We start from the raw sequence: 226,979 nt of genomic DNA on the forward strand, positions 1-226,979 counted from the left end.
GTTGGCAGGTGTCCCGACCATCGTATTCGGTTTCTTCGCGTTGTCATTCATCACACCGATTTTGCAAGCGTTGATTCCAGGACTTCAAATTTACAATGCGCTTAGTCCTGGTATTGTCGTCGGGATCATGATTATTCCGATGATCGCTTCGATTTCTGAAGATGCGATGAGTGCGGTGCCGAAGAAAATTCGAGATGGTGCGCTCGGTCTAGGTGCAACACGCCTTGAAGTGGCGACAAAGGTCGTCATGCCAGCAGCGACATCTGGAATCATTGCCTCAATCGTTCTCGGAATGAGCCGTGCGATTGGAGAGACGATGATTGTAACGATTGCGGGTGGGTCGCAACCGAACTTCGAGTTCAATCCGCTCAATGCGATTCAGACGATGACGGCATATATCGTTCAAATCGCAAAAGGTGACGCAGGTTACGGAACAATCGAATATTACAGTATCTATGCGGTCGGTGCGTTGTTGTTCGTCTTCACTCTGTTGATGAACTTGCTCGCAAACTGGGTGACGCGCCGCTTCAGAGAGGAGTACTAATATGGCTTTACCGAACAGTGAGTTCAAGAATACGAAGAACCTGATGGATCGTGAGACGGTATCTGAACGAATCAAACGCCGCTTACAACTGAATGAAATTTTCAAATACGTCTTTTTGGCAGGACTTGTCTTTGCATTAGTCGTCTTATCGACTTTGATTTATGACATCGTCTCAAAAGGGGCGGGCTGGGTCGACCTTGATTTCTTACGTAACTTCCCGTCACGTCGCCCTGAAGATGCTGGTCTATATCCTGCATTGATCGGATCATTTTGGTTAATGTTATTGATCGTACCAATGGTGTTCGTCATTGGTGTCGGTGCAGCAATCTACCTAGAAGAGTACGCACCGAAGAATCGAATGACTTCATTTATCGAAGTCAATATTTCGAACTTGGCTGGTGTGCCTTCGATCGTATTCGGATTGCTCGGATTAACGATATTCGTTCGTGTGATGGAATTAGGCAACTCGGTTATGGCAGGTGCGTTGACGCTTGGACTCATGAGTTTACCGATTGTCATCGTAGCCTCACAAGAAGCATTACGGGCAGTCAAAATGGAGTTACGACACGCTTCTTTAGCGCTAGGTGCTTCAAAATGGCAAACAACGTTCAATGTCGTCTTGCCGTCAGCGATTCCTGGGATTATCACAGGAATCATTCTAGCCGTGTCTCGTGCAATCGGTGAAACAGCACCGTTGATCATGGTCGGCGCAGCAACATTTATTTCAACAACACCAAGCAGTATTTTCTCTGACTTTACGGCGCTCCCAATCCAGATCTATAACTGGACGAGCCGACCGCAAGCAGAATTCCAAAACTTGGCCGCGGCAGGAATCATCGTACTCATGACGATGCTCATTGCGATGAACTCTGTAGCGATTTATATCCGAAACAAATATACGAACCGACATTAAGTCGTTCTTGCAGATGAATGAGGAGGAAGCTCGAGATGATGAAACAACAAGAGCTCAATAAAGGAGATCAAAACGTGAACACAACAACGACAGAACCGACAACTACTGAGATGAAAAAAGATAGCGCTTATGTCGTCAACAATTTGAACTTATGGTACGGCGAAGACCAAGCTTTGATTGACGTCAACCTCGATATTAAAAAGAATGAAGTTACGGCCATCATCGGACCATCTGGGTGCGGGAAATCAACATTCATTAAAACGTTGAATCGCATGGTAGAACTCGTACCATCTGTTCGGACGAATGGTGAAATTTTGTATCATGGTCGGAACATCTTCGACCGTGGATATAAAGTAGAAGATTTACGTACATCGGTCGGAATGGTATTCCAACAACCAAACCCGTTCCCGAAATCCGTATATGATAACGTAGCGTACGGTCCTCGTACGCACGGCATCAAAAATAAAAAAGTACTCGATGAGATTGTCGAGCGCTCACTTCGTGGCGCTGCCATTTGGGATGAAGTGAAAGATCGTCTGAACGAAAACGCATACGGACTTTCTGGTGGACAGCAGCAACGTCTCTGTATCGCTCGTACGCTAGCAATCGAACCTGACGTCATCTTGATGGATGAACCGACATCTGCCCTTGACCCGATCTCTACATTGAAAGTGGAAGAACTTGTTCAAGAGTTGAAAGAGCAGTACTCAATCATCATCGTCACGCATAACATGCAACAAGCTGCCCGTGTTTCGGATAAAACGGCCTTCTTCTTAAATGGAGAAGTTGTCGAGTTCGATGTAACAGATAAGATTTTCTCGAATCCATCTGACAAACGGACGGAAGACTATATTTCTGGCCGTTTCGGTTAAGGAGGAGACTAGATTGATGGCACAAAATCGCACATTTTTTGATACGAAATTAACTGAATTAGAAGATAAAGTAGTCCGTTTGGCAAACTTGACGATGCGACAAACGGCGACGGCAATCGAAGTGTTAGAAAAACATGATCTTGAGTTGGCGCAAACGGTAATCGACAACGACAATGAACTAGATGATTTAGAATTAACTATCAACGACGAAGCGATTTTATTGATTGCTAAGCAACAGCCTGTTGCGACTGACTTACGTCGTCTGATTGTAACGATGAAATCGGCGACGGACTTAGAACGCATTGCGGATTACGCGACGAACATCGCCAAAGCTGTGACGCGAATTGAACATGTTCCTTATTTACATGACATTCAACCACTCAAACAGATGGCTGAACAGTTGATTGACATGCTCGAATTGGCGACGCGTGCGTATCGTAAAGGAGAAGTGAGTCGTGTCCGTGAACTCAATGAAATGGACCGTGTGATTGACGAAATCAATCTAACGGTGATTAAACAATACATCGGTTCCCTTCCGGCAATGACGGTCGGAACGAACGATGTATACGAGTTCTCAAACATCGCTAGATATCTCGAACGGATGGGCGATCACGTGACAAACTTCGGAGAACATTTAATTTTTCTTGAAAAAGGGAAACATTATGATTTGAATCAATAAGATTAGTGGTAAAGAACAACAGTGCTGTTGTTCTTTATTTTTTTGGGCAGGAATTCATAAAGAATGAGCGAATACTAGTCTACATGGATTTTTACATGAAGGGAGCCATACAGAGATGGAAGAGAAAATCGTATCCTTGAAGCAACAAGGACTTACGTTGAAACAGATTGCGGCAGAACTAGACGTCCCGATTGGCAAAGTCCAATACGCATGGCGAAAATGGAGAAATCAGCAACAAGAGGTGGAGGAAGTTGTCCCTGTGAAACAAAAGAGCAATAAGAAAGCTAAAGCTAAAGCTAAAGCTAAAGCTAAAGCGCCAGGATCAACTTCGCGTAAACAAGTCGCCACAGCGAAAGAAACGAGTGATGTGAACGTATCGCCACTTCTTACGAAAGGACCAGAAGGATACTGGCAGTTGCCAGACCGATACAACGTCGACTTTTTACATGCAGTCGTGCAATCACCGAACTCGGTTTATGTGTGCTGGGAAGTGTCTGATTTGGTCAAAGAGACGTTAGAGCTTCAGTTTATGAGACGATGGGAAGAGCTACCGAAAGCATTCCGTATTTTAGACGTGACCTTATTGGATTATGCGAGCGGTCATGCAAATCGTTCATATACGTTCGACCTACCTGAAATGACGAATAGTTGGTTCGTTCGTCCTCTCGATCCGAATACGACATATGTGTTCGAATTCGGGATTCGCACGATGGAGGGAGAATTTTTACCAATCGTGGCATCAGCACCGCTTGATACACCGCGTGCAGAACCAGCCGGCATCGGACGTTTTGCGGAACCGGTGAGACGTTGGCAGTATGGGGAAGTAGATTCTCCTGAGTTATTAGATACATTACCAAAATATGCGGCATATCGTCACGTACGTTAAGGAGGACATTCTTACATGAAACCAGGATACTTTTCACTCGTCCTTCATGCTCATTTACCGTACGTTAGGCATGAAGAGAAGCACCGATTAGAAGAAAGATGGGTGTATGAAGCCATCTCAGAAACATATATTCCAATTCTTTGGCAAGTTGACCGCTTGAAGCGGCCATTGCATTGGACAGTCAGTATTTCGCCACCAGTGGTGGAAATGCTCGCAGACCCGCTCATCCAAGACCGATATGTCGAGCACATCGATGAGATGCTCGAATTGATTGCGTTAGAACTCTCAGAGGGAAGAACGGACGAGGAGACGTCGACGTTACATTTCTATGAACAGCGTTATCACGACTTGAAAAATACGTTCCTTCATTGGAATAAAAACTTGAATGAAGCGTTCCGTACATATCGTGAAGCGGGATATATCGACATGGTGACTTGTACGGCGACCCACGGCTTCAACCCACATCTCTTCACGGAGCAGGCGGCACGGGCTGAAATTCGGACAGGTCTCAACTGTTTCGAACGTCACTACGGGTTCCGTCCGACAGGGATTTGGTTGCCAGAGTGTGCATATACACCAGGCGTGGACCGAATTCTTTACGAAGAAGGGATTCGATACACGTTTGTCGATGAACATGCATTGCTCGATGCGGACCCGACTCCTGAAAAAGGCATTGGTGCTCCGGTCTATTCTCCACACGGTGTCGCATTGTTCCCACGAGACCAAATCATCTCGGGTAAAATCTGGAGTTCGATGATTGGATATCCAGGTCACCCTGACTATCGAGAGTTTTATCGAGATTTGGCCTACGACCGAGATTGGGACTATATTCAATCGTTCATGCATCCGGAAGGCATTCGATTCGACACAGGATTAAAAATGCACCGCATCACAGGTGACACCGATCAAAAAGACTTTTATGTACGTGAGTGGGCTGAACATCAAATCGAGAACCATGCGACAGACTTCGCTCAAACGTTAGAAGGGCACCTGGAGGCACATGGCGGACAAACGTTCCCACCGTTCTTGGTCACAGCACCGTTCGATGCGGAATTGTTTGGCCACTGGTGGTTTGAAGGTCCTGAATTTCTTGGGAAAGTCGCAGAGCGACTCGAAGAATTTGGAATCGAAACGATCACGCCAGCAATCTTTCTTGAGCGTCACTTCAAAGATTTACAAACCGTCCATGTTTCCATGAACACATGGGGACGAAAAGGCTACGGTGAAGTTTGGATTAATGAACGAAATGAATGGATGCTCCGTCACCTGCATATGATGGAGATGCAACTCGTCAAAGACGTAGCAGATTATCGTGATCAATCGGATTTGACGAATCGTGCGTTAAAGCAATTGATTCGCCATTATGTGTTGGCTGTATCGAGTGACTGGGCGTTTATCTTAGATGGGCAAACGACAGCACAGTATGCGGCTGAACGCTTCAGAGAGCATACACGACTCTTCGCCGAACTTGAAACGGCGCTTTATCAAGGCACTGTCTCGAACAAGTTGCTCGATGATCATTATGCGGCGTATCCATTCCTTCAAGACGAAGATCTTGATGTCGATTCATTCCTCTCCCCGCACGACTATTACGTGACGACTGAACGAGATGCAGAAGAGTCGGCAATTCTTATGCTGACACCCGAATATCACGGTCATATCGTCGGTGGACTTGGTCATCGTGTCGTCGAGGAAGTGGAGGCGAGAGCAAATGAGGGAGAAACCGTCTATGTGCTGACGCCGTATCACGATGAGTTACCGGAATACGAACGACACGGAAACGTTCATGTGTATCGAGTTCGTCCGACTAGCCCATTTTTAGAGCACGTCATGAATCAGGTTGCCACGCAAAATATTGCGTATGTCAAACTCGTTCATGAACTTTCGAAACGGGTATCATTCAAAGTGATTCATCACTTTGATTGGATGACGATTCCTGCTGCAAGAGAACTTGCGCAATCACTTGCGCTTCCGTTATACTCAACTATGTTGTCCTTTGAAGCGACACGGAACCCGCACGGGCACGGTGGTTTATTCGATGCGATCCATCGTATTGAAAACAGTGTGTTCTCGTCAGCGGAGTACGTTTATGTCGGCGAAGAGCTCTCGATGAACGACCTGAAACAATGGTATAAAGTAAGCGAGAATGTCAACACATGCCTACCTCTTGAATCTTCTCCTTACGGACAGGAATCAATGAAAAAGAACGTGAAATAACCTTGCTTTTTCATAAGAAACTTGGTAGGATAATTGAGTATGCTTAGACTGTAAAGCAAAAGCACTTGATACAACATCATTAAGATGGGAGTGAAAGAAATGCGCGTTAAAATTACATTAGCTTGCACAGAAACAGGCGATCGCACGTACATCACGAAGAAAAACAAACGTAACAACCCAGAGCGCCTTGAGTTGCGCAAATACAACCCACGTCTCCGTCGTCACACGCTTTACCGCGAAGTGAAGTAATGAGGGACCGGCCGTCACATATGTGGCGGCTTTTTTTGTAAGGAGGAATGCGTTGTGGAAGACAAAGCAGCGTTAAGACGAACGGTTCATCAGTATATTAAACAAATGAATAATCGCCAACGAGTTGACCGAATCATCCATCAGCAGTTGTTCGCAACAGAGATGTGGAAAGAAAGCCAGACGATTGCCGTGACATCGTCACTTCCGCTTGAAATCGATACATCGCCAATCATTCATGAAGCGTTTGAAGCAGGAAAAACGGTGTGCGTCCCGAAAGTAACGGAGCAGGGGTTAACGTTTCATATTATTCATTCAGTAGATGACCTTGAGACAGGCGTCATGAATATTTTGGAGCCGACGACCCCGCCGACGACGAAAAGCATCGACCTCTGTCTTGTCCCGGGAAGGGTATTTGACCGGTCTGGATATCGAATCGGTTGGGGTGGAGGATACTATGACCGATTTTTACGTACATATGAAGGGGAGACGGTTTCATTAGCGTACTCCGTTCAATTGGTCGATCAAGTACCGACTGAACCACATGATCTACCTGTTCAGTGGATTGTGACAGAAAAGGAGATGATTCAATGTTCGCCATATTTGTTGTAACTTGTATCGTCGCCTTTCTCGGGTATCGGTTACGCTCCTTGACGATCTCGGGAGCCTTCTTGACAGTGGTGACGGGGGTATTGATCGGGTTATCGTTTGGTTGGTTCGGCCTCTATTTACTCGGCGTATTCTTCTCGACATCTTCACTTGCATCAAAATATCGATCTCGTGATAAACAAAATGTAGATGACATTGTCGAAAAAACGGGAGCGCGCGACGCCATTCAAGTGTTAGCAAACGGTGGGGTAGGGATTCTCTGTGCCCTCGGTTACTTACTGACAGATGACCTCGTCTATCTTTATATGTACATCGTGTCCATTGCGGCAGCGACGAGTGACACGTGGGGATCTGAATTCGGTGTCCTCGCAAAACGTAAACCGCGCTTCATGTTCACGTTTAGAGAAGTTGAGCCGGGAACGAGCGGTGCCGTTTCAACATTTGGGACGGTCATGTCGATTGTAGGCGCATTCGTGATTGTTTGCTCTTCTCTCCTGTTTGTTGAATTGGATATGACATTACTGTTGGCGCTTTGGGGAATCGGACTGAGTGGGAGTGTCATCGATACATTGCTCGGGGCGACGGTTCAACGGAAGTTTCGCTGTACAGTTTGTGGAAAGCTGACGGAAAAGAAAGTTCATCATCAAGTTCCTACAACATATGTGTCAGGGTGGCGTGTGCTAGGGAATGATGCAGTCAATTTTTTATCCGTTCTTGGAGCGGCGTCTATTTGTTTTTTGGTATTCGGATGAGGGTAGTACAGAAAATGAAGATGTTTCAAATGAATGTGAATGTTGTCACAATATCGCCAAAGTGAAAACGGTTTCCACTGTAGTTAGGGTTTGTGAATGATGTTACAATCTTGTTGTAACAGAGATAACAAAAACATGAAACAGATTGATCGAAGGGTGGAGAATCAATATGGAAACATTAAATCATGCTAAAGTAACGCGCGTCGCACTTGTAGGGGCAGGGGCAGTTGGAGCGAGCTTTGCGTACCAGTTAACGACAGCAAGCCTTTGTGAAGAACTCGTCATCATTGACATCAACAAGGCAAAAGCAGAAGGGGAAGCGATGGACTTGAACCACGGCGTCTCGTTCGCGTCTTCACCGATGCGTGTATGGGCAGGGGATTACGCAGACTGTGGTGTAGCAGACATCGTCGTCATTACTGCAGGTGCACCGCAACGTCCAGGTGAGACTCGTCTTGACCTTGTCGAAAAAAATGCGAAGATCATGAAATCGATGATTTCAGATATTATGGATTCTGGTTTTGATGGCATTATCATTATCGCCTCAAACCCGGTCGACATTATGACACATTTGGCTTGGAAGTATTCAGGACTACCTAAACATCGCGTCTTCGGCTCAGGAACTGTACTCGACACGTCGCGTTTACGTTACATGCTTGGCGACTATTTCAATGTCGACCCACGTAACTGTCATGCCTATATCATGGGTGAGCACGGTGACACTGAGTTTGCTGCTTGGAGTAATGCTCGTATCTATGGAAAGTCTGTTGAGCAGTTACTTGAAGAGCATGATGAATATAACTGGCAAGACCTTGAAGACATATATGTGAACGTACGTGATGCGGCTTATCACATCATCGAACGTAAAGGTGCGACATACTATGCCATTGGACTCGGATTACTCCGTTTGGTCAAAGCGGTCCTTCGTAATGAGAACACGTTGCTGACAGTCGGTGCTCATCTTGATGGGGAATACGGTTTACACGATATTCATATCGGGGTACCGGCAATCATCAACCGTCAGGGCGTGCGTGAGGTCGTTGAGATTGAGTTGTCAGAAGAAGAACATCAAAAAATGCAACATTCTGCGAACGTCCTAATGAAAACGATGGAACCTGTCTTGTAATTGCGATATATGAGTGCCCGTAGCCGTAAAGGTTGCGGGTTTTTTTGTACGTTTGAGGCAAGCCACGACTTTGTCGTGAGGTACAACGTGATTTACAATAGAATGAGAGAGGAGGGATTTTGTTGGCGACTTGCTTCTGGGAAGACATTTATCAAGCGGTCGAGAACGGTGGACGAATCGAAGGGATATTAGAACCGTCCCGTGCAGTCATCTTGTTTGATACAAAAGCAGGTGATCGCTATGACTTATACGTTCAAACTGAAAAAGCGTGGGCGAATCATGTCGGTACTGACATTAACGCAATCTTGAGCGCCTTTCGTCTGTCTCGTATTGGACGAAAGCGTTTGACGATTCACATATATGGTGACCGTCTCGTTGATGAAGAGCGGGTCGACTCCATGACGTTCCCGATTCCAGCGAGAGTGACAGTATCTCGCTCGATTTGTACACCTACGATGGAGGACGACCGTTTTCGACTGCTCGCGGTTGCAATGGATCGAAAGAAGAAAGCGGAGTTAAAGAAACGATTCTCCTTTGGTAAACCGCAAGTAGTTTACGGCTTGATGTTCATCACGTTTTTAGTCATGTGGCTAGCTGAATCAGTCGGTTCGACATTCGACCCGAACACGTTGATCGCATTCGGTGCGAAAGTGAACCCACTCATCGAAGAAGGGGAATGGTGGCGGTTAATTACGCCAATGTTTCTGCATATCGGATGGTTCCATTTTGCCATCAATATGTTTGCGCTCTGGTCACTTGGTCCGCTCGTTGAACGAATGTACGGCTCCCTCCGCTTTTTCATCATCTACGTGGTCGGTGGGATTTTAGCGACGACAGCATCGTACGCGTTCAGTGAATCCATTTCAGCGGGGGCATCAGGAGCCTTATTTGGTTTGGTCGGTGCCTTACTCTATTTTGGACTGCGGGATCGTTCGCTCTTTATGAAGACACTCGGACCTCCGCTCTTTATTATGTTAGGATTAAATGTAGGACTCGCGTTCGTATTGGGTGCGAACTTGGATCATTTTGCACACGCGGGTGGTTTACTAGGTGGATTCGTCGTCTCTGGTGTCGTCGGATTGCCTGATGAGGAAAATCGAACACAACGCATCTTATTTTCTGTGCTCACGGCCATGTTGTTTGGTCTACTATACGGGTATGGATCTTGGTAAGGGGAGAATATGATGATAGAAACACTGAAAACATTAGTTGAAATCCCGAGTCCGTCTGGTATGACGGAGGAGGCGATCGGATTTGCAGAAAATAAACTCCAAACACTCGGTGTGAAGACGTCTCGTTTACATAAAGGGGCGTTGCTCGCGACGTTCCCAGGACGTTCGGACGAGGCGCGTCTTTTGACGGCGCACGTTGATACCCTTGGGGCGATGGTCAAGGACATCTTGCCGAGCGGACGCATACGTCTCACGCAAGTGGGTGGATACGCTTGGACGGCGATCGAAGGAGAAAACTGTCTCATTCATCGCGAGGAGGGGGAGGCGATCGAAGGAACCATCCTCGTCCATCAGTCGAGCGTTCATGTGTATAAAGACACGAACTCTGCAGAACGCTCTGCTTCAAACATTGAAGTTCGATTGGATGAGAAAGTCCATTCTCGTGAAGATGTGACGGCACTTGGAATTGAAATCGGTGACTTTGTGTCATTTGATCCACGATTCAAGGTGACGTCTTCCGGATACATCAAATCTCGTCATTTGGACGACAAGGCTTCTGTGGCCATCTTTTTAGACCTAGCTAAAGATTTGGTTAATGATGATTTGCCACATACGGTCCACTTCTTAATCTCGAATTATGAAGAAGTCGGATTCGGGGGGAATGCCGGCATTCCTGAAAATGTTGTGGAATACATTGCCGTCGATATGGGGGCGCTCGGAGATGGTCAACATTCAGATGAATATACGGTTTCGATTTGTGCCAAAGATTCATCTGGACCATATGATATTAGCTTGCGCCGTAAGTTTACTTCAATATGTAAGGCGCATGACATCGCTTATAAAGTGGATATCTATCCTTATTATGGCTCGGATGCGTCGGCTGCGATCCGTGCAGGCTACGATGTGAAGCACGCTTTGATTGGTCCAGGAATTGAGTCAAGTCATAGTTATGAACGGACACATGTGACGTCTATGGAAGCGACAAGAGAATTGTTAAATCGTTATGTCTTGTCAACGATGGAGGAAGAAGCATGAAAAACTTTTATGATGTCCAACAGTTTTTAAAATCGTTCGGAACCATTATTTACATCGGGGAGCGGGATGCTGAAATCTCACTGATGATGATGGAACTCGACGAGTTGTATGAAGGGGGCATCATCGAGCAGCGTGTATACGATACGGCGAAAATCATTTTGACCCACGAATTGAAAAATTCAAGAGATTGACAGAAATCCCCTTAGTGCAAAGGGTTGCACTAAGGGGATAATAGTGTACACTATTGAATGAAAGCGATTTAGTTGAGATGAGGAGTGAACGGTATGAAATGGTTATTAGGGATCGACATCGGTGGTACAACGGTGAAGATGGCTGTTTTAGACATGAATGGCATCATTTCTGATAAGTGGGAAGTTAAAACGGATATTCGAGAAAACGGTGTACATATACCAAAAGACATCGCAGCCTCATTTGAAACGTATTTAGAGACGTCAGGCAAGAAGAAAGAAGACTTCGCAGGTGCAGGTATCGGAGCCCCTGGATTCATCAATTTCTCTGAAGGTGTTGTCGAGTATTCACCGAACATCGGATGGAAAGACTTCGCTCTTGTGAGTGAGTTCGAAAAAGCGGTCGGACTCCCCGCTGTCCTCGAAAACGATGCGAATGCCGCTGCCCTCGGGGAAATGTGGAAGGGTGCAGGTGAAGGTGCATCCGAATTACTTGCCATCACGCTCGGTACAGGCGTCGGTGGTGGCGTCATCACGAACGGAAACATCGTTCATGGTACGGCTGGTATGGCAGGAGAAATCGGTCATATCACCGTCGAACGAGATGAGGCGAAAGCTGTAAAATGTGGCTGTGGCCGATTAGGGTGTATCGAAACGATTGCCTCTGCGACAGGTATTTCACGTTTAGCGTTGCAAAAACGGAAAAATCAAGATACTTCGTTGAACGAATTGAAAGAAGTGACGGCACGTGACGTATTCGAAGCTTATAAAGCTGGGGATACAATCGCGACAGAAGTGATTGACGAGATGACAGAATATCTCGGATTGACAATCTCGAATATCGCCAACACACTCAACCCGAAAATGATCGTCATCGGTGGCGGCGTCTCAAAAGCAGGGACAGCATTGCTTGAACCGCTTGATGCTCAGTTCAAGCGTTTCGCACTCGAACGTGTCTATGAGTCGACGACGTTTAAAATCGCTGAACTTGAAAATGATGCCGGAGTCATCGGTTGTGGCTGGTTAGCACGCAAACACTTCCTTCCGACACGCGTATAAAACTGACACGTCTGCACATTGCAGGCGTGTTTTCTTATGGGAAAGGGTATGGGATATTGTAAAATTTGTAACGTCACAGTTGATTTTTTATTAAAAAAGGGGTAAGATTTGGACTTGATACTGGACGTGTACTATTCAAATCGAATTGTACAATGTATGAACAAATATAAAAATAAATGGCTATAAAAACATGCCGAAAACTGAAAAGAGGAGGAGACCGTCAGATGAATTCATCTCAACGCTTCTCGAAGCTATCGACGAGACTGAACGATACGGTCTGCGCTTCGTTTCAAGAATATCGTCTATTTTGGATATTTACGTTATTGCTTTGGACGAAGACGTATATCGTCTATCAATTTTTCTTCAACATTCCGATTGAAAACACCGCACAAGCCTTTATCCTACTGATCAGCCCGATCAGTTCGACATTATTCTTGTTTGCCTTCCATTTCTTCTTTAAAGGAAACAAACAAAAATGGGTGCTCTACACGCTTTACGCGCTCGCATCCTTCATCTTGTTTGCGGATGCCGTGTATTATCGTGAATTTACGGACTATTTAACGATGCCGGTCATTATGCAACCATCGAACATGGAGACGCTGTCGACATCGTTCACATCACTTCTCGAATGGAAAGACTTAATCATTCTTGGTGACGTTTTTGTCTTACCGTTTATCTTATGGCGTATGAATATGAAAGAGAATGCTGCTTCACATCGTCGCGCACTCGTGACATTCGTTGCAGCTGTATCGGTATTCTTGTTCAACCTTTCTTTGGCGGAAACAGAGCGTCCGGAATTGTTGACTCGTTCATTCGACCGTGAGCTATTAGTGAAAAACATCGGAACGTTTAACTTCCATGTGTATGACGCGATGCTTCAAACGAAAACATCTGCTCAAAAAGCGATGGCTGACGAATCAGAGCTTGCAACGATTGAACAATTCACTCGTCAGAACTATGCTGCACCGAACCCTGATTTGTTCGGTAAATATAAAGGGAAAAACGTGATTGTTGTGTCGTTCGAATCTGCACAAAACTTCACACACAACATGAAAGCGCCGAACGGTGAATTTATCACGCCGAACTTGAACAAACTGATTGAAGAGTCTCACTATTGGCCAAACTACTACCATACAGTAGGTCAAGGGAAGACATCAGATGCGGAGTTTGCGCTCGATAACTCACTATATGGCCTACCGCGTGGTGCCGTATACTTTACGAACGCGGACAACGAATATCAAGCACTTCCAGAGTTGATTAAAGAAGATAACTATTATTCGGCCGTCTTCCATGCGAACAATAAATCGTTCTGGAACCGCGACCAAATGTATAAAAATATCGGTGTCGATCAATTCTTTGATGAAAAGAGCTACGATCTCGGAAATCCAGAAGACATGACAGAATGGGGTCTCTTAGATGATAGTTTCTTCGAACAATCGATTCCAATGCTTCAAGAGTTGCCTGAACCGTATTATGCGAAGTTCATCACATTGACGAACCACTTCCCATATACGATGCCAAGCGAAGACTATGAACTCGTACCGAAGTTCGAGACAAGTTCAACAACGTTAAATAACTTCCCGCAGGCGCTTGCATATCAAGACTATGCACTCGGTCTCTTCATCGATCAATTGAAAGAGAACGGAATGTGGGATGATACGATTTTCGTAGTTTATGGTGACCATTATGGTATCTCGACGAACCACAACAATGCGATGGCAGAGTTGCTCGGTAAAGAAGAGTTGACACCATATGACGTGGCGAAGTTACAACAGGTGCCGTTTGCGATTCACTTGCCGGATCAAGAAAAAGGTGAAGTGCATGAAACAATCGGAAGTCACGTCGACATGAAACCGACAATCTTGCATTTACTTGGAATTGACACGTCGGACACAATCGGATTCGGGAATGACTTGTTCTCTGAAAACCGAAATAGTCGTGCAATCTTCCGAGATGGTACGGTTGTGACGGATGAATATGTATGGACACAATCAACTTGTTACAATGCTACTTCTGGAGAAGTGGTTGAGGACACAACACTTTGTGGTCCAATGACGGAAGAAGCGGAAAAAATCTTACAAATGAACGATGATTTGATCTATTCCGACCTTCTCCGCTTTAAAGAACAAACGAATGAATAACCTAAAAACGAACCAAACCACTATGTGATTTGGTTCGTTTTTTATATCGAGGAATTATAGGCACAAAAAAAGCGACCGAAGTCGCTTGATGATTGCTTGATACAAATCCATTAACCTGGAATACCGCCGTAGATTAACGTGGCAACACCAAAGAATCCGAATACGAGTACAGTTAAACCTGCAACTGCGAGTGGAAAGAATTGGCGTTTTTTGAATGAACGAATCATTCCCCATACAGCCACAATCGCGACGATGACAGAAATCCATCCGAACGGTTCATACAAATGCATGACGAGTTCCCCCTTTAATTATACGTCATGAAATTCATAAAAATTTCACTGAAATATCATTATTATTTTATCCGATTATTGAGGCGCTGTCGAGTAAAGGTTGACATCGATACAATTTTGCCACAATATTGTTTTGAGTGAGAGGGGGATCAATCATATGCAAGTGAAGAAGATTACGTCAGGCTTAGCGCAGGAGAATGGATACGTCCTTGAAAAAGAAGGTAGTATCGTCATCATCGACCCAGGAACGGATGACCCAAGATTTTTCGAGGTGATTGATCGTCTTGGTACACCCGCTGCGATTTTGTTGACTCACGCCCATTTTGATCACATTGGAGGAGTGGATGCACTCCGTGAACGCTATAAAGTTCCAGTATATGTCCATCGTCTCGAAAGTGATTGGTTGACGAATGGAGAAAAGAACGGAGCGCACGCTTTCAATCTTCCTGTACCGGCGATGAAGCCGGCTGAAAAGGTATATGAAGGCGATACGTTGACTATCGGCAATTTTACATTCGATCTTTATCACACCCCTGGTCATTCACCAGGTAGCGTCGTGTTATACATGGCGGATGAAAAGATTGCGTTTTGCGGTGACTTGATTTTTAAACAATCAGTCGGTCGTACCGATTTATTCGGAGGCGATCAGGCGACGTTGATGGGATCCATTGAACGCATGAAGCACTTGATTCCGGGTGCGACGGTTCTTTATCCAGGTCACGGACCAAAAACAACGCTTGAAGAAGAGAAGCAAACAAATCCATTCTTCAAGCAATAAAAAAAGATTGTCTCGTCGGAGACAATCTTTTTTACATTTGGAAGTTGCTCCAATACGTAAAGACAACGAAGAAAATTGTCAAATACGCGCCGAAGACGTATACATATGTTTTTTCAGTAAGCTTTAAGTAGCCAAGTGCGACGAAGAAAATCGTTTGTGCTAAGAAGACAAGTCCCATAACGATAAAGTCACCAGTATGTTCACTACTACTTTGGTCGCCGCCTAGTGCGCCTACGAAAGCAAGTGCCGCCACTAGCCCAGTCCAGAAGCCTAGGACACGAAACATTCTTGCCATGTTAATCCCCCCATACGTGCATTATTCCATTCTCATTCACTATTTTACCAACACATTCGAAAAAATGCTATGGAAACGTGAGAATTGAGCAAAATAATCGTGAAAAATATGTGAAATCAATACGGAAAATAAAGTTGTACAAAATTTATAAAAAAGTTGTACAAAATATGTACAAACAGGGTATAAGAGATGTATAATCAACTTATACAAAATGAGCGAAGTGAAAAGTTGAAATGAGGAGGAACATAAAATGGCATCAGAATTAATGTTTTACACGTACCCGAGCTGTACTTCTTGCCGGAAGACGAAAGCGTTTTTACAGGAACAAGAACTTCAAGTGAGTGAACGTCACATTTTCAGAGATGCACCGACTGTCGACGAATTACTACAACTCCTTGCGATTAGTGAAGAAGGTGTAGATTCTCTTCTTGCTACTAGAAGCCAAGCCTTCAAACAACTCGACGTTGATGTTGAGGATTTGAAGCTGAGCGAACTACTCAAACTGATGAGTGAAAATCCAAAATTGTTAAAACGTCCGATTTTAACAGACGGAAAAGAAGTCATTGTCGGTTATGACAAGGTTTCAATCGAAACATATGCACGTCGTCATCATGTCGTTTCGACACAAGTTTCATAAGACAAGTCCACTTTCAATAGAGTGGGCTTTTTTTTATGCTGTTCTCGAGGTGAGCGGAATGAAGGAGCTTATTGAACAACTGATGATTGTGGCGAGAGAGGCGGGGGCAAGCGATCTTCATTTTATACCGAGTACGCATGAAGTGAAGATCCAAATCCGATCAGATATGAGACTGCTTGATCTTCAGTCGATGGATATCAATCAATACGACCGTCTCACACTTCATATGCGATATTGGTGTTCGTTACCGGACACGAATCAACGTGTGCCTCAGTCAGGCGTGTATGAACTTGATCGAGAAGTCATCCGCGTAACATTTCTCCCATCATTTACTCAAACATTGATGTCCTGGAGGGTACCAAATCAAGCGTTTGAGCTTCATCACTTGTTGAGACCAGGGGACGTTGAACGTTTTCAAGAAATGTCTGCATCGCGACATGGTCTCCTGTTAATCGGAGGTGCTACTGGTGCGGGCAAGACGACAATATTGTATGCGCTTCTTAATCACTTAAAGCGTGAGCGGATCGTCACGATTGAAAATCCTCCAGAACAAAAGATTGATGGGGTGATTCAACTCGAGGTGAATGCAAAAGCAGGGTTGAATCATCGACAGTTATTAAAAGAAACGTTACGTGCCGACCCAGACATCATTGTAATCGGAGAGGTACGGACAGAGGAAGAGTTAAACGTCGCCTACGATGCTGCACTCAGTGGGCATTTGACGATTACTACGTTTCATACAGCGACGATTCAGGATGGGGAGAAACGGCTTGAACAATTGCTCGGAAAATCGTCAGTAAAAAGACATTGGTGTGTACTAACGCGTGATCAGGAGGTGACGTGTGAATGGGCAACGCTTCAGTAAAACCACCAATTCAATTGATTCACCGTTTTCTGCGTCTTCAATCCCGAGGTGTATCGTTGAAAGCCACAATGGAAACACTTGAATATCATGAAAAAGGAAACAGGAAAGCGGATGTTCAAGAGATGAGGGCACAACTTGAATCTGGTACTTCTTTAGCGGACGTGTTCTCGCTAATCATCACAAATCGCCAAATGCAAGAAATATTGATGACAGCCGATCGGAACGGGCGGTTTATGGATGGGTTATCTCAAGTCGTTTTAGTTTTAGAAATGCGGATACGGTTGAAGGAAGAATTGAAGCGACTCATTCGGTATCCTTTAATCATTTTCTTTATCCTGCTCGGTCTTGGGATGGTCTATGCGTTGTACATTTTCCCAAAGCTGATGGGGATGGTTGATGTGTCCACATATGAGGGAGCAGGTTCAATTTTACTATCGAAATGGTTCTTTCCAGCTCTGTTTTCTGTATTTGTGTTGCTTGGGATCACGGTCTACATGCTGCATCGACGAGGTGTAGAACTACCGTTTTACATATGGAACCGTGGTAAAACTCTGTACCTGACTTATTTGTTTGTCAGCGAATTGTCGTTATTACAACAGACGGAAACGAACATCAGGCAAATTATCAGTCGTCTCGCTAATGAAAAGGGGGAGATGGCTGAAATGGCAAATCGGATTCACAAACGGTTGTCTGCCGGTGAAGGAATCGAAATGGCAGTCAAACAGGAAAGATTTATTGACTATGAAGTTGTCAGCTTGTTAGGAGTAGGGTCGATGAGTGGAGAACTCGGTGAATTGATGTCACTTCATCGAGAACTAGTATTCGAAGAAATGGAACAATATAGTCGTCAATTGATCGAAAAAGTAGAGCCGGCACTTTATGGAGTGCTCAGCGTCATGGTTGGCACCTTATTCTATACTCTTTATTTGCCTGTAAAACTTATCATGGCTCAATTATGAAAGGGGACATTCACATGAAGGAAGAACAAGGATTCACGCTTGTTGAGATGGCTGCAGTCTTACTCATTATTTCAATTTTACTGTTATTACTCGTGCCGACGCTGACAGAAGGAAAGTCACGGGCGGACCAAGTGAGTTGTGAGGGAAGTGTCCGAATCGTCGAGTCAGAAATCAATTTACACTATGCCGAACATAAATCATACCCTGCCACATTAGAAGTGATTAAACGTGCTTCTGAAACGGATCCACTAGTGTATAGTTGTCAATCGTCAGCCTACACGTATTCTCCACTTGATGGTTCGCTGAAGAAACAATGAAAGGCTATACGTTTGTCGAGATGGCGTGGGTACTCGTGATCATTTCCTTCCTCATACTGATCAGTAGTCCTGTAGTGAAGCCTTTTGAGCGACTTGAACTATTTGATTTTACAGATACGTTAGTGACGAATATTCAAGAAGCGGGACAATACCCGTACATTTCGGAAAATGGAAGTTGCGTGCCAAAGTTGATTTGGGTGGCTAAACAGCGAAGGTATTTGATCATGTGTGGAATGACGTTAGTGCGAAGGGTGGACGTACCGGAAGGAATCATTGTTTATCTTCCGACCTACAATACCATCACCTTCTCCCAGGCAACAGCTTCCTATGCAGGACAGTGGAAATTTGTCAGTGGGAAAACATCTGTCACGTTTAAATTTCGACTTGGAACGTATGAACCGGAGGTGATCATCCATGAAGGGGGATGAGAAAGGATTCTCGTTATGGGAAGTGATTGTGAGCCTAGCGGTTGTAATGGGCTGGGTACTCATTTTGACGTCGTTTGTGACACAAGGAAATGACCAAGTCGCAAGGTTGCGTGACACGTTGTTCATTTATGAACGATTACAAGGAGAGGTGCTGCTTGAAGCCGCTGAACCGACTGGGTGTGAAGAAGTGTGTGAAAAGGGTTTTTGCTTACCGACGCTTTGATCCGGGGTTTACCATGTTAGAAATGACGGCAGTATTGTTGATTCTTCCCATCTTTATATTATTGTTGGTCGAATTGCTCACGCTTGGTCAACGCCTTTACGAACAACCGAAGTGGGAACACCATACGACTCCCCAACTCATTGTGCGTCGCTTGCAGAACAGCAAAAATTGTCGCGTCGATGAGGGGCGATTAAGAGGTGATTTTCTTAAGGTAGATGAAGAAGTGTGGCCATGGACAATCAAACAGTTGAACGGGAACTTGGTCATGGTCGGAGACGGAGGAGGGAACTTGTTATTTTTAAGAGGAATCGATCAGTATCGCGTCGAAACGGTCGGTATGGGATTTCGAATCTCTTGGAAAGATTCAACTTTCGAGAGGGAGCGGTACGTCATGTGTATGAAAGAGGATTCTTTCTAATCACTACGTTGACAATCGTCGTGTGGTTACTTGGTATTGCATTATTTTGGTATACTGATGTAGAACGAACGACGAAACGAATCTCAGATGAGATATTGGCCATACGTTTTGAATCCCACTTGTTATTGGCGAAAGAACGCTGTGGCAATCAACCGGTAACGCTCACCAAACCGACGGGTACGGTGATGTGTCGTCCGATTGCACCGAATCGAACGGAAGTGGAGATGGTGTTGATATCTGGTGAACGTCATAAAGAGGTGATTGCTTATGAATAAGAAACCGTTTTATATCGTGGGATTTATGGGTACAGGTAAGTCTACCTTGTTCAATTTTATGCAAGAACATGGAGACGTCGTGGACCTTGATGAAGAAATCGAAGCCTGGATTGGAACCGACATCGCTACATATTTTGACCAATACGGGGAGTCAGCGTTTCGTGACGTAGAATCAAAAGTTCTTCAGCGGATCGATGCTGACTTTGTCCTCACGGGTGGTGGTATTGTCGAACGCCCTGAAAACATACGTTGGATGCGCGAACACGGTAAAATCATTCATTTAGACTTACCATTTGAGGAATGCTGGGCACGGATCAAAGATTCGGATCGACCGCTGGTGAAAAAAGGAGAGTCAGAAGTTCGGGCATTATACAACCGACGGACCACTTTTTATCAAGAAGCTGACGAGACGATTGATGCATCTCAGACACCGCGGTGTATTGCAGAACAGATTATCCGGATGAAGGAGGAAAAAGTATGATTTGGATTAACCTTGCAGTTCTTTTATTCGCCATCATTGGACTTGGTGTATATGGATATTTGTTATTTAAAAAACAGATGAAGCCGACGTTTGGAAGACTAAACCGTTTGACGGAACGATTTAAGATTCGTGCTGACGTCATCAACCAACAAGTCACTGAAATCAAAGGGCATGTGGACGCGGTCAACCGTTCCGTTACGCAAATCAAAGATTTCGGCATCAAAGCTAAAGACGAATCGATTGAATTGAAACGGGCGACAGTCGGGCTGACACATGAAATCAAACGTACAGCGGGAATCGAACGCTCTGACGTTTCCACCGAGACAAAAATATGAAATAATGAGGATGAAAACGTTTTCGTTTTTCATCCTTTTTCTTTTTCGCTTTTTTAACTATGCAGAAAGAATAAAAATTGTTAAAGTGGAATGGAAAACGAAAGATTTCAAAAACAAAAGCATTTTATGTTCGGGATTGGGGGATATTATGGAAAAGGTTACTTTGAAACGTACGCCTTTGTTCGAATTGATTGAACCGAAGGCGAAGATGGTTGATTTTGCGGGGTTCGAAATGCCGATAATGTTTTCTTCGATCAAAGAAGAGCATCAGGCTGTACGTCAAAACGTGGGGATGTTTGATGTATCTCACATGGGAGAAATTCGGGTTGAAGGACCGGACGCTCTAGAACAAGTGCAGAATCTTGTGACGAACGATGTCTCAAAGATTAAAGTCGGTCAAGCGCAGTACAACCTTCTCTGTCTCGAGAATGGTGGCGTAGTGGATGACTTACTCGTTTACCGGTTAGATGAAGATGCTTATTGGCTCGTCGTCAATGCCTCGAATATCGAAAAAGACGAGGCGCACATTCGTCAATTTGTTAGTGGCGACGTCACGGTGACGAATGAGTCTGATGAATATGGCCAAATTGCCATTCAAGGCCCAAATGCGGAAGCTGTTCTTCAAACGATTACGAACGTAGCGCTTGACGAAGTTGGTTTCTTTAAATTTATAAACGGCGATGTGGCGGGTGTTGCTTCGATCATTTCGCGAAGTGGTTATACGGGAGAAGACGGATTCGAGATTTATGCGCGGGCAGAAGGGATCTCAGCAATCTGGGAAGCGCTTGAAGCAGAGGGTGTTACACCTTGCGGGTTAGGTTCACGAGATACGCTACGGTTTGAAGCGTGCCTTCCGCTCTATGGGCATGAACTAGATGAGTCGGTTACTCCGTTCGAGGCGAACCTTAATTTTGCGGTCAAATTAGATACGGACTTTATTGGAAAAGAGGCGCTCGCCACACAAAAAGAAAACATCCCGAACCGGATGATGGGCTTGAGATTGCTTGGTCGCGGAATCGCACGTCAAGGCGCGCAAGTAGAAGTCGATGGGAACGTCGTTGGAGTCGTTACTACTGGTACAATGCCTCCGACAGTCAATGAGTCGATCGCCTGGGCACGTGTGGATGCACGGTATAAAGATGAAGAGCGATTTGTTATCGACATTCGTGGCAAAAAGATTGAAGCCGAACGCGTACCGACACCTTTCTATAAACGAACGAAATGAAACAGGGGGATTCAGAATGAATAGAATGGAATTTCGTTATTTACCGATGACCGAACAAGATGAGCGAGACATGCTTCAAACGATTGGAGTGGATTCCATCGAATCGTTGCTCGCGGATATTCCAGAGTCGCTTCGCGAAAAAGCGTCGCTTGCAGCAATCGGGTCACCACTTCCGGAAGTGGATCTCGTTCGTCATATGACGAAACTAGCGGATAAGAACAAACATACAAAGTCATATCCAAGTTTCCTCGGAGCCGGGATGTATGATCATCTTTCACCGACCGTGATGAACCATATGCTTTTACGTTCTGAATTTTATACGGCGTATACGCCATATCAACCTGAAATCTCACAAGGTGAGCTTCAGGCGATGTTCGAGTTCCAGACGATGATTTGTGAGTTGACCGGGATGGATGTCGCAAACTCGTCGATGTATGACGGAATTACGGCTCTTGCTGAAGCGACTTACCTAGCGAGTGCGCAGACGAAAAAAAAACGCGTTGTCGTTTCTGGAGCGGTACATCCTGAAGCGAAAGATGTCATTCGCACATATGCGGATGGTCCAGGACTTTCTGTCGAATATACAAACGTCACAAATGGGGTGACGGATGTAACTGACCTCGATTTAACAGATGCTTCATGTCTAGTCGTACAATATCCGAACTTCTACGGTCGTATTGAAGATTTGGAGCAATTGGCGAAACAAGCGCATGATGCAGGTGCACTGTTCGTCGTATCAAGTAACCCGCTTGCATTAGGCATTTTGGAATCACCAGGTGCGCTTGGAGCGGACATTACGGTCGGGGATGCTCAACCGTTCGGGATTCCACAAAGCTTTGGTGGTCCGTCTTGTGGTTATTTTGCAGTGAAGAAGTCGTTGATGCGTAAACTACCTGGTCGACTCGTAGGACAAACGGTAGATGAGGATGGAAAACGTGGATTCGTCTTGACGTTACAGGCGCGTGAACAACACATTCGTCGTGACAAGGCAACCTCAAACATCTGTTCGAACCAGGCGCTCAACGCATTGGCTGCCTCAATCACGATGTCCGCTTTAGGGAAATATGGCATTCGAGACATGGCTGTCCGGAATATCCAAACAGCTCATTACATGAAAGAAGCATTGAAAGCAGCAGGATTTACAATGGTTGACGAGGGACCAATGTTTAATGAATTCGTTGTTGATTTCGGACGCGATGCAGAAGAAGTATCTCGTCACTTGCTTGAACATGGAATGATTGGTGGACTTCCGCTCGGAACGTATGAAGAAGAGCGCCAGTCACAGATGCTAGTCTGTGCGACAGAGTTACGTACAAAAGAAGAGATTGATCAGTTTGTCGAAGTGGTCGGGGGGATGAAATGATGCAACACGAACAAACGCTAATTTTTGAAGTATCACGTGAAGGACGAACAGGATATAACTTACCGACGCCAACCGTTCCGGAAGTTGACCTCGAGTCATTATTGCCGGCGACGATGATTCGAAAAGAAGTGGCTGAACTTCCTGAAGTATCTGAGCTCGATGTCGTTCGTCATTACACGGCGCTCTCTACACGAAACCATGGAGTAGATTCAGGATTTTATCCACTTGGTTCTTGTACGATGAAATATAATCCGAAAGTGAACGAAGATATGGCACGCCTTCCTGGATTCGCGCACATTCATCCATTGCAGCCCGTTGAGACGATTCAAGGTGCGCTTGAACTAATGGTCGACTTACAAGAGCAACTTGCGGAAATCACAGGGATGGATGAAGTGACGTTGCAACCAGCAGCAGGGGCGCATGGCGAATGGACAGGGCTTATGTTGATCAAAGCGTTCCACGAACGCAATGGGGATACGGCTCGTACGAAAGTACTCGTTCCAGACTCGGCGCACGGGACGAACCCGGCTTCTGCCGTCGTTGCTGGATTTGAAACGGTGACGGTCAAGTCGGATGAGCGTGGTCTTGTGGATTTGGATGATTTGAAATCAAAAGTTGGTGCAGACACGGCTGCCCTCATGCTGACGAACCCGAATACGCTCGGATTGTTTGAAGCGGACATCCTCGAAATTTCAAAAGTCGTTCATGAGGCTGGTGGGAAGCTTTACTATGACGGTGCGAACTCGAACGCGATTCTCGGAATCGCACGTCCGGGAGACATGGGCTTTGACGTCGTTCACTTGAACTTGCACAAGACATTCACGGGTCCTCACGGCGGTGGTGGTCCGGGTTCTGGTCCAGTAGGGGTAAAACGTGATCTGATTCCGTTCTTACCAACGCCGATCATCACAAAGACAGATAAAGGGTTCGGCTTAGACTATGATCGTCCACACTCGATTGGTCGAATCAAGCCGTTCTATGGAAACTTCGGGATCAATGTTCGCGCGTATAGCTACATTAAAACGATGGGAGCAGAAGGATTGACGCGTGTATCGCGTGAAGCCGTGCTCAACGCGAACTATATGTTTGCTCGATTGAAAGATGCCTTCGACGTACCATACGATACGTATTGCAAGCATGAATTCGTCTTGTCAGGGAAGCGACAAAAGGCACTCGGTGTCCGTACGCTTGATATCGCGAAACGATTGCTCGACTTCGGGTATCACCCACCAACAATCTATTTCCCGTTAAATGTGGAAGAGTGTATTATGGTGGAACCGACTGAAACGGAATCAAAAGAGACGCTTGATGCGTTCTGCGATGCGATGCTTCAGATTGCAAAAGAAGCAGAAGAAAACCCGGAAATCGTGCAGACGGCCCCGCATACGACGGTCGTTAAACGTATGGATGAGACGCTCGCTGCTCGGAAACCTGTTTTAAAATATGAACGTCGTGAGGCGTCATCGGTGAAATAAAAGGAGCGGGTCGATTCAATCGACCCGCCCATTTTTATGCTTTTTTAATTTTGCCTTTCCAGTTCTTGAAGCCGCCATCAAGCATGTAGATATTATTGTAACCGTTCTTCATGAGTAGTTTGGCCGCTTGGTTAGAACGTGAGCTTCCTTGGCAATAGATTAAGATCGGCTGGTCTTTACGTAATTCTTTCATACGCATCTTGAGTTGACCGACCGGGATGTTTCGAGCACCGACGATGTGACCACCTTTATATTCATTCGGTTCACGGACGTCAATCAATTGTCCTTTTCGGAGTGAAGCGCGGAATTCTTCTTGTTTCATTTTTTTCAACCCGCGAGCTGGCATGAAGCGCCATACGATGTAGGCGATCAAGGCAACCCATAGGAGGATGACGAGGATTGTTTCGATTCCCATAGATGTTCTTCCCTTCTCTTTCAAAGTTACCATATCTCATTATAATGAATTTAAGGTCACGAGACAATGATTGACTGAATGAATCGGGGCTTTCCCTTTCGATTTCAGCTTCGTTAGGATAAAATATAAAGTGGAAACCGGAACATTAGGGGAGGTCGTGCCCATGCCGACACCGAGTATGGAAGATTATTTAGAACGGATTTATTTACTCATGTCAGAAAAAGGATATGCACGTGTTTCTGACATTGCCGAACATTTAGGAGTTCATCCCTCCTCTGTCACCAAAATGGTTCAAAAGTTGGACCGTGAAGAATATCTGGTGTACGAAAAATACCGTGGCCTCATGCTTACGAAAAAAGGCCAAAAAGTTGGGAAACGACTCGTCGAGCGCCATGCGATGCTCGAGTCTTTTTTACGTCTGATTGGAGTCGACGAAGCGGATGTATACGAGGATGTGGAAGGAATCGAACATCACCTCAGTTCAAATACGCTCGATTGCATGACGCAGTTTGTGGAATTTTTTGAAGACAAACCTGAACTAATGGATCAATTTAGAGAATTTCGTGAGCAAGAGCGAGCAACAGAAGAATAATGTATCGAAAAAACGTCAATTTCTTGCGGTTGACGTTTTTTTGTAGGGTGAACAGGACTTAAATACGAACGAAAACATCTAATTTATCTGACAATGTATATTTTTAAGTCGAAAATATGATAAGATGAATCGTGGATTCACTAAATAGGGGGTGACGGCGAACATTCGCCGAGCTGATGGACATTCAAATTAAAGGAAAACTGTTTGATGAGCAGCAAATTCGAAATCGGGTACAAGAATTAGCAGAAGAAATTGAGAAAGACGCAAATGGAACGCCGATTGTCATTGTTGCGGTCTTAAAAGGGTCGATGGTGTTTGCTGCTGACTTGATGCGTTATATGAAAGGGAGTGTACAACTCGACACAGTCGCGACGTCTTCTTATGGGAAAAAGACCGTTTCGAGTGGGAGTGTACAACTACGTAAAGACCTCGACTTGGATGTGGAAGGAAAGTATGTCGTCATCATCGAGGACATCATCGATACAGGGCAGACGTTGAAGTTCTTGTGCAAGCATATGGAACTGCATCAACCGAAACAGCTGAAAATCTGTACCCTTCTCGATAAACCGGCTCGACGTCTCGTGCAATTAGATGCAGACTATGTCGGCTTTGAGATTCCGGATGAGTTTGTCATCGGGTATGGCATCGACTATGCCGAGCAGTATCGCAACTTACCATACATCGGATATGTAGAGACAACGTAAAAAGGAGCGCCGCGGCGCTCCTTTTTACATGTTGGCTTTCTTTTTCTTCTTCCCTTTTTTTCCTTCAATCACGGTGAGGTGCGGGGGATTGCTTCGATGTCCGTTCGATCGTTTGGACAACTTCGTGACGTTCGATCCCGGTTTCTTGTGCTTTTTATTTTTTACTGATGCGGAAGGTTTGACTTGAGGTCCACGGCTTCCTTGCATCCGTTTCTTAGAGGCTTGAGCGGTTTTACGATAGCGCATATCCTCTGGGGACATACGTCGTCCGATGAAAACGCGATAGATCACATAAAAGACTAACCCGAATATCCCGATGAACAACAATTGTCTAAATAATCGACCGGGATCGGTGGCGAGCATATGCCCGACCCCGATGAAGCCTAAGATAAACACGATTGTTGCAGCGGTCGAACCAATTCTTTGTCTGATCATGGTGCTTCCTCCTCTTATCCCTCTCTATGAATGACCGATTCTCCTAACTCTTTGCGTTCCCATGTCTCGAATGCTTCGATTGCGACTTGAATCTGTTCATCGCTCGGCTCTCGAGTCGTCAATAGTTGGAGTGACAGACCCGGTTTTCCAAGGAATGAAAGGAAACGATGTTCACGGAAACGATTGGTGAATTGTAGGACTTCAAATGAGATTCCGATGACGACAGGTAAGAGCGCGATTCGGCTGACGAGTCGTAGCCAAAGTGGATCGATTGGGACGATCATATACACGCCAATCCCGACGAAAACGGTGAACAAAATGAAGCTCGACCCACAACGGTAATGAAGACGTGAGCTCTTTCGAACTTGTTCGACCGTAATCGGACGTCCGGACTCATAACAGTTGATGACCTTGTGTTCAGCCCCATGATACTGGAAGACGCGTTTAATGAGTGGCGTCAACGATATCAGATAGAGGTAACTGAGCAACAATACTAATTTTATTCCCCCTTCAAGAAGGTTTTGAACCACGTGTCCGGAAAATAACGGCACGTCTTGAAACATCGAGGCGAGAAGAGCTGGAGTCACGTTAAAAATCAACTTCCCAAAGACATAGGAAATCACACCGATGATGGCAATGAAAGCAATCATCCACATGCTCTGCTTCTGTTCCTCGTTCGTATTGACATCTTCACTCGGGTCGACGTCATAACGATCGCTTGCAAAATTCATATGCGCTGATCCGTTCTTCAAGGATTCATATAGTGCGACAATCCCTCTCATAAACGGTACCTTTTTCAACGATTGGACCCACGGGACGAGGATGCGCGCTTGCTCGAACGTTTCGATGGAACCGTCTTTTCGCCGAATGGCGGATGCGCTCTCGGAGCGGCCTTGGAACATGACCCCTTCCACGAGTGCCTGTCCTCCGACAGGAATGTTTGGTTTAGAATTCATTCACTTTCCTCGATTCTTACAGAGTTGTACTTGAATTATACCGCGATTTATAAAAAAAACGAAAGGGCGGAAGGCTCGATTCACGTTCTTTCGATAAATTTGTTACAATAGATAAGACTTGACGAACGAGGGGGAAGAAGATTGCGGATTTTAGTGTTGAATGGTCCGAATTTAAATTTATTGGGTCGCCGTGAACCGGACGTGTATGGGGACGTGTCGTTAAAAGGTTTAGCCGCCGAATTGATGCTCGCTGCACCGGATGATGTCGAACTCACTTTCGTTCAATCCAATCACGAAGGAGCGTTGATCGATGCGCTACATGATGCCTACGACTATGACGGTGTCATTTTAAATGCGGGTGCATATACGCATACATCGATCGCGATTCGCGATGCCATAGCCGCAATCGCTGCCCCGGTCGTTGAAGTACATATCTCGAACGTGCATGCCAGAGAAACGTTTCGCCACGAGTCAAAACTCGCAGGCGTATGTCTAGGTGTCATTACCGGCTTCGGGCTGACGAGTTACACGTTGGCACTGCATGCACTAATCGAACATTGGAGGAATCGACATGATTGAACGCGTAAACAAACTGCAAGCACAGTTAGAGGCAAACGAGATTGACGCATTGCTCGTCACAAAACGGGAGAACATTCGTTACTTATCAGGCTTCACCGGATCGAGCGGTGTGATCGTCATCACGGCGAAATCTGCAAGCTTTATCACAGACTTCCGTTACACGGAACAGGCGAACGATCAAGTAAAAGGGTATGACATCATTGAACTTGATACGTCACTCATCAAATCGGTAGCAGATGTCGTAGCACGTGAGTCAATCACACGTCTTGGAATCGAGCAGGACGCGATGACAGTCGGGCAATATCGCGCTTATGAAAAAGAAGTGGATGCAAATCTGATTGAGACGTCTGGAATCGTTGAAAAACTGCGCTTGATTAAGGATGAATCAGAGATTAAGATTATGAAGGAAGCTGCGGCAATCGCTGATGCAGCGTATGCACATATCCAGACATTCATTCGTCCGGGTCGTACCGAAAAAGAAGTCGCGAACGAACTCGAAATGTTCATGCGCTCAAAAGGTGCTGATTCATCATCATTCGATATGATCGTCGCCTCTGGTCTACGCTCGGCACTTCCACACGGCGTTGCGAGCGATAAAGTCATCGAATCTGGCGAACTTGTCACACTTGATTTTGGTGCTTACTACAAAGGGTACTGCTCAGATATTACGCGTACACTTGCGGTCGGACCGATTTCGGACGAGTTGCGTCAAATCTATGACACAGTGCTTCGTGCCCAACTCGCTGGTGTCGAAGGTACACGTGCTGGCATCACGGGAATTGAAGCTGATGCATTGACACGAGACATTATCAAAAAAGCAGGATATGGTGAATACTTCGGTCACTCGACAGGTCATGGTCTTGGCATGGAAGTGCACGAGGCACCAGGATTATCATTCCGCTCGGAAACAGTACTCGAGCCAGGGATGGTCGTCACGATTGAACCGGGTATTTACATCAACGGTGTCGGCGGTTGCCGAATTGAGGACGATGTCGTCGTTACGGAAGACGGATGTTACCGTCTGACGCAGTCGCCAAAAGAGTTAATTACGATTGAGGCTTGAGTCTCGTCTGAATTTAGGAGGAAATCAACATGGTATCAGTTAACGATTTAAAAACAGGATTGACAGTCAAAACATCTGACGGTTCGATTTGGCAAGTCATCGAATTCCAACACGTAAAACCAGGTAAAGGTGCAGCATTCGTTCGTACAAAAATGCGTAACTTGCGCAACGGAGCGATCCAAGAAACAACGTTCCGCGGTGGAGAAAAAATCGAACGTGCGCACATCGAGCGTAAGCGTATGCAATATCTCTATCCAATGGGCGACACGTATGTCTTCATGGACAATGAATCATACGAGCAACTTGAGTTGACGAGCGAACAAGTGAAAGCAGCGCTTCCTTACTTGCTTGAAAACATGGAAGTCAGTATCGCGGACTACAATGGTGAGATTCTTGGAATCGAGCTTCCGACGAGCGTAGTGTTGACAATCATCGAAGCAGACCCAGGCGTCAAAGGGGACACAGCATCGAACGTGAAGAAAAACGCGACAGTTGAAACAGGTCATGTGATTCAAGTACCACTTTTCATCGAGCCAGGTGAAAAAGTGACAGTTGATACACGTACTGGAGAGTTCATGGGTCGTTACAACGGTTAATCTGAAAGAGTGTTCATTCGAATGAATGGGCACTCTTTTTTTCTCGTTGCATTCATTGGTCTGACCAGTTATAGTGAAGAGGAGATTAGTACCAGGTATAAACAGGGGGTAAGAAAGATGCAAATCGATCAAATCAAAGAGCTCATTCAACTATTGGACCAGTCAACGGTTCATGAAATGGAGCTTGAAACATCTGATTTCAAACTGTCATTAAAGAAAGAAGCGCAAGCGGTCATGAGCGCGCCTGTGATGCAGACACAAGCAATCGCGCCACCTGCGCCTGCTCCTCAAGCAGAAGAACATCAAGAACAATCGACGCCAGAACAAGCGTCTTATCGTACAATCACCTCTCCAATGGTCGGAACGTTTTATTCCCGTCCAGCTCCGGATAAAGAAGCCTTCGTCAACGTAGGTGATCGAGTGGAGTCAGGACAAATCGTCTGTATTCTAGAGGCGATGAAACTGTTTAACGATGTCGAAGCGGAAATCAGTGGCGAAATCGTAGAAGTGCTCGTCGCAGATGGCGATCTCGTCGAATTCGGTCAACCGCTCTTCAGCGTGAAGTGAGGTCGTTATGAAATTATTAATCGCTAACCGTGGAGAAATCGCGGTTCGAATCATACGTGCTGCAAAAGAATTGAATATTCCGACGGTCGCTGTTTTTTCAGAAGCAGACCGTGAAGCGTTACATGTTCATTTGGCCGACGAAGCATACTGTATTGGACCAAATCCGTCCAAAGACTCGTATTTGAACATTCCAAACATCTTGTCGGTCGCATGTGCCGTGGACGCGACGATGGTGCACCCTGGATATGGATTTTTAGCTGAAAACGCTGAATTTGCCGAGATGTGTGAGGCGTGTGGCATTCAATTTGTCGGGCCGAGTAGCTATGCCATCCGCAAGATGGGAATCAAGGATGAGGCCAAACGAACGATGATTGAGTCAGGTGTGCCGGTCGTCCCGGGTTCTAGCGGTGTCGTCACGGATGAAGAGGCCGTAGAACTTGCGCGCGAGATGGGCTATCCAGTCATCATCAAGGCGACGGCAGGTGGTGGGGGACGCGGTATTCGGGTCGCCCGAAACGAAGACGAACTCATCCAAGGGTTGGTCGCGACACGCAAAGAGGCGAAGCAGGCGTTCGGTAACGGAGACGTGTATCTCGAGAAATTTATCGAGTCGTTCCGTCACGTAGAAGTGCAAGTTCTCGCTGACCAATTCGGGAATGTGATTCATTTAGGCGAGCGTGATTGCACGATTCAACGACGGATGCAGAAGCTCGTTGAAGAAGCGCCATCACCTGCGATTGACGAAGCAACACGTCAAATGATGGGAGATGCGGCAGTCAAAGCGGCGAAAGCGATTCAATATTCTGGAGCGGGAACAATCGAGTTCATCTATGTTCCAGAATCCAATGAGTTCTATTTCATGGAAATGAATACGCGGATTCAAGTCGAGCACCCGGTCACGGAGATGATCACCGGATTCGATCTCGTGCAAGCACAATTAGAAGTGGCACTCGGGCATCCGCTCGCCATCTCTCAAGAAGACATCACGTTCTCTGGGCATTCGATTGAATGCCGGATCAACGCAGAAGACCCGTTCATGGACTTCCGTCCGATGGCGGGGAAAATCGATCAATACATCGTCCCAGGTGGTATGGGCGTTCGGGTGGACAGCGGTCTATATGCAGGAGCGATGATTCCTCCGTTCTACGACTCGATGGTCGCCAAATTGATCGTACATGCGCCGACGCGCGACGAGGCGATTTTAAAGATGTTACGCGCTTTAGACGAGTTTACGGTTTCGGGAATCAAAACGACGATTCCGTTCCATCAACAAGTGATGGCACATGAACAGTTCCGAATCGGTACATTCGACACGAAATTTGTCGAAAAAGAAATGTCATTGGCGAAATAACAACAACCAGGAAGCCCGAACATTATTTCGGCTTCCTGGTTTTTTGTACTGAATTTATGAGTGCTTTATGCTAAACTATCACAATGAAAGCATGTAAAAGGAGAGTAACTGAATGAAACGTCATGAAGCACGAGAGAAAGCGATTCAAACGCTTTTTCAAATCGAAGTATCTAAATTAGAGGTGGACGAAGCCATCGAATTCGCATTGGACGGGCAAGAGTCTGATCCGTTTTACGAACAACTCGTCACAGGAACGCTAGAGCATCAAGAGGATATCGACGCTTTGCTCGTCGAAAACTTGAAAAACTGGCGCTTGGATCGTCTAGGCAATGTCGAACGTACGATTTTACGTATGGCGACGTTTGAATTGCTATACGTTGAAACGATTCCAGAGAACGTCACCATCAACGAGGCGGTCGAACTCGCGAAATCGTTCGGAGACGAAGAAGCCGGTAAGCTCGTAAATGGCGTACTCGGCAACATTATTAAAGAAGACTAAAAAATAGAGATAAGACACCAGACCAACTACAGAAAAACCTAAAGACAACGGGGGATGAGAGAGATGGCAGTAGTGATCGACGGGAAACAAGTGGCAGCATCATATCGAGAAACGTTAAAAGAGCGTGTGACAGCACTTCGTGCACGCAACATCGTACCGAAATTGAAAGTAGTATTGATTGGGGATGACCCAGCAAGTCATAGCTATGTACGCGGGAAAGAACGGGCAGCACAAGAAATCGGAATCGATTCGCAAGTGCTCCGTTTTGATGAGACGATTAGCGAGAAAGAATTGCTCGACTTGATTGACTTGATGAATGAGGATGAGGAAGTACACGGGATTCTCGTGCAACTTCCACTACCAAAACACATTGACGAATCACGAGTCATCATGCGCATCTCTCCTGAGAAGGATGTAGACGGCTTCCATCCTGAGAACGTCGGAAAGATGATGCTCGGTCTTGATACGTTGCTTCCATGTACACCACACGGCATTTTGCATCTCGCAAAGACACAAACTGAGATTGCTGGGAAACACGTCGTGGTCGTCGGTCGCAGTCAAATCGTCGGAAAACCAGTCGGCATGTTGTTCTTGAATGAATCTGCTACGGTCACGTACTGTCACTCGAAAACGAAAGACCTTGGAGAAATGACAAGACAGGCTGACATCTTAATTGTCGCAGTTGGGCGTGCAGGTCTCGTTACTGCAGACATGGTCAAACCTGGTGCGCTCGTCATCGACGTCGGCGTCAACCGTGTCGAAGGTCGTCTTGTTGGCGATGTCGACTATGAGGCCGTCAAAGAGAAGGCGAGTGCGATTACGCCGGTTCCTGGCGGTGTCGGTCCGATGACGATCACGATGCTCATGCACAACACGGTCGAGGTAGCGTCACGTGGCTAACCCACTTCCGGTCTCCGAAGTTGTTCGATATGTGAAGCGACAACTCGATGATGATGTCTTGCTTCGACAAGTCGCGGTCATCGGTGAGATCTCGAATTTTAAACGCTATTCATCTGGTCATTGTTATTTCACCTTGAAAGATGATGCGTCCCGCATGAAAGCCGTCATGTTTTCTCGAGATGCGAAACAGCTTCAATTCGAACCGAAAGATGGAATGAAGGTCATCGCCGTCTCAAGAGTGACTATGTATGAAGCGACCGGTGACGTTCAATTGTACGTCGAACTGATGCGTCAAGACGGAATCGGTTTATTATACGAACAGTATGAGGCGAGAAAACGTGAACTTGAGGAGAAGGGTTGGTTTGAGGTAGACCGAAAACAACTCCTTCCGACGTTTCCTGAGCGGATCGGAATTGTCACATCTCCGAAAGGGGCAGCGTTACATGATATCGCGACCACACTTCGGCGTCGTGCGCCCCACGTTGCCATCACATTCGCCCCTGTGGCCGTACAGGGCGAAATGGCTGCCCCGCAAGTGGCATCTGCCATTCGTTGGATGAATGAACGGACCGACTGTGATGTACTCATCGTCGGCCGTGGTGGCGGCTCGATTGAGGAATTGTGGGCGTTTAATGAGGATGTCGTGGTCGAAGCCATCTATGCGTCGACCATCCCGATCATCTCTGCTGTCGGTCACGAGACAGATTATACGCTCGCTGATTTTGTCGCAGATGTTCGGGCCGCAACTCCGACAGCGGCGGCCGAACTCGCCACAGCGATGATTGACGCACAGCGGAAAGATGTAGAGCGTCTAGACAACCATCTGCATAAAGCCGTTAGGATTCAACTCGATGATTCTCGGAACCGTGTAGACCGGATGATTAACAGTTATGGCTTGAAATCACCACGTTATACGATTTCTCAAAAACGAGAACGTTTTGCACAATCGGAGATTCGCCTTGAGCAAGGGATGAAGCGACATCTTTCCGAAGCGACTCATCAACTCCGTCAGTTGTCACAACAGCTTGATGTGAAACGGTTCTCAAAAACCTTGTTGCAACAAGGAGAACAGGTCAATCAAATGGTCGATCGACTTCATCGGACGAAACCATTAGAACAATCGAAACGACAATTTACACAACAGGTAGGAAGATTGCATGCGGTCAGTCCGCTCGCCGTCCTATCACGGGGCTACACGTTCATTGAACAAGATGGAGCATATGTGCAAAATGTGAAAGAATTACGCGATGGAGACATCTCGATTCGTTTTCGGGACGGTCACGCTGTCGCTGAGGTGAAGGAGAGGATTGTTGGTGACGAAACAAGAACAGACGTTTGAAGCGGCACTTGAACGACTCGAACAGATTGTCGCGCAACTAGAAACCGGTGACGTACCGTTAGAGGAAGCGATGACTTTATATGAAGAAGGTGTCCGGTTATCTGCTTTGTGCCAGACAAAACTCTCGGCCGCTGAAAAGAAAATGGACGAAATACTCGAGTTAGACGGTACCCTTCGTGAAAAAGGAGGGTCTGCATGAACCGCACGGATGGTTTGAACAAATGGAAGCGAACTGTCGAAGAATCGATGCGTTCGCTCATTGAGGCGAGTGACATGCCGACGCGACTTCGCGATGCGATGGTCTATTCATTAGAAGCGGGCGGAAAGCGAATCCGTCCCGCGCTTGTCTATGCTGTTCTAGAAACGTACGGTGTTCCACTCGAGCGAGGTGGCGAGGTAGCGGCGACGCTCGAGATGGTCCATACATATTCACTCATTCACGATGATTTGCCGGCGATGGATGATGATGATCTTCGCCGGGGTCGACCGACGAATCACCGACAGTTTGATGAAGCGACTGCCATTTTAGCAGGAGATGCGCTTTTGACGGATGCATTTCGCATTCTTGCGCAAATGTCGCTCCCTGCTGAAGAAATCGTCGAAATCATTCGCGTTTTCGGTCTAGCAGCTGGTAGCTCTGGCATGGTCGGCGGTCAGTTGGACGATATGCTCGCTGAGAAACGGAGTGACGTCACGTTACAGGAACTCCAGTCGATTCATGAACGAAAGACGGGTGCACTGCTCGTCTATGCGCTTGAAGCGGGTGGGATCCTTGCCGGTGTGTCGGAGGAAGATCGGACACAATTAAAACAATTCGGTCGACATCTGGGCATCGCATTTCAGATTCAAGACGATATCTTAGATGTCGTCGGGGACGAACAGACAATCGGGAAACGTGTCGGTTCGGATGAAGAGAATGAAAAAACGACGTATCCGAAACTGCTCGGATTAGACGGGGCGAAGCGTGCACTCGATGCAGAAGTAGAGGCAGCGACCTTTGCCATTGAGTCATTGTCGATTCAAGCTCCGCTATTATTAGACTTATTGGCATTTGTGGTGAAACGAAATCATTGATCCCGGTGACACGATGAGCACATCGTGTCACCTTTGTTTTGGGGAATGTGTGGCATCTACCGTCACATTCTTGTAAAATGTAAGGTACGAATCAGTAAAATGTGAGGAGAAAGGATGGTCATTATGGACTTGACATCCATTCAAGACCCGTCATTCCTGAAAAGGATGTCTGTAACCGAACTCGAATCACTCGGCTCAGATATTAGACGATTCTTGATTGAAAAATTGGCAGTGACGGGAGGGCATTTAGCGCCAAACTTAGGAGTTGTGGAGTTGACGCTAGCTCTGCACCGTGTATTTGACAGTCCGAAAGACCAACTTGTATGGGACGTCGGTCATCAGGCGTACGTTCATAAAATTTTGACAGGACGTACGAGCCAGTTTGATACCCTTCGACAATACAACGGGTTGTGTGGGTTCCCTAAACGTTGTGAGAGTGAACATGATGTATGGGAAACTGGCCACAGTTCGACGTCGCTTTCAGCAGCAATGGGGATTGCAATCGCAAATGAATTAAAAGGACGTGCGAATGATCGTGCCATTGCCATCATCGGTGATGGAGCGTTAACTGGAGGAATGGCGCTCGAGGCATTGAACCACATCGGTGCCGAGAAGCAGAATGTTATTGTCATCTTGAACGACAATGAGATGTCTATCGCGCCGAACGTTGGGGCGATGCATAATATGCTCGGTCGAATCCGTGCGTCACGTAAACTGAAGCATGCACGTGAAGAGATGGAATCGATCATCAAGCACATTCCACTCGTCGGCAATTCACTCGAACGAAGTGGGGAGCGAGTAAAAGATTTATTGAAATCTGCACTCATTCCAGGCACATTTTTTGAAGAACTCGGTTTCACTTACTTTGGACCGACTGACGGCCATGATTTGAAAGACTTGCTTGAGACACTCGAATATGCGAAAAAAATCGATGGACCGGTTCTCGTTCACGTCATCACGAAAAAAGGGAAGGGTTACCGTCCCGCTGAGTTAGACGGTGTTGGAACGTGGCACGGTTTAGGACCTTACAAGATTGAGTCAGGCGAAGTGATCAAAGGAAAGCCTAAAGGACCGAGTTATTCGAAAGTCGTCGCAGAGACGATTACGAAAGTGGCAGAGTCGGATGAGCGGGTGACGTTGATCACGCCTGCAATGAGTGTCGGTTCGAAACTCGACTGTTTCACGAAAAAATTCCCGGAACGCATGTTTGACGTCGGGATTGCCGAACAGCATGCGGTAACGCTAGCAGGAGGTCAGGCGACACAAGGTTTGAAACCGGTCGTCTCGATTTACTCAACATTCTTCCAGCGTGCGTACGACCAACTCGTCCATGACATTTGTCGTCAAAACTTGAACGTTGTATTCACGATTGACCGTTCAGGACTTGTCGGGGCAGATGGAGAGACGCACCAAGGTGTATTCGATATCGCCTTCATGCGTCACGTACCGAACATTCGAATTTTGATGGCGAAAGATGAAGAAGAGTTACAACAACTCGTTTACTCCGCGCTTCGTTACGATGATGGACCGATTGCAATCCGCTTCCCTCGTGGCGAAGGGATTGGCGTACCAATGAGTGATACGCTCCAAGAAATCTCACTCGATGATTGGGAAGTCGAGGCGGAAGGAACGGATGTCGCCATTTTGACGTTCGGACCACAAGTTCAAGACGGGTTAGAAGTACGTTCATTATTAGAAGGCAAGCTCAGTGTGCGCGTCATCAATTGTCGCACGATCAAGCCGCTCGATGATGCAATGCTCACTTCTTTATATGCAGAGGGCATTCCGCTCGTGACACTTGAAGAAGCAGCACTCGCAGGTGGTTTTGGAAGCAGTGTGTTAGAACATGCGAATGAAACAGGAGCGTTCCCGCGGATTCAACGCCTCGGGATTCCAGACCGATATATCGAGCACGGCGGCGTCAACCAACTTTTAGAAGAGATTGGTCTCCGACCAGCCCAAATGGCGGAATCGATTGAACGGTTCGTAATGGAGACAAATCGACAGAATGTGTGAGGAATTATGGAAAAAAGAACGAAAACAAGATTAGATGTACTACTCGTCGAACGCGGTCTCGCTGAAACACGAGAGAAGGCGAAACGGGCTGTCATGGCCGGTCTTGTCTACAGCGGGACCGAACGTCTGGATAAAGCAGGCGATAAAGTGTTTGACGATATCCCTCTTGAAGTGAAAGGTCAAGTTCTACCGTACGTCGGACGAGGCGGACTTAAGCTTGAGAAAGCTCTGCAAGTATTCCCGCTCGACGTTCAAGACCGCGTGGGGATTGATATCGGTTCCTCTACGGGAGGATTTACAGATTGTGCGCTTCAAAACGGGGCGACACAAATGTATGCGGTCGATGTCGGGTACAACCAGCTAGCATGGAAGCTTCGGAGCGATGACCGTGTCATCGTTATGGAACGAATGAACTTCCGTCATGCGACAGCCGATCAATTCCCGGTCAAACCTGATTTTGCGACGATCGATGTTTCTTTCATCTCACTTCGTCTCATGGTGCCACCTCTTAAAGCGATTTTAAAGAAAGAAGGGGTCGTCATGGCGCTCGTTAAACCTCAATTCGAAGCCGGTAAAGCCGACGTCGGAAAGAAAGGGATTGTGCGAGACCGTGACGTACATGAGCGTGTGGCGAGTGATATGGTTCGCTATTTTGCATCGGAAGGATTCTTCGTCGAAGGATTGGATTACTCCCCAATCACGGGTGGAGACGGAAATATTGAATTCCTCCTATTCGCCCGTTATACGGGAGTAGGCGGGATCGAACCATCCCTACGAGTCGAAGACGTAGTGGATACGGCACATGCCAAACTAAAGGGATAAGCAATGGCTACAGGCAGATTTGTCTGTAGCTTTTTCTTATCGACGAAGAAGAGATGGGGAATGGTGGAAATACCCACTGGAATGCTAGACCTTTTTTCGACAATACTTTAGAATGATAATGTGTATGTGAAACGAAGAATGAGGTGTCAGCGCTTATGAATAAAGGACAGCGATTGATTAAAATTCGAGACATCGTGACGAATCGTGAAATCGAAACGCAAGATGAATTAGTAGACGAACTTCGTCGCCTAGGATATCCCGTCACACAGGCGACTGTATCTCGGGATATTAAAGAATTACATTTAGTGAAAGTTCCTTTGAATGACGGACGATACAAATACAGCTTGCCTGCGGATCAGCGTTTTAACCCGTACGGAAAAATGAAGCGCATCCTCGGTGACAGCTTCGTCTCGGTCGACTCAGCTCAAAACTTGGTTGTCATGAAAGTACTACCAGGTAACGCGGATGCAATCGGTGTCTTGATTGACCATCTGTCATGGGACGAATTGATTGGAACAGTTTGTGGAGATGACACGATTCTCATGATTGCTCGCGATGAGGAGAAAGCGAAACAAATCATCGATCGACTACTCGGAATGTTATGAGGTGAAAGTACGTATGTTGGCAGAACTATCAATCAAACAGTTTGCGATTATCGACGAATTAAACATTCCGTTTAATCGGGGCATGACCGTTCTCACGGGTGAGACAGGTGCCGGTAAATCGATTTTGTTAGATGCGATTGGGTTGCTTGTTGGAGGACGTGGATCGAGCGAATTCGTTCGTTATGGTCAGGATAAGGCCGAAATCGAAGGAATGTTCATGGTTGAATCGGATCATCCGGTCATTGAGGCGGCCGAACAATACGGCATCGAAATCGAGGACGGGACAGTTATTTTGCGCCGAGACTTACATAGTAGCGGGAAAAGCGTCTGCCGTGTGAATGGGAAGATGATGCCACTCTCGACGCTACGTGAATTCGGTCGCTTGCTTGTAGATATTCACGGTCAGCATGAGCATCAACACTTGATGGACTCAGAATTTCACTTAGGCATTCTCGACCATTATGCCGAAAAGGAAATCGCTCCATTATTAGAGGAGTATCAGACAGCGTACGCAGCTTGGAAGCAAGTCGCGGATGAACTGAAGCGACTCAGTCAAAGTGAACAAGAGCTTGCACAGCGCATGGACTTATTATCGTTTCAAACGAAAGAAATTGAAGCGGCTGAACTAAAAGAGGGTGAAGAACAGGCGTTAATGGAAGAACGGGATGAATTAGCGAACTTTGAACGCATTCATCAACACATTCGCATGTCTTATGAGGCGGTCGCGGAAGATTCGAACGGACTTGACCAAATTGGGGTCGCAATGCGCGAGATGGAAGAAGCTTCTCAATTGTCCTCTTCCCTCGCATCTGTGTCAGAGACAATCTCGAATGCTTATTATTTGCTCGAAGATGCGAAATTTCAGTTACGAGACCAACTCGACTCACTTGAGTTCGATCCGATTCGGTTAGATGAAATCGAGTCGCGTCTAGCGCTGTTCCAACAGCTCAAGCGGAAATATGGCACGACAATCGAAGAAGTCATCGCTTACGGTGAACAAGTATCCGATGAATTGAAATCGATGACGAATCGTGAGGAGTTGCTGCAAACACTGTCAGAAGACCTTTTGCGATTAGAGAAAGTCGCAAAAGAGGCAGGCGCACGACTGTCAGCGTCACGTAAAGCGGCGGCTGAGTCCCTTCAGCACGACATCCATCGAGAATTGAAAGAATTATATATGGAGAAAACAGCGTTTGAAGTCCGATTCCGAACGACGCCATTAAAACAAGACGGTCTTGATGATGTCGAGTTTTATATGATGACGAACGTCGGGGAACCATTCAAGTCACTTGCAAAAGTGGCTTCAGGTGGTGAACTTTCCCGTGTCATGTTAGCTCTTAAATCAATCTTTTCCCGCACGGTCGGAGTCGCATCGATTATCTTTGATGAAGTCGATACAGGAGTATCAGGGCGTGTCGCACAGGCGATGGGAGAAAAAATCTTCCGTCTGTCTGTCGGGTCGCAAGTGTTGTGTATCACGCACTTAGCTCAAGTTGCTGCAATGGCAGATCAGCACCTATATATCACGAAGACGGAAACAGACGACCGGACGAAGACAAACGTTGCCACTCTCGACCGCGAGAGCCGGATTGACGAGCTAGGTCGAATGATTGCTGGTATTCAAATGACAGACTTGACGAAGCAACATGTTGAAGAGTTGCTCGAAATGTCACAGCAAGTAAAACAGAAGTTCATCAAAGGAGTGTCATAAGTGATTACATTATGTATTGCGGACGACAATCGAGAAATCGTCGATTTGTTGAGCCGACAACTAGAATCTGAGCCTGATCTCCGTGTCGTTGGAACAGCGCACGATGGTGAAGCGTGCTTGGAGGTCGTCAAGACACACCAACCGGATGTACTCTTACTCGATATTATTATGCCTCATTTGGATGGAATCGGAGTATTGCAACGTTTACATGAAGAGTTCGGGGATGATAAGCCAGAAGTGATCATGTTGAGTGCGTTCGGAAAAGATGAAGTGACGAAACAAGCGGTTCAATTGGGTGCCTCTTACTTTCTCGTCAAACCTTTCAACATCCAACAACTATTGACGAAAATTCGTGAGTTGTCGGATGGTGCGAATCGCGAATTCGAAGGAATGTCTCCAGACGAAATTGAAATTTCGCTCTTGCTCCAACAGCTTGGGATTTCTCCTCGAATTAAAGGGTTCAAGTATATCCGCCAAGCCGTCATTTACGTACGCGAGCGTCAAGATTTGCTTGGATTGATTACGAAGGAATTGTATCCGATGGTCGCAAAAGAGCATGATACGACTTCGTCACGTGTAGAGCGGGCGATGCGTCACGCCATCAAGACGGCGTGGGAGAATGGCATGCGCGATCATGAGATGTTTGAAGGGCGACCTGAGCGTGAGCGGAGTCCGAAGAACTCGGAGTTCATTTCATATTTCGTCACCTACTTGTCGTTTAAAAGCAACTGAATCGTTCAAAAGGACTAAGCCGTTTGATGGTTTAGTCCTTTTTGTAAAATAATCAATAAAAAATTTATTTACTTTATGAAAGAAAGCGCTTGCAAAACGAGAGTGTTTTGTTATAATAAAGGTGTACCAAGTTACTTGGACAAGCGTCAGATGAACGCTTTTCAAACTTGTTCCGGAGCAATGTTTGAAGAAACAAAATCATCTCGGTTCGCTATCCGACAATAGCTCAGAGGTGGGAACGACATCTCAAGTCGTTAATGTCCCGACGTGAGGTCGCGACAGTCGCTCATTCGCGAGACGATTCTATCATCAACTCGAAGCTAGGGGTTGATATAGGAAAAACGAATCGTTCAGTTAACCAAAAGGAGTGTTGTCAACCGTTGAATAGTTTATGGCAAGCGTTCGACTTCACGATGGATGGTTGGACATGATCCGATAACAAAAAAAGTTAGTAACTCGAATGGAAGTGTTCCGTTCACGCAAGACGGCAGTTACTAAAGTTCTTTCATACTTCTTCATTAAGAAGACGTTGGATCTCATGTCAATGGAAGTAAAGCAGTTGGAAAGGAGATCATCCGTAGTGATCACAATTCAATACGAATAAAAGGTTCCGCACTTGAAATGAAGTCAAGTTAGGGAACCTTTTTTTGTGCGCTTATGAGTCGAGTCGTTGAACTTTACCTGTTTTTTTGTCACGGTTAAATATATAGCCAGCTACAAATCCGATCCCGCCCATGGCGAGCAGAAGTCCAAAAGTCCCCTGCAACATGGAGGCGGCAGCGAGTGAATCAATCCATGTGAATGGTCCACTCGTCTTCAAAAAGAAGCTATCACGAAGTAATTTGATTCCGTAAACACCGAGTAAACCAGGGACGATTAAGATTAGAAGCGCGATGAAACGCATGCAATCTCCTCCTTTACCATACATTATTTTAACAGAAATTCATTCATTCCACACTGTCTATTTTTAGACGGCTTGCGCATCATGTTTGGATTCAGTAGCATGAAGATGAGAAGAGAGAAAGATGGGGGTATTCGTATGAATAAACGGTTGATGATTGTCGGGGCAGGAAAAGGGGGGACGGAAGTTCTGAACATGTTGATGGACTCTCCGCTTGCTACAATCGTGGCGGTCGTGGACTCCGATGCATCGGCTGAAGGAATCGCACTTGCCAAAAGTTATGGAATTGCCGTGACGGACAATTGGACAAAATATGCGGATGCAGCATTGGACTTTGTCATTGAGACGACAGGGCAGCATCAAACGTTTGAAGAGTTGAAGGATCATTATCAAGACGCAGTTGTGTTGCCGGGAGAGTTTATTCGAATCGTTGTCGAGCGATTGAAACAGAATCAACAGATGCTTGAGGCAATCATCGAGTGTACGAGTGAGGCGATTTCGGTAGCCGATCATCACGGCAACACCATATTGATCAATCCGTCTTACACACGATTGACGGGATTCAAAAAGGAAGATGTCGTCGATAAGCCTGCCACTGCCGACATCGGGATGCAGGAGAGTGTACATTTGAAAGTATTATCGACGGGGCAGGGTGTTCGAGATATTCGGATGCAAATCGGGGCGACGCGACGTGACATCCTTGTAAATGCCGAACCGATCATCGTTGAGGGGAAATTGCGAGGTTCGGTCGGCGTCATTCGAGACGTGTCTCAAATACGTGCGCTGCGTGATGAATTACAAGAAGCGAAAACACGCATTCGAAATCTAGAGGCGAAATATCAGTTTGCCGATATCATCGCGACAAGTGATACGATGCGATTCGTCATCGATCAAGCGAAATTGGCAGCTGTGACCCCGGTGACAGTATTGATTCGCGGAGAATCGGGAACAGGAAAAGAACTGTTCGCCCATGCCATTCATGGGGAGTCCCCTCGGAAATTCAAAAAGTTTATCCGGGTAAACTGTGCAGCCATTTCACCCACGCTTCTCGAAAGTGAACTGTTCGGATATGAAGATGGTGCGTTCAGTGGTGCGAAGCGTGGTGGAAAGACAGGTTACTTTGAGGAGGCAGACGGCGGCTCGCTCTTTTTGGACGAAATCGGAGAACTGCCACTCGATGTCCAAGTGAAGCTTCTGCGTGTCCTTCAAGAAAATGAGATTGTACGAGTCGGAGGGACGACGGCGATTCCGATTGATGTCCGCATCATCGCTGCGACGAATGCCGATCTTGAACAGAAAGTGGCAGATGGGACCTTCCGTGAAGATTTGTACTATCGCATCAATCGCATGCCCATCCATATCCCTCCCCTTCGTGAACGGTTGAATGAACTCGAGGCACTTTGTGACCGGATCATTCGAAAGTTAAATCAAGAATATGGTCGGAGTGTTCAAGGGGTGGATGAAGATGCCCTCATGCTTCTAAAAAGTCAGCATTGGAAAGGGAACGTCCGAGAACTTGAGAATGTGATTGGTCGGGCGATGATTTATATGGCGAGCGCGGAACAATGGATTGCTCCACATCACTTACAATTATCACCTCGCACGCCAACTCAGAAAGTCGTCGAGTCTCGAACGCTCCATGAGGCGGTTGCGAAATATGAGCGCGATTTGATTGAACGAACAATCGAAGAAACTGGTGGAAATAAGTCAGAAGCTGCTCGTCGTTTAAAAATTTCGATTCGGACTTTATATAATAAATTAGAAACCATGCAATAAAATGCATGAACTTTTATGCATGGTAAGCATTTATTTGCATGGTCATCCGCATAATAAAGCGCTTACAATTTAGGAAGCAAACTTGCTTATGTTATATTGTAGAGAGCAAGGGGGGACAATGATGAATTTTGAACGGATGCTGACGAACGCAAAACAACTAGAGGGTTGTACGGTATCCATTGCGGGGGCAGCGGATGAAGAAGTAATCCGAGCCGTAAAACTTGCCACAGATCATGGATTGTCACGTTTCATTTTATTTGGTGAAGCCCGGGAAATCCGAAAGTTATGTGAACAGTATGGAATCGATGAGTCAGACGTCGATATTTTACATGCAAAAGGTGACGTAGAGATTGCCAGACGTGCTGCACTAGCCGTGAAAAACAAAGAGGCGGATGTGCTCATGAAAGGGATGGTGTCGACATCGACATTCATGAAAGCCGTCCTCAATCGAGAGGCCGGTCTTCGGACGAACCGTACACTCAGTCATATCGCACTCTTTCAAATTCCAAATCGGGAAAAATTGATTGGTGTGACCGATGCTGCAATCCATATCGCGCCAACGCTCGAAGAAAAGGTCGAAATCATTCATAATGCGGTAGAAGCGATGCATGACATCGGTTACGAATCGCCAAAAGTCGCAGCGATTGGGGCTGTTGAGGTTGTCAACCCTCAGATGAACGCGACGCTCGATGCCGCATTGCTCAGTCAGATGAATCGTCGGGGACAAATCAAAGGCTGTATCGTAGATGGACCGCTTGCCCTTGATAACGCGGTCGATATGGTTGCAGCGAAACAAAAAGGAATTAATAGTGAAGTGGCGGGGCAAGCAGATTTATTAGTCGTACCGTACATAGAGGTCGGCAACGTCCTTTATAAATCAATCATGTATTTCGCAGAGGCGAGCGTTGCGGCGATTGTCGTTGGCGCATCTGCCCCTGTCGTATTGACGAGTCGTGCCGATACAGCGGAGGCGAAACTTTATTCCCTCGCATTCGCTTTGTTACATGCCAAAAACTAATCGTACTTAACAGGAGGAATTGATCATGATGGAAACAAACACAGAACCACGCTTCCGTATTTTTGATGTCTTACAATCTGAGGATTACGAACAAATCGTATTTTGCCAAGACCAAGCTTCTGGGCTAAAAGCAATCATTGCGATCCACGATACGACGCTCGGTCCAGCACTTGGCGGACTTCGCATGTGGAATTATGAGTCAGAGCAAGAAGCGCTCACAGACGTGTTGCGTCTCGCAAAAGGAATGACTTATAAAAATGCTGCGGCTGGTCTCAACCTTGGAGGCGGGAAGGCTGTCATCATCGGAAATGCCAAGAAGGACAAGTCCGAAGCTCTCTTCCGCGCATTCGGTCGTTACGTACAATCACTCAGCGGACGTTACATCACTGCTGAAGATGTGAATACGACGGTTGCTGACATGGACTTCATCCATATGGAGACGGATTACGTCACAGGAGTCAGCCCTGCTTTCGGTTCAAGTGGTAACCCTTCACCAGTAACGGCGTATGGTGTCTACCGCGGTATGAAAGCCGCTGCGAAATGGAAGTTCGGAACAGACTCACTCGCAGGGAAGACGGTTGCCGTGCAAGGTGTCGGTAACGTAGCCTACAACTTATGTCGTCACCTCCACGAAGAAGGCGCGCATTTGATTGTGACAGACATCAACGAAGAAGCGCTCAAACGTGCAGAAGCAGACTTTGGTGCGACGGTCGTCAAACCAGATGAGATTTATGCAGTCGAGTGTGACATCTTCGCTCCATGTGCACTCGGTGCAGTCATCAACGACAAAACGATTCCACAATTGAAAGCACAAATCGTTGCGGGTGCCGCAAACAACCAATTGGCGGAAGATCGTCACGGGGATGTGCTTGACGAGAACGGAATCCTCTACGCGCCAGACTTCGTCATCAACGCTGGAGGTGTCATCAACGTCGCGGACGAACTTGAAGGTTACAACCGTGAACGGGCAATGAAGAAAGTCGAACTCATCTATGACAACATGATGCGTGTATTTGAAATCGCGGAGCGTGATGGAGTACCGACGCACGTGGCGGCTGACAAGATGGCCGAAGAACGGATTCACATGATGGCACGTTCACGTAGTCAGTTCCTTAAAGTTGAAAAAAGTATTCTAGGGAGACGCTAAGATGACAAAACGGCTAATTCTTGCGATCAACCCAGGGTCGACCTCGACAAAAGTTGGATTGTTTGATGGGAAGGAAGAAGTGATGACACGTACGGTCCGCCATGAGATTGACGTGACCGGTCTCAGCCTTCCTGAGCAGTTACCTCATCGTGAGCAAGAAGTGCGTGCCTTGTTAGAAGAGACTGGCATCGCGGTCAATGATTTGACCGCGATTGTCGGTCGTGGTGGTTTGCTTGCACCGATGACATCAGGAACGTATACCGTCAATGATTTGATGCGAGAGGACTTGACGAGCGGAAGATTCGGAATGCATGCGTCTAACCTCGGTGGATTGATTGCATCCAAAATAGGAGAGATTGAAGGAATCCCAAGTTTCATCGTTGACCCTGTCGTTGTCGATGAGATGCATGAGTTGGCAAGAAAGACCGGGATGGCCGACATCGATCGCCGTAGTATTTTTCATGCCCTGAATCAAAAAGCCGTCGCCAAACGCTTTGCGACTGAAAATGGAAGCGATTACAATGAGCTGAATTTGATTGTCGCTCACTTGGGCGGAGGGATTACGGTCGGTGCGCATCAGCATGGCCGCGTCATCGATGTGAACAACGGACTAGACGGTGATGGACCACTTGCTCCAGAACGGGCAGGCTCAATTCCTGTTGGACAGGTAGTAGAACTATGTTATAGTACCAGGTATAAAGAATCGGAAATGAAAAAGAAAATTGTCGGTCAAGGTGGGTTGTTCGCACACCTCGGTACATTCGATGCGATTGAGATTGAGCAACGGATGGAATCGGGAGATGATGAGGCGAGACTCCTTTATGAGACGATGGCTTATCGTGTCGCACAAGAAATTTCAAAACATGGTGCGACGCTCAGTGGTCGAGTGGATGCCATCTTATTGACAGGTGGAATCGCTTATTCTGACTGGCTGACTGACAAGATTAAAGAGCGTGTCGCATTCCTCGCGCCGGTATACGTTTATCCAGGTGAAGATGAATTGAAAGCCTTGGCAGAAGGTGCACTTCGCGTCATCGAGAAGGAAGAGACCGCAAGAGAATATGAGGGGGATACACATGGCACGAGAATTTGATGTTGTCGTCATTGGTGGAGGACCAGGAGGATATGTGGCTGCGATCAAGGCTGCACAGGCTGGTAAATCTGTCGCAATCGTCGAGGCGAGAAAATTAGGCGGCACCTGCTTACATAGAGGTTGCATCCCTACGAAAGCTCTTCTAAAAGCTGCCCATGTCTATCAAACGGCGAAACAGGGGGCAACGTACGGCGTAGAAACGGGAAGTGTGACGTTCAATATGGAACGAGCCCAAACGTATAAACGCGATCTTGTGGCTGGTCTTGAAAAAGGAATCGAGCACTTGATGAAACAAGGAAAAATTGAAGTGTTTCACGGAAAAGCCTCGATCCTTGGACCAAGTATCTTCTCGCCACAACCTGGGACCGTATCCGTTGAAGATGAAAGCGGTGAGTCAGAACTCATCTTGCCAAACCAATTGATTATCGCAACAGGTTCGATTCCGCGTGAACTTCCTGGATTGCTGTTCGATCACGAACGTATCTTAAACTCGGACGACCTCCTCAATTTTGAGACACTACCTGAATCGATTGCGATTGTCGGTGGTGGTGTCATCGGAGTCGAATGGGCGTCCATGCTCGTCGATTTAGATGTGAACGTGACGTTGATCGAAGTAGGAGATCGATTACTTCCACTTGAGGATAAGGCGGTCTCTCGCGAAGTAGAACGTCTACTGAAAAAACGTGGCGTACGTGTGAAGAAGAGCGTGACGGTCGACGCTGAACGAACATTGATTCACGAAAATGCAGTGGAGCTTGCTGTCGGGGAAGAGATGTTACAAGTAGACTGTGTCCTCGTTTCGGTTGGCCGAGTTGCCAACACGGAAGACTTAGGACTTCAAAACACTTCCATCGTCGTAGAGAACGGGATCATTCAAGTCGATAGTCAGTATCGGACGAAAGAACGTCATATCTTCGCAATCGGGGATTGTATCGGAAAATTACAACTCGCTCACGTCGCGTCTGCAGAAGGCGTGAAGGCGGTCGAAACGATTCTTGGACTTGAACCAACACCACTTGATTACGCGCTCATCCCACGTTGTGTATACAGCGTCCCTGAAGTCGCTTCGGTCGGCTTGACGGAAGAGGCGGCAAAAGATGCCGGACATGATGTGAAGACGGGGACATATCGATTCAACGGACTCGGGAAAGCGCGAATTGAAGGACAAGCAGACGGATTCGTCAAACTCGTTTCGGACAAAGAAACAGATGACCTTCTCGGTGTTCATATCGTCGGACCGAAAGCGACTGAACTCATCACAGAAGGTGGACTCGCGCTCGTCTTGAACGCGACGGCTTGGGAGATGGGACAACTCGTGCACCCACACCCTGCATTGAGCGAAGCCTTCCAGGAAGCGGCACTTGCCGTCGATGGATTACCGATTCACGCCTAAGGAGGAACAAGGATGGAACAGATGACTGTAAACTCATATGAAGAGCTTGGTTTAACCAAGCAAGATTTATTGGCGATGTATGAAACGATGGTACGCGCCCGTAAGATTGATGAACGGATGTGGAAGTTGAACCGCGCTGGGAAAATTCCGTTCGTCGTTTCATGTCAAGGACAAGAAGCTGCACAGGTCGGTGCGGCGTTCGCGCTCGAGAAAGGAATCGACTACGTCTTGCCATACTATCGTGATGTGGCGGTTGTTCTTCACTTCGGTCAAACATCAAGAGATTTGATGTTATCGGCATTTGCGAAAGCGGAAGATCCGAACTCGGGTGGTCGTCAGATGCCTGGTCACTTCGGCTCGAAAGAACATCGCATCGTGACGGGTTCATCTCCGGTTACGACACAAGTCCCTCATGCGGTCGGGATTGCACTTGCGGCGAAGATGAAAAAAGAAGAACTCGTCACGTTCGTCTCGTTCGGAGAAGGCTCTTCGAACCAAGGTGACTTCCACGAAGGGGCAAACTTTGCTGGCGTCCATAAATTACCGGTCATCTTGTTCTGTGAGAACAACAAGTATGCGATTTCGGTACCACTTACAAAACAGTTGGCATGCGAACGTGTATCAGACCGTGCAAAAGGTTACGGCATGCCAGGTGTGACAGTCGACGGGACAGACCCGATTGCTGTATATGCGGTCGTGAAAGAAGCGCGCGAACGTGCACTTCGCGGAGAAGGACCGACGCTCATCGAAGCAGAAGTCGAACGTCTCGTACCACACTCATCAGATGATGATGACAAGGCATACCGTTCAGCTGAAGAATTGGCTGGATTAAAAGAGCGGGATGGCATTCAATTGTTCCGTCAACGACTTGTAAACGACGGAATCGCAACGGCGGATACACTTGCCGAAATCGATGCACAAATCGATGCTGAAGTGAATGAAGCGACGACATATGCAGACAAAGCACCGTACGCATCACCTGAATCTGCATTGGATTACGTCTATGAGGAGGAAAAATGATGAAAACGTTTATCGAAGCGATCAATGAAGCGATTCATGAGGAAATGGAGCGCGACGAAAACGTCTTCGTCGTCGGGGAAGACGTCGGCGTACGTGGTGGTGTATTCCGTGCCACACAAGGCTTGATTGAGAAGTATGGAGAAGATCGTGTCATCGACGCACCGCTCGCTGAAAGTGCGATTGCCGGTGTAGGAGTCGGGGCTGCCATGTACGGCATGCGTCCGATTGCAGAAATGCAATTCGCAGACTTTATCATGCCAGCAGTGAACCAAATCGTATCGGAAGCGGCAAAAATTCGATACCGCTCAAACAACGACTGGACGTGTCCGATGGTCATCCGCGCTCCTTTCGGTGGTGGCATTCACGGGGCACTCTATCACTCGCAATCTGTCGAGGCGATGTTCAGTTCGACGCCAGGTCTTAAAGTCGTCATTCCATCAGACCCAGTCGATGCGAAGGGCTTGTTGAAAGCAGCAATCCGTTCGAACGACCCTGTCCTCTTCTTCGAACATAAGCGTGCTTATCGTCTCTTGAAGGCGGACTTGCCAACGGATGAATACACGGTTGAAATCGGTAAGGCTGCTGTCAAACGTGAAGGTGACGATATCACAATCATCACGTACGGTCTTTGTGTCCATATGGCACAAGAAGCTGCGAAAACACTCGAAGAGGAAGGAATCAGCACGCATATTCTTGATCTTCGTACCGTCTATCCGCTCGACCAGGATGCAATCATCGAGTCGGTCAAGAAGACCGGTAAAGTGTTACTCGTGACAGAGGACAACAAAGAAGGAAGCATCATCGGAGAAGTAGCGGCGATTATCGCAGAGAAGGCGCTCTTTGAACTCGATGCGCCGATTGAACGCTTAGCGGGTCCTGATGTGCCGGCTATGCCATATGCACCACCGATGGAAAAATTCTTTATCGTATCCCCAGAAAAAATTGCCGAGCGGGCGCGTCAGCTCGCCGCGTTTTAAGGAGGCGCCTCCATGGAACAAACGATTACAATGCCCCAACTTGGGGAGAGTGTGACAGAAGGCACGATCACGACCTATCTCGTCAAACCGGGCGATCGTGTGGAAGAGTATGAACCACTCGCGGAAGTCATGACGGATAAAGTGACGGCCGAGATTCCGGCGACTAGTGCGGGAGTCGTCAAAGAATTTCTCATTCCAGAAGGGGAGACTGTCAGCGTCGGGACACCGGTATTGACGATGGAAGTTGAAAGGGCGGAGGAAGCTGTAGTTGAGACGAAGACCGAACCGATTGCAGAAACGACACCTGCAGAACCCGTCTCTAAGCAAGCGGTCGCCACTACTCCGAAAAAACAGAGTGGAAACGGTCGATATTCTCCTGCCGTCATCCGACTCGCCAATGAGAACAACATCGATTTGAATGAATTGAGCGGAAGCGGTCTAGGCGGTCGGATCACGCGGAAAGACATTCTTCGTTACTTATCAGAAGGACGTCCTGCATCAACTCCTGAGAAAGCGACACAAGCACCTGTCCAAGAGACAATGGTACAAACAAAAATGGATGTTCCGACTGAGGCACCACGTCCTGTCGTCGAGCCTTCACAACCAGCTGCCTCGACATCTACAGGTCGATACGAAACGATTCCGACAGCTGGTGTGCGTCAGGCGATTGCGAACAATATGGTTCGCTCGAAGCATGAAGCGCCTCACGCATGGCTCATGATTGAAGTCGATGTGACGAACCTCGTCGAGGCACGTGCGAAGTTAAAAGATGAGTTCATGAAGCGGGAAGGCGTCAAATTGACGTTCATGCCATTCTTCATGAAAGCGGCCATCGAGGCGCTTAAGAAGTATCCGATGATGAACTCGGAGTGGGCAGGCGATCACATCAAAGTTCACCAAGACATTCACCTTTCTGTGGCCGTCGCAGCAAACGATGCCCTCTATGTACCAGTCATTCGCCAAGCGGATGAGAAGAATATCAAAGGACTCGCTGTGGCGCTTCAAGACGTGGCATCACGTGCGCGTGAGAATCGCTTGAAAGCTGAAGAGATGCGGGGCGGGACGTTCACGATCAACAACACAGGGGCGTTTGGTTCAATCCAATCGGCACCAATCTTGAACTACCCACAAGCGGCAATCCTATCGGTCGAATCAATCGTGAAACGTCCGGTCTGGATGAACGGAATGTTCGCGGCACGCGATATGGTCAACCTTTGTATGTCGGTCGACCATCGTGTCCTCGACGGTCTCGTCGCAGGGCAATTCTTGCAAGCAATCAAACAATCGCTCGAGTCGATCGACCCGGACACATATACCGTATATTGATTAAAAAAATGGAGGCGCTCCCAGTGGGGCGCCTCCATTTTTCATGAGTTATAGCCAAGGAATACCGTGAAGACGAAGCTTGCGGCTGAGATCAGTAAGAGAAGGAACGACAAGGACATGCCTATTGTGACGAGTCCTTTGGAGAGTCGTTGTTTGGATTTATAGAGTGAAAATGCAAACACGAGACTGAATAGGCCGAGCGTCGCGAATAGTGTAAGCGGGATTGCTCGGTCTTGGAGTAACTGAAGTAAATCCAACGTTGAATCATCCTTTCTAATCAAGCGCCTTCTGAAATCGTCGTTGATAGGCAAGATACGTCAATCTGCTGATCACGACGAACAGGAGCAGGAACATCCAGTATATGAAGACATAGTTTAATGAAAATGCAGAGACCCCATCATGTCTGACCGAAGAAATCCAAAGCAAAAGGAGTGAGGCAGGGAAATGAATCAATAGTACAAGATAGGGCATGAACTTCATGAAGGATAAGGCGTTTGACGACGGATTGCGCATGAGACACATGGCAATCAAACCAATCAACACTTCGAACCCACCAAGCGTGAAGAAAGCGAGTGAATCAGAAAGACTAGTCTCTAGAATCGGTAAGGCAAGCGTTGCAAGACCGAAACTCCCAATCATTATTAAAGCAAACAAGATGTAGTCACCTCCATAAAAGGGTTGATTCCATATGTTGATTGTAAAATAATGGATTATCAAATTCAATACCTCAGAAAAACACGCCATTCATAGAAATGGCGTGTCGGTGAGTTCCTTAAAGCGATTGTTCAATTATCGATTCGATGTCGCGACGAACTTCAGCTGGTGACAAACGTGCGACATCATAGCGGACACGATGTGTCGATTCGTCCGTTCCCGTCAAATCAGCGAAAAGACTACCGAAATCGTGGACACTGCGGTCGACTTGTATGAGTAATTCAATCGAATCCTCTTCTTGTAAGATGACGACTTCGACTTCATCTAACTGACGCCCAAAACGTGAGCCGTTCGCTGAATATTCGAGTTCTTGTGCAATCGGAAGACGACCTGAACGATGGCGTGCCGGGAGCATCTCTGTATCAGCCTTTTTTAGGCGGAAACCGAGCTCGTCCATCGCATCTAAAATGATTTGTTGTGCCGCGTTCGGTTGTACGGTAATCGCATCTTCATCTTTTGGGTCGACGGCTTGGGCGATATCAAGCCCGGTCTCAATCCATGATTTCGATTGACTGACAGAGAGTGGGGTATTGAACGGAACGTTGACCGTGAACGGGATCTCTTTCACTTCTCCTGGCCCGATCATAAATGGAGCCTCATTCAATAAAATCTTTTCGATTGTGAACGTCGAGTATGTCGACTTATCGTTGACCTCATGTTTATACAGCGTGTTAAAGAACAGATAGATGCTGTCGACCGATTGCTCGACTGAACCGCCCTCTACATGGACCACTCCATTAAGTTCACCACCTGGTGTGCAATGGCTTTCATTCAAGCGTGTGTCGACTTTTGCGGCACCGATTCCGATTGATGATAAAATCTTTTTAAACATATGTGTATCCTCCTTTGACGTAACGTCGTCTTCGTGTAATAGTATGTACGGACAGGTGAAACGATATGTTTCAAAATTTCTAAAAAAGGATTGAATCCATTGGAATATAAAGCGTTACAAGAACGTCTCGAAGACGTAATCCAATCAAATCATCTCGTGTCGGCGACAATCAGTCAACCCCGTCAAAAATCAAGTGATCTCAGACGGGTCAAATTGAAACCGGTCATGCTTCGGAATGCATACCACATCCAATTTGAATATCAGTACGAACGGGTGATGAACCATAAAAACTTACCACCAGATGAGGCTGTAGAAGAATTGTTCGACCTACTTGAAACGTTCAGACAGGGGCAGTTTCAATTAAAAGAGTCTGACCTTCAATTTCAGTTATCCAAAAAATTTAAAGTGACCTTTAAAGAGAGACAGACAGCTCAAAAAGAAATTCAGTTGAGCCACAATCGGGAAAAACAATATGTGCTACCACTTGACGAACCAGTCCCATTCTTAATTCGACTCGGCATTCAGTCGAGTGATGGGAAAGTGAAGCGTCAAAAGTATGATAAGTTTAAACAAATCAACCGCTTCCTTGAGTTCATTGAGGACTCGCTTAAACACTTGCCGACAGACCGTACCGTCCGAATCTTGGATTTCGGTTCAGGGAAGTCGTATTTGACGTTCGCGCTCTATCACTTTTTACACGAGATGAAAGGGTATGATGTCCATATCACGGGTCTCGATTTGAAGAAAGAAGTCATCGAAGAATGTGCATCGATTGCGAAAGACTTAGGATATGAGCGACTTGAGTTCTTAGTTGGAGACATCAATGAATATGAAGGGGAGACAGCTGTCGATATGGTCGTGACGCTTCATGCATGTGATGTGGCGACCGACATGGCATTAGCCCGTGCCGTCCGTTGGGGGGCGAAAGTCATCTTGAGCGTCCCTTGCTGTCAGAAGGAGTTAAATCGTCAACTTCAAGCTCCGAATCTAGACGTGATGCTCCAGCACGGATTGATCAAAGAACGGTTCGCCTCGCTCGCGACAGATTCGATTCGGGCAGAACTTCTTGGACTTGTTGGCTATGAGGCTCAGTTACTTGAGTTCATCGACCTCGAGCATACGCCAAAGAACATCATGATTCGTGCCTATTGGACGAATCGTGTAGCGAGTGATGAGACGAAGGCTCGTTACCTCGCCTTTAAACAAATGTTACAGGCAGATCCGTTCTTAGAACGTGAATTGAGCGATAGACTTGTCCTTGAGGTAGAACAAGACGTAAAATAAGGGAGTATAGACGAAATGTCGAAAGGGGAAACAACATGGATTTTCAATTATATTTTCAAGATGTAGTCGAACAAGCGCGTAACGAAGTGCGTGCTGCAGGATACACAGAGCTCACGACACCGGAAGAAGTGGACGGGGCACTGAAAAAAGAAGGGAAGACACTTGTACTCGTTAACTCGGTTTGTGGTTGTGCAGGCGGGATTGCTCGTCCGGCCGCGGCTTACGTAAACAAGATGGAAGGCGTCAAACCTGACCATTTCGTGACCGTGTTTGCAGGTCAAGACCGTGAAGCAACAGATCGTGCACGTGAGTATTTCGAAGGATATGCACCGTCTTCACCATCGATTGCCCTCCTCGAGGATGGAAACATCGTGACGATGGTAGAGCGTAGTGAAATCGAGTCGTCAACTGCTGAAGAACTTGTCGACCAATTACAAACATTGTTCGATATCTACTTCGCATAATCAAGCATCGGCGCAAAGGCAATGCCTTTGCGCTTTTGTGAAAAGGGGCAGTGTATATGGAACCAGTCATCAAAATTATGACGGAGGCAGAGTATATGATTGCCCTGTCACGCGGTGAGATCAATGAACCGTCGCTTCAATCGGAAGGGACGATTAAATGTTGCACACCGCAACAGATCGGAAAGGTCGTCAAAGCGTCGTATCCGGGAGAAGCGGTCGTGCTCGTCTCCCTTTACGTCAATCGTCTTGGCCAACTGTTACATTATGAGTTAGATGAGGACGGGGAACGTTATCCGCACGTGTATAGTGCCATCCCAATGTCATCCGTCAAACAAGTCCAACCATATGGGTCTCGCGACAATGGAACGGTCACATATTTCGCTTTCGAGCGAATGTGACCTTCTTTTTTTGCATAAAATGCATGAATATACTTTACAAGTAATAATTATGTGTATATAGTGGTTGAAGACACAAGTCGGACAACTGATGTGTCCTAGAACAATTGAGCTACGTTCACACATATGTCATAATTTTGTTAAAGTTCTGATAATTATCATTCAACTATGAAAGGGAGATGAAGATGAAAAAAGGTTTTCTAGCATTATGTTTAGCAGGACTGGCCGCGTTCTCAGTCGCATGTGGGGCAGACGTGAACGAAGGAGGATCGACATCGACCGATGGTGAGGATGACAAAGTCATCGTCATGGGTACGAGTGCCGATTACTTCCCGTATGAATTCGTCGACACAGCGAACGGTGACGAAATCGTCGGATTTGATATCGACATCGCCAAAAAAGTGGCAGAAAACATGGGATATGAATTGAAAATTGAAGATATGGACTTCGGAAGCTTGCTCGGAGCCCTTAACGCGGGTCGTGTCGACTTCGTCATGGCTGGTATGACACCGACAGAAGAGCGTAAAGAAAATGCTGATTTCTCGGATATCTATTTCACAGCGGTGAACTTGATCTTATCAAAAGATGATTCGCTTCAATCACTTGAAGATTTGAAAGGCAAAAAGATTGGTGTCCAGCTTGGTTCGATTCAAGAAGGAATCGCACAGGATCAAATCACAGACGCTGAAATCGTCTCATTGAACAAAATTCCTGAGATCATCCAGGAAATCAAGACAGGACGTATTGACGCAATGGTCATCGAAGATACGGTCGCGAAGAAATACCTCGAGCAAGACAGCGAATTGACAACATTTGAAATCGTGGACGAAGAAGAAGCGGGCTCTGCTGCTGCCTTCCGTAAAGACGATGAACTCCGCGATCAATTCAACGAAGAGTTGAAGAAGATGATCGACAGTGGAGAAATCGAAGAGTTAGCACAAAAATGGTTTGAAGAAGAGGCTGCACCAGCCGAATAATGAATCGTACGAGGCTGACTGAAGATGAATCGGTCAGCCTTTTTTTAGGAGGAACTTACAATGGATTTTAGCCGGATTTATGATTCGATCCCTTACATACTTGAGGGGATCCCAGTCATGTTCCAGGTGGTCATCGTCTCGGCATTGATCGGGATCTCACTTGGTATTGTCGTTGCAACACTGAAAATCGTACCGAATCGTCTCATCAACTTTATTGGACATGCATACACGGCTGTATTCCGTGGGACGCCACTCATCTTGCAACTTGCCATCATTCACTTCGGGTTGCCGCAATTGACTGGCTATATCACGACACCGTATCAATCGGCAGTCATCGCCTTCTCATTAAACTCAGGGGCGTATATTTCAGAGATTATTCGTGCTGGTATTCAAGCGGTCGATAAAGGCCAATGGGAAGCATCTGATGCCTTAGGTGTCCCATACGTCAAACAATTACGTTCAATCATCTTGCCGCAGGCGTTCAAGAACATCTTGCCCGCCCTCGTCAACGAGATGATCACGTTGACAAAAGAGTCGGCCCTCGTCTCGACGGTCGGCGTACTCGACATCATGCGCCGCGCACAGATTGTCGGTGGGCAGAAGGCGATCTACTTCGAACCGCTTCTATTCGCCGGTGTGATATACTTTACGATAGTGATGATCTTGACGTATCTTGGACAACGTCTAGAAAAACGGTTAAGAAAGAGTGATGGAAGATGATCGAAGTTAAAGACCTACACAAACAATTTGGTGACTTAGAAGTATTGAAGGGAATCACGACGACGATTGAGCGTGGTGAAGTGGTCGCCGTCATCGGACCGTCTGGGTCTGGTAAATCGACATTTCTGCGTTGCTTGAACATGCTAGAAATCCCGACGAGCGGGACGGTCAGTGTGGATGGATTCGAACTTACGAAAAAAGGGGCGAACGTCGCGAAGGCTCGCCAAAATATCGGGATGGTGTTCCAACAGTTCAACCTCTTCCCGCATATGAGCGTATTGGACAATTTGACGTACGCACCGGTCAACGTCTTGAAAGTTAGTAAGACTGAAGCACTCGAACGTGCGAAAAAATTGCTCGAACGTGTCGGTCTCTCTGAGAAAATCGACGCCTACCCGAGCCAATTATCGGGTGGACAAAAACAACGTGTCGCGATCGCACGTGCTTTGGCGATGGAACCAAACGTCATGTTATTCGATGAGCCGACTTCGGCACTTGACCCTGAGATGGTCAACGAAGTACTCGATGTCATGAAAGGGTTAGCTGAGACAGGGATGACGATGGTTGTCGTCACACACGAAATGGGCTTTGCTCGTGAAGTGGCAGACCGTGTCCTCTTCCTTGACGAAGGAATTTTGATGGAAGAAGGAAAACCTGCCGACTTGTTGTTGAACCCGCAGACAGACCGTGCGAAACGTTTCTTAGAAAAAGTGTTGTAATCTGAACTTAAGAAGGAAGGATGAATGCACATGAAAATCACTTATTATGGACACGCGACAGTAGGATTTGAGATCGATGGCGTAAACGTGTTGATTGATCCATTTTTGACGAGTAACCCTCATACGGAAGTAGACCCTTCTACACTACGCCCAGACTATTTGTTGCTCACCCATGCTCACTTTGATCATATCGAAGATGTCGAATTGATCGCGAAAGAGACGGGTGCGACGATTGTGGCGACGCATGAGCTCGCGACCTATTATGAGAAAAAAGGTTTTTCTGTACACGGAATGAACATCGGTGGCGGACACGCCTTCCCGTTCGGACGCGTCACGATGACGCAAGCCTTTCATAGCTCGAGTTTCGATATGGGTGACACACCGATCTATATGGGAATGCCAGCTGGATTCATCATTGAGACGAATGAGCTGACGCTCTATCACGCTGGGGATACGAGCCTGTTCTCGGATATGAAAATGTACGGAGAACGTTTCGAAATCGATGTCGCCTTCCTTCCAATCGGAGACAATTTTACGATGGGACCTGCAGATGCATTAGACGCGGCGCAGTGGCTCCAAGCCAAACGGGTCGTCCCAATCCACTTTGATACGTTCCCGCCAATCAAGCAGGACGCTCAAGCATTCTGCGACCAGTTACATCGCCGTGGTCTTTTGATTGAACCGAACACGACGATCGAGATTTAAGCGTGGATATGATACAAGCGACGAAAACGTTCGTCGAACAAATTCATGCAGAAGACCATACAGGGCATGACACCGCTCATATTGAGCGCGTCGTCCGACTGGTGGAGCGCTTGATGAAGGATGAGCCTGTCGACGAGACAGTGCTCATCCTTGCTGCATATTTACATGACGTGGAAGACCATAAGTTCGGTCGACCGAAAGGACTCATCAATCAACATTTGACTTCTCTAGAAATCACTGAAGAGCAAGCAAACTTGGTGCTGACTTTAATTGATGAAGTGTCTTTCTCAAAAGGAAGGCAACCAACGACTCGCGAAAGTGAAATTTTGCAGGACGCCGATCGTCTTGATGCCATCGGAGCCATTGGGATTGCGCGAACGTTCCAATACGCTGGTTCTCGCGGAACACCGCTCGATTTGTCAGATCAGAGTGCCATTCAACATTTTCAAGATAAATTGTTGAAACTGGCGTCTAGGATGCACACCGTAAAAGCGAAACAATTGGCGATGTCACGTCATGTGTTCATGGAGCGCTTTTTGGTGCAATTTCACGAAGAGTGGGATGGAGTAGACGTTTAAAAGGACGACCGGGATGCATGTCTCGGTCGTCCTTTTGATTAAAATGGATGTTTATTGAGCCAGTGGCCGCCGTCAAGAGAAATACAATCCCCGTTTAAATAACGCATCTCGTCAGAGGCCATCCAAAAGGCCAAGTCGGCGATTTCTTCCGGTGTCCCAAAGCGTCCGAGCGGGACGTTGCGGCGAATCCGCTCTACTTCTTTCACATGAGACACGAGTTTTTCCGCGCCGCCTGTCCGTTCAATCGGTCCTGGGCTGATCGCATTGACACGGGCCCCGAACTGATAGCCCCATTCGACTGCGAGCGTTCTCGTCAAATTGAGGACGCCTGCTTTCGCTGCCGCACTCGGTGCGACACCAGGACCTGCTTGCCATGCATACGAGGCGACCATGTTAATGATTGACCCGCCTCGTAATTCTTCTGCTTCCCAATGTTTCCCGAGAACATGAGTGCAGTTGAATGTGCCGTTCAAGACGATGTCAATGACGCTCGCCCAACCGTTCGGAGACAAATCAAGTGTCGGACAGACGAAATTACCTGCCGCGTTGTTGACGAGTGCGTGAACCGGTCCGTAAGCGGATACGATGTCAGCGAGTGCTTGAGCGCATCCTTCATAATCACGAACATCATGCTGCACACTCATCGCTTGACCTGCTTCAATAGCGTTCAGTTCGTCCATCGCTTCTAGTAGTCGTTCCTCGTTTCGACCACTGATGGCGACATTCCATCCTTCTTGCTTAAATTTTAATGCCATGGCTTTCCCCATACCAGACGATCCCCCGGTAATCCAAATCGTTTTCATATTGATTCCCCCTTGAAAATGAATGGTCGTTCATTCTATGTATTCGTCTTCTGATTTGAAATTCCTTCAATCAGATGTCATTTGGTGTTGAATCATTTCTTCGACAAGATGCGTATATAGAATATGATACGATTGAAGTGCGTAAGATGATGTCAATCAATTGGAGGGAGCTGCTAAGCCATGAGGCGACTGATGGGGATATCTATTTTCAGTATTCTAGTTGTGATAGCGCTCGTTTTTACGAATATGAGAGATGATGATTTGCCCGAACCGATTGAAAAGGTGACGAATTCTCAAGTCGAAACAAAGGCCGTTCCTGAAATGACTGTGGGCGAACTAAAAGGTATTTTAACTGATTTCCAACGCAATGTGGCCCCGCAAATCAAAAACGATTTCGAACGGAAGTTGGCAGAACGAATGTATGTGGAGATGAAACTGTTTGATGAAAGCATTGATGTGAACAAACTCATAACGCGCGCTACAGAGCAAGCTGATTTTGAACGTGCTTGGTTGACTCATGCGAAAGACGAGTATGGGGTCGTCGTAACAGATGAAGAAGTCGATGGTTGGATTGAACGAGGACCTGATGCGGAGGTAGTCGAGTCACAAAGACGGTATGCCGAGGCAAAAGAAATGAGTGTATATGAGCTGAATCATAATTATGATCGAGATCAATATATGAAATGGGTCGTATGGGAAAGACTGATCCCACTCATCACGGAACGATACGAAGAGTCAAGTGAGCAAGTGCTCGACAATAATCTACTCATCGAGCTTTACGAAAAAGAAGTGAAGGATACTCTATGAATCAATGATACATCAATCAGCCCGACTCATTTGAGTCGGGCTACTGTTCATTTCATTTGTTTCAATTGTTCCAAGCCAAGTTCGCGATCGATTGCATACATCGTACCGGCGACCTTCTCACCCCAATACGGGTCTGAGGCGTAGAAGATGTTAATTCCTTCTTGTTTGTTACCAGGGTAATCTCCGCGTGCGTATGGACCTTTTACATATTTTGTGGCGAACAGTTCGGCAGCCGCGTCAACGCTCGCTTCAACCGTCTCAAAGGTTGTGGCATTGCCGCTCGGGTCGTCATCTGTTGCACGAAATCCGAACAAGTTACGCTTTTCCCGTGCGATGTCGGACGTCCCAAACCTCGACTCATGACCGGCTACAGCGAGTAGGAATAAGGCATTGATGCCATACGTTTCTTCCGCACGTTTGAAGGCGTCGCCCTCTCCAGCGAGTGGAGAGTCGATAGATTGTAAATATTGATCGAACGCTTTGGCGGAATACGGTGACGATGATCGGATCGAAGCGAATTGATAGGGAGAGTCGAAGACGTCTCGGACACGTTCCGTATAAAAACGATCATTTGAGCGTTTTTCTGTCGGTCCGACAAGAAACGTGCCGGCGAGATTCGCATTCGCCTCAACGGAATGATACACATCACCATCTCGAATCTCGTAGTAACCACGTCTTTCCACGACGGCTTCTGGGAACAATGCCATCTGATCCGGTTTTACGTAGACGTCTGCGCCTGATATGCGTACTTTCAAATGGTCTTCTCCTCGTTCAAGGAGTTGAAGTCTTGTACCACCAGCGACATAAGACTGACGTTTTTTAAACGATTGATCTTCGTAAAGGTTCGTGATGGCATCGCTTGGAGTCACGACCACACCGGTGCCTGTGAAGTCGAGAACTTCTCCAGAAGGAGAGAATAAGGTGCGGTTGTTTCCCGCTGCCATATAGCGTTTTGCCTCAGCAAGAGATTCGAACGACCGTGTGACACGGTCCCCGTTCGTGACGGTTTCGACAGTATATGTGTCTTCACGACCGGTCTGTATCCATAAAAATGCGGCGATGGCGAGAGCGAGTGTCGCAATCATCGGCCAAATCGTACGTTTTTTCTTTCGTTTCAATCAGATCACTTCCAAACTTTTGAATTGCCAAACGAGTTGATTTAGTCAACAATTTGATGGAGAAGGGGGAAATCAGTATGAAAATTGGAACGCGGACGTTAAAAACCGCGGTCGCAGCGGGTATCGCAATGCTCATTTCCGAGACGATTCATCTTGATTATTTTGTATTTGCTGCCATTATCGCCATTTTGAGTATTCAAGAGACACGCAAGAAATCTATTCGTGCCTCGTATGAGCGCGTCATGGCGAGTCTTCTCGCCATCGGGATGGGCGCCGCGATGTTTACGTTACTCGGTTATTCACCGGTGACGCTCACACTTTATTTTGTCATCTTCATTCCGCTCGTACAACAACTGAAACTGCAAGATGGACTCATTACGAGTGTCGTGATCTTGACGCATCTTTATACCGAGGCGCAGTTCTCGCTTGAATTGTTCATCAACGAGTTATTGCTCATCGCGATTGGTGTCGGGGTCGGACTCGTCGTCAACATGTATATGCCGACGCTAGACCGTGAAATCGAGCGAATCAAAGATAGTATCGATCGATCGCTTGCCGTACTTTTTTACGATGTAGCCGCATGTGTCGAGACCGGTGTGTATAACAATCATTCGATGATGCTCATCAAAACACGGGACTATTTGAAAGAAGGGAAAGATTTGGCCCTTCGACGTATGGGTAACTCCATCGGGAAGCGGAATGAAGACATGGACTATCTATACTTCAGAATGCGGGAGCGACAATACGATATTTTGAAGCGGGTCGCTGATAACGCAAGAGAAATCACCATGGTCGTCAATGAAGCAAAACCTGTTGCAACATTTTTGCGTCGCGTCGGGGATCATGTGAACGAGCAGGCGGACGCTTCCGTCTTTCTTCAAGAACTTGAAGAAATGATTGAACATTATCGAAAAAACGTACCTCTCCCCACAACACGTGAAGAATTTGAGGTACGTTCATCCTTGTTGAATATTTTATCGGATGTGAAGAGTTACTTGATCTTGAAAGAACGCTATATTTTGCTCTTAAAAGAACATGGTCATGCTCGAGAGAAACGTGCTGATCAAAAAGATTGAGACGATGACGATGACGCCAATTTGAATGATGCGTTGTCGTCTTTTTTGCTTTTTCTTCATAACTTGCCTCCATGTACGTGTTTGCCATCATTGTACAGAATGGAAAAGATTCGTGCAATCTAAGGGAGTTTGTTATAATGGTCAAGAAATGTTTGGATGGAGGGATGTTGTTTATGGTAAACGAGACACGTGTGCTCGACACATTTTTAGGATTGGTCGGCATCGATTCAGAAACGAAGGAAGAAGCTGTCATTTGTGAACACTTGAAAGCGGTATTCACAGAGCTTGGATGTGATGTGTATGAAGACGATGCATCAACGAAGACAGCACATTCTGGTAACAACTTAATCATCACGTTGCCTGCAACGAAAGAGAATGTTGATCCGATTTACTTCACAGCTCATATGGATACGGTGACACCTGGTAAGGGAATCAAGACGAGCATCAAAGATGGTTATGTCGTCACGGATGGTACAACGATTCTCGGAGCGGATGATAAGACAGGTCTCACGGCGATGATCGAGCTTGTTCGCGTGTTGAACGAAAAACAGATTCCACACGGTCAGATTCAATTCGTGATTACGGTCGGAGAAGAATCAGGACTCGTCGGGGCGAAAGTCTTGGATTTATCAAAAATCGACGCGAAGTTCGGTTTTGCGCTTGACTCGGACGGTCCAGTCGGCGACATCATTGTCGCGGCACCGACACAAGCAAAAGTGAACGCGAAGATTTATGGAAAGACGGCTCATGCGGGTGTCGCTCCTGAAAAAGGGATTTCAGCGATTCAAATCGCAGCAAAAGCCATCGCGAAGATGCCGCTCGGTCGAATCGATCAAGAAACGACGGCGAACATCGGACGCTTCGAAGGGGGACGTGCTACAAACATCGTTTGTGACTATGTCGAAGTACTCGCGGAGGCTCGTTCGCTCATTCATGAGAAGATGGAGAAACAGGCGGAAACGATGAAGCAAGCCTATATCGAAGTGGCGGAGTCATTCGGTGGTCGTGCTGAAGTCGACATCGACATCATGTACCCGGGATTCAAGTTTGAAGAAGGCGATGAAGTTGTCGAGGTCGCAAAACGTGCGGCGGCGACAATCGGACGTCCGACACGAATCTTGCACTCAGGCGGCGGTTCAGATGCGAACGTCATCGCCGGTGGCGGGATTCCGACAGTCAACTTAGCGGTCGGTTATGAAGAAATTCATACGACAAACGAGCGGATGCCACTTGAAGAGCTATATAAACTCGTCGAGTATGTCGTCACGATCGTCGAAGAAGTTGCATCACCTAAGCAATAAAAAAAGAGCCGACCATTCGTCGGCTCTTCGTATGTGTTCGTACTCGTTATGCTGCGAACTCCAGAGACTCCAAAATCAACTCGTCTGTGCAATGAAGTTCGATCGCTATGTCGTGAATGCGGATAGAGGTGCCTTGTTCCTGTTGGTGCAAGCGATTTATCAAAGCCGCACGGTCTCGAATCGTCTCGTAAATGGATTCGGGTTGTTCTGCCTTGGTCATCACAAATCACATCCTTTTCAGCGATTACCACAAGTATAGCATGGAACGGACTTGAAGAAAGGACTAATTTATTTATGAAGTTACAGTTTTTAGGAACTGGATCAGGTATGCCATCAAAACAGCGTAACGTGTCAGGTCTTGCGCTCGTTTTATCGAAAGTCACCTGGTTGGTCGACTGTGGAGAAGGGACTCAACATCAGATGCTCTACACGAAAGTCAAACCACGTAAAGTGACAGCGGTATGGGTGACACATTTGCATGGTGACCATGTATTTGGCTTACCTGGATTTTTATCGACCCGTTCTGCGTTAGACGGAATGGATCCTCTCACGGTTTATGGTCCAAAAGGATTAAAGAAATGGCTCGAAGCGACACTTCGCGTCACAGGTTCGCATCTCGGTTATGAGTTGAACGTCATTGAATTCACGGACGGAGACACATTTGAGCAAGACGGTCATACGATCACTGTGCGAAAATTAGAGCATCGGTTCCCTTCTTATGGGTTTCGTGTCACAGGTCCGGAAAAACAGGGAACGTTGCGCGTAGATCGGGTGAGAGAGCTTGGAATCCCAAGTGGCCCCATCTATAAAACAATCAAAGAACAAGAACGGTTCGAATATGAAGGAAAATGGTACGATTCTAAAGAATACGTCACTGAACCGACTCCGGGCAAAGTCGTTGCGATTCTTGGGGATACAACACCGTGTGAGAACGCGCGATTGTTAGCAGAAGGAGCCGACCTCCTCGTTCATGAGGCGACATTCATGGAAAGTGAACAACCGCTCGCACGAAAATATGGTCACTCGACGACGCGTGAGGCGACTACACTTGCGAAAGCGTCTGCGGTCGGCCAATTGATTGTCACACATATTTCCGCTCGCTATGTCGGACGAGAGGAAGAATTTGAACAAGAGGTCGTTTCGGATTTTCCATCGAGTTTAGTTGCGACCGACTTTCTAGAATATACAGTGGGGGATTGATGTGACCATTCAACTCTATGTTTGGGCCGCGTTTTTAGTGATCAGCGTCCTGTTAGGTGTTCGCTTAAACCAATTGAAAGAACCGGAAGCCAATTTCTTTCCGAAGTTCTTATTTTATTCACTGCTTGGCATTGTTTCGTTTCCGATCGGTGGATTTCATATCCCAATCGGGTTTTTATTGTCTTTTTTATTCTTCCCGAAACAGAACAGCCGCTATAAATGGTATGGAGCGCTTTTAGGATTTTTCTTTTTTATCGTCTTATTATTCGTACCCTTGTTTGACCAATCTGGATTTCGTGCGGAATCGCAACAAATTGGCGTCGTCTCCGTCACGGATGAATCTTTCGACGAGATGACAGAGAAAATTTTGCAACGAGTCAACAGTGACTCCATCAAACTTGACCGAGGTAAGCTTCAAATTCATCGGGATGGGGACGTCCAAACGATTGAATATTTGCTGATGGTCGAACGAGCCGAATCGTTCCAACAAATTCGCGTGACGTACGCAGACGGACAATTATCTTATGAACAGGTCGATGAATTACGAAAAGAATCAGGTCAGGCATTCTTTGAAAAACTCGTCGAATTTGACCATATGTTGTCTACTTTAAGGGAACCTTCATGGGAAGAATATACAGATGTCATAGCCGCCCCAATCTTACAACTCTCTTACGATGGGCTGTATGATATGTATACGTTCGAGAATGAGTCGATGCTCATGATCAACCGTGACAATGAACTCGTTAAGTTCTGGCTACAACGTGAACCCGTCCTTGCTAACAGTATCCAGCTCGTCGGACTGACGCAAGAGGGTCGTAGTACAGGTGAACGCTATGCGATTCTTTACAATTATTCGATACACCAACGAGAGGATTTGACAGACCAATGAAATCATATGTAACGATTGCTCTACTAGCGACCGCACTACTTGCCGGATGTGGCGGGGAAGAGGCGCAGCAAGAATCGTGCGGAGTGAGTCCGACTATTTCGGTCTATAACGCAGCGACTGAGGAAACGCTCTATCAAGAGAAAAGTGTCTGCTTAGAAGAGGATGCGACTGTTCTCGATGCATTAAAAGCAACAGGACTCGACCTTGAGGTGACAGGGAGTGGTGATATGTCCTATGTGACGGCAATCGAAGGAATCGAAGAAAAATCTGAAGGACAATCGTCAGGATGGGTATTTGCTTTCAACGGTGCACCCGGGGATGAAGGTGCGGGCGCCAAAGAAGTGGAATCGACGGATGTCATTCAATGGCGGTTCGAAGAAGATGCAGTGGCTTTCTTCGAATGAGGCAGATTGGGAGCGGAGACATCCTGTCACGCTCCTTTTCTATCTCTTCTGTCACCTTTACATATTAATGAATGTCGAAGACGTCACTCTTTTTGTGGTCGGACTCCTCTTGCTACTTATCATTGAACGTCGTTTCCCTTGGTCAATGCTATCCATACTGATTGCGTTTGGGTTGATTTCAGTCATGCCCATCCTGATTGGTTGGGAAATTTCTTATTCATACATATGGCGTCAGCTTTTGAAATTGGCTGCCTTTTTACTCGGGATGTTATGGATTGCACGCATCATTCGTCTCGAACGATTGCTCCCGCTTTTATCGAAATGGCCACGGTCGTCTTCACTCTTATACGGCGCATGGGCACTCATTCCGTCAATGGAGCATGCGGTACGTCAGGCAGTCAGGAGTCATCCGAGGGCATCTTGGCGAGAGGGTGTGCAAATCGGGATTGAAAGTCAGCAAACTGAGCCGAAGTTTGCGGTTGACCCGATACGGCGCTTTCGTTTAGAGGATTTGTTGCAAATCGTCCTCATCGTAATCATTTGTTTTTCCTCACTTCATCTGTTTGTCGGACTTTGGCTGATTTATCCTTATCTCACGAAAGGAGGGATGCGTGATGCAATGGTTATCTACCGTTGACGGTTCGTTCGAGCAATACGTCGAACGTTACCGCCCGTATGTGATCGAGATGACGCAATCGTTCTCAGGAAAGGTTGGGCACTTACTTTCGAGTGTCGATCCTTTTCGAGGGGCGGAACTCGCTACACTATTACAAATCGACGCGCTTTATCCGAAGCGGTTTGATGCATGTTCGAGTGGAGAACAACAGATTGTTCGAGTCGCCTACGCTCTGTTAAATCGACCGGACTCCATCGTCCTGATTGAACCATTTCGGCATCTCGATCAATTTCGTAGAGAGCATTTAGAGATGTTGCTCCGCCGTATTTCTGGAATCGGGGTACAAATCGGTTATACCGAGCGAGCGAAAGAACCTTCAGGAGAAACAACGTTCACGTTCAACGAATCGAAAACGAAACCTTCCATCGATGCGACCGACGTATCTTATCGGCATCCTCTGCAAGCGACCTATGCGATTGATCATGTGACAGTTCAGATGACTGAGCCTGGACTCACAGTTTGTGTCGGGACGAACGGGAGTGGGAAGTCAACTTTACTCGAACTATTAGCTAGAAGTAGACGTCCACTTCAGGGGCGAGTGAAAAAGGGAGAACGAGCAGTCTATCTTCCTGCCAATCCAGAAGTGGGTCCGTTCCCACAAGAAGGGAAGCGACGGGTCGCCCAACTTCAATCCGTCCTACACAATCCGTCGAGTGTCCTTTTACTCGATGAACCGACCGTGGATTTGACGAGGGGAGAGCGGGACGCGTTCTTTGATGCGCTTCAACAAAAAGCAAAGTCGGCCCGCGTCATCTGTGCAACACATGACATGGGCCTCATACAGATTGCGACGGATGTGATTTATCTAGCGAGCGGTCAAGTCGTCTTTCAAGGCGATCGGAACCTTTTTCAAGATCGGAGCACCTTATGGTCACATACGTCTTCGCCATCCTGATCGCAATCGTCGTGTTGTACCGATTCGAAAAATCTAGAATCCCGATTCAACCACTCGTTCAATTATTAGCACTTGCGGTCATTGGACGCTGGCTCTTCATGACGATACCGAATGTTCAACCGACGACGGCCATAATCATGTTGACGGCCTTACTGGTCAGTTTGAATGGAGCCGCCATCCTCACACTCTTTGTCCCGATTTTGTCAGGACTATTGCTTGGGATTGGTCCGTTTGTATTTTTTCAATTTTTAGGGTGGCTTCTTGTCGTTGTGCTCGTCCATCTATTTCGTCCGATCCTACTGAGGTCGAAAACCCTTTTCTTACTTTTTGGTTTACTATCAGGTTTTTTATATGGGTGGACGACAAACTTGGCGTTCATTGAAGTGGTCGGTACGGATGTCGTGAAGTTGTTGTTACTCAGTTTTCCATTTGATCTGGCCCACGGTATTTCGAATGTCGTCTTCTTGGTCATGATTCGTCCGTTATATGAGCGCATATTCCTTCGTCAACTCGGGTAAATATACAATATTCCTATCATATTGAGTGAGGTGAACGACGGATGAGTGCATATATTAACATTACTGAAGTCGGCATGTTTCTACTCGTAGGGTTGTTGTTTATCTTGTTAAACCTTGTTCTTTTAGTGAAACGTTATACGAGGGCCCGTTTCGCCATGCTAAGCATTCTAGCGGCAAGTGTATGGCCAGCGCTGATGATTGTTCTATCAGTAGAACAGTTGAGCGTGATGGATCAATTGACCTCTGGTGAATGGTCACTAGATGCTTTGCTTGCGTGGGGGGGCGTCATATCGACAGCACTCATGACGATGATTCCAGCAGGTGTCTTTTTATATCGGCTCGTAAGTGTCTCGCGATTACATTCAGAATCTTAATAGGAGCGACCGGCGACGGTCGCTCCTTTTTTCATGTCGTTGATTCAGCGGCTGACACGTCTGCTGGTTTTTGGACACGACGCAATACTTCGAGACTGAGAGCACGTGGCATCAACTTAGCCACCCCGACTAGGAGTTGATTCGAGAGGCCAGGCACAATCACGCGCTTATTATTCATGACACCTTTATAACCGAAGAAGGCGACGAGGTGAGATGGCATTTTTGAGAAGGACAATTCACTACCAGCGCGATCAAAGAAATTCGTATCTGTCGGGCCAGGGCAGAGGACACTGACGTGAACACCGCTCCCCTTCACTTCGGCATGCAGCGCCTCGGTAAGTGAGAGGACATAAGCCTTCGTCGCATAGTAGACGGCCATATACGGACCGGGTTGGAACGCAGCGACAGAAGCGACGTTTAGCACATAGCCGTGATTTCGTTCGAGCATACCCGGTAGATAGGCCTTCGTCAGTTCCGTCAATGTGTTGACGTTCAATCGTACTTCGTCCGCCTCCGTCTCGGCATCGAGGTCAGCGAACGCACCAGACGTTCCAAATCCAGCATTGTTAATTAAAAAGTCGACGGTTAGTCCGGCTTCTTCAATCATCGAGGTCAATTGTTTGGCAGCGTCATGTTTCGCCAAATCGAGCGCGAAGACATATACATTGATTCGATATCTCGTTTCAAGGACTTTTTTCAGTTCGTGTAAACGAGGTTCGTTTCGGGATACGAGAATACAGTCGTACCCGTCTCGTGCGGCGAGTACGGCCAAGTCTAAACCGATGCCCATCGAGGCGCCGGTAATTAAAGCTGTCTTTGACAACGTGATCCACTCCTTTAATGAAAAGTCATACATTGTTACTGAATTCTTCACGAGTTGTTAAAATCCTGCCCCGTTTGCACATTCAATCCTATGCTAAAGTATAGCAAGAAAATGTGATTAGACTCACAAAGTAGGGAGAAGAACAAATATGATGATTCAGCTCGTCACTACGGCGCAAAGCGTCGAACAAGCAGAAGCGTTAATTAAAGCGGGTACGGACCGATTGTATATCGGGAATTCTAGGTTCGGCTTGCGACAAAAGGGAGACTGGACAATCGATGCTGTGAGGGAAGTCACACAGCTTGCCCATCGATACGGAAAAGAAGTGACGGTGGCCGTCAACAATTTGATGCATAACGACCACATTCAAGAATTGCCGGATTATTTACAAATGTTAAAAGCGATTGGCGTCGACGATGTGACAGCTGGGGATCCCGGGGCCATCCATTTAATCCGTCAAGCGAAAATCCCATATTGGTACGATGCCCAAACGCTCGTCACGTCCGCCAAACAGATTCAGTTCTGGGGGAAACGTGAGGCCATCGGAGCCGTCGTTGCGCGAGAAGTTACTCTCGAGGAATTGGTGTTGATTCAGCAACAAATCGGTCTCCCCGTTGAAGTACAAGTGTACGGTCCGACGTGTATCCATCATTCGAAGCGACCGCTCGTGACGAACTATTTCAATGAGCTTGGACGCCCTTCTGAAGAGGCGAAACAACGTGAGTTTTATATGAGTGAGCCAGCAGATGCGGCGAGTCGTTATCCCATCTATGAGGACGAGAATGGCACGCATATTTTCTCAGAAGATTTGACGCTTATGGGTCAGCTACCGACGTTAGTCAAAAACGGCCTTCACACATGGAAACTAGATGGCTGGCACGCGGGAGAACAGTTTGTTGAAATCGTTCAGTTGTTTACCATCGCGCGGGCGAATCTATTGAATGGTCAATTCGACCGAATCGAGATGGAACACCGCCTCAGAGAATTACAACCGGAAGCGTTTCGACTCGGAACGGGATTATTGTTACGTAAACCAGAAGAGATTAAGTGAGGGATCAAGATGAAACAACGTCCAGAATTATTAGCGCCAGCAGGAAACTTAGAGAAACTGAAGATGGCGATTCATTATGGTGCCGATGCGGTCTATATCGGTGGTCAACAATTCGGGTTACGTTCGCGTGCCGGTAACTTCAGCTATGACGAGATGCGTGAAGGTGTGGATTTCGCACATGCTCGCGGGGCGAAAGTATATGTCGCTGCAAACATGGTGACGCATGAAGGGGATATCGAAGGAGCTGGTGACTTCTTCCGCACGCTCCGTGATATCGGGATTGACGCAGTGATCGTCTCTGACCCTGCCATGATTGAGACGTGTCTCACAGAAGCGGAGGGCTTACCGGTTCACCTGTCGACACAAGCTTCTGCGACGAACTACGAGACGCTTCGTTTTTGGAAAGAAGAAGGACTCGAACGGGTTGTATTGGCACGTGAAGTATCGATGGATGAGATTGTGCAAATGAAACAAGAAGTCGATGTCGAAATCGAGACGTTTGTCCATGGTGCGATGTGTATCTCATACTCCGGTCGTTGTACACTGTCGAATCATATGACATTGCGGGATGCCAATCGAGGTGGCTGTGCCCAGTCGTGTCGTTGGAAATATGGCTTCTTTGAAGAGGGTAATCTCTTGACGGAAGAGATGGAGGCACGTGATGAAGAGCCGTTCTCGATGAGTTCGGTCGATTTATCGATGGTCCGACATATTCCCGACTTGGTGGACGCTGGAGTCGACAGTTTGAAAGTCGAAGGACGAATGAAATCGATTCACTACGTCGCGACCGTGTGTAACGTGTATCGACAAGTGATTGACGCATACTGTGAAGATCCTGAGAACTTTGTCTTCGACCCGGCTTGGGAAGAAGAGATTTGGAAAGCGGCACAGCGAGAACTCGCGAGTGGTTTCTATTACGGGATTCCGACCGAGAAAGAACAATTGTTTGGGAAACCGCGTTCGATTCCTCAGTACGCATTTGCCGCACGTGTCATCGCATACGACCCGTCGAGCGGGATGGCGACACTCGAACAACGAAATCACTTCTCAATCGGTGAAGAAGTTGAATTTTTCGGACCTGGATTCGTCCGTTTCTCCCAAATCATCGAGACGATTGAGGATGTAGAAGGTCAACCGATTGAATCCGCCAACCAAGCGATGATGACGATTCGAGTTAAAGTGGAAAAACCCGTCGCGACCGATTACATCATGCGCAAGCGAAAAGGGGTCCCGGCACGCGTCCTCGCCTGACACATCCACCGAGCCAACATAGTCGCCCGAACTGTCTAATCCTGCTACCCTAAGAGATAGAGACGGAGGGATGGAAGGATGAACCAAAATACGGAGCAATTGCGGACAGAGCCCATCGGCCGACTCCTGTTTAAGTTATCGCTACCCGCGATGATCGGGATGCTCGTGACGGCGCTCTACAATATCATTGATACGATTTTTGTCGCTCGTGGCATTGGCGCTTCGGCCGTCGCGGCCATCGGGATTGCGTTTCCTATACAGATGATCTTAATGGCCGTGTCGAGTGCCGTTGGTCTCGGTGGCGCCTCCATCAGTTCTAGGAAGTTAGGGAGAGGTGACGATGCCGGTGCGGCTGTCACATTTTTGAACGTGCTCGTCCTCGTCGGGTTGTTTGCTGCACTCGCGGTGAGTTCCGCCTTCTTTATGTTGGATGAGATTTTAATGGTCTTCGGGGCGACGTCCGAGATTATGGAGCTCAGTCGACAGTACTTATCGGTTGTCTTGATTAGCTCACCATTCTTTATGTTCACGCTTGCTTCGAGTGCGATGGTTCGTGCCGAAGGTCAGGCACCGTATCAAATGAAGGTCATGTTGACGACCGTTCTCGTCAACCTCGTGACGACGCCACTGTTCATCTTCACGTTCGACTGGGGGATGTATGGTGCAGCGACTTCGACGGCACTCGCTCAAGTCATCGGTTCCATTTTGATGCTTCGATTCTTCTTCGCCCGAAAACCAAAAACGGAACTGCGCTTCAAATGGCGACAGTTCCGGATACGATTCGATGAGATGAAAGAGATTATGGCAATCGGTTCCTCTTCATTCATCATGATGGTGTCCCAATCCATCTTGTTCGTTGGCGTCAACGTGATGCTCGGAACATATGGTGGGACAGAGGAGTTGGCGATTTTCGCCATCATCAATAAGTTCATGGCGCTCGTCGGCATGCCAATCATGGGTATCGTCCAAGGGATGCAACCGATTGTCGGATATAACTATGGTGCCGAAAGATACGATCGTATGCGTGAAACCATATGGACAGCGATGCGGGCTGGGATTGCAATCGCTGTAATCATCTGGCTCATCTTGCAAGTATTCCCGAATACGTTGATGGGATGGTTCTCGACGGACGAGGCATTGATTGCAGGAGGCGTGACGGCGATTCACATCTTGTTCGCGGTCTCGTTTTTACCGAGTGTTCAAATGCTCGTCAACGGGATTTACCAGTCACTCGGGAAAGCGCGAGTCGCCATGTTCTTGTCCCTTTCACGTCAGACGCTCTATACGATTCCGCTCGTCTTTATACTTCCGTCGTTCTTCGGAGTGTTCGGGGTATGGTTGGCGTTTCCGATTGCCGATGCGATGACGTTTTTGACGGCGGTCGCCTTGGCGTTCTGGGACCGTAAATTATTGTTCCGTCCTTCAGAAGAAGATCAAGAAACGCATGATGTAAATCCGAAAGCGACTAACTTATAATCAAACGTCCGCTCGTGTCGAGCGGGCGTCTTCTTTTAGGAACAAGTAAATCCCTCCTAGCAAGACGATGGCGCCGAGCCACTGGAACGGACCGAGTCGTTCACCGAAAAAGGCGTACCCGAATAGCATTCCCCATAAGGCCTCTCCAAGGATGGTAATACTGACGACGGTCGCACTGACCCGAGCGAGTGCATAATTGAACAGGTTATGCCCTAATATCGTCGGGAAAAAGGCAAGGGCGAGGAAATACCACCAGTTGACCGTTTCAAAGTCGGTGAACGTCGTCCCGCGTACGAGGAGCATGAAGCAAAGGACGACCGTTGCGACGAGATAGACGCTGAACGAGTACGTATTCGTGTTCATTGATGTCCGGACATGTTGACCGACGAGCCAATACCCTGCAATGAGGAGGGCGGCAATCAAAGCGAGCAGGTCACCAAATAGTGCTTCTCGTCCGAGCTGAATGTCACCTGCAGCGACAAGCATCCCACCGAGGACGGCGACGAGCGCGTATGCCAATCCTTTTCGCGTCGGGTTCTTTTTAAAGATCAAGGCGTTTCCAATTAAGACGAAAATCGGGCTCGATGTGACAAAAAGGGTGGAGCTGGCTACTGTTGTATAATCGAGTGATAAAAACCAGAGCCAAAAGTGAAACGCGAGCAGCGTCCCGCTAAGTAACAAAGCATATCGTGTCATCAGTCGCGTTGTGATGAGTGATTTGAAATCGACGAATGGGAGTAGCATGAGACATGTGATCAGCATGCGGTAAAACGCAGCCGTCTCGGCTGGAGCAGACGTCCATTTGACAAACAAGACGCTCGTCGACAAGAAAAAAACGGCAGCGAATAAAATGAGGTAAGACATGACGACACTCCTTCACATATGTATGTTCTCTGTTAATCATATCGGAAAACAGCCGTGTGGCAAGCTATGATTCATGGAATACAAACAAATGCTCCCCTCTCGATATGTCCATCCTCGACTTGGTATAGTAAAATACATAGAAGAAGCAATCCCACCACGTACGTCTTGCCACGAAACTGAAGGCAAAGTAAGGAGTTCTTATGAGACTAATCATCGCGGAAAAGCCATCGCAAGCTCAAAAGTTGGCGGCTCCCTACCCATCTAAAAAAAGAAAAGATGAGATTGAAATCTCACCATGTTCACGTTTCCCGGAAGGAGCGATTGTCGTCTGGGCGGTCGGTCACCTTTGCGAACTGCAGGAGCCTTCACACTATCGTCCTGAATGGAAGTCTTGGAAATACGAGGCACTTCCGATTGTTCCGGAACGGTTCGATTATCGAATCTCGAAAGGAAAATCAAAACCGTTTTACGCCATCAAGAAATGGCTTCATGACCGCTCCATCACCGATGTGATTATCGCTTCGGATGCCGAGCGGGAAGGGGAGGCGATTGTTCGATTAATTCTTCGACTCGCCGGAAACAAAAAACCGTTAGCACGACTTTGGATTTCGAGTCTGACGGAGCAAGCGGTCGACCGCGGATTCTCTCAACTGTTACCGGGTGAGCAAACAGTCCCTTATTATCATGAGGCGATGAGTCGCGCATGTGCCGACTGGCTCGTTGGCATGAACGCATCCCGGGCATATACGACCTTGTTGAAAACAATTGGGATCGAGGACGTGTTCTCGCTCGGTCGTGTCCAGACACCGACACTCGCCTTGATCGTCAATCGCGAACGAGAAATCAAGCAGTTCGTTCCAGAACCGTACTTTGAAGTCGAGGCGACACTTGCAAAAGGTCGGAGCACCTTCAAAGCAAAATATACACTCGGAAAGACGACGAAACTCAAAACGCGTGAGGAGGCAGACGCGGTCGTGAAACGAGCTTCCGGCACCGCCACGGTCAAAACAATCGATAAAGAAGAAAAGATGGAGCAACCTCCATTTTGGTTCAGTTTATCCGGGCTTCAGGCAGAAGCAGGGAAACGATTCGGTTTCGGGGCGAAAAAGACGCTCGATATCGCTCAAAAGCTTTACACGAAAGGGTGGATCAGTTACCCGCGGACAGATTCTGGCTTTGTCACCCCAGATGAAGCGACGCTATTCCCTCAGACGAAGGCGAGATTGCTGAAGTCAGCCGCTTATGAGGGTCTTCGCGACATCTTAACCGAGGATCCGTCAAAAAATCGTCGATACGTAAATGCGAAAAAGGTCAGTGATCACTACGCAATCATTCCGACCGAAGCTTGTGGTGACGTCACACGTCTCGGCGGCGATGAGGCAAAGCTGTACGATTTGATCAACCGACGTTTTCTCGCGGCATTTGCACCTGCGGCGAAGCTCGAGAAGACAACAGTTGATTTGATTGATGGAAACGACCTATATCGGGCAAAAGGGACCGTCGTCGTGAGTCCAGGTTATCGTCAAGTCGTCGAGATGAAATCAAAAGACGTCGAGCTTCCTGCATTGACTATCGGCGAAGAATTGAAAGAGAAGAAAATTGAAGTATTGTCAAAACAGACGGAGCCGCCGAAGCGGTATACGGAAGGTTCACTGATCATGGCGATGAAAGTCGCAGGAAAACAGCTCGATGACGAAGAGCTGATTCATATCATGAAAGAAGTCGAAGGTCTTGGCACCGAGGCGACACGTGCTAACATTATCGATGGATTGAAAAAGCGCGGTTATGTTCAACTTCAGAAAAAAGAGCTCGTTCCGACAGACAAAGGACGTCTCTTGATTGATGTGCTTGGGGACAGTATTTTAGCATCGCCTGTCATGACGGCGAAATGGGAGAAACGCCTTCACGAAATCGGCCAAGCATCGGCATCTGCCGCTGAGTTCATAGAACAAGCGAAAAAGATGTCGATTCATTTGGTTGAAGAGGCGAAGTCACGAGTCGAGGCAGCAAACCCGGAAGGTTATACGATTGAGGCGAAGCGTTACGGGAAAAAAGGAGCGACTCGACCGAAACCCTCGTTTGGAGTCTGTCCGAATTGTGGCAAAGCCCTCGTTGAGCATCCGAAGTTCATCGGTTGTAGTGGTTACCGGGAAGGATGTCGCTTCACCGTCTCCAAACAAGTACTTGGTGTCGGACTGGTGAAAGATGAGTTGAAGCAAATGATCAACGGAGGTCAATCGAACGTGCATACGTTCAAAAAAGGCGAGAAGACGTTCAATGCTTCTTTATATCTTGAAAAAGGGACGCTCCGATTCGAATTCAAATAAAAGAAGGGTCGCGTATTAAAGCGGCCCTTCTGTCTTGTCAGTCTTTTCTTGTTTTTGGTCAGACTCGATGCGACGATTGATTTCGTCATAGTCTAGAACGATGTCGTCTTTGTTATCTTTGTAGGCATATCCTTTTTGAATGACGACGATGGATGCGATGAGGACGAGTAAAATAATCAAACCGCTGACGGCAAATATCCAGGCCATATGAACCCCTCACTTTCTCTCTTCAGTATGCCAAATAGTGAGTCGATTCTTCAACTGGAATGAACAGGCGGTAATTTCGTGTGACATTGAAAAGATATGGTACAATACGATGTAGAACACTACGTAGAGAAGGAAGGGATAGTCATGGCGATTTTGATTGTGGACGACGAACCGGTCAATACGCTCGTTCTCGAGCAACTGCTTCACCAGCACGACTATGAGACGATATCGGTCTCGAGCGGAGAAGAAGCGCTCGATTTATTGATGGCCCCACAAGCCGCATCGCTGTATGATCTCGTCCTGTTGGATGTCGAGATGCCTGGGATTTCTGGAATCGAGACATGTAAACGAATTCGACAGATGGCTGATTACGAAGAAATGCCAGTCATCATGGTGTCGGGTCGTACAGATGAAAAGCAGATTGCTGAAGGACTAGATGCAGGAGCGTCAGACTATACGACGAAACCAATCAAGGTGACGGAGTTGCTCGCACGTATCCGCTCTGCTCTTCGCTATAAAGCGGCCGTCGATGAGCGGAAAATCTATGAGGCACGTCTCCAATACGATTTGGATCTTGCGCAAAAAATCCAACAAAGTGCGCTCACGCCACCAATCAGTAATGAAGAGATTGACGTGCGCGCTCTCTATCTTCCATCAAAAAAATTAGCAGGGGATATGTATGCGTGGTTCCAGGTCGCACCGGATCGGTATGGTGTCATCATCTTTGATGTCATGGGTCATGGGGTCTCTTCGGCACTCATTACGATGGGTATTCGCTCGATTCTTCCGGGACTTGTTGGAAATGTTCAATATCCGGTGGACGTGATGACCGAGTTGAATCGTCAAATGACGTTCTTGTTCTCGGGTGACGATATGCATAGTTATTTTACAGCGGTGTATTGCTATATCGATACAACGAAACGTCGAATTGAGTATGTGAATGCAGGGCATCCTCCAGTCATTGTGACGTCAGAAGAAGGCAATTGTCGTCTTGAGACGACGGGAGTACCTGTTGGCATGTTTGAAGAGCCAAATTATGAGTCTAAAGAAGTTGATATTGCTCCGGGCATGACACTTCACATGTACACGGATGGACTCATGGAATGTTACAGCAAAGATATTGACGATGGGATTCGCTGGCTTGAGAAGGACGTCTCCACGTACGGTCTCGACTATAGTCGTCACGTTGCAGAGCAACTCGTCCCGAAAATTGAAATTGAGGATGACCTTTGTCTCGTCACGGTCAAGATCTCATAACAAAGAGCCTGACGTATGATGCGTCAGGCTCTTGTACGTTTAGAAATATCGCTTTCGCCATAGGATATAAAAGGCGAGACCAGAAAATCCAATCATCATTGTAATCGCCATGATGAATCCGAACGGCTGTCCTTCCCAAGGAACTTGGACGTTCATCCCAAAGATTCCAGAAATCATCGTTGGAATACTGAGTACAATCGTAATCGACGCCAAGAACTTCATGACGAAGTTGACGTTGTTCGAAATGATTGATCCGAATGCTTCCATCTTAATGCTGATGATATCATTATAGATTGACGCCATTTCCATGGCCTGGCGGTGTTCGACGAACACATCTTCTAATAGTTCTTCGTCCTCTTCATGTTTCTCCAAACTTGGTGTCTTGACGATTCGGTCTAAGACACTATCGTTCGCTTTCAAAGAGGTCATGAAGTAGACGAGGGATTTTTGCAGGTTCATCAATTGAAAGATCTCTTGATTTCGCATCGAACGTTGTAGTTCCTGTTCAAGCTCGTCCATTCTCCGGTCGATTTGTCGCAAGAATCGTAAGTACGTCATACTCACCCGATGTAAAATCTGAAAGACGAAACGACTTCGATAATTCGTCCGGAACAGTCGTGCTTTGCCGTTTGCGAACAAGTTCAAGACGTCAAGCTCACGTGAGCAGACGGTGATGAAATGTCGTCCAGTCACGATGATACCGAGCGGGATTGTATTGTAAGTTCGCCCCGTATCATCTTCCTCCACGTACGGGACGTCAATGATCATGAGAAGACCCTCATCATCTTTTTCAAAACGCGGTTTTTCTTCGATATCAAGTGGGTCATATACAAAGTCTTCTGGAATGCCGGACGCCTCGATGACTTGATCGGCCTCATCTTTTGTCGGATTCACGAGTTGAATCCAGCTTCCTTTATCAAAGTCTTCGATTTCATCCACATGGCCTGATGCGTCAGTACGGTAAATCGTCAGCATGCATCTTCCTCCTACCTTAACTCAATCTTATTATAGGTAGCGAAAATGAAGAGTGCAATCCAAAGCAGGAGATTTTTTGTTTTCTCTAGAAAACATGTTACAGTGAGAGGGAACGGTTGGATAATCGTTTATTGAGGAGGGGTTATATTGACAAAAATGCCCGAAGACGCTCTGTTCAATGAAGATAAATTAGCGGAGCTCCACCAAATCGCAAATGGAAATATGGATTTTTTAAATAAAATTGCTACCACATATATTAAGCAATTCGAAGAAAAATACCCTGAATTGCAAGCAGCTGTCGAGTCGAATGACTATTCACGGGTCGAACAACTCGCCCATTTATTAAAAGGGGCGTCCTATTCGGTCGGCTTGGAACAGACAGCGCTTCTTTTTCATGACCTTGAAGTGGCAGGCGAGAATGCACATCTTGAAGGTGCAAATGAGACACTCGCGACAATCGAGTCGCATAGTCAGCGTTTTTTAGTCGAATGGAACCATCATTTTGAGCAGTTGACGTAAAAAAGTTTGCGACCGTGAAGTCGCAAACTTTTTTGTTATCCTACAAATTCGTCGAGTGTCGCAATCAAAATCCCGATTTCAGGTTTCGTGATTTGAGCGTTCGCCCCGACGGCCTCACCCTTATGCTTCAAGTCGTCTGAGATAAGTGACGAGAAGATGATGATTGGGAGGGACGCATAGCGGTCCATCTCTCGAAGACGCTTTGTCAAATGGAGTCCATCCATCTGTGGCATCTCGATGTCCGTGATGAGAAGGTCACACTCTACACCATCTTGTTCGAACGCATCGAGCGCCTCTTTCCCATTGTTGAAGATGGTCGTATTGAAGTATCCGGCATCATCCAATGTATCGAGGATGAGCGTTCGGAGCATTTCAGAGTCTTCAGCAATCCAAATGTTTTTATTCGAACGTTCGCGAGCCCCGAGGCGTTTGACTGATTCGCGGGCCATAATGTCTTTACGAGAAAGTTCGAGTGCGATTCGTTCATAATCAAGTAAGATGATCATTTGGTCACCTGTTTTGACGACACCATTCGTGATGCCTTGGACGCCGCGTGCAAGGTCGGAAGGCGTATCAATCTGTTCCCACGAGATGCGTTTGATCTCCGTCACCTGGTCGACGCGAAGAACTGATTTTTCCCCGTTAAACTCACAGACAATCAATCGATCGTCACTTCCGACCTCACGCGGATGATTGATGACCATCGGAAGGTCGATGACGGTCATGACTTCGCCCCGTAATTCAATCAGTCCCATGATTGCCTCTGGTGTGCCCGGAAGAGGTGTCAATGGAAGCATCGTGATGATTTCACGTACTTTCATGACGTTGATGCCGAATAAAAACGGTCCAGCTTGGAAGATGACGATTTCAAGTTCGTTCGTTCCAGCCTCTAGTAAAATATTATGATCAGTGCTCAATGGTTGTCCCTCCTATTTCACGTACTCTCTCCTTTACTATCGGTTTCAGATCATCAAATCTATAGTGAAAAGTTGTTGAACTCTCGTCAGAATTCACAAAAAGTTTCATAGTAACCGTTTACATCTTATAAACTGAATCGTTATAGTTGTCCAATGCAAAAAAATCTGCATACAATGGGGTTGGCAACGAGATATTACAGCTTACTCAGGAGGCAGATAGAGATGATGAGTATGAACACATATCCATATTTATTAAATGGTCAATGGCAGGAATCATCAAGTCAGGAAACGATTGAACTCGTTTCACCATATAAAGACGAAGTCGTAGGTCGCGTTCAGGCGATGTCACGCGATGAAGTCGATGCAGCCATCCATGGCGCAAAACTTGCACAACAAGAATGGGCGGCGCTTCCGGTCAACAAGCGCGCTGAATTGTTGTATGCATGGGCAGAGAAACTCGAAGAACGCGTCGATGAGATCGGTCAAATCATCATGCAAGAAGTCGGGAAAAACTTGAACGATGCGAAAAAAGAAGTCGTTCGTACAGCTGAAATCATCCGTTACACTGCGGAAGAAGGTATTCGTTTCAATGGTGGATTCATGCAAGGTGATTCGTTCCCTGGTGGTTCGAAAAACAAGATGGCCATCATCAAGAAAGAAGCGCTCGGTGTCGTGCTCGCGATTTCACCGTTCAACTACCCGGTCAACTTGGCAGCGGCAAAAATTGCACCTGCTCTCGTCACGGGGAATGCGGTCGTCTTCAAACCGGCGACTCAAGGTGCAATCAGCGGCATTAAGATGGTCGAAGCCCTTCATGACGCAGGACTTCCGAAAGGTCTTTTGAACCTCGTGACAGGACGCGGTTCGGTCATCGGAGATTATTTGACGTCTCACCCAGGAATCGACATGATCACGTTCACAGGTGGAACAGGTACAGGTCAACACTTGTCACAACAAGCGTCAATGGTACCGGTCGTGCTCGAACTCGGTGGGAAAGATCCGGCGCTCGTCCTTGAGGATGCGGATTTGACACTTGCGGCAGATCAAATTGTCAGTGGTGCATTCTCGTACTCAGGTCAACGTTGTACAGCCATCAAACGCGTCTTCGTCCTCGAAGACCAAGCGGATGAGCTCGTTGGCATGTTGAAAGAACGCGTCGCGAAACTCTCGGTCGGTTCGCCTGAAGAGAACAGCTTCATCGTTCCTTTAGTCGATGCGAAAACGACAGATTACGTTCAAGGTTTGATTGACGATGCGGTCAACAAAAAGGCGACGGTCGTTCATGGAAATGAGCGTGAAGGAAACCTTATTTATCCGACATTACTTGATCATGTGACGACAGACATGCGTGTCGCATGGGAAGAGCCGTTCGGACCAGTCCTTCCTGTCATCCGCGTGAAATCACTCGAAGAGATGATTGAACTCACGAACGAATCTGAGTTCGGTCTTCAAGCGAGTGTCTTCACTCAAAATGTGAATAGCGCCTTTACAGTCGCTGACAAGCTAGAAGTCGGTACGGTCCAAGTGAACGGACGTACGGAACGTGGTCCAGACCACTTCCCATTCATCGGCGTGAAACAATCGGGACTTGGCGTTCAAGGAATCGGGCGTAGCCTCGAGACGATGACACGCGATAAAGTGACGGTTATCAACTTATAATATTCACCATTCGTGAGGGGGAGATGTCCCCCTCTTTTTTGTTTGATTGAAAACGCATCTTTCAGACGGGTATAATGGAGAAAGACAGGAAGAAGGGGTGGTGATGACGTGGCGGACTGGATTTCAAGCCAACTGGCAAGACTCGATATTCCGACACCGTTCGAAGTTGGAAACGTGAACGTATATATCGTTGAACATAAGAATCGCTTTTTTATGGTCGACTGTGGACCAGATACGGAAGAAGCGTGGACTTCATTGAATCGGCAACTTGAAGAGCTTGAACTATCGTTGTCTGACATCGACTTTTTATTTTTGACGCATCATCATGCCGACCATGCGGGGCAGGCGTGGCGACTTCGTGATGCCTCGATTCCGGTGTATGGGCACGAGAAGCTCGTTCGATACTTAGAACAAACCCCGAATTTTCTAAAAAGGGGCAACCACTTTTTACATGAATTGGCGCTCTCATTTGGAGCACCGGCGCCACTCGTGGAAAAATTGCCAGACTATCGGGAAGCATTACGTTGGATTGGGCCGACGACCGTCACCATGACGTTTAGTGACGGACAAGCTGTGACACCGGACGGGGCGTGGCAAACGATTCATTTGCCGGGACATGCGAGTGACCAGCTCGGATTGATCGGTCCTGGAGGCGTTTTGATTGCGGGAGATCACTTGATTGATAAGGTCGAACCAAATCCACTCATTGAACAACCGTATGAGGATGAAGGGTTTGCCTCACCGGTTATTCTCTACATCGATTCACTTAAAAAGTTGCGTGGAATCGATTTGAAACTTGTCGTCAGTGGACATGGTGAACCGATTCATCATCCGAACGATTTGATTGAGAGTCGAATCCGACAACGGTATGAGCGCAGTGAACAATTGCTCACTGAATGGGAAGATGGACTCAGTGTCTTTGATTGGTCGATGAAACTATATGGGAGAAAGATGCGAAGTGGTATGCCACTCGTCTTTAGCGAGGTGTTCGCACGACTCAGTTTACTCGAAGAGCGTGGCGACATCGAGAGACGCCGAGATGACCAAAAATGGATTTATACAAAGAAAGAAGAGATGTCATGAAACGGGTAGTCATTACAGGTGCGTCAAGCGGACTCGGTGCCGCATTGGCGCATTCTTTTTATGAAAAAGGATATAGCGTGTTATTGATTGGAAGACATGAAGAACGTCTGAAAACCATTGCGACCATGTGTGAGGGAGAATGGATACGCGCGGACGTCACGAAGGCGGATGCTCTTGTTGATGATGTGATTGAGCGATTTGGGAAGTTTGACGTTTGGGTCAATAACGCAGGAATGGCTGAATTTGATTTCGTGACTGATCAATCGACCGATGTGATGAAAGAAACGATGCATGTGAATGCCGTCGCTCCGATGTTGTTATCGAGAAACGCTGCCAGAGTGTTAGGACGTGGAGGTGTCATCATTAACATTTGTTCGCAAGCTGCAAAAGTTCCGACACCGAAATCAGCTGTATACGCTGGGTCGAAGGCGGCACTTTTACAGTTTTCGAACGCCCTGCGACTCGAGTTGAAGCCACGTGGCATCCATGTCATGACCGTCAATCCGGGACCGATTGCCACGCCGTTCTTTGATCGGGCCGATAAGAGTGGTACATATGCCCAAAGCATTAAAGGAATCATGCTTGATCCGAAACGATTAGCCGACGCGATTGTCAAAGGGAGTTTGACGCGCAAACGCGAGATTAATGCGCCGTGGTGGATGAATATCGGTGCGAATGTGTATGCAATATGCCCAACTATGTTCGAAATGCTCGCAAAACGGGGATTTGAGAAAAAGTAAAAAAGGGGGAGAACGATGAAGAAATGGAGAGTATTGCTCGCAACGCTTATGCTCACTTTCGTTGCAGCATGTGGGAATGAAGAGACGGTTGAGTTTTCGGACACATTCGAAGCTGCGGCTGAGTCAGCGGAAGGGTCGACCGTCAATCTATATATGTGGGGTGGGGATGAAGGAATCAATAGCTATATTGATGACTATGTGGCACCCCGGCTTGAGGAATCTTACGATGTCGAATTAAATCGTGTCGCGATGGATACGGCAGAATTCGTACGTCAGCTATCGCTCGACAAAAAAGCGGACAGACAAGTCGGAACAATCGACGTCGTCTGGATTAACGGCGATAATTTCCGAAATGCGAAAGAAGCAGGACTCCTTCGGGATGGACTGATGGAGCGTGTCCCAAATGCCACGTTATTAAATGAAACGGCTCAACAATCAGATGCCGGTACACCGACAGATGACTTGGAACTCGCTTGGGGAAATGTACAGTTTATCTTGCATTACGATGCAGCGAAAGTAGACAATCCTCCAGAATCGTTTGAGGAATTACGTCGCTGGACCGAAGACAACCCAGGTCGTTTCACGTATCCTGAAGTCACAGATTTCACTGGAAATGCTTTTGTCCGCCATCTTTTATATGAGCGCTACGGTGATGAATTGAACAAAAATGCGACCGTTGAAGAGACGTTCTGGGATGATTTGAAAGCGTGGTCCCCGAATTTATGGAAAGAAGGACAGACGTATCCGAAGACGCTTGAACAACTCGATCAACTCTATGCATCAGGGGAAGTTTGGATGACGATGGGCTTCAATGAACGTCGAGCCGAAGCGGAAGTGAAGGAAGGCATCTTCCCGAAAGAGACACGTGCACTTCTCTTAGATCACTCGATTGCCTCGACGCACTTTTTGGCTATTCCCTTCAATTCACCAAATCCAGATGGGGCGCTCGTTCTCATTCAAGAACTGTTATCGCCAGAAGCTCAGCTCGTGAAACAAGGTCCTGATTATTGGGGAGATGGGACGTCACTCGATTTAACAAAACTTGATGCAAACGACCAAAAAGCCTTCGAAGAGCTAGGAGACGGCGTGACGTATCCAAATCCAGAACAGTTGCTCGAACGCTCGATTCCAGATTATGGACCGAACATCATTGATGCCGTACGCGAGGAGTGGCCGAGTGTTGCGAAGTAGTGTCGCGTTAACGATTCTCGTATCTTTTTTGCCGCTCGCTGCCCTCCTTTTTCTAGGAATGGAGGCGCTCGGGACGGATTGGGGCGCACTGTTGACAGACGAAACGTGGCGAGATAGTTTATTCACTACGCTTTATGTCGTCAGTGTGTCGACAATCGTATCGCTCGTCCTCGGAACGTGGGTTGCACGGACGGTTGTAAATCAACGATGGCGATTCACATCGACAATCTTGAAAATCCCGATGTTCGTTCCTCACATCGCAGCGGCGTATTTGTTTTGGCTATTATTTAGTGGGTCCAATGGTTTTTTGGGGATTGAGTCGAACGAGCGAGATTATGTGACGGTTATCCTGACATACATATGGAAGGAGACTCCGTTTGTCTTTTTAATGATGATTGGAACGTACGAACAATTGAATCGGGGTTACGTAGAAACGGCGAAAACGTTGCAACTTTCTCCCTTTGCACAATTCAAACATGCAGAGTTCCCGTTCTTGATTAAACCGTTGCTCGACTCGACTTGGATCTTAATCGCTTTTATTTCATTTGCGTATGAGGTTCCGGCACTGCTCGGTGTGACCTATCCAAAACTAATCGGTGTCCTCGCATACGAACGACTCTCTACGGGACTCTATTTGGAGGCGACAGAACCGTATGCCGTCGCCCTTTTTTGGACATGTTTTGTCGGATTCGGTGTATTTGTGTCTTACGTGATGACCGCATCCGTTCGACGACGGATTGAACGGGGGGTAAGGCGATGATTCGTCAAGGATTCATCCTACTTATTGCGCTATTCCCATTCGTCAGTTTATTTTTAGTCGCTCCGTCAATGGAAATCGGGAATGTTGAGTCCATTGTTCATACGATTGGATTAACCATTATTCTATCTGGCATCAATGTGTGGCTAGCGACGACATTTGCCTGGTGGCTCTTATGGACAGAATCGAGATGGAAAAGTGTCATAGAATGGCTCGTGTTTTTACCGTTGTTCATTCCGATGCTTGCCACTTTGTTTGGGCTTTATCTGATCTTAGCTGAAGTTGGGCTAATCGGGACTTATATCGGAGTCATAATCGCCTTGCTCGTCGTGACGATTCCATATTCAATCCGTCTCGCTTATAACGGAATGGCGGTCATCGGTCGTTCACTTTTAGAACAGGCTCGACTATTGCCGATGAGTCGACGAGTCGTCTATGTACTGTATCCGCTCTTCTCGAGAATGATGCGGACCATCGCGTTATTCACGACCGTCATTTTACTCAGTCAATTCGCACTCATTCAGCTGATCGGTGCAGGATTGATCCCGACGGTGACGACAGAATTGTATCAATCTTACGCGGGAAACAATAGGAGTCTCGCGCTCTCGAACACATGGATGCTCATTTTATTCCCCGTAGTCATCTATTTTTTGCTTTCCGGATGGAATCGGTGGATGGTGCGTATGCTGAAAGGACGTCTACAATGAGTTTGAATGTACACGATTTACGTAAACAATTTGGATCAAGACACATATTAGATGGTGTCAATTTTAAAGTCGCACCTCATGACATTCATGCAATCGTCGGGGTGAGCGGCTCAGGGAAATCGACAATTCTCCGAATCATCGCAGGTCTCGAGACGGCTGATGGAGGTGATGTGTGGTGGAATCATCGCTCCTTAAACAACATTCCCGCCCATAAACGTCGCGTCACGATGCTATCGCAGACTGCATTGTTGTTCCCACATCTGACGGTAGGGGAGAACGTCACACTCGCGACACGTGGGCGTTCACGTAAACAAGCAGAACATTGGTTACAGGTCGTTCGCCTCGCTGACCGGTACGATGCTGAAATACACGAACTATCGGGTGGAGAACAGCAACGCGTGAGCCTTGCCCGGGCTCTAGCAGCAGAACCGGAACTTCTGTTATTGGATGAACCGTTCACAAACCTTGATCCGAAGCTAAAACTTGATTTGCAACGTTTCATCCGTGACTTAGTCAAAGAGCTCGGCCTCACGGCAGTATTGGTCACCCATGACCGAGAAGAGGCGATGCTCATGGCAGATCGAGTGACACTGCTTGAAGCTGGTAAGGTGACGCAGACAGGGACCGCAGAGGAGTTATATGACTCCGCACCTGGATTCGGAGACTTTGTCATGCTCGATGGCAAACTTCGACCATTGTCCGAGGTGGAAATATCCGAAACGATTGGTGAACCGGTGCAATTGATGAAGAAAATTTATCGGTTCGGTCAGTGCTTTGGAGAATATCATTTCGAGGATGGGAGGTCGGTCATGTTACCGACGCATGAATGGTTTCAAATCGGAATGACGTATCGAATCAAACGAAAGGAGGAATACCATGCTTGATACGTACGGGAGTCGTTACGTCCAACCTGTCATTGAACGGGGGGCGAATCGACTGCTCAAATGGAACTTCACACCGAATGAAGTAACCATTTTAGGCGGAATCATAGGGGTTTCGACAGGAATCTTTATTTATAATGACATGCACTGGACGGCCGTTATCTTATTGTGGCTATCTGGTTTGTTTGATGTCTTGGATGGAACGATGGCACGAAAATCCAAAACGACTGGTTTTGGAACGGTGCTCGATCTCGTCTTGGACCGGTTCGTCGAATTGTCGGTCGTGATTGCCCTCGCACTTCGCTATCCGGAATACATGCCAATCTTTCTCATATTGATTGGATCATTTGTCATTGCGATGACGCTATTTTTGGCTGTCGGTGCAAGTAGTTCAAGGCGATCAGAGAAGACATTTTATTATCAGCCTGGAATCATTGAACGAACGGAATGCTTCATCTTGTTCACATTGATGATTCTCTTCCCGAACTGGGTCGGTGTGATTGCGCTCATCTTTTTAGTACTTGAAGTGATGACAATCACGCAACGATTCATCGAGGCGCGGAGAATTTTGCGATGAAACAAGTATTGGTTTTGGCAGGACTCGGTCACGGTCAGCTTGAAATTTTGGACCGTCTTGATGAGATTCGAGAGCATTACGAAGTTCAATTCATCGGAGGACGTCAGACGGTGTATACAGGTGCCTTCCCACAAGTGATTGCCGGGCTCATGAACTCCGCGACAGTCCAATTGCCACGACTTGAACCGGTCGCAGAACGGGTTATCTCAATTGACCCTCATCAGCAAACCGTTCAAACGGAACAGGGCTTGTTTCACTACGATCAACTTGTGCTGGCGACTGGTGCAAAGAGTAGAGGCATTGGGACACCGCTTAAACCGATGTCACAAGCTTTACTTGGCCGTATCGATTCGAGTCCAGTAGTGACGATTGTCGGTGGGGGCAAGGCCGGTGTAGAAATGGCGTTTACGTGCGCAAAGACGAAAGACGTGACGCTGTATGCGAAAAAGATTTTGCCAGACGTGCCGCTCCATAGACAGAAACAAATTGAACGTCTTCTAGTGAAATCAGGCATTATGGTCGTGAAACAACAGTTTCAAGATGACGCATCGGAGGGGCTTCTGCTAGATGCGACGGGCGTTGTTCCCGTAGAATGGTGGGCTGAATCCGAGCTTGCAAAACCTGACAATTTTATAGCGACGGATGAATATTTACGTCATCATCAGTTTACAAATATATATATAACAGGAGATATGGCATCCTGCTTAAATGGAGGTGTCGATGCTGTCAGATCGGGGCGCTTTGTCGCCAAGCGCTTACTCGGTGAGACGAGTCAACCATTTCGAAGACGTCAATCGATGAATATACTATTGACGACACCAGGTCGTGCCTTGCTGACATTTGGACAGTTCACCTGGCATGGACGACTTCCGTATTATGTGAAGCGTTTCATTGACTCGCGATATGTTCGGCACTACAAGTAGTCGGAGGTTTAAAGCGTCATTCGCTTGGCAAATACCCAATCACTTCCTTCGATTTTGATTCAATGAGCACTTGTGGAATCTCGACCGTGCGCTGTGAATCAGAAGGAAACGTGACGAGCCAGGCCCGTGTTCCTTCAAAACTTGAATCAACTAATTCAAAACGATCGTCGACTGTGATAGATTGAATCGTGGCCTGTTTGCCATCTTCGTCGATTGGTAACCAATCCATATTGTTTAGATATTCAATTGCATGATTTATGATGACTTTCTCATCATCCGGTGGTATAGGTGATGAGGTGGATGATTGTGTACAGCCGATTAATATGAAGATAGTGAAACAAAGTGCGGTAAAAAGGCGAGTTCGAATCATGATCATTCTCCTTTCCTGTTTGGTTATTTCTTACAGTATAGACGAGGATGACATAAGCGTGTACAAAAAAATCCTGCAGCCGATAGGTCTGCAGGAATCAGGTTATGCTTGAATCGTATCGAGGAATGAACGGATTTGCATCTCCGTCTTGGCGTTTGCCGAGTGGAGGTGTTCTTGTTTTACCCCGTCTTTATAATAGAGAAGTGAAGGGATGCCGCGAACTTCTTGAGCATCAGATAATTCTGGTAGTTCGTCGCGGTCGACGACATGCCAGTTAAACTGTGGATAGTCTTTGACGAGCTCGTCGACATACATGTCGAGACGTTTGCAGTCCGGGCACCATGACGTGGTGAAGACTACCATTCCATGATCTTTTGTGGCTTCGTCAAATTGTTGTGATGAATGAATCGGTTGCATAAACAACTCTCCTTTCTTCTATCTATTTTGTCGGGTTTTAAACGAGTCGTCAACAGATTGGCATTCTCGAATTCATAGAAGAATGTGATACACTTATAAAAATAGCATGATAAGGAAAAGGTGATGGATATGGCGTTACGTCACGCATTGCTCGGGTTATTGACCCACCAGCCTGCGACCGGGTATGCCCTGAACGCGACGTTCAAGGCGCAGATGATTCATTTTTGGAACGCACACCATACACAGATTTATCGGGAACTGTTAAAGATGGAAGAAGATGACCTCGTCTCAGCGGAGCATATTTCGCAACAGGAGTTGCCTGATAAGAAAATCTACTCGATCACGGACCAAGGACGTGAGGAGTTGATCAACTGGCTACGTCAACCGACATCGTTTCAACCAAAAATGAAAGATGAGAACCTTTTGCGAGTCAGTTTGCTTCAATTGCTTCCAGTCGAAGAAGCGGTCCGATATATCGAAGAGACAAAAGCCCATCACGAACAAGTTGCCCAACAAATTCGAATGTTCCAGGAAGAACATCAATCTGATGAAGATACGCTCGGTTATTTATTGACGAGTGAATATGCGATTCGGATGATGGAAAACTATGCCGGATGGGCAGACTGGGCAATCGAACAGATTAAAACGCGCAATGAAAAACACGTGACCTGAAATAGTTCAGGTCACGTGTTTTGTATAAGGATGGATTGGCAGACGGGCGAGTAGTCGATCAAGCGCTTCTTCATCGGTTTCAGTCTCGTACGCGCGAATCGTCTCGTTCAATTGCTTCACTGAAGAGGCACCCGGTAAAACGACGTCACAGAATCGCTTAGCGGCTTCGAGTGCATACGCCTGAATCGGATTAGGCATCATCGCCAATTCACTGGCAAGTTCCTCTTTTCGCCACGCCTCAAATCCTTTATCCCCGAGTCGTGTCTCCCATTCATCCGTCAGTAATCCTTTGGCAAGAACACCACGTCCAACGATTGGAATCGACAAATCAAGCGTCTCTGGTCGTCGGTCAAGAAGGGAATACGGCGTCATGAGTACATCGAGAGCTCCAGAAGCGACCCAATGTTTGATGACGTTCGGTCGAATGGACGAGAGTCCGATTTGTCGGATGAAACCGTCACGCTTTTGTTTTTGCGCCCATTCAATCGTTGCGTCGAGATCGTCCTCGAGCGTACCACCGTGAATATAATATAAATCTAGATAATCGGTTTGCAATCGCTCGAGCGATCCGTGTAACGCTTCCTCTAAGTAGGACGGATCAGGATTCCAACGCATCCCGTCCTCAGTCAGTTCATTTCCACCTTTACTCGCTAAAAAGAGTTGTTTTCGTTCCTGACCTAACGTTTCCCCGATTACGCGCTCGACAGCTTGTCGTGCATAGACATCTGCTGTATCGATATGGCGAATCCCCGATTGAATGGCCGTCTCGAGGATCTTCTTTGCCTCAATTTCTCCATGTTTCAAAATGGTCATCGTTCCGAGTCCGAGTTCACTCATATGGATTCCTCCTTGTTCGAAATGTTGGTTTGACTCATAATCAGAGTATATCGAAAAGTGAGGAGTAATCATATGGAAGAAAAAACGATTGAGCGGGAAGTCATCTACGAAGGTAAGATTTTCGATGTGGAAAAGCATGTCGTCTCCCTTCCGAATGGAAACACGTCTGTGCGAGAACTCGTCTATCACAACGGTGCTGTTGCCGTGCTCGTCATCGATGAATCGGACAAAATTGTCATGGTAGAGCAGTATCGAAAAGCGTTTGAATCGATGTCGCTTGAAATCCCAGCAGGCAAACTTGAAAAAGGGGAAGAACCGGTATCGAGTGCCGAACGTGAGTTAGCTGAAGAGACCGGATATACGGCGGAGTCGCTCGAAAAGATTTTTTCTTTCTACGGAGCCCCAGGTTTCTGCAGTGAGCGAGTCGATGTGTTTGTCGCGAAAGGATTATCAGCGGGTGAAATGAATCTTGACGAGGATGAGTTTTTAAACGTGAAACGATATTCTTTTGAAGAGGCGGTTGATTTGTTAGACAGAGGTGTCATCACCGATGCGAAGACAATCATGGCGATACAATGGTGGCAATTGTCTAGATTAAAATAATTCTAATCTGAAATTTTATATGGTAAACTTACATAGTAATGATTTTAAATTGAAAATTGATTAAAACTTCGGTATGCTTTGTGTAGTGAACTATGTAAAGAGGGGGCGCCTTATGGAAACGCGAATTGAACGAATTAAACAGCAATTGAGCGCCAAAGGATATAAATTGACACCGCAACGTGAATCGACGGTTCGCATCTTACTTGAGAATGAGAGTGACCATTTGAGTGCCGAGAACGTCTTTATGCTCGTCAAGAGCATCGCACCAGAGATCGGACTCGCAACGGTGTATCGCACACTTGAGTTATTGACTGAACTCGGTGTTGTCGACAAAGTCAACTTCGGTGACGGGGTCGCACGCTTTGATTTGCGTCCTGAAGGGGCGAATCATTCGCACCACCATCTCGTCTGTGTCGAATGCGGCTCGGTCGAAGAAATCATGGAAGATTTGCTCGTCGATGTCGAGAAAAAAGTCGAGAGCAAATACGAATTTCTCATTAAAGACCATCGCTTGACGTTTCACGGCATCTGTAAAGTATGCCAAGCAAAAGGCGTCACGCTCGAAGGTCATAAAGCAGTGATCAACGGTTAAAAGATGAAGGACAGACGGCCCAATCGGGTCATCTGTCCTTTTTTCAATGAGTAATGTATCGTTCAAGAACTCTTGAAATCCCGTCTTCATTGTTTGATGTCGTGACTTCACTCGCTATGTCAATCAGTGCCCCGACTGCATTTCCCATGGCAATTCCGATTCCTGCGTACTCAATGATTGAACGGTCGTTATGACCATCTCCGAAAGCAATGACCTGTTCACGGTCAATCGACAATTCTTCAAAGACGTGACGAAGCGCTTTCGCTTTATCGATTCCTAAATCGGTGAATTCGTAATACATCGCTGCCGTGAACATACTCGTGACCCGATCGTCAAAAGGGGCTTTCATGGCAGGTGCGACTTCTTGTAAATAATCAGGTTGACCTGCGACGAGGATTTTATGAACAGGGAACTCGATGATGTCTCTTAAATTCGGCTCTTCGCGTAGTTGGAATCGTCCGCCTCTCGACTCGTATTCGATGATGTTAATGAGTTGTCCGTTCACCTCAATCATTCCGGCAAATACATCTTTTACATACATATAGGTTTCATCGTTAATCATCGGAATGACGTCGAAATTCTCTAAATGCTTTAAAATCGAGCGAACATCCTCGATTTGCATCGCTTGTTCAAACAACGTATCACCTGTCGTAGCGTCCGTGACACAAGCTCCATTTGAAGAAACGATCAGCCCGTTGTACTCGTTTAGTCTCAACTCTTCGGCATAGGGCAACATCCCGCGCTTCGGACGGCCAGAGGCAAGAACGACTTTGACACCTTGTCGTTGTAATGCCATGAGCGTGCACTTCGTCTGTTCGGTAATCAATTTCTGGTCATTCAACAGCGTTCCGTCTAAATCAAGTAAAATAGCCTGAATCATATTGTTCGCTCCTTTTCAAATTAGATGGTCAACTCGACTTTATTTCCTTCTGGGTCGAGACAGACACTTTCGTAATAGCCGTCCCCGGTCGTCCGTGGGCCGTCCACGTGTGTGTATCCGTCGAGTCGAAGCCGCTCCGTCAACGTATCTACCGCTTGCTTACTTCCGAGTGAGAAGGCGATGTGGGCATATCCGATCATTTCTTTCGTATGCTTCACAAGATCTGGTCGGTGCATCAATTCGATTCGGCAACTTGAATCAGGAAACGTCAAAAAATACGATTCAAATCGCTTCGATGGATTTTCATATTTCTCATTCGATTGGGCGTCGAAGTAGGTCTCATAAAACATGCGCATGTTCTCAAGATTTTCGACCCAAAGCGCAATATGCTCAATTCTCATGTAGGCTCCTCCTATGTTGTTCGTCTAATCCTTTGATTCAATCGCTCTGTACTAAAAAGCATCCCCATCATGATCATGACTGTCACGAGTGGCAGGAAGCCAAGTGACGTTTGAGAGACGAGCAAACCAAACAATGGTGGTAAAAACGTACTTCCGGTGTAAGCGAATGCCATTTGGAAACCCATCAATCGTTTTGATTGGGCAGACCCGAACCGGTTCGGTGTATCGTGAAGCATACTCGGATAAATCGGAGCCAATCCGAATCCAATCAATATCAAGCCGACTAACATCGTCGCGGATGTCGGGATGAAAAAGAAAATACTACCGAGAAGGGCAAGCGATTGTCCCATCCGAATCATCTGTTTGTTTGTGAATCGGAATGAGAGAAACCCGCTCACGAATCGCCCGAGCGTGATACTACCGTAATAGATTGACACCCATGCCGCAGCCGTCGCGATCGAAAATTGTTTCGTCTGCACGAGGTAACTACTTGTCCATAAGCCAATCAATGCTTCGACCCCGCAATAAAGTAAAAACGTGACCAATGCATAAGAAATTCCAAGTGGCCACTTGCGTTCGAGCGTCGTGACGGCTGTTTCTTGATGGTGTGTAATTGACTGACCTTTCTGTTTCCAGAGTGGGAAGGACAGCAATAACACGAGGGCCAAACCGAACTGAACTGCAGCGATGATCAAATAGCCGTCACGCCATCCATTCTCCGTCAACACTCCCGCCATGACGAGTGGTCCACCGGTTGCGCCAATCCCCCAAAAACAGTGTAACCAATTCATATGATGTGCTTCGTAGTGCTCTGCAACGTAATGATTCAGTGCGGCATCGACGGCACCTGCCCCTAAACCAAGTGGAATGGCTAATGCGAACAGCCAACCAATTGAAGGCGCCCAATAGAAACCGAACAGACAGAGCGCGGTTAGTAGCGTTGAACCGAATGTGACTTGTTTCGTGTCAAAGTGCTCTAATAGTTTGCCGCTGAGTATACTCGACAGAATCGTTCCGCCAGCAATTGTCATGAAAATCCAACCGACCATCGATAATGGGGCTGAAAACTCTTGATGCATGAGTGGCCAACCGACACCGAGCAGGGCATCCGGGAGACCGAGGCTGATAAACGCGATATAAATTACAGCCAATAATAAAATCGTCATATGTCACCTCGTTGTATGGTTTCGAGCGTCAATTCAATGCCGAGTCGGGCCAGTCCCGAAAAATAATCTTCCTCCCATTGCCCGATTCGAAGAACGGGAATGTGACGGGAGGGAAGGTATCGTTCGCAGGCACGGTTAATGTGAAGCAAATCCTCTTGAACGAGATCGACATCTGAGAAAATAAATGCGTGGGGGTTGAGTGTCGCAGCAAACGTAGCGACGAGACGTCCCAATGCATCAATTTCTTCTTTCTTCAGAACGTTTGGTCCATAAGGCTTATCTTTAATACGGTCATAAAACGATGCATCATCATAAAGCGGAAGAAATGAAACTTCTCCACTAAACCCGGATTGTCCACGAGCGACGTGTCCATCGAACAAGATACCAGCACCAGGACCATTCTTCCCGAGACCGAGATAGACGATGGACTGATGTGTTGTCGTCTCATCTCGTTTAGAAAATCCATAAACGGCGGCATTCATATCATTTTCAATGACGACGGGAAGTCCTGTTCGTTCCATCAACCAGTGTTTTAAATCTAGGTGCGCAAGCGACGGGTATTCTGGGGCGAAAACAATCCGACCCATGTCTACAGCAGCGGCGACTCCGACAGAAATCGCTCCGATTTTTGTCTTGTCCTCAATAAACGGATCAACTAGTTCTCCTAACGCTTCTAAATGACTGTCGGTGATTAGGGACACTCCATCTTCTACAATCTGATGTTGACAGTCAATCAAGCGGTAGCGAATCTCTCTCGCTTCGATATATAACGTCAAACAGTGACGGAATTCAGGATTATACCCATAACTTTTTGCAGGGCGCCCACCTTCTGGCGCCTTCTGACCATGTTCGATGACTTCCCCACGTACAATCATGTCATCGATCATCTTTTTGATGGTAGGGAATGAAACGTGTGTGACTTTACTCAATTCAGAGATTGTCGATACGTTATACAGAGCCATCTGCTTTCGGATATCAACTAGTAATTCATGTTGTGGATCTTTCAACACGACCACACTCCAGTCTACTTTTTAAAATATTTTAATAAGTCATTTGTAGTATATCGTTCCGAATTGGAATATGCCAGAAAAATTAAAAAATAGAACAATGACACATCACCTTTTATGTTCACAAAAAAGTGATTAAAAAATGAGGTCAGACATCTTCACAACAGTTTACATAAGTGATATGCTGTAAGCGTATTCAGGTGAAACGAGGAAGGAGGAGGGTATGATGCGTTCGCATATCGAGTCATTTCTTCAGTACATGACGGTTGAAAAGCGGATGTCCGCCAACACGAGACAGGCGTATGCGAGCGATTTGACGCAATACGCATCGACCTTAAACCAGTTGGGGGTGAAAGATTGGAACGACGTGACACGTTCTCATATCGTAAAGCATATCGAAGAACTGTCACAGGCGGGACGTGCTTCGTCTTCTTTGAGACGAGCTGTCAGTTCAATCCGGATGTTCCATCATCATCTAAAAATGACCGGGGTCACGACGACTGATCCGTCTCTGTATCTAGAGACGCCGAAAGCAGAAAAGCAACTTCCGGATACTTGGTCGCAACAGGAAGTCGAGCGTCTCTTAGATAGCGTCCCGACATCCGACCCGCTCTCACTTCGGGACCGTGCGATGCTCGAGTTGCTTTACGGGACCGGAATGCGGGTCAGTGAACTTTTAGGTCTTGATTTGGATGATTTGCAGTTCGAATTGGGGTATCTACAATGTGAAGGGAAAGGCGAGCGCGCTCGAATCATTCCGGTTTCGTCGGTCGCGCAAGGGTTTGTCGAGCGGTATATTCAACAAGCCCGAAACGGACTCGGCGGCAGAGAGACCGAAGCGCTCTTTTTAAACGGCAGAGGTGGACGGCTCAGTCGTCAAGGATTTTGGAAGATGATCAAACGACGTGCCAAGCTTGCCGGAATTGATAAGGAGATCACACCTCACGTTCTCCGTCATTCTTTTGCGACACACTTGCTCGAGAACGGCGCAGACTTACGTGCCATTCAACAAATGCTCGGTCATGCGGATTTAGCGACGACGCAAGTGTATACACACGTCAATAAGTCGCGGCTACATGATGTGTATCGCAAGCATCACCCTCGTGCCTAGACATTGAAAAGGAGGAATTTTTTGTGAAGAAGTTTAAACGTATTTTTTTAGTGGTCATGGACTCGGTCGGTATCGGTGAAGCACCGGATGCTGAACAGTTCGGTGACAAAGGGGCCGATACGCTCGGACATATCGCTCGTGAACATAACGGATTGAACATGCCGAATATGGGAAAACTCGGACTCGCGAACATTAAACCGATTCAAGGAATCGACGTGTCGGAGACGCCAAGTGCATATGGTCGTATGGAAGAAATCTCGGCTGGTAAAGATACGATGACAGGGCACTGGGAAATCATGGGTCTTCATATCGAGACGCCGTTCCGCGTTTTTGAAGAATTCCCGGACGATTTGATTCATCGTCTAGAAGAGTTCAGTGGTCGAAAAATCATCGGAAACAAGCCGGCATCAGGTACGGCCATCTTGGATGAGCTTGGTGAAGAACATGTCGAGACAGGCGCGCTCATCGTTTATACATCAGCAGATTCGGTCCTACAGATCGCCGCGCACGAAGAGATTGTGCCAATCGACGAGTTGTACCGGATTTGTGAATACGCGCGTGAGATTACACGTGAAGACCCGTATATGCTCGGTCGTATTATCGCCCGTCCGTTCATCGGCACACCGGGTGCATGGGTACGTACGGCAAATCGTCATGACTACGCACTCAAACCTTTCGGTAAGACAGTCATGAATACGCTCGAAGAGGCTGGGAAAGATGTCATCGCTCTCGGGAAAATCAGTGATATCTACGACGGTGAAGGTGTGACGAAAGCGGTCCGTACGAAATCGAATATGGACGGGATGGACAAGTTGGTTGAATCACTCGAAGAAGATTTCGAAGGGCTTTGCTTCTTGAACTTGGTCGACTTTGACGCATTGTTCGGTCATCGTCGTGATCCGGAAGGCTACGCCGTCGCGCTTGAAGAATATGATGCCCGTCTACCTGAAGTGATGGAGCGTCTCCGTGAAGACGACTTACTCATCATCACGGCAGACCACGGGAATGACCCAGTACATGCTGGTACAGACCACACGCGTGAATATGTACCGCTCATCGTACATCACACTGGAGCGAAAGCAGTTGATTTAGGCATTCGAGGTACGTTTGCAGATATCGGTGCGACAGTGGCTGACAACTTTGACGTTGCGGCACCATCAAACGGAAAGAGTTTCTTAAACGAAATTTGAGGAGGCAATATTCATGGTAAATTGGAACGAAACAAAAGCGTTTTTGCAGGAGCGTATGGGCGCTACACCAGAAATCGGACTTATTCTCGGGTCAGGCCTTGGAGTCCTCGCGGACGAAATTGAGAATCCGGTTGCAATCCCTTATGAAGAGATTCCACACTTCCCAGTATCAACTGTCGAAGGGCATGCGGGACAGCTCGTGTTCGGAGAACTTGAAGGAAAACGCGTCGTCGCAATGCAAGGACGGTTCCACTTCTATGAAGGATACTCGATGGAACAGGTGACGTTCCCTGTTCGTGTCCTCAAATTGATTGGTGTCGAGACACTCATCGTCACGAACGCGGCGGGCGCGTGTAACGAGTCGTTCAACCCTGGTGATTTGATGATCATCACGGATCACATCAACTTCTTCGGGACGAGCCCACTCATCGGGAAGAATGCGAGTGAATTCGGGACTCGCTTCCCAGATATGTCAGAAGCGTACGATAAAGAACTCGTGAAATTGACAGAACGCGTCGCTTCAGACCTCGGACTCACTGTCCAAAAAGGGGTTTACTTCGGGAACACAGGTCCAACTTACGAGACACCAGCAGAAGTCAAAATGGCACGTCTTCTCGGTGGTGACGTCGTCGGGATGTCGACGGTACCAGAAGTCATCGTCGCGCGTCACTCGGATATGCGCGTCCTCGGGATTTCGTGTGTCTCGAACATGGCAGCAGGGATTTTAGATCAACCACTCAACCATGAAGAAGTCATCGAGACGACAGAACGTGTTCGTCAAGACTTCCTTTCACTCGTGCGCGGCACGATTAAAAGCATGTAAGTAACTTATTTCTAGGAGGACGACAGTTATGCGTATGGTCGATTTGATTTTGAAAAAACGTAACGGTGGAGAATTGAACGAAGAGGAGATTCGCTTCGTCGTTGAAGGATTCACGAATGAAACAATTCCTGACTATCAGATGTCGGCATTGTCGATGGCCATCTATTTCAACGGGATGACTGAAAACGAGACGGCAGCCTTGACGATGGAAATGGTGAAGTCGGGTGATACGATCGATCTTTCGAACATCGAAGGGAAGAAAGTAGATAAGCACTCAACAGGTGGAGTCGGTGACAAGATCAGCTTGATCGTCGCACCACTCGTTGCGTCAATCGGGATCCCGGTTGCAAAAATGAGTGGTCGTGGACTTGGGCATACGGGTGGTACGATCGATAAACTCGAATCGTTCCCAGGTTTTAACGTCGAATTGACAGAAGAACAATTCACGAAACAAGTAAATGATATTAAGATGTCGATTATCGGTCAGACGGGGAACTTGACGCCAGCTGACAAACGTCTTTATGCGCTACGTGATGTGACGGCTACCGTTGAGTCGATTCCACTCATCGCGAGTTCAATCATGTCGAAAAAGATTGCAGCTGGAGCTGACAGTATCGTCCTCGACGTCAAGACGGGTTCAGGTGCGTTCATGAAGTCGTTCGATGATGCGAAAGCACTCGCAGAAGAGATGGTCGCAATCGGGAAGAACGTCGGTCGTAAGACGGTCGCTGTCATCACAGACATGGACCAACCGCTCGGCTTTGAGATCGGGAACGCGAACGAAGTAAAAGAAGCGATTGAAGTTCTTTCAGGTAAAGAAGTAGAAGACTTGAAAACAATCGCGCTCACGATTGCAGGTCATATGGCTGTCCTCGGTGATTTCTATCCAACGTTTGACGAAGCATATGCAGACCTTGAAAAACGAATTGCTGACGGTCACGCCCTCGAGGTGTTCCGTAAGTTCGTCGAAGCACAAGGTGGGGACGCGTCGCTCGTCGATGACGTGACAAAATTACCACAAGCTTCATACGAGACGACATTCGTCGCAAAAGAAGCGGGTTATGTCGAGTCGATCATCGCAGACGAAGTCGGTGTCGCAGCGATGCTTCTCGGAGCAGGTCGTGCGACGAAAGAAGACAAAATCGACTTCGCGGCAGGCATCACGCTCGAGAAGAAAGTTGGCGACCGTGTCGAGGCGGGCGATGTGATTGCCGTACTCCGCTCGAACATGGAAGACATGTCTTCGGCTGTCGAACGTTTAGATCACGCGTATACAATCGGTGCGACGAAACCAGAAGCTCGACCACTCGTTCACGCTGTCATCCAATAAGGCAGAACGTCTGTTTCCACAAAAAAAGTGGAGACAGACGTGTTTTTTTGATAAGATGGGTAATGTGAGTGTAAAACAGCAGGATACATATTCAAATAAAGGGGTTGCTTGAAACATGAAAAAAGGTTCTATGAAACTTGAAAATGGCGAAATGATTGAATTTGATTTATTCCACAACGAGGCACCGATCACGGTCGAAAACTTCGAAAAACTTGCGAACAGCGGGTTCTACAACGGATTAACATTCCACCGTGTCATTCCTGGATTCGTCAGCCAAGGCGGTTGCCCGGATGGTACTGGAATGGGTGGCGCTGGTTATACGATTCCATGTGAGACATCGACTTCATTCCCACACAAACACGAAGCGGGATCACTCTCGATGGCACACGCAGGACGTAACACAGGGTCTTCACAGTTCTTCATCGTCCATGAGCCACAACCACACTTGGATGGCGTCCATACAGTTTTCGGTAAAGTGACATCTGGTCTTGAACATGCCGTCAAACTTCGTCAAGGAACGAAGATGGCAGAAGTGAAGGTTTGGGACGAGAATTGATTTTTGCCTGAAGGTTATGGCACAATGAACCATGTCTCTCACGTCTTCACATCGTGAAACTTGAATGACTAAAGGTGGTGAACCCAGCGATGCTGGTAAAATATAAACGTTCTTATGAAAAGACGGCGATGGGTCTACTCGCATTCTCATGCAGTGACAAATCTCCGCTTAGCTTGCTTGAACTCGTCCGATCGTATGACGAGGAAGAGTCGAAGTTCCTCTATTTGTGGAAAGTCGGTGAAGACTTCGTCGGCATCATTGGAATGGAGCAGCAAGGAACGACGGTGGTCATCGACCATATCGCCCTGTCGCCATCATTCCGTGGCGAGAAACGTTCTTACGAGCTTCTAGACGAGGTGAGAAACGTACTTCCACTTGATTTGACGTTAACCGGTACAGGCAAGACGGGCGATTTATTGGATAAATGGAATCAATTAGTCGTCTGATGACAAAAACCCCCGTAATCACGATTGTGATTATGGGGGTTTTGCATATTGCATGGAGTAAATCACAAACTCGTAAAATGAGGTGGATTCTTGAATCGAGTAACAATCGATGAACTAATCAATCGATTGGAGCAAGTGCTCAGGCAAGAACGAACGCGAGAAGAAATTTCTGACTGGGCATATCAGTGGATGGAACAGTATGAAAATATAGATGGATTTGATTGGACAGCTTCTGACGAGGTGGTTTGGTTTGGTCCTGCTTACAAACGATAGTTGGCATGGATTTACTTGAAACCCTTTCTGAATATTTACATGATCGGAGCAATTTCGAGAGTTGGGTGACGGCGTTTAAGAAGGTGAACTACTCGCCACTTATTTGCTTCGCAAATTGAAGGGGGAGCTTCTTGGGAAGACCGTGCTCTTACTAGCCACGGTTGTTTACCAAGCTCGTCGGGCAGTCCCTGCCCTGAAGGATTGTCAGTCGGCCAACATCAACAGGTTGATGCTCGCGTTGATGTCACGGTCATGATGCGCGCCACAAACACACGTCCATTCACGGACATCCATCGCCTTCTTCTCGCCCTTTACTCCGCAAGTGGAGCAGATTTGAGTGGATGCGTACCAAGGGTCTGCCTTGATGAGTGTCCGTCCGTAGAAGTTTGATTTGTATTCGAGTTGACGGACGAACTCGTACCAACTGACATCGCCAACCGATTTGGCTAAGCGTCGGTTCTTCATTATGTTGCTCGATTTCAATGTCTCCACGACGATGACTTGGTTCTCGTCAACGATTCGTCTCGACAGTTTGTGGAGGAAGTCCTTACGTTGATTCGCAATCTTTTCGTGTTTCTTCGCCAAAAGTAACTTGGCTTTTTCACGATTCTTGCTCCCGATCTTCTTGCGTGACAGCGCGCGTTGCGCCTTCTTGACCTTCGCTTCGGATTGTCGGAGAAAGCGAGGGTTGTCAATCTTCTCCGAGACCATCGCATCGTTCGTCATGATGGCGAAATGTTTTAGGCCGAGATCGATCCCGACCTTGTTCTCGGCTGGAATCCATGGTGCATCCTCTTGATCGACGAGGATGGAGACAAAGAACTTGCCCGTCCTCGTCATCGAGACCGTCGCCGACCGGATGACGCCCTCGAACGGGCGATGTTGTTCGAACTTCACGAAGCCGATTTTAGGCAGTCTCACCTTGCCGTCCTCGATGCGGATCGTGCCGTGCTGGTTGTTCGTCGTGTAGGAGGCACGCGACCGTCGTCTCGATTTGAAGGCCGGGAAGCCGCCCGTCCCGGCGAAGAACTTCGCGAACGCGGTGTCCAGATTCAGCTTCGCATTCGCGAGCGCGAGACTGTCCGCCTCGGCGAGGAACGGGAACAGGGGCTTGTAGGAGGCGGGTGTCGCCGGTTTCCGTCTCGTTCCGCTCCCCGTTTTCGCCTCCTCGCGGATGGCGATGCGGTCCTCGAGCAGCTTGTTGTAGATGAACCGGGCGCAGCCGATCGTCTTGATGAGGAACTCGGCCTGTGCCGGCGTCGGGTGGAGCCTGTATGTGTAACCTTTCAGCATGTCCGTCCCTTCTCCCTTCAGAAGATCGTGATGTGTCCTCCTCGTCCGATACCCGCGGAAGGGAAGGGAGAATCTGACGGAATCACGAACTTCTGTTCGTCACATCTGTCACAGGGGAAAAGACTGTTAGACCGGGCGATTCATTTCCCCCCTACGCTGGGCTTCGCCCCGAGACGCTTAGAGGAGGGGGAATTTTCGCCTGATTTAGTTAAAAAAGATCATCATTGATTATGAAAAGGAGACGTCTTGAATCTTGACGTCAACTTCTTGCACGTTGCCTTTTTAAAAGTGCTAGCTCCCGTTCTGTGATGACCTCACTCCGGTCACGGTGCAGATGCTTGTGGACCAATTCCTCGAACGACAGGTCCGTCGATGGGAACGTCGGTTTTAGTGATTCGACCGTGTCACGAACATGCTGTTGTAAGGGGAGATTCGTGGCTAACGGCCATTCATCAAGCTGTGCGATGAAGGAGTCGACATCCAGACCGAGCTCATTCAAATAGGGGGAAGCGATGTCCATCTTTCGACGTAAGAGTCGCAAGCTCTTTTTCGCGCCGATGAGATTGTCTCGTCGTAGATGATAGTGAATGACGGCGTATTGGATCAGTGCCGCATAGCCGTGATGACGACGTCCGTCTGCCTGCCACGCTTCTTCTAATACCTCATGACATTCGAAATAATCGGCATGACATTCAAAAAGCAACGTATAATGAATAAAAGGGGTCATGAATCAATTTTCTCCTTTCGTGTCCACGGTCTTATAAAACATGTTATACTAAAGCGCAAAAATGTAAAATGGCAGGTGTCTCTATGGAAGCCTATAACGTTAAAATCGATACGTTCGAAGGTCCACTCGACCTGTTGCTCCATTTGATCGGAAAAATGGAGATTGATATTGTCGACATTTCCGTGGCAGAAGTCACTGACCAGTATGTCGGCTATATTCGCACGATGCAAAAATTTGAACTCGACGTGGCCAGCGAATACTTGGTCATGGCGGCGACGTTGCTCCAGTTAAAGAGCAAGCAGTTGTTACCGCCTGTTCAGGTCGAGGATGAGGATGTTCCAGACTTCAGCGAAGAACCGACGCGTGAGGGACTCATTCGTCAATTGATTGAATACAAAGCATATAAAGAAGCAGTCGTTTTCATGCGTGAACAGGAAGAACATCGTCTTGAATTGTATACTCGACCAGGAGAAGATTTGACGAACTACATGTCAGAGGAAGTGTCGAAGTACGATGGACCGCTGAACTTCTCAGACCTTCTTCATGCCTATTCTAAAATGATTGAACGGAAACGTTGGAAAGAACGACGCAAAAAGACGATTAAACGTGAAGAGCGGACGCTCGAGGAACAGATGACGAGACTTCATGAACACGTTTCTTCTACGCGACAGACATCGTTTTTCGCCTTCTTTGTAGAACAACCGAACGTCTCAGATCTCGTCGTGACGTTTATGGCGCTTCTTGAGCTGATCAAGCTACGGGTCGTCGAAACGAAACAACTTGACCAAGACATTCAAATCTCGTTCATCGAATCATCAAAGAAAGGGGATGAAGCGGTTGCTGTCCTATGAAACGATTATCGAAGGATTGCTGTTCGTCGTCGGGGACGAAGGGATGGAAGTCCGAGCGCTCGCAGAGACGCTCGACATTTCAGAGGCTGCTGCGCGAGAACAGCTCAGTAAGTTAGAAGCTTCGTTCAAAACATCGAACCGACCATTCCAACTCATGGAATCGGCAGGTGTGTACAAACTTGTGACCGTTCCAGATGTGTCTCCCTACATTCAAAAATATGTCGGGACGATGGCGGAGCAGGCACTTTCACGCGCGGCGATGGAAACGCTCGTCATTATCGCTTATAAGCAGCCGGTCACGCGGGCGGACATCGAGGAGGTTCGCGGTGTCAAAGTGGAGCGAGTCATTCATACGCTATTATCAAAAGGGTTAATCGAATCAGCTGGTCGTGCTAAAACAATTGGTCGTGCCAAGTTGTATCGAACGACAGAGCATTTCCTCGACCACTTTGGATTTAACTCGCTCGAGGAATTACCACCATTAACATTTGAGGATGAACTGACAGACGAAGGCGATTTGTTCTTCGGTCAGGAATCACCGAAGCAAGAAGAGAGATTGGAGAAGGATTAATCATATGGAACGTTTGCAAAAAGTAATCGCACAAGCGGGGGTCGCCTCGCGTCGTAAAGCGGAAGAAATGATTTTGGATGGTCGCGTCCGCGTCAACGGAAAAGTGGTACGTGAACTCGGGACGAAAGTCGGACCGAAGTCAGAGATTGAGGTCGATGGCGTCAAAATCGAGCAAGAAGAGCATGTCTACTACGTGCTCTATAAACCGAGCGGCTATGTGTCGACGGTAGAAGACGATAAAGGACGTAAAGTGATCACGGATCTCGTGCCACCAGGGGCACGTGTTTTCCCGGTCGGACGTCTTGACTATAACACGACAGGGCTCATCATCTTGACGAATGATGGAGAGTTCTCGAACATGATGACGCATCCGAAATATAAGATTCAAAAGCGCTATGTGGCAAAAGTGAAGAACATCCCTTCTTACTTGGCAATCAAGCAACTAGAGTCAGGTGTTCAGCTCGATGATGGATTCAAAACGGGTAGTGCGAAAGTGAAAATGAAGTCTGTCGACCAGAAAAAGAACACGGCCATCCTTGAGATCGTTATCTCGGAGGGACACAATCGTCAAATCCGTCGCATGGTCGAAGCAATCGGTTCTGAGGTCATCAAACTAAAGCGTGAACAGTTCGGTTTCTTGACGCTCGACGGTCTCAATACCGGCGACTGGCGTGAACTTTCACACAAAGAGATCAGCAAGCTTCGTGAACTCGCGAATCCGACGGTTCCACCTAAACCACGAGGCAAAAAGAAGAAAAAATAACAACAAAAAATCGTCCTGAAATAGGATGATTTTTTTGATTGTGTAAATTGTGTGACAAAAAAATGAAAAAAGTCTGTTAATGTGCGTTTTTAATGTTTTTTCAGTACAATAGCAACTGAAGGATGGTGTGAAAACGATGACAAAAGATCAAAACAAAGACGACCGCATGGAACAAGCGGTCGCGAAAAAGAAAAAGAGGTCATTTTGGCGCTTGATGATTATGACGGTCGTTCTCTTTGCGGGAGCCATCACCGTCATGCAATTGTTCGACCAAGCTGGTAATGACGGACGCATCGAGGCAGGGGACGAGGCACCGAACTTCAAACTCGTCACACTCGACGGTACGACCCTTTATGAACGTGACACATACGAAGGAAAAGGAATGCTTCTCAACTTCTGGGGTACGTTCTGTGAACCTTGTAAGAAAGAAATGCCAGTCGTACAGGAGAATTACGCAACACTCCAAGACATGGGTGTCGATTTTTGGGCGGTGAACGTCGGTGAGACGCCGCTTCGCGTCGATAACTTTGTGAACGACCTCGGTGTCGGTCTCGATTATCCGATCTTGATGGACACGAAGAGTGAAGTCGAGAAAGCCTATGGCATTTATAATTTACCTGTCACATTCGTCATCGATGGTGAAGGAAACGTAATTGAAAAATATGAAGGTGAACTCACGAAAGAGAAATTGATGGAGCTAGCCGAGAAGTCATTGTAAGCGAACGGGGGACGCACAGATGCTAGATATGAAATACGAAGGCGCTGATTTACGGTCGAAGCGTCGTCCTAAATCGGTCATTGACCGGGTGTGGAACTTCTTCGCATCGGTCAAAGTGGGATTATGGTTGATTGCGCTGATTATTGTCGGTTCGGCAATCGGGACGATCTTCCCTCAAGAAATGTATATCCCACAGCAGTTACCTCCAGAGCAATATTACTTGGAGGAATATGGGACGCCAGGTTCGATTTATTATGCACTTGGATTCCACAACCTATATACGTCATGGTGGTATATCGGTCTCATCGTCATGTTGACGCTCTCGCTCATCGTCGTATCGATTGACCGTGGCGTCCCGCTCTATAAAGCGCTAAAGAATCAGCCGGTTAGACGGACAGAGCGCTTTATGAAAGGACAACGCCTCTTCGGACAAGGCGAAGGAACAGACGCTCAAATCGATGAAATGGAAGTGTCGCTCAAGAAAAAACGGTACAGTGTCAAACGGGACGGAGATGCCTTATTGGCTGAAAAACACCGTTTCGGTCGTTGGGGTCCATATGTGAACCACGTCGGCCTCGTCATCTTCTTCCTCGGGGCGATGCTCCGCGTGTTCCCGGCATTCCACACGGATACGCTCGAGTGGGTTCGTGAAGGAGATACGGTCTCACTAGAGGCGACAGATGGGGAATACTATTTACGGAACGACCAGTTCATTCTTGAAATGTATGACCCGGAGAACAATGAGGAAGATGCGAAGTTCGCAGCTGCCATTGAAAAAGCCGGAGCCGTTCCAAAAAACTATGAGACGGAACTGACATTATTTAAGAAGACGGGAACGAACGAGGACGGATCGCCGCAACTCGAACAAGTCGATGTCGGTTCGACGAAAGTCAACCACCCGTTTAAGTTTGAAAAATATGAAGTGTATCAAGAGCAATATTCAAGTCGACCGGAATTCTTGTCGATGTCGTTCATGCTTGCCGATAAACAGACAGGTGACGAGTATGGACCGTTTAAAGTCGACCTCGAGAATCCGGAAAAGTCGTATGACTTAGACGGGGTCACGGTCACGTTGAAAGACTTGTATCCTGATTTTGAGGTGAAGGATGGACAACCGAACACGAAATCACCACGTGCACTGAATCCTGCCTTCTTCTTCAATATCGAATCACCTGAAGGCGAGACGGAATCAAACTTAGTCGGTATTCGTCTCAACGTCGCCGATGAAGAGAACCGTTATGATGTCCAGTTTGCAGGTACAGAAATGGCAAGCACGAGCGGTCTTCGAGTGAAGAGTGACTCGACGTACCCGATTCTGATCGTCGGTGCGACCATCTTCATGATTGGAATTGTGATGGGTATGTATTGGCCACACCGCCGTGTCTGGATTCGTCGTCATGAAGATGAGGTACTCGTTGCAGGCTTTACGAACAAAAACCCGTCCTCGCTCCGTCGAGAGGTTTCGCCATTATTAGAACAGTCCGGTTTACCGATGTGGGAAGATCAGGCGAGATTTACTTCGAAGCCGGAGAACGAGTCAACAAATGAAAGAGGGGAATCTTGATGGAATGGATTGAATGGAGCAGCCGAATGCTGTTTATCGCATTCTTCCTTTACGCGATCTCGACGGTTCTCTTTACGATTGCCGTTAGTGGTATGCGTAAAGATCGAAACGTCAACCGTGTCGCCTATGGGAAGTATGCCTTCATCTTGGCAATTATCGGATTTATCGCCCAAATGACATATTTCTTTATGCGTTGGGCAGGTGTCGGCTATGCGCCGGTATCAAACTTATATGAATATACGACGTTTTTCGGCATGATGATGGTGCTCGGATTCCTCGTCGTATACGGGATTTATAAAAATGATGTACTCGGATTGTTCGCGATGCCAGTGGCGTTACTCGTCATTGCTTTCGCCTCGATGTTCTCGAGTGAGGTCGCACCGCTCATTCCGGCACTCAACAGTGTATGGTTAAAAATCCACGTCACGACGGCAGCGCTCGGACAAGGGATTTTGGCCATCAGTTTTGCGTCAGGTCTCATTTTCTTATTGAATGAGACATCGATGAAAGAACAGTCTAAATCACGGACGTGGCTTGAAGTGACGATGTTCGTTCTCATGTGTACACTCGGGTTCATCATCGTGTCGATGCTCTTCAAAGGAATCGGTGCCGGTGGAGTCGTCGAATTTACGAATGACCGCGGTCAAGTCGAGACGTATGAATACTTCATGCCAATCCTATTCGTACCAGAAGGGGCACAGCTCTTGTCAGGAGCAAGCGGTTTGTCACTTGAGTTGCCGAATTGGATCAATACACTCAAGTTGAACACGCTCATCTGGTCGGTTATCGGTGGTGTCGTGATTTATGCGTTGCTCCGTTTCGTGATTTTGCGAAAACGCATTGCTGAAGCGCTTCAACCGCTTGCGAAAAAGGTCGACCTCGACCTTGCTGATGAGATCAGCTATCGCTCGGTCGCAATCGGATTGCCTGTCTTTATCCTCGGCGGTCTCATCTTTGCGATGATTTGGGCACAGATTGCGTGGAACCGCTTCTGGGGTTGGGATCCAAAGGAAGTATGGGCTCTCATTACGATGCTCATTTATATTTATTACTTGCATATGCGCATCCAGCGCGGTTGGACCGGAACGAAAGCGGCTTGGTTATGTGTCGGTGGATTTGCCATCATCATGTTCAACCTCGTCTTCGTCAACTTGGTCATCGCCGGTCTACATTCATATGCATGACGCGAAAGAAGTCACAATTGTGACTTCTTTTTCATTTGGTCCATCAAATCATCGTTGTGAAGCGAAATAATAGAGTGGTATAGTTATGGCAGGGAGTGGAATGTTCACAATTGTGCAACATTCGCTACAACTCGTAATGGGTCTTAGGAGGGTTTCTGGTATGGCTGAGAAAACGAAGATTTTAGTAGTCGACGACGAAGAGAGAATTCGCCGACTTTTGAAAATGTACTTAGAACGTGAACAGTATGTGATTGAAGAAGCGGTCAATGGAGAAGAGGCACTCGCTCTCGCTCTTGAAAACGAATACGACGTCATCTTACTTGATTTGATGATGCCGAAAATGGACGGAGTCGAAGTGTGTACAGAACTCCGGAAAACGAAAGCGACACCGGTCATCATGCTTACAGCGAAAGGTGAAGAGATTGATCGTGTCCAAGGATTTGAAGTCGGGGCGGACGATTACATCGTGAAACCGTTCAGTCCGCGTGAGGTCGTTCTTCGCGTCAAGGCACTCCTTCGTCGTTCTGGCTCGACTAAGTTTATGCAGACGAGTGAGAAATCAAAAGATTTGATCGTGTTCCCGCACTTGACGATTGACAATGATGCGCACCGTGTCACGGTCGACGGAGAAGAGATTGCCCTCACACCAAAAGAATATGAATTGCTGTTTTTCCTTGCGAAGCAGGTCGATAAAGTCTTTTCTCGCGAGCAGTTGTTGAAAGAAGTATGGAACTATGAATTTTTTGGAGACCTTCGGACCGTCGATACGCATGTGAAACGTCTTCGTGAGAAATTGAATCGCGTCTCACCAGATGCGGCTCATATGATCACGACTGTATGGGGTGTCGGGTACAAGTTCGAAGCTGCTAGTGAATGATGATTCGTCGAAACAGCATCGTCACGAAACTGTGGCTGACGATTCTCGTTTTGGTCAGCGTCATTTTATTCATCGTCTCGGTATTGATGCTTGAATTTTTCAACTCTTTTCACATCGACCAAGAACGTGGTCACCTTGCCAAACTTGGCGGACAGGTTCAGTCGGTGTTGTTGAATGAAGGTGACACGTCCCAGACGATCGATCAAATCATCGAAGTATATGGTGCGAACTATATTTTAGAAAACGGGACCACGCGTTCAAATTTCGGGAATCAAGTGGACGGGCTGATGGTTGAACTTGAACGTCAAGATTGGGAAACCTATCAGGCAGTCGGAGAGACGGCCATCGGTAATTTCTCTTCTTTTGATGACCAAGCTGCTCTTGCCTACCGGACGACGTTTTCGTTATCGACCGGACAATATACACTCTACTTACTTGAACCACTCGATGCGATTTCGAGTGCAAACGCTGGTGCACGAACAATCATTTTTTGGACTGTTGCTTCTGCCATCATCGTGACGACCGTGTTCGCCTTCTTCTTATCGACGCGGATCACGGCGCCGCTCCGAGCGATGCGAGATGCGGTCAATAAGACGGGGGAAGGACAATTCGACTTGCGTCTTGAGACGAAGACTCGAGACGAAATTGGAGAACTTGCCGCCTCGTTCAACGCGATGAGCAGTCAACTGGCGAAATATGTCGATGCGTTAGACCGAGAACGTCTGCAACTTGCCTCCATTCTTCGTTCGATGGCGGACGGTGTCATCACGCTCGACCGTCATGCAAACGTGATCGTCACCAATCCACAGGCTAGTCCGTTGCTTCAAGACGGTCAGCCGCATGAAGTCGTTCTGTCACTGTATGAAGAAGTGATGGAAGGGACGGCTGAGAAGACGATTGAAGTGAAACAAGATGACCGTTACTATACGTTGACGGTCACGCCGCTCGTCGGGGAGGATGATTTCGAAGGAGCTGTCGTCGTCATTCGCGACACATCTGAAAGCCACCGTCTCGATAAGATGCGGACCGATTTCGTGGCGAACATTAGCCATGAACTTCGGACACCGCTCGTGACGCTACAAGGTTATTCAGAGGCAATCATCGACGGGATGACAGAAAGTGACGAGGCGACGAAAGAGTTTGCGTCAATCATTTATGACGAATCTCTTCGACTTGCGCGACTTGTCAACGACTTACTTGATTTGGCCCGCATCGAATCGGGTAAAGAAACGATGCAATTCAGTTCATTCGATATCGGTGATTTCTTGCCACGTGTCATGAGAAAGTTCAATCAAATGGCATCTGAAAAAGAGATTCGATTACAGACGGACGTACCGCATCGACAGATTGAAGCAGACGGTGACCGACTCGAGCAAGTATTCACGAACTTGATCGGCAACGCCATCGCCCATACCGATTCAGGAGAGATTCGAATTGAGGCGACCGAGATGCCTGATGGGTTGCAGATTCGACTGTCCGACACAGGACACGGGATCCCGAAAGAGGACTTGCCGTTCGTGTTTGAGCGATTCTATAAAGCCGACAAAGCACGGACGAGCGGGTCGAAGACCGGTACCGGGATTGGTTTAGCCATCGTGAAAAATGTGATCGATGCCCACCATGGAACGGTCAGCGTATCGAGCACACTCGGTGTCGGAACGACGTTTGACATTTACTTACCATTTGAACAACCACATATCTCATAATGGTGACTCGTCTGAGTCACCATTTGTGGCATTTTAAGGGGGAAGCCGAATGAAGCGATATACACGCACGGGCGACACGGGTGAAACATCACTGATTGGTAGCCGTGTCGACAAACATCATCCTCAAATCGAAGCGATGGGGCATCTTGATGAATTGAACAGTCATATCGGATTAGCGATTGCGCAACAGACCGACGAGTCGCTCCGGGAACAGCTGACGAAGATTCAGCACGACTTGTTTGACCTCGGTTCGGAGCTGATGTATACGGACGCGCCCCCGAAAACGGTCGATTTGTCGATTGTGACGGAACTTGAACAATGGATGGACGAATGGGAAAAATCATGTCCAGAACTTGTGCGTTTCATCTTACCGGGAGGAAGTGTCGCAGCGGCGAGCCTGCATGTGGCGCGATCCGTTTGCCGTCGTGTCGAACGAGATTTGACCGCACTCGGTGTCGCCGACCGACAACTTCCATATTTTAACCGATTGAGTGACTATCTTTTCACGGTCGCACGATATGCGAATGTTGTCGCAGGCGTACCGGACCAAGAATATGCACGCGGCGCTGCCGTGTTTCAACCAAAACGAAAAAAGGAGTGATCGGCTGATGAAAGGAATCGAACAGTTCCAACATCAATTGCACTATTCGGTCTATCCGACCAAAAAATTTAAAACGACGACTTGCCTCGTCTCGTTTGCGGCCCCGCTGTCTCAGGACACGGTGGCAGATCGGGCACTGCTTCCATTCATTATGGAAAAATCGACAGAAGCTTATCCATCAATTGAGTTATTTCACACACCGCTAGAAGATTTATATGATACAAACTTGTATGCAGGCGCATCAAAAATTGGGAAAGAGCATGTCATCCAATTTCAACTCGAAGTCGTTAATGACAATCTTGTCGGTGAAGACGTCTTGAGTCAGGCCATTCAATTACTGGAGGAAGTGTTACTTCGTCCGAATGTCTATGATGGCGCGTTCCAACCGCTCATCGTGGAGCAAGAACGCCGATTGCAGCGTCAGCGAATCGAGTCAGTCTATGATGACAAGATGCGTTTCGCTCAACAGCGCCTGCAAGAGATGCTCGGAGGCGAGCTCGCCATCCCGTCTCTCGGTACGCTCGAACAGCTCGATCACGTCACGCCGAAATCACTTTTCAATGCTTATCAATCCATGATTCAGAACGATCGTGTCGACATTTATGTCGTCGGCGATGTCGACCGTCAACAAGTCGAACAGGCATTTAACCCGCTCGAATCGCTCGGGACGCGTCAGCCGAGACGTCTGCCCGAACCGAGCCGTGGTGAGTTCAAACGATTAGAAGAGCATCAAGACATCAAGCAAAGTAAACTTCATCTCGCCTACGCGATTGACGTCGATCCGCGGACAGAAGATGCCATCCGTATGCAAGTCGTGAACGGATTATTCGGTGGGTTCCCGCACTCGAAGCTGTTCATGAACGTCCGTGAAAAAGAAAGTTTGGCCTACTATGCCGCGTCACAATACAGTTCGCTCAGTCGAAAACTGTTCGTGTATGCGGGAATCGATGCATCAAATCAACAAAAAACCGAACACATTATCGAAGAGCAGTTAAAAGCACTGCAGGCGGGTGAGTTCGAAGACGAGACGTTACAACAGACGAAAGAAATGTTGTTCCACCAACGTCGCCAACTCGGAGACAGCCCTCGTCAGTTGATTGGATGTATGAGTGGTGCAGACATACGCCCGTTTTCACTCGACGAAGAGATGGCAATCATCGAGAGTACGACACGCGACCATGTCATCGCGCTTGCGAATGAGATTTCGCTCGAAGCAGTTTACTGTCTGAAAGGAGGAGAAGCATGAAACTAGATTTCCCAAACGTCGGAGAGACTTTACATCACCACGTTCTCGACAATGGCCTCTCCGTGTATTTGCTGAGGAAGACTGGATATGAGAAAACGTTCGCGACGTTCACGACGAAATATGGTTCAATTGACCGTCGCTTCAAATTAGAGGATTGGATAGAGGTGCCGGACGGAATCGCACATTTCTTAGAGCATAAGATGTTCGAAAAAGAGGATGGCGACGTCTTCCAACAGTTCGGTCGCCAAGGGGCATCAGCGAATGCCTTCACCTCATTCACGCGGACGGCATACTTGTTCGGGGCGACATCGAACGTGCCGGAAAACGTGAAAACGCTACTCAATTTCGTTCAGGAACCATATTTCACGAAAGAGTCAGTCGAGAAAGAAAAGGGTATCATCGGTCAAGAGATTCAAATGTATCAAGACAATCCGGGATGGCGTCTTTATTTCGGATTGATTGAAGCGATGTATGAGACACATCCCGTCAAAATCGATATCGCTGGAACAATCGAATCGATCTCAAAAATCACGGCAGAAGATTTGTATACGTGTCATCAGGCGTTCTACCATCCGAGCAACATGGCGTTGTTCGTCGTCGGGAACATCGAACCGGATGAGATGCTTGAATTGATTCGTGACAATCAGGCAGCTAAATCATTTGACGCGCCACCTTTAAGCGCACGTGAGACGGTGGAAGAGCCGATCACGGTTCGTCTGTCAGAACGGGTCATTGAGATGGATGTCTCGGTTCCGAAAGTGATGATTGGCTATAAAGATGTCCCACAAGCTGGAGAAGCCGGTCTCAAACAAGAGTTGACGGTGGAACTCCTCATGCACGCGCTCTTCGATACGACAGCACCCCTCTACACGGAATTGTACGCAGAAGGGCTAATCGATGATGCATTCTCATTTGATTATACGTCTGAAGAGACGTTCGCCTTCGCCGCACTATCGATGGAAACATCCCATGTCGATGCCTTTGTCGAACGTGTCACGGGTGCGTTGGAGCGCCCACTTCATCTTGATCAAGAGACGCTCAATCGTAAGAAGCGGATGATGCAGGGACAATTTTTAAAAGCACTGAATTCGCCAGAGTTTATCGCCAACCAGTTCTCACGGTATGCACTCAATGACGGGAACTTGTTCGAGATTCCGAATTTGATCGATGCGATCACATTAGATGAACTTCACGAAGCATACGTACGATTGTTCCGAAGTGAGCAACGAACGGTGTGCGTTGTCAAAAAGCCATGAAGACGTTGATTGTCGGAGCGAGCGGCGCGATTGGACGTGCCGTCTCGCTCGCTTTTCGTGAGGATGAGCTTTTGCTACATGCGAATCGAGGTCGTGAGACACTTACTCGAGTGATGGAGACTGAGAAGCTACAGGCTGAACTGATTATATGTGACTTATCGGACCGAGCAGAAGTAGAGAAGTGGGTGTCGTCAATCGATACTGTTGATCGAATCGTCTACGTCGCTGGTCACGCGCTACACGGTCTCGTCGTCGACCAATCGGTAGATGAGCTGGATCGACTTTACGAGGTGCATGTACGCGCCATGGTTCGATTGATTCAGTCAGTTGTTGCGCGTAAACCGTATGACCATCCACTAGATATTGTCGTCGTCTCAAGCGTTTGGGGTGAGGTCGGGGCAGCAGCCGAAGTGTTCTATTCTACGGTCAAAGCGGCACAACTCGGTTTCGTCAAAGCGTTTGCGCGTGAAGCAGGACCGTTCAATGTTCGAATCAATGCGGTCACACCAGGGTGGATTGATACGCCGATGAATGATACGGTAGAAGAGTCGAAACAAACCGTGATGGATGACATTCCGCTTGGGCGTCTTGGTACCACTGAAGACGTGGCGAAGACGATCCGATTTTTATGCTCATCGGATGCTTCATATATGACCGGCACAGTACTACGCATTGATGGCGGTTGGCAATGATCTCGTCAAGATGCATAAACGAGTTCTTTTCAATTCTTCTAAAATAATTTAAAATAGGCAAGGTAGCGAATTTGCTCGAAAGGATGGTTCGGGATGGAACATAAATTCGAAGAGTGGTATCTCGAATATGAATTGTGTCAAAATCGACCGGGTATCCTCGGAGACATCGCGTCTCTCATGGGAATGCTTCAAATTTCCATCGTCACCATTAATGGAGTCGACCTGCAACGTCGTGGCATGCTGCTCAAAGCTCCGGCTGCAGATCATGTCCATCGACTCGAGCATATTTTAAAACGTATGGAAGCCATCGCAGTCATCAAATTGCGCCGCCCGAAATTACGGGACCGGATAGCGATTCGACATGGTCGTTACATCGACCACGACAGCGATGATAAGAAAACGTTCCGTTTCGTCCGAGAAGACTTAGGGATTCTTGTTGATTTCGTAGCAGAACTGATGAAAGAAGAACGTCATCTATTGATTGGCGTACGGGGGAACCCGCGCGTTGGGAAAACAGAATCCATCGTCGCAGCCAGTGTGTGTGCGAATAAACGGTGGTTGTTCTTGTCATCGACCCTCATGAAACAGACGGTTCGAACCTCTTTGTTTGAAGAAGAGCGGGAAGGCGATCATGTATACATAATCGATGGAGCGGTCTCTACGCGTACGATGGACGAGCGACATCGTCAACTGATCCGTGAGGTCATGCGGTTGCCTGCCGTGAAGGTCATTGAACACCCTGACCTTTATGTCCGAAACACCGATTGCGTGTACGAAGACTTTGATTATATTATTGAATTGAGAAACAATCCGGATGAAACGATTATCATCCCACAAGAAACGCATCGTGAGTCAGAATGGTTTGAATAATTATGTGAATGGAAGGTGTGGACCCCTGTGACAGAACTAGGGACTTTTTTGAAACAAAAGCGTGAGGAGAGCGGATTGACGCTCGACCAAATCCAGCAGACGACGAAGATTCAAAAGCGCTATATCATCGCGATCGAGGAAGGTGATTACAAAAATCTCCCTGGCTCTTTCTATGCACGGGCGTTCATTAAAACGTATGCGGAGTCACTCGGTCTCGATGTGGACGAATTGTATGAGACTTACGCAAAAGATCTACCAAAAATCGAAGCACAGCCATCCGTTCAACTTTCTCGTAAAAAGACGTATTCCAAAGCGTCCGAGTCGACGAGTCGAGTATCGCGATGGGTTCCGAAAGTACTTCTCGCCCTTACCGTCTTTTTGCTCATTACAGCAATCTATTTTGCCGTGAGAAGCATCGACTTCGGTGGACAAGACGCAAGTCCGGCTGAACCACCGAGTTCAAATGTCACACTCGACCAGAACGAGGATGTCCCAGCGGATGAACCAGCCGAGGAAGAACCGGTATCAGAGGATCCTGCTGAGGAAGAACCGCCAGCGGAATCTGGTCCGATTGCGGTAACGGAATCGAACGGGGCGGACATCACATATGAGCTCGCTACGAGCGATAAACTATCGACCGAGATTTATGTGAAAGAATCGCCAGCCTCATATGTCGGCGTTCGTGATACGTCACTTGAAGGTCCGTTCCTTGCGCCTGAATATCCGAACCAATCGAAACAGAATCCGATTGTCATTGAAGATGCTGAGACGGACACGTTACGAATCCGGATCGGACTCATCGCAGGTGTTGAGAAAATCGTCGTCAACGGTCGCGAGCTCGAGCTTCAAGAGTCTCCGGTCACACAAAATATATTCGTAAAGAGAGTCGACGCAGAATAAGTCGACTCTCCTTCTAAGAGGAGGCGTTCTACATGAACCTACCTAACCGATTGACGATGTTACGCGTGGTGTTGATTCCCGTATTCGTCGTCTTACTCGCTGTTGATTTTGATTGGGGAAACGTTGCCTTTTTAGGTGCTGAGATCCCGCTACACCAATTTATCGCTGGTGTCATCTTTACCATCGCGGCCATTACAGACTGGTTGGACGGTCATTTGGCGCGGAAACACAACTTGGTCACGAACTTTGGGAAATTCATGGACCCGCTCGCAGACAAACTACTCGTGACAGCGGCGCTCGTGTTGCTTGTCGAGATGGACCTCGTGGCTGCATGGGTCGTTGTCGTGATTCTTTCTCGTGAGTTTGCGGTCACGGGTCTTCGACTTGTCGCTGCCGACGAAGGGATTGTCGTCGCGGCGGGTAAGTCAGGCAAAGCTAAAACATGGGTGCAACTGTTCGCCATCATTTTCCTCCTATTCGGTAACCCGATTTTCAGTTATGTCGGCATCCCGTTTGGGGAATGGGCGATGTGGTTGGCACTCGCACTCACGATTTACTCAGGTGCCGAGTATTTCGCACAAAACTACAAGATTATTGTGAAGTCGATGTAAGTCGACAAAGACGAGTTGGTTGATCTAGCTCGTCTTTTTTTTGAAGTCGAGGAGGAAATAAGATGAAACGAGCCGAAATCATTGCGGTAGGAAGCGAGTTGCTCTTAGGAGAAATCGTCAATACGAATGCGAGTTACATATCTGAACAACTGTCGAAATACGGTGTCTCGGTCTTGTATCATCAAGTTGTCGGGGATAACGCGGAACGAATGCGGGAGACGTTCGAGATTGCGCGTCGTCGTTCAGACCTTGTCATCGTTACGGGTGGACTTGGACCGACGGCAGATGATGTCACGAAGACAGTCTTGTCTGATCTGCTCGAACGCCCGATTGTTCGAGACGAAGAGGCGTTTCACACGATTCAACAATTTCTTCAGTCACGTAACCGTGAGATGAATGAAGGGGACGCTCGTCAGGCGGACGTCTTGTCAGGTGCGGACGTTTTACAAAATCCGGTCGGTCTGGCTCCAGGTATGTGGATTGAAGGGGAGACGACGTGGATGCTACTTCCTGGTGTGCCACGCGAGATGCGGGCGCTCATCGATGCGACGTTTCCGAAAAAGTTTTCAGGCGCGACGCTCGTCTCAGAATCGTTACGATTTTATGAAATTGGAGAATCGGCACTCGATGATGCCGTCAAAGACTTGTTGAACGGGTCTAACCCGACTGTCGCACCTTATGCTGAGACAGGAGAAGCGAGACTTCGAATCAGTGCTCGGGCGGTAGATGATACGGCTGCACGACTGATGATTGAAGAAATGAAAGATGAAATCTTACGACGTGTCGGTTCGTATTATTTCGGGTCAGATGATGAAACGATTGCCTCATACCTCGTGCAATCATTGACACGTCATCACCAAACACTGGCAATTGCTGAGTCATTGACAGGAGGAGAAGTCCAATCGATGATCACATCGACTCCAGGAGCATCGGCTGTCTTTTTAGGGGGAGTCGTTACCTATTCAGATGAGCTAAAAAATAGGTATTTAGGGGTCGCTCTTGATACAATTGAACAGCACTCAGTCGTCTCAAAAGAAGTTGCTTATGAGATGGTAGATGGATTAGTTAAACAAACGAATGCGGACTACGCGCTCTCGTTCACCGGTGAAGCTGGACCAACCTCAAATTCAGGGCGTCCCGTCGGTACGGTCTACATCGGGGTGAAAACACCGGATGGAATCGAGGTCATCGAACGTGTTTATCCGCATCAAGAACGTAACGTCGTTCGGCTGCGGGCTGCAAAAGATGGACTATGGGCCCTCATACAACGAATTAAAAAAGGCGAATAAATGTTCGTAAAAAACTTGTGTATCGCTATATGTTCACGTATAATGAAAGTATCAATTAAAGGAGGCTCATTTATCTATGAGTGATCGTAAACAAGCGTTAGAAATGGCATTACGCCAAATTGAGAAACAATTCGGTAAAGGCTCGATTATGCGCCTTGGTGAAAATACAGACCAGCAAGTATCGGTCATCCCTTCTGGGTCGATTGCCCTCGACGTCGCACTTGGTGCGGGTGGATATCCACGCGGTCGTGTCATTGAAGTGTACGGACCAGAATCTTCAGGTAAGACGACTGTTGCCCTTCATGCGATTGCAGAAGTTCAAAAACGTGGCGGTCAAGCTGCGTTCGTCGATGCCGAGCATGCGCTCGATCCAAAGTATGCTAAAAATCTTGGCGTCAACATCGATGAGTTGTTGCTCTCTCAGCCAGATACAGGGGAACAGGCGCTCGAGATCGCTGAAGCGCTCGTTCGCTCGGGAGCAGTTGATATCCTCGTCGTCGACTCGGTTGCGGCACTCGTACCGAAAGCCGAAATCGAAGGGGAGATGGGAGACTCGCACGTCGGTCTTCAAGCTCGTTTGATGTCTCAGGCACTTCGTAAATTGTCTGGTGCAACGAACAAATCGAAAACAATCGTCATCTTCATCAACCAAATTCGTGAGAAAATTGGAATCATGTTTGGTAACCCGGAAACGACACCTGGTGGTCGTGCCTTGAAGTTCTACTCTTCAGTACGCCTCGAAGTACGTCGTGCAGAAACGCTCAAACAAGGTCAAGATATGGTCGGGAACCGTACGAAGATCAAGATTGTAAAAAATAAGATCGCACCACCATTCAAGACGGCGGAAGTCGACATCATGTACGGTGAAGGGATTTCACGTGAAGGGGAACTCATCGACATCGGTGCAGACCTCGATATCGTTCAAAAGAGCGGTGCGTGGTACTCGTTCAACGAGGAGCGTCTCGGTCAAGGTCGTGAAAATGCGAAACAATACATGAAAGAAAATCCAGCCATCGCGGCCGAAGTGGAGCGTCAAATTCGTGATCACTACGGCTTGAACGGAGAAAAAACAGTCACAGTTGAAGGTGAAGACGACGAAGTTCTCTCACTTCTTGATGACGAATAAGCACATGGTCTCACTCGGAATCATCCGAGTGAGATTTTTTTAGTATAATTTTTAGGCAATTGGTAGTTCTATCCTGTCCGTGCATTGCATTCTCTCTCTTAAATAAGTACAATAAAGTTATGCGCGGGCTTGCCTGCGTTACTCACTTATTAAAAAAATAAAATAACCTTGCGAAAGGGAGGTGAACATGATGGAATGGCTATACTGGCTTATTCTGATCCTCCTTTTGCCGATAGCTTTTGTTGCAGGTTTTTTTGTGCGTAAATCGATCGCCGAAGCGAAGATTCAAGGTGCCGAGACGGAAGCGACTAAGATTGTAGAACAAGCAAAACAACAATCGGAAGCGATGCAAAAAGAAGCACGGCTTGAAGTAAAAGAAGAGATGATTCAACTTCGCAATGAGACGGAACAAGAATTGCGTGAACGTCGCGAAGACCAGAAAGTGAAAGAGAATCGCCTCGTTCAAAAAGAAGAGCTTCTCGACCGCAAAGCAGATATGCTCGAGCGGAAAGAAGATTCGCTAGATGAACAGGAGCGCGGGCTCGAAAAACGCAAACGTGAAGCAGAAATGCTCGAAAGCAAAGTGGAGGACTTATACGAAGAAGCACGCCAAGAACTTGTACGCGTGGCAGCCCTCTCGAAAGATGAAGCACGTACCATCATCATGGACGAAGCGAAGCAGGAAGCGCTTCACGATGCTGCTCTCCTTCAAAAAGAAATCGAGCAAAAAGCAAAACAAGAAGCGGATAAAAAAGCGAAACACCTCTTATCTCTCACGATGCAACGATACGCTGCTGAACATGTCGCGGAGACGACGGTATCTGTCGTCAACTTACCGAGTGATGAGATGAAAGGTCGCATCATCGGGCGTGAAGGACGTAACATCCGTACGCTCGAGACGTTGACTGGAATTGATCTCATCATCGATGACACGCCAGAAGCGGTCATTTTGTCAGGTTTCGATCCGGTTCGCCGTGAAATCGCCAAAATGACGCTCGAAAAACTCGTTCAAGACGGGCGCATCCACCCGGCTCGCATTGAAGAGATGGTAGAGAAGTCTCGTCGTGAAGTCGATGAGCGCATTCGTGAGTACGGAGAAGAAGCGACTTTCGAAGCTGGTATTCACGGACTCCATCCAGACCTCGTCAAGACACTCGGTCGCATGCGCTATCGTACGAGTTATGGACAGAACGTCTTGTCTCACTCGGTCGAGGTGGCACATCTTGCCGGGATGATGGCAGCCGAACTCGGGGAAGACGTCACACTCGCGAAGCGAGCTGGACTCTTGCACGATATCGGAAAAGCGATCGACCACGAAGTCGAGGGCAGTCACGTCGAAATCGGAGTAGAGCTTGCAACGAAGTACAAGGAACATCCGGTCGTCATCAACTCGATTGCTTCCCACCACGGGGACGTCGAGGCGACATCGACGATTGCAGTGCTAGTCGCAGCGGCTGACGCCTTGTCGGCAGCTCGTCCTGGAGCTCGTCAAGAGACGCTAGAAAGCTACATTCGCCGTCTCGAACGACTCGAGTCAATCTGTGAGTCGTTTGAAGGTGTCGAGAAATCGTATGCGATTCAAGCGGGACGTGAAGTTCGAATTATCGTTCGCCCTGACGTCGTCGATGATGTTGTCGCCGGTAAAATGGCACGCGATATTTGTAAGCGAATCGAAGATGAACTCGATTATCCTGGACAAATTAAAGTGACGGTTATTCGTGAAACACGTTCCGTCGATTATGCGAAGTAAGCAAAGCGGAGAATTTCTCCGCTTTTTCTGTTTGAGGGAGGATTTTATATGAAAATTTTATTTATCGGTGATGTCGTCGGGAAGCCCGGACGAGATATTTTGAGCAATCAGATTGGTCGATTGAAAGACAAATACAACCCGACGTTCATGCTCGTCAACGGTGAGAATGCGGCAAATGGGCGCGGTATTACGAAAAAGATTTATCAACAGTTTTTAGAGCTCGGCTTCCATGGGGTGACGATGGGGAACCATACGTGGGATAACCGTGACATTTTTGATTGGATCGACGATGCCGACCGGATCGTCCGTCCAGCAAACTATCCGGACGGGACACCTGGAGTCGGGATAATGAAGTTAAAACAAAACGGAAAGAAATTGGCCGTCATCAACGTCATGGGTAATGTTTTCTTGCCATCCCTTGACTGTCCGTTCCGTACCGTTGACCGGCTCGTCGAAGAAGTGCGTGATGAAGTCGACGCCATCTTCGTCGATGTCCATGCCGAGGCGACGAGTGAAAAGATTGCGATGGGTTATCACCTAGACGGGCGTGCCCAAGCCGTAGTCGGTACGCATACGCACGTACAGACGGCAGATGAACGTGTCTTGCCGAACGGGACAGCATATATTACCGATGTCGGGATGACGGGTCCACTTGACGGGATACTCGGCATGGATGCATCCGTTGTTTTAAAAAAATTTATGACACAACTCCCAGTTCGGTTTGAAGTTGCCGAGGGACGGGAACAACTTAATGGAGTTTTCATTACAATCGATGATCAGACGAAACGAGCGACAAAAATTGAACGAATACACCTAGATGATCAGACCGTCTGGTTTGATTGAACAACCTACCCGAGGGGGAAACAAGAATGGACGTACTCAAAGTTTCGGCAAAATCGAACCCTAACTCCGTTGCGGGTGCTTTAGCGGGTGTGCTGCGTGAAAAAGGAACGTGTGAGATACAGGCGATTGGGGCAGGTGCGCTGAATCAGTCCATCAAAGCCGTCGCGATCGCCAGAGGCTTCGTCGCGCCAAGCGGTCTCGATTTAATTTGCATTCCAGCCTTTACCGATATTATGATTGACGGAGAGGAACGTACTGCCATCAAGCTCATCATTGAGCCACGATGAGCGGTCGGGACATAGGTCCTATTCTTGTGAAGAGGAGCCATCGGCGCGGATGGCTCCTCTTTTTTTGTGGAAAATGGACGTTCCGTCTTCTCAGTTTCGTCATTTTATGACAAGATGATAAAGAACGTATCGTTCGATCATAAGAGACAAGAGGGGGACGTTTTCAATGGAACAACTCGTGTCAACCACAGAGAAGGAAACAACGACACCAGTAATGAAAGCGATTCAAAAACACACGGCCGGTTTTGGGGCAAAACTGGTCGACGTACCAGTTCCAACGCCAGGACCTGGAGAAGTACTCATTCAAGTCAAAGCGACATCGATTTGCGGGACCGATGTTCATATCTATGAGTGGGATGAATGGTCACAGAGCCGCGTCAAACCACCGTATGTATTCGGTCATGAGTTTTCGGGAGAAGTCGTGGCACTCGGGGAAGGGACGAAGCGCATCAAAATCGGACAGACCGTATCCGCTGAGACGCATATCGTCTGTCATCAGTGTAAACAATGTTTGCGTGGACAGTATCACATCTGTAAAAATACAAAAATCATCGGTGTGGACACGCAAGGTTGTTTTGCAGAATACGTCGTTATGCCTGAAGAGAACCTATGGGTAAACCCGGAAACGATGCCAGCCAAATTGGCATCCATTCAAGAACCGCTCGGAAACGCGGTACACACGGTGCTAGCAAGTGACGTGTCTGCCAAATCGGTCGCCATCGTCGGATGCGGACCAATCGGACTCATGGCGGTAGGCGTTGCCAAAGCAGCTGGTGCGAGTCGCGTCTATGCGATTGATGTCAATCCGTATCGCTTAAAGCTCGCAGAAGAGATGGGGGCAGATGTCGTCATCAATAGCTTAGAAGAGAATCCGCTCGAATTAATTGAACGGGAGACGGATGGAGACGGAATCGATGTTGTCTGCGAGATGAGCGGTCATCCGATTGCGATTGATCAGGCGTTCAAAATGGTCACGGCAGGAGGGGATGTCAACGTCTTGTCGCTCCCGGCTCGTCCGGTCGCCATCGACCTCACGAGAGATGTTGTCTTTAAAGGTGTCCGTGTCCAAGGAATTACGGGACGGAAGATGTATGAGACGTGGGGCCAAGTCTCGACGATGCTCGCGACAGGTCAGTTGAATGTCGAACCGATCATTACGCACGTTTTCAAGCTCGAAGAATTCGAAAAAGGATTCGAACTCATGCGGGCAGGGAAATGTGGGAAGGTCGTCTTAATACCTTAAAGGGGGAAACAACATGGCATTTGAACATATTACAGAAGCAATCAATGAGATGAAAGAACAGGGGACGTTCCGTAAGCTCGTCCCACTCGAATCGGCACAAGGGAACGAAGTGACAATCGACGGGAAGTCACTCGTCCAGCTGTCATCAAACAACTACCTCGGACTTGCGAACCATCCACGTTTGAAGCAGGCAGCGATTGAAGCGGTCGAAGAGTACGGGGCAGGAACAGGATCAGTTCGTACGATTGCTGGTACGTTCGAAATGCACGAAGCGTTTGAGCGCGAACTCGCCGAGTTCAAACATACGGAAGCCTCACTCGTCTTCCAATCAGGATTTGCGACGAACCTTGGGGTCTTGTCTGCACTTCTCGGACCGGAAGATGTCGTCATTAGTGATGCGCTCAACCATGCGTCAATCATCGATGGGATTCGTCTCACGAAAGCGGCACGTCGTATCTATAAGCACGTCGACCTCGAAGACTTGGAGAAAGCGTTAAAAGAGACACAAGATTATCGGACACGTCTCGTCGTGACGGATGGTGTGTTCTCGATGGACGGGAACATCGCACCGCTTCCGGCAATCGTCGAACTCGCCGAGAAATATGACGCTGCGGTCATGGTCGATGATGCGCACGCATCTGGCGTTCTCGGGAAGAATGGTCGCGGAACGGTCAACCACTTCGGTTTAGACGGACGTGTCGCGTTACAGGTCGGGACGCTTTCGAAAGCAATCGGTGTCTTAGGCGGGTATGTTGCCTGTTCACAAGACGTACGCGATTACTTGATCCACAAAGGTCGTCCGTTCCTCTTCTCGACATCACATCCACCGGCAGTCGTAGCGGCGAACCGTGAAGCAATCCGTGTCATGAAAGAGGAAGAAGAACTGTTCGAAAAATTGTGGGCGAACACGGAGTTCTTCAAGACCGGTCTACGTGACCTCGGTTTCGATATCGGCCATGCGACGACACCGATCACACCGGTCATGCTTGGTGAAGAGACACTCGCGCATACGTTCTCGGACAAACTGAAAGAGCATGGTGTATTCGCACAGAGCATCGCTTTCCCGACGGTCGAACGCGGTAAAGCCCGTATCCGGACAATCGTCACAGCGGAGCACACAAGAGATGACCTTGAACGCGCACTCGAGGCGTTCAAAACAGTCGCAGAAGAATTGAATGTGACATTACGCGCATAAGCGAGGACTGCAGACGATTTGTCTGCAGTTTTTTGATGGATTTGTACACGAAATCGAGTATATTCAGATAGAGCATAGATAGAGTAAGCCGAAATATAACGTATTTTTTAATATTTCAATTACCGTAATTTGATTTAATTAGTACATATCAGAAATGAGGGAAGGCTATGTTTCAGCAAGGAATATTTCAAGTGGGAATGGTGTTAAATCGAGAGACGTTTTCGATTCTGACGATTTCACCACCATTCATCATAAATGTGATCTTTAGTGTCTTGATTGTGATATATGTCTTGTACTTTCGGAGTGAGGGTTGGAAAGAGAAATTGTGGAACTTCGCCCTCATGTCCTACGCAATCTTATTCATCTCTGTTTACATAGGAGCCTGGTTTGTGAGGCTGAAATACAACCTTACACCGAGTTTCAGTGAGTCGTTCGCCCTCGAATCCTTTCCTGGATGGAAGGTTTTTTTCAATCAATGGATTGAGAACGGGATAGAAGAACCGAATTTGACAGCGAATACGATTACGTTTGGTGCATTGTTGTTCTACTCTCGGAAGTTAAAAAGTAGAATTATGTGGGTGTTAAGATTACTTGCAATGATTCCTGTCAGTTTGTTTTTCATCATGTATATTCCGCAATTCCTTAGTTGGTTATTCCGATAAAAAAGAAGCAAGGCGCAATGCCTTGCTTAAATCGTGATCATTCCTCTAAATCCTCGAGCCGCATAATAAGAGTCTGCACCATTGTGATAGACGAAGGTGTGATCATAACGGCGGTCGCAGAACAGGGCGCCACCTTTTTGACGAATGGTGTCCGGTGTGTGAATCCAACTCGAAGTCTTCAAATCGAATGCACCGAATGTTTGTAAATGTCGGTATGTTTCTTCGTCGAGAAGGGTTATGCCCATCTGTTCAGATAAGGCGACCGCGCTTCCGACGGGTTTGTTTTTCTTACGTGCCTCAAGAGCGGGTTCATCATAACAGAGGCTTCGTCGACCGCTCGGACTCTCGACTGAACAGTCGCAAAAAGCGAGATCTCCGTTAGCGAGACGTATCACGTCGGGTTCGCCTCCTGTCTGTTCCATTAAGGAGAGTGTAGCCAACTTGTCCTGATTAACTTGAATTCGTTCCAATACGTCTGACCAGACAACGTCACGATGACGTTCAACGTTCGCAGTAAAGCGAGACTCTAGAGTACTTAGTAATTCAAGGATTTCTTCCTGTGAAAGTTTCGACATGAGAATCACTCCGATCATTTGTTTCTTTTAGTATACGATATGTATCGATACTGTTTGTCTATTCCATTGTAAGAAAGGGGAATCCAAATTGAATTTTGATGAAATAAACGTTGAGCATTTAAGGGTGAACTCATTTCAGACAATGGATCTGTTCACATTGAAAACAGACTATTTGAGTCGATTGCCTGTCGGTTCATATCGAGTCACAGATTACTGTGAACTTGACGTGATTGTCACAAAGTCACAATTAGGACGACTTCAGTACGTTGATTTGACCTTGCCGTTGGGCGTGTATATAGAGGGGCGACTTTTCTTGGTGTATGATCCGTATCATCGTGCAATCTATTCAACACATGAACGAGTCGATTATCCAAATAAACAAAATATCTCGACTGTTGATTTCTTATGTGCTAATAGTCGCGATTTTCACGATCCTGATTCGTATTCACTAAAGAGTGAAGACTTGTATAAATTACCATCGGATAGTCATTGGAGGGAATTTGGGTTGCCAAAAGTGACATCGGCCCCATCGTTCATCTCTCGACTATTTACATTCCTAGACGTCTCTTCTTTTCAGGTGCTGTCGAAGAATAATCGATTTCTATCTGATCTCAAAAAATGGGCAGATCAGACAAAGTGTGAGTACAGTATTGAACATAATGAAAAATGGATGTGGTCGAATGACTATATGATGACTTGCAATTTTTCAAATGTATCTGAAGTTGAACTTCTTCAATTGGTTACGATGATTGAGGCAAGTGGAGAATTAGAAGGAATTCGTTTTTTGATTGAGACCGAAGCGTGTATTCTGTCACTTTTTATTTTAGGAGATATGAAGCAAGGCTATGGCGTAGGAGTATTTCAATACGGGAGTGACGAATAGGGAAAATTAAACACTGGATTGTAATTGAATAGAACGTCCAACTATTTATTTCGGTGGAAAATTCTATACAACAGGCGCCCTCTTTTAGAGAAGGCGCCTGTTGCTTATACAGATGATACGGTTAACATGGACTGTTCAGTTAATCGTCCGATCCAAATCAACGGAAGGGTCAAAAGTGCTCCGAGAAGGTAAATCGAATCAATCGGTAGTCCGTCGGCGAGAAGACCGAACAGCAAACTCCCTACACTGAATGCGAGTGCGTATCCCGTTTGTTGCACACTATATACGTAAGGGAGCTGAGTAGCCGGGATCTGTTCTTGAATGACGGTGTTCGTCTGGATGATGCGGATTTGTGTAGCTGCGCCTTGAATCACTAACGCCAAAATCGCAAACGCGAGATGTGCAGTCATGCCGAACAAGAGGGCGGCAACAATGGATAAGATAGCGGTCGACGGTAACGATGGCGCTCGTCGAGACCGATAAAGATGGGCACTCGCCGCAATCATACTGATCAAAAATGTTGCGTTGAGCGTCCCCCACCAGCCCGTATCGACTTGTAGATGTCGTTCGAGATAGACGAGAAGCAATGCCGAAATCCAGAGCGTGCTGACAAATGATTCATACGTCACAAACCATGTCACATGACGGGCGAATGGTGACGTATTTACATAAGTAAGACTAGCGCGTAAGGTAATCGATTCTTCCGCTCCATCATTGACGATGTCTTCCGTAAGCGATTGATTGAAGTAAATCGTCACAATCGTGGAAAGGACGAAGAGAACGAGGGAAACGACTAATGCGAGAGCGCTCGAGGTGAAAGAGACGAGCATCGTCCCGAGCGGCCACATGGCGAGCTGGATGAACTGATTGGAACCTTGCATGAGGCTGTTCGCTTGTTGACGATTCGTCGTCAATCTTGGGATGAATGACGCTTGGATGGGACGTGCGAACCCATCGAGGAAAGCGATCAACACGACAAGACCGAGAACTAGAATCGAATCCGTGAAGAGAACGAGAACAAGGGTGACCGTCTTCATCAGTTGTGACAGGACGAGCGTTTTCCCTAGCGAGTAGCGGCTGAGGATACGGGCGAAAAAGAGTCCGCTGAGTGTCATACCGGCAGTCACGGCAATCGGGAAGCTGGCCGCCATGAGAGCGGAACCGGTTTGTTGATACAACGAGGCAATGAGCGCGACGATGTATAGGACATCGCCAATATTGGCGAGCCATTGGCTAACGAGCAGTGTATAAAACGATTTCATCACAAATCTCCTCCGAATCTATTCAATTAGGTAGGGTGGACGAATCGTTTTTACACATTTACACCTCTTCATAAAATGATATAAAAATAATTATACAAAATTTGATTAATTCTGTAAACTTGTCGTATGGTCGCGATTGTCAATATTAGGAGGGTGAAATGATTCAACAAGCTTTGAAACTAGTCGGTAAGAAGGAGTTGGGGTGGGTTACATCACGAGTACCTGCTCTTGAAGCGGATCAAGTTTTGATTGAAACCATCGCTACAGCCATTAGCATTGGTGCAGAGCTTCCGCAATATGAAGAATCTGATTTGACTGATTTGAATCCGGAATATCCTCGTAAAGTGGGATATGAGAGTTATGGAAGGGTTGTAGATAAGGGTGAGGATGTCACGACACTCCATGTTGGCGACCGGGTGATTGCTTTTTATGGACAACAAAGGTACGGGATTGTCTCTGCTCAAAAAGCGTTTTATGTTCCACCGGAAGTGGATTATAAAACGGCATTGTTAGCGATTTTATCTTGCGATGCAGCAAAAAGGGGTAAGAAAATTAGCGCCATCCTCTAGTGATTCGGTTATTGTTTCCGGTTTAGGGACGATAGGGTTACTCGCAACGTATTATTTACGAAATTATTATGGTGTGATGAAGATTGATGCAATCGAGCCAGATTCGAATCGAAGAGAGTTAGCTTATCGGTTTGGAGTTGAACAGGTATACGCCCCGAACGAGGTGAAGGACAGCCACTACCATTATGGCATGGAGTGTTCTGCTCGAAATGAAGGGTTCATGAACCTTCAACAGGCAGTAATGCCGAATGGGTCTATCTGTATCTTATCAGACGGCAATCAAGAAGAACTGGTGCTTCAACCGCAATTCTATGAAAAAGAGTTACATATCGTCGGATCAAGTGACGGTTGGGACTACAGAGAACATTTCAAGTGGTATTTTGAAGCGAGTCGGCAAACCTCATACATACAAGAGATTTTTGGGTTGGACATTGATCAATATGGCTTGATAGCTACGTTTGAAAGACTGAGTGCACATGTCATCAACCCAATTAAGATTGCAGTGACATATAAAAAAGAAAATACATCATTTGATGACTGAGAAGGATGGATCTATATGCTTGAATATAAATTAAATAACGATATCACACTGAGAATGTTTAATGTAAACGATGCAGACGCGCTGTTTGACCTGACGATGGCATCGAAGCCTTATCTCCGAGAGTGGCTCGGTTGGCTTGACTACATTGAAACAGTAGAAGACTCGAAGCAAAACATAGAAGGACGAATTAAAGGGCTGATTGAGACGGGTGGATTCCCAAAATCATTCGCTGTGATCTATAAAGGCGTGCTTGCCGGGACAATCGGATTCAACGAAATCGATCGTGGGATTCAATGTGGCACAATTGGTTACTGGCTCGGACAAGAGTTTCAGGGGAAAGGCATCATGAGTCGAGCGCTGGAGACCATCATCGAGTACGGGTTCCGAGATTTGAAATTAAATAAGATTGAGATTCGAGTCGCGACTGAAAATGTAAAAAGCCGCGCACTCCCGGAACGACTTGGCTTTAGGGAAGAAGGGGTCATTCGAGATGCAGAATGGCTGTATGACCGTTACGTTGATCATGTTGTTTATGGGTTGTTGCAGGATGAATGGAGAGGAAATAATGACTGACGTGAATCAAGAATTTGTTAGGGCAATCTATGACACTGTGATCAGAGAAGGGATCGATGAATATAAAGAAATGTATGAGACGGTAGAAGTGGATTCAAACATGGATGCGTTTTGGAATTTATATCAAAACTCTAATCCAGAAGAAAAGGAAATCTTATTAAAGATGATGGAACAAATCATGATTGATACAGTCTCTCATATGCTAGGGATTATTGACGGAAGTTCCACATTAAATGATAGCGAGCTCGAGCCTAAGTTACTGCTAGACTCACAAGATACAGAGAATGAATTGCAGGACTCATTCTTAGAATTGGTCGAATTGAACATGGATGGCAATGACGAGGAGAATAGAAGATGAGATATTATATTGAGTTATATGATGATTCGAACGATCAATTTGAAGTTGCTGAGAATCATGTAGGTATTGTTAAAATCTTAGATGGAGGTTTTCTTAACTCCGGAAAGTAGAGAAATCATTGTAGCTTATGGAACTGAAAGAGAAGTGGATTCGTATTTTCCACTAGATCCTTGAGTTACATGACAAAGACCCGTCCTTCACGAGAGGGCGGGTCTTTCGTCTGACTCGAACAATTCAGTTCCGAATTCTTCATACGCCTGTTCGTAACGGCGAAGGGAAGATTCTTTGTGCATACAGGTGACGTTCATTCGCTCAGATGGCGTCATATCGGTCGCATACGTTTTTAACACATGGGCGTTTCGCAGCATTGACGGGGTGACCGAACGCGCGAGCCCGCTCCGTTCATTTAGCTGTCGCATCATCTTCGTGATCATGACGATCGTTAGTTGTTTCGGCTGATTTTTCGCATACACCCAGCGGAACGTCATTCGTGCAAAATCGAATGAGACGAAAACCGGATCTTCGGAGTACCAGCGTGGCCGTACCGGTGTCGGGATGTCAGCTAGGTAGTTCATGAGTAACGATTGGTCCTCTTGCGAGAGCTTCAACGTGAATTGATTCCCGAGACGGTCATACACGTCAAAGGTGTGATCAGCCAGATGCAGGTCGCTCATACGCAAACGAATGATGTGATGGACGCGCAAGCCGTATTTATAGAAGAGCGTCACAATCAGTTCGTTCCGATTGACGAGATATGGGTGGGCTTGCAACTGATTCTCGCTCAATCCTCTCGTCGAACGAATCGTATGAACGAGTCGGTCGAATTCAGACTCGAGTGCGATTTGGTCGATGGATAACGTATGTGCCGGCTGCGAGTAGGCAAGCATCTTCTTCCGAAGCGGATTTAAAAAGTGGGTCAGGCTATTGATGACCGTGACGATTCGAGCGACGGTCGCCTGTTGATAGTGCTTCTCTTCGATTAAAAAGTCATTCACAAACGTCTTCCACGATTCGATAGGGACGTCTAACCAGTCCGTCGGTTCGTTCAGTTCGACATTGTGGTCGTGAAAGTATTTATGCACGTCAATCAAGTCGTAGCGATATCGTTTCAGCGTCGAGGGTTGACGGCCGCTTGCTCCGAGATGATACAAGTACGTTTCGATAAATTCCGGGAGCGGATAGTCTTTTCTACGTTTCGTCATGGTCGAGCCTCCTTCTTCTTTTATCCTACCACAAACGGACGTTCTCTATACGTTGATTCGTGGTAAGATGAAAGGTGAGACTTTATGGAATGAGGGATTACATGATAGAACGTGAAAAAGTTGTCATCGTCGGCTGTCAGTTACCGAATGTCGATGATTGGACATATGAACAGTCGATGGGCGAGCTCGTCGAACTCGTGGACACGGCGCAAGGTGAAGTCGTCGCACGACTCGACCAAAAACGTCAACAAGTCGACCGTCGTACCTTTATCGGGAAAGGAAAAATTGAGGAGCTCGCGATGCTCGTCGAACAGTTCGAGCCGGATTTGTTAATCTTTAACGCCGAGTTGACACCGGCGCAGTCGAAGAACATTCGCATCGCCTTGAACGACCCGGATGAGATGAAGCTGATCGACCGTACGCAGCTCATCTTAGATATCTTTGCGAGCCGTGCGCAATCGCGCGAAGGGAAATTGCAGGTCGAACTCGCGCAGATGAACTATTTACTACCACGTCTCATCGGACAAGGGACACAGCTCTCGCGACTCGGTGGTGGAATCGGGACTCGTGGACCGGGTGAGACAAAACTTGAGTCGGACCGTCGCCACATCAAGCGTCGCATCGATGAGATTACGAAACAACTCGAAGGAACGGTCGCACACCGGGATCGCTACCGGGAACGTCGGAAAGAAAATCGCGTATTCCAGGTCGCGCTCGTCGGGTATACGAATGCCGGAAAGTCGACAATCTTTAACCGATTGACGGATGCAGATACGTATGAACAGGATGAGTTGTTCGCAACACTTGACCCATTGACGCGTGAACTCGAACTTCCACGCGGCGGGAAAGTGCTGATTACCGATACGGTCGGATTTATTCGTGACTTGCCGACGAAACTCGTTGCCGCTTTCCGTTCGACTTTGGAAGAAGTGGTCGGTGCTGATTTGATCCTCCACGTCATCGATGCATCGAACCCACATTATTTGAACCAAATCGATACGACGAATGCGGTATTGGAAGAACTCGGTGCGAGTGAGGTCCCACAACTCGAGGTATATAATAAGAAAGACCGGCTCACGGAAGACTTCGTCGGTGGACCGCTGTTGATCTCTGCGATTGCATCAGAAGATATCGAACAGTTGACTGGTGCACTCGAAGATAAAATCTCGGACATTTTAACAAAGGTCCACGTCGTCTTACCGGTGACGGCTTTTGAACATTACCACCCAGCCAAAGAGGCGATGTACCGTCTTGAAGAAAACTTCTTGGATGACGGTTCTGTCGAGTTGGTAGGCTATATGAGAGAAGACACGCGTCTATATGCGACGCTAAAACAATTTGAGGTGTAAGTATGTGGCAAGAAAAGATTGAACATTATGATGCACTCGCGCCGTATGTGAAAAAGGCCGAGGCACGAGTGAAACCATTTTTTGAGAAGATTGAAGAGACGGCTGAGTTCAACCAGTATCGTGTTCTCGAATCGTTTAAAAAGCACAAAGTATCGGATTTCCATTTTAATCCGACGACAGGGTATGGATATGATGATCTCGGTCGTGACACGCTCGAGTCGATTTATGCAGATGTGTTCGGAGCAGAGCTCGCATTATGCCGTCCGCAAATCATCTCGGGTACGCATGCGATCGGGATTGCCTTGTTCGGTGTCCTCCTACCAGGTGACGAATTGCTGTATATCACAGGGAAGCCATACGACACGCTCGAGGAAATCGTCGGTATCCGTGGGGACGGTCGCGGCTCTTTAAAAGAGCTTGGTGTCCATTACGATACTGTCGAATTAAAAGAGGAACGTGAAATCGACATCGACCGCGTCATCGAACGGATTCGTCCGGAGACGAAACTCGTCGGGATTCAGCGCTCGAAAGGATATGCGAATCGTCGCAGCATTCCAGTCGAAGAAATCAAGGTCGCCATCGAACGTATCAAAGCGGCGCATCCGCATGTGTATGTATTTGTTGACAATTGCTACGGTGAATTTGTCGAGACAATCGAACCGACGCACGTCGGAGCCGACTTGATGGCGGGTTCCTTGATTAAAAACCCAGGAGGCGGATTGGCGAAGACGGGAGGGTATATCGCAGGAACGAAAGAACTGATTGAACGTTGTTCGTTCCGGATGACCACCCCAGGTATCGGGAGTGAAGCCGGACCATCACTCTATTCGCTTCAAGAAATGTATCAGGGCTTTTATATGGCTCCTCATACTGTCGCACAGGCATTGAAAGGGGCACACTTAACGGCAAGCCTTTTATCGTTGATTGGATTTGAGACTGACCCACATTATTCGACTCCAAGAACGGACTTGATTCAGTCAGTGACGTTCCGCGACCGTGAGAAGATGATTGCGTTTTGTCAAAGCATCCAAATGGCATCACCGGTAAACGCTCATGCGTTACCCGTTCCGGCCTATATGCCTGGATATGAGGATGATGTCATCATGGCAGCAGGGACGTTCATCCAAGGTTCATCAATCGAGCTGTCAGCGGATGGACCACTCCGGGCACCATACACAGCGTATGTTCAAGGTGGTCTGACGTATGCTCATGTGAAAGTCGCGCTTATGTTGGCGTTGAGCCAATTACACGATAAAGGACTGGTCGAATTTAACGACCAAAATCAACAAGCACATTTGTAACCGTTCTGTCATGTTAACTTTCTTAACATCTATTGACAGGATTGTTGTCATGTATTATTCTCACATTGTGAGACAGAAAAGGAGGGGTAAGGATGGCTGATCAATTTCGTCGCTCCAACCCGTTGTTTCCGATTGGAATCGTCCAAGATCTGACGCAACTGACTGGTAGACAGATTCGGTATTATGAAGAACAGGGTCTGATTTCGCCTAGTCGGACGGAATCGAAACGACGGCTTTATTCCTTTAATGATGTCGAACGTCTACTCGCAATCAAGGATTACATTGACCAAGGCTTTAATTTGGCGGCAATTCGTCACATGTTAGAGCAAGAAGGTGAAAAAGAAGCGGAAACGTCTGCTCCGGCCGCACCGGTCAATGAAGCACCAAAGGTTTCGGAAAAAGAGTTACATCATTTGTTGAAAACACAGCTTCAAGAAGCCGGTCGTTTCAATAAGACGTCGCTCATTCAAGGCGAGCTTTCACGTTTTTATCGATAACGCCGCACACATCAACCATTACACAATGTGAGAGGGGACATTTTACCATGGCCAGAAAAACGTTCACAAAAGAAGACATTAAACGCATCGCACAAGAGGAAGACGTACGCTTTATTCGTCTTCAATTCACGGATATCCTCGGAACAATCAAAAACGTCGAGGTACCGATCAGCCAATTGGACAAAGCACTTGATAACAAGATGATGTTTGACGGATCGTCAATCGAAGGATTCGTCCGCATCGAGGAATCAGACATGTACTTATATCCAGACCTCAACACATGGGTTGTCTTCCCGTGGACAGATGGCAGCGGAAAAGTCGCTCGCTTAATTTGTGATATTTATAACCCAGACGGTACACCATTCAGTGGTGACCCGCGCGGTACACTCAAGCGTAACCTTGAGAAAATGCAAAAACTTGGCTTCTCAGCGTTCAACGTTGGACCAGAGCCAGAGTTCTTCTTGTTCAAGAAAGACGCATCAGGTCGTCCGACACTTGAACTCAACGACCAAGGTGGATACTTCGACTTGGCACCAGTTGACCTCGGTGAAAACTGCCGTAAAGAAATCGTCATCGAACTTGAAAACATGGGCTTTGAAATCGAAGCATCACACCACGAAGTTGCACCAGGACAACACGAAATCGACTTCAAATATGCAGATGCTGTCACAACGGCAGATAACATCCAAACGTTCAAGCTCGTTGTTAAGACGATCGCTGCGAAGTATGGTCTTCACGCGACATTCATGCCAAAACCACTCTTTGGAGTGAACGGTTCAGGAATGCACGCGAACATGTCACTCTTCAAAGGCGACACAAACGTCTTCTACGATCCAAATGGCGACATGGAACTTTCAGACACAGCTCGCGCGTTCACAGCTGGTATCTTGGAGCACGCTCGTGCGTTCACAGCAGTATGTAACCCGACTGTGAACTCTTACAAGCGTCTCGTACCTGGTTACGAAGCACCTTGCTACGTTGCATGGAGTGCACGCAACCGTTCACCACTTGTACGTGTACCAGCAGCACGTGGTCTCTCGACTCGTATCGAAGTACGTTCGGTTGACCCAGCAGCGAACCCGTACCTCGCACTTGCTGCTCTCTTGGCTTCAGGTCTTGACGGAATCGAAAAAGATTTGAATGCACCAAAACCAATCGACAGCAACATCTACGTGATGGACAAGCCAGAGCGTGTAGCGAACGGGATCGACGATCTTCCGGCAACGCTCTTCGACGCACTCGAAGTCCTTCGTGCGGACAAAGTCGTGATGGAATCACTCGGTGAGCATATCGGCGAACACTTCCTCGAATTGAAAGAAATCGAGTGGGATATGTTCCGTATGCAAGTCACGGAGTGGGAACGCGATCAGTACATGACGCTTTACTAATAGAAGAGATATGCAAAAAGAGCACGGAATGACCTTCAGCTGAAGATCATTCCGTGCTCTTTCGTTTACTATGGCATTCAAGTAAAAAAGGATCACCTCCGCAAAAAAACGGTAGGTGGTCCTTTTGGTTGATCAAAATGCTTTTTTAAAAAATGTCGATGTATAGTCGAGCGTCGTGTGCAGTGTCGTTGCAAATACGAGACCTAAGAAGAACGACATGCCGTGTACGTCCACCCACGACCGGATTTCTGCTTCGTATGCTGTGAAAGGCAAAAGCAGAATGAGTGGAAAGCCGATGTACGCAATCCGAATCAGATCACTCAAAACAGGTAAATGCGAAAAGAGCGAACGGTGCGGCATGAGCTTTACGTATGGGAGCCATATGAATTTAAGTGGACCCCATCGGTAATAGGCATCTGATTTTAAATCAAGGTCTGGGGAGAGCCAGAGTGTACCGATAATCGCACCGATGATCAATGCGAACGGAATATCGATGTCAATAAAAGGCGTGGCAACCGCAAGTGCGCCGGTTGCCACGAGATTCGTTCGGGTATGGGTCTTGCCACTAGCCATTAATGAATCGTCCGGTATACACCGATGACCTTCCCTAAAATCGAGACGTTGTCAAAATACATCGCTTCCAACTCATCGTTTTCCGGTTGAAGACGGACTTTTGAAGCTTCTTTATAAATCCGTTTCACAGTCGCCTCGCCCTCATCGGTCATGGCAACGACAATCTCTCCATTGTCGGCCGTGCTCTGCTGGCGGACGAGCACACGGTCTCCGTCTAAGATGCCTGCGTTGATCATCGAATCCCCAGAAACAGACAACATGTATACATTATCTGAACCGACGATATGTGCTGGGAGCGGGAAGTGCTCTTCCACGTTCTCGATGGCGGTAATCGGTGTCCCGGCAGTAACTTTACCGATGACCGGTACGTACATGACGGACTCTTGCTCTTCCATTGCCGGCATATCTTCAGTCAAAATTTCAATCGCGCGAGGTTTCGTCTTGTCTCGACGGATCAACCCGCGTTTTTCCAAACGATCTAAGTGACCGTGTACGGTCGAACTAGAAGCAAGGCCGACGGCTTCTCCAATTTCACGAACAGAAGGCGGATATCCCTTTGCCCGAACTTCGTCTTTGATGAAATCAAGAATCTGTTGTTGTCGCGCTGACATTTTTTTCATTATGTTCACCTCGATGTAATCGAATAACCTGCAAACGCATCCTATTCTTTATGTGTCTAGTGTAACACAAGAACACATGAGCGTACAAACATTCGTTCGTTTTTTTATGTTGACCGAACACGGGTTCTTGTTTTATGATGAGAACAGATAAACGAACAAACGTTCTAACGAACATATATTCTTATACAGGAGGCAATGCAATCATGAAAGACACACTTAACGGAATCATTTTAGTCGGGATGCTCTTGGTCGGGATGTTCGCTTTTTATTTGGCAGGGGAGATGCGAGGGAAACCGGCAGTAGTCGAACCAATCGTCACTACGGAGGAACGTACGATTGAAGAAGAAGTCGCTTATGTCCAAGCGGAATCACTCGAAGCACAAATTATGGCAGAGCGAGAAGAGCATAATGAACGAAAAACAAAATGGTATGCCGCTGAGTGATTGTTGATCATTGCGAACCGTTCTCGAACTGTGTATCGTAAGGAATGAATGCGATGAAAGGGAGTGATGCGATGCGAGTCGTCATCTATTGTCGGGTATCGACGAACAAGTCCAACCAAGAGACATCACTCAGTCGACAAGTCGATGAATTACAGCATCTGGCTTCGCAACTAGGGGCAGAAGTCATAGAAATCATCACGGAGCAAGAAAGTGGATATGAAGTGAATCGACAGGGGCTTCTTGATTTGCTTGACCATGTGTCGATGTCTGATTTGGATGCCGTACTTGTCACGGACGACAGTCGCCTGGGACGAGGGAATGCCAAGATTGCCATCTTGCACACATTGATGAAACATGACGTTCGGTTGCTGACGATGCAATCGACGTCGGACTATGTCGTTTCCGATGCCGAAAAAATGGTATTAGAGATTGTCAGTGTTGTGGAAGAGTATCAACGTAAAATTCACAACGCTAAAATTTCTCGCGGGATGCGCCGTGCCGTCGCCAACGGATTTAACCCACAGCGCAATATTCAAAATAACGATCAAGGTGGGCGACATCGAATCGAAGTGCCGATCGAGGAGATTATCCAACTGCGCGAGCGCGGGTTGACGTTTGCTGAGATTGCGGCAACCCTCCGTGGATTCGGTTATGAAGTGTCGAAAGCGACCGTCAATCGACGGTATCTCGAGCACCAGTCAGTAGCTGAAACTTGATTCTTCCTCTCTGATTTTGTAAAGTATAAGAACAAATTCACTAGAGAGGGGGCGAGTCAGATGTTAGCACCAGGACAATTGGAGCGAATCAATTTCCTCGCCAACAAAGCGAAGACAGAAGGACTGTCTCAAGATGAAATGAACGAACAACAAGACTTGCGTCAAGAATATTTGAAGGCGTTCCGTCAATCGTTCAAGTCACAAATGATGGGGATGAAGGTCGTCGATCCAGATGGGAACGACGTCACCCCGGAGAAGTTGAAAGAAGATCAAAAACGCTATCGTGGCGAGTGATGCTGAATGCACATCCTATTTCGTATAGGATGTGCATTTTTGTTATACACGAACGGACATCAGACGAACGGATTACAGTTTTTTTAAGGCAATTGAAGGAAACGATTTCACTTAATGTGTTATACTAATTAATTAGTTGTGACACACGAATGAGTGTGATAAAATATGACGGGTAGAAAACCTTCTTAACACAGAGAGGATGAAATTAGTGGAAACAACTACTAAAGAATTATTAGCGATTAACTCGATCCGGACGCTTTCAATTGATGCGGTCCAAAAAGCGAACTCTGGTCACCCAGGGATGCCGATGGGTGCTGCACCTATGGCGTTCACACTTTGGACAGACAAAATGCGTCACAACCCGAAAAATCCAAACTGGTTCAACCGTGACCGTTTCGTTCTTTCGGCAGGTCATGGATCGATGCTCTTGTACTCGCTCCTTCACTTGTCTGGATATGATTTGTCGATGGACGACCTTAAATCATTCCGTCAAATGGACTCGAAGACTCCTGGTCACCCAGAATACCGTCATACGGCTGGTGTCGATGCGACGACGGGACCACTTGGACAAGGGATTGCAATGGCTGTCGGGATGGCCATGGCAGAGAAGCATTTAGAAGCGACTTACAACCGCGACGAGTTCAACGTCGTTGACCACTACACGTTTGGAATTTGCGGAGACGGAGACTTGATGGAAGGTGTATCGGCAGAAGCGGCATCACTCGCTGGTCACTTGAAGCTCGGTAAACTCGTCGTTCTTTACGATTCAAACGATATCTCACTCGATGGCGATCTTCACAAGTCGTTCTCTGAAAGCGTAGAAGACCGTTTCAACGCGTACGGATGGCAAGTCATTCGTGTCGAAGACGGAACAGACATCGATTCAATCGCAAAAGCAATCGATGCAGCGAAAGCGGAAACGTCAAAACCGACATTGATCGAAGTGAAAACGGTCATCGGATTCGGTTCACCAAACAAATCTGGTAAATCTGCGTCACACGGTGCTCCACTTGGAGATGCTGAAATCGAATTGACGAAACAGTTCTATAAATGGGAAGGCGAGTCATTCTACGTACCAAACGAAGTATATGACTTATTCAACGAGAAAGTTGTCGAGCCTGGCGCGAAATATGAGTCAGACTGGAACGAACTCGTAGAAGCGTACAAAGCGGCACACCCAGAACTCGGTGCACAGTTCGAGCGTGCGATGAACAACGAACTTCCTGAAGGTTGGGACAGCGAGTTGCCAACATTCGAAATCGGTTCGAAAAAAGCAACACGTCAAACGAGCGGTGAAGTCTTAAACGCAATCGCGAAAGCAGTCCCGACACTATTCGGTGGATCTGCTGACCTTGCTGGGTCAAACAACTCGATGATTAAAGGTGCAGTGGACTTCGATGAAGATCCAGCTGGACGTAACATCTGGTTTGGTGTACGTGAGTTCGCAATGGCGGCAGCTGTAAACGGAATGGCACTTCACGGTGGCGTCCTTCCTTACGGTGCGACATTCTTCGTCTTCTCGGATTACCTTCGCCCGGCAGTTCGTCTTGCTGCACTCATGGGACTTCCGTCAACGTTCATCTTGACGCACGACTCCATTGCAGTTGGTGAAGATGGCCCAACACACGAGCCAGTTGAACATTTGATGAGTTTCCGCGTGATGCCGAATCTCTCTGTTCTTCGCCCGGCAGATGGGAAAGAAACAATCGCTGCTTGGAAACAAGCGGTAACATCGAAAACGACACCTTCACTCCTCGTCTTGACACGTCAAGCGTTGCCAGAGCTCGAAGGTACATCGGTTGAAACGGCAGCAAAAGGAGCATACGTCGTTGCAGGTGAATCGAAAGATGCAGACGTCCTCTTGCTCGGTACGGGTTCTGAAGTACACGTCCTCGTTGAAGCGCGTGAGCAACTTGCGGCTGAAGGCGTGAATGCGGCAGTCGTATCGATGCCATCATGGGAACTCTTTGAAGCACAATCTGCTGAATATAAAGAGTCTGTCCTTCCATCTTCAATCACGAAACGTGTATCACTTGAAGCGGGTGCGACACTTGGATGGTATAAATATGTAGGATTCGGTGGAAAAGTACTCGGAATCGACAAGTTCGGAGCATCTGCACCTGGGGACCTCCTCATGAAAGAATACGGCATGTCAGTCGACAACGTCGTCAATGCAGTAAAATCACTTTAATCTCAAGTTAGATTGTTGTGACGGCCATTCGTTTGGCCGTCACTTTTTTTCTGGACGACTAGCGAAGTTGTTCAATTTAGTGTATAGTAAAAAACGATGTTTCATATGGTAGAGGAGGTAAAGCCTTGAGTACATTATTCTGGATTCTTCTTGTCGTGGCAGCACTCATCGGGGGTATCGCGATCGGATTCTTCATCGCGCGTAAATACATGATGAACTACCTTGAACAGAACCCGCCAATCAATGAAGATATGATTCGTACGTTGATGATGCAAATGGGTCAAAAGCCATCACAGAAGAAAGTCAACCAAGTGATGCGCGCCATGAACGTGCAGATGAAAAACGAAAAGAAATCATAATCAGTCATGAAAGCACTTCGGTCTCCGAAGTGCTTTTTTGTTTCCTCTTTTTGTTAGACAATCGAACAAACTTTCGCTACGATTAATGAATAATCTTCATATAAAGACAAAGGGGGCGTTTCATATTCGTGTATTTAAACAATTGTCTTGGTTTTTGCGTCTCGAGTGGAAGACGTATGCACTCGGCATCGTCTTACTCATATTCGTGGCAGGGCTAGAATTGATTCCACCGCGTATCATTGGCCGAATCGTCGACGAAATCAACCGAGGTTCACTCTCGTCGAATACGCTTTGGATGTTACTCGGGGGTCTCGCAGCAGTCGGGATTGGGAATTATGTTGCCCGCTTCTTTTGGCGCTATTTCATCTTCGGCGCTTCGATTCGACTAGGGAGAATGTTACGTAGCCAACTGTATCGGCACTTTACCGATCTCGATCAACGATTTTACAAAAAGTCACGTGTCGGCGACCTGATGGCCCACGCGACGAATGATGTGCAGGCCGTATCGATGACGGCAGGTGCGGGAATATTGACACTCGTCGATAGCGTGACGCTTGGGACGTTCGTCATCATTACGATGATCACGACAATCAGTTGGAAGCTCACACTCGTTGCTTTACTCCCTCTGCCGATCATGGTCGCTCTGACGACAAGGTATGGGAAGATGTTACATAGCCGCTTTGGCGTCGCCCAAGCAGCATTTTCAGAATTGAATGACAAAGTGCAAGAGAGTGTCAGTGGAGTTCGTGTCTTAAAGTCGACCGGGGAAGTCGACCGAGACGTGGACTCGTTTGAGAACTTATCGAGTGAGGTTATGGCAAAAAACGTACGAGTCGCCAAAATTGATGCGTTATATGATCCGACCATCTTTGGGATTGTTGGCTTGTCCTACATCCTCTCGGTCGGGTATGGCGCCGTCTTGATTGAACAAGGTGAATTGACGATTGGACAAATCGTTAGCTTTACTGCCTATTTGGCACTGTTGACGTGGCCGATGCTGGCGTTCGGTTGGTTATTCAACATTGTCGAGCGTGGACGGGCATCGTATGACCGAATCGAGCGAATGCTCGCCGTCAAACCGGAGATTCAAGATGACCGAATGGCCGCGACAACACTTGCACATTCAGAAGTGGAAGTCGATGTGCGACACTTCGCTTATGACGAGACCGTTGTACTCCGTGATGTCCATTTTCGGATTGAGCGCGGAAAGACGATTGGCATTGTCGGCAGGACAGGTGCGGGTAAGACGACGATTGTCCGTCTGTTGACCCGTGAATATGATGTGAAAGACGGAAAGATTAAAATCGGAGGCATCAATATTCGCCAAGTGAAAAAATCATTATTGATGGACAAAATTGCCGTCGTGCCACAAGATCATTTCTTGTTCTCCGATTCGATTGCGAACAATATCGCTTTCGGAAGACCCGATGCGAGTATGGAAGAAATCATCGAGGCGGCTAAAGTCGCGGAGGTGCATGAGGATATCGTCCGGCTACCAGAAGGGTACGCGACGCTTGTCGGGGAACGCGGTGTGACGTTGTCAGGTGGACAGAAACAACGGATTTCCATCGCGCGAGCGCTCATGACTGAAGCGGACGTCTTGATTTTGGATGACGCGCTATCTGCAGTCGATGCGAAGACGGAAGAGTCGATCATCGAACACTTCCGTGTCGGAAACCCTGAACAGGCACGGGTGATTGTAGCGCATCGACTCTCTGCTGTTGAACATGCAGACGAGATTCTCGTGATTGAAGACGGCCAAATCGTCCAACGAGGTCGCCATGATGCATTGCTTCAAGAGACGGGTTGGTATCGTGAAACGTATGATCGTCAACAACTTGAGGCGATTGTAGAAGGGGGTGGACACGATGAAGCATGATGTTCAAGAATGGCAGGTCATTAAACGGCTGCTCAGCTATGCAACACGTTACGGAAAGTCGCTCAGTATCGCTTTCGTCTTCCTATTGATTGCGACAGGTGCCAAATTGGCCGGTCCGTTTTTAATCAAAGTGTTCATCGATGAGTTCGTCACGCCAGGTGTCTACCCGACGAACTGGGTCATCGCACTCTTCGCGGTCTATATGGTTTTTCATGTATCCGCAATCGTGTTTGATTATCTGCAGTCGATTTCGTTTCAAAAGATTGCGTTGAAGATTGTTCAGAACATACGAATGGATATTTTCCGTCACGTCATGGGGATGCGGCTCGCCTATTTTGACCGAACACCAGCGGGCGTCCTCGTATCAAGGATTACGAATGATACCGAGGCGGTCAAAGAACTGTACGTCGGTGTGATGAGTACGTTCGTCCAGTCGGCTGTTCAATTGATTGGGACGTATATTTTCCTATACATATTAGAACCGCCACTAGCGACGATGGGGCTCGTCTTGTTGCCGCTCTTCTGGCTCATCATTTGGGCATATCGTCGTTTCTCAACAAAATATTTTGCACAAGTGAGGGACCTCTTGTCACAACTCAACGCCCAACTGAACGAGTCGATCAACGGCATGGGGATCATCCAACAGTTTCGTCAAGAAGAGCGGCTCATCCGTCAGTTCGAAGAGACGAATGAGGCGCACCAAGAGGCACGATATCGGAACTTAAAGCTAGACAGTATGTTGCTACGCCCAATCATCGAGCTCCTTCTTGCTTTCTCAATCATTGGTCTCCTCGGATATTACGGGGTGCTCTCGATGAGTGAGCAGGTACAAGTCGGGGTCGTCTACGCATTCATCAGCTATATCGAACGGATCTTCCGACCGGTACTCGATATTATGCAGCGATTGAGTGAGTTCCAACAAGCTGTCGTGTCGGCAGACCGTGTCTTTAAGATTTTAGATACAGATGAGCCGGCACCAGGAAAGCAAATGCAGGGCGAGGCGCAGATTACAGAAGGTGAAGTGCGGTTTGAGAACGTGACGTTCAGCTACGACGGGGAAGTCGATGTGTTGAAGCAAATCTCATTCGTTGCAAAACCTGGTGAGACGGTCGCGCTCGTGGGTCATACAGGTAGCGGAAAGAGTTCAATTATCAACTTATTGACCCGTTTCTATCCATATGGTTCGGGTCGCATCACCATTGACGGGCAGCCTCTCGAACAATTTGAAGAGCAAGAGCTTCGTCAACAAGTCGGACTGGTGCTACAAGATCCGTTTCTATTCACTGGGACGATTGAAGATAATTTAAAGCTATTCAATCCAAATATCGATTCAGAACGTGCCCGTGAAGCCGCTGAGTTTGTCCAGGCGCACACGTTCATCGAGAAGTTAGATGCCGGATACGGACATATTGTCGGGGAGCGTGGCGCGACATTTTCAAGCGGTGAGCGACAATTGCTCGCATTTGCGCGAACGGTCGCCCGTAATCCGAAAGTACTTATTCTCGACGAGGCGACGAGTTCGATTGATACGGAGACAGAAGAACGCGTACAGACGGCGCTCGACCGTATGCGCCGAGGTCGTACAACGATTGCCATCGCTCACCGGCTTTCAACCATTCAAGATGCTGACTTGATTTTAGTCCTTCATCGAGGAGAAATCGTGGAGCGAGGGAATCATCAACAGTTATTGAAGCAAAACGGTCTGTACAAAAAAATGTATGAATTACAGTCTGGACAACGTCTGATGTCTTGAATTGGAAGGGATACCTATAAGGGTGTCCTTTTTCCATGGAAAAAAAAGCTCGCCACGGAGAGTGACGAGCCATCAAGGTCAATTCGAATGTTGATCTTTTTTATGCTTTGATAGGACATGACGAGTAATGAGAGAGTCAAGTTCTTGACTGACCAGAATGACTTCTGGTGAGGTCCAAGTGTGCTTTGACGCGATTTTATACAGTTCATCACGTTTCTGTTCAATGGCCTGGTGTAGTGTATCTGCTGCGGTGACTGCCACGTTCGTTCCCCCATCATGTAAATTAGAATTTTGCGAACTAGAATATCCAAATCTTAGCACCTACGTTTACAGATGACAAGTTTCATTTCCATTTCAAAAATTACAAAATGATGTTTCGCTCTGAAAGAAAAGATTCGAGCAATTTAAATAGGTTTTCGCTATAATGGTCGTGAAAGGTGGAAATCGTCATGGAAGTCACATTATGGCTCGCGTTTGGGGCGGGCGTCTTATCGTTTTTGTCACCATGTACGCTCCCGTTATATCCAGTGTTTCTCTCGTATATTACAGGGGTTTCCGTATCTGAATTAAAAAATGAAGGATTGAAACAGCGTACAGCTTGGTTCCACACGTTTTCGTTCTTGTTCGGCTTTTCGATTGTCTTTCTTGTGCTTGGATTATCGACCTCGTTAATTGCAGACGTCTTCATCCAGTACAAAGATAGTTTGCGGATGTTCGGCGCCATTTTAATTTTCGTGTTCGGCGTCTTTTTGGCCGGTCTATGGCAACCGCAATTTATGATGCGCGAAAAGAAAATGGACATTGGCGAACGAAAGAGCGGCTATTTCGGAACCGTATTAATCGGAATTGGTTTTGCTGCGGGATGGACGCCGTGTACGGGTCCGATTTTAGCAGGTGTGATTGCACTTGCGGCAACCAACCCGAGCCAAGGTCTTGGTTACATGTTGGCGTATGTCATCGGTTTCGCGATTCCGTTCTTGGTGATGGTCGCGTTTGTAGGTAAGATCAAGTACTTAGCACGAAACAGTGCAAAAGTTGCAAAAGTCGGAGGTTATCTAATGATGGCATTCGGCGTATTATTATATTTTGACGGAATGAACCGCTTCGCTGCTTGGATGAGCGAACTTGTCGGATTCACCGGATTTTAAGGGGTTGACCGAGATGTCAATGTTATGGGGGTCGACTCTCGTTGCGTTATTGATGGGTATCGTGGCGAGTTTCGTGCGTGTGAAAGCATCAGCGAAACCGACGAATGCAAAAAAAATCTTGATTCCACCACTTGCGATGACGACCGGGATGATTCAGTTCTTGATTCCCGCATTTCGTTTATCGTGGGTCGAAGTACTTGAGGCGTTAGCGGTCGGGCTAATCTTTAGTCTGTTCCTCATCAAAACGTCAAACTTCGAAAAACGGGACGGAGAAGTATACTTGTCACGCTCAAAAGCATTTTTTATCGTCGTGTTCGCGCTACTTGCGATTCGTACGGCAATGAAAGTTTGGGTCGGTCATGAAGTCGATATCTTCTCGACAGGTGGATTGTTCTACTTGATTGCCTGGGGGATGATCGTCCCATGGCGAATCGCGATGTATCAAAAGTATAAACGAATTGCAATCACGTAAAAAATGGAGTGGCTCATGGCCGCTCCATTTTTGATTACGATTCTTTTGTGACAGCCACTTCAGTCTCCGAATCGATTCCCGTGTTTGCTTTGACGAGAATCCGTTCGTAGTTTCCGGCGGCTTCGTCGGATTTCGTGACGAGCGTACCGATGATGGCTGCAAGGAAGCCGAGTGGAATCGAGACGATGCCTGGGTTCGAGAGTGGGAAGAGCGCTTCTCCAATGAAAATGGCTGAGCCGTCCGGTGCCCATAGGTTTGGACTGAGTGCGACCAGGATTAAAGAAGAGAACAAACCGACGACCATCCCCCAGATTGCACCCCCTGTGTTAAAACGTCTCCAGAAAATCGTGAAGAGAATGACTGGTAAGTTCGCACTTGCTGCAACAGCAAAGGCGAGTGACACGAGAAACGCCACGTTCATCGATTGAGCGAAGAACGCAAGTCCCATTGAGACGAGGGCGACTGCCACAGAAGCAATCCGGGCGGCTTTTACTTGTTCCTTCTCTGTCGCTTCCCCTTTCCGGATAATGTGACCATAGAAGTCGTGAGCGAAAGCAGAAGCGGCTGACAAGACGAGCCCGGCGACGACCGCTAAAATGGTCGCGAATGCGATGGCTGCCACGAAGGCGAACAAGAGGTCGCCACCGAGTACTTGTGCAAGGAGAGGAGCCGCCATGTTACCTGCAGGGTTCGCGGCGAGAATGGCGTCTCGTCCGACAAAAGCTGCTGCCCCGAAACCTAAGAAGATTGTCAAAATGTAGAACGCTCCAATGATCCACGTCGCATATACGACCGACTGTCTTGCCGTCGGTGCATCTTTGACGGTAAAGAATCGAATCAAGATGTGTGGAAGACCCGCAGTACCGAGTACGAGTGCCATATTTAACGAAATCGTATCGAGCGGGAGCTTGAACTTGTTGCCTGGGTTCAAGAAGTCACTACCGAGCGGTGTGGCTTTGCTCACTTCATTGAACATCGTCATGATTGAGAAGTCGAATCGTGCAAAGACGAGAAATGAGATGATGGCTGTCCCAATCATCAATAGGACGGCTTTTGTGATCTGTACCCATGAAGTCGCCGTCATGCCTCCGAATACGACGTAGACGGTCATCAATATCCCGACGACAACGACACTTGTCGTATACGGGATGCCGAGCAATAGCTCAATCAGTGCACCGGCCCCGACGAGCTGGGCAATCATGTAAAAAATAGAGATGACGATGGCATTCATCGCCGCGACACCGCGCACGCGTGGTTTATTGAAACGGGCGGCAATCATGTCAGCCATCGTATACTTCCCAAGATTACGGAGCGGTTCCGCGACGAGATAGAGGACAACGAGATAGGCAACGAGGAAGCCGATGGAATAGAAAAAGCCATCAAATCCAGCGAGTGCGATCATGCCTGCAATCCCTAAGAAGGAAGCCGCAGACATATAGTCCCCTGCAATCGCGAGACCGTTTTGGAAACCAGTCAACCCACCATCAGCCGTGTAGAAATCACTGGCGGTTTTCGTTTTTCTTGCGGCGAAATATGTAATGACAAGGGTGAGACCGACGATGGCGGTAAAGAGGGCGATTGCTGTCCAGTTCATGATTTCACCTCTTCTTTCAATTGGCTCACGAGTGCATCAAAGCGCCGGGCACGGCGACTATAGAGCACGCACAGTGTCCACGTCATCATAAACTGGGAGAAGGCGAACGCCCAAGCCCAAGTGATGTCACCAACAATTTTTGTATTCAAGATCGTTGTGTAACTTGTCAAAACAGGGAGCGTGAAATAGAAAATAAGTGAGAAGATGATAGCGGGAACGATAAAACGATTTTTTTCACGCATCAATTGATGGAACGTCTCGTGTTCTGTAATCGACTGAGCGGAATGACTACTGGTCGTTTGAGTAACTTGCGTCACGTCATGCATAAAATTCCTCCTAAGCTGTAAGATAAATCCATTATGCGGTGTGAAAATGAGAGGAGTCATGCCTTTTTTTCATGTCGAATTCACTAATACTATTGTAATATTGGTCATACCAATTTATTGTAAGCGTTTTCAATATTGTCTAAATATTGAACATTATGTCTATATAATTAAAATTGGAAGAAAAGGTACTTTCGACCCAATAGGCAAAATGCACAATTCGACAAAATAAAAAAACTCTAACCTGGATGGAAAGAGTCTACTGCTGAAAATAGTGTTCGTAAGGTGTCCAGTCGATTTGTTCTTCGGCTAGCGCTTTTTTAAGGAATTTGTGGTCTCGCTTCGGCGTTGCAGCGATATATCCTTTTACAACGAGTTCGGTCGTCATCTTCTTAGCACGAGATTCGAGGGCAAACTGACCGATTTTGCCTGCGATTTTTCGGATGGCGACGTCTCGAAATAGTTCTGGAACCGGTGAAACGAGTCGATCTAACAGAGTCCGCGTTTCCGGCGTCCATAAGTGACGTGTTCTCTCTATATAATCATCCTCAATGTCTAAAAGGGAACGCCCGTCTTCTTTCGGCATTCGTTTTAAAAACTTACGAAACATGAAGTACCCGCCAATCGTCATGAGTCCAATCATGACGAATCCCCAGAATACAATGAAATACATCATCAAGTTTTCTGGCATCGTCTTTCCCCCGTTCTATACATTCACTTACTGTCATCGTTAGTATACAAAAAAGAATCCATTTGCAAAAGGCGTACGTCTCGTTAGGATAGACGAACTCAATCGATTTCGTTAGAATAGATAGCGTTGCTACGAGAATAAGCATGAAGTGAGTCGAGAAAGGAAAGGTCTATCGTATATGAGCCAATTGAAACAAGAAGTCGAGAGACGCCGAATATTCGGCATTATCTCTCACCCGGATGCGGGTAAGACGACATTAACAGAGAAGTTACTTTTGCACGGTGGTGCAATTCGTGAAGCGGGTACCGTCAAAGCGCGTAAAAATTCAAAACACGCCAAATCAGACTGGATGGAAATTGAGAAACAACGTGGAATCTCGGTTACATCGTCTGTCATGCAATTCATCTATCAAGACAAAGTCGTGTCGATCATGGATACACCTGGGCACAACGATTTCGGTGAGGATACGTATCGCGTATTGACATCTGTCGACAGTGCGGTCATGGTCATCGATGCCGCGAAAGGGATCGAGACGCAGACGAAGAAACTATTCCAAGTTTGTCGTATGCGCGGTATTCCAATCTTTACGTTCATGAACAAATTGGACCGTCAGGCCAAAGACCCGCTTGAATTGATGGAAGAACTTGAGGAAGTGCTCGGCATGCCTTCAGTTGCTATCACATGGCCGATCGGCAGCGGGATGCAGTTCGAAGGTGTTTATGACCGGATGAAAAATGAAGTTCATTTATTCCGCGGAGACAAGTCGACCCTTCAACTAAGTGAGGACGGAGTAAACGACCCGGTGCTCGGTGACCATCTTTCTGAAGAGAACTTGACGAATCTTCGCGATGAAATCGACCTACTCGACGGAGCAGGGAATGAGATTGATGTAGACGCGATCCAAAGCGGTAAATTGACGCCAGTATTCTTCGGAACGGCGCTCGTTGACTTCGGTGTGACTGCGTTCTTGAATCATTATTTGGAGATGTCTCCAGCTCCAGAGGCGCGTAAATCGAACGTCGGTCCAATCAATCCGACATCAGAAGATTTCAGTGGGTTCGTCTTTAAGATTCAAGCGAACATGAACCCGGCGCACCGTGACCGCATCGCATTCGTTCGAATCTGTTCAGGTGTGTTCGAGCGTGGAATGGACGTCACACTCACACGAACAGGCAAGAAAATCAAATTGAGCCAGTCTACGCAGCTCATGGCCAACGATCGTGAGACGGTTGACCAAGCGTTCGCAGGAGATGTCATCGGGATCTATGATTCAGGTACGTATCAAATCGGGGATACAATCACGACATCGAAGCAAAAGATCGCCTTTGAAGCATTGCCGACTTTCCCACCTGAGTTGTTTATGCGAGTATCACCAGTCAACTCGCTCAAGTCGAAACACTTCCACAAAGGTGTAGAGCAACTCGCGCAAGAAGGGGCAATCCAAGTTTATCGCAATGAATACAATGAGATTTATCTCGGTGCGGTCGGCCAACTCCAGTTCGAAGTGTTTGAATATCGTTTGAACAATGAGTATGGCGTAGACATCCGGATGGAACCTGTATCATACAGCGTTGCACGTTGGGTAAAAGATAAAGAATTGAAAGCATTAAAACCTTTCCAAGACTCACGGAACATGCTCGTCACTGACCGCTGGGAACGTCCGGTCTTCCTGTTTGCGAACGAGTTTACGTATGAGCGGTTCGCTGAACGTCATGCGGACGATTTGACTCTCGTCGAGGCTTTAGATGTCAACGAAGAGATTGGAACAGAAGAATAATTTGTAAACACCTCAGTTTTGAGGTGTTTTTTTGTCGTTTATCCCCTTTTGAACGAATTGATAAGTTTTACTTATGACTAATTTGTGACGGAATGTATTTTACGTCACGCTATACTTGTATTATGATAAATATGTGAAAAGTAAGCGATTACGCATTGTCGTGTGGTCGGCGCTTTCAAAAAGGGGGAAATTGCAATGGAACAGACGAATGTTTTAGACGCGTTCGCATCTCGGACATCGTTCGAGGCGAACGGGCAATCGTATGATTTTTATCGATTGAAAAAGTTAGAAGAAGAAGGGTTAACGAACATCAGCCGTTTACCTTATTCGATTCGCGTACTTCTCGAATCGGTACTCCGTCAACAAGACGGTCGCGCGATTACAAAAGAACATGTCGAGAACTTGGCAAAATGGGGTACTGCCGACGTCTCGAAAGACATTGACGTACCGTTCAAGCCGGCACGCGTTGTACTTCAAGACTTCACGGGTGTACCGACGGTCGTAGACCTTGCTTCACTTCGTAAAGCGATGGCGGACCTCGGTGGAGACCCGAACAAAATCAACCCAGAAATCCCTGTCGACCTCGTCGTTGACCACTCTGTTCAAGTAGATGCGTACGGTTTCGCTGGCGCATTGATGAAAAACATGGACATTGAATTCGAACGTAACGAAGAGCGTTATAAGTTCTTACGTTGGGCTCAGACGGCGTTTGACAACTATCGTGCCGTACCACCTGCAACGGGGATTGTTCACCAAGTAAACTTAGAGTACTTGGCATCTGTCGTCCTCGAGAAAAACGATGCATCAGGTACTGTGGCTTATCCAGATTCACTCGTCGGAACGGATTCGCACACAACGATGATCAACGGACTCGGTGTTCTTGGATGGGGCGTTGGAGGAATCGAAGCGGAAGCAAGTATGCTCGGTCAACCATCGTACTTCCCAGTGCCAGAAGTCGTCGGTGTAAAAATCATCGGTGAAGTGAACCCTGGTGTAACAGCGACAGACGTAGCACTCGTCGTGACAGAGATGCTCCGTCATGAAAAGGTAGTCGGGAAATTCGTTGAATTCTTCGGACCGTCGCTTCACACGATGCCACTTTCTGACCGTGCAACAATCGCAAACATGGCTCCAGAATATGGCGCGACATGTGGATTCTTCCCAGTCGATACGGAAACATTGAACTACATGCGTACCACTGGTCGCTCTGAAGAATTGATCTCACTCGTTGAAGAATACTCAAAAGCGAACGATCTCTTCTACACGCCAGACCAAGCTGATCCAACGTTCACGAAAGTATTGACGCTCGACTTGTCAAAAGTTGAACCTTCACTAGCAGGTCCAAAACGTCCACAAGACCGAATCAATCTCTCAGACGTTCAAACATCGTTCATCGATAGCTTGAGCGCTCCAGCAGGGAATAGCGGCTTTGGACTTGACCGTTCTGAACTCGAGAAGAAGGCGACTGTCAACTATGAAGACGGTGCCGTCGACATGAGCACAGGAGATGTCGCGATTGCTGCCATCACAAGCTGTACGAACACGTCGAACCCTTACGTTATGGTCGGTGCCGGACTCGTTGCGAAGAAAGCGGTAGAACGCGGCTTGACTGTTCCGAAATACGTGAAGACATCACTCGCACCAGGTTCGAAAGTCGTAACGGACTATCTTGACAAAGCTGGCTTGACTTCTTACTTGGATGAACTCGGCTTCAACACAGTCGGTTACGGTTGTACGACATGTATCGGAAACTCGGGTCCACTTGACCGTGAAGTCGAAGAAACAATCACGGAGAACGACTTGCTCGTATCTTCTGTCCTTTCTGGGAACCGTAACTTTGAAGGACGTGTTCACCCGCTCGTGAAAGCGAACTTCTTGGCGTCACCACCACTCGTCGTCGCTTACGCACTTGCAGGATCAGTCAACTTCGACATCATGAACGATTCGTTCGGTACGGATAAAGATGGAAATGAAGTGTACTTCAAAGACATCTGGCCATCAAACGATGAAATCAAGATGGTCGTACAAGACGTCGTGTCACCAGAAGCGTTCCGTAAAGAATACGAAACGGTCTTCACTGGTAACGAGCGTTGGAACGCGCTAGACGTTCCAGAAGGTAACTTGTATGACTTCTCAGATGAGTCGACATACATCCAAAACCCACCATTCTTCGAACAACTCGAACCAGAAGCGGGCGAAGTTCATGCATTGAATGGCTTACGCGTCATCGGGAAGTTCGCGGATTCGGTCACGACTGACCACATCTCGCCAGCGGGATCATTCTCGAAGACGACACCAGCTGGTCAATACCTCCTTTCTAAAGGGGTAGAGCCAATTGACTTCAACTCTTACGGTTCACGCCGTGGTAACCATGAAGTCATGATGCGTGGTACGTTCGCCAACATTCGCATCCGCAACCAAGTCGCACCAGGTACAGAAGGTGGATTCACGACTTACTGGCCAACAGGTGAGATCATGCCGATGTACGATGCTGCGATGAAGTATAAAGAACAAGGTACTGGACTTGTCGTCCTTGCTGGCAACGACTACGGAATGGGGTCGTCTCGTGACTGGGCTGCGAAAGGGACAAACCTCCTTGGCATTCGTGCGGTCATCGCACAAAGTTTCGAGCGGATTCACCGTTCAAATCTTGTTATGATGGGTGTACTTCCACTTCAATTCTTAGAGGGTGAATCAGCAGAGTCACTCGGATTGACTGGTGAGGAAGCAATCGATATCCAAGTCGATGAGTCTGTACGTCCACGCGATATCTTGAACGCAAAAGCGACACATGAAAACGGAACGGTGACAGAATTCAAAGTCATCGCACGTTTCGACTCTGAAGTTGAAATTGATTACTACCGTCACGGTGGAATCTTACAAATGGTTCTTCGTAACAAACTCAAATAAGTCATCGCTTCCGAAACCTTCCTTTGAAAAAAGGAAGGTTTTTTTCATGAATATGCAATTTTAGGGTGAAAGTTTTAAAAGAATCGGGAACAGGAAGACAGGGAGGGGTGTGCTTATGGAGCAAGAAGCGAAGAAAGGTAAGAGTTGGTGGAAGCGACTGACACAGCAAAAAGAGGTCGAACCTGATCGAGAAATCGACATCACGTTACCTGAATTGCGTCATGCGATTCACGAGTATGAACAGACGTTGCCAAAAGGAGTAAATCGTACCGTACTACTAGATGACACACAAGAGATTGACACCAAACGATTGAAGCATCATTTGTCCGGAATCCCGAAACAGCGTTTCTATATGTCGAAAGAGACGTTTCATATCGTTCCGGAAGAAGAGCGTGATGTCATCTATGAGATGGACCAAGTACAGCGTGCCCTAGACTTGTATATGGACCAAGAGAAAAAATTGCCACTTCGAAAACTTGAGAATGCATTACAGCTCGATTTGACACGTCTTCGAGAGGGAGGTTACTTAAAGACGCTACCAAAAAGACCTTACTATGTGGTGGATGAGACGTTGATTGTTTCACTTGAACCGAAAGAAACAACTTCTTGACAAGACACCTATCTATTTTTCAGTAAATGACACATTTATGGACAGTTGGGGTTGAGACTTGTTTAAAAAATATGTTAGGGTGGAAAACGTATATGAAAATAGAAAATTAAATAGGAGTGATTTTATGGAACGGAAAAGCCGTGTGACGCCTGTGTTCGTCATATCTGCAATCATAACTGGCTTATTCACAATCTGGGGATTATTTCCCGAAAGCATTTTAGGAAATGCTAGTCTATTGAACGTGACGAGCACGTTACAAGGCTGGCTCTCAAACGGGATGGGCTGGTTCTACCTGTTAAGTGCGACCGGATTCTTACTCGTCGCTATCTTTTTAATCTTTTCTCGCTATGGATCAATTCGTCTCGGGAAAGATACGGACCGACCTGAATTCAGTTACTTGTCATGGTTCGCGATGTTATTCAGTGCCGGAATGGGGATTGGACTCATCTTCTGGGGAGCAGCAGAGCCGCTGCTTCATTTCCATTCACCACCGTTCTCTTCTTTGACACCTGAAGGGGACGCACGTACTGCGATGCGTTATGCCTTCTTCCACTGGGGCTTCCACCCTTGGGCAATTTATGCGATGATTGCACTCGCAATCGCATATTCAACGTTTAGAAAAGGGCGTCCTGCGACGATTGGGGAGACAATCGGTTCGCTCGTCCATAACCGCTACGAACAACCTGTGAAACAAACGGTCGATATTCTTGCAGTCATTGCGACGGCATTCGGGGTAGCGACTTCACTCGGTTTTGGTGCTCAACAGATTGCCGGTGGCCTTCATTATCTCATCCCTGGGGTACCGAACGCCTTCGTGACACAGTTGATCATCATCGCCGTCGTAACGGTGCTTTACATGATCAGTGCTTCAACGGGTCTTGAGAAAGGGATTCGCATTTTAAGTAACACAAACATTTTCTTGGCAATCGTCTTACTTGTCGCGACAATGTTCGCTGGACCGACTGCGTTCATCTTCGACTTGTTCACTCAAACAGTGGGGACGTACTTGCAACAACTTCCTGGTATGAGTTTCCGTACGGCCGCATTCGAGCCGGTTGAACGTGAGTGGATCAATGGCTGGACGATTTTCTATTGGGCATGGTGGATCTCGTGGTCACCATTCGTCGGAACGTTCATCGCACGCGTATCGAAAGGCCGTACGATTCGTGAATTTATTATCGGGATCTTACTCGTCCCAACATCGTTCGGACTCTTATGGTTCTCCGTCTTCGGTGGCTCAGCTATCTGGGCTGACTTGTTCGGTGGATACGACTTGATTGGACAAGTGAACGAAATCGGTACAGAAGTCGGACTGTTCGCGTTATTCGAGACGTTTGGTGGTTTTGGGTCAGTACTCAGTATTGTCGCAATCTTCCTAATCTCGACATTCTTTATCACGTCTGCTGACTCAGCGACATATGTACTCGGTATGCTTACTTCAAACGGGAAGCTTGTCCCGCCGATGGGTATTAAAATGACATGGGGTGTGATCCAATCATCTATCGCTGCCGTGCTTCTTTACGCTGGTGGGTTGGATGCCCTGCAAGCTGTTGCGATTCTCGCAGCCTTCCCATTCATCTTCGTTCTCGTCTTTATGATCATCGCTTTGTTCAAAGACTTGGCCGATGAACCGGACGAGCGAGATAAATGGCTCGAAGCACAGAAGAAAGATGAAGATAAATTAGGATAATTTAGAGGGGTCTCGTATGAGACCCTTTTTTCGGTTAAAAATATTTTGCTTGTCCTCTTAGCTAGTGTAGGATAGTAAGTGAAGAAACGAGGAGGATAGGCTATGAAACAACAGATAAAAAAACGGTTGAGCTGGGTCATTTTGGCCGGCATCCTCATTGTCGGGGCATTACTCGCTTATAATTTTTACGTACTCATGAATCTGAATGGTGAAGAGGAAGAACAGGTTGAACCGTTCTACTCAAATGTCGTGATTGGGTATCAAGAGCGTAAACTTCCGAAAGAAGGGGAAACACTCGAAGAACGAGAGTACCTTGTCACGTATGATGAAAACGGACATTTTGTCTCAGAAGTCGTTATGGGGCCAAACGTGGGTGCAAAAGCAGAGTGGGACGGAGAAACGTATTTGGAGTTTAATCCGGACGGAGAAGAGGTTCTGCGTCAAGAGACCAATTCCGGAGCGGTTGCACCGCATCCATTCCTATCCCGCGCCACGAATGAACAGATTCGCAAATGGCTAGACGATGGCACGCTCGGATCGAGTGAGGGCGAGACAGATTTAGTCGGTCGAACCGCACAAGCTTATGTAAAGTCTGAAGCGGCTGAAACGGTTCCTGAAGAATGGGTTCAAAATTATCCGTCTATTTTCAGTGAAGAAGAAAACAAAGAGACAGTCACATATTATGTCGACGCGAACGAACGGATTTTGCTTGCGGCAGAATCGCGGAATAACGGAAAGTTGTTCCATTCGATTCGGATGACGTCTTTTGAATCAAGATAATCCGATGGGGAGCAGACAACATGTCGGCTCCCTTGTCGTCTGAAAGGGAGAACAGAATGAAACAAATTCAAGTTGAACAAGTTCAAACGGATTTGACGAGCTGGGAAGCTGGAGAAAAGATTAATGAGGCGGCGCTCTTATCTTATGCGCACTGGTCACGTGCGACTGGGCATGAAGAAGAACTGATTCGTTCATTGACATTGCTCGCTACACATCGACTCGAGCAGAAGGAGTCGATGGACCCGTTATTGAACCGCTGGGTGAAAGAATTAGAGTCGATGAATGCGTTACCTCCGGAATTACGTCTGTTTCAATTGAACGAGCAGTTGCGTCGTTCAAAACAAGCGCTCCAAATCGATTGGCCGACATTACGTGAAGCGGATTACGCCTCGATGAAGGTACAAATTTTGACGGAATACGAGTCAAAGACATCTGCGCTCCTCGATCAACTCGACAAACTACATGATGAAGTTGAGGCGGCCAAGTCTGATTTGCGGGACTCAGAGTGGCGGGGGCAACTCGAGAAAATTTTCGAGGCCATCATCGAGGCGATGCAGGAAGTCGCATCGTTAGAGGATGATACGGCATCTTTACTCGCATCGATGCAAGGGAACTACTTCAGTCGAGAAGCGTTTCGTCGCTTCGGTGAACGCGTTGTGCTCGTCAAAGAGCGACTCGATACAATCTGTCAGTTGTTGCCGGAACGTAAAACAGAGACACGCTCGAGCGCCATCGAATCACTTGAGGAGATGATTGGGCTAGACGACATTAAGGACCGTGTAAAAGCATGGTATCGCTTCCTACTCTTCCAAAAAGAACGAGAAAAAGCAGGGTTTTCATCAAAGCATCAACCCTCCCTTCATCTCGTATTCACGGGTAATCCTGGAACCGGGAAAACGACGCTGGCTCGACTTATGGCAGAGATTTATTTTGAACTCGGTTTGCTCAGTCGTCCTGATCTCGTTGAGGCAGATCGCTCAAGCCTAGTCGGGGCGTACGTTGGACAAACGGAAGAGCAAGTGATGAACAAAGTGAAAGAAGCAGAAGGCGGCGTCTTGTTCATTGACGAGGCATATGCATTAAAACGTCAAGATGCGAGTGGCAGTGACTATGGGCAGGCTGCAATCGACACGCTCGTCGCTGCGATGACGAGCGGCGAATATGCCGGTAAGTTTGTTGTCATCCTTGCCGGTTATCCTGAAGAGATGCGTCATTTCCTACTTGCGAACCCTGGTTTACGCTCACGATTCCCAGAATCGAATCACTACGAGTTACCAAACTATCGGGATGAGGAATTAGTCGCAATCGGTGAAAAAGTGGCGCAGGAGAACAATTACGTATTGACGGAGGAAGCAAAGCGGTCACTTCTGACACGGATTGACCGTGAACGAGTCGATTCGACGTTCGGGAATGCGCGAACGGTTCATAACATCTTACTCGATGCGATGTTTAAAAAAGGATCTCGTTTCGGTGCAGATGCCCCTCTAGACGAGATGGCACTTTTGACCGAAGAAGACTTTGATCAACCCGAAGAAGATGCGAGTCCAACATCGCTGGACGACCTTGTCGGTATGGAAGATGCCAAAGTACAATTGGCAGAGATTGAAGCACTCGTGAACATCCAAAAGAGACGAAAAGCGCTCGGTCTGAAGACGGCACCCATCCAACTTCATATGACACTCACGGGGAATAGTGGAACGGGTAAGACCACTTTTGCATATCTGTATGCTCAAATGTTGAAGCGTACAGGCTATTTGAAGCGTGGACATGTCAACGTTGTCAGTCGAGCGGATTTGGTCAGTGGCTATGTAGGACAGACCGCACAAAAAACGAAAGCGGCGATTCGTGATGCACTCGGTGGCGTTTTACTCATTGACGAGGCATACAGCCTGAATGGAGGAGCGAATGACTACGGTCGAGAGGCAATCGATACACTTGTCGATGAAATGCCGAAACATGGCGAAAACCTTGTTGTCGTCCTTGCGGGATATGAAGGTCCGATGAGACGGTTGATTGAATCGAATCCTGGACTAAGCAGTCGCATGAAACGCACGATTCATTTTGAAGATTATTCGCAAGAACAACTAGTCGAGATTGCTGTGAACTATGCAAACCAATTTGGATACGAGCTGGACGAACAAGCGATTGAAGCTTTATCGCTTCGATTGAGTGAAATCAAACACGCGAATGCACGGACTGCTTTGTCTGTCATCGATGAGTCAATCGCTCGTCAATCGTATCGACTCATGTCGGAGAAAGAGAATGAGACCTCACTCCAACAATTATTAATAGTAGATATTAAGAGTAAACTATAATACACTAGTAGCAGGAAAGAAGGATGATTCAATGCATACGATTCAAATCCCAGTTAGATATCAAGAAACGGACATGATGGGAATCGTCTATCATGCCAACTATTTAGTATACCTAGAGATTGCTCGCACCGAACTGTTACGTCAGCTCGGTGTCGAATACAAAGACATGGAAGAAGCGGGTTTCGTTTCGCCGGTGACGAACGTATCGATGGATTACAAGCGAAGCGTAACGTTTGGCGATACGGTTCATGTGCGCGTATGGGTCGACCAATACTCAAAAATCAGAACGATTTATGGCTATGAGTTGACGAACCAAGATGGTGAACTCGTGGGAACAGCCAAGACGACTCATGTTGTCGTCAAACGAGGAGATTTCAAACCGATTCGTCTCGATCGAGAGTTCCCGAAATGGCATGACATGTACATGAACGTCATGAATCCTGTCTAAGAATCTTCTGTCTTCGTACCGTCAGTATGGTATCATATCTTGACGGTACTTTTTGTTATCTAGAAAGGGGAAAATCGCATGCGTTATCCATCAGTCTTGATGGTTTGCGGCGCCTTGACGTTCATGTTAGCCGGTTGTACGACAAACGAGCAAGTTGAACCGAAAGAACCAACAACACAGTCATCAACAATAGATGAACCACAAACAGAACCAAACGAACCGACCTCGAATCAGGAAGTGGAAACCGAGTCACCGACAGACGAAGAAACAACGGAGTCTGAACCGGAAGTCGAAGAACAACCAGCTGAGCCGACACCGCCAGCAGCAGAAGAACCGACTACACCTGTCCAACCGATTGAAGTCGATGGTGTCGCAAACTTAGAATTAGAAGAGTTGATTCTCGTAAATAAGCAAATTGCATTGCCGGCTAATTATCAGCCGAGCGACTTAGTTGAGGCCAACATCGATTTTGTCGATTCAGCGGTCGGTGAGCGTCGGAAGATGCGAAAAGAGGCAGCACGTGCGATCGAAGAGTTGATGAAGAACGCAAAAGCGTCTGGTATCGATTTGAAAGGGACGAGTGCGTTTCGTTCATACGGTTATCAGGTGACGCTATTCAATGCTTACGTTGAGCGGGATGGCAAAGAGCAAGCGATGAAATACTCCGCTCCACCCGGACACTCTGAACACCAGACGGGTCTTGCAATTGACGTCTCGAGTGCTTCTGTCAATTATCAACTCACACAAAGCCTTGGTGAAACGGTTGAAGGAAAGTGGCTAGCAGAACATGCTCACGAGTATGGCTTTATCATTCGCTATCAAAAAGCGTTTGAGAAAGAGACCGGCTATATGTATGAACCGTGGCACTTACGTTATATCGGTACTGAACATGCGAAAGCAGTGCACGCATTGAATCAGCCATATGATCGATATATTGCGGAATATATGAAGTAAGGGGAATTGCGATGCCATTTATGACAGAAATCATCATTATCATTTTAAGCTATTTACTTGGTGCGATTCCGTTTGCGCTCATCATCGGCAAGCTCGGTTATCGAGTAGATGTTCGCGAACATGGGAGCGGCAACTTAGGTACAACGAACACGTTTCGTGTTCTCGGCAAAAAAGCGGGGATCCTTGTTTTACTCGGTGACATGGGGAAAGGACTAGTCGCAGCTTTGTTACCACTCTTATTCGGAAGTGAGATGAGTCTGCTTCTTGCCGGGATTCCGGCAGTCATTGGACATTCTTATCCGATCTTTGCGAAATTTAAAGGTGGAAAATCAGTCGCGACGAGCGGCGGCGTACTTTTAGCGGCGTTTCCGTGGTTCTTCTTTGTCGTCGTCGGCACGTTTATTGTGACTCTCCTCATTTCACGTATGGTATCTCTCTCTTCTATGGCTGCCGCTGCAGTAGGTCTCGTGACGGCAACGACGTACAGTGTATTGACAAAGGATTGGTTACCTCTCATTGTCATCGTTCCGCTCGCCTTGTTTATCATTATTAAACATCGCACGAACTGGCAACGAATACGAGCAGGGAAAGAACCAAAAGTGCCACTTTTTCAAAACAAGCATAAATCTTAATTTCTTTCAGGTGCGTCCGATCAAGACGCACTTTTTTTGTGTATTGTTGTTGATTTACATAAAAAAGAAGCAAAATCATGTTGGATTTGCTCGTTCTTTACTTTCAATTTACGTTAAATTTACATGCGTTCGTTACACTAGAAAAGGAAAGATTTTAGTGGAGGAGGCAGAGACGTGTCTTTAATCGGTGAAGAACGTAAACAGAAAATTGTCGAGTGGATCGAACGAGAAGGTAAAGTGAAGACGAGCGAATTGATTGAACGATTGAATGTATCAGGGGAATCGATTCGACGTTATTTAGAAGAACTAGAGAAAGAACATCGGATCAAGCGTGTTTATGGGGGTGCGGTTCTTCATCAGAGCATGTCTTTTCAGCCGATTGTCATTGCCAACATGGATGGCATCCGCCGTATCGCGTATACGGCATTTCAATTGATTCCGGACGATACGTTACTCTATATCGGTCATGGGGTTGCAGCCGAACAAGTAGCATCTCGTTTACGAGGACGAAACGTGACGGTGGTCACGCCATCTTTAATGGTCGCCAAAGCCTTGTTTGAACAACGGGCGAAAGGTGTGCTCGGTGGTGAGATCCAGTTGTTAGGTGGTACAATCGATCCGAAGCATCTCGTGACGACAGGCGAACAAGTTCTCGCACAACTCCAAACCTATATGTTCGACCTTGCCATCTTATCTGTTGAAGGGGTCGATTCAACTCTTGGTTTGACGTGCGACGCTTTCGGACTCGCTAGTATCACACAATCGGTGATGTCGCAAAGTCGCGAGACATTCTTATTAACCGACCATACCCAGTTGAACCAACAAAAAAGGTATCGGGTGTGCGACTTTTCAAAGGTGACGGCAATCATCTCTGATTTTCCGGAACCACAAGAATTTAAAGGCGTCTTAGCCGAACATGGTGTGGACTGGAAGTTCGCGCCGTAAAAGGAGCGGTTGTATGAAAGTAGAAGTGATTGTCACAACGTTATCTGAAGCAATCGAGGCGGAGCAACTCGGGGCAGATCGACTCGAACTGATTGCAGATATGGAAAATGGCGGGATCACGCCAAGTTTCGGGACGATTCGGAACGTGATCGAGCACGTATCTATCCCGGTACATGTCATGATTCGACCTCATACACGTTCATTCCATTTCAACGATGATGATGTGGAAACGATGCTTGCAGACATTGGTCTATGCCGTGAACTCGGGGTGAATGGAATCGTCTTTGGTGCATTGACAAAAGACGGGGCAATCGATGAGCGAATTTTAGGAGAAGTCATCAAATATAAAGGTGAGATGGCACTAACGTTCCATCGTGCCTTCGACGCATCGCGTGATGTATTTGAATCGCTGGATGTCTTAAATGATTTTCCGGAAATCGATATCTTATTGACATCTGGCGGTGCGAACACTGCGCTAGAGGGTATCGAAACATTGATTCGGCTGAACGAGCAAGCAGAGATGACTATTTTGCCTGGAGCCGGCATTACAACAGAAACATTGCCATCCTTACGGGAACGACTCAACGTCGACATGGTACACGTCGGGAATGGCGTACGAACAAACGGACAGTTGGATGGGGCTAAATTCAAACAACTTCGTGGATGAGTCAAAGCGGAAAACAGTCGAAAGACTGTTTTTTTGCTATAATGAAAGAAAATACAAAGTGTAGGTGAACTCATGCAATCTTCCGTTTACAAACAATATGCGCTTCGAATGCTCTCAGGAAAATGGGGCATATCATTACTCGTCGTTTTGACTGTCATGGTCATTCAGGCGATGATCACGACACGTCTAGACCTATCAACGAATGACCCTGAAGTACTCATGACTTCTGTGGCACTTTTGTACGGAGCGACAGTCCTTCTCGCGCCAATCGAGCTCGGGAAGAATTGGGTGTTTCTTCAGGTCGCTAAAGATGAGAAGCCTAAGTTCGGCTTATTGATTGAAGCGTTCGGCTCGCTGAGAGAGTATTCACGAGCCGTGATTTATTACGCAGTGTTTTATTTAGGGCTGAACGTGTTGATGTTATTCCTAATTGTGCCTGGCGTCTGGTTTTATTTGACGTATCGCATCACACCGTTCATCATGCGGGACGAACCAGATTTATCAGCATTCCAAGCCATGCGAAAGAGTCGCCTAATGATGAAAGGGCATAAACAGACGATGTTAAAGCTATTCGCAAGTTTTATCGGATGGTACGCGCTTGTCCTTCTTACTGGGGGACTTGCTTATATCTTTGTCACGCCCTACTTACAGACGGCGATTTCAGGTCTCTATCTAGAAATGAAGGCGTCGTATCTCGCAAAACAACCGGTCGGATAATCCGACCGGTTGTTTACGTTCAATGCTGATCTGTCTTTTTCGGGTTAGGGGCGTCTTCAAAATCTTGTTTTTCTTGTTCAGACGCATCCGCATGCCACTTTTTCGCTTGTTCAGTAGCAATTGGTATCGCTTTCGTCTCAGAATAGCCTTGTGCGAGCAGTGCGTTCGCAATATCTATGGCTTTCTTTTTTACAAGTGGATCGAAGTTTTTCAGTGATTCTGGATAATCTTTCATGTTCCATGGCACGAAAATCGCCTCCTTCACTCCTACTAATTCCACAAACGGCATGATTCAAACGTCTTGATGAAGGTAATACTCGATAAGCGCTTGTGTCCCGTTCTCCCCGTAACCATTTTCTTCGAGAATCGAATAGAGTCGATGAGCGAGCTCAAGTCCAGGTAATTTCACTTGAAGTTCGTTTGCACTCTCGATGGCGAGTGTCATATCCTTAATAAAATGTTTGATGAAGAAACCTGGAGCATAATCTTCAACAATCATTCGTGGAACCAAGTTTTCAAGCGTCCAGCTACCCGCTGCTCCTCCACGAATCGTGCGGATGAGCGCTTCCGGGTCAAGTCCTGCTCGTTTACTGAACGCTAACATCTCCGCATTCGCCATCATCGTTCCGGCAATGGCTATTTGGTTGGCGAGTTTCGCATATTGTCCGCTCCCGGCATATCCCATCCGTTCAATGGACTGTCCCATTGCTTCGAATAAAGGTTTTGCCTTATTGAAGGCGAATTCTCCGCCTCCGACCAAAATGGAAAGTGTCCCATTTTTTGCACCAATATCTCCACCGGTGACCGGTGCATCGAGCGGAAGAAGACTCCGTTCAATGGCCGTTTCGGCAATTCGTTCAGCAAGTTTTGGTGAAGAGGTTGTCATATCGATCAAGAGCGTACCTGGTTCTGCTGAATCAAGGATATTTCCTTCCCCGAAATAAATCGACTCGACATCTGACGGATAACCGACGATGGTGATGACGGCATCAGCATCTAGACATACCTCTCGAATCGTTTCGCACCATACTACACCTTCCTCTAATAGCGAGGCAGCCTTCTCTTTCGTTCTCGTATAAGCTTTTACGTCAAAACCATGCTTCATCAAATTTCGTACCATGGATTGGCCCATGACCCCAAGACCGATAAACCCGATTGTTTTCATGTAGATTGTCCCCCTAGTAATTGTTGTGAGACGAGACGCTGATAAAGGGCGTTCTCGTTTAAAAGTTGCTCGTGTTTCCCAACCCCGCTGATGCGTCCATCTTCTAACACAACGATTTGGTTGGCATGTCTGACGGTCGATAAGCGATGGGCGATCACGAGTGTGGTTCTCCCGACCATCAGACGATCGAGCGCTTCCTGGACGACGCGTTCTGATTCTGAATCTAGACTCGACGTCGCTTCGTCGAGCAGTAAAATTTGCGGATTACGTAACAATGCCCTGGCAATCGCAAGACGCTGTCGTTGTCCACCTGACAAGCGAATACCACGTTCTCCAATCTCCGTCTGGAGCTGATTCGGCATCAATTCGATAAATGACCATGCGTTTGCCATTTCACACGCCTCTTTGATTTCCACATCACTCACTTCACGTTGAAGACCATAGACGATGTTTGTCCGAACAGAACCCGACAAGACGGGAGAGTCTTGAGCGACATAACCGACGATTTGACGCCATGTATCCCGGCCATATGTTTGAATGTCGCGATTGCCGTACCGAATTGATCCCTGCGTTGGTGTGTAAAATTGTTCGACGAGCGAAAAAAGTGTCGTTTTGCCGGCGCCGCTTCGACCGACGATTGCGGTCGTTGCGCCTGGTGAAACGTGAAGAGAGAGTTCTTGAAGAACGGGCTCCGTCCCATAATGAAAGGTCACATTCTCGAAAGAGAGGTCAGCCTGCTCGATGGATTCTTGATATGTGCTGTACGGTTCAGGACGGACATCTAATAATTCAGCGATTCGTTCAGTTGCGCCACGAGCTTTTTGTAGTCTCGTCAAAAATTCACTCATGGTGATCAGAGGAGTGATGATTTGGAATACATAGAGCATGAATGCAAGTAGTTCACCCGTCGATAAGGCCCCTGTCGAGACACGATATGCTCCAAATCCGAGTATGGCAATCAACATCCCCGTCAACGTCACGTTAAGGAGAGGGATGAGAATGGCTTGAATCCGTCCTTCTTTCACACCATAATCGAACAACGTTTCGATTTTCACTTTCCCGGTCCGCACTTCCATTTGTTCTGTCGCCTGCGATTTGACGAGACGGATTTCACCGAGCAGTTCCGCAAAGAATCCGGACAGGTTACCTAGCTCCTGTTGCGTTTCTTTTGCAATCACTCGAAGCTTTCGGCCGAGTGGGATGACGATGACAAGCGTCGTCGGAACTGAAAACAAGATGACGAGTGTCATTTGCCAATCGAGCGTGAACAAGATGGCGACGGCACCGATGACCGAAACGAAAGAGGTCAACAAGCGGACGCTTTGCTCGGACAACAGCTGTTGTAGCGTCGTCGTGTCATTGTTTAAGCGGGAGACGAGTTCTCCCGATTTGATCCCATCATAAAAAGGGATGGGTAGTTTGATGAGATGGTCCCACAATGTCGTCCGAAGATTGGCGACGACACGTTGACCGACAATATGTAGCCAGTAAATCGATAACGCGCTCGTGATGACCTGGACGAGAAAGGCAATGATAAAGTATGCAATCCATTCAGGCGTCAACAGGTCACTACTCCAACGGTCAACGACGCGTTGAAGAATGAGAGGAATCGCTAGCGATGCAACGGCTTGAAGGAGCGAAATCAGAATAGCTCCGACAAACAATCCTTTAGGAGGGTTCGCGATTTTAAAAAGTTGGAAAAACGTTTTCCACGTTGATGAATTCATTTTGAACAAACCTCCTCTCTCTTTACTTTCGCTGTTTCAAAATCGGGTGTCAAGACGTCGAATCGAACGATTGAGTCATGCTAGAATAAGAAAGAGAGGTGATACGTGGTGAAATGGATTCACACGGCCGATTGGCATCTAGGTAAGATTGTCCATGGTCGTCATATGACAGAAGATCAGCGAAATATTTTATTCCACTCGTTTTTACAAATCGTCGATGAGGAGAAGCCAGATGCAGTCATCATTGCAGGTGATTTGTATGACCGTGCTGTCCCACCCGTCGAGGCTGTCGATTTGCTCGATGAGATGTGGCGAGAATTGGTGTTGAAGCGAGAAATCCCGGTCGTCGCCATCGCGGGAAATCATGACTCAGCGGAGCGTCTCGAATATAGTTCAAAATTATTGAGACAAGTAGGATTACATATCATCGGTAAATTAAACCCAGATGCTGGTCCACTTGAAGTGGCCGGGATTCCGTTTTACCCAATCCCCTTTCTTGAGCCGGCACGTGTTCGGCACATATTAGGGAATGAAACGATTCGCACGCACCATGACGCATTAGAGGCCGTCATTGAAGCATATGGACCGATTGAGAAGAATGCGGTCTCAGTGGGCCATAGTTTTGTCGCAGGAGGACTTGAGACCGACTCGGAGCGCCAGTTATCGGTCGGTACCGCCGGACAGGTCGCGAAAGGGCTCTATGACCCGTTCTCATACACGGCTCTTGGACATCTACATAATCGTGATGCAATCCATTCAGAACGGATTGCATACAGTGGTTCTCTCATGAAATATTCTTTCTCTGAGGTCAATCATGAGAAATCGGTAGATATTTTGGAATGGGACGGACACTGGAAGCGTAGACGTCGAACGTTGACGCCAGAACGGGACATGAGACAGCTCGCAGGAACGTTGGATGAGTTACTCGCACCTTCGTTTTATCAACAACAACAAACCGATGATTATTTGAAAATCGTGTTGACCGATGACAAAGCACTTTTTGATCCGATGGCAAAGCTTCGGACCGTTTATCCGAACATTCTTCATCTTGAATTGGAGCTGTTACGACGCCAAGAACAGACGTCAACATTTGAACGGGAAACGCTCGAACGACAATCCGTCGAAGAAGTGTATCTACAGTTCTTTGAAGCTGTACACGACCGAACGGCCTCGGATGCCGTCAAACAAATGATTGAAGAAGGTGATGTCAGATGAGACCGGTCGAATTGAAGATTCAAGCATTCGGGCCGTATGCGGAACGAGAAACGATTGACTTCACACAATTAGTTGGTCGCTCGATGTTTGTCGTGAGTGGTCGGACGGGTGCAGGGAAGACGACCATCTTTGATGCGATGACGTTCGCATTATATGGACGGGCAAGCGGGGCGCTGCGCAATGCGAGTGATTTCAGAAGTCAATTCGCACAACCTGAGATGAAGACGGAGGTCGACTTCTCGTTTACGATTCGCGGTGACCACTATCGAATTGTGAGACAACCTCAGCAACCTCACCCGAAAAACAAGACACCGATCCCACATGAGGCCGTTCTTTATGAATGGGAGAATGGTTGGAAGCCGATCGCGACAAAAGTGAACGAGGTTCAAGAGGAAGTCGAGTCGATTTTACAACTTTCATATGAACAATTCAGTCAAATCTTGTTACTTCCTCAAAACCAATTTAGACAATTGCTCGATTCGAACTCAAATGAGAAACAACAAATCTTGCAATCTATTTTCAAGACGGAGGCGTATCGTGCTTTCCAGGAGAAGTGGGCAGAACGTCTCAGCACATACCGGAAACAAGTTGAATGGGCAGTCGAACGAACAAGACTTAAGTTGTTAGAGCTCGAAGATGAAGCGATTGAAGAAATTTCGACGAAATCGATTGATGTGATCTATCAGTGGCTAGACGAGCGCGAACAACGTTTGATTTCAACTGTTGAGTCCGCAACAGAACAGAAACAGGATCATTCGAATAAGCTCGAACAGGCGCGTACCGAATTAGAACAAGCGAAAGCGCTTGTCAGTTTATTTCAAGAACAGCAAGAAACCTTGCAAGCTCTTGATTTATTTTTAAAAGGCGAGACAGAACGAAACGAACGTCATGAGTTGTTGCGACAATTAGAGGCAGCAGCGAACATTCGTCCAGTCTATGACCGATTATTAGAAATGAAGAAACATGTTCATCAACTGACGACGGAAGAACAAGCATCTTCTAAAAAACTCGAACAATTACAACAAAAGCAATCTTCACTATCTGAGCAGCAATCTGCAATTGAAGAGAATAAACAAGAAATCTTATCCCTTCAAGAGCGACTTCGGTTAATTGATGAGATGTTACCCCGAATGAAAGAGCGGGCAGAATACGTAACATTACGTGAACAATTGATGAAGCGTGCGACGGAATTAAGCACCTTTTCCAAAGAGGCTAGGCTACAAGAACTTCAAGTCCACGAACAACAATTAGTGAAAACGTTGTCGATTGAACCTGAAGAACGTGCAGTTGATGCGGAGCGACATGTCGACCGATTGATGTATTTGGTCAAACTTGAGACGAAGGTGAATGAGTTTTCAAATCAGCTCGCCACTTGTGAGCGGTCCGGAAAAGAAGTGCAGCGACTGCATGCCATCCAGCAAGAAGTGATGGCGAAGTACAATCAACAAGAACAAATGAATGCGGCAAAACAACTGAGTGAAACCCTTCAAGAAGGTGAGCCTTGCCCAGTATGTGGTTCACGTCACCATTATGTCCCACAGTTCGAAGACTTGCTTGAATCTATGGAAGAAGAAGGGGAGGCGAAGGCACGTCTGGAGGAATTGACGACTCAGTTGATTGAAGCGAGATCCGATTACCGTTCGCTCCATTCGCAGCTTGAAGAGGCTCGACGAGAATTTGATGAGGTTTCGAAAGATATTCATGTGGATGGAGTGTTATCAGAAGAAGTCAAGAAATGGCAAGCGCATGTGGATCGCCTACAACGTGAAGAACGGACGCGTCTCGAGAATGAACGAACGCTTCGCCAACTCACCGGTGAAATGCGACAACTTGAAGAAGAGCGACGTAACCAATTTGAAGAGCGTCAACGTGTCCTCACAGAACTTGAAGCGATACAACAAAAACTGAATGCGCTCGGTCAAACAGAGGAAACAACGTTAGAACAATTACAGACCGAGCGGACAGACCGACAACATCGTCTCACCATACTTACAAAAAAAATTGAAGCGTTCGACCATGACTTTGAAATTGTCAAAAAGGAAACGTGGAAAGAAGAAGAGCGGCTCACTTTAATGCGGCAACAGCTTTCTGAAGCGATGGGGCAATATGATTCACAAAAGACGACCTGGAATAAGCAATTAGAAGTCGCTCAGTTGAACCAGGAGCGGTACGAACAACTAGCCGATCGAATCGATGAGCGTGCGAATATCCGCGAGAACTTACAACGTGAAGAAGAGGAAGGCGTCCGGTTGCGACACCGCATCCAGATGATTGAGGGGAAATTAGGAAATGTAGCACAACCTGACCTTCAGTCGATTGAAACGAAGGTGAACGAAGCTAAGGAACTATACGAGCGAGCATCAGAACACCTGATCACCTCACAAGAAGTCTTATCTAGACACCGTCAAATCGTCTCCGAGTGGAATACGCTTCGTAAGGACACAGCAAGTGAAGAACAGAAGTTAGAAACGATCAAGTTGATTGCAGAAACCGGAAAGGGCATCAATCCGCAAAAGATGACGTTTGAAACATATGTACAAACGGCGTTCTTTGACCAGATTTTACATGCGGCGAACATTCATTTGGACCAGATGACGAGCGGTCAGTTCCGACTAGAACGAAAAGTGGAGACAGCAAAAGGGAATGCTAAGTCCGGACTTGAACTCCTTGTATTCGATGCGTACACGGGTCAATCACGCCGTGTGCAAAACCTTTCCGGAGGGGAAGGTTTTAAAGCGTCTCTCTCACTCGCACTTGGATTAGCAGAAGTGGTGCAACAGTTGAGCGGGGGTGTGAGTCTTGAAACGATGCTCATCGATGAAGGATTCGGGACGCTTGATGCCGAATCTTTAGACCAGGCAATCGAATTATTGATGTCGCTTCAGGCGACAGGTCGACTTGTCGGGGTCATCAGTCATGTCCAAGAATTGAAAGATCGCGTCGATGCCCGAATCGAAGTGAAAAAATCTAGAAGCGGGTCAACGATCCAGCTGATTGTGGAGTGATTGAAATGAAACAGATGGTGACGAAGTCAAGTCTCATCAATCATTTGAAAGAAGCAGGAATTCAACGAGGAGAGTCTTTATTTGTTCATACCTCGCTTTCAAAACTCGGATGGGTATGTGGAGGTGCGCAGACAGTCATCGAGGCACTGCAAGAAGTGGTGGGGCCATCAGGACTTCTCATGATGGCGACCCAAACCGGAGACAATTCAGATCCGGCTGAATGGGAAGCACCGCCTGTTCCGGTTGAGTGGTGGCAGACGATTCGTGCCGAAATGCCACCTTATGAAAAAGAAAAGACATCAACCCGTGGGATGGGACGTGTCCCCGAACTGTTTCGGAACTATCCGAACGTTTATCGAAGCGCACATCCGATGTGGTCTGTCGCCGCATGGGGTGAAGATGCACAAACAATTGTGTCTGGTCATTCGATTGACGTCGGTTTCGGTCCGGGTTCACCAATCGAGCGAATGATTGAACGACATGCACGTGTTCTTCATCTCGGGTCGCCACTTGATGCGACGACACTTTGGCACTATGCGGAGTATGGGATTGATGGTCCGACAAAAATGTTCGGTTGTGCTGTAATCGAACAAGGCGAACGCGTGTGGCGAACGTTCGAACATACAGATGTGAATAGTGATCCATTTGGTGCAATCGGCGAAAATATCGTCAAACAGAAAGATGTCCATACGTTTACCATTAATGATGCGACGTGCTATTTGATTCCAGCTAATACATGGGAGCCAGTGCAACATGCGCTCATCGCACTTCGAAGCTGGTTAAGATAATGAATGTAGAATCGAGGGGAAGAAATAGATGAATCGTTGGATGAAACTATTGAGTATTGCGATTCTAGTCATCTTACTGGTGGCCGGATTGGCAATCGGTGGGATCTCGGCACATATCGGTGACCAATTAACATCACCTGAGCGAGAGACGTTGACGTACACGCCGAAGTCACTTGGATTGAAGTATGAGAACGTGACCATTCAATCAGAAGAAGGGCATGACTTGTATGGGTGGTGGATTCCCCATCCTACGCCACGTGCGACAATCGTATTTGCTCATGGGTATGGAAAGAACCGAGAACAGGAGGATCTCCCTTTAAAAGAGTTGATGCCCGAGTTTCATGAGCAAGGATATCAATTTTTAACTTTCGATTTTCGCGGATCTGGGATTTCAGAAGGAGACCGGGTAACGGTCGGCGCGAAAGAGCAATCGGACTTACAAGCTGCCATCCAATACGCAAAAGGTCGATCAGAGGGCCCAATCGTACTTTACGGAATCTCCATGGGAGCGGCGACGGCCCTCTCTACGGCAGATGATGTGGAAGTAGCCGCAGTCATCGCAGACAGTCCGTTCAGTGATTTACGGAACTACCTTGAGACAAATCTCCCCGTATGGAGTGATCTCCCGAACGTTCCATTCACACCCGTCATCATGACAGTGACCCCTTGGTTCACTGGACTGGATGCGGATGTTGTTTCACCGATTCAAGATATCAAATCAATCGAAGCACCGATTTTATTGATTCATAGTAAAGGTGACGATGCGATTCCTGTCTCAGAAAGTGAAAAGCTTGCAAGCGCGCAGGATGGTGTCGAACTATGGGTGACGGAAAACGATGGTCATGTCGGATCGTATCAATCATTCCAGACTGAATACCGTCAAAAGATTTTCGATTTTCTAGAACGATCATTGTGAGCAAAGGGGCGCAATTGGCGCCCCTTTTTGATATGATTGCAAACGAGAACAATGAAAGAAGGGTGCAAAATGGACTTATTACAACTATTACAGTTTCTCTTGCTCGGTACATTGATCGGGATATTGAGCGGCTTCTTCGGAATCGGTGGTGGCATCTTGCTCACGCCACTCCTCCTTGTTTTCGGTTATGAAGCAAGTGCGGCAATCGCACTTAGTCTCATGTTGACGCTCGGTTCGACGACGGCAGGGACAATCTCGCACATTCGTTTACGAAACGTAAACGTGTCACACGCGTTATGGATTGGTGTGTTCGGGATTGTCGGGACTTGGATTGCCACTCCGCTTGTCTTTTTCTTAGAAGGGGTGGACGGTGCGACACTGATCATCTCACTCGTCTACATTGCGTTACTTACGTACTTTGCGATTTCATTCTTCCGGTCGAAACAGCATGTCGAAGGGAGTGTCGGGACAGCTTCTGTACCACGACTTGGGATCATCGGTGTCTTTGCAGGATTTATCTCTTCTTTGATGGGGGTAAGTGGTGGCTTTGTATTGACGCCGCTTCAAGTCAAGCTACTGAACACTGAAATGAAGCGTGCAGTCGGAACGAGTATTTCAGCAGCTCTCCTCATCGTAATTTCAGGCGTAATCAGCTATGCCGTGGCAGGTGCTGAAACGAATTACTGGCATGGACTCGCATTAATCGCAGGTGCGATGATTGGATCTCCGTTCGGAGCCAAACAGTTACAGCGTTTCAGTTCACAACATGTCAAAAAAGCATTAGGTGGCTTCTATGTCACGGTCGCATTTAGTGTGGCGCTCAATTTAGTCGGATGGAATACAGCTTCACTTATACTTCTCGTCACACTAGCACTTCTCTTTATCATCACGCTCATCATTCGACCACGTAAAAAATAAAACCCCGTCTTTGGACGGGGTTTTAACGTCTGGCGATATGGTCAATGTTTTCTTGAATCTCTCCAACTTTCGCTTTTGCTTCGCGGAGTCTGCGCTCAAATGCTTCTGTGTCACGTTTCTCATGAGACGACTTGTCAACTCCTTGACGTTGCCCTTTGTCAGAGCGTTGATAAAAGTGGGTCGCTTTTTGTAAGCGTTTTTTAAACGTCGAGTCGCTCATAGGGACACCCCCTTCCATACTTCATTTATTCCACATATGGAAACGGGCGAAACGTTCGAACGTTTAAGATGCTAAGGAACGACGAACTTGAACGTTTTGAGAAATTTTCACAGCTAAGATCGCAGCAAGTACGGCTTTGAGTGAATCTCCAAGAATAAACGGGATATTCACCTTGAGCGCATCAATGAACGACATACCGAGAACGATCTCGAGTCCGATGCTTCCAAGTAGGTATACAAGCCCCAAACCGAATAACAAATTGTAGCCAATCAATGCTGGGAAGGAGCGATGGCGCTCGCTGAACCAGCCAATAAAGAAAGCGGCGATTGGAAATCCAATTAAATATCCGACGGTTGGTCCAACGAAGGGAGCAAGACCTCCTTGACCACTCAGTACGGGAAGGCCGATCAAGCCGAGTAGGAAGTAGACGATGACTGCCAAAAATCCTTTTCTTGCACCGAATACGCCGGCGATTGTCATGATGGCCAGTGTTTGAAGGGTAATCGGAACGGGTCCGATCGGTATTTCGATGAAACCGATACTTGCGATGAGTGCTGCCCCGAAGGCAATTTGAGTCATGTCTTGAATCTTCATATGTAAACCCCTTTTCAGTTAACGTTAACAATATAAAAGTTAACATGAGTTTATAGAGTTGGCAAGTCATTTCTTGAGTCTAGGTCAACAAGAAAAAACCTCGTCTCAGCATTCTTACTGAGACAAGGGTCATTAAGAAGGTATGACATTCATACATGCCGAAGCTTCTTTCAACTGTTCGCGAATAGCGTCAAAGCCTGTACCGCCATAACTATTGCGACGCGCGACCGCTTGTTCAGGGGTCAAAGCGTGATACACGTCCTCTTCAATCAAGTCAGAATGTGTTTGGAACACAGACAATGGAAGCTCACGTAAATATAAGCGTTCATCGACACAATATTTGACGAGTTTCCCAGTTACTTCATGCGCTTCACGGAACGGCATGCCTTTAGCTGTCAAATAATCAGCAAATTCAGTGGCGTTTGAAAAGTCGCGCTCTGTTGCTTGCTTCATCGTGTCTGGATGGAACGTCAATTCGTTCATCATCCCGGCCATGATGCTGAGTGAGCCTTGAACAGTCTTAACCGTATCAAACATGCCTTCTTTATCTTCTTGCAGATCTTTATTATAAGCGAGCGGAAGTCCTTTCATAAGCGTCAACAATCCCATCAAGTTTCCGATGACGCGACCCGATTTTCCACGTACGAGTTCAGCCATGTCTGGGTTTTTCTTCTGTGGCATCATACTCGATCCGGTAGAGAATGTATCGGACACAGTAATGAAGCGGTATTCTTCACTAGCCCAAAGAATCAACTCCTCACAAAAGCGCGAGAGGTGCATCATGAGCATCGATGCGTTTGACAAGAATTCGAGAATGAAATCGCGATCGCTCACTGCGTCTAAGCTGTTCGGATAGACTCGGTCAAAGCCGAGAAGTTCAGCTGAACGGGCTCGGTCAATCGGGAACGTCGTCCCTGCGAGCGCACCGGCTCCAAGAGGAGACCAGTCAATTCGCTTCAAACTGTCTGTGAAGCGTTCTTTGTCGCGTTCGAGCATCCAAAAATAGGCCAGCAAATGATGTGCCAAAGAGATTGGCTGTGCACGTTGGAGATGCGTATAGCCAGGCATGATCGTCTCTACGTTTATTGAAGCGTGTGCATGCAACTCACGTTGAAGTGATTCAATCAATTGAATCACTTCTTTCACACGTGCTTTCAAGTAAAGATGCATGTCTGTCGCAACTTGATCGTTACGACTACGTGCCGTATGCATTTTTCCGGCAACCGGTCCAATCTCTTCATGAAGCAAAGCCTCTAAATTCATATGGATGTCTTCATGATATACTTCAAACGCCAACTCGCCAGCGATGGCCTTCAGCTTGAGTTGTTGCAATCCTTCAAGGATTTGAGTGACTTCCTCTTTTGAAAGGATGTTCTGGTCTCCGAGCATCGTCACATGTGCCATGCTACCTTCTAAATCTTCAAGGACGAGTTGAGCATCGAACTCAATCGAGGCGCCGAACGCATCGACCCAATCACTGGCAGTCTTTTCAAAACGTCCTCCCCATAATTTACTCATGAATGAACGCTCCTTTTTCCATCAATACCTCTGACTGAACTTTTGTCGGCAAGCCCCAAAGCTTGATAAATCCGACAGCGGCTTGTTGATCAAACGTGTCCGCCGAAGTATATGTCGCAAGCTCCTCATCATATAGTGAAATCGGTGACTTACGACCGTCTACGATTGCTTGGCCTTTGAAGAGTTTCATCCGAACGGTACCTGTGACAGTCTGTTGTGTCTCATCGATGAATGCGAGTAGTGCTTTTGTGAGAGGTGAATACCACAGTCCGTTATAAATCGTCTCAGTCAATTTTTGTTCGACGATTGGTTTGAAATGAGCCACTTCACGTACGAGTGTCAATGCCTCAAGGGCCTTATGGGCCGTGATCAGTGTCATCGCGCCAGGAGCCTCATATACTTCACGTGATTTGATGCCGACGACACGGTTCTCAATGTGGTCGATTTTACCGACACCATGCGCCCCAGCGACGATATTTAACTCTTTTAAAATATCTGTGAACGATTGGTTCTTCCCATTGATGGCTACCGGTACCCCATTCTTAAATTCGATTTCAAGATATGTCGGTTCATGAGGTGTATCTTCAAGTGCTGCTGTTAACTCATAAGCACTTTCCGGCGGTGCCGCCCAAGGGTCTTCTAAAATGCCACATTCAATCGCCCGTCCCCAAATATTTTGATCAATAGAGAAAGGTTCTTCTTGAACGATTGGAATAGGGATATTGTGTTTTGCCGCGTATGCAATCTCCTCTTCACGTGACCATTTCCATTCCCGTACAGGTGCAACGATTTCAAGTGACGGATCGAGTGCATGGATGGACACTTCGAAACGAACTTGGTCGTTTCCTTTTCCTGTACATCCGTGGGCCACAGCGACTGCACCTTCTGCTTGTGCCACTTCGACCAACTTTTTCGAGATGAGTGGGCGTGATAGAGCAGATACGAGCGGATATACACCTTCATACAGCGTATGCGCCTGCATCGAGTAGCGTGCGAAGTCGGTCACGAATTCATCGACCGCGTCGATAACGATTGATTTTTTTGCCCCGACTTTCATTGCTTTTTGTTGAATTTTTTCTAAGTCCTTTCCTTCCCCGACGTTTAAACATACCGCGATGACATCATATCCTTGTTCATCCAACCATTTAATTGCAACCGAAGTATCAAGTCCACCTGAGTAAGCCAATACGAGTTTCTGTTTCAAAATGTAAGCACCCCTTATGAATAATTATTAATCTATGTTTATAAATATACGAATTAGTGTAAGGGATAATACCCGATGTGGCAACCTTTTTTTGAAAATAAAAATGACCACGAAAGATATTCGTGGTCATCATTGTTCGATTGTAAGCTCTGGTAACCATTGCGACATATGTTCGCTGACAGGAGAGAAGAGCTCGGGTTTTGCTGATTGTAACGGGACGATTTCATAATGTCCTTCTGATGATTTCTGTGTAAATGTTGGATAAAACATCGGATTTTTTAATTCGAACGTTGAAACATCGTCTTCGGTCGTTTTGACAACGTCAATTCCGATGATCCCACCCGTATTTCGATCATCGCCTTGTTGTCCAGATAGGAAGTTACCGAGTGAATACACGACGAATGTTTGATTGCCATCAGCTCCCTCAAGCATCTTCGGTGGTTGTAGGACGTGTGGGTGGTGACCGATGATGATATCGACACCGAGGTCTGAAAGAGTTTGAGCAAGCTCAGTCTGAATTTCGTTCGGTAACGTTTCATATTCTGTTCCAAAATGTAAGGATACGACGGTCAAATCGGTAGTTTGTTCTGCTTTCTCGATTTCAGGGCGCATTTGCTCGAGGTCGATATAGTTGACGTGGTATGGCTGTTTTGGAATTACGCCGTTCGTTCCGTACGTATAGGCTAAAAAGGAAAAGGAAATCTCGTTCGCGGTCAATGTACGGATGTTTGCCTTATCTTCAGCAGATAAGAAGGAACCGGTGTAAGGCATTCCGATTTCATTCCAGTGACCAATCGAATTCTCAATCGCACGAACCCCGCGATCTAGCGTATGATTGTTCGCCGTCGTGACTAAATCAATCCCGGCACGTTGCAAAGCATCGCCAATCTCAAATGGGCTGTTAAAAGCCGGATAGCTCGACAACCCAATTTCGCTCCCGCCAATCATACTCTCTTGGTTAGCGATTGCGATATCCGCTCGTTCTAAAATCGGTGCGACTTGTTCAAAAGAAGTGTCAAAATCATATCCGTCATTGACACGGGCTGCGCTGTATACCGAATCGTGTAGCAATACATCACCAATAGCATAGATGGATGCCGTCGTGACGGTTGGCTCAGGTTCGGAAGGGGGCTCTTCTACAGGTGTCTCGACGATTAGCTCTTCGGTTTCAACTGGGGGTTCTTGATTAGTTGATGAAGATTGACCACAACCGAATAACAGAATCAGGCTTGTAGCGAATGTGAGATGAGAGATGGTTTTAAAGGGTTTCATCAAAAATCTCCTTTTCAAAATGGAATTAATCTCAATATATATAGTATTCGTTAAAAATCTATAAAACTCCTTGTACATAAAAATGGCAGGTCAAGAAGACCTGCCAAGAAGATTATTTAATATGTTCTTTCACCATGTCACGCATTTGGTCGAATTCACGTTGAATGACCTCACTTGGCGGAGGCGTCATCAAACTAACGACATAAATGGCGAGTGCAGACATGAAGAATGCTGGAATCATCTCATAGAGCGTTCCGAACGTTCCAAATAGTGAAGCAGCATAGTTCTTCCAAAGGATGACGACAAATGCACCAGTCAACATCCCGGCAAGAGCACCTTGACGAGTCGTCCGTTTCCAGAAAAGACTAAATAGAATGAGCGGTCCAAACGATGAACCGAATCCTGCCCAAGCGTAGCCGACAAGGTTCAAGATTGTGTCATCTGCATCGAGCGCAAGGACAATTGATACGACCGATACGAGAATAACTGTGATTCGTCCGACCATGACGAGTTCGCGGTCTCCTGCGTCCTTACGGAAGAATTTTTGATAGAAGTCTGTCGTCGCGGCACTCGATGAGACGAGCAATTGTGATGAAATCGTCGACATGATGGCAGCGAGTAAAGCCGCTAATAATACACCTGTGACTAAATCAGGGAACAATAGATCCGATAAGTTAATAAAAATATTTTCAGGATTATCGATTGTCAGTCCTTGTTGCGTGTAATAGGCAAGTCCAAACAATCCGGTCGCCATCGCCCCGACGACGGTGAAAACCATCCATGAAATTCCGATACGACGTGCCGTTTTTATGTCTTCTAATTTCCCGATTGCCATAAAACGAACAATGATATGGGGTTGGCCAAAATAGCCGAGTCCCCATGCAAATAAAGAAATGATTCCAATGAGCGATTGACCCGTCCATGGGTCGAGTAACGCTTCATCGATATCCCGGACCGTATCTAATGCGTTCGACACACCATCTGTCGCCATGATGGCGATTGCCGGTACAAAAATGAGTGCGAAAAGCATGATGAGTCCTTGAACAAAGTCTGTCCAGCTAACGGCTAAAAATCCGCCGATGAATGTATACAAAATGATGATTGAGGCGAGAATAATGACACCTGTTACGAATTCAATGTCGAAGACGGCATTGAATAGTCGACCACCTGCAACGAACCCGCTCGTCGCATACAACGTGAAAAAGATGAGGGTGACGGCAGCAGAAAAGGAACGTAATAATCCTTTTGAGTCTTTGAACCGCTTCTCAAAAAAGTCTGGAATCGTGATTGCATCATCCGATATGTAAGAATAAATGCGTAATCTTGGAGCGACCAACAACCAGTTTAAATAGGCGCCAATTGTCAACCCGATGACAATCCAACCGCTTGAGATTCCCGTTGCATACATCGCGCCAGGTAAGCCCATCAAGAGCCATCCACTCATGTCAGACGCGCCGGCCGATAAGGCTGCAACGCCGGGACCAAGTGCTCGTCCACCTAACATATAATCGCCAATACTACTTGTTCTTCGATACGCGATGATCCCAAGTAAGACCATCAGTGCCATGTATACGACAATGGACACTAAAATTCCGTTCATCAACATCCCCCCGAAAGATAAAAAAATATGAAAACGCTTTCAGTGATAGAGTATCACTTTGTCAAAATATTGTCACAACAATAGGGGAGATGTAAAGATTTTTTTGATAGCTGGTCCTAACTTATCGAAATGCACAAGAGGTAAGATGGTCATTGACGAGACCTGTTGCTTGTAAGTGGGCATACACCGTGGTCGGACCTAAAAATTTGAATCCACGTCGTTTTAAGTCTTTACTCAATCGCACAGACAATTCTGTCGTAGCGGGGACTTCTTCAAGCCGTTCCCATGCATTGATGATTGGTTCATGATCAACGAACGACCAAATATATGAATCGAACGAACCAAACTCTTCTTGTATCTTCATGAATTGTTTCGCATTATTAATGGAGGCTTCGATTTTTCGTCGGTTTCGGACGATGCCACTGTCTGTCATCAATCTTTCGATATCTTCTTCAGAGAAACGAGCTACTTCGTTTACATCGAAATTTGTATACGCGGAGCGGTAGTTTTCACGCTTTCTTAAAATCGTGATCCAGCTGAGTCCAGCCTGTGCACTCTCAAGCGTCAGGCACTCAAAATGTTTTTGGTCATCATGGACAGGTTTGCCCCATTCCTCGTCGTGATAGCGGACGTAGAGCGGGTCAGACCCGCACCACGGACAACGAAATAATTCTTCCAACTCAATCAACTCCTCTTTTTTTATAAGTGTAGCATGTCTCAACGGTTATCGATTAGAAAGGATGGGTATAATGTGTGGGAATGGAGGCATCAATAATGAGTGATTGGATGATTTCGATTATTGAACAGTACGGATACATAGGAATTGCGTTCATGATCTTCATTGAGAACGTTTTTCCGCCAATCCCTTCTGAAGTCGTATTACTCTTTGGTGGTTTTTTTGCCGTAAAGACGAACTTGTCCATCACGCTCGTCATCGTGGCATCGACAGTTGGGGCCATATTAGGAGCAGTATTATTATACGGACTAGGTCTGTTATTTGATGTTGAGCAAATTGAGAAGTGGACGAAGAAATACGGGAAGTGGATACGTCTTGATATTCAAGACGTCAAAAAGGCAGATGCCTGGTTCGATCGATACGGAGGGTGGATGGTCTTCTTTGGTCGATTGATGCCGGTCGTTCGAAGCCTCATCTCAATTCCAGCAGGTATGTCGAATATGCCATTCTTAAAATTTTTGCTTCTCAGCACTGCTGGAACAGCGATTTGGAACACAATCTTGGTCTTGGTCGGAATGAAGGTCGGTGAGAACTGGCAAGATATACTTGCCTATCTAGATGCCTATTCATATACGGTTTACGGTCTGTTGCTGATTGGTATGATTGGGTACCTCTTCTGGCGTAAAAAACGACATGCTAAAAAGGCAGTAAAGAATGAATGAGAGGATAAAACAGGCGGACCGAAAATTCGGTTCGCCTGTTCACTCTTCGTTTTTCTTTTCTGGTAATACTTTTGTGAGCGTCTTTTCCGTCTTTTCGGCCAAGTATTCCGAGAATCGGAATAATATGATTCCCACGATGGCTGACACGAAAATATAAAGACCGACAAACAAGTTGATGGCCCCGTTTGAAAGGGCGGTAAACAAGATGGAGAACTCACCACGCGGAGCGAGAGAAAATCCAGCCTCGTTCGCCTGGACACGAGATAATCCGTAAATTCTTCCTCCGACGCGACCGACAATCCACTTCGACAAGACCCCCCAAACAATCAATACAAAGAATAAGGTGTTAACGATGACACCTTTCTCCAAGTTGATTGAAATCCCAAATGAAATGAAAAAAATCGGGAGAAATAAGTCACGAACGGGTACCGTCAAACGTTTGAGCGGACGAACGTCATGGATATCCGCAAGCATGATTCCGGCAATGAATGCTCCTAAAATCTCAGATAGACCAAATACCATACCGATTCCGGCGAAGAAGAGAATGAGTCCGATAAGCCCGATACTCGCATCATCCTGACGTAAAAGGTGTTTCGAGAACTTATGTTGTTTCGACACAAAGCTCGATCCGATAAACAATAATACCCCGAAAATCAGAAATCCTGCGAATACTTTCCCGATATCTGTCATGGCGACCGGTTCCTCTTGAATGATGAATGGCGCAATCGTCAATAAAAGTGGTGCGAATATATCTTCAAAAATAAGTAGAGCTAGGACGAATTCTTTAATATCTTCATGTTTTTCGGAGTGGCGCTCAAGTAGTTTCGCTGAGATCGAAGAGCTCGTCGCGTATAGAACGGCACCAATTAAGAAGGCGCGCGGAAAGTCCAATCCAAACAACAAGGCGATTCCGAATGAGACGCCGAACGATAGGACGATGTCTAATACGCCTGCTTTCCAAACTTTTCGCATTCGCTTCCACAATTCGCGTAACGGAAACTTTAACCCGAGAAGGAAAAATAAAAGGATGATTCCGATTTCACCGGCAATTTTAAATACTTCGTTTCCGTCCCAGAAAAAACCGACCCCAACACCGATGGCGATAAACGCTAAAATGCTTGGAAAGTATAGACGTTCAATCAGGAGGCTGAAGACGGAGATAAGCGTGAGCGCCAGTCCGAGCAACACGATGATGTTCAATCCATCCATAAGTCATCTCCTTTACCTAGAAGTGTTACCTTTCCATTTGATTCCACTGATACTCCATACCGACTGATTCTGGACGTGAATAATCAAAGCCGAACTGACGATACAAGCCATCCGCAGGAATATCGGCAATTAGACTGACAATGGCCGTCTCATCTGCCTCTTTTAGAATCCACTCCATTAAATTCTCCATGATTAATTTACCAAGACCCAGTCCTTGGCATTCTGGATCGACGACGATGTCGACTAGATGAAAGACCATTCCGCCGTCCCCAACGACACGCCCCATCCCGACAATCTCATCATCTAAATATAAACAGACGCCAAATAGCGTGTTCTTGAGTCCTTTGACCGTACTTTCATCTGAGCGTCGAGGCATCCCCGCCTTCACACGCAACGACTGATGTTGCTCCGGTGTCGGTGTCTCAACTTTTACAGTGACTTCATTGACCATACTAAAATCCCCCTCTACACAAGTTAACATTACTTTCCCGCTATATTGAATGAGTAAACCTTGATTTATGAAAATAGCTGTCGGCATAATGGGAAGAAGACAGGAGGAATATCGGATGATACAAGGTCAATCAATCTTGCCGGCGATACGTGATATGCGCGATTTAGAACGATTTTTATCGAGTGAACTTGAAATAGGAGTTTTACTTGAAATTCATATGAGTCGATTAGAACCTATTTTTAAATTATTAGAAAAGCATCAGAAAAAAGTCTTTATTCATATGGATTTAATCCAAGGAATGAAAGCGGATGAATTTGCGACTGAGTATGTCTGTCAAACGTATCGACCGTTTGGAATCATATCGACAAAAGGGAACGTGATTGTACGGGCAAAACAAAATCATGTGTTGACAGTACAACGGTTGTTTTTAATTGACTCGACATCATTGGATAAGAGCATCCGACATATTGAACGGTCAAAACCAGACTACATCGAGGTCCTTCCAGGAATTGTTCCGAAGTATATCCGCCGAGTACAGGAAATGACCGGTATACCTGTTTTTGCAGGAGGGTTGATTGAGACGATGGAAGAAGTGAATGCAGCCCTTGCCGCTGGGGCAAGTGTGATCACGACCTCAAATCGTAAACTGTGGACTGAGTAACCCACATTCGGGTATACACTCTTCTAGGAGGGATGAACAGATGAAAGACATTATGATTATTACAGGTGTCACGCAAGGGATTGGCTATGCGCTCGCTAATGCGTTCGCAAATCAATATGAAGTTGTGGGATTGGACATTGGTGAAGACCCGAATATAAAAGGGGTGTCCTTTTATCAAGTTGATCTTGGGGAAACCGAAGCGCTAAAGCGGGTATTCGAAGACGTAAAGTCACGTTTTGGACATGCTCATGTGTTGATTAACAACGGGGGGATCGCCTCACTCGTCAAACCGATTGACGAACTTGAAATCGATACGTTCAAACGAGTCATCGACGTTAATTTAGTAGGAACGTTTACTTGTGCAAAATACTTTTTGGAATTAAACAAAGATGAGTCATATGGTCGCATTGTCAATATGGCCTCGACACGTGCTCTGCAAAATGAACCACACTGGGATGCGTATGGGGCCTCTAAAGGCGGGATTGTCGGTTTGACCCATTCGCTTGCCATCTCATTGAGTGATCGACCAGTAACCGTGAATGCGATTAGCCCTGGTTGGATTCATGCATCAGACGAAGCGTTACGAGAAGTCGACCATCGTCAGCATCCGTCTGGCCGTGTCGGCGAACCGGATGACATCGTTCGAGCGGTACGGTATCTGATTGACCGGAACAACGACTTTGTCAACGGTCACAACCTTGTCGTCGATGGAGGGATGACAAAGAAAATGATTTATGAAGAGTGATATGACTATATACCTATATTTTGAGAAAATTTAGGTTATTTGTGCCTAATTCCGGGTAAGGAATAAAAGAGTTTTCATCCGGGAGAAGGAGGAAAGTACCATGAATCCGCTCGTAGAAGAAGCGCTTCGGTTTTCATCAATTCGTCACGGAGGACAATCCCGTAAAGGTTCATCGATTCCATTTTTGTCACACCCGTTTTCTGTCGCGTTGTTGCTCGAAACGGATCACCAACCCCCGTCGGTCGTCGCCGCAGGTCTTCTGCACGATTTAATTGAAGACACTGAAACGGAACCAGAAGAAATATTAGCGAGGTTTGGTCCTGATGTGTTACGTCTTGTACTTGCTGTCTCTGAGAAGAACCGTGGTCAGACGTGGGAACAACGAAAACAGATGACTCTTGAACACATCTCTTCACTTCAATTTGATGAAGTCGCACTCCTCGTGGCGGATAAGCTACATAATCTTCGTTCCATCCGTTATGACTTAGAGATGGAAGGGATGATGGTGTGGCAACGTTTCAAACGACCGATGCGAGACCAGTCATGGTACTATCATGAATTGTTACGTGCTTTCGAACCGTTTCGTAGTTCGACGGATTTAATCGGGTTGTATGAACAGGAACTTTATTCCTTGTTTTATGGTGAAAAAAATGTAAAAGATCAGAAAGTAGTGAGACTCTTTGAGTCCATCCTAACCCGTTTCACAGAAGATGAATGGGTTCAAGAAGCGGCACCGCTCTGTCAGACCGCATATGAACTAAAGGAAATTGTTGTTCGTACATCAGTAGATGAAGAAGAGGTCGAGGTGTTTCGTCGACAACTGGATCTAGCGGGCTGGAATTACCCTATGCCTGCGCCTGTTCTAGCTGCGTTGCAAGAACTCGGATATCGAACCGCCATGAATGCATCGGATTTCGTTGCCCTCATACATCGCTCGATTGTCAACTAGATAGGTTCGTGCTATAGTCAAAAGGAAGATAAAAAGGGGAGTAGCGACCACAATCGTGGTCGATGGGTCGTCATTACAGTGCGCATGCACTCGGTCCATCGAGCTTTTACAAGTCCGCAAGACCTTTTTATGGGCGTTTTTGTCGTCCATAAAAAGGTCTTTTTTGTTTACCCAAGGAGGAGAAAAAATGGTATTTGTTTATTTCTTATTAGCTGCGGCCATCACAGTCTATGCCGCAATCAAGTTGTCCACATACGCCGATGTCATGACGGAAAAGTCAAAAATGGGCGGGATGCTTATTGGTACCGTTCTTTTGGCAGGGGCGACGTCACTACCTGAAGTGACGACAAGTATATCGGCGGTCATGATTGACAATCCCGACATCGCTATCGGAAACATGCTAGGCTCTAACTTGTTCAACATTTTTATTCTTGCGATGTTTGATTTGTATTTCCGTCAAAAGCAACTCTTTAACTATGCGAGCCGTGATCATCTATACACGGCAGGACTTGGTTTACTCTTGACCGTGACGACTTTAGTTGCGTTAATTGTCCGTGTCGATATGACGTTTATCGGAATCGGTGTCGACGCACTTTTAATTGCCATTCTATATGGGATTGGAATTTACTATATCGGTAAGCAACCGAAAGAGCCTGTCGCTGAGCATGAAGTGGAAGAAGAGGTTGTCGTCAGTAAGTATGAAGACATCACATTGAAACGTGCTGTCTTTGGTTTTTTGGTCGCTGCTGTTTTAATAATGGCAGCTGGGACAGCACTCTCCATCACAGGAGACCAAATTGCCGTCGTCACGGGACTAGGTTCTAGTTTCGTCGGGAGCTTCTTGATTGCCGCATCAACTTCATTACCTGAGGCAGTCGCAGTGTTTATGGCGCTCAAGCTTCGAAACGTCAACTTGGCATTCGGTTCGATTCTCGGAAGTAACATCTTTAACATGCTCATTATCGCCATGTCGGACGTCTTCTATCGTAATGGTTCGATTTTGGCAGACGTATCGACGTCACACCTTGTGTCGGCGGTCGGGATTACGATTCTATCGATTCTCGTCATGTATAGCGTTCTCCGACAAAATGTCACGTCGAAGGTACGTTACGTCATTCCTTCGCTTCTCGTCGTTGTCGTTTACTTTGTTTCGTCGTACTTGATTTTCATCGGGTGAGTTCATGCATCAGTCTCAGGACTGATGCTTTTTTTTATGGGAATGTGAGGTCGTCGCTTCGGGTATAGAGGAAAGGAGAGGAGGGGTGGCGATGCAAGTGCATGAAGTGGAAACACGCCAAGCGTATACAATCTTGATTCCGGCCTACAACCCTGACGATGCACTCGTCACACTCGTGGAGAAATTGAGGGCGAGCGGGTTTTCGACCATCATTGTGGTTAACGACGGTAGTGATGAGTCGACGGTAGGCATATTTGAAAAGGTAGCATCATTTGTTGACCAAGTGTTAACGCACAAACAGAATCTAGGAAAAGGGGCAGCTCTGAAGACTGGATTGCAGTATATTGCGGAGACCTATCCTGACAAATTAGGTGTCATCACGGTTGACGCCGATGGGCAACATTTACCTGAGGACGTCGTCAACGTATATGAGGAGGGAGTGAGTAAGCCGCATCATCTGATCATGGGGTGCCGTGACTTCAGTGGGGACAAGATTCCTCTTCGAAGTCGATTCGGCAATCAGGCGACACGGCTCGTCATGTTGATTGGCAGCGGATTGAAGTTAAGAGATACTCAAACAGGACTTCGTGCTATCCCGATGCGATACGCGCGACAACTGATTGACATTCCGGGGAATCGATATGAGTTCGAGATGAATATGCTGACGTTCACAAAGCGATTACAGGTTCCGATTCAACAGACGACCATCCAGACAGTATATGAAAACGAAAACGATTCATCTCATTTTAGACCGATTCTCGACTCAATCTTAATTTACCGGATGTTTTTGATGTATTCGGTATCGTCCGTCGCATCATTCGTGGTAGACGTCGGGATGTATGCAGTTTTCATTTATTTATTATCACCGTACTTCGATACAGTCCATGTCATCGCTGCAACGGTACTCGCACGAGTCATTTCATCGTTATTCAATTATCTCATTAATCGGAAAGTCGTCTTTCATTCGAACGCAAGACGTTCACTTTCCAAATACTTTTCGCTCGTCCTTCTCCAAATGGCAACCTCGGCATTATTGGTCTATCTTTTATTTCTCCTATTTAGGCAAGGAGAAGTCGTCCTAAAAATTATCGTCGACAGCTTTCTCTTTTTTGTCAGTTACTATGTCCAAAAACGATGGATTTTCAAAAAATAACCGGTCATGAGTTCATGACCGGTTTAATATGCGAGTGTTCCTGTTTTGACGGACGTATAGCGATGTAGCTCTCTCGGGCTTGTAATGCCGGTTTTCTGCATCATTTCACGCATGAGTAGAGCGCATACGCGAGCGTCTTCTGCGGCATCATGATGAATAAAAGGCACGTTCAGGTATTCTGCCATCGTGTTCAACTTGTGGTTCGGGAGTCCAGGATACAGTTTACGTGACAATTTGACAGTGCATCCGTACTCAATTGTAGGGAAATCGAATAGATCATATTTCACAATTGCCTTTCTTAAGGCACCCATATCAAACGAGGCGTTATGTGCGATGACGAGGTCGACTTCTCGTAAAATCGGGTAAAGAGAGGCAAGTACTTCCGGTAACGCGGGTTCATCCCATACGTCGTTCGGACGAATGCCATGAACCCGTATGTTCCCCATATCAAAGTCTTCCTCTGGATTGACGAGTCGTTGATCGGTTTCGATGATTTCTCCATCTTGCAGAATGCTCCACCCGACTGAGCAGATGCTACGGCTATCGCGGTTAGCGGTCTCCACATCGAGAGCGAGAATGGTATGATTCATAATTTACCTTCTTTCTTTTGCAATAAAAAAAGTCTAACAGAAAGTTAGACGAATGTCGTGCTTAAGCGGCGACGAGTGTACGACAAGCTTCTGCACAGCGCTCACATGCTTTCGCGCACGCTTGGCAATGGTCGTGCAAGTGACGGCCACATTCGACGGCACATGTATCACATACCTGAGCACACAAGGCGACAATTGGTTTTGAGAAGGCTGAATCTGTTTCTAAGGCATTTAAAGCCAACGTACAAATGTCTGAGCATTCTCGTGTCAGTCGAATGCATTCGGTGAACATGTGTAAATCCTCTTCTTGTAAACTTTTTGAGAAGCAATGGTTGCAAGCACGCATACATTCAATCACGCTCGTCAATGTTTCTTCAACAGATGTGCGTTCCATTAAAATTCCCCCTTATATGAAAAAGTCTATCTTTTATTACCCGTTCGTATAAAGGTTGAATCGCATCATACAAATAAAAAAGTCACATCTCTTAAGAGATGTGACAGATTAATGGAGCATAGGGGGCTCGAACCCCTGACCTCTACGCTGCCAGCGTAGCGCTCTCCCAGCTGAGCTAATGCCCCGTTCAAAATCATTATATCATCGTAGTATTCGACATGGCAATTCTCTTTTTCAATTTAGGTTTATAAAATTGGAGACGTGGGAATTTCATGTTAGACGTTATATTAAGAAAGCAGGTGTGCTCTATGGAAATGATTCTTTTGGCACTTTTACCGGCACTCATGTGGGGAAGTATTCCACTCATCGTGTCGAAAGTGGGAGGAAAACCGATTCAGCAGTTAATCGGAACGACCATCGGGGCGATGATTATGGCGGCCGTGATTGCCCTCGTATTTCGACCGGAGTTCACGACACTCGCCATCGTGACAGGGTTTATCTCAGGGGCGTTCTGGGCGCTCGGCCAATACTTACAGTTCCAGTCGTTCCAAATCTTAAGTGTCTCGAAGGCGATGCCAATCAGTACGGGGATGCAGCTCGTCGGAACGTCTCTCTTTGGGGTCATCGTTCTCGGGGACTGGCAGACGACGACAGAGCTATGGTTAGGGTTCTCAGCGCTCGTCTTGATTATCATCGGGGCGACGATGACTTCGTATCAACAGAAAAAAGACAAAGATAGCGCCGGTGCGTTGAAGAAGGGGTTACTCGTCTTATTCGTTTCAAGTATCGGTTACGTCACGTATGCGGTCTTGACGAACTACTTTGAAGTAGAAGGCATCACCGCGATTCTTCCACAATCGGTCGGGATGTTCATCGCAGCACTTCTCTTCAGTCTTCGTGAGAAGGACGTGAAGAAAATCGATCCACGTACGTTCAAGAATATTTTAGCCGGGATTGCCTGGGGAATCGGGAACTTCGGTCTCTTCGTCTCGAGCGGAGAAGTCGGGATTGCCACTTCCTTCGCTTTATCTCAATTGAACGTCGTCGTTGCGACACTCGGTGGGATCTATCTCTTGAAAGAAGAGAAGACGACAAAGGAACGCGTCTATGTCTTTATGGGAATTGGTCTGATTGTCGTTGCCGGATTTATGCTTGGGATTGCCAAGAGTTAAATTTCGATTATGAAATGATAAAAACCTTGAATGCGCACTCGTGCTAGCGTGCCATTCAAGGTTTTTTTGATTAGCGATATTAAGGGAGAGCAGGAGATGATGTGACCGTTAGGGAAGTAATGCCTACTCATGTAATCTACATGGTACAGGGTACGTAACACATTCAGGATTGCTCGGAAAATTGCAGAGTAAAGGGGAAACGAATCATGGAATCAAACGTTGTGACGATATCAACGGTCGTTGATGCACCAATCGACACTGTCTGGAAACTGTGGACAGACCCAGATCATATCAAACAGTGGAATCATGCGTCTGACGATTGGCATACGACCGAAGCGGAAAACGACTTACGGGTCGGCGGGAAATTTCGCAGTCGGATGGAGGCAAAAGATCAAAGCATGGGCTTTGATTTTGAAGGAGTGTATGAAGAAGTTAAAGTAAATGAGCTCATTCAGTATCGTCTTGACGATGAACGGAGAGTTAGAATTTCATTTGCTTCAGAAGGGTATCAGACGAAAGTGATTGAGGTATTTGATACAGAATCGATGAATCCGATTGAATTGCAACGACAAGGCTGGCAGGCAATTCTCGACAATTTCACTCGATATGCGAATGGTAAGAAAAAAATGAATGATTAACTGTAGGCCCAGCAGTATACATTTCAAATTGAAGGTGTATATTGCTGTTTTGTTGTATAAAATTAAAATCGTACATAAGTTGTTTGTTGTTGATTAAAATAATTAATTGTCGATCAATTTGAAAGGTAAATATTGAGGGAGTTAAAAGTAACATGAGAGAAGTAAGGCTAAGTTTTAATTTTATTGACGACATGGAGACTGAAAAATGGGCACGCCAGATGTTAGACATTTTTGTCGATTTTCAAATTGGAATCGGAAAGATGGGATTTTACGAACCACTTAGAACTGAGTTTTTGAATGACACCTTTTTGAAGATGTGGACAGAAGGCAACGATGATTTTTACAGCTTTATTTGTCGATTGAAAAATAGTAAAGGTTATCTCAACATTCATAATTTGAAAGATGGGTTACCAGGCAATGTTGGTTTCGATTTTGTGATCAGCAAGACTCATTTTTTGAATGAAAAGGAAAAATGGATTCAGTTATTTGATCGAATTTGTCGAGAGTGGGGTCCATTCCAAGCATCAATATCTAGAAGGATTGAAGAAAGAGAGGATCTCATGTACGAAACAGGTTTTTCTAAAGTTAAAGAAGTGGAATGGCTTAATTATTGGAGTGATGAATTGTTGTGCGTGAATTCAGTTTCTATTCCTAATGAGGTCAAAGACTATAATTGTTATGATGGAGTTGCATTTAACAAAGGGTATGTATTCCAGTTGATGAATTTGATTGATGATCCCTCGTACTATCAGCTATCTGAAAAGATCAAAGCCATGATTGGTCCAAACTTCTTTTATAAATGTAGTGAAGATTTAGATTTGCTAGATTTTTTATAGTTATTTTCTTCTCCATACGAAAGAAATGACAAACGCAGTAAAGCCTCCTATTACAACGATATAGAATAGCGAGTAGAAAACAAACTCGCCGATATCTTCAAAGCTCTCAAACGTGTTCTCTACAATCATTGGTTCAGATAAAATCCCAATCGTCACAATCGGCAAAAAAAGAATCCAAAACCGTTTCCAAAAATATGAGCTGTATGACGTCGATTGATGTGAAGTCAAATAGAAACCCTCCTTATAAAAAAAGCTCCATACTTTACCATATTGTATCATGTGAATTACATGAATAAATAGATAGAACTGAGTGAAATAATTTTTCTCATACAAAAAAACAGCGAGGACGTCAAACGTCCAGGATGTTTGATATCAGTTATTCATTCGACGCGCTCAATTCACCCGTCCCGAACGTCGCACTAAAAGCACGGCACCAGATCACTACGGTGCTATATTCTGACAGATCGACATCTGCCGGAACTAAATAGTTTTGGTTTCCTGTATTCCCGTTAAGTGCTCCAAGTCGAATCCCTTCGGACGTCTCTTGTCCTGGCTTCGTCAAATAGACAAATAAATCAGGTCCGTTCGTCGTTTCAAACTCTTCAAATCGGAGATACGTCCCGTCTTCTGCCTCGACGGAGCGAATCGTGCTGGTCGTCTCATAATTTTTCTCGCCGTCCATGAACACACCCGCTACTTCGGTTTGACTCGGTTGTGCTTCCGGTGTCTCGGTTGTCTTTTCCTCTGTCTCTTCTTCTTGAACAGGCGTCTCAACAGCTGTCGGTGGTAGTCCTTCATCGACTGTCTCTGTCAATAAAAGCGGTGAGATGAGCCACCAGGTGACGGCGATCACGGCTACGCCGATTACACCGATGATGAGTTTCGTACTTGTTTTCATGTATGAGTCCTCCTTCTCGGATAGATGAACCATTAATAGCCTTTTCCCGATTCATAAGCTTATAAAAAGACGCGAATGCTAAAATTCGCGTCTGATGAGCGTTATACGGTTTCCGTCCAGTTCTCCTCGATGAACTCGTCACGTCCCGAGATGGCCCGGTCTTCTTTATAGTGCTTCGGATTCTTTTTATGGTAATCCTGGTGATACTCTTCCGCTTCGAAGAATGTCGTCGCCGGAGTGATTTTTGTGACAATCGGTGCCGTGAAGCGCCCGCTTGCCGCCAAGACGTCGCGACTCGCTTCAGCCGCGATTCGTTGTTCCTCAGTGTGATAGAAGATGGCTGGGGCATACTGAGGTCCACGGTCTTGGAATTGACCACCGTCATCGGTTGGGTCGGTCTGAATCCAATATAGCTCGAGGAGACGCTCATATGAGAACAGAGATGGATCATATGTGATTTGAACGACTTCAAAATGACCAGTCGTTCCCGTTTTGACTTCTTCATACGTCGGATTGTCGACCTGTCCGCCCATATAGCCGGATACGATGCCTTCAATCCCTGGTAATTCTTCAAATGGTGTCACCATACACCAAAAACAGCCGCCTGCGAATGTTGCTTTTTCCATACTGTCGTTCCCTCCAAATCGTCATTCAACAAAAAAGCGCTCACGTCGGAAGACATGAGCGCTTTTGTCATATCGTCCAAGGTTTCCCTTGCTGGTCGTAGCACCTTGCCTGTGGCAGGTTGCTGTGAAGTCATGGAGCCAGATCTCTCGTTCACTCTTGATATCGATATGTAGTTGGTGAGAGCATCATACCACCCTCAAAATACTTTCGTCAATGATTCGGTTTTCGTTTTAACTGAAAAATCGTCAAGACGATGATGAATCCGATCAACCCGATTGAAATGTACGGACCATACGGCACATTTTCTCCGTATAACTGCAAGAAAAATAGACCGAACACAGCGAGAAGCACGAATATGTAGGAGCGTGTCATAGGAACCTCCTGTTTTTTCTTAAGTGTAACAAGAACACATCGACTTGGCGATACGAAAAGGAAATCAGGCATATAACACGAATAAAGTGGGAGAGATAAAGGAGGAATGTAGGATGGAACAAATCCAATTACATGAACTGACGATTGAACGTGCACATCGTGGGTATAAAGAAGGACAATTCACGGCACGAGACATAACAGCGTATTATCTTAGAAGGATTGCTGCATATAATGAGCGACTTCATGCCGTCATCCAGGTGAATCCGGACGCCCTGTTCGAGGCAGAGGCGGCAGACCGGGCCTATAAAAAAGGAGTGCGCAAACCGCTCCTCGGCATACCCGTCTTAATTAAGGACAATATCGAAACGGCCGGTCTGATGCGTACGACAGCGGGTGCCACCGCGATGCGACATCACTTTGCGGGTCGAGATGCCGAGCTCGTGAAACGATTACGGGCTGACGGGGCCATTATTCTTGGGAAAGCGAACCTGTCCGAGTGGGCGAACTTTTTGACTGAAGATATGCCGAACGGTTGGAGTGCTGTTGGCGGACAAACGAAGAACCCTTATGGCGACCAATTAGATGTCGGGGGATCGAGTTCTGGATCGGCTTCGGCGGTTGCGGCAAACTTGACACTCCTTGCCGTTGGATCTGAGACGAGCGGCTCGATTGTACACCCGAGTGTGCATAATAGTATCGTCGGAATCAAACCGACCGTCGGCTTGATCAGTCGTTCAGGAATCATTCCGATCTCACGTTCTCAGGATACGGCTGGACCGATGGCGCGTACCCTTCGTGATGCGGTCGTTGCCTTGCAGACCATGTGTGGTGAAGATTCGGCTGATCCTGCGACATGGGAAACTCCAGTCGGACCGCCTTATGTGACGTGTCTCGATGTCCGTCAAGCGGTCGGGATGCGTGTCGGATTTATCAAGCCAACTATTTCAGACGAAGAAGTCGGGTTGTATGAACAGGCACTTCGATTGCTGCGTCAAGCCGAGGTTGAACTCGTCGAGATCACGTTACCGAAACACGATGCATTAGAACAGGCAGATATTTTGTTTGATGAATTCAAGCTTGGGATTGAGGCGTATCTTGCGAACACAACCGTGCCATTTAAGACGCTTTCCGACTTGATCGAATGGAACGCGGACCACCCCGAAACGATTCCGCACGGGCAGACCATCTTTGAACAGTCAGATGCACGTTCAGGGCGTCTCGTCGAAGCTAGTTATCTCGACCGTCGGATTGATGATGTTCATCTCGCAAAAGTGGACGGAATGGATGAGCTATTAAAAGGGCAAAAACTGGACGCGATCGTCCTGCCACATGACATGAACTATGACATGGCTGCGAAAGCAGGACACCCGACAATCACGGTCCCTTATAAACGAAAAGAGAGCGGGGCCCCGTTCGGTCTCTCGTTCACGGGAACGAGCTTTGCGGAACGAGATTTGATTCGTGTCGCTTATGCGTTCGAACAGTTCATCACACGACCGACGCCTCCAGATTATTCGTAAGTTGCACCCGTCTCTGACGTCCGCTACAATGGTACGTATGCGGATTAGAGAAAGGACAGGTTAGAATGAAATCATCTATATACGGGTTGACGTTCGATCAGCTCACAAACGAGTGCATGGAAGCAGGATATGGTGCATTCCACGCACGTCAAGTCTGGGACTCGCTCTACATCGATCGAGTCAAATCGATGGACGCGCTGAACGTCCGTGACGAAGTACGCGATTACTTAACTGAGAAATACGTCATCTCGACACAAGAACTGTTCGTCAAACAAGAAGCGGGCGATGGAACGGTCAAATTCTTACTTAAATTGCATGACGGTCACTATATCGAGACGGTGCTCATGCGTCATAAATATGGTCGCTCGGTCTGTGTGACGACACAGGTCGGTTGTAACATCGGCTGCAGCTTCTGTGCGAGCGGCTTGTTGAAAAAGACACGTGATTTGACGGCTGGTGAGGTCGTCGAGCAAATCATGACTGTCCAACATTTCCTCGATGAAGAAGGAGAAGGGGACCGCGTCAGTCATATCGTCGTTATGGGAATCGGTGAACCGTTTGATAACTTCGATAACTTGGTCGACTTCTTGCGCGTCGTCAAAGATGAGCGTGGTCTTGCAATCGCCCCACGTAAAATCAACGTGTCGACGAGTGGTCTTGCGGACAAGATCTATAAGTTTGCGGACCTCGACTTACGCATCAATTTGGCGCTATCTCTGCATGCGCCAAACGATGAATTACGCACACGCATCATGAAAATCAACCGGGCGTTCCCGCTTGATAAACTCATGCCGTCGATTCGCTATTACGTCGAGAAGACGAATAAGCGAATCACATTCGAGTATATCTTGCTCTCGAAAGTGAACGATTTACCAGAACACGCGGAAGAACTTGCGGACTTGATTGAAGACATCAAGGACAAGTCTTACATCAACTTGATTCCGTACAATCCGGTCAACGAGCATATTCAATATGAGCGAAGCACACCGGAAGATATCATGGCGTTTTATGATATCTTGAAAAAGCGTGGCGTCAATACGGGTGTCCGTCTCGAACACGGGACAGACATCGATGCAGCTTGCGGTCAGCTCCGCAGTAAGCATATGAACGTCGAAGGCGCGAAGTAATCAAATGGCTTCTCCGAATTTTCGGGGAGGCCATTCGCTTATCGTTTTTGTCCGACATATTGAATCACAGCTGATTCACCGTGATGCAGTCTTCCTTCTTCTCGCCATACGACATTCTCGTTCAAAACGAGAGGAATGAAATTGTCTTCGAGTTGGTGGAACATCTCCTCAGTGTAAAGAAGTGGGGCGTCTTTTGGTCCACCTGTCCTGTAGGCGAGTTGATGTGTAGAGTACACCTCGGTCAGGAATACGCCACCAGGTCGCAGTGTTTTTTGAATACCGGCGAGCACCTTTTCTCTGACATGTGGAGGAAAGTGGCCGAAGATACAGATGACTAGGTCATACGTATCTTGCGACCAGACCGCTTCATTCAAGTCAATCTGCTTCGTCTGAAGGGAGACGTTTCGTGAAGTTGCCAAGCGCTTCGCTTTTTCGAGTCCCACTTTCGAAGCGTCCCACATCTCGACGTCGAAGCCGAGCGTGGCGAGCCAGACTGCGTTTCGACCTTCCCCCTCAGCGATGGCCAATACACGTTTTCCTTCGATCTGATGAGAGGTGATCCATTTTTGTAAAAACTCGTTCGGCTCTGTCCCATACACATAATCCTCCGAGCTAAATCGTTCATCCCATTTTGACAAGACATTCACTTCCTCTCTACTTTTCTTTCACTATAGCAAATCGAACAAGTGACGGTGAAAATCCATCACGATTTTCCGAATTCATGCATAGTCCAGATGGGAGAAGGGAATAGATTTCTGAACTAATGGATAGAGTGGAGGCTAAGTAATGGAGAGAGTAGATGCGTCGCTGTGGATTCGGGTACGAAATACGCTTGGTGAAGGTCCTTGTTGGGATGCTGAGTTAAAGCGTTTTTATTGGGTAGATATCGAAGGTCATACATTATGGTGGTATGACGAGCGAGAAGACGAGATTTCTTCATTCGAGGTCGGAAAACAGGTCGGTTTTGTCATACCAAAAGTGACGGACGGTGTCGTCCTTGGATTGAAGGATGGAATCTATGAATGGGATGAAATTAATCGAGATCTAAATAAGATTGTCGAGTTGGATGACCCGGATGGTCGATTACGTTTCAACGACGGGAAAGCCGATCCATATGGTCGCATTTTTGCAGGTACGCTCCATCTTGAGGATGAAGAAAACGAAGCGACATTGTATCGAGTCGATCGAGATGGAACGACGACAACACTCTTGGTCGAATTGACACTTTCGAACGGGTTGACATGGTCGCCTGACCATTCCGTATTTTATCATATCGATACACCGACTGAAAAAATTCGGAAATATGATTTTGATTTGAAGTCAGGAACGCTCTCGAACGGAGAGGTCGTCGTTGATTTTTCCGAGGAAGAAGGTTTTCCTGACGGGATGACGTCCGATTCTGAAGGCTGTCTATGGATTGCACATTTTGCTGGTGGACGAGTGTCACGTTGGGACCCGTCAACAGGTGAAAAACTATTGGAAGTGCATGTTCCTGCACCGAATGTCACTTCATGCGCCTTTATCGGGGATGGGCTGAATCGATTAGCCATCACGACGGCTCGTGAAGGAATGGATGAAGAAGCGCTTGCCGAATATCCGGATGCGGGATCGGTATTTATTATCGACACAGAAGTGAAAGGAATGCCATTGTATCGTTTCGGTCGCTGAGGAGGAAGCACGATGGTGAAACGACTGTTGGTTCGAGCAGGTATTGGGTTGGCAGTTGCAGCAGCAGTTAAGATGGGGATTCAAAAGATCCAAGAAAACCGAGCACGTGAAGAAGACCATTCGTACCTCGACCCGAAGTGGGATGAGGTGCCGAGCGTCGATTCAGACAAAGACGAGGATGAAGTCGGATTGACTCAACTCGACTCGATTTATCGGGCTGAATGGCAGGCGAACGCTTATCCGCGCTCGGAAGCCGAAAGAAGGGCACTTGAGGAATAAATACCCACATATTCAAAAACACGTCGTTGGACGTGTTTTTTTGTTGACAAAAAGATGTTCCCATTCCATTATATAAAAAGTAATCATTACGATTTAAATAGGGGGGTATATCATGAAACGAATTCCAATTACGGTACTCTCGGGGTATCTTGGTAGCGGCAAGACGACGCTGCTTAACCACATCTTACATAACCGGGATCACAAGAAATATGCGGTCATCGTGAATGATATGAGTGAACTGAATATCGATGAGAAGTTGATCGAGCAGGGAGGATTCTCCCGGACCGATGAAAAATTAGTCGAACTTTCGAACGGATGTATCTGTTGCACGCTTCGCGAAGATTTGTTGACAGCTGTCTATGATTTAACGAAAGATCGCGACCTCGATGGCATCATCATCGAGTCTTCTGGTATCTCTGAACCGATTCCCGTTGCACAGACGTTCACGTATGCTGACGACGCGCTCGGAATCGATTTGACGAGCCGTGTCTATATTGATGCGATGGTCACCGTCGTTGATGCGTACCGCTTCTTCAAAGATTTCAATTCCGGTGAATCGCTTATGGAACGCCAACAAGCCGTCGATCCAGGTGACGTACATGAAGTCGTCGACCTTCTCGTCGACCAAGTCGAGTTTGCGGACATCATCGTGTTGAACAAGGCGGACAGGGTATCTGAAGAAGAACTGCAGGAAATGAAGGGTTTACTGAAAACGCTCAATCCGAGTGCTAAGTTGTTGACGTCGACCTACTCGAATGTGGCGTTAGACGACCTGCTAGACGTCCGGTTGTTCGATTTTGACCAAGCGATGCGCGCCGCAGGTTGGATTCAAGAACTCGAGTCGGAAGAACATACGCCGGAAACGGAAGAGTATGGCATCAGTTCGTTCGTTTACCGTCGGCGTCGACCGTTCCATCCTGAGCGTTTGATGAATTGGATGGAACATTACCCTGAAGAAATCGTTCGTGCCAAAGGTTTCTTATGGATTGCGACACGAAACGACCTCGCTTGTCTGTTTTCACAGGCTGGGTATGCATCAACGCTCGAACATGCGGGTCGTTGGCTAGCGACACTTCCGGAGAGTGAACGAGAGGCTATGTTTGCAACAGAACCTGAACTGCGCGAAGACTACATCGAGCCGTACGGAGACAGACAGAACGAATTGGTCCTCATCGGTCAACGAATGGACCGGGAGACTGTCGAGCGTTCACTTGACGCATGCTTGTTGACGGATGAGGAGATGGAAACATCGTGGGATACGCTCCATGACCCGCTCCCTGGTACGGGTCAATACGTCACATATTCAGATTGACCGTTTACAAAGCTTCGAAACATCGCTATACTGTGACTGCATAAGTAACCGCATATTAATGACTGCACTAGGGGTGCTTCGGCTGAGATGAGAGCACGGCTCCGATCCCTTATAACTCGATCCAGATAATACTGGCGTGAGGAAGTGCGGCACTTTCTCTATGCAAGTTTGTATAGATTTTGTTGCTGCATTCTCATGAATGCGGCTTTTTTTATGCAAACACATTTAGAGGGGGAAATAAAATGAATGAATCATGTGGTACGAGTCCGATTGTCGGGTTTCGATTCACACTAAGCCCGATGACAGACGATTTTGTCGGGACAATCAAAGGTGCACTAAAACGAACGGATCTGTCAGGTGTGTGGAGACATACGGATGACGTGTCGACGGTCATCCGTGGACAAGTCGAGCATGTGTTTGACGTCGCTCGAATGGTCTTGAGTCTTGCTTCGGAAGAAGGGAAGCATGTCTCAATGAGCGGAACGTTCTCTGTCGGTTGTCCAGGGGATTCGGCGGGAGATGAGGTACTCAAGGCTCCGAGCGAACCATTAAACGGTGCATCAAGAGACCAGTATGTGTCATCGCAGTTCGCACTCTATCCGATGGGTGCTGACGATTACATGGAGCTTATCTATGAGGAAATCGAACAAGCAAAACAGGCTGGTGTCTATAACGAGTCGATGCATTATGCATCAGGCATCCATGGGAACTTAGATGACGTGTTCTCATACTACGAGGCGGCCTTTAAGCGGACGCGCGAAAAGAACCGACACGTTGTCATGACGGTGACGTTCAGCGTAAATAGTCCGTCACATGGAGGGCGACATGCTTAAATCGTGGAAATTGAAAGAAGTCGTCCTTGTCTCCGTACTATCTGTTGTCTTCGCGGTTGTCTATTTATTGTTCGTTCATATCGGTAACTTGTGGGCAGGGTTGATCGGTCCCATCGCCTACGAGTGGATCTTTGGCATCTGGTTTATCGTATCGATTATCTCCGCATACATCATTCGTAAACCGGGGGCGGCATTCATCTCAGAAGTGATGGCCGCAACGATTGAGATGTTGATTGGAAATGCCATTGGGCCACGCATCATCTTGGTCGGCATCGTTCAAGGTTTAGGGGCAGAAGCCGTCTTTGCGATGACGGGCTATAGACGTTATGAGCTATGGGTACTCATGCTTGCCGGATTTGGGTCGGCTGTCACGAGTTTCGTCTATACATATTTCATGAGTGGGTTCGCGATGTTAGAGCCAGGCTATGTGGCGACGATGTTCGGGCTGAGAGCCGTCAGTGGGATGGTCATCGCTGGAATCGGTGGGAAGTTGCTCAGTGACCTATTGCTGAAGACAGGATCACTTCGCGGTTATGCGATTTCACGAAGTGGGAACGTCCATGGTTGAGACAGAGTCACTTCATTTTCGATTCCCAGAGAGTTCTGAGGCGATTCTTGAAGACGTGACCGTTTCAATCCGTCAAGGTCGTACGATTCTTAGTGGGGCGAGCGGAAGCGGGAAATCGACGCTTCTCGCGCTCTTCAACCGTCTCTATCCGGAGAATTGTGACGGAATCCTTGATGGTAGACTCAAACTACTTGGACGATCATACGACGACTATGCACCTGGCGAGATCAATCAGCAGGTCGCAACGGTGTTTCAAGACCCGGATACGCAATTTGTCATGGAGCGGGTGGAAGAAGAACTGATTTTCACACTTGAGAACTTGTCGACACCTGTCTCAGACATCGAACAACGCGTGACAGAAATCCTCGAATCGTTACAGTTGAGTGATTATCGAAACCGCAAAATTGATTCGTTGTCAGGCGGACAGAAACAGCGGATTGCTGTTGCGTGCGCTCTAGTCGGAAGACCGAAATGGCTACTGCTCGATGAACCGTTGACGCATCTAGACCCAGTGACCGCGCAAGAATTTGTAAAATGGCTCGACAAAATGAAAGATCTGAATGTCATTGTCGTCGAGCATCGTCCTCATCTATGGGGAGATTACTTTGACTGGCATATTGAGTTAGAGCGAGGGTGTATCGTTAGGCATGAATTATTCCGTCCGGTCGAGGATTTTGTATTCGTGAAGTCGAACGCGTCACTCTCAGCTATTCAACGCTACAAGGTTAAAGAGGTCAGACGTGATTCGTTTCAGCTCAACGAGACGATGCTCCATGTCCAAGCTGGAGAAGTGATTGCCATTCTCGGACCGAATGGGAGCGGGAAGTCGACATTTTTAAGAAGCTTAACAGAACACAATCATCGGGTCGGACTCGTGCCACAATCACCAGAACATCTATTTTTTATGAACTCTGTTGAGCGTGAGTTACAGTTTGGTCACGAAACATCAATTGAGACCGTGTTAACTGACATGGAGCTTCATAATCAGAGATCTCTCCATCCGTTATCCCTTAGTCACGGCCAAAAACGGAGGCTCGCAGTTGGAATCCAGTCGCTATCGAATAAGCAATTGCTTGCATTCGATGAACCGACTGCAGGTCAGGACGAAGTGTCACTCCATGCACTCGAGGCGCTGATGAAGCGGCATGCGGAACAAGGGCAGACCATCCTGTTCGTAACCCATGACCTATCGTTCGCCAATATCGCCAATACGTTCTATTTGATGAAGGATGGGGAACTTTCGGGACCGTTCGGGGATGAACTATGGCAGAACACAGAGATGCTCCTTGATTATCGATTGCAAGGGAGGGGAGAACGATGTCACTCCATGACATGAATCCGACGGTTAAGTTTGTGACATTGACGCTCATCATGTTCGGTCTGGTACTGTTTTACAACCCATGGACCCCGCTTGTCATCATTGTCGGTACGCTACTGATTCAGCTGGTGGCGACAGACGTATCGTGGAAAAGATGGGGGCTGTTCTTAATCCCATTTCTCATCACGGCGCTCGGCACGTTTTGGACGACGCTCGTGTTTGGGAAAAATCTTGAGGGAGAGACGTGGATGACCATACTCGGTCAGGACATCACAATCGAAGAGAGACGTGTCGCCGTTGCCCTTAGTCTTCGCGTCCTGGCGTTCACGGTCCTATCCCTTCTTTTCATGATGACAACAGATTCAAAGCGATTCGTTATGAGTTTGATGCAACAGGCGAAGTTATCGCCAACAATCGCCTATAGTGCCCTTGTCGGGTTCCGCTTCATCCCTTTGTTGCAGCGTGAGTTGCAGCAACTCCACTATGCACATCAGTTGCGAGGAATTTCGCTCAACACGAAATGGGAACGCCTTCGGCATGTTCCGAAATTACTGTTGCCACTCCTTGCCGGTTCGATCCGACGGGCAGAACGCATCGCCTTTTCGATGGAAGCGAGAGGGTTCACGAGTGGAAAACGAACGATTTATGACAAGATCGAGATCAAATCAAGTGATTTTGTTTGGTCAGGTGTATTACTCACGTTATTTGGAATCGCCATCTGGGCGGGCATATAAAAAAGGAAGATGACTCACATGGAGTCATCTTCCTTCTTCGTTTCCTTCACAATCCGAAACTTTGGTTTTACCGATTCATTGTTGAACGCCTCGAGTACCGTGTTCTCGTTGGCCATACGAATCTGTTGCGGTTCACCTTTAGCGGTCGTACCGATACAGTACATATTCGACTCGTAATCGGCAAAGAGCGATTTATAGGATGTCGCATGGTGCATCAATCGACCAGGCGAGCCCCAACCGACGATGATCATCCCGCCGCTCGCCTCCACCTCTTGTAACGTCTCTTCGACATAGTGATAATTCGTCTCGTCGAGCTGTGATTCCACATAGGGAAGATTATCATTGATGGCAAGTGTTGGCACGAGACTGATGACACGCATCTCCCGAATCGGTTGCGACAAATGATTTTGCATCAACATATAAGCACGTTGCGTTGTCGTACCTGATAAAAAGGCATCGCTCATGCGCGGTGAATAGATGATGACGGCACAAATCACTCCATCCTCGACATCCGTAAACTCATACGTTCGCAAATAACGTTTCGTTTTGTCTTCGTTGAAAATCGATTTTACGCGGATGGTTACTTCTTCTATATGCGTATTCATTTCCATTCCTCACTTTTTCATGTAAGCATCAGCCGAGTGTCTTAAACCACTCGACGTATCGAATCGTATAATAGGCGACATGTTGGCTGAAGGTGTCCCGTTCATCCGGGATGACCGTCACACTTGATTCATAATTCTCATAGTATGTCATGACATCAGTGACATACTGCTCACTTCGATTGTACTCGAAGATGGCGTTCCGTATCGATGTGACTGAATCCGTCTTTTTCCCGCCGTGTTCACTTAAATAATACGCCGCCGTATGGGCAGAATCAACAAGACTATGCGGGTCTGCCTTGCCATCGCCATTTCCGTCACGCCCGAGACCTCCGTATTGATCGATTAAAGCCAGATCTGTCAGATCGACTTCGTCTTCTGGAACATCGCCTTTTTGATCATCCGTATCATATTCCCAACCTAGCCAAGTGCGAGGCATAAATTGAAATGGTCCGATTGCGCCAACAGAGGAGCGCATCGAAGAACTGTGTGAGAAGATCGTCTCGACGCGATGTACAGCAGCAAGCAGACGCCAATCTACGTCATATGCCTCCGCGGCGTCCTGATACACAGAGAGATTAGCGTTCGGTACACCGTGCTCGCCATAATAGGTTCGATACAATCCATTGTTTACTTTATCATGTTGACCGAGCCAGCCAATTGCCCCGAGCAAAAGCACGAGTACAATGATGAAACCGGTCAGTCGCAGCATCATACGTTTCAAGATACCGCCTCCTAGCTTTTAGACAATACCCGAATAGTGTAGCATATAGCTAAGAGGAAGGACAGGAGTGGATATGGATGCTCGAACGATTGATTTTTACAGCCATTATTGGGTATATGTTGGTCGTCCAAATCTTTAACGCAAAACTGATTCGTCCATTGACTGAGACGAAAGGACGGACGTGGGTATACGACCAAACCGTTAAATCAGCATGGGGACTGACCTTGTTGATTGTAGCTCTCATTTTTTTATTTCAAGTACCGCCATCAGAAATAGGTTTGACATTTTCGCCAGAACCAGGCAACGAACAGGCGTGGCAAGTCTTTTTCCTATCATGTATTCTCGTCACAGTGACACTCGTTTTTTATTTGTTAGTCAAGACCTCATCCCGACTACGAGGTGTCCTACGTCCTTACTATGATCTTGATTTAGAAAAGCTTCTCCTGCCTAGAACGAAGAAAGAGGAACAGGAGTGGAGTGCCGTCTCCGTCACAGCAGGTGTGACCGAAGAGTTCATCTTTAGAGGCGTTCTACTTTATACGATCACACTCTATATCGATGGGTCGAACATCACTCTTGCACTTATTGGTGGAGCACTCTTTGGCATCGCGCATGCCTATCAAGGCGTCAAAGGAATCTTGACGACGGGCATTGTCGGTTTCGGTCTCGGTCTACTATATTTAGGTATGGGTGTCTTATGGCCGGTCATGGTCTTGCATGTACTGCTTGACTTGATTGCTGGACCAATCCATGTCGGTGCAAAAAGCGATTGACTGCGTCTTCATATGCAGGGGCGTCCTTGATCATACAATCTGTATGTTCTGCTCCGTCAATCAAGAGCAAATCGTTTTGGCGGTTCAACGCGTTCATCTCGACTGACATCCACGTCGGGACAAAATCATCTTTTGAGCCGTGTACGAATAAGATTGGGGTCGTCGTTTCAGTGACGGCCTTTTTTGGTTGTACTTGCTTCATGGTGAACCCGGCACGAGACCATAAGAAATAATTGATTCCGGGAAGGAAGAACTCTGCCGGTATCCGATGCAATTCTTTCAATTGGTATCGCATCAATTGCCCCATATCGTCAAACGGACATTCTGCGATGACAAAATCGACGTCTGTGAGCGGAGTCGTTTGAAGGACCGTCGCTGCACCCATCGAGACTCCGTGAAGACCGATTTGTTCGACTGTTTCATTCGTTTTCAACCATTCGACCCAATCAATCATATCAATTTTTTCATGATATCCATAAGAGGCATAAACGCCTTCGGATTCCCCGTGTGACCTTAAGTCGACAGCAAGCAAGTTATATCCGAGACGATGGAACATGGCGAGATGAGGCGCCATGAAGCTATGTGAAGCGGTATAACCATGTACAAACACAATCCATTTCGTCGAAGCGTCATTCCGATAAATTCGACCATAGAGTCGAAAATCATCCTTCGACTGTATGGAGACGTGTTCAAATGGGACATCATGATAGAAAGCACGGTCCTCTTCCGTGTATGGAGCAAGTAACATCTCCGGTGTTTTCCGTTTCCCTCGAGTCATCCGTTTGAAAGCATAGTAGCTGATTGCGTAATAACCAGTGAAAAGTGAAGCTAATCCGATTTGCCATTTTCGTTGCATATGATCGACTCCTTTCAACGTAATTGTACCCGAAACGAAGATAAATCGTGCTGTTTTCTGAAGTAAGTTGGGCTCTTACGTGCCATAACCTCAAAGTTAATATGACGATACTCTTCTCGCATCACATAATGATACACGCTATGATCGATAAACAATCTATAAAGGGGATCGGAACAGTGATGGAACGAGTGGATAGCTATCGAATGATTCAATGTGTGTTGAGTAATCCAAATGGAACACTCGAAAGCGGTGTGACCTTTAGATGGACATGTGACGGCGACGAACGAATTGTCGGTCTCGTGTTCGATTTGTTGCTCGATCGTTATTTTCTACATAACAAATCGAGCCTACACACCGAGGTTCAGGAAATCGCAATGTCGACGGGATGTCGACCAGAAGAGGTCATCCGTGCGTTTGCCTGTCTCTCGGGTATACGACTCGAATCAAATCATATTGCGGAGCGGTTCATGGTCATTGAAGGTGCCGACATCTCTCAACAGGGAGAGATCGGGGTCACCGTACGTTTTGGTGGCTGGCTCACGCATCAGCTTCGTCAAATCTGTCAGCGTGAACCGATGCTTAGCTATTGACCTCGGTCAACGTACCATCGATGACGCGCAGTATACGATCACATACATCGAGCATACGTTCATCGTGCGTGATGACGACGACGCTACGTCCTTCACGATGTGCTTGTTGTGACAGCAACTCCATCACACGCCGTCCGTTCTCGTAATCCAGACTCGCCGTCGGTTCATCTGCCAAAATGAGTTGTGGTGAATTAATCAAGGCTCTAGCGACGGCGACGCGTTGTTTTTCTCCTCCAGAGAGTGTCGTCGGGAGATGATGTAATCGATGTTCTAATCCAAGCTTCACTAGTAACTGTTTTGCGTCGGTATCTTTGTTTTCTTGAATGAGCTCGAGCTGTTCAAGCACTGTCAGATAAGGGATCAGATGTGCTTGCTGAAATACGAACCCGACTTCATGTAATCGGAGAAGCCGTCGCTGTTCTTCATCCAAATCAAACACATCTTGTTCATTCATGGAGAATGTTCCTTGATCTGGTTTTCGGAGCAGACCGAGAATATATAATAACGTACTCTTCCCGCTCCCACTTGGACCGACGATGGCGATACATTCTCCAGGTGACACGTGTAAATGAATATCATTTAGAACGAGTTGTCCATCGAATTGATGAGATATATGCTCTAGTCTCATGATGCTTTCCCTCCTATAATTTCAATCGCGTCGATTTGGCGAAGCTTCCAGAGCGGAAGGAATGCACCAAGAATCGATAAGATGATGAACATGGAACCAAATAGTGAAACGTGACCGATGTCGACGATAAATGGCATCGACGATGGAATCACGACATCGGCGATATACATCATCCCGATGGACGCCGCGACAGCGGATGATACGATGACGATGACTTGGAAGAGCAATGCCTGTCCGATGATTCGTGGGGAGAGACCGATTGCTTTCAAAATACCGAGTTCCGGTAGCTTTTGTAAGGTGAACAGATAAAAGAATGCGGTCAAAATAAAGGTTCCAATCACCAGTAAGAATGCCCGCATCATCGTAAATGTGCTCTGCTCGGCGCTATAACCGGGAACAGATTCGATGATTTCCTGTTGACTCATCGTGAGTGTATCGGATGCCGTAGCGTTTGCTCCAATCTCGGCAGATACATATGGACGTTGTTCGGAGTAACGTAAATAATCGAACCACGTTTCATTTGTCGTATAGAGGACGGGGCCATGGCTGTATCTTCCGAGGGCCTCACCAGCGATTGTAAAGTCATACGCTGACACGAAGTCGGTCAAGGTATCACCAATCTTCACGTTCTCTGAAAGGCTCGAATCGAAGACCACTTCACCTTTTTGTAGACCTTCGACTGGTCCAATCTTGCTCCCGCTAGGAAGGGCGAAGAGGGTCACCTCCTTTTTCTTTCCATCAATTGTGACCGTGAGCGGACGGACACTCATCGTTTCAATTGAAGCATCAGTTGGGACGTCCAAAAAGGAGCGCGTCAACTGACCATCTGAATCTTTGTCCAGTCTATACGTTGAAATGTTCAATTCGTGTAGGGCAGAACCGTTGTCATATGCTAGTCCGTCGGCAAGCCCCGTGATCAAGGTTGTTAACATGACGATCATGAGCGTGATTACGAACAGCATCGAAAACTTTCGTTTTTGTCGCCACATCTCTTTCCATCCTAATTGCATAAAAAAACCTCCTTCAAGTTCTATGAAGGAAGTGTAATCGTTCAATATGAACGGAATATGAACAGCATCAAAAATGAAGGTGGAACGTCGTCCCGATTCCTTTAGTCGATTCAAGGGTGATCTGTCCACCGTGCAAAGCGATGATGTCTGATGTGACGGCGAGGCCTAACCCGGTTCCTTGAGTCGTTCGTGCTGCATCGCCTCTGAAAAACCGGTCAAATAAATGACGTTTCGTCTCCTCATCCATTCCAATTCCTTCATCGATAAAGGAGACACATATCCGAGGATTGAAGGTGCATGTGATCCGAATCGTCCCACCATCGTGTGAGGCATGGATAGCATTGACTAGTACATTGTTCCACACTTGTGCGAGAAGGACAGGGTCACTTTTCAATACGACATCAGGCGGGATGTCTGTCATGACGGCAATCCCTTTTTGGTCGAGCAAAAATGCGTTCATCTGTATGACCTCTGAGATAGACTGTAACACGTTCACATCCGACGCAAGGGTCGGTGGATGTTCATCTAGACGCGATAACAATAAGAGTTGTTTGGTCAATTGAGATAAACGTCTTGTTTCTTGTTCGATGACACGTGCATATTCTTTCGATACACCGTCGGTACCTTCAGCCAACTTTTCCGCATAGCCGACGAGTGACGTCAAGGGTGACTGAAACTCATGAGAGACGTTCGAGACGAATCGACGTTGTCGTACTTCGGTCTGCTTGATTACATTCGTCATCTCTTGGAACTGTCTCGCTAACGTTCCGATTTCATCTTTTCGTTCAATAGGCAGATGTTTCGGCTCTTGCCTCATGGCCACTTCAGTCGTCGCGGCTGTGAGCGTTTTTAAAGGTCGAACGAGCGAACGAGTCGACATCGCAATCAAGCTGAACGCGAGAATGGTTACGAGTGCGAAGAACATGCCAACAAAAAGGTGAAGCTCTCGGATTTGGGCACTTAGGTCAGGTCGAATGAAGACGACATCTCCGTTGTCGAGTGTCCATCCGTACGTATTCGTCAATTCATTATCAAATAGCCCTAAAAGGAACAGGTGAAATGGGAAATCACGCATTCCTTGATAAGGTGTGCCTGCACGGACAGATGAAATCACATCGTCAGGAATCGATTCATCTCTAAACGAACCACCATAGCGCGATCGTGTATTTGTCGAATCAATCACAACCAATTGGTAACCTGTCACAGCCAAAAACGAATAAAATGCGTCTTCGTCTGCATCGGTATGCTCCGAGAAATAGGTCGACGCCTGTTTTGCGATTGTCTCAGTCTTCTCACTATAGGAAGGTTGCCACCACGTATAGTAAGCGACATTACTGATTAATAACGAAATGGCTCCAGAAATAAGCAGAATAAAAAACATGGTGAGAATGATTCGAGTATATAATGTCTTCATTTCAATACCTCTAGTGAATATCCGACACCGCGCACTGTCCGAATCGAGAGTGCGGGGTGGTCGAACCTGTGACGAAGTCGTTTGATGTGCACATCGACGGTTCGTTCATCTCCTTGGAAATCAAAACCCCATACGAGTTCAATCAATTCTTCGCGACGATATACCCTGCCTGGGAATGAAGCGAGCTGAAACAATAGTTCAAACTCTTTTTTGGGAAGGTAGAACAATTGGTCGTCGAGCTTCACTTCATATTCGGTTAAATCCAACTGTAGCGGTCCTGCTTGAATACGCGAAGCAGATGAGCGCTTGTATCGCCGTGAAACGGCTTGTAATCGGAATAGTAATTCTTCTGGGATGAAAGGTTTTGTCATATAGTCATCTGCCCCGTGCTCAAACCCTTGACGTTTATCTTCCCATTCGCCGAGTGCCGTCAATAAGATGACCGGAATATCAAGTTCCGTTTTCAGGCGGCGACACAATTCCCGACCATCTATACCCGGTAACATAATGTCGATAATCGCTGCATCAATCGGCTGAGTCCTATATAGCTGCTCGCCTGACTTCCCGTCTGTTGCAATGAAAACATCGTGACCTGCATCTTCAAACGTCTCTTTCACAAGACGTAAAATTGAAGGGTCATCTTCCACGATGAGTAAACGCATGTCAATCGTTCCTTTCTATAAAACTTACACGCGAAACGAGGTGACCCATACGAAGTCACCTCGAGTCGAATCAGTTCAATTGTTTCGTCATTTCCTCGTGCAAGGCGCGAAGCGCACGGATAAATGCATCTTTGAAGTACTTATCTTCTTGTGTCTCTAATGTCTGAATCGCTTTTTGATCGCCCGTTGATGCTTTTAAGAGCAAATTCACGACTGTTCCCCATCGTTTGACGTGTTCTGGTCTTGGATGATTAAGGGCGGTTGTCAACGTAAACCAATACGGTTGATCGCGGCGTTGAAGGGTGGCAATCATTTGTTTTGCAAGTAGAGCCTCTTCTTCGGAAGGTAGGGTCGCCGTCGCGAACCACCCTAGTAATGAGCCACTCATCGATTCGAGCTCCTGCTTCATCGACTGTTCCATCGGCAAGCGTCCAAAATCCGTGACGTTGACAAATACCAATCGGTCTTTTGGGTCGATATGAGTGACCCATCCCGTGATTGATTTCATTTTGTCCCGCTCTTTAGACTGTGCTTTACATGTATACCCTTGTTGTTTTCCAATATAAATTCGGAACTGCCCCCGATCGACATGTTTGTCCACTTTGAACTCAATGTCTTGTCCGACTTGAAACGGTTGATTCCGCTTATTCAGTGTCTGTCCTTTTTTCAACTCAGGTCGTTTCGAGATGTGACGCAGCGCTTCTTGTTCGGTGCGGTCATCCAACGTCCAAAGGTTGTGGGGTGTCACATTTTTGAAACGATGGCGTCGCACATAAATATATTGGTCAAGCGCGTCAATCGCGTCTGCGGCAGGTAGTGTACCATTCAAATAGTCATCAGCGATGTCTCGTAGCGTGAGAGATTCGAGACGATCGATATATCCTGCGTATGGAATCGTCTCGACCACATACAAAGCGGTCGCAATCAATTCACTTTCACGAGGGGTCAACGGTCGTTTGGCCATGGTGCACTTCCTCTCTAGATTCATACGAATAGTATATCAAAAACCATGCAATCGTTGCGAATTCAACTGAGATTTGGAAAATAATGCGGAATGGACAGGATTTCCATAGACCATCACGAATAGTAATGTGTAGAGAATCGGATAAAGGAATGAAAAAGTGAGGTGAGACAATGAAGCTCTCCATCGAATCTGGTGATTATGTTGTCTTGATTGAAATCAATAAAGAAGTATTAAAATGTGTCTCCCTCGAAGAAGCGGATCAGGCAGACCGGATCAGATACGAACTAGTTGGACGGATGAGTGAACGTTTACCAGCAGAAGTCATCGTCCCGTCCATCATCGACTACATTCGCTTTGGAAGTGGATATATCGGTGATCGTATCGTCTGGGATACGGAAACAGATTCTTTTTTTTGTCAGCAGTTCGAGACAATCGACGGCTCTCCGCTAGGAGAAGATTTAGAAGGATTTCGTCCTGACCCAAGTCGAGTCGAACTGGCTCGGTACTATACTTATTTGACCATCGGACGAATTGTCGAATATGAGATGTTACATCCTGATGAACCGAGCTATTGGTAATTTAATTTAAAAACAGGTAAATACAATGGTGTGTTTGCGATAATATGATTATCAATCATTTGTTTGAATGGAGCGTGCAAAAATGAAGAAGATTTTGATAATCTTATCAATCGCTATGTTTATCATACCGACTACAACTTATGCAGAAAAACCAGTTGTTTTAGAAAAACACGGATATGTCGTAAAAGAACCACATATTAATCATCAATACTACATTAAACAATCTTTTATAGATGGTGCTTGGAATAATACTCGAGGAACATCTGATATTGCAATCGCACTTATTGATTCTTCTGCAGACCAAAAACATAAAGATTTAAAAAACGTAGCAAAAGTTATCAATTCGATGAAAGGTCCATATAGCGTAGATTATCATGGTACACATACTGCAGGTATTATGGCGGGAAAACACAATTCTTTTGGTATAGCTGGTATCGCACCTAATGTTCGATATCATTTTTACAATGTGTTTTACGGAAAAAACTCAGAGTATACGGACTCATGGACAGTTGCGAAAGCAGTTGATAAGGCGGTTCAAAATGGTGCTAGTATTATAAATATCTCTTTAGGTGGAGATTATTATGATCGCCGTTTGGCAAACTCGATAAGACAGGCTCACTCCAAGGGAGTAATAGTCGTCGCATCTTCTGGAAACGATGGACAAAATAAAATTTCCTTTCCGGCAAGCATGAAAGAAGTGATTGCAGTTGGAGCAATCGATTCACGTCATAGAATTGCTGATTTCAGCAATATGAATGCTGATGTCAAAATTGTTGCACCCGGAGTCAACATTTTGTCATTAGGGATTAACAACCGTTTTGTTTATATGGACGGAACATCTATGGCTGCGCCAATGGTTTCTTCAAGTCTTGCGCTTGTAAAATCAATAAACCCTTTCTTAACACCTATGGAGATTAATACTTTGATTTCGAAAATGCCACGTGAAAAAGGAAAAAGTTATACAGCATTAAATACTAAAAAATTAATTGAAGCGACACCACTCCCTTTGAAAATATCATCATCATCAAAATGGCAAAAACGGTATATAGATGATGTGAATTTAAGCGTAATTAATCATAAAAACTTAAAAGTGACATACGAGCTATATTCAGGTCGAAAAAAAGTAAAAACACTAACTCCAAATAAAAGTTTTACGATGTACTACGGTGGAGATTGGTTACCAAGTGGAAAATATAAATTAGTAGCAAAAGTCACTGACGGAAAGTTTTCTCGCAAAGATTCTAAAGTGATTGAGTATGTGAATACTGTAAAAGCTTCGGTTTCTGTATTAAATGCCGAAGGGAACAAACTCACTTTACGTACGTCTCGTAAAGGTGTTGTTACCGTTCTCGATGCGGATGGCAACAAAATGTATGAAGCCCTCCATATTGCCGGGACGTTCCCGGTGAGAGGAGATACGACAAAACCGTTGACGGTGATTCTAAAGCCGACAGATGTGCGTGAAAAAGTCGTATCGGCGAGTTATACACCGCCCGCGGTCGAGGAAGAACCGCCAGTTGTCGAATCATTATAAAGAAAAAAGCCGTCTACTCCGAAAGGAGAGACGGCTAATCTAATTTAATCGATGGTGATGGCTTCTCCACACCAACGGATACTCGCTTCTAATACATTTCCTTGGTCGTCAATATGCTCAAAACTGAGTTTGCCATCGCGGATGATTTCGCATAATCCGACACGAACCCGATCACTCCAAGCGCGACGCGTTTCAAGGGTTTCGTCGAACACCGGAATCGTGTCAGGGAAACGCTCTTCTAAGTGTGCTAAATTATGATGGTCAAAATGATAAGATCGTTTCGAGAGTTCGTTCGGTGCTTTAATATCGAACGGTTCGAACCCTCGGACGAGACGATTATTTCGGTAGAAGGCGAACACGCCGTTGTTCGGGTGGAGCACTTTAATGTCATCGATTTCTATTACATAAGTCAGACGTTGAATCCAACCGTTTTTTGCATCTTGATGCATCAAAATCCCTCCTTATTCATTGAACACGCCTTATTTTAGCGCTGACTGAATGTAAAATCAAGTTTCGAATTTCAGTTGTCAATCGTTGAAATTTCCGCTACAATGGTTGAAGTGACTATGAGGTCTGGACAATCGCGGGACGCAAGTTTTGAGGAAAGTCCATGCTCGCACAGCCTGTGATGGCTGTAGTGATCGTGCTACACGAAAAGATAAGTGTAGGCAACGCAAGTTGACGGCAGAAGAAACACCTAAGTCCTCGGATATGGTGTACGCTTCTTGAAAGTGCCACAGTGACGAAGTCTGATCGGAAACGTTCAGAGTGGAACGAGGTAAACCCCACGAGCGAGAAACCCAAACTATGGTAGGGGAACTTCCGAACCGGAACCGAACGGGACGGAGGGCGCCGATGTGCGCAGATAGATGATTGTCACTCCATCGTGCCAGGGAGACCGCTATGAGCACCGGAGTACAGAACATGGCTTACAGGACAACATAGTCTCAACTGACAACGACAAGGAGTTCAAGCACATATACTTGAGCTCCTTTTTTCATGATTTTTTTACAACTTACAGTATGAGTGAAAGATTTTAATGTAGAAAGAAGGCGATTGCAGATGGCAAAACGTAAACTGATTGCGACAGCAGCGATGGGAATCGAGGCACTCGTTGCAAAAGAAGTAAGAGACTTAGGATACACATGTGAAGTCGAGAATGGTCGAGTTTACATCGATGCGGAGATGGAAGACATTCCACGATTAAATATGTGGTTGCGTACGGCAGACCGTGTCAAACTCGTCGTGGCGGAGTTCAAGGCGACAACGTTCACAGAACTATTCGACGGGGTTGTGGCATTGCCGTGGACAGATCTCATGCCGTGGGACGCTGCGTTCACGGTTGACGGTCGCTCGGTCAAATCGAAACTGTTCTCAATTCGGGACTGTCAAAAAATCACGGAGAAGGCAATCGTCGAAGCGATGCAACGTGGCTATCATAAGGGAGGGGAATGGTTGCCGAAGTCAGGTGCGAAATTCCCGATTGAAGTCGCTTTATTAAAAGATGTAGCGACAATCACAATCGATACGTCAGGACCGCTCCACCGTCGAGGATACCGTGAGTTGCATTCACAGGCACCACTTAAAGAAACGATGGCGGCGGCAATGATTCAATTGACGAACTGGCGTCCAGATATGCCATTTTATGATGTCTTCACGGGTTCAGGGACACTCGCAATCGAGGCGGCGATGATCGGACGGAACATCGCGCCGGGTATCAATCGCGAATACTTCGCTCAGGACTGGACATGTATCCCGAAAAAAGCGTGGTATGCAGCCATGAACGAAGCGAACGAGAAAGCGGAGTGGGATAAACCGCTCAAAATCTATGGAATCGACCTCGACCCGCGTATGGTGAAACTTGCGAAAGAAAACGCGGGACTCGCCGATGTCCGTGATGCGATCACGTTTGTCCATAGTGATGCGGCCGCATTGAAACCGAAAGAAGAGTACGGCGTCATCATCGGTAACCCGCCTTACGGGGAACGACTTCAGTCAGAAGAAGAAATCATCGACTTGTATGAGCGCATCGGCGCACAATATGCGAAGTATCCTGGATACAGCGTCTACATGCTGACGAGTTATGAGGACTTCGAAAAAGCATATGGTCGCCCAGCGACGAAACGTCGGAAGTTGTACAACGGTAACATCGAAACTCAATATTATCAGTACTTTGGAAAACGTCGTCCACGACCAGATCGTGACGCGTCACCAAAATCGGAGTCATAAACGAATGACCGTTCTAGCGAGCGGTCATTTTTTTGCTTCCGATGAACCAACTCACTTGTTTCATCATTCGATGAACAGGTTATACATAACATATGTATAATTAGAGGGGGACATGTGATGCAAAAGTATACCGTTGAATATCAATTACACGCGAAAGAACAGAACACTCGGACGGTCGAGGTAGAGATGGACCGGGTGCCAGATTTAAATAATCAAGAGGAACTAAATGCGGCTTACCAGATTGTATCCGACGCGATTCGTGAACCGATCACCAGTTTTGAGATTGTATCTATTACATGAGCCCGGGGCAGTCGCTTCGGGCTTTCTACATATGACTTAAAGGAGTGAACAGATTGAATATTTTAGTAGTGGGCATAGGTGACGTGGCCAAAAAAGCGTATCTGCCAGTATATGCCGGATTAAAGAACGTGAACGTGTATCTTGTCTCAAGGGATGAAGAGAAGTTACAGGACATCATATCGACCTATCGTTTCGAAGGAGGATATACGGACCTTCAAGCCGTGCCGATGACGCAAATCGATGCCGTCATGATTCATTCGACGACAGCTGTCCATTACGAGCAAGCCGAATATTGTTTACGGCAAGGGAAGCATGTCTTCATTGATAAGCCAATCACATTCACGCTAGAAGAGACCGAGCGACTCGTTGCACTTGCGAAAGAGAAGGGCGCTCATCTTGTCACGGGCTTCAATCGCCGATTTGCTACGGCGACAGAGGCGCTTAAACAACTCGAACAAAAGAACATGATACTTATTCAAAAGAACAGAACGTATAAACCGGCGACACTTCGAGAATTTATCATCGAGGACTTTGTGCACGTCGTCGATACGCTTCGTTATTTGACGGACCTTCACCCTGTCGAACGCTTGTCTGTCACGCCGCGTTATGAAGGAGATGTGTTGAAACAGGTGATGATTCATTTTCAGGCGGGTGGAATTGAAGCAATCGGCTGGATGAACCGGGATAATGGATGCACGGAAGAAGTGATGGAAGTCATGTCTCCATCTGTGAAACGTGTCACACGGGACGTCGAACGAGTCATAGACTATGGCGTCGACGGGATAAAAGAGTGGCCGCTCGATCCGTGGGAGTCAAATTTAAAGCGTCGGGGCTTTATCGACTTGATTGATGACTTTATCAAGTTGTTAAATGGGGAAGCGAACAAGTCAGTCCTAGCTGAGGATAGTTTAGAGACACATCGTCTATGTGAAGAAATTCTTAAAAATGTGCAGTGAACCCACTGTTTCTGTCAGATTCAGAGCGGGTAAAAACCCGATAAAAGGAGGCGATTTCGTTGGATATCCGTGAACTCATTATGCAAATCAATGACTATTTATGGTCGTACCTTCTCATTTTCGTATTGATTGCAGGAGGTCTTTATTTTACGATTCGGATGGGGTTCGTCCAGTTCCGAATGCTACCTGAGATGTTCAAACTACTATTTGTCAAAGGACTTAAACATGAGAAAGGTCAAGTTTCTTCTTTCCAAGCGTTCGCAATCGGGACTGCGGCACGTGTCGGTACCGGAAACATTGCCGGTGTATCGACGGCGATTGCATTAGGAGGTCCTGGAGCCGTGTTCTGGATGTGGCTCATCGCCTTGATCGGAGCGGCCTCGGCATTTGTTGAGAGCACGCTTGCCCAAGTGTACAAAGTGCATGATGGAAAGGCTTGGCGTGGGGGACCGGCCTACTACATCGAACGGGCGCTCGGAGAACGGTGGCTCGGCATTGTGTTTGCGATCTTAATTACGTTTGCGTTCGGTTTTGCCTTCAATTCAGTACAAGCCAACACCATTGCACTCTCCGTGAACAATGTGTTTGAGGTCGACACGGTATGGGTCGGCTTGATTCTGTCAGTCGTCACCGCCATCGTCATTTTCGGTGGAATTCGTTCCATTTCAACATTATCGGGAATCATCGTACCAATCATGGCAGGAGGCTATATCTTGCTGGCCATTTGGGTCGTCTTGACGAATCTTGATGTCGTACCGCAAGTCTTCTCGGCCATCTTCTCTGAAGGTGTACTTGGTTTCCAGCAGTTGTTCGGTGGTGCGGTCGGTGCGGCTGTTCTTCAAGGAATTCGACGTGGACTATTCTCGAACGAAGCGGGGATGGGATCTGCACCGAATGCGGCAGCTACGGCAGAAGTCAGTCACCCTGTCAAACAAGGATTGATCCAATCACTCAGCGTCTTTGTGGACACGTTGTTCATCTGTACAGCGACGGCGATGATCGTCTTGATCTCGGGTGTCGAAGGGTCCGAGTCGTTCCAAGGGATTGAACTTGCGCAAGAGGCACTTCTCGTCGAGATTGGACCGATTGCGACGACGCTCATGACCATCGCCATCTTACTTTTCGCCTTCAGTTCCATTCTGGCGAACTACTATTATGGTGAAACGAATATTGAGTTTATTTCGGAAAAGAAACGCTATCTCATCATCTATCGGATTGCAGTCGTCGGTATGGTCATGTTTGGTTCAGTACGGTCGGCAGGGCTTGTCTGGTCCATCGCTGACATTTTTATGGGACTCATGGCGCTCGTCAACATGTATGCGATCTTCCGCTTGAGTAAAGTCGCGAAGACGTTACTCGATGACTACATGGCCCAGAAGAAAGAAGGACGAGACCCGGAATTCTTCAAAAATGGCGTCGACCTTCCTGGAAAAGAACACATCGAAGCGTGGGAAGCAAAAAAAGAAGAAATCAGTTAACCGATGTGAGAGTGCTTCCGATACCGGAAGCCTCTCCTTCATTTTAACAATAATATTTCAAATACCGCATTTATATTATATTAAAGAAAGTAGAGAATGAAGATGAAACAAGTTTTATCGACAGTCGTCAAGCGTTTTTTTACAGAACGCTTCTTTGACCAAGCTGCCATGTTGGCCTATTACTTCATTTTATCCACGTTCCCATTCTTATTATTCGTATTAGGGATTGTCGGGTTTTTACCATTTACGAGCGGTGATGTGATTCAAGCGTTATCACTCATTATGCCTGAAGCCAGTTATAAGCTGTTAGAAGGGAATATTGAAGCGATTTTTGATAACTCTAAATTGAAATTGGCATCATTTAGTATCTTGCCGGCTCTTTGGATTTCATCGATTGCTGTGCAGTCGTTGGTCCGGGCATTAAACGATGCTTATCGGGCAGTCCGAAATAAGGCATTTTGGAGAGGGGTCTTGCAAGACATCGCAATCACATTGGCACTCATGTTTGTACTCCCGTTCTCATTACTCGTACCGGTGATCGAAACGGCACTACGTGAAGTGTCTTCATATATCTTGTTTATCGATGAGATCGTCACGACCTATGCCCAGATTTGGTTTTATTTTAGATGGATCGTTGGGACGGGTTTACTCTTTACCGTATTTATCTTCGTCTACAAGTGGTTACCGAGTGTGTCAGGTACATTCAAGAATAGTTGGGCTGGGGCGGCATTTGCAACTGTAGGAATCCTCATCGTTTCAAACGTGTTCAGCTACTATTCACAGTTCGCGAACTACGAACAGTTTTACGGTCAACTCGGAGCGTTCATCGTCTTGTTGATTTGGTTTTACCTTGCTGCTTCTGTGATTTTGCTAGGAGGACTCCTAAACGCAACATTAATCGAGAGGAAAGAAAAACTTCGTTAGACGTGTAAATGCTAGTTATCATTTAAAAGAATAGGGAATGGTAACGTAAGGTCACATCATCTAAGCGGAGGTGGGAAACATGGATATGCAACGGCTCGTACACAATCGTCGTTTCATCGATCAATCATTGTTTTACCTCGCCTTACATCTGTGGAAATGGATCCTCCTGTTACCTGTCTTGTTCTATTTGGATGTATCGTTTCGCCATTCGCCATTCTCTGAGTTTCTAATTGTGAGTATCATATTGTATCTCATGTTTCGCGTGATACAATATGTCATCGCCAGTCGTGCTTCTTTAATGGAATTGGTTGAGTTTGGCTATTCAGTTTTGTCACTCGTTCTCGTCTTCACATTCTTGATGGAAATTGGAGCTCCACCTATCGCCATCGCGATCGTTGGGGCCGCATACTTGAGTCATCCGATGCTTGCGCTACATCATTATCAAAATTTCTCAGAACGCAAATGGCTCAATAAACAATTTCAATTGTTTAGCCCGATGTTACGCCAAGGAGAAGTACCTGTTCACGTCCTCGTATTGACGGAAGATGAAATTGTGATTACTGTAGAGAGTGGAAAAGAGTTTACGTACCGTCATATTTATTGGGGCGGTTTTTATGTAGAAAATGCTTCCTAAAAGGTGGTTACTCAGTTGTTTAGTGGATTCGACAATATCATTGTCATTTTGTTTTGGATTGCGACATTCATTGCGTTCTTCAAAGGGGCGTATGACATGTGGCGTGAGTATCGATCAACGAAAGAAAAGTCGGTTCTTTATTATTTGATTGTTTTAATCATCACATGGTTCTGGTTCAACCCATATGAACTGGTCGCACTTCATCCGTTCGTGTTGATGGCGTATTACTGGAATCGGAGCAAATGGATGCGTAATGCGATGCTCGTGTTGGTGCTCGTGCCGTTTGTGATTCGTGTCTGGTTAATCGCAGCATCGATGTAATACAAAAACTCGGTCCCTTCGAAGGGACCGAGTTTTTAAATTGATCTGGATTATTCTTTTTTCGCAGCTGCCAATTCAGCTTCCATTTCACCGAATTCACGGTTGATGCGTTTCTGTTCTTTCTGGCTTGTAAAGTTACTGACAAGTACGATTGCCAACATACTTAAGAAGAAGCCAGGAACCATTTCGTAAAGGACTGTTGAAAGTCCAGTCACGATCCAAAGGATAACCGTGATGGCACCTACAAGAATACCAGCGAGGGCACCTTGGCGTGTCATCTTGCTCCAGTAGAGTGATAACAGGATTGCTGGTCCGAATGCAGAACCGAAACCGGCCCAAGCATAACCAACAAGTGTCAAGATTGTACTAGATGGGTTGAGTGACATAAGCGTCGCCACAAATCCGACGAGCAAGACACCGATACGTCCAGCACGTACCATTGTTTTTTCACTTGCTTCTTTGTTGAAGAACTTACGATAGAAGTCTTCTGTCAAAGCAGATGAAGTAACAAGCAATTGTGATGATACAGTCGACATGACTGCAGCAAGAATTGCGGCTAACAAGAATCCAGTGATGAACGGGTGGAACAAGACTTCTGAGAATTGAATGAAGACTGTTTCCGGATCACCGAGTGGATTTCCTTGTCCACGGAAATAAGCGATTCCGACGAAACCTGTCATGACTGCACCAATGATTGATACGGTCATCCAGCTCATTCCGATACGACGTGCTGTTTTTAATGATTTCACATCACGGATTGCCATAAAGCGAACAATGATGTGTGGCTGACCAAAGTAGCCAAGTCCCCAAGCGAGGAGACCGATAATTCCGAGTGTCGTTGTCCCTTTGAAGAGATCAAACAAGTCGGCATTGATAGTCGTTGCAGAGTTGACAGCAGTGTCTACTCCACCGAGGTCCGTTAAAGCAACAAACGGAACGAGCACGAGTGCCAAGAACATGATGACACCTTGTGCGAAGTCTGTCCAACTAACTGCCGTGAACCCACCGAAGAGGGTATACAAGATAACGACACTAATTGTAACGATGACACCTGTCTGATAGTTTAATCCGAATGAGCTTTCAAACAACTTCCCGCCAGAAACGAGTCCGGCTGACGTATAGAACGTGAAGAAGATGATGATGACGGATGCAGATAGGATCCGTAGCCAGTTCGAGTGATCTCGGAACCGATTCTCTAAAAAGTCTGGAATCGTAATCGAATCGTTCGCCATCTCTGTGAAGACGCGAAGTCGTGGAGCAACTAACAAGTAGTTCAAGTAAGCTCCGATGACCAATCCAACGGCTAACCAAATTGCTGATAGTCCAGTTGCATACATTGCACCCGGTAGTCCCATTAACATCCAACCACTCATATCCGAAGCTCCGGCTGACATGGCTGTAACTCCTGGCCCCATTTTACGGCCACCTAACATATAATCTGATGAATCGGTCGTTCGTTTATACGCAACGTATCCGATAAGAAGCATCATCACGAGATAAAGCGCGATTGATACCCATTCTTGCCATAGCATTGAATTACCTCCTATTAAGTTAAGAAAATCTATTTCATCAAACTCGTTCGCGATTGTGTGAACACATCACACAGTCAATAATAAAAGTTGAAAAGGCGAACTTGTGTCTTACCTTACCGAACGATTTAAATGATTGCAAACTGTCACCTTTTCAGAAAAATGGCTCTAAAGCCCATCATATCAACGGATGAGAGTGAAAATAAGGTATTAAAAAGTTTAAATATTCTGAATATTTGAAATGTTGAGGACTTCTTTATGTAACATTCCTGTAACATTAGGTGTTGTTTTTTCAGAAAAAACGAAAAAAGAGCATGGATTTACATGCCCTTTTCTTACATTATTGAAAAGCCTTCTCTTCGACAAGACGCATCGTCGGGAAAGTTTGTCCTGATTTTGCTTGCATAGTGACCAAAATATACGTCTCATTTTGATGTTTCATGATAAACACCATTGTATAACCCGACTCATCGGTATACCCCGTTTTCGTAGCGGTCACATACTTTGAGTAATGGATACTTCTCTCATTGACGGATGAGCCGAGGTGATACCACCAGCGTCGTTTGCCATTTCCGTCTTTGTCATTGAATTCAGCTTTAAATTCATATGTACCAGCAATTTCAACGAGTTCAGGATATGTACTAAATGCGTATGTGATTTTGGCCATATCGTTCGCAGTCGTGTAGTGATTTGGATCGGAGTATCCGTGTGCGTTCACAAAATGGGTACCTGTTAATCCAAGAACATTTGCCCGTTCATTCATCAATTGAACGAATGCTTCGGTCGAACCGCTCGTATATTCTGCCAGACTGTTTGCGGCATCATTTCCTGATTCAAGAAGCGTGGCGTATAACGCCTGGCGTACCGTTAATGTATCACCAATCGCAAGATGGGCGATGTGGCTGTCCCAAGGGATGTCGAGTGTTGAGGTCTGGATCGAAATGAGGGGCTGATCGAGTTCGTTTGCCGCAGATGCTTTCTCGTAAGCGAGTAAAGCCGTCATCAGTTTTGTCGTGCTGGCTGGGAAGACGCGATCGTCAGCATTTTTGTCAATCAAGATTTCCTGTTTATCTACATTTACGAAAGTCATCGCGCCGACTGGAATGTCCTCGTTATTGAGTAACATCGTTTCACTTGGTTGCCAAGTTCCCATCTCGATGTCAGGGAACACGGGACCTTGTTTCATCGGTTCGACTTTGGGAGCCGCAGTTTCAGCGGGTGTCGGTGCTTCTTTATCCTGCTTAAATCCGACCAATGTCGGGATCAGTGCGACGATTCCGAGCAACACGACCGCTGCAACCATTCTTCGCATGATGTACGTTCTTCTTCGGTGTCTCCTTCTACGGGTCAAAACAAGTCCCTCCTTTATCGTTACTCTATAAAGATAATAGAAAACGCATATTTATTGCGCCGATAAAATAAAGAACTAGGTCAATGATTGATGATGAAACGATGGTGTATCGGGTATAGAGGTATGAATGCCATTAATGAGAGGGGAATATGCCATGCAACGTTATCCGTTCACGAACTCCATCTGGCGACAACATGACACCGGGACACTGTATCCACCATTAACCGCTTCGGAATCATCTGAAGTTGTCGTCATCGGAGCCGGAATCGCCGGGCTAGTCTGTGCCTATGAACTCCAAAAGCGTGGAAAACAAGTAACGCTCTTAGAAGCGCTAGAGATTGGTCACGGCACGACCGGACATACGACGGCGAAGTGTTCTGTCCAACACGGAGCGATATATCAGAAGCTGATTCGACATTTCGATGAAACGACAGCCCGACTATACTACGAATTTAATGCAGAGGCACTCGTCTATCTCCAAAAGCAAATCGATGAAGGATTTGAATGTGACTATTCGATAGAAGACTCGTTTTTATATTCAACGGAACCGAGTGAAGAACTGTCTAGAGAACTAGATGCTTATCGTCGGTTGAAACTTGACGGAGGGGAGGCGACGGAGGAGGTCAGAAACACGCTTCCTTTTCCAATTCATCAAGCGCTTGTCATTCGAAAGCAAGCACAGTTCCACCCAGTTAAGTACTTACGTGAATTGGCAAATCGATTCGTCCGACTGGGTGGGAAGATTTATGAACAGACGAGGGCGTTAGATGTGAGTCAAGGGCCACGCCCGATTGTCACGACTGCTACAGGAAGAAGGGTTCAGGCTAATCAGGTCGTGATTGCGACTCATTATCCGTTCAATGACCTACGCGGCCTATACGTATCAAAATTTTCAGTAGAGCGCTCCTATATCGTCGCTTGTGAAACGGATACAGCTCCGCTGAAAGGGATGTATTTAAGTGTTGACCAAAACAGTCGATCGTATCGGTCATATGTAGATGATGAAAAAACGTATTTATTAATTGGCGGAGAAGGACATACAGCGGGACAGGTGACGGACACCCGAAGTCGCTATGATCGTCTGGAGAGTGATGCACAACATTATTTTGGAACGAATCGGGCGTCGTATCGCTGGTCTTCTCAAGATCTCATCACGTTGGACTCGCTTCCCTATGTCGGGCAAATGTTCAAACGAGAACCGGATCTTTTTCTTGCTACGGGATTTTTGAAGTGGGGGATGACAAACGGGATTGCAGCAGGGAATTTAATCGCGGATCAACTTACCGGTCAGCCGAATCGATTTTCGGAGTTGGTGTCGCCACTTCGGAAAACCGTCAAACCGACTGATGTCGGCTCATTTGTCAAAACCAATCTCGATACGGCGACACAATTCGCAAAAGGGAACATGGAGCGCGTACTCGAACGCCGGGGTGTCAAGGACCTTCAACTAGACGAAGGCGGAATCGTGCAAGTGGACCATCAGACAAAAGGGGTATATCGAGATTTAGACAACCATTGTCACGTAGTCAATCTGACATGCACCCATCTCGGTTGCACGGTGAAATGGAACAATGCGGAACGGACATGGGACTGTCCCTGTCATGGGTCTCGTTTTGATGCAAAAGGAGCCGTCCTAGAAGGTCCAGCGACAAAACCACTTCCCTACAAGATGCGAGAAGATTTGTAAACTAGTATAGGCAAAGGTTGACAGCTATAATAAAGTAGAAAGAGAACAGAACAACACATAGGGGTGAATGACAGATGGAACTAACAAAAGAATGGCGTGAGCATTTTAAGCAATTGCGTGCGTTCGATGAAGCAATCTCTCTTTTATATTGGGATATGCGTACTCAGATGCCGGAACAGTCGGCACCGCTTCGTGCGGAAACAATCGGATATTTGTCGACTGAGGCGTTCAAACGACAGACGAGTGAGTCATTCGCTTCTTTATTGGGACGTATGACTGAAGAAAGTGGACTGTCTGAAGTCGAATCGCGTTCACTTCAAATCGCAAAAACGCAATATGAACGAAACGCAAAGATTCCTCATGATGAGTATCAAGCGTACGTTACGCTCGTATCTGAAGCGGAAACGGCTTGGGAGAAAGCAAAGAATCAAAACGATTGGGACATGTTTGCTCCATATTTGAAAAAGATCATCGGATTCCAACAAAAATTTGCGGAATATTTTGGCTATGAGAAGCATCCATACGATGCCCTGCTTTATGACTATGAGCCTGGGATGACCGTCGAATTGTTAGATCAGCTGTTCGCTTCTCTCCGAGACGAGCTGGTGCCGCTCATTCAACAGCTTCCAAAAGAGTCACTTTCACTAGATTGGTCGATGCCGGCAGACATTCAAGAAAAGATTTGTCATGACTGGATGAATGTCGTTGCATACGATTTGTCCCGTGGTCGTCTCGATGCGACGGTGCACCCGTTTGAGATCACGATCAACCGTCGCGACGTACGAATCACGACGAAATATGATGAGGCTGATTTCCGTAATGCCTTGTTCGGAACGATGCACGAGGCAGGGCACGCGACGTATGAACAACAAATCGACCCAATGCTTGACGAGCTCGGGCTAGGCGGTGGCTCATCGATGGG

248 protein-coding genes, 1 tRNA gene, 1 other RNA gene, 1 pseudogene and 2 riboswitches (2 of these 253 cut by a window edge) are annotated in these 226,979 nt (G+C 46.9%); of the genes and pseudogenes, 185 read left to right on the forward strand and 66 right to left on the reverse strand.

Annotated features, from left to right (window positions below):
* The 15 genes from pstC to AC5LIL_RS05905 form a co-directional block, all read left to right on the forward strand.
* Positions 1-544 carry the 3' portion of a phosphate ABC transporter permease subunit PstC gene (gene pstC / locus AC5LIL_RS05835; protein WP_214782345.1) on the forward strand. The gene continues 401 nt to the left of window position 1, outside the view, so the window shows 544 of its 945 coding nt (coding positions 402-945); the start codon falls outside the window, past its left edge; the stop codon is at positions 542-544.
* A gap of 1 nt (position 545) precedes the next feature.
* Complete coding sequence (gene pstA / locus AC5LIL_RS05840; protein ID WP_214693039.1) at positions 546-1,457, forward strand: phosphate ABC transporter permease PstA; 912 nt, start codon at positions 546-548, stop codon at positions 1,455-1,457.
* 110 nt (positions 1,458-1,567) lie between these two features.
* Positions 1,568-2,329, forward strand: a complete 762-nt coding sequence (gene pstB, locus AC5LIL_RS05845; protein ID WP_224862754.1) for a phosphate ABC transporter ATP-binding protein PstB — start codon at positions 1,568-1,570, stop codon at positions 2,327-2,329.
* A gap of 16 nt (positions 2,330-2,345) precedes the next feature.
* Positions 2,346-3,008 carry a phosphate signaling complex protein PhoU gene (phoU, locus tag AC5LIL_RS05850; RefSeq protein ID WP_214693037.1) on the forward strand — a complete coding sequence of 221 codons (663 nt, stop codon included), beginning with the start codon at positions 2,346-2,348 and terminating at the stop codon, positions 3,006-3,008.
* Positions 3,009-3,123: 115 nt separating this feature from the next.
* Positions 3,124-3,894, forward strand: coding sequence for a DUF4912 domain-containing protein (locus AC5LIL_RS05855; RefSeq protein ID WP_339962750.1), 771 nt, complete (start codon positions 3,124-3,126; stop codon positions 3,892-3,894).
* 15 nt (positions 3,895-3,909) lie between these two features.
* A complete protein-coding gene (locus tag AC5LIL_RS05860; protein WP_214782350.1) occupies positions 3,910-6,111 on the forward strand; it encodes a 1,4-alpha-glucan branching protein domain-containing protein in 2,202 nt (733 codons plus the stop codon).
* 84 nt (positions 6,112-6,195) lie between these two features.
* Complete coding sequence (gene rpmG / locus AC5LIL_RS05865; RefSeq protein WP_255313299.1) at positions 6,196-6,360, forward strand: 50S ribosomal protein L33; 165 nt, start codon at positions 6,196-6,198, stop codon at positions 6,358-6,360.
* 54 nt (positions 6,361-6,414) lie between these two features.
* Entirely contained in the window at positions 6,415-6,969 is a 555-nt protein-coding gene (locus tag AC5LIL_RS05870) for a 5-formyltetrahydrofolate cyclo-ligase (protein WP_214782353.1), read from the forward strand.
* Complete coding sequence (locus tag AC5LIL_RS05875; RefSeq protein ID WP_214782356.1) at positions 6,948-7,718, forward strand: DUF92 domain-containing protein; 771 nt, start codon at positions 6,948-6,950, stop codon at positions 7,716-7,718. Before AC5LIL_RS05870 ends, AC5LIL_RS05875 begins: the two co-directional genes overlap by 22 nt.
* 169 nt (positions 7,719-7,887) lie before the next feature.
* Positions 7,888-8,844 carry an L-lactate dehydrogenase gene (locus AC5LIL_RS05880; RefSeq protein ID WP_074033328.1) on the forward strand — a complete coding sequence of 319 codons (957 nt, stop codon included), beginning with the start codon at positions 7,888-7,890 and terminating at the stop codon, positions 8,842-8,844.
* 122 nt (positions 8,845-8,966) lie between these two features.
* Positions 8,967-10,016: a rhomboid family intramembrane serine protease gene (locus tag AC5LIL_RS05885; RefSeq protein WP_224861446.1), complete on the forward strand. Its 1,050-nt coding sequence runs from the start codon at positions 8,967-8,969 to the stop codon at positions 10,014-10,016.
* Between the two features lie 12 nt (positions 10,017-10,028).
* A complete protein-coding gene (locus tag AC5LIL_RS05890) occupies positions 10,029-11,051 on the forward strand; it encodes a M42 family metallopeptidase (protein ID WP_499825201.1) in 1,023 nt (340 codons plus the stop codon).
* Complete coding sequence (locus AC5LIL_RS05895; RefSeq protein WP_214782365.1) at positions 11,048-11,242, forward strand: YqgQ family protein; 195 nt, start codon at positions 11,048-11,050, stop codon at positions 11,240-11,242. The genes AC5LIL_RS05890 and AC5LIL_RS05895 overlap by 4 nt, the downstream gene beginning before the upstream one ends.
* Before the next feature lie 93 nt (positions 11,243-11,335).
* Entirely contained in the window at positions 11,336-12,298 is a 963-nt protein-coding gene (locus tag AC5LIL_RS05900; protein ID WP_214782368.1) for an ROK family glucokinase, read from the forward strand.
* A gap of 224 nt (positions 12,299-12,522) precedes the next feature.
* Positions 12,523-14,439, forward strand: coding sequence for an LTA synthase family protein (locus tag AC5LIL_RS05905; protein ID WP_499825202.1), 1,917 nt, complete (start codon positions 12,523-12,525; stop codon positions 14,437-14,439).
* Between the two features lie 110 nt (positions 14,440-14,549).
* On the opposite strand, the gene AC5LIL_RS05910 is transcribed toward AC5LIL_RS05905, so the two are convergent.
* Positions 14,550-14,729 carry a DUF2759 domain-containing protein gene (locus AC5LIL_RS05910; protein ID WP_074033323.1) on the reverse strand — a complete coding sequence of 60 codons (180 nt, stop codon included), beginning with the start codon at positions 14,727-14,729 and terminating at the stop codon, positions 14,550-14,552.
* A gap of 157 nt (positions 14,730-14,886) precedes the next feature.
* Here AC5LIL_RS05910 and AC5LIL_RS05915 point away from each other — a divergent pair, with 157 nt between their 5' ends.
* Positions 14,887-15,507, forward strand: a complete 621-nt coding sequence (locus AC5LIL_RS05915) for an MBL fold metallo-hydrolase (protein WP_499825203.1) — start codon at positions 14,887-14,889, stop codon at positions 15,505-15,507.
* Positions 15,508-15,538: 31 nt separating this feature from the next.
* On the opposite strand, the gene AC5LIL_RS05920 is transcribed toward AC5LIL_RS05915, so the two are convergent.
* Positions 15,539-15,802: a DUF2626 domain-containing protein gene (locus tag AC5LIL_RS05920; protein WP_012726597.1), complete on the reverse strand. Its 264-nt coding sequence runs from the start codon at positions 15,800-15,802 to the stop codon at positions 15,539-15,541.
* 250 nt (positions 15,803-16,052) lie between these two features.
* On the opposite strand from AC5LIL_RS05920, the gene AC5LIL_RS05925 reads away from it, so the two are divergent.
* The 13 genes from AC5LIL_RS05925 (at position 16,053) to gcvPB (ending at position 24,803) form a co-directional block, all read left to right on the forward strand.
* Positions 16,053-16,439 carry a Spx/MgsR family RNA polymerase-binding regulatory protein gene (locus tag AC5LIL_RS05925; RefSeq protein WP_074033321.1) on the forward strand — a complete coding sequence of 129 codons (387 nt, stop codon included), beginning with the start codon at positions 16,053-16,055 and terminating at the stop codon, positions 16,437-16,439.
* Positions 16,440-16,497: 58 nt separating this feature from the next.
* A complete protein-coding gene (locus tag AC5LIL_RS05930) occupies positions 16,498-17,304 on the forward strand; it encodes an ATPase, T2SS/T4P/T4SS family (protein ID WP_499825204.1) in 807 nt (268 codons plus the stop codon).
* On the forward strand, positions 17,286-18,263 hold the full coding sequence (locus AC5LIL_RS05935; protein WP_499825205.1) for a type II secretion system F family protein: 978 nt from the start codon (positions 17,286-17,288) through the stop codon (positions 18,261-18,263). The genes AC5LIL_RS05930 and AC5LIL_RS05935 overlap by 19 nt, the downstream gene beginning before the upstream one ends.
* Positions 18,264-18,277: 14 nt before the next feature.
* Complete coding sequence (locus tag AC5LIL_RS05940; protein ID WP_214782380.1) at positions 18,278-18,580, forward strand: prepilin-type N-terminal cleavage/methylation domain-containing protein; 303 nt, start codon at positions 18,278-18,280, stop codon at positions 18,578-18,580.
* Positions 18,577-19,008 carry a prepilin-type cleavage/methylation domain-containing protein gene (locus tag AC5LIL_RS05945; RefSeq protein WP_214782383.1) on the forward strand — a complete coding sequence of 144 codons (432 nt, stop codon included), beginning with the start codon at positions 18,577-18,579 and terminating at the stop codon, positions 19,006-19,008. The genes AC5LIL_RS05940 and AC5LIL_RS05945 overlap by 4 nt, the downstream gene beginning before the upstream one ends.
* Positions 18,995-19,231 (forward strand): hypothetical protein, encoded by a 237-nt coding sequence (locus AC5LIL_RS05950; RefSeq protein ID WP_214782386.1) that lies wholly within the window; start codon positions 18,995-18,997, stop codon positions 19,229-19,231. The genes AC5LIL_RS05945 and AC5LIL_RS05950 overlap by 14 nt, the downstream gene beginning before the upstream one ends.
* 13 nt (positions 19,232-19,244) lie before the next feature.
* A complete protein-coding gene (locus AC5LIL_RS05955) occupies positions 19,245-19,649 on the forward strand; it encodes a hypothetical protein (protein ID WP_224861438.1) in 405 nt (134 codons plus the stop codon).
* The gene (locus AC5LIL_RS05960) at positions 19,625-19,924 is read left to right on the forward strand and encodes a hypothetical protein (protein ID WP_214782391.1); all 300 of its coding nucleotides are present in this window, start codon (positions 19,625-19,627) and stop codon (positions 19,922-19,924) included. Before AC5LIL_RS05955 ends, AC5LIL_RS05960 begins: the two co-directional genes overlap by 25 nt.
* Positions 19,917-20,405 carry a shikimate kinase gene (locus AC5LIL_RS05965; RefSeq protein ID WP_214782393.1) on the forward strand — a complete coding sequence of 163 codons (489 nt, stop codon included), beginning with the start codon at positions 19,917-19,919 and terminating at the stop codon, positions 20,403-20,405. The genes AC5LIL_RS05960 and AC5LIL_RS05965 overlap by 8 nt, the downstream gene beginning before the upstream one ends.
* Positions 20,402-20,740, forward strand: a complete 339-nt coding sequence (locus AC5LIL_RS05970) for a hypothetical protein (protein WP_214782395.1) — start codon at positions 20,402-20,404, stop codon at positions 20,738-20,740. The genes AC5LIL_RS05965 and AC5LIL_RS05970 overlap by 4 nt, the downstream gene beginning before the upstream one ends.
* Before the next feature lie 148 nt (positions 20,741-20,888).
* The gene (gcvT, locus tag AC5LIL_RS05975) at positions 20,889-21,965 is read left to right on the forward strand and encodes a glycine cleavage system aminomethyltransferase GcvT (protein ID WP_214782397.1); all 1,077 of its coding nucleotides are present in this window, start codon (positions 20,889-20,891) and stop codon (positions 21,963-21,965) included.
* Positions 21,966-21,990: 25 nt separating this feature from the next.
* Positions 21,991-23,328, forward strand: a complete 1,338-nt coding sequence (gene gcvPA / locus AC5LIL_RS05980; protein WP_214784009.1) for an aminomethyl-transferring glycine dehydrogenase subunit GcvPA — start codon at positions 21,991-21,993, stop codon at positions 23,326-23,328.
* Positions 23,328-24,803, forward strand: coding sequence for an aminomethyl-transferring glycine dehydrogenase subunit GcvPB (gene gcvPB, locus AC5LIL_RS05985; RefSeq protein ID WP_499825206.1), 1,476 nt, complete (start codon positions 23,328-23,330; stop codon positions 24,801-24,803). Before gcvPA ends, gcvPB begins: the two co-directional genes overlap by 1 nt.
* A 34-nt stretch (positions 24,804-24,837) precedes the next feature.
* Here the strand turns inward: gcvPB and AC5LIL_RS05990 are convergent, their stop codons facing one another.
* Positions 24,838-25,218, reverse strand: a complete 381-nt coding sequence (locus AC5LIL_RS05990) for a rhodanese-like domain-containing protein (RefSeq protein ID WP_214787500.1) — start codon at positions 25,216-25,218, stop codon at positions 24,838-24,840.
* A gap of 163 nt (positions 25,219-25,381) precedes the next feature.
* Here AC5LIL_RS05990 and mntR point away from each other — a divergent pair, with 163 nt between their 5' ends.
* Positions 25,382-25,810 (forward strand): transcriptional regulator MntR, encoded by a 429-nt coding sequence (gene mntR, locus AC5LIL_RS05995; protein WP_499825207.1) that lies wholly within the window; start codon positions 25,382-25,384, stop codon positions 25,808-25,810.
* A gap of 176 nt (positions 25,811-25,986) precedes the next feature.
* The gene (gene hpt, locus AC5LIL_RS06000) at positions 25,987-26,514 is read left to right on the forward strand and encodes a hypoxanthine phosphoribosyltransferase (RefSeq protein WP_074033308.1); all 528 of its coding nucleotides are present in this window, start codon (positions 25,987-25,989) and stop codon (positions 26,512-26,514) included.
* Positions 26,515-26,538: 24 nt separating this feature from the next.
* Here the strand turns inward: hpt and AC5LIL_RS06005 are convergent, their stop codons facing one another.
* Both AC5LIL_RS06005 and AC5LIL_RS06010 read right to left on the reverse strand, forming a co-directional pair.
* Positions 26,539-26,949: an SA1362 family protein gene (locus tag AC5LIL_RS06005; RefSeq protein WP_499825208.1), complete on the reverse strand. Its 411-nt coding sequence runs from the start codon at positions 26,947-26,949 to the stop codon at positions 26,539-26,541.
* A 14-nt stretch (positions 26,950-26,963) separates the two neighbouring features.
* Positions 26,964-27,905, reverse strand: coding sequence for a DUF1385 domain-containing protein (locus AC5LIL_RS06010; RefSeq protein WP_499825209.1), 942 nt, complete (start codon positions 27,903-27,905; stop codon positions 26,964-26,966).
* Positions 27,906-28,046: 141 nt separating this feature from the next.
* On the opposite strand from AC5LIL_RS06010, the gene aroQ reads away from it, so the two are divergent.
* The 15 genes from aroQ to spo0A all read left to right on the forward strand — a co-directional run bounded on the left by aroQ (position 28,047) and on the right by spo0A (position 41,759).
* Complete coding sequence (aroQ, locus tag AC5LIL_RS06015) at positions 28,047-28,484, forward strand: type II 3-dehydroquinate dehydratase (RefSeq protein WP_499825210.1); 438 nt, start codon at positions 28,047-28,049, stop codon at positions 28,482-28,484.
* On the forward strand, positions 28,480-29,547 hold the full coding sequence (locus tag AC5LIL_RS06020) for a M24 family metallopeptidase (protein WP_499825351.1): 1,068 nt from the start codon (positions 28,480-28,482) through the stop codon (positions 29,545-29,547). Before aroQ ends, AC5LIL_RS06020 begins: the two co-directional genes overlap by 5 nt.
* Before the next feature lie 29 nt (positions 29,548-29,576).
* On the forward strand, positions 29,577-30,143 hold the full coding sequence (gene efp, locus AC5LIL_RS06025; RefSeq protein ID WP_214692975.1) for an elongation factor P: 567 nt from the start codon (positions 29,577-29,579) through the stop codon (positions 30,141-30,143).
* 117 nt (positions 30,144-30,260) lie between these two features.
* The gene (gene accB, locus AC5LIL_RS06030; protein WP_214782403.1) at positions 30,261-30,710 is read left to right on the forward strand and encodes an acetyl-CoA carboxylase biotin carboxyl carrier protein; all 450 of its coding nucleotides are present in this window, start codon (positions 30,261-30,263) and stop codon (positions 30,708-30,710) included.
* A 7-nt stretch (positions 30,711-30,717) separates the two neighbouring features.
* Positions 30,718-32,061, forward strand: coding sequence for an acetyl-CoA carboxylase biotin carboxylase subunit (gene accC / locus AC5LIL_RS06035; RefSeq protein ID WP_214748033.1), 1,344 nt, complete (start codon positions 30,718-30,720; stop codon positions 32,059-32,061).
* A gap of 112 nt (positions 32,062-32,173) precedes the next feature.
* The gene (nusB, locus tag AC5LIL_RS06040; protein ID WP_214692966.1) at positions 32,174-32,560 is read left to right on the forward strand and encodes a transcription antitermination factor NusB; all 387 of its coding nucleotides are present in this window, start codon (positions 32,174-32,176) and stop codon (positions 32,558-32,560) included.
* Between the two features lie 63 nt (positions 32,561-32,623).
* Positions 32,624-33,460, forward strand: a complete 837-nt coding sequence (gene folD, locus AC5LIL_RS06045; RefSeq protein ID WP_214782406.1) for a bifunctional methylenetetrahydrofolate dehydrogenase/methenyltetrahydrofolate cyclohydrolase FolD — start codon at positions 32,624-32,626, stop codon at positions 33,458-33,460.
* Positions 33,453-34,799, forward strand: coding sequence for an exodeoxyribonuclease VII large subunit (gene xseA, locus AC5LIL_RS06050; RefSeq protein WP_499825211.1), 1,347 nt, complete (start codon positions 33,453-33,455; stop codon positions 34,797-34,799). Before folD ends, xseA begins: the two co-directional genes overlap by 8 nt.
* Positions 34,774-34,998 (forward strand): exodeoxyribonuclease VII small subunit, encoded by a 225-nt coding sequence (gene xseB, locus AC5LIL_RS06055; RefSeq protein WP_074033298.1) that lies wholly within the window; start codon positions 34,774-34,776, stop codon positions 34,996-34,998. Before xseA ends, xseB begins: the two co-directional genes overlap by 26 nt.
* Positions 34,995-35,873: a polyprenyl synthetase family protein gene (locus AC5LIL_RS06060; protein ID WP_214782412.1), complete on the forward strand. Its 879-nt coding sequence runs from the start codon at positions 34,995-34,997 to the stop codon at positions 35,871-35,873. Before xseB ends, AC5LIL_RS06060 begins: the two co-directional genes overlap by 4 nt.
* Positions 35,874-35,996: 123 nt before the next feature.
* The gene (dxs, locus tag AC5LIL_RS06065) at positions 35,997-37,889 is read left to right on the forward strand and encodes a 1-deoxy-D-xylulose-5-phosphate synthase (RefSeq protein WP_339962851.1); all 1,893 of its coding nucleotides are present in this window, start codon (positions 35,997-35,999) and stop codon (positions 37,887-37,889) included.
* 6 nt (positions 37,890-37,895) lie between these two features.
* Positions 37,896-38,711, forward strand: coding sequence for a TlyA family RNA methyltransferase (locus AC5LIL_RS06070; RefSeq protein ID WP_499825212.1), 816 nt, complete (start codon positions 37,896-37,898; stop codon positions 38,709-38,711).
* 155 nt (positions 38,712-38,866) lie between these two features.
* Positions 38,867-39,316: a transcriptional regulator AhrC/ArgR gene (gene ahrC, locus AC5LIL_RS06075; RefSeq protein ID WP_214748051.1), complete on the forward strand. Its 450-nt coding sequence runs from the start codon at positions 38,867-38,869 to the stop codon at positions 39,314-39,316.
* Positions 39,317-39,329: 13 nt separating this feature from the next.
* Entirely contained in the window at positions 39,330-41,027 is a 1,698-nt protein-coding gene (recN, locus tag AC5LIL_RS06080) for a DNA repair protein RecN (protein ID WP_499825213.1), read from the forward strand.
* Positions 41,028-41,759 (forward strand): sporulation transcription factor Spo0A, encoded by a 732-nt coding sequence (spo0A, locus tag AC5LIL_RS06085; RefSeq protein ID WP_224861415.1) that lies wholly within the window; start codon positions 41,028-41,030, stop codon positions 41,757-41,759. It abuts the gene before it with no gap.
* Between the two features lie 655 nt (positions 41,760-42,414).
* Here spo0A and AC5LIL_RS06090 read toward each other — a convergent pair.
* Positions 42,415-42,663 (reverse strand): DUF2627 domain-containing protein, encoded by a 249-nt coding sequence (locus tag AC5LIL_RS06090; protein ID WP_074033291.1) that lies wholly within the window; start codon positions 42,661-42,663, stop codon positions 42,415-42,417.
* Positions 42,664-42,798: 135 nt separating this feature from the next.
* Between AC5LIL_RS06090 and AC5LIL_RS06095 the strand changes: the two genes are divergently transcribed.
* The 8 genes from AC5LIL_RS06095 (at position 42,799) to AC5LIL_RS06130 (ending at position 52,410) form a co-directional block, all read left to right on the forward strand.
* Positions 42,799-44,436, forward strand: a complete 1,638-nt coding sequence (locus AC5LIL_RS06095; RefSeq protein ID WP_214782423.1) for a sigma 54-interacting transcriptional regulator — start codon at positions 42,799-42,801, stop codon at positions 44,434-44,436.
* Between the two features lie 121 nt (positions 44,437-44,557).
* Positions 44,558-45,454, forward strand: a complete 897-nt coding sequence (gene yqiS / locus AC5LIL_RS06100; protein ID WP_214748064.1) for a phosphate butyryltransferase — start codon at positions 44,558-44,560, stop codon at positions 45,452-45,454.
* A 25-nt stretch (positions 45,455-45,479) separates the two neighbouring features.
* Positions 45,480-46,601, forward strand: coding sequence for a Glu/Leu/Phe/Val family dehydrogenase (locus tag AC5LIL_RS06105; protein WP_499825214.1), 1,122 nt, complete (start codon positions 45,480-45,482; stop codon positions 46,599-46,601).
* Position 46,602: 1 nt separating this feature from the next.
* Complete coding sequence (gene buk / locus AC5LIL_RS06110; RefSeq protein ID WP_214782429.1) at positions 46,603-47,694, forward strand: butyrate kinase; 1,092 nt, start codon at positions 46,603-46,605, stop codon at positions 47,692-47,694.
* Positions 47,678-49,087, forward strand: coding sequence for a dihydrolipoyl dehydrogenase (gene lpdA / locus AC5LIL_RS06115; protein WP_499825215.1), 1,410 nt, complete (start codon positions 47,678-47,680; stop codon positions 49,085-49,087). Before buk ends, lpdA begins: the two co-directional genes overlap by 17 nt.
* Before the next feature lie 12 nt (positions 49,088-49,099).
* Positions 49,100-50,107 (forward strand): thiamine pyrophosphate-dependent dehydrogenase E1 component subunit alpha, encoded by a 1,008-nt coding sequence (locus AC5LIL_RS06120; RefSeq protein WP_370148335.1) that lies wholly within the window; start codon positions 49,100-49,102, stop codon positions 50,105-50,107.
* Positions 50,107-51,084 (forward strand): alpha-ketoacid dehydrogenase subunit beta, encoded by a 978-nt coding sequence (locus AC5LIL_RS06125; protein WP_214782433.1) that lies wholly within the window; start codon positions 50,107-50,109, stop codon positions 51,082-51,084. Before AC5LIL_RS06120 ends, AC5LIL_RS06125 begins: the two co-directional genes overlap by 1 nt.
* Positions 51,085-51,096: 12 nt before the next feature.
* Positions 51,097-52,410: a dihydrolipoamide acetyltransferase family protein gene (locus AC5LIL_RS06130; protein ID WP_499825216.1), complete on the forward strand. Its 1,314-nt coding sequence runs from the start codon at positions 51,097-51,099 to the stop codon at positions 52,408-52,410.
* Positions 52,411-52,451: 41 nt separating this feature from the next.
* Here AC5LIL_RS06130 and AC5LIL_RS06135 read toward each other — a convergent pair whose 3' ends face one another.
* The 3 genes from AC5LIL_RS06135 to AC5LIL_RS06145 form a co-directional block, all read right to left on the reverse strand.
* Positions 52,452-52,667, reverse strand: a complete 216-nt coding sequence (locus AC5LIL_RS06135) for a hypothetical protein (protein ID WP_214748082.1) — start codon at positions 52,665-52,667, stop codon at positions 52,452-52,454.
* A 16-nt stretch (positions 52,668-52,683) separates the two neighbouring features.
* Positions 52,684-53,064 (reverse strand): hypothetical protein, encoded by a 381-nt coding sequence (locus tag AC5LIL_RS06140; RefSeq protein ID WP_499825217.1) that lies wholly within the window; start codon positions 53,062-53,064, stop codon positions 52,684-52,686.
* A gap of 118 nt (positions 53,065-53,182) precedes the next feature.
* On the reverse strand, positions 53,183-53,956 hold the full coding sequence (locus tag AC5LIL_RS06145) for a sporulation protein (RefSeq protein WP_499825218.1): 774 nt from the start codon (positions 53,954-53,956) through the stop codon (positions 53,183-53,185).
* Positions 53,957-54,055: 99 nt separating this feature from the next.
* On the opposite strand from AC5LIL_RS06145, the gene AC5LIL_RS06150 reads away from it, so the two are divergent.
* From AC5LIL_RS06150 to AC5LIL_RS06185, 8 genes are all read left to right on the forward strand, one after another.
* On the forward strand, positions 54,056-55,240 hold the full coding sequence (locus AC5LIL_RS06150) for a class I SAM-dependent methyltransferase (RefSeq protein WP_499825219.1): 1,185 nt from the start codon (positions 54,056-54,058) through the stop codon (positions 55,238-55,240).
* 35 nt (positions 55,241-55,275) lie between these two features.
* Positions 55,276-55,704 (forward strand): BrxA/BrxB family bacilliredoxin, encoded by a 429-nt coding sequence (locus tag AC5LIL_RS06155; RefSeq protein WP_012726551.1) that lies wholly within the window; start codon positions 55,276-55,278, stop codon positions 55,702-55,704.
* Between the two features lie 56 nt (positions 55,705-55,760).
* A complete protein-coding gene (locus AC5LIL_RS06160; protein ID WP_074033280.1) occupies positions 55,761-56,102 on the forward strand; it encodes a DUF952 domain-containing protein in 342 nt (113 codons plus the stop codon).
* 182 nt (positions 56,103-56,284) lie between these two features.
* Positions 56,285-57,076: a transporter substrate-binding domain-containing protein gene (locus AC5LIL_RS06165; protein WP_012726549.1), complete on the forward strand. Its 792-nt coding sequence runs from the start codon at positions 56,285-56,287 to the stop codon at positions 57,074-57,076.
* Positions 57,077-57,136: 60 nt separating this feature from the next.
* Positions 57,137-57,796 carry an amino acid ABC transporter permease gene (locus AC5LIL_RS06170; protein WP_012726548.1) on the forward strand — a complete coding sequence of 220 codons (660 nt, stop codon included), beginning with the start codon at positions 57,137-57,139 and terminating at the stop codon, positions 57,794-57,796.
* Positions 57,793-58,515 (forward strand): amino acid ABC transporter ATP-binding protein, encoded by a 723-nt coding sequence (locus tag AC5LIL_RS06175; RefSeq protein WP_214748098.1) that lies wholly within the window; start codon positions 57,793-57,795, stop codon positions 58,513-58,515. Before AC5LIL_RS06170 ends, AC5LIL_RS06175 begins: the two co-directional genes overlap by 4 nt.
* 30 nt (positions 58,516-58,545) lie before the next feature.
* The gene (locus AC5LIL_RS06180) at positions 58,546-59,220 is read left to right on the forward strand and encodes a metal-dependent hydrolase (RefSeq protein WP_214748101.1); all 675 of its coding nucleotides are present in this window, start codon (positions 58,546-58,548) and stop codon (positions 59,218-59,220) included.
* Positions 59,221-59,228: 8 nt separating this feature from the next.
* Positions 59,229-59,798: an HD domain-containing protein gene (locus tag AC5LIL_RS06185; protein WP_251125590.1), complete on the forward strand. Its 570-nt coding sequence runs from the start codon at positions 59,229-59,231 to the stop codon at positions 59,796-59,798.
* Positions 59,799-59,836: 38 nt separating this feature from the next.
* Here the strand turns inward: AC5LIL_RS06185 and fadH are convergent, their stop codons facing one another.
* Positions 59,837-60,607: a 2,4-dienoyl-CoA reductase gene (gene fadH, locus AC5LIL_RS06190; RefSeq protein ID WP_224862750.1), complete on the reverse strand. Its 771-nt coding sequence runs from the start codon at positions 60,605-60,607 to the stop codon at positions 59,837-59,839.
* 186 nt (positions 60,608-60,793) lie between these two features.
* Between fadH and AC5LIL_RS06195 the strand changes: the two genes are divergently transcribed.
* Positions 60,794-61,408 (forward strand): hypothetical protein, encoded by a 615-nt coding sequence (locus AC5LIL_RS06195; protein WP_214782454.1) that lies wholly within the window; start codon positions 60,794-60,796, stop codon positions 61,406-61,408.
* A 47-nt stretch (positions 61,409-61,455) separates the two neighbouring features.
* Here AC5LIL_RS06195 and AC5LIL_RS06200 read toward each other — a convergent pair whose 3' ends face one another.
* Complete coding sequence (locus tag AC5LIL_RS06200) at positions 61,456-62,526, reverse strand: N-acetylglucosaminidase (protein WP_251125550.1); 1,071 nt, start codon at positions 62,524-62,526, stop codon at positions 61,456-61,458.
* Between the two features lie 77 nt (positions 62,527-62,603).
* Here AC5LIL_RS06200 and AC5LIL_RS06205 point away from each other — a divergent pair, with 77 nt between their 5' ends.
* Together AC5LIL_RS06205 and AC5LIL_RS06210 are read left to right on the forward strand one after the other, a co-directional pair.
* A complete protein-coding gene (locus AC5LIL_RS06205) occupies positions 62,604-63,602 on the forward strand; it encodes an aromatic acid exporter family protein (RefSeq protein WP_214782456.1) in 999 nt (332 codons plus the stop codon).
* A 173-nt stretch (positions 63,603-63,775) separates the two neighbouring features.
* Positions 63,776-64,903, forward strand: coding sequence for a M20/M25/M40 family metallo-hydrolase (locus AC5LIL_RS06210; protein ID WP_499825352.1), 1,128 nt, complete (start codon positions 63,776-63,778; stop codon positions 64,901-64,903).
* Between the two features lie 46 nt (positions 64,904-64,949).
* On the opposite strand, the gene AC5LIL_RS06215 is transcribed toward AC5LIL_RS06210, so the two are convergent.
* A complete protein-coding gene (locus AC5LIL_RS06215; RefSeq protein WP_214748115.1) occupies positions 64,950-65,123 on the reverse strand; it encodes a hypothetical protein in 174 nt (57 codons plus the stop codon).
* 74 nt (positions 65,124-65,197) lie between these two features.
* Between AC5LIL_RS06215 and rnz the strand changes: the two genes are divergently transcribed.
* From rnz to AC5LIL_RS06250, 7 genes are read left to right on the forward strand one after another with little or no spacing between them, the layout of a single operon-like run.
* On the forward strand, positions 65,198-66,103 hold the full coding sequence (rnz, locus tag AC5LIL_RS06220) for a ribonuclease Z (protein WP_499825220.1): 906 nt from the start codon (positions 65,198-65,200) through the stop codon (positions 66,101-66,103).
* Between the two features lies 1 nt (position 66,104).
* Positions 66,105-66,992, forward strand: a complete 888-nt coding sequence (locus AC5LIL_RS06225) for a hypothetical protein (protein WP_499825221.1) — start codon at positions 66,105-66,107, stop codon at positions 66,990-66,992.
* On the forward strand, positions 66,989-67,396 hold the full coding sequence (locus AC5LIL_RS06230) for a DUF4430 domain-containing protein (protein WP_074033270.1): 408 nt from the start codon (positions 66,989-66,991) through the stop codon (positions 67,394-67,396). Before AC5LIL_RS06225 ends, AC5LIL_RS06230 begins: the two co-directional genes overlap by 4 nt.
* Positions 67,347-68,033: a hypothetical protein gene (locus AC5LIL_RS06235; RefSeq protein ID WP_499825222.1), complete on the forward strand. Its 687-nt coding sequence runs from the start codon at positions 67,347-67,349 to the stop codon at positions 68,031-68,033. Before AC5LIL_RS06230 ends, AC5LIL_RS06235 begins: the two co-directional genes overlap by 50 nt.
* Positions 68,011-68,967 carry an ATP-binding cassette domain-containing protein gene (locus AC5LIL_RS06240; RefSeq protein WP_499825223.1) on the forward strand — a complete coding sequence of 319 codons (957 nt, stop codon included), beginning with the start codon at positions 68,011-68,013 and terminating at the stop codon, positions 68,965-68,967. The genes AC5LIL_RS06235 and AC5LIL_RS06240 overlap by 23 nt, the downstream gene beginning before the upstream one ends.
* Positions 68,940-69,485: a hypothetical protein gene (locus tag AC5LIL_RS06245; RefSeq protein WP_214782464.1), complete on the forward strand. Its 546-nt coding sequence runs from the start codon at positions 68,940-68,942 to the stop codon at positions 69,483-69,485. The genes AC5LIL_RS06240 and AC5LIL_RS06245 overlap by 28 nt, the downstream gene beginning before the upstream one ends.
* A gap of 41 nt (positions 69,486-69,526) precedes the next feature.
* On the forward strand, positions 69,527-69,859 hold the full coding sequence (locus tag AC5LIL_RS06250; protein WP_214782466.1) for a hypothetical protein: 333 nt from the start codon (positions 69,527-69,529) through the stop codon (positions 69,857-69,859).
* 31 nt (positions 69,860-69,890) lie between these two features.
* Here AC5LIL_RS06250 and AC5LIL_RS06255 read toward each other — a convergent pair whose 3' ends face one another.
* Positions 69,891-70,682: an SDR family NAD(P)-dependent oxidoreductase gene (locus tag AC5LIL_RS06255; protein ID WP_499825224.1), complete on the reverse strand. Its 792-nt coding sequence runs from the start codon at positions 70,680-70,682 to the stop codon at positions 69,891-69,893.
* Between the two features lie 148 nt (positions 70,683-70,830).
* Here AC5LIL_RS06255 and AC5LIL_RS06260 point away from each other — a divergent pair, with 148 nt between their 5' ends.
* From AC5LIL_RS06260 to AC5LIL_RS06270, 3 genes are all read left to right on the forward strand, one after another.
* Positions 70,831-71,733, forward strand: a complete 903-nt coding sequence (locus AC5LIL_RS06260) for a peptidase U32 family protein (protein ID WP_499825225.1) — start codon at positions 70,831-70,833, stop codon at positions 71,731-71,733.
* A gap of 9 nt (positions 71,734-71,742) precedes the next feature.
* Positions 71,743-72,984: a peptidase U32 family protein gene (locus AC5LIL_RS06265; RefSeq protein WP_214782470.1), complete on the forward strand. Its 1,242-nt coding sequence runs from the start codon at positions 71,743-71,745 to the stop codon at positions 72,982-72,984.
* Positions 72,985-73,062: 78 nt separating this feature from the next.
* Complete coding sequence (locus AC5LIL_RS06270; protein ID WP_499825226.1) at positions 73,063-74,460, forward strand: MATE family efflux transporter; 1,398 nt, start codon at positions 73,063-73,065, stop codon at positions 74,458-74,460.
* Here AC5LIL_RS06270 and AC5LIL_RS06275 read toward each other — a convergent pair whose 3' ends face one another.
* Positions 74,461-75,324, reverse strand: coding sequence for a DMT family transporter (locus AC5LIL_RS06275; protein ID WP_074033262.1), 864 nt, complete (start codon positions 75,322-75,324; stop codon positions 74,461-74,463).
* A 200-nt stretch (positions 75,325-75,524) separates the two neighbouring features.
* Here AC5LIL_RS06275 and AC5LIL_RS06280 point away from each other — a divergent pair, with 200 nt between their 5' ends.
* Positions 75,525-77,651 carry a DNA topoisomerase III gene (locus tag AC5LIL_RS06280; protein WP_499825227.1) on the forward strand — a complete coding sequence of 709 codons (2,127 nt, stop codon included), beginning with the start codon at positions 75,525-75,527 and terminating at the stop codon, positions 77,649-77,651.
* A 15-nt stretch (positions 77,652-77,666) separates the two neighbouring features.
* On the opposite strand, the gene ytzI is transcribed toward AC5LIL_RS06280, so the two are convergent.
* Positions 77,667-77,858 (reverse strand): YtzI protein, encoded by a 192-nt coding sequence (gene ytzI, locus AC5LIL_RS06285; RefSeq protein ID WP_214692862.1) that lies wholly within the window; start codon positions 77,856-77,858, stop codon positions 77,667-77,669.
* Positions 77,859-78,002: 144 nt separating this feature from the next.
* Here ytzI and AC5LIL_RS06290 point away from each other — a divergent pair, with 144 nt between their 5' ends.
* Complete coding sequence (locus tag AC5LIL_RS06290; RefSeq protein ID WP_214782480.1) at positions 78,003-79,115, forward strand: PP2C family protein-serine/threonine phosphatase; 1,113 nt, start codon at positions 78,003-78,005, stop codon at positions 79,113-79,115.
* Positions 79,116-79,154: 39 nt separating this feature from the next.
* Here AC5LIL_RS06290 and AC5LIL_RS06295 read toward each other — a convergent pair whose 3' ends face one another.
* Positions 79,155-80,090, reverse strand: a complete 936-nt coding sequence (locus AC5LIL_RS06295; protein ID WP_074033258.1) for a magnesium transporter CorA family protein — start codon at positions 80,088-80,090, stop codon at positions 79,155-79,157.
* Positions 80,091-80,246: 156 nt separating this feature from the next.
* Between AC5LIL_RS06295 and AC5LIL_RS06300 the strand changes: the two genes are divergently transcribed.
* Positions 80,247-80,609 (forward strand): Hpt domain-containing protein, encoded by a 363-nt coding sequence (locus AC5LIL_RS06300; RefSeq protein WP_214784029.1) that lies wholly within the window; start codon positions 80,247-80,249, stop codon positions 80,607-80,609.
* 35 nt (positions 80,610-80,644) lie between these two features.
* Here the strand turns inward: AC5LIL_RS06300 and AC5LIL_RS06305 are convergent, their stop codons facing one another.
* Positions 80,645-81,526, reverse strand: a complete 882-nt coding sequence (locus tag AC5LIL_RS06305) for a chemotaxis protein CheV (protein WP_214782483.1) — start codon at positions 81,524-81,526, stop codon at positions 80,645-80,647.
* Between the two features lie 222 nt (positions 81,527-81,748).
* Here AC5LIL_RS06305 and AC5LIL_RS06310 point away from each other — a divergent pair, with 222 nt between their 5' ends.
* The 9 genes from AC5LIL_RS06310 (at position 81,749) to AC5LIL_RS06350 (ending at position 90,044) form a co-directional block, all read left to right on the forward strand.
* Positions 81,749-83,185, forward strand: a complete 1,437-nt coding sequence (locus AC5LIL_RS06310) for an NADP-dependent glyceraldehyde-3-phosphate dehydrogenase (protein ID WP_214782487.1) — start codon at positions 81,749-81,751, stop codon at positions 83,183-83,185.
* Between the two features lie 108 nt (positions 83,186-83,293).
* The gene (locus AC5LIL_RS06315; RefSeq protein ID WP_214782489.1) at positions 83,294-84,268 is read left to right on the forward strand and encodes an MBL fold metallo-hydrolase; all 975 of its coding nucleotides are present in this window, start codon (positions 83,294-83,296) and stop codon (positions 84,266-84,268) included.
* Positions 84,265-85,008: an SDR family NAD(P)-dependent oxidoreductase gene (locus AC5LIL_RS06320; RefSeq protein WP_499825228.1), complete on the forward strand. Its 744-nt coding sequence runs from the start codon at positions 84,265-84,267 to the stop codon at positions 85,006-85,008. Before AC5LIL_RS06315 ends, AC5LIL_RS06320 begins: the two co-directional genes overlap by 4 nt.
* A gap of 15 nt (positions 85,009-85,023) precedes the next feature.
* Positions 85,024-86,199: an ABC transporter substrate-binding protein gene (locus AC5LIL_RS06325; protein ID WP_499825229.1), complete on the forward strand. Its 1,176-nt coding sequence runs from the start codon at positions 85,024-85,026 to the stop codon at positions 86,197-86,199.
* Complete coding sequence (locus AC5LIL_RS06330) at positions 86,186-86,959, forward strand: ABC transporter permease (RefSeq protein WP_214782495.1); 774 nt, start codon at positions 86,186-86,188, stop codon at positions 86,957-86,959. The genes AC5LIL_RS06325 and AC5LIL_RS06330 overlap by 14 nt, the downstream gene beginning before the upstream one ends.
* Positions 86,956-87,663, forward strand: a complete 708-nt coding sequence (locus AC5LIL_RS06335) for an ABC transporter permease (protein ID WP_499825230.1) — start codon at positions 86,956-86,958, stop codon at positions 87,661-87,663. The genes AC5LIL_RS06330 and AC5LIL_RS06335 overlap by 4 nt, the downstream gene beginning before the upstream one ends.
* On the forward strand, positions 87,660-88,547 hold the full coding sequence (locus tag AC5LIL_RS06340; RefSeq protein ID WP_499825231.1) for an ABC transporter ATP-binding protein: 888 nt from the start codon (positions 87,660-87,662) through the stop codon (positions 88,545-88,547). The genes AC5LIL_RS06335 and AC5LIL_RS06340 overlap by 4 nt, the downstream gene beginning before the upstream one ends.
* Positions 88,540-89,121 (forward strand): CDP-alcohol phosphatidyltransferase family protein, encoded by a 582-nt coding sequence (locus AC5LIL_RS06345; RefSeq protein ID WP_214692829.1) that lies wholly within the window; start codon positions 88,540-88,542, stop codon positions 89,119-89,121. Before AC5LIL_RS06340 ends, AC5LIL_RS06345 begins: the two co-directional genes overlap by 8 nt.
* Positions 89,118-90,044 (forward strand): NAD(P)/FAD-dependent oxidoreductase, encoded by a 927-nt coding sequence (locus AC5LIL_RS06350; RefSeq protein WP_214782501.1) that lies wholly within the window; start codon positions 89,118-89,120, stop codon positions 90,042-90,044. Before AC5LIL_RS06345 ends, AC5LIL_RS06350 begins: the two co-directional genes overlap by 4 nt.
* 16 nt (positions 90,045-90,060) lie before the next feature.
* Here the strand turns inward: AC5LIL_RS06350 and AC5LIL_RS06355 are convergent, their stop codons facing one another.
* Positions 90,061-90,414, reverse strand: coding sequence for a hypothetical protein (locus AC5LIL_RS06355; RefSeq protein WP_214782504.1), 354 nt, complete (start codon positions 90,412-90,414; stop codon positions 90,061-90,063).
* Between the two features lie 102 nt (positions 90,415-90,516).
* A complete protein-coding gene (locus AC5LIL_RS06360) occupies positions 90,517-90,831 on the reverse strand; it encodes a thioredoxin family protein (RefSeq protein ID WP_012726511.1) in 315 nt (104 codons plus the stop codon).
* Between the two features lie 129 nt (positions 90,832-90,960).
* Between AC5LIL_RS06360 and AC5LIL_RS06365 the strand changes: the two genes are divergently transcribed.
* On the forward strand, positions 90,961-91,503 hold the full coding sequence (locus AC5LIL_RS06365; RefSeq protein ID WP_214782506.1) for a PadR family transcriptional regulator: 543 nt from the start codon (positions 90,961-90,963) through the stop codon (positions 91,501-91,503).
* Positions 91,504-91,509: 6 nt separating this feature from the next.
* Here the strand turns inward: AC5LIL_RS06365 and AC5LIL_RS06370 are convergent, their stop codons facing one another.
* Positions 91,510-92,340 carry an aldo/keto reductase gene (locus AC5LIL_RS06370; protein ID WP_337873977.1) on the reverse strand — a complete coding sequence of 277 codons (831 nt, stop codon included), beginning with the start codon at positions 92,338-92,340 and terminating at the stop codon, positions 91,510-91,512.
* A gap of 72 nt (positions 92,341-92,412) precedes the next feature.
* Here AC5LIL_RS06370 and AC5LIL_RS06375 point away from each other — a divergent pair, with 72 nt between their 5' ends.
* Together AC5LIL_RS06375 and fur are read left to right on the forward strand one after the other, a co-directional pair.
* Complete coding sequence (locus AC5LIL_RS06375; RefSeq protein WP_214692812.1) at positions 92,413-92,943, forward strand: NUDIX hydrolase; 531 nt, start codon at positions 92,413-92,415, stop codon at positions 92,941-92,943.
* 112 nt (positions 92,944-93,055) lie between these two features.
* The gene (fur, locus tag AC5LIL_RS06380) at positions 93,056-93,535 is read left to right on the forward strand and encodes a ferric iron uptake transcriptional regulator (RefSeq protein ID WP_012726507.1); all 480 of its coding nucleotides are present in this window, start codon (positions 93,056-93,058) and stop codon (positions 93,533-93,535) included.
* 43 nt (positions 93,536-93,578) lie between these two features.
* Here the strand turns inward: fur and AC5LIL_RS06385 are convergent, their stop codons facing one another.
* From AC5LIL_RS06385 to AC5LIL_RS06400, 4 genes are read right to left on the reverse strand one after another with little or no spacing between them, the layout of a single operon-like run.
* Positions 93,579-94,415, reverse strand: coding sequence for a Cof-type HAD-IIB family hydrolase (locus AC5LIL_RS06385; protein WP_499825232.1), 837 nt, complete (start codon positions 94,413-94,415; stop codon positions 93,579-93,581).
* A gap of 20 nt (positions 94,416-94,435) precedes the next feature.
* On the reverse strand, positions 94,436-94,816 hold the full coding sequence (locus AC5LIL_RS06390; protein ID WP_499825233.1) for a VOC family protein: 381 nt from the start codon (positions 94,814-94,816) through the stop codon (positions 94,436-94,438).
* An 11-nt stretch (positions 94,817-94,827) separates the two neighbouring features.
* Complete coding sequence (locus AC5LIL_RS06395) at positions 94,828-95,982, reverse strand: MFS transporter (protein ID WP_214782516.1); 1,155 nt, start codon at positions 95,980-95,982, stop codon at positions 94,828-94,830.
* Positions 95,979-96,992 (reverse strand): ROK family protein, encoded by a 1,014-nt coding sequence (locus tag AC5LIL_RS06400; protein WP_499825234.1) that lies wholly within the window; start codon positions 96,990-96,992, stop codon positions 95,979-95,981. Before AC5LIL_RS06400 ends, AC5LIL_RS06395 begins: the two co-directional genes overlap by 4 nt.
* A 223-nt stretch (positions 96,993-97,215) precedes the next feature.
* Here AC5LIL_RS06400 and xerD point away from each other — a divergent pair, with 223 nt between their 5' ends.
* The 7 genes from xerD (at position 97,216) to AC5LIL_RS06435 (ending at position 102,718) form a co-directional block, all read left to right on the forward strand.
* Positions 97,216-98,100, forward strand: a complete 885-nt coding sequence (gene xerD, locus AC5LIL_RS06405) for a site-specific tyrosine recombinase XerD (protein ID WP_214748184.1) — start codon at positions 97,216-97,218, stop codon at positions 98,098-98,100.
* Positions 98,101-98,123: 23 nt separating this feature from the next.
* Complete coding sequence (gene deoB / locus AC5LIL_RS06410; RefSeq protein ID WP_337873982.1) at positions 98,124-99,290, forward strand: phosphopentomutase; 1,167 nt, start codon at positions 98,124-98,126, stop codon at positions 99,288-99,290.
* Positions 99,291-99,303: 13 nt separating this feature from the next.
* Positions 99,304-100,113 carry a purine-nucleoside phosphorylase gene (locus tag AC5LIL_RS06415; protein WP_214874493.1) on the forward strand — a complete coding sequence of 270 codons (810 nt, stop codon included), beginning with the start codon at positions 99,304-99,306 and terminating at the stop codon, positions 100,111-100,113.
* A 28-nt stretch (positions 100,114-100,141) separates the two neighbouring features.
* Positions 100,142-101,443: a pyrimidine-nucleoside phosphorylase gene (locus tag AC5LIL_RS06420; protein ID WP_074033239.1), complete on the forward strand. Its 1,302-nt coding sequence runs from the start codon at positions 100,142-100,144 to the stop codon at positions 101,441-101,443.
* Positions 101,444-101,558: 115 nt separating this feature from the next.
* The gene (locus AC5LIL_RS06425; protein ID WP_074033238.1) at positions 101,559-101,999 is read left to right on the forward strand and encodes a peptidylprolyl isomerase; all 441 of its coding nucleotides are present in this window, start codon (positions 101,559-101,561) and stop codon (positions 101,997-101,999) included.
* Between the two features lie 89 nt (positions 102,000-102,088).
* Positions 102,089-102,445, forward strand: a complete 357-nt coding sequence (locus AC5LIL_RS06430) for a GCN5 family acetyltransferase (RefSeq protein ID WP_499825235.1) — start codon at positions 102,089-102,091, stop codon at positions 102,443-102,445.
* 90 nt (positions 102,446-102,535) lie between these two features.
* A complete protein-coding gene (locus AC5LIL_RS06435; protein ID WP_214782524.1) occupies positions 102,536-102,718 on the forward strand; it encodes a hypothetical protein in 183 nt (60 codons plus the stop codon).
* Positions 102,719-102,922: 204 nt separating this feature from the next.
* On the opposite strand, the gene tnpB is transcribed toward AC5LIL_RS06435, so the two are convergent.
* Together tnpB and AC5LIL_RS06445 are read right to left on the reverse strand one after the other, a co-directional pair.
* Positions 102,923-104,011 carry an IS200/IS605 family element RNA-guided endonuclease TnpB gene (tnpB, locus tag AC5LIL_RS06440; protein ID WP_499825236.1) on the reverse strand — a complete coding sequence of 363 codons (1,089 nt, stop codon included), beginning with the start codon at positions 104,009-104,011 and terminating at the stop codon, positions 102,923-102,925.
* A 259-nt stretch (positions 104,012-104,270) separates the two neighbouring features.
* Positions 104,271-104,738, reverse strand: coding sequence for a DUF309 domain-containing protein (locus tag AC5LIL_RS06445; protein ID WP_214782530.1), 468 nt, complete (start codon positions 104,736-104,738; stop codon positions 104,271-104,273).
* 83 nt (positions 104,739-104,821) lie between these two features.
* Between AC5LIL_RS06445 and AC5LIL_RS06450 the strand changes: the two genes are divergently transcribed.
* The 22 genes from AC5LIL_RS06450 (at position 104,822) to AC5LIL_RS06555 (ending at position 126,881) form a co-directional block, all read left to right on the forward strand.
* Positions 104,822-105,589: a segregation/condensation protein A gene (locus AC5LIL_RS06450; RefSeq protein ID WP_074033230.1), complete on the forward strand. Its 768-nt coding sequence runs from the start codon at positions 104,822-104,824 to the stop codon at positions 105,587-105,589.
* Positions 105,567-106,160, forward strand: a complete 594-nt coding sequence (gene scpB / locus AC5LIL_RS06455; RefSeq protein ID WP_074033229.1) for an SMC-Scp complex subunit ScpB — start codon at positions 105,567-105,569, stop codon at positions 106,158-106,160. Before AC5LIL_RS06450 ends, scpB begins: the two co-directional genes overlap by 23 nt.
* A 4-nt stretch (positions 106,161-106,164) precedes the next feature.
* A complete protein-coding gene (locus tag AC5LIL_RS06460) occupies positions 106,165-106,923 on the forward strand; it encodes a pseudouridine synthase (RefSeq protein ID WP_074033228.1) in 759 nt (252 codons plus the stop codon).
* 136 nt (positions 106,924-107,059) lie between these two features.
* Positions 107,060-107,641 (forward strand): redoxin domain-containing protein, encoded by a 582-nt coding sequence (locus AC5LIL_RS06465; protein ID WP_214782536.1) that lies wholly within the window; start codon positions 107,060-107,062, stop codon positions 107,639-107,641.
* Between the two features lie 19 nt (positions 107,642-107,660).
* Positions 107,661-109,205: a cytochrome c biogenesis protein ResB gene (gene resB / locus AC5LIL_RS06470; protein WP_214782539.1), complete on the forward strand. Its 1,545-nt coding sequence runs from the start codon at positions 107,661-107,663 to the stop codon at positions 109,203-109,205.
* Entirely contained in the window at positions 109,205-110,389 is a 1,185-nt protein-coding gene (gene ccsB / locus AC5LIL_RS06475) for a c-type cytochrome biogenesis protein CcsB (protein WP_214692798.1), read from the forward strand. Before resB ends, ccsB begins: the two co-directional genes overlap by 1 nt.
* Positions 110,390-110,549: 160 nt before the next feature.
* Positions 110,550-111,266 (forward strand): response regulator transcription factor, encoded by a 717-nt coding sequence (locus tag AC5LIL_RS06480; RefSeq protein WP_026825821.1) that lies wholly within the window; start codon positions 110,550-110,552, stop codon positions 111,264-111,266.
* On the forward strand, positions 111,263-112,972 hold the full coding sequence (locus AC5LIL_RS06485; RefSeq protein WP_214782544.1) for an ATP-binding protein: 1,710 nt from the start codon (positions 111,263-111,265) through the stop codon (positions 112,970-112,972). Before AC5LIL_RS06480 ends, AC5LIL_RS06485 begins: the two co-directional genes overlap by 4 nt.
* A gap of 49 nt (positions 112,973-113,021) precedes the next feature.
* Positions 113,022-113,573, forward strand: a complete 552-nt coding sequence (locus AC5LIL_RS06490; RefSeq protein ID WP_074033223.1) for a cob(I)yrinic acid a,c-diamide adenosyltransferase — start codon at positions 113,022-113,024, stop codon at positions 113,571-113,573.
* A gap of 7 nt (positions 113,574-113,580) precedes the next feature.
* Positions 113,581-114,819: an EF-P 5-aminopentanol modification-associated protein YfmF gene (yfmF, locus tag AC5LIL_RS06495; protein WP_499825237.1), complete on the forward strand. Its 1,239-nt coding sequence runs from the start codon at positions 113,581-113,583 to the stop codon at positions 114,817-114,819.
* The gene (yfmH, locus tag AC5LIL_RS06500) at positions 114,816-116,075 is read left to right on the forward strand and encodes an EF-P 5-aminopentanol modification-associated protein YfmH (RefSeq protein WP_499825238.1); all 1,260 of its coding nucleotides are present in this window, start codon (positions 114,816-114,818) and stop codon (positions 116,073-116,075) included. Before yfmF ends, yfmH begins: the two co-directional genes overlap by 4 nt.
* A complete protein-coding gene (gene ymfI / locus AC5LIL_RS06505; RefSeq protein WP_499825239.1) occupies positions 116,054-116,767 on the forward strand; it encodes an elongation factor P 5-aminopentanone reductase in 714 nt (237 codons plus the stop codon). The genes yfmH and ymfI overlap by 22 nt, the downstream gene beginning before the upstream one ends.
* A gap of 93 nt (positions 116,768-116,860) precedes the next feature.
* Positions 116,861-117,637 (forward strand): YmfK family protein, encoded by a 777-nt coding sequence (locus tag AC5LIL_RS06510; protein ID WP_012726484.1) that lies wholly within the window; start codon positions 116,861-116,863, stop codon positions 117,635-117,637.
* 27 nt (positions 117,638-117,664) lie between these two features.
* A complete protein-coding gene (locus AC5LIL_RS06515) occupies positions 117,665-118,537 on the forward strand; it encodes a helix-turn-helix domain-containing protein (RefSeq protein ID WP_499825240.1) in 873 nt (290 codons plus the stop codon).
* 32 nt (positions 118,538-118,569) lie between these two features.
* Positions 118,570-119,148: a CDP-diacylglycerol--glycerol-3-phosphate 3-phosphatidyltransferase gene (pgsA, locus tag AC5LIL_RS06520; protein ID WP_499825241.1), complete on the forward strand. Its 579-nt coding sequence runs from the start codon at positions 118,570-118,572 to the stop codon at positions 119,146-119,148.
* A 62-nt stretch (positions 119,149-119,210) separates the two neighbouring features.
* On the forward strand, positions 119,211-120,437 hold the full coding sequence (locus tag AC5LIL_RS06525; RefSeq protein ID WP_499825242.1) for a competence/damage-inducible protein A: 1,227 nt from the start codon (positions 119,211-119,213) through the stop codon (positions 120,435-120,437).
* A 76-nt stretch (positions 120,438-120,513) separates the two neighbouring features.
* Complete coding sequence (recA, locus tag AC5LIL_RS06530; RefSeq protein ID WP_074033216.1) at positions 120,514-121,563, forward strand: recombinase RecA; 1,050 nt, start codon at positions 120,514-120,516, stop codon at positions 121,561-121,563.
* 187 nt (positions 121,564-121,750) lie between these two features.
* Positions 121,751-123,313, forward strand: a complete 1,563-nt coding sequence (gene rny, locus AC5LIL_RS06535) for a ribonuclease Y (protein WP_214748227.1) — start codon at positions 121,751-121,753, stop codon at positions 123,311-123,313.
* Between the two features lie 48 nt (positions 123,314-123,361).
* Positions 123,362-124,156, forward strand: a complete 795-nt coding sequence (locus tag AC5LIL_RS06540) for a TIGR00282 family metallophosphoesterase (RefSeq protein ID WP_499825243.1) — start codon at positions 123,362-123,364, stop codon at positions 124,154-124,156.
* A 26-nt stretch (positions 124,157-124,182) separates the two neighbouring features.
* Positions 124,183-124,443, forward strand: a complete 261-nt coding sequence (locus AC5LIL_RS06545) for a stage V sporulation protein S (RefSeq protein ID WP_012726477.1) — start codon at positions 124,183-124,185, stop codon at positions 124,441-124,443.
* 166 nt (positions 124,444-124,609) lie between these two features.
* On the forward strand, positions 124,610-125,686 hold the full coding sequence (gene tdh / locus AC5LIL_RS06550) for an L-threonine 3-dehydrogenase (RefSeq protein ID WP_499825244.1): 1,077 nt from the start codon (positions 124,610-124,612) through the stop codon (positions 125,684-125,686).
* Positions 125,687-125,699: 13 nt separating this feature from the next.
* Positions 125,700-126,881, forward strand: a complete 1,182-nt coding sequence (locus AC5LIL_RS06555; RefSeq protein ID WP_499825245.1) for a glycine C-acetyltransferase — start codon at positions 125,700-125,702, stop codon at positions 126,879-126,881.
* A gap of 688 nt (positions 126,882-127,569) precedes the next feature.
* Here the strand turns inward: AC5LIL_RS06555 and AC5LIL_RS06560 are convergent.
* Positions 127,570-128,118, reverse strand: coding sequence for a DUF4256 domain-containing protein (locus tag AC5LIL_RS06560; RefSeq protein WP_499825246.1), 549 nt, complete (start codon positions 128,116-128,118; stop codon positions 127,570-127,572).
* Positions 128,119-128,206: 88 nt separating this feature from the next.
* Here AC5LIL_RS06560 and AC5LIL_RS06565 point away from each other — a divergent pair, with 88 nt between their 5' ends.
* Complete coding sequence (locus tag AC5LIL_RS06565) at positions 128,207-129,001, forward strand: hypothetical protein (RefSeq protein WP_499825247.1); 795 nt, start codon at positions 128,207-128,209, stop codon at positions 128,999-129,001.
* 104 nt (positions 129,002-129,105) lie between these two features.
* On the opposite strand, the gene AC5LIL_RS06570 is transcribed toward AC5LIL_RS06565, so the two are convergent.
* The gene (locus AC5LIL_RS06570; protein ID WP_339962706.1) at positions 129,106-130,263 is read right to left on the reverse strand and encodes an MFS transporter; all 1,158 of its coding nucleotides are present in this window, start codon (positions 130,261-130,263) and stop codon (positions 129,106-129,108) included.
* A gap of 158 nt (positions 130,264-130,421) precedes the next feature.
* Here AC5LIL_RS06570 and AC5LIL_RS06575 point away from each other — a divergent pair.
* From AC5LIL_RS06575 to AC5LIL_RS06585, 3 genes and pseudogenes are all read left to right on the forward strand, one after another.
* Positions 130,422-131,373 (forward strand): annotated as a pseudogene (locus tag AC5LIL_RS06575) (zinc-dependent alcohol dehydrogenase).
* Between the two features lie 15 nt (positions 131,374-131,388).
* Positions 131,389-131,946: a GNAT family N-acetyltransferase gene (locus tag AC5LIL_RS06580; RefSeq protein WP_337873994.1), complete on the forward strand. Its 558-nt coding sequence runs from the start codon at positions 131,389-131,391 to the stop codon at positions 131,944-131,946.
* Positions 131,939-132,304: a transposase gene (locus AC5LIL_RS06585; protein WP_499825248.1), complete on the forward strand. Its 366-nt coding sequence runs from the start codon at positions 131,939-131,941 to the stop codon at positions 132,302-132,304. Before AC5LIL_RS06580 ends, AC5LIL_RS06585 begins: the two co-directional genes overlap by 8 nt.
* Before the next feature lie 197 nt (positions 132,305-132,501).
* On the opposite strand, the gene AC5LIL_RS06590 is transcribed toward AC5LIL_RS06585, so the two are convergent.
* Positions 132,502-133,506, reverse strand: coding sequence for a tyrosine-type recombinase/integrase (locus AC5LIL_RS06590; RefSeq protein WP_499825249.1), 1,005 nt, complete (start codon positions 133,504-133,506; stop codon positions 132,502-132,504).
* 101 nt (positions 133,507-133,607) lie between these two features.
* Between AC5LIL_RS06590 and hflX the strand changes: the two genes are divergently transcribed.
* From hflX to glnA, 4 genes are all read left to right on the forward strand, one after another.
* Entirely contained in the window at positions 133,608-134,855 is a 1,248-nt protein-coding gene (hflX, locus tag AC5LIL_RS06595) for a GTPase HflX (RefSeq protein ID WP_214874483.1), read from the forward strand.
* Positions 134,856-134,857: 2 nt separating this feature from the next.
* A complete protein-coding gene (locus AC5LIL_RS06600) occupies positions 134,858-136,156 on the forward strand; it encodes a methionine gamma-lyase family protein (RefSeq protein ID WP_499825250.1) in 1,299 nt (432 codons plus the stop codon).
* Positions 136,157-136,248: 92 nt separating this feature from the next.
* Positions 136,249-136,653, forward strand: coding sequence for a MerR family transcriptional regulator (locus tag AC5LIL_RS06605; protein WP_074033204.1), 405 nt, complete (start codon positions 136,249-136,251; stop codon positions 136,651-136,653).
* A gap of 47 nt (positions 136,654-136,700) precedes the next feature.
* A complete protein-coding gene (gene glnA, locus AC5LIL_RS06610) occupies positions 136,701-138,041 on the forward strand; it encodes a type I glutamate--ammonia ligase (RefSeq protein WP_214692727.1) in 1,341 nt (446 codons plus the stop codon).
* Positions 138,042-138,173: 132 nt separating this feature from the next.
* On the opposite strand, the gene AC5LIL_RS06615 is transcribed toward glnA, so the two are convergent.
* Both AC5LIL_RS06615 and lexA read right to left on the reverse strand, forming a co-directional pair.
* The gene (locus AC5LIL_RS06615; protein WP_339962703.1) at positions 138,174-138,614 is read right to left on the reverse strand and encodes a metal-binding protein; all 441 of its coding nucleotides are present in this window, start codon (positions 138,612-138,614) and stop codon (positions 138,174-138,176) included.
* The gene (gene lexA, locus AC5LIL_RS06620) at positions 138,614-139,234 is read right to left on the reverse strand and encodes a transcriptional repressor LexA (RefSeq protein ID WP_074033201.1); all 621 of its coding nucleotides are present in this window, start codon (positions 139,232-139,234) and stop codon (positions 138,614-138,616) included. Before lexA ends, AC5LIL_RS06615 begins: the two co-directional genes overlap by 1 nt.
* Positions 139,235-139,437: 203 nt before the next feature.
* Between lexA and AC5LIL_RS06625 the strand changes: the two genes are divergently transcribed.
* The 7 genes from AC5LIL_RS06625 to AC5LIL_RS06655 all read left to right on the forward strand — a co-directional run bounded on the left by AC5LIL_RS06625 (position 139,438) and on the right by AC5LIL_RS06655 (position 146,869).
* The gene (locus tag AC5LIL_RS06625; protein WP_339962702.1) at positions 139,438-139,677 is read left to right on the forward strand and encodes a hypothetical protein; all 240 of its coding nucleotides are present in this window, start codon (positions 139,438-139,440) and stop codon (positions 139,675-139,677) included.
* A gap of 71 nt (positions 139,678-139,748) precedes the next feature.
* Positions 139,749-140,393 carry a YneB family resolvase-like protein gene (locus AC5LIL_RS06630; protein WP_499825353.1) on the forward strand — a complete coding sequence of 215 codons (645 nt, stop codon included), beginning with the start codon at positions 139,749-139,751 and terminating at the stop codon, positions 140,391-140,393.
* Positions 140,394-140,453: 60 nt separating this feature from the next.
* Positions 140,454-140,687: a DUF896 domain-containing protein gene (locus AC5LIL_RS06635; protein ID WP_078147028.1), complete on the forward strand. Its 234-nt coding sequence runs from the start codon at positions 140,454-140,456 to the stop codon at positions 140,685-140,687.
* 199 nt (positions 140,688-140,886) lie between these two features.
* Positions 140,887-142,878: a transketolase gene (gene tkt / locus AC5LIL_RS06640; protein ID WP_499825251.1), complete on the forward strand. Its 1,992-nt coding sequence runs from the start codon at positions 140,887-140,889 to the stop codon at positions 142,876-142,878.
* Positions 142,879-143,003: 125 nt separating this feature from the next.
* Positions 143,004-143,237, forward strand: coding sequence for a YneF family protein (locus AC5LIL_RS06645; protein WP_012726454.1), 234 nt, complete (start codon positions 143,004-143,006; stop codon positions 143,235-143,237).
* A gap of 124 nt (positions 143,238-143,361) precedes the next feature.
* Positions 143,362-145,116, forward strand: a complete 1,755-nt coding sequence (locus tag AC5LIL_RS06650) for an ABC transporter transmembrane domain-containing protein (protein ID WP_499825354.1) — start codon at positions 143,362-143,364, stop codon at positions 145,114-145,116.
* The gene (locus AC5LIL_RS06655; RefSeq protein ID WP_499825252.1) at positions 145,106-146,869 is read left to right on the forward strand and encodes an ABC transporter ATP-binding protein; all 1,764 of its coding nucleotides are present in this window, start codon (positions 145,106-145,108) and stop codon (positions 146,867-146,869) included. Before AC5LIL_RS06650 ends, AC5LIL_RS06655 begins: the two co-directional genes overlap by 11 nt.
* Positions 146,870-146,947: 78 nt before the next feature.
* Here the strand turns inward: AC5LIL_RS06655 and AC5LIL_RS06660 are convergent, their stop codons facing one another.
* Positions 146,948-147,130 (reverse strand): aspartyl-phosphate phosphatase Spo0E family protein, encoded by a 183-nt coding sequence (locus tag AC5LIL_RS06660; protein WP_074033196.1) that lies wholly within the window; start codon positions 147,128-147,130, stop codon positions 146,948-146,950.
* 188 nt (positions 147,131-147,318) lie between these two features.
* On the opposite strand from AC5LIL_RS06660, the gene AC5LIL_RS06665 reads away from it, so the two are divergent.
* Together AC5LIL_RS06665 and AC5LIL_RS06670 are read left to right on the forward strand one after the other, a co-directional pair.
* A complete protein-coding gene (locus tag AC5LIL_RS06665; RefSeq protein WP_012726450.1) occupies positions 147,319-148,017 on the forward strand; it encodes a cytochrome c biogenesis CcdA family protein in 699 nt (232 codons plus the stop codon).
* A 19-nt stretch (positions 148,018-148,036) separates the two neighbouring features.
* Positions 148,037-148,489 carry a CcdC family protein gene (locus tag AC5LIL_RS06670; RefSeq protein WP_074033875.1) on the forward strand — a complete coding sequence of 151 codons (453 nt, stop codon included), beginning with the start codon at positions 148,037-148,039 and terminating at the stop codon, positions 148,487-148,489.
* A gap of 34 nt (positions 148,490-148,523) precedes the next feature.
* Here AC5LIL_RS06670 and AC5LIL_RS06675 read toward each other — a convergent pair whose 3' ends face one another.
* The 3 genes from AC5LIL_RS06675 to AC5LIL_RS06685 form a co-directional block, all read right to left on the reverse strand.
* Complete coding sequence (locus AC5LIL_RS06675) at positions 148,524-150,083, reverse strand: solute symporter family protein (RefSeq protein WP_271304696.1); 1,560 nt, start codon at positions 150,081-150,083, stop codon at positions 148,524-148,526.
* Positions 150,080-150,409: a DUF485 domain-containing protein gene (locus AC5LIL_RS06680; protein ID WP_499825253.1), complete on the reverse strand. Its 330-nt coding sequence runs from the start codon at positions 150,407-150,409 to the stop codon at positions 150,080-150,082. The genes AC5LIL_RS06675 and AC5LIL_RS06680 overlap by 4 nt, the downstream gene beginning before the upstream one ends.
* Positions 150,410-150,665: 256 nt before the next feature.
* The gene (locus AC5LIL_RS06685) at positions 150,666-151,097 is read right to left on the reverse strand and encodes a DUF2621 domain-containing protein (protein WP_074033193.1); all 432 of its coding nucleotides are present in this window, start codon (positions 151,095-151,097) and stop codon (positions 150,666-150,668) included.
* A gap of 178 nt (positions 151,098-151,275) precedes the next feature.
* Between AC5LIL_RS06685 and AC5LIL_RS06690 the strand changes: the two genes are divergently transcribed.
* From AC5LIL_RS06690 to AC5LIL_RS06745, 12 genes are all read left to right on the forward strand, one after another.
* Positions 151,276-152,874, forward strand: a complete 1,599-nt coding sequence (locus AC5LIL_RS06690; RefSeq protein ID WP_214782603.1) for a peptide chain release factor 3 — start codon at positions 151,276-151,278, stop codon at positions 152,872-152,874.
* Positions 152,875-153,069: 195 nt separating this feature from the next.
* Positions 153,070-155,784 carry an aconitate hydratase AcnA gene (acnA, locus tag AC5LIL_RS06695; RefSeq protein ID WP_074033191.1) on the forward strand — a complete coding sequence of 905 codons (2,715 nt, stop codon included), beginning with the start codon at positions 153,070-153,072 and terminating at the stop codon, positions 155,782-155,784.
* Positions 155,785-155,899: 115 nt separating this feature from the next.
* Positions 155,900-156,394, forward strand: coding sequence for a DUF3939 domain-containing protein (locus AC5LIL_RS06700; protein WP_499825254.1), 495 nt, complete (start codon positions 155,900-155,902; stop codon positions 156,392-156,394).
* 124 nt (positions 156,395-156,518) lie between these two features.
* Positions 156,519-158,084 (forward strand): BCCT family transporter, encoded by a 1,566-nt coding sequence (locus tag AC5LIL_RS06705; RefSeq protein WP_499825255.1) that lies wholly within the window; start codon positions 156,519-156,521, stop codon positions 158,082-158,084.
* Positions 158,085-158,186: 102 nt separating this feature from the next.
* The gene (locus AC5LIL_RS06710) at positions 158,187-158,864 is read left to right on the forward strand and encodes a hypothetical protein (RefSeq protein ID WP_499825256.1); all 678 of its coding nucleotides are present in this window, start codon (positions 158,187-158,189) and stop codon (positions 158,862-158,864) included.
* Between the two features lie 56 nt (positions 158,865-158,920).
* Positions 158,921-161,179 (forward strand): AAA family ATPase, encoded by a 2,259-nt coding sequence (locus AC5LIL_RS06715; protein ID WP_339962694.1) that lies wholly within the window; start codon positions 158,921-158,923, stop codon positions 161,177-161,179.
* A gap of 31 nt (positions 161,180-161,210) precedes the next feature.
* Entirely contained in the window at positions 161,211-161,627 is a 417-nt protein-coding gene (locus tag AC5LIL_RS06720; RefSeq protein ID WP_074033186.1) for an acyl-CoA thioesterase, read from the forward strand.
* A gap of 78 nt (positions 161,628-161,705) precedes the next feature.
* The gene (locus AC5LIL_RS06725) at positions 161,706-162,581 is read left to right on the forward strand and encodes a M15 family metallopeptidase (RefSeq protein ID WP_339962693.1); all 876 of its coding nucleotides are present in this window, start codon (positions 161,706-161,708) and stop codon (positions 162,579-162,581) included.
* A gap of 11 nt (positions 162,582-162,592) precedes the next feature.
* Entirely contained in the window at positions 162,593-163,213 is a 621-nt protein-coding gene (gene plsY, locus AC5LIL_RS06730) for a glycerol-3-phosphate 1-O-acyltransferase PlsY (RefSeq protein WP_499825257.1), read from the forward strand.
* Between the two features lie 174 nt (positions 163,214-163,387).
* Positions 163,388-164,158, forward strand: coding sequence for a DeoR/GlpR family DNA-binding transcription regulator (locus tag AC5LIL_RS06735; RefSeq protein ID WP_499825258.1), 771 nt, complete (start codon positions 163,388-163,390; stop codon positions 164,156-164,158).
* Positions 164,159-164,171: 13 nt separating this feature from the next.
* Positions 164,172-164,825, forward strand: a complete 654-nt coding sequence (locus AC5LIL_RS06740; RefSeq protein WP_499825259.1) for a copper homeostasis protein CutC — start codon at positions 164,172-164,174, stop codon at positions 164,823-164,825.
* A 72-nt stretch (positions 164,826-164,897) separates the two neighbouring features.
* Positions 164,898-165,542, forward strand: coding sequence for a DUF975 family protein (locus tag AC5LIL_RS06745; protein ID WP_214692668.1), 645 nt, complete (start codon positions 164,898-164,900; stop codon positions 165,540-165,542).
* Positions 165,543-165,561: 19 nt separating this feature from the next.
* Here AC5LIL_RS06745 and AC5LIL_RS06750 read toward each other — a convergent pair whose 3' ends face one another.
* Genes AC5LIL_RS06750 through AC5LIL_RS06760 form a run of 3 tightly spaced genes read right to left on the reverse strand, consistent with a single transcriptional unit; the run spans position 165,562 to position 168,434 of the window.
* Entirely contained in the window at positions 165,562-165,789 is a 228-nt protein-coding gene (locus tag AC5LIL_RS06750) for a DUF2188 domain-containing protein (RefSeq protein ID WP_074033180.1), read from the reverse strand.
* A gap of 45 nt (positions 165,790-165,834) precedes the next feature.
* A complete protein-coding gene (locus AC5LIL_RS06755) occupies positions 165,835-166,707 on the reverse strand; it encodes an NAD(P)-dependent oxidoreductase (RefSeq protein WP_499825260.1) in 873 nt (290 codons plus the stop codon).
* The gene (locus AC5LIL_RS06760; RefSeq protein WP_499825261.1) at positions 166,704-168,434 is read right to left on the reverse strand and encodes an ABC transporter ATP-binding protein; all 1,731 of its coding nucleotides are present in this window, start codon (positions 168,432-168,434) and stop codon (positions 166,704-166,706) included. The genes AC5LIL_RS06755 and AC5LIL_RS06760 overlap by 4 nt, the downstream gene beginning before the upstream one ends.
* 108 nt (positions 168,435-168,542) lie before the next feature.
* On the opposite strand from AC5LIL_RS06760, the gene AC5LIL_RS06765 reads away from it, so the two are divergent.
* The 5 genes from AC5LIL_RS06765 to AC5LIL_RS06785 all read left to right on the forward strand — a co-directional run bounded on the left by AC5LIL_RS06765 (position 168,543) and on the right by AC5LIL_RS06785 (position 175,276).
* Positions 168,543-169,649, forward strand: a complete 1,107-nt coding sequence (locus AC5LIL_RS06765) for an exonuclease SbcCD subunit D (RefSeq protein ID WP_214782625.1) — start codon at positions 168,543-168,545, stop codon at positions 169,647-169,649.
* On the forward strand, positions 169,646-172,654 hold the full coding sequence (locus AC5LIL_RS06770; RefSeq protein ID WP_499825262.1) for an AAA family ATPase: 3,009 nt from the start codon (positions 169,646-169,648) through the stop codon (positions 172,652-172,654). Before AC5LIL_RS06765 ends, AC5LIL_RS06770 begins: the two co-directional genes overlap by 4 nt.
* Before the next feature lie 5 nt (positions 172,655-172,659).
* On the forward strand, positions 172,660-173,442 hold the full coding sequence (locus tag AC5LIL_RS06775; protein ID WP_499825263.1) for an AAC(3) family N-acetyltransferase: 783 nt from the start codon (positions 172,660-172,662) through the stop codon (positions 173,440-173,442).
* A 28-nt stretch (positions 173,443-173,470) separates the two neighbouring features.
* A complete protein-coding gene (locus tag AC5LIL_RS06780; protein WP_499825264.1) occupies positions 173,471-174,358 on the forward strand; it encodes an alpha/beta hydrolase in 888 nt (295 codons plus the stop codon).
* 69 nt (positions 174,359-174,427) lie between these two features.
* Positions 174,428-175,276, forward strand: coding sequence for a sulfite exporter TauE/SafE family protein (locus tag AC5LIL_RS06785; RefSeq protein WP_214692647.1), 849 nt, complete (start codon positions 174,428-174,430; stop codon positions 175,274-175,276).
* Between the two features lie 22 nt (positions 175,277-175,298).
* On the opposite strand, the gene AC5LIL_RS06790 is transcribed toward AC5LIL_RS06785, so the two are convergent.
* The 7 genes from AC5LIL_RS06790 to AC5LIL_RS06820 all read right to left on the reverse strand — a co-directional run bounded on the left by AC5LIL_RS06790 (position 175,299) and on the right by AC5LIL_RS06820 (position 182,363).
* Complete coding sequence (locus AC5LIL_RS06790) at positions 175,299-175,496, reverse strand: hypothetical protein (RefSeq protein WP_214692645.1); 198 nt, start codon at positions 175,494-175,496, stop codon at positions 175,299-175,301.
* A 63-nt stretch (positions 175,497-175,559) separates the two neighbouring features.
* Positions 175,560-176,090: a biotin transporter BioY gene (locus AC5LIL_RS06795; protein ID WP_499825265.1), complete on the reverse strand. Its 531-nt coding sequence runs from the start codon at positions 176,088-176,090 to the stop codon at positions 175,560-175,562.
* Between the two features lie 132 nt (positions 176,091-176,222).
* On the reverse strand, positions 176,223-177,608 hold the full coding sequence (argH, locus tag AC5LIL_RS06800; protein ID WP_499825266.1) for an argininosuccinate lyase: 1,386 nt from the start codon (positions 177,606-177,608) through the stop codon (positions 176,223-176,225).
* Positions 177,601-178,815, reverse strand: coding sequence for an argininosuccinate synthase (locus AC5LIL_RS06805; RefSeq protein WP_339962847.1), 1,215 nt, complete (start codon positions 178,813-178,815; stop codon positions 177,601-177,603). The genes argH and AC5LIL_RS06805 overlap by 8 nt, the downstream gene beginning before the upstream one ends.
* A 126-nt stretch (positions 178,816-178,941) precedes the next feature.
* Positions 178,942-180,084: a CapA family protein gene (locus AC5LIL_RS06810; RefSeq protein WP_499825267.1), complete on the reverse strand. Its 1,143-nt coding sequence runs from the start codon at positions 180,082-180,084 to the stop codon at positions 178,942-178,944.
* Between the two features lie 112 nt (positions 180,085-180,196).
* The gene (gene putP / locus AC5LIL_RS06815) at positions 180,197-181,684 is read right to left on the reverse strand and encodes a sodium/proline symporter PutP (RefSeq protein ID WP_499825268.1); all 1,488 of its coding nucleotides are present in this window, start codon (positions 181,682-181,684) and stop codon (positions 180,197-180,199) included.
* Between the two features lie 121 nt (positions 181,685-181,805).
* A complete protein-coding gene (locus AC5LIL_RS06820; protein WP_499825269.1) occupies positions 181,806-182,363 on the reverse strand; it encodes a DNA-3-methyladenine glycosylase I in 558 nt (185 codons plus the stop codon).
* 95 nt (positions 182,364-182,458) lie between these two features.
* On the opposite strand from AC5LIL_RS06820, the gene AC5LIL_RS06825 reads away from it, so the two are divergent.
* Positions 182,459-183,082, forward strand: a complete 624-nt coding sequence (locus tag AC5LIL_RS06825) for a DedA family protein (protein WP_499825270.1) — start codon at positions 182,459-182,461, stop codon at positions 183,080-183,082.
* Positions 183,083-183,121: 39 nt separating this feature from the next.
* On the opposite strand, the gene AC5LIL_RS06830 is transcribed toward AC5LIL_RS06825, so the two are convergent.
* Positions 183,122-184,291 carry a cation:proton antiporter gene (locus tag AC5LIL_RS06830; protein ID WP_499825271.1) on the reverse strand — a complete coding sequence of 390 codons (1,170 nt, stop codon included), beginning with the start codon at positions 184,289-184,291 and terminating at the stop codon, positions 183,122-183,124.
* A gap of 25 nt (positions 184,292-184,316) precedes the next feature.
* A complete protein-coding gene (locus tag AC5LIL_RS06835) occupies positions 184,317-184,742 on the reverse strand; it encodes a GNAT family N-acetyltransferase (protein WP_214692631.1) in 426 nt (141 codons plus the stop codon).
* A gap of 115 nt (positions 184,743-184,857) precedes the next feature.
* Between AC5LIL_RS06835 and AC5LIL_RS06840 the strand changes: the two genes are divergently transcribed.
* The 5 genes from AC5LIL_RS06840 (at position 184,858) to AC5LIL_RS06860 (ending at position 189,427) form a co-directional block, all read left to right on the forward strand.
* On the forward strand, positions 184,858-185,403 hold the full coding sequence (locus tag AC5LIL_RS06840; protein ID WP_214692629.1) for a glycerol-3-phosphate responsive antiterminator: 546 nt from the start codon (positions 184,858-184,860) through the stop codon (positions 185,401-185,403).
* Between the two features lie 40 nt (positions 185,404-185,443).
* The gene (locus tag AC5LIL_RS06845) at positions 185,444-186,148 is read left to right on the forward strand and encodes an SDR family NAD(P)-dependent oxidoreductase (protein WP_499825272.1); all 705 of its coding nucleotides are present in this window, start codon (positions 185,444-185,446) and stop codon (positions 186,146-186,148) included.
* A 100-nt stretch (positions 186,149-186,248) separates the two neighbouring features.
* Positions 186,249-187,097 carry an HD domain-containing protein gene (locus AC5LIL_RS06850; RefSeq protein ID WP_499825273.1) on the forward strand — a complete coding sequence of 283 codons (849 nt, stop codon included), beginning with the start codon at positions 186,249-186,251 and terminating at the stop codon, positions 187,095-187,097.
* 187 nt (positions 187,098-187,284) lie between these two features.
* Positions 187,285-188,274, forward strand: a complete 990-nt coding sequence (locus AC5LIL_RS06855; protein WP_499825274.1) for a sodium:calcium antiporter — start codon at positions 187,285-187,287, stop codon at positions 188,272-188,274.
* Positions 188,275-188,365: 91 nt separating this feature from the next.
* The gene (locus tag AC5LIL_RS06860) at positions 188,366-189,427 is read left to right on the forward strand and encodes a glycosyltransferase (protein ID WP_499825275.1); all 1,062 of its coding nucleotides are present in this window, start codon (positions 188,366-188,368) and stop codon (positions 189,425-189,427) included.
* A 23-nt stretch (positions 189,428-189,450) separates the two neighbouring features.
* On the opposite strand, the gene AC5LIL_RS06865 is transcribed toward AC5LIL_RS06860, so the two are convergent.
* The 3 genes from AC5LIL_RS06865 to AC5LIL_RS06875 all read right to left on the reverse strand — a co-directional run bounded on the left by AC5LIL_RS06865 (position 189,451) and on the right by AC5LIL_RS06875 (position 190,596).
* Positions 189,451-190,017 carry a 3'-5' exonuclease gene (locus AC5LIL_RS06865; RefSeq protein ID WP_499825276.1) on the reverse strand — a complete coding sequence of 189 codons (567 nt, stop codon included), beginning with the start codon at positions 190,015-190,017 and terminating at the stop codon, positions 189,451-189,453.
* 61 nt (positions 190,018-190,078) lie between these two features.
* Complete coding sequence (locus tag AC5LIL_RS06870) at positions 190,079-190,411, reverse strand: four-helix bundle copper-binding protein (protein ID WP_214787842.1); 333 nt, start codon at positions 190,409-190,411, stop codon at positions 190,079-190,081.
* A gap of 112 nt (positions 190,412-190,523) precedes the next feature.
* Positions 190,524-190,596: transfer RNA gene (locus AC5LIL_RS06875), tRNA-Ala, on the reverse strand.
* Between the two features lie 123 nt (positions 190,597-190,719).
* Between AC5LIL_RS06875 and AC5LIL_RS06880 the strand changes: the two genes are divergently transcribed.
* The 3 genes from AC5LIL_RS06880 to AC5LIL_RS06890 all read left to right on the forward strand — a co-directional run bounded on the left by AC5LIL_RS06880 (position 190,720) and on the right by AC5LIL_RS06890 (position 193,057).
* Positions 190,720-191,583, forward strand: a complete 864-nt coding sequence (locus AC5LIL_RS06880) for a GRP family sugar transporter (RefSeq protein ID WP_499825277.1) — start codon at positions 190,720-190,722, stop codon at positions 191,581-191,583.
* A gap of 206 nt (positions 191,584-191,789) precedes the next feature.
* A complete protein-coding gene (locus tag AC5LIL_RS06885) occupies positions 191,790-192,221 on the forward strand; it encodes an SRPBCC family protein (RefSeq protein ID WP_499825278.1) in 432 nt (143 codons plus the stop codon).
* Positions 192,222-192,373: 152 nt separating this feature from the next.
* Positions 192,374-193,057, forward strand: coding sequence for a hypothetical protein (locus AC5LIL_RS06890; RefSeq protein ID WP_499825279.1), 684 nt, complete (start codon positions 192,374-192,376; stop codon positions 193,055-193,057).
* On the opposite strand, the gene AC5LIL_RS06895 is transcribed toward AC5LIL_RS06890, so the two are convergent.
* From AC5LIL_RS06895 to AC5LIL_RS06910, 4 genes are all read right to left on the reverse strand, one after another.
* A complete protein-coding gene (locus tag AC5LIL_RS06895; protein ID WP_499825280.1) occupies positions 193,058-193,285 on the reverse strand; it encodes a hypothetical protein in 228 nt (75 codons plus the stop codon).
* 148 nt (positions 193,286-193,433) lie between these two features.
* Entirely contained in the window at positions 193,434-193,955 is a 522-nt protein-coding gene (locus AC5LIL_RS06900; protein WP_499825281.1) for a DM13 domain-containing protein, read from the reverse strand.
* Between the two features lie 101 nt (positions 193,956-194,056).
* The gene (msrA, locus tag AC5LIL_RS06905; RefSeq protein ID WP_499825282.1) at positions 194,057-194,581 is read right to left on the reverse strand and encodes a peptide-methionine (S)-S-oxide reductase MsrA; all 525 of its coding nucleotides are present in this window, start codon (positions 194,579-194,581) and stop codon (positions 194,057-194,059) included.
* A 67-nt stretch (positions 194,582-194,648) separates the two neighbouring features.
* A riboswitch (SAM riboswitch) is annotated at positions 194,649-194,748 on the reverse strand.
* Positions 194,749-194,792: 44 nt separating this feature from the next.
* Complete coding sequence (locus AC5LIL_RS06910; protein ID WP_224861228.1) at positions 194,793-194,954, reverse strand: hypothetical protein; 162 nt, start codon at positions 194,952-194,954, stop codon at positions 194,793-194,795.
* Positions 194,955-195,067: 113 nt separating this feature from the next.
* Between AC5LIL_RS06910 and AC5LIL_RS06915 the strand changes: the two genes are divergently transcribed.
* Positions 195,068-196,474: an amidase family protein gene (locus AC5LIL_RS06915; RefSeq protein ID WP_499825283.1), complete on the forward strand. Its 1,407-nt coding sequence runs from the start codon at positions 195,068-195,070 to the stop codon at positions 196,472-196,474.
* Between the two features lie 65 nt (positions 196,475-196,539).
* Positions 196,540-197,601, forward strand: coding sequence for a dual-specificity RNA methyltransferase RlmN (gene rlmN, locus AC5LIL_RS06920; protein WP_499825284.1), 1,062 nt, complete (start codon positions 196,540-196,542; stop codon positions 197,599-197,601).
* Between the two features lie 38 nt (positions 197,602-197,639).
* Here the strand turns inward: rlmN and AC5LIL_RS06925 are convergent, their stop codons facing one another.
* The gene (locus AC5LIL_RS06925; RefSeq protein WP_499825285.1) at positions 197,640-198,239 is read right to left on the reverse strand and encodes a methyltransferase domain-containing protein; all 600 of its coding nucleotides are present in this window, start codon (positions 198,237-198,239) and stop codon (positions 197,640-197,642) included.
* A 148-nt stretch (positions 198,240-198,387) separates the two neighbouring features.
* On the opposite strand from AC5LIL_RS06925, the gene AC5LIL_RS06930 reads away from it, so the two are divergent.
* From AC5LIL_RS06930 to AC5LIL_RS06960, 7 genes are all read left to right on the forward strand, one after another.
* Positions 198,388-199,269, forward strand: a complete 882-nt coding sequence (locus tag AC5LIL_RS06930) for an SMP-30/gluconolactonase/LRE family protein (RefSeq protein WP_499825286.1) — start codon at positions 198,388-198,390, stop codon at positions 199,267-199,269.
* 12 nt (positions 199,270-199,281) lie between these two features.
* Positions 199,282-199,548: a hypothetical protein gene (locus tag AC5LIL_RS06935; RefSeq protein WP_214748911.1), complete on the forward strand. Its 267-nt coding sequence runs from the start codon at positions 199,282-199,284 to the stop codon at positions 199,546-199,548.
* A 112-nt stretch (positions 199,549-199,660) separates the two neighbouring features.
* A complete protein-coding gene (locus tag AC5LIL_RS06940; protein ID WP_499825287.1) occupies positions 199,661-200,860 on the forward strand; it encodes a GTP-binding protein in 1,200 nt (399 codons plus the stop codon).
* A 59-nt stretch (positions 200,861-200,919) separates the two neighbouring features.
* Positions 200,920-201,020: riboswitch (TPP riboswitch) on the forward strand.
* Between the two features lie 82 nt (positions 201,021-201,102).
* Entirely contained in the window at positions 201,103-201,693 is a 591-nt protein-coding gene (locus AC5LIL_RS06945; protein WP_499825288.1) for a YkoF family thiamine/hydroxymethylpyrimidine-binding protein, read from the forward strand.
* Positions 201,686-202,261, forward strand: coding sequence for an ECF transporter S component (locus AC5LIL_RS06950; protein ID WP_074034359.1), 576 nt, complete (start codon positions 201,686-201,688; stop codon positions 202,259-202,261). The genes AC5LIL_RS06945 and AC5LIL_RS06950 overlap by 8 nt, the downstream gene beginning before the upstream one ends.
* Positions 202,254-203,597 carry an ABC transporter ATP-binding protein gene (locus AC5LIL_RS06955; protein ID WP_499825289.1) on the forward strand — a complete coding sequence of 448 codons (1,344 nt, stop codon included), beginning with the start codon at positions 202,254-202,256 and terminating at the stop codon, positions 203,595-203,597. The genes AC5LIL_RS06950 and AC5LIL_RS06955 overlap by 8 nt, the downstream gene beginning before the upstream one ends.
* Positions 203,579-204,313, forward strand: coding sequence for an energy-coupling factor transporter transmembrane component T family protein (locus AC5LIL_RS06960; protein WP_499825290.1), 735 nt, complete (start codon positions 203,579-203,581; stop codon positions 204,311-204,313). The genes AC5LIL_RS06955 and AC5LIL_RS06960 overlap by 19 nt, the downstream gene beginning before the upstream one ends.
* A gap of 14 nt (positions 204,314-204,327) precedes the next feature.
* On the opposite strand, the gene AC5LIL_RS06965 is transcribed toward AC5LIL_RS06960, so the two are convergent.
* Both AC5LIL_RS06965 and AC5LIL_RS06970 read right to left on the reverse strand, forming a co-directional pair.
* Complete coding sequence (locus AC5LIL_RS06965) at positions 204,328-204,918, reverse strand: DUF1643 domain-containing protein (RefSeq protein ID WP_074035263.1); 591 nt, start codon at positions 204,916-204,918, stop codon at positions 204,328-204,330.
* Between the two features lie 28 nt (positions 204,919-204,946).
* Complete coding sequence (locus AC5LIL_RS06970; protein WP_251125600.1) at positions 204,947-205,630, reverse strand: lytic transglycosylase domain-containing protein; 684 nt, start codon at positions 205,628-205,630, stop codon at positions 204,947-204,949.
* Positions 205,631-205,716: 86 nt separating this feature from the next.
* Here AC5LIL_RS06970 and AC5LIL_RS06975 point away from each other — a divergent pair, with 86 nt between their 5' ends.
* On the forward strand, positions 205,717-206,412 hold the full coding sequence (locus AC5LIL_RS06975; protein ID WP_499825291.1) for a CPBP family intramembrane glutamic endopeptidase: 696 nt from the start codon (positions 205,717-205,719) through the stop codon (positions 206,410-206,412).
* On the opposite strand, the gene AC5LIL_RS06980 is transcribed toward AC5LIL_RS06975, so the two are convergent.
* A complete protein-coding gene (locus AC5LIL_RS06980; protein WP_499825292.1) occupies positions 206,345-207,268 on the reverse strand; it encodes an alpha/beta hydrolase in 924 nt (307 codons plus the stop codon). The two genes, AC5LIL_RS06975 and AC5LIL_RS06980, sit on opposite strands and share 68 nt — an antisense overlap.
* 179 nt (positions 207,269-207,447) lie before the next feature.
* Between AC5LIL_RS06980 and AC5LIL_RS06985 the strand changes: the two genes are divergently transcribed.
* Positions 207,448-207,858, forward strand: a complete 411-nt coding sequence (locus AC5LIL_RS06985; protein ID WP_499825293.1) for a hypothetical protein — start codon at positions 207,448-207,450, stop codon at positions 207,856-207,858.
* Here AC5LIL_RS06985 and AC5LIL_RS06990 read toward each other — a convergent pair.
* From AC5LIL_RS06990 to AC5LIL_RS07010, 5 genes are all read right to left on the reverse strand, one after another.
* Positions 207,848-208,486: an ABC transporter ATP-binding protein gene (locus tag AC5LIL_RS06990; protein ID WP_214748942.1), complete on the reverse strand. Its 639-nt coding sequence runs from the start codon at positions 208,484-208,486 to the stop codon at positions 207,848-207,850. The two genes, AC5LIL_RS06985 and AC5LIL_RS06990, sit on opposite strands and share 11 nt — an antisense overlap.
* Positions 208,483-209,496, reverse strand: coding sequence for an ABC transporter permease (locus AC5LIL_RS06995; protein WP_499825294.1), 1,014 nt, complete (start codon positions 209,494-209,496; stop codon positions 208,483-208,485). The genes AC5LIL_RS06990 and AC5LIL_RS06995 overlap by 4 nt, the downstream gene beginning before the upstream one ends.
* 67 nt (positions 209,497-209,563) lie before the next feature.
* Positions 209,564-210,910 carry a sensor histidine kinase gene (locus AC5LIL_RS07000; protein WP_499825295.1) on the reverse strand — a complete coding sequence of 449 codons (1,347 nt, stop codon included), beginning with the start codon at positions 210,908-210,910 and terminating at the stop codon, positions 209,564-209,566.
* A complete protein-coding gene (locus AC5LIL_RS07005; RefSeq protein WP_499825296.1) occupies positions 210,907-211,572 on the reverse strand; it encodes a response regulator transcription factor in 666 nt (221 codons plus the stop codon). Before AC5LIL_RS07005 ends, AC5LIL_RS07000 begins: the two co-directional genes overlap by 4 nt.
* A 70-nt stretch (positions 211,573-211,642) precedes the next feature.
* Complete coding sequence (locus tag AC5LIL_RS07010) at positions 211,643-212,536, reverse strand: hypothetical protein (RefSeq protein WP_427372768.1); 894 nt, start codon at positions 212,534-212,536, stop codon at positions 211,643-211,645.
* A gap of 170 nt (positions 212,537-212,706) precedes the next feature.
* Here AC5LIL_RS07010 and AC5LIL_RS07015 point away from each other — a divergent pair, with 170 nt between their 5' ends.
* Both AC5LIL_RS07015 and AC5LIL_RS07020 read left to right on the forward strand, forming a co-directional pair.
* Positions 212,707-213,114: a hypothetical protein gene (locus AC5LIL_RS07015; RefSeq protein WP_499825297.1), complete on the forward strand. Its 408-nt coding sequence runs from the start codon at positions 212,707-212,709 to the stop codon at positions 213,112-213,114.
* An 82-nt stretch (positions 213,115-213,196) separates the two neighbouring features.
* Positions 213,197-214,648 carry a S8 family peptidase gene (locus AC5LIL_RS07020; RefSeq protein WP_499825298.1) on the forward strand — a complete coding sequence of 484 codons (1,452 nt, stop codon included), beginning with the start codon at positions 213,197-213,199 and terminating at the stop codon, positions 214,646-214,648.
* A gap of 44 nt (positions 214,649-214,692) precedes the next feature.
* On the opposite strand, the gene AC5LIL_RS07025 is transcribed toward AC5LIL_RS07020, so the two are convergent.
* Positions 214,693-215,097: a hypothetical protein gene (locus tag AC5LIL_RS07025; protein ID WP_499825299.1), complete on the reverse strand. Its 405-nt coding sequence runs from the start codon at positions 215,095-215,097 to the stop codon at positions 214,693-214,695.
* A gap of 120 nt (positions 215,098-215,217) precedes the next feature.
* Here AC5LIL_RS07025 and rnpB point away from each other — a divergent pair.
* The 8 genes from rnpB (at position 215,218) to AC5LIL_RS07065 (ending at position 221,490) form a co-directional block, all read left to right on the forward strand.
* Positions 215,218-215,585: RNase P RNA component class B (gene rnpB / locus AC5LIL_RS07030), an RNA gene on the forward strand.
* Positions 215,586-215,710: 125 nt separating this feature from the next.
* Entirely contained in the window at positions 215,711-216,877 is a 1,167-nt protein-coding gene (locus tag AC5LIL_RS07035; protein ID WP_499825300.1) for a THUMP domain-containing class I SAM-dependent RNA methyltransferase, read from the forward strand.
* Between the two features lie 117 nt (positions 216,878-216,994).
* The gene (locus AC5LIL_RS07040; protein WP_074034388.1) at positions 216,995-217,177 is read left to right on the forward strand and encodes a hypothetical protein; all 183 of its coding nucleotides are present in this window, start codon (positions 216,995-216,997) and stop codon (positions 217,175-217,177) included.
* A gap of 44 nt (positions 217,178-217,221) precedes the next feature.
* Positions 217,222-218,133 (forward strand): Gfo/Idh/MocA family protein, encoded by a 912-nt coding sequence (locus tag AC5LIL_RS07045; protein ID WP_499825301.1) that lies wholly within the window; start codon positions 217,222-217,224, stop codon positions 218,131-218,133.
* A gap of 59 nt (positions 218,134-218,192) precedes the next feature.
* Positions 218,193-219,611: an alanine/glycine:cation symporter family protein gene (locus AC5LIL_RS07050; RefSeq protein WP_499825302.1), complete on the forward strand. Its 1,419-nt coding sequence runs from the start codon at positions 218,193-218,195 to the stop codon at positions 219,609-219,611.
* 102 nt (positions 219,612-219,713) lie between these two features.
* Positions 219,714-220,535, forward strand: a complete 822-nt coding sequence (locus tag AC5LIL_RS07055) for a YihY/virulence factor BrkB family protein (RefSeq protein WP_499825303.1) — start codon at positions 219,714-219,716, stop codon at positions 220,533-220,535.
* A gap of 79 nt (positions 220,536-220,614) precedes the next feature.
* Complete coding sequence (locus tag AC5LIL_RS07060; RefSeq protein ID WP_499825304.1) at positions 220,615-221,169, forward strand: hypothetical protein; 555 nt, start codon at positions 220,615-220,617, stop codon at positions 221,167-221,169.
* A 15-nt stretch (positions 221,170-221,184) separates the two neighbouring features.
* Positions 221,185-221,490 carry a hypothetical protein gene (locus AC5LIL_RS07065; RefSeq protein WP_083600139.1) on the forward strand — a complete coding sequence of 102 codons (306 nt, stop codon included), beginning with the start codon at positions 221,185-221,187 and terminating at the stop codon, positions 221,488-221,490.
* Positions 221,491-221,540: 50 nt separating this feature from the next.
* On the opposite strand, the gene putP (AC5LIL_RS07070) is transcribed toward AC5LIL_RS07065, so the two are convergent.
* Together putP (AC5LIL_RS07070) and AC5LIL_RS07075 are read right to left on the reverse strand one after the other, a co-directional pair.
* Entirely contained in the window at positions 221,541-223,022 is a 1,482-nt protein-coding gene (gene putP, locus AC5LIL_RS07070; RefSeq protein WP_214782866.1) for a sodium/proline symporter PutP, read from the reverse strand.
* 337 nt (positions 223,023-223,359) lie between these two features.
* A complete protein-coding gene (locus AC5LIL_RS07075) occupies positions 223,360-224,331 on the reverse strand; it encodes a D-alanyl-D-alanine carboxypeptidase family protein (RefSeq protein ID WP_499825305.1) in 972 nt (323 codons plus the stop codon).
* Between the two features lie 193 nt (positions 224,332-224,524).
* On the opposite strand from AC5LIL_RS07075, the gene AC5LIL_RS07080 reads away from it, so the two are divergent.
* Complete coding sequence (locus AC5LIL_RS07080; RefSeq protein ID WP_499825306.1) at positions 224,525-226,057, forward strand: FAD-dependent oxidoreductase; 1,533 nt, start codon at positions 224,525-224,527, stop codon at positions 226,055-226,057.
* Between the two features lie 74 nt (positions 226,058-226,131).
* A protein-coding gene (locus tag AC5LIL_RS07085; protein ID WP_499825307.1) for a carboxypeptidase M32 crosses the window boundary here: on the forward strand, positions 226,132-226,979 show its 5' portion. The gene runs 625 nt beyond the window's last position; the window shows 848 of its 1,473 coding nt (coding positions 1-848); it begins with the start codon at positions 226,132-226,134; its stop codon lies off the right edge, out of view.

The organism is Exiguobacterium sp. RM11 (genome assembly GCF_059821525.1).

Excerpts from the sequence above, each read along its gene's own strand:
- AC5LIL_RS06995 (WP_499825294.1), bottom strand. The coding sequence starts at position 209,496 with ATGCAATTAGGATGGAAAGAGATGTGGCGACAAAAACGAAAGTTTTCG.
- AC5LIL_RS06910 (WP_224861228.1), bottom strand. The coding sequence starts at position 194,954 with ATGACACGCTCCTACATATTCGTGCTTCTCGCTGTGTTCGGTCTATTT.
- AC5LIL_RS06170 (WP_012726548.1), top strand. The coding sequence starts at position 57,137 with ATGGATTTTAGCCGGATTTATGATTCGATCCCTTACATACTTGAGGGG.
- AC5LIL_RS06325 (WP_499825229.1), top strand. The coding sequence starts at position 85,024 with ATGAAGAAATGGAGAGTATTGCTCGCAACGCTTATGCTCACTTTCGTT.
- AC5LIL_RS06310 (WP_214782487.1), top strand. The coding sequence starts at position 81,749 with ATGATGAGTATGAACACATATCCATATTTATTAAATGGTCAATGGCAG.
- AC5LIL_RS06005 (WP_499825208.1), bottom strand. The coding sequence starts at position 26,949 with ATGATCAGACAAAGAATTGGTTCGACCGCTGCAACAATCGTGTTTATC.
- AC5LIL_RS06825 (WP_499825270.1), top strand. The coding sequence starts at position 182,459 with ATGAGTGATTGGATGATTTCGATTATTGAACAGTACGGATACATAGGA.
- AC5LIL_RS06125 (WP_214782433.1), top strand. The coding sequence starts at position 50,107 with ATGAAAACGTTTATCGAAGCGATCAATGAAGCGATTCATGAGGAAATG.
- AC5LIL_RS05910 (WP_074033323.1), bottom strand. The coding sequence starts at position 14,729 with ATGCATTTGTATGAACCGTTCGGATGGATTTCTGTCATCGTCGCGATT.
- AC5LIL_RS06545 (WP_012726477.1), top strand. The coding sequence starts at position 124,183 with ATGGACGTACTCAAAGTTTCGGCAAAATCGAACCCTAACTCCGTTGCG.
- AC5LIL_RS06955 (WP_499825289.1), top strand. The coding sequence starts at position 202,254 with ATGGTTGAGACAGAGTCACTTCATTTTCGATTCCCAGAGAGTTCTGAG.
- AC5LIL_RS05920 (WP_012726597.1), bottom strand. The coding sequence starts at position 15,802 with ATGGCAAGAATGTTTCGTGTCCTAGGCTTCTGGACTGGGCTAGTGGCG.
- putP (WP_214782866.1), bottom strand. The coding sequence starts at position 223,022 with ATGCTATGGCAAGAATGGGTATCAATCGCGCTTTATCTCGTGATGATG.
- AC5LIL_RS06275 (WP_074033262.1), bottom strand. The coding sequence starts at position 75,324 with ATGTCTTACCTCATTTTATTCGCTGCCGTTTTTTTCTTGTCGACGAGC.
- nusB (WP_214692966.1), top strand. The coding sequence starts at position 32,174 with ATGAAACGTCATGAAGCACGAGAGAAAGCGATTCAAACGCTTTTTCAA.
- AC5LIL_RS06215 (WP_214748115.1), bottom strand. The coding sequence starts at position 65,123 with ATGACCAAGGCAGAACAACCCGAATCCATTTACGAGACGATTCGAGAC.
- AC5LIL_RS06990 (WP_214748942.1), bottom strand. The coding sequence starts at position 208,486 with ATGAGACTAGAGCATATATCTCATCAATTCGATGGACAACTCGTTCTA.
- ahrC (WP_214748051.1), top strand. The coding sequence starts at position 38,867 with ATGAATAAAGGACAGCGATTGATTAAAATTCGAGACATCGTGACGAAT.
- AC5LIL_RS06090 (WP_074033291.1), bottom strand. The coding sequence starts at position 42,663 with ATGCGTTTCATCGCGCTTCTAATCTTAATCGTCCCTGGTTTACTCGGT.
- AC5LIL_RS06900 (WP_499825281.1), bottom strand. The coding sequence starts at position 193,955 with ATGAAAACAAGTACGAAACTCATCATCGGTGTAATCGGCGTAGCCGTG.
- AC5LIL_RS06655 (WP_499825252.1), top strand. The coding sequence starts at position 145,106 with ATGAAGCATGATGTTCAAGAATGGCAGGTCATTAAACGGCTGCTCAGC.
- AC5LIL_RS06625 (WP_339962702.1), top strand. The coding sequence starts at position 139,438 with ATGAAAGACACACTTAACGGAATCATTTTAGTCGGGATGCTCTTGGTC.
- rlmN (WP_499825284.1), top strand. The coding sequence starts at position 196,540 with ATGAAATCATCTATATACGGGTTGACGTTCGATCAGCTCACAAACGAG.
- AC5LIL_RS06415 (WP_214874493.1), top strand. The coding sequence starts at position 99,304 with ATGGTAAATTGGAACGAAACAAAAGCGTTTTTGCAGGAGCGTATGGGC.
- AC5LIL_RS06155 (WP_012726551.1), top strand. The coding sequence starts at position 55,276 with ATGGATTTTCAATTATATTTTCAAGATGTAGTCGAACAAGCGCGTAAC.
- xerD (WP_214748184.1), top strand. The coding sequence starts at position 97,216 with ATGCGTTCGCATATCGAGTCATTTCTTCAGTACATGACGGTTGAAAAG.
- rny (WP_214748227.1), top strand. The coding sequence starts at position 121,751 with ATGATGGAATGGCTATACTGGCTTATTCTGATCCTCCTTTTGCCGATA.
- AC5LIL_RS06940 (WP_499825287.1), top strand. The coding sequence starts at position 199,661 with ATGAAACGAATTCCAATTACGGTACTCTCGGGGTATCTTGGTAGCGGC.
- AC5LIL_RS06485 (WP_214782544.1), top strand. The coding sequence starts at position 111,263 with ATGATGATTCGTCGAAACAGCATCGTCACGAAACTGTGGCTGACGATT.
- AC5LIL_RS05965 (WP_214782393.1), top strand. The coding sequence starts at position 19,917 with ATGAATAAGAAACCGTTTTATATCGTGGGATTTATGGGTACAGGTAAG.
- AC5LIL_RS07020 (WP_499825298.1), top strand. The coding sequence starts at position 213,197 with ATGAAGAAGATTTTGATAATCTTATCAATCGCTATGTTTATCATACCG.
- AC5LIL_RS06250 (WP_214782466.1), top strand. The coding sequence starts at position 69,527 with ATGAGTGCATATATTAACATTACTGAAGTCGGCATGTTTCTACTCGTA.
- AC5LIL_RS05880 (WP_074033328.1), top strand. The coding sequence starts at position 7,888 with ATGGAAACATTAAATCATGCTAAAGTAACGCGCGTCGCACTTGTAGGG.
- AC5LIL_RS07055 (WP_499825303.1), top strand. The coding sequence starts at position 219,714 with ATGAAACAAGTTTTATCGACAGTCGTCAAGCGTTTTTTTACAGAACGC.
- AC5LIL_RS06970 (WP_251125600.1), bottom strand. The coding sequence starts at position 205,630 with ATGATGCTGCGACTGACCGGTTTCATCATTGTACTCGTGCTTTTGCTC.
- AC5LIL_RS06580 (WP_337873994.1), top strand. The coding sequence starts at position 131,389 with ATGCTTGAATATAAATTAAATAACGATATCACACTGAGAATGTTTAAT.
- AC5LIL_RS06175 (WP_214748098.1), top strand. The coding sequence starts at position 57,793 with ATGATCGAAGTTAAAGACCTACACAAACAATTTGGTGACTTAGAAGTA.
- AC5LIL_RS06745 (WP_214692668.1), top strand. The coding sequence starts at position 164,898 with ATGCAATCTTCCGTTTACAAACAATATGCGCTTCGAATGCTCTCAGGA.
- yfmH (WP_499825238.1), top strand. The coding sequence starts at position 114,816 with ATGAAACTAGATTTCCCAAACGTCGGAGAGACTTTACATCACCACGTT.
- AC5LIL_RS06555 (WP_499825245.1), top strand. The coding sequence starts at position 125,700 with ATGGCATTTGAACATATTACAGAAGCAATCAATGAGATGAAAGAACAG.
- tkt (WP_499825251.1), top strand. The coding sequence starts at position 140,887 with ATGAAATTAGTGGAAACAACTACTAAAGAATTATTAGCGATTAACTCG.
- AC5LIL_RS06245 (WP_214782464.1), top strand. The coding sequence starts at position 68,940 with ATGGTCACATACGTCTTCGCCATCCTGATCGCAATCGTCGTGTTGTAC.
- AC5LIL_RS06320 (WP_499825228.1), top strand. The coding sequence starts at position 84,265 with ATGAAACGGGTAGTCATTACAGGTGCGTCAAGCGGACTCGGTGCCGCA.
- buk (WP_214782429.1), top strand. The coding sequence starts at position 46,603 with ATGACAAAACGGCTAATTCTTGCGATCAACCCAGGGTCGACCTCGACA.
- AC5LIL_RS06425 (WP_074033238.1), top strand. The coding sequence starts at position 101,559 with ATGAAAAAAGGTTCTATGAAACTTGAAAATGGCGAAATGATTGAATTT.
- AC5LIL_RS06860 (WP_499825275.1), top strand. The coding sequence starts at position 188,366 with ATGCAAGTGCATGAAGTGGAAACACGCCAAGCGTATACAATCTTGATT.
- AC5LIL_RS06450 (WP_074033230.1), top strand. The coding sequence starts at position 104,822 with ATGGAAGCCTATAACGTTAAAATCGATACGTTCGAAGGTCCACTCGAC.
- AC5LIL_RS07025 (WP_499825299.1), bottom strand. The coding sequence starts at position 215,097 with ATGCATCAAGATGCAAAAAACGGTTGGATTCAACGTCTGACTTATGTA.
- AC5LIL_RS05860 (WP_214782350.1), top strand. The coding sequence starts at position 3,910 with ATGAAACCAGGATACTTTTCACTCGTCCTTCATGCTCATTTACCGTAC.
- AC5LIL_RS06385 (WP_499825232.1), bottom strand. The coding sequence starts at position 94,415 with ATGATTCAGGCTATTTTACTTGATTTAGACGGAACGCTGTTGAATGAC.
- AC5LIL_RS06930 (WP_499825286.1), top strand. The coding sequence starts at position 198,388 with ATGGAGAGAGTAGATGCGTCGCTGTGGATTCGGGTACGAAATACGCTT.
- AC5LIL_RS06355 (WP_214782504.1), bottom strand. The coding sequence starts at position 90,414 with ATGATTCGAACTCGCCTTTTTACCGCACTTTGTTTCACTATCTTCATA.
- AC5LIL_RS06590 (WP_499825249.1), bottom strand. The coding sequence starts at position 133,506 with ATGACGAAACGTAGAAAAGACTATCCGCTCCCGGAATTTATCGAAACG.
- AC5LIL_RS07075 (WP_499825305.1), bottom strand. The coding sequence starts at position 224,331 with ATGCGAAGAATGGTTGCAGCGGTCGTGTTGCTCGGAATCGTCGCACTG.
- AC5LIL_RS06120 (WP_370148335.1), top strand. The coding sequence starts at position 49,100 with ATGGAACAGATGACTGTAAACTCATATGAAGAGCTTGGTTTAACCAAG.
- AC5LIL_RS06890 (WP_499825279.1), top strand. The coding sequence starts at position 192,374 with ATGAGAGAAGTAAGGCTAAGTTTTAATTTTATTGACGACATGGAGACT.
- AC5LIL_RS06945 (WP_499825288.1), top strand. The coding sequence starts at position 201,103 with ATGAATGAATCATGTGGTACGAGTCCGATTGTCGGGTTTCGATTCACA.
- AC5LIL_RS06340 (WP_499825231.1), top strand. The coding sequence starts at position 87,660 with ATGAGTTTGAATGTACACGATTTACGTAAACAATTTGGATCAAGACAC.
- gcvPA (WP_214784009.1), top strand. The coding sequence starts at position 21,991 with ATGGAATTTCGTTATTTACCGATGACCGAACAAGATGAGCGAGACATG.
- AC5LIL_RS06915 (WP_499825283.1), top strand. The coding sequence starts at position 195,068 with ATGGAACAAATCCAATTACATGAACTGACGATTGAACGTGCACATCGT.
- AC5LIL_RS06755 (WP_499825260.1), bottom strand. The coding sequence starts at position 166,707 with ATGAAAACAATCGGGTTTATCGGTCTTGGGGTCATGGGCCAATCCATG.
- AC5LIL_RS06130 (WP_499825216.1), top strand. The coding sequence starts at position 51,097 with ATGGAACAAACGATTACAATGCCCCAACTTGGGGAGAGTGTGACAGAA.
- AC5LIL_RS06265 (WP_214782470.1), top strand. The coding sequence starts at position 71,743 with ATGAAACAACGTCCAGAATTATTAGCGCCAGCAGGAAACTTAGAGAAA.
- AC5LIL_RS07035 (WP_499825300.1), top strand. The coding sequence starts at position 215,711 with ATGGCAAAACGTAAACTGATTGCGACAGCAGCGATGGGAATCGAGGCA.
- pgsA (WP_499825241.1), top strand. The coding sequence starts at position 118,570 with ATGAACCTACCTAACCGATTGACGATGTTACGCGTGGTGTTGATTCCC.
- putP (WP_499825268.1), bottom strand. The coding sequence starts at position 181,684 with ATGAACGGAATTTTAGTGTCCATTGTCGTATACATGGCACTGATGGTC.
- AC5LIL_RS06365 (WP_214782506.1), top strand. The coding sequence starts at position 90,961 with ATGGCGTTACGTCACGCATTGCTCGGGTTATTGACCCACCAGCCTGCG.
- AC5LIL_RS05930 (WP_499825204.1), top strand. The coding sequence starts at position 16,498 with ATGAAGGAGCTTATTGAACAACTGATGATTGTGGCGAGAGAGGCGGGG.
- AC5LIL_RS06795 (WP_499825265.1), bottom strand. The coding sequence starts at position 176,090 with ATGAAGATTCAAGACATGACTCAAATTGCCTTCGGGGCAGCACTCATC.
- AC5LIL_RS06335 (WP_499825230.1), top strand. The coding sequence starts at position 86,956 with ATGATTCGTCAAGGATTCATCCTACTTATTGCGCTATTCCCATTCGTC.
- AC5LIL_RS06525 (WP_499825242.1), top strand. The coding sequence starts at position 119,211 with ATGAAACGAGCCGAAATCATTGCGGTAGGAAGCGAGTTGCTCTTAGGA.
- AC5LIL_RS06780 (WP_499825264.1), top strand. The coding sequence starts at position 173,471 with ATGAATCGTTGGATGAAACTATTGAGTATTGCGATTCTAGTCATCTTA.
- AC5LIL_RS07005 (WP_499825296.1), bottom strand. The coding sequence starts at position 211,572 with ATGCGTTTACTCATCGTGGAAGATGACCCTTCAATTTTACGTCTTGTG.
- plsY (WP_499825257.1), top strand. The coding sequence starts at position 162,593 with ATGCCATTTATGACAGAAATCATCATTATCATTTTAAGCTATTTACTT.
- AC5LIL_RS06210 (WP_499825352.1), top strand. The coding sequence starts at position 63,776 with ATGGTAAACGAGACACGTGTGCTCGACACATTTTTAGGATTGGTCGGC.
- AC5LIL_RS06840 (WP_214692629.1), top strand. The coding sequence starts at position 184,858 with ATGATACAAGGTCAATCAATCTTGCCGGCGATACGTGATATGCGCGAT.
- resB (WP_214782539.1), top strand. The coding sequence starts at position 107,661 with ATGCTAGATATGAAATACGAAGGCGCTGATTTACGGTCGAAGCGTCGT.
- rnz (WP_499825220.1), top strand. The coding sequence starts at position 65,198 with ATGAAGTTACAGTTTTTAGGAACTGGATCAGGTATGCCATCAAAACAG.
- scpB (WP_074033229.1), top strand. The coding sequence starts at position 105,567 with ATGAAGCGGTTGCTGTCCTATGAAACGATTATCGAAGGATTGCTGTTC.
- hflX (WP_214874483.1), top strand. The coding sequence starts at position 133,608 with ATGATAGAACGTGAAAAAGTTGTCATCGTCGGCTGTCAGTTACCGAAT.
- AC5LIL_RS06240 (WP_499825223.1), top strand. The coding sequence starts at position 68,011 with ATGCAATGGTTATCTACCGTTGACGGTTCGTTCGAGCAATACGTCGAA.
- AC5LIL_RS06070 (WP_499825212.1), top strand. The coding sequence starts at position 37,896 with ATGGAAAAAAGAACGAAAACAAGATTAGATGTACTACTCGTCGAACGC.
- AC5LIL_RS07000 (WP_499825295.1), bottom strand. The coding sequence starts at position 210,910 with ATGAAGACATTATATACTCGAATCATTCTCACCATGTTTTTTATTCTG.
- AC5LIL_RS05875 (WP_214782356.1), top strand. The coding sequence starts at position 6,948 with ATGTTCGCCATATTTGTTGTAACTTGTATCGTCGCCTTTCTCGGGTAT.
- recA (WP_074033216.1), top strand. The coding sequence starts at position 120,514 with ATGAGTGATCGTAAACAAGCGTTAGAAATGGCATTACGCCAAATTGAG.
- AC5LIL_RS06740 (WP_499825259.1), top strand. The coding sequence starts at position 164,172 with ATGAAAGTAGAAGTGATTGTCACAACGTTATCTGAAGCAATCGAGGCG.
- AC5LIL_RS06775 (WP_499825263.1), top strand. The coding sequence starts at position 172,660 with ATGAAACAGATGGTGACGAAGTCAAGTCTCATCAATCATTTGAAAGAA.
- AC5LIL_RS06835 (WP_214692631.1), bottom strand. The coding sequence starts at position 184,742 with ATGGTCAATGAAGTCACTGTAAAAGTTGAGACACCGACACCGGAGCAA.
- recN (WP_499825213.1), top strand. The coding sequence starts at position 39,330 with ATGTTGGCAGAACTATCAATCAAACAGTTTGCGATTATCGACGAATTA.
- AC5LIL_RS06490 (WP_074033223.1), top strand. The coding sequence starts at position 113,022 with ATGAAGCGATATACACGCACGGGCGACACGGGTGAAACATCACTGATT.
- AC5LIL_RS06935 (WP_214748911.1), top strand. The coding sequence starts at position 199,282 with ATGGTGAAACGACTGTTGGTTCGAGCAGGTATTGGGTTGGCAGTTGCA.
- AC5LIL_RS06460 (WP_074033228.1), top strand. The coding sequence starts at position 106,165 with ATGGAACGTTTGCAAAAAGTAATCGCACAAGCGGGGGTCGCCTCGCGT.
- rpmG (WP_255313299.1), top strand. The coding sequence starts at position 6,196 with ATGGGAGTGAAAGAAATGCGCGTTAAAATTACATTAGCTTGCACAGAA.
- AC5LIL_RS06445 (WP_214782530.1), bottom strand. The coding sequence starts at position 104,738 with ATGACCCCTTTTATTCATTATACGTTGCTTTTTGAATGTCATGCCGAT.
- glnA (WP_214692727.1), top strand. The coding sequence starts at position 136,701 with ATGGCCAGAAAAACGTTCACAAAAGAAGACATTAAACGCATCGCACAA.
- AC5LIL_RS06280 (WP_499825227.1), top strand. The coding sequence starts at position 75,525 with ATGAGACTAATCATCGCGGAAAAGCCATCGCAAGCTCAAAAGTTGGCG.
- accC (WP_214748033.1), top strand. The coding sequence starts at position 30,718 with ATGAAATTATTAATCGCTAACCGTGGAGAAATCGCGGTTCGAATCATA.
- AC5LIL_RS06185 (WP_251125590.1), top strand. The coding sequence starts at position 59,229 with ATGATACAAGCGACGAAAACGTTCGTCGAACAAATTCATGCAGAAGAC.
- AC5LIL_RS06725 (WP_339962693.1), top strand. The coding sequence starts at position 161,706 with ATGCGTTATCCATCAGTCTTGATGGTTTGCGGCGCCTTGACGTTCATG.
- AC5LIL_RS06605 (WP_074033204.1), top strand. The coding sequence starts at position 136,249 with ATGGCTGATCAATTTCGTCGCTCCAACCCGTTGTTTCCGATTGGAATC.
- AC5LIL_RS06635 (WP_078147028.1), top strand. The coding sequence starts at position 140,454 with ATGTTAGCACCAGGACAATTGGAGCGAATCAATTTCCTCGCCAACAAA.
- AC5LIL_RS05940 (WP_214782380.1), top strand. The coding sequence starts at position 18,278 with ATGAAGGAAGAACAAGGATTCACGCTTGTTGAGATGGCTGCAGTCTTA.
- AC5LIL_RS06865 (WP_499825276.1), bottom strand. The coding sequence starts at position 190,017 with ATGAATCATACCATTCTCGCTCTCGATGTGGAGACCGCTAACCGCGAT.
- AC5LIL_RS06350 (WP_214782501.1), top strand. The coding sequence starts at position 89,118 with ATGAAACAAGTATTGGTTTTGGCAGGACTCGGTCACGGTCAGCTTGAA.
- AC5LIL_RS06810 (WP_499825267.1), bottom strand. The coding sequence starts at position 180,084 with ATGAAACCCTTTAAAACCATCTCTCATCTCACATTCGCTACAAGCCTG.
- AC5LIL_RS06850 (WP_499825273.1), top strand. The coding sequence starts at position 186,249 with ATGAATCCGCTCGTAGAAGAAGCGCTTCGGTTTTCATCAATTCGTCAC.
- AC5LIL_RS06205 (WP_214782456.1), top strand. The coding sequence starts at position 62,604 with ATGAAAATTGGAACGCGGACGTTAAAAACCGCGGTCGCAGCGGGTATC.
- AC5LIL_RS06295 (WP_074033258.1), bottom strand. The coding sequence starts at position 80,090 with ATGCTGACGATTTACCGTACTGACGCATCAGGCCATGTGGATGAAATC.
- AC5LIL_RS06770 (WP_499825262.1), top strand. The coding sequence starts at position 169,646 with ATGAGACCGGTCGAATTGAAGATTCAAGCATTCGGGCCGTATGCGGAA.
- AC5LIL_RS05895 (WP_214782365.1), top strand. The coding sequence starts at position 11,048 with ATGAAAAACTTTTATGATGTCCAACAGTTTTTAAAATCGTTCGGAACC.
- AC5LIL_RS05915 (WP_499825203.1), top strand. The coding sequence starts at position 14,887 with ATGCAAGTGAAGAAGATTACGTCAGGCTTAGCGCAGGAGAATGGATAC.
- AC5LIL_RS06570 (WP_339962706.1), bottom strand. The coding sequence starts at position 130,263 with ATGAAATCGTTTTATACACTGCTCGTTAGCCAATGGCTCGCCAATATT.
- AC5LIL_RS06560 (WP_499825246.1), bottom strand. The coding sequence starts at position 128,118 with ATGTCGAAACTTTCACAGGAAGAAATCCTTGAATTACTAAGTACTCTA.
- AC5LIL_RS06760 (WP_499825261.1), bottom strand. The coding sequence starts at position 168,434 with ATGAATTCATCAACGTGGAAAACGTTTTTCCAACTTTTTAAAATCGCG.
- AC5LIL_RS06685 (WP_074033193.1), bottom strand. The coding sequence starts at position 151,097 with ATGCCAGAAAACTTGATGATGTATTTCATTGTATTCTGGGGATTCGTC.
- AC5LIL_RS05855 (WP_339962750.1), top strand. The coding sequence starts at position 3,124 with ATGGAAGAGAAAATCGTATCCTTGAAGCAACAAGGACTTACGTTGAAA.
- AC5LIL_RS06975 (WP_499825291.1), top strand. The coding sequence starts at position 205,717 with ATGCTCGAACGATTGATTTTTACAGCCATTATTGGGTATATGTTGGTC.
- AC5LIL_RS06195 (WP_214782454.1), top strand. The coding sequence starts at position 60,794 with ATGGGGATATCTATTTTCAGTATTCTAGTTGTGATAGCGCTCGTTTTT.
- AC5LIL_RS05905 (WP_499825202.1), top strand. The coding sequence starts at position 12,523 with ATGAATTCATCTCAACGCTTCTCGAAGCTATCGACGAGACTGAACGAT.
- AC5LIL_RS06720 (WP_074033186.1), top strand. The coding sequence starts at position 161,211 with ATGCATACGATTCAAATCCCAGTTAGATATCAAGAAACGGACATGATG.
- AC5LIL_RS07060 (WP_499825304.1), top strand. The coding sequence starts at position 220,615 with ATGGATATGCAACGGCTCGTACACAATCGTCGTTTCATCGATCAATCA.
- AC5LIL_RS06665 (WP_012726450.1), top strand. The coding sequence starts at position 147,319 with ATGGAAGTCACATTATGGCTCGCGTTTGGGGCGGGCGTCTTATCGTTT.
- AC5LIL_RS06235 (WP_499825222.1), top strand. The coding sequence starts at position 67,347 with ATGTCATTCAATGGCGGTTCGAAGAAGATGCAGTGGCTTTCTTCGAAT.
- AC5LIL_RS06585 (WP_499825248.1), top strand. The coding sequence starts at position 131,939 with ATGACTGACGTGAATCAAGAATTTGTTAGGGCAATCTATGACACTGTG.
- AC5LIL_RS06670 (WP_074033875.1), top strand. The coding sequence starts at position 148,037 with ATGTTATGGGGGTCGACTCTCGTTGCGTTATTGATGGGTATCGTGGCG.
- AC5LIL_RS06105 (WP_499825214.1), top strand. The coding sequence starts at position 45,480 with ATGATGGAAACAAACACAGAACCACGCTTCCGTATTTTTGATGTCTTA.
- AC5LIL_RS06060 (WP_214782412.1), top strand. The coding sequence starts at position 34,995 with ATGAACCGCACGGATGGTTTGAACAAATGGAAGCGAACTGTCGAAGAA.
- AC5LIL_RS05890 (WP_499825201.1), top strand. The coding sequence starts at position 10,029 with ATGATAGAAACACTGAAAACATTAGTTGAAATCCCGAGTCCGTCTGGT.
- phoU (WP_214693037.1), top strand. The coding sequence starts at position 2,346 with ATGGCACAAAATCGCACATTTTTTGATACGAAATTAACTGAATTAGAA.
- AC5LIL_RS06710 (WP_499825256.1), top strand. The coding sequence starts at position 158,187 with ATGAAACAACAGATAAAAAAACGGTTGAGCTGGGTCATTTTGGCCGGC.
- AC5LIL_RS05935 (WP_499825205.1), top strand. The coding sequence starts at position 17,286 with ATGGGCAACGCTTCAGTAAAACCACCAATTCAATTGATTCACCGTTTT.
- AC5LIL_RS06360 (WP_012726511.1), bottom strand. The coding sequence starts at position 90,831 with ATGCAACCGATTCATTCATCACAACAATTTGACGAAGCCACAAAAGAT.
- AC5LIL_RS05970 (WP_214782395.1), top strand. The coding sequence starts at position 20,402 with ATGATTTGGATTAACCTTGCAGTTCTTTTATTCGCCATCATTGGACTT.
- AC5LIL_RS06370 (WP_337873977.1), bottom strand. The coding sequence starts at position 92,340 with ATGAGTGAACTCGGACTCGGAACGATGACCATTTTGAAACATGGAGAA.
- AC5LIL_RS06950 (WP_074034359.1), top strand. The coding sequence starts at position 201,686 with ATGCTTAAATCGTGGAAATTGAAAGAAGTCGTCCTTGTCTCCGTACTA.
- AC5LIL_RS06010 (WP_499825209.1), bottom strand. The coding sequence starts at position 27,905 with ATGAATTCTAAACCAAACATTCCTGTCGGAGGACAGGCACTCGTGGAA.
- folD (WP_214782406.1), top strand. The coding sequence starts at position 32,624 with ATGGCAGTAGTGATCGACGGGAAACAAGTGGCAGCATCATATCGAGAA.
- efp (WP_214692975.1), top strand. The coding sequence starts at position 29,577 with ATGGTATCAGTTAACGATTTAAAAACAGGATTGACAGTCAAAACATCT.
- AC5LIL_RS06675 (WP_271304696.1), bottom strand. The coding sequence starts at position 150,083 with ATGAACTGGACAGCAATCGCCCTCTTTACCGCCATCGTCGGTCTCACC.
- AC5LIL_RS06870 (WP_214787842.1), bottom strand. The coding sequence starts at position 190,411 with ATGGAACGCACATCTGTTGAAGAAACATTGACGAGCGTGATTGAATGT.
- fur (WP_012726507.1), top strand. The coding sequence starts at position 93,056 with ATGGAAACGCGAATTGAACGAATTAAACAGCAATTGAGCGCCAAAGGA.
- tnpB (WP_499825236.1), bottom strand. The coding sequence starts at position 104,011 with ATGCTGAAAGGTTACACATACAGGCTCCACCCGACGCCGGCACAGGCC.
- AC5LIL_RS06145 (WP_499825218.1), bottom strand. The coding sequence starts at position 53,956 with ATGTTTAAAAAGATTTTATCATCAATCGGAATCGGTGCCGCAAAAGTC.
- AC5LIL_RS06600 (WP_499825250.1), top strand. The coding sequence starts at position 134,858 with ATGTGGCAAGAAAAGATTGAACATTATGATGCACTCGCGCCGTATGTG.
- ytzI (WP_214692862.1), bottom strand. The coding sequence starts at position 77,858 with ATGGCCTGGATATTTGCCGTCAGCGGTTTGATTATTTTACTCGTCCTC.
- AC5LIL_RS06790 (WP_214692645.1), bottom strand. The coding sequence starts at position 175,496 with ATGAGCGACTCGACGTTTAAAAAACGCTTACAAAAAGCGACCCACTTT.
- lexA (WP_074033201.1), bottom strand. The coding sequence starts at position 139,234 with ATGAAAAAAATGTCAGCGCGACAACAACAGATTCTTGATTTCATCAAA.
- AC5LIL_RS06395 (WP_214782516.1), bottom strand. The coding sequence starts at position 95,982 with ATGACGATTTTATTATTGGCTGTAATTTATATCGCGTTTATCAGCCTC.
- AC5LIL_RS06300 (WP_214784029.1), top strand. The coding sequence starts at position 80,247 with ATGCCCGAAGACGCTCTGTTCAATGAAGATAAATTAGCGGAGCTCCAC.
- AC5LIL_RS06230 (WP_074033270.1), top strand. The coding sequence starts at position 66,989 with ATGAAATCATATGTAACGATTGCTCTACTAGCGACCGCACTACTTGCC.
- AC5LIL_RS06715 (WP_339962694.1), top strand. The coding sequence starts at position 158,921 with ATGAAACAAATTCAAGTTGAACAAGTTCAAACGGATTTGACGAGCTGG.
- AC5LIL_RS06420 (WP_074033239.1), top strand. The coding sequence starts at position 100,142 with ATGCGTATGGTCGATTTGATTTTGAAAAAACGTAACGGTGGAGAATTG.
- yqiS (WP_214748064.1), top strand. The coding sequence starts at position 44,558 with ATGAATTTTGAACGGATGCTGACGAACGCAAAACAACTAGAGGGTTGT.
- lpdA (WP_499825215.1), top strand. The coding sequence starts at position 47,678 with ATGGCACGAGAATTTGATGTTGTCGTCATTGGTGGAGGACCAGGAGGA.
- AC5LIL_RS06375 (WP_214692812.1), top strand. The coding sequence starts at position 92,413 with ATGGAAGAAAAAACGATTGAGCGGGAAGTCATCTACGAAGGTAAGATT.
- AC5LIL_RS06705 (WP_499825255.1), top strand. The coding sequence starts at position 156,519 with ATGGAACGGAAAAGCCGTGTGACGCCTGTGTTCGTCATATCTGCAATC.
- AC5LIL_RS06985 (WP_499825293.1), top strand. The coding sequence starts at position 207,448 with ATGGAACGAGTGGATAGCTATCGAATGATTCAATGTGTGTTGAGTAAT.
- mntR (WP_499825207.1), top strand. The coding sequence starts at position 25,382 with ATGCCGACACCGAGTATGGAAGATTATTTAGAACGGATTTATTTACTC.
- AC5LIL_RS06430 (WP_499825235.1), top strand. The coding sequence starts at position 102,089 with ATGCTGGTAAAATATAAACGTTCTTATGAAAAGACGGCGATGGGTCTA.
- AC5LIL_RS06960 (WP_499825290.1), top strand. The coding sequence starts at position 203,579 with ATGTCACTCCATGACATGAATCCGACGGTTAAGTTTGTGACATTGACG.
- yfmF (WP_499825237.1), top strand. The coding sequence starts at position 113,581 with ATGAAAGGAATCGAACAGTTCCAACATCAATTGCACTATTCGGTCTAT.
- AC5LIL_RS06785 (WP_214692647.1), top strand. The coding sequence starts at position 174,428 with ATGGACTTATTACAACTATTACAGTTTCTCTTGCTCGGTACATTGATC.
- AC5LIL_RS06880 (WP_499825277.1), top strand. The coding sequence starts at position 190,720 with ATGGAAATGATTCTTTTGGCACTTTTACCGGCACTCATGTGGGGAAGT.
- AC5LIL_RS06510 (WP_012726484.1), top strand. The coding sequence starts at position 116,861 with ATGGAACATAAATTCGAAGAGTGGTATCTCGAATATGAATTGTGTCAA.
- gcvPB (WP_499825206.1), top strand. The coding sequence starts at position 23,328 with ATGCAACACGAACAAACGCTAATTTTTGAAGTATCACGTGAAGGACGA.
- AC5LIL_RS06480 (WP_026825821.1), top strand. The coding sequence starts at position 110,550 with ATGGCTGAGAAAACGAAGATTTTAGTAGTCGACGACGAAGAGAGAATT.
- AC5LIL_RS06095 (WP_214782423.1), top strand. The coding sequence starts at position 42,799 with ATGAATAAACGGTTGATGATTGTCGGGGCAGGAAAAGGGGGGACGGAA.
- AC5LIL_RS06680 (WP_499825253.1), bottom strand. The coding sequence starts at position 150,409 with ATGCATGACGTGACGCAAGTTACTCAAACGACCAGTAGTCATTCCGCT.
- AC5LIL_RS06465 (WP_214782536.1), top strand. The coding sequence starts at position 107,060 with ATGACAAAAGATCAAAACAAAGACGACCGCATGGAACAAGCGGTCGCG.
- accB (WP_214782403.1), top strand. The coding sequence starts at position 30,261 with ATGCAAATCGATCAAATCAAAGAGCTCATTCAACTATTGGACCAGTCA.
- AC5LIL_RS06165 (WP_012726549.1), top strand. The coding sequence starts at position 56,285 with ATGAAAAAAGGTTTTCTAGCATTATGTTTAGCAGGACTGGCCGCGTTC.
- AC5LIL_RS06965 (WP_074035263.1), bottom strand. The coding sequence starts at position 204,918 with ATGAATACGCATATAGAAGAAGTAACCATCCGCGTAAAATCGATTTTC.
- AC5LIL_RS05990 (WP_214787500.1), bottom strand. The coding sequence starts at position 25,218 with ATGGGAATCGAAACAATCCTCGTCATCCTCCTATGGGTTGCCTTGATC.
- AC5LIL_RS05950 (WP_214782386.1), top strand. The coding sequence starts at position 18,995 with ATGAAGGGGGATGAGAAAGGATTCTCGTTATGGGAAGTGATTGTGAGC.
- AC5LIL_RS06615 (WP_339962703.1), bottom strand. The coding sequence starts at position 138,614 with ATGGCTAGTGGCAAGACCCATACCCGAACGAATCTCGTGGCAACCGGC.
- hpt (WP_074033308.1), top strand. The coding sequence starts at position 25,987 with ATGGACATTCAAATTAAAGGAAAACTGTTTGATGAGCAGCAAATTCGA.
- AC5LIL_RS06690 (WP_214782603.1), top strand. The coding sequence starts at position 151,276 with ATGAGCCAATTGAAACAAGAAGTCGAGAGACGCCGAATATTCGGCATT.
- AC5LIL_RS06260 (WP_499825225.1), top strand. The coding sequence starts at position 70,831 with ATGATGATTCAGCTCGTCACTACGGCGCAAAGCGTCGAACAAGCAGAA.
- AC5LIL_RS05925 (WP_074033321.1), top strand. The coding sequence starts at position 16,053 with ATGGCATCAGAATTAATGTTTTACACGTACCCGAGCTGTACTTCTTGC.
- AC5LIL_RS06345 (WP_214692829.1), top strand. The coding sequence starts at position 88,540 with ATGCTTGATACGTACGGGAGTCGTTACGTCCAACCTGTCATTGAACGG.
- argH (WP_499825266.1), bottom strand. The coding sequence starts at position 177,608 with ATGAGTAAATTATGGGGAGGACGTTTTGAAAAGACTGCCAGTGATTGG.
- AC5LIL_RS06390 (WP_499825233.1), bottom strand. The coding sequence starts at position 94,816 with ATGAGAATTGAGCATATTGCGCTTTGGGTCGAAAATCTTGAGAACATG.
- dxs (WP_339962851.1), top strand. The coding sequence starts at position 35,997 with ATGGACTTGACATCCATTCAAGACCCGTCATTCCTGAAAAGGATGTCT.
- pstB (WP_224862754.1), top strand. The coding sequence starts at position 1,568 with ATGAAAAAAGATAGCGCTTATGTCGTCAACAATTTGAACTTATGGTAC.
- AC5LIL_RS06830 (WP_499825271.1), bottom strand. The coding sequence starts at position 184,291 with ATGGATGGATTGAACATCATCGTGTTGCTCGGACTGGCGCTCACGCTT.
- AC5LIL_RS06290 (WP_214782480.1), top strand. The coding sequence starts at position 78,003 with ATGGCGATTTTGATTGTGGACGACGAACCGGTCAATACGCTCGTTCTC.
- AC5LIL_RS05945 (WP_214782383.1), top strand. The coding sequence starts at position 18,577 with ATGAAAGGCTATACGTTTGTCGAGATGGCGTGGGTACTCGTGATCATT.
- AC5LIL_RS07040 (WP_074034388.1), top strand. The coding sequence starts at position 216,995 with ATGCAAAAGTATACCGTTGAATATCAATTACACGCGAAAGAACAGAAC.
- AC5LIL_RS06845 (WP_499825272.1), top strand. The coding sequence starts at position 185,444 with ATGAAAGACATTATGATTATTACAGGTGTCACGCAAGGGATTGGCTAT.
- msrA (WP_499825282.1), bottom strand. The coding sequence starts at position 194,581 with ATGGAAAAAGCAACATTCGCAGGCGGCTGTTTTTGGTGTATGGTGACA.
- AC5LIL_RS06980 (WP_499825292.1), bottom strand. The coding sequence starts at position 207,268 with ATGCAACGAAAATGGCAAATCGGATTAGCTTCACTTTTCACTGGTTAT.
- tdh (WP_499825244.1), top strand. The coding sequence starts at position 124,610 with ATGGAACAACTCGTGTCAACCACAGAGAAGGAAACAACGACACCAGTA.
- AC5LIL_RS06270 (WP_499825226.1), top strand. The coding sequence starts at position 73,063 with ATGAACCAAAATACGGAGCAATTGCGGACAGAGCCCATCGGCCGACTC.
- AC5LIL_RS06180 (WP_214748101.1), top strand. The coding sequence starts at position 58,546 with ATGAAAATCACTTATTATGGACACGCGACAGTAGGATTTGAGATCGAT.
- gcvT (WP_214782397.1), top strand. The coding sequence starts at position 20,889 with ATGGAAAAGGTTACTTTGAAACGTACGCCTTTGTTCGAATTGATTGAA.
- AC5LIL_RS06700 (WP_499825254.1), top strand. The coding sequence starts at position 155,900 with ATGGAGCAAGAAGCGAAGAAAGGTAAGAGTTGGTGGAAGCGACTGACA.
- pstA (WP_214693039.1), top strand. The coding sequence starts at position 546 with ATGGCTTTACCGAACAGTGAGTTCAAGAATACGAAGAACCTGATGGAT.
- AC5LIL_RS06885 (WP_499825278.1), top strand. The coding sequence starts at position 191,790 with ATGGAATCAAACGTTGTGACGATATCAACGGTCGTTGATGCACCAATC.
- AC5LIL_RS06160 (WP_074033280.1), top strand. The coding sequence starts at position 55,761 with ATGGAACCAGTCATCAAAATTATGACGGAGGCAGAGTATATGATTGCC.
- AC5LIL_RS06855 (WP_499825274.1), top strand. The coding sequence starts at position 187,285 with ATGGTATTTGTTTATTTCTTATTAGCTGCGGCCATCACAGTCTATGCC.
- AC5LIL_RS05900 (WP_214782368.1), top strand. The coding sequence starts at position 11,336 with ATGAAATGGTTATTAGGGATCGACATCGGTGGTACAACGGTGAAGATG.
- ccsB (WP_214692798.1), top strand. The coding sequence starts at position 109,205 with ATGGAATGGATTGAATGGAGCAGCCGAATGCTGTTTATCGCATTCTTC.
- AC5LIL_RS06630 (WP_499825353.1), top strand. The coding sequence starts at position 139,749 with ATGCGAGTCGTCATCTATTGTCGGGTATCGACGAACAAGTCCAACCAA.
- AC5LIL_RS07080 (WP_499825306.1), top strand. The coding sequence starts at position 224,525 with ATGCAACGTTATCCGTTCACGAACTCCATCTGGCGACAACATGACACC.
- AC5LIL_RS05955 (WP_224861438.1), top strand. The coding sequence starts at position 19,245 with ATGTTAGAAATGACGGCAGTATTGTTGATTCTTCCCATCTTTATATTA.
- AC5LIL_RS06540 (WP_499825243.1), top strand. The coding sequence starts at position 123,362 with ATGAAAATTTTATTTATCGGTGATGTCGTCGGGAAGCCCGGACGAGAT.
- AC5LIL_RS07010 (WP_427372768.1), bottom strand. The coding sequence starts at position 212,536 with ATGGCCAAACGACCGTTGACCCCTCGTGAAAGTGAATTGATTGCGACC.
- acnA (WP_074033191.1), top strand. The coding sequence starts at position 153,070 with ATGGAACAGACGAATGTTTTAGACGCGTTCGCATCTCGGACATCGTTC.
- AC5LIL_RS07015 (WP_499825297.1), top strand. The coding sequence starts at position 212,707 with ATGAAGCTCTCCATCGAATCTGGTGATTATGTTGTCTTGATTGAAATC.